A 222,417-nucleotide genomic window follows, 5' to 3' on the forward strand; every position below is an offset into this window, starting at 1 on the left:
CTCGCCGAGGAGGATTGAACCCCGGGTGCCCGCGAGGGCGCCGCTCGGAGTGACGGCGGTGGCCGGGTCCGGTGACAGACCGGATCCGGCCACCGCTGCGTTCGACCACAGTACGGAGGGCTACGGGGTGCCGGGGCTTCCCGTAGGCCTCAGTGCGCGGGGCCTTCGCCGGTGCTCAGGGCTGTGGCCTGGATCCGGCCCTTGGCGCACACGGTGCCCAGGTCCCAGCCGGTGCCGAGCGAGTGGCGCTCGTCGGGCGGGATGATCCGCAGCGCGCCCGGCGTGGGACAGGACCCGTCGGCCGCGTCTCCGGAGGAGGACACGACGGTCCAGTGCAGCCGGCTCCAGGCGCGGTCGTCGGGCTTCAGCGTGATGGGCTGCGCTTCATGGGCGCGGTCCCGGGCGGTTTCCGTCGGGATCCGGCCGCCGCCCTCCGAGGTGAGCTGAAGACCTGGCCAGCCTTGGGTGCGGCACGGCCTGTCCGAGGTGTTGGTGAGGACGAGCGCGGCATAACGGTTGCCCGCCGCCGCCTCCAGCTGCCGCAAGGACGCGGAGAGCGTGCCGGGAGAACAGTGTGGAAAGCCCGCGCCCTGACCGGGAGGGCGCGACGAGGGCGTGCGGCCCGCGCCGGAGGCGGACCCGCCCCCCGGCGTCTTCCCGGAGGTGGCCGCTGACGTCGACGGACTCCGTGGTGGGGCCGAGTGCGAGGGAGTTCGGGAGTCACCCGGCGCGGGGCCGCCGGACGAGGACGAGACCTTGGACGGCCCCGAGGACTGCGATGTGCACCCGGTCACCGCCAGCGCCGCTGCCACCGCCAGCGCGAGGAGCGCCGGGCGGGCTCGTGCCCGGCGGGCGCGAGGGCGCCGGGCGGGTCCTCGCCGGGCGGGTGCCGCGCACTCGCGGGGAGTTCGACGGGTCGAGGGTGCATGGTGTGGGGCCATGGGGTCTCCCGGTGCTCCCGTAAGCGGATTTCACGCCCTTGGACTGACGTACTTCTCCGGATGTTCCCTGCTACTCCCGGCTCACTCCCGGGCGCCGGTGTGGTGCGCTTCGAGCCGCCGGATGCGCGCCGCGTCGAACAGGTCGTAGACGCGGGTGGCGGGAGTCGTCATGACAGGGGAAGGCGGACCGGAACAGGTCGCCGGGCAGTGCGTCTCCCGGTGCGTGCACGCGGTAGACGTACTGCTTTCCGTCGGTGCCGGGCAGTGCCAGCAGCCGGCGGCCTGGCACGGAGCGAGTGCTGACGCCCATCGGTCTCCTTGGCCGGCCGGGTGCGGGAGGGGCGGTGGGGATGATGTGGGCGGTGAGGCTCGGCGGGTCATGGGCTGCCCCGGGGGGAGCGGGCAGTGCGTGTTGTGGGGGTGGCGCCGGTGCGCTTGTTGACAGAGCCGCGGGTACCGCGCCTGCCGGTCGGGTGCGTGGCCGCTTCTCCTCCCCAGGGAGGAGGGGTCGGTCAGATGTGCCCACCCCCTGGTGGACGGGCATATGCCACGAGGCGCCGATGTCTCGCACAGATGTATGTGATGTGGTGTTCGGGTGCAGAGCTCTACACCGTCCGGCGAGCCGGCTGACTCGGGAGTCGAAGACCAGGTCAGCGATGCGCTCGCCATCATGATCGACACGGCCCGCCGCCGTGCGGCCCGTGACGGCGACCGCCAGATCGACACGGCGCACCTGCTGCACAGCCTGCTGGAGTCGGACAGCGGGATCTGGGAGTTGCTGGACGGCGGCAGCCCCCAGGTGGGGAAGCTCCTCGGATACCTCGTCCAGCGCAGCATCGGATACGGACTCCGCTGGCAGAGTCGCGTGGAGGACTCGGGCTCCCTGCCCGCGGTCTCGGAGCAGCCCGGCGGCGCTCCCGGCTGGTCGCCCAGCGCGACGGCGGCGCTGGAACTGGCCGTCGGGCGCGCCCGGCGGCGAGGCAGGGCGTACGCGGAAGGGGTGGACCTGTTCGCGGGCGTGGTCGCGGATGAGGAGTGCCGGGGTGTGGAGGTGCTGCACCGCGCCGGTGTGGACACCGGGAGCCTGGCCGTACGTCTGGGAGTCGCGAGCCACCCTGCGCCCGGTGGCCAAGGGTGAAACCCGCACCCGGATGTCAGGGGTGAAAGAGGTGACACCCCTGTCGGGGCCTGAGATGATGCGCCGATGCGCGAAACCCCACCCGCCACGGACGGCGCTCCGGACAGCTCACAGGCCCGTACCTCGGGGCTCGTTCTCGCACTGCTGTCCGCCTTCGCCTTCGGCAGTTCGGGTGTCGCGGCCAAGCCGCTGATCGAAGCGGGGCTTGAGCCCCTTCACGTCACCTGGCTGCGGGTCGCCGGGGCCGCACTGGTGATGCTTCCGCCGGCCTGGAGACACCGCTCGCTCGTGCGGGAGCGGCCCTGGCTGCTGCTGGGGTTCGGACTGCTGGCCGTGGCCGGGGTGCAAGCCTTCTACTTCACCGCGCTCTCCCGCATCCCCGTCGGGGTGGCGCTGCTGATCGAATATCTGGCGCCGGCGCTGGTGCTGCTGTGGGTCCGGTTCGTGCAGCGCAGGCCCGTCACCCGGGCCGCCGCGATGGGTGTCGTGCTCGCCGTGGGCGGGCTCGGCTGCGTGGTCGAGATCTGGTCGGGGCTGCGGCTCGACGGGCTCGGACTTCTGCTCGCGCTGGGTGCCGCGTGCTGCCAGGTCGGCTACTTCGTGCTGTCGGACCACGGCAGCGCACCGGAGGGTCCGGGATTGGAGAGCTCGGGCGGCTCCGGAGACCGGCCGCCGGCCGACCCGCTGGGCGTCATCGCCTACGGGCTGCTGATCGGCACGCTCGTGCTGACCCTCGTCGCCCGGCCCTGGAACCTGGACTGGACGGTCCTCGGCGGGCAGGCCGAGATGGACGGCACTCCGGTGAACGCTCCGTTGCTGCTGGCCTGGATCGTACTGATCGCGACCGTGACGGCGTACCTGACCGGAGTGCTGTCCGTGCGCATGCTCTCGCCGCAGGTCGCGGGCGTGGTGGCGTGCCTTGAGGCGGTCATCGCCACAGTGCTCGCATGGGTGCTGCTGGGCGAACATCTGAGCGCCGTACAGCTCACGGGCGGTGCCGTGGTGCTGCTCGGTGCCTTCATCGCCCAGCGCTCCGCGCCCAAGGCGCCCTCGCAGGCGGCCTCGGCCCGGCCGCCGTCCCGGGGCGGAGCGGGGGACGGGCGGGCCGACGACCGCCGTAAGGGTGCGGACACGGACGTCAACGTGCGGTGAGGTAGTCCGGGACGGGGGTTCCTGGAGGCAGGTCGTCGGCCGGTATGGGGGTGCCGTACACCGGAGCGACGGGCAGGACGCCGGACCAGTGCGGCAGTACGAGATCCTCCGGCTCGTCGTTCGGCCCGCCGGCGCGCGCCTTCGCCGAGACCTCCTCCAGATCCACCCGGACGACGGCGGTCGCGGCCAACTCCTTCGCGCTCGCCCGGCGGGAGTCCTCGACGCGGCCCGGAACGATGGCTTCCACGATCGCGTCGAGGGCCCGGACACGCTCCTCGTGGTCGATGACCTGGTGCGCGATGCCGTGCGCCACCACCGTGCGGTAGTTGATGGAGTGGTGGAAGGCCGACTTGGCCAGCACCAGGCCGTCCACATGCGTCACCGTCACGCAGACCGGCAGGCCGGAATCCGTCTCGCCTGCTTCCCGCAAGGGGCGCGATCCGGTCGAACCGTGCACGTAGAGGCGCTCACCCACGCGCGCGTACAGCGTCGGCAGCACGACGGGTCCGCCGTCGCGGACGAACCCCAGATGGCAGACGTAGCCGTCGTCGAGGATCGCGTGCACCAGCTCCCGGTCGTAGGCCACGCGCTCCCGGGCGCGGGTGGGGGTGGTGCGCTGGGTGCGGGGGTAGGCGGGGGCGATGCCTCCGTCCGCTGTCGTTCCGGCCGGCTCTCCGGCAGTCCCGGTGGATGTTGTGCTGGTCAAGACGACTCCCTTGCCGTGGTGATTGCACTAGTGCATACTGTTCTTTGTGCTAGGAGACTACAGGATCGAAGGCAAGGGCGCAGCTGAGATCGCGGTCAGCGTGGAGCGCGGGATCGGCAGTGGAAAGCTGAGCCCGGGGGAAGTGCTGCCGCCGATGCGGGAGTTGGCGATCGAGCTGGGGGTGAATCCGAATACGGTCGCGGCGGCCTACCGCACCCTTCGGGAGCGCGGGGTCATCGAGACGGCAGGCCGCAGAGGCAGCCGGGTGCGTGAGCGGCCCGCCTCCGCGCCCCGCGAGTCCATCCGGGTCGAGGTGCCCGAGGGCGGCCTCGACATCTCCACGGGGAATCCCGACCCGGCCCTGTTGCCTCCGCTCAGCGCCGCGTTCGCCGTCTCCGCAGACTGCGCGGCTCGCGCGCCTGTGCTCTACGGGGCCCCGGACGCCGATCCGCAGTTCGCGGCACTCGCCCGCTCCGCCTTCGACGCGGACGGTGTGCCGGAGGGCCCGCTCGCTGTCGCCTCGGGCTCGTTGGACGCCATCGAGCGCGTGCTGAGCGCGCATCTGCGCCCCGGTGATCCGGTCGCCGTCGAGGACCCGGGCTGGGGCAGTCTGCTGGACCTGGTGCCTGCGTTGGGGCTGCGCCCGCTGTCCGTCGCCGTCGACGACGAGGGCCCGATGCCCGCCGAATTGGAGCGCGCGCTGGGGGAGGGGGCACGGGCAGCCGTCGTCACCGACCGCGCCCAGAACCCGACAGGTGCCGCCATCACCGCGAAGCGGGCCCGCGAGCTGCGCGAGGTGCTGTCCGGTCACCCCGATGTGCTGCTGATCGAGGACGACCACGGGCACGGCATCGTGGACCTCCCGCTCCACCCTCTGGCCGGCGCCACCCGGCACTGGGTGCTGGTGCGCTCCACCGCCAAGGCGTACGGGCCCGACCTGCGTCTGGCGATGCTCACGGGTGACCCGCTCACCGTCGACCGGGTGCGCGGCAGACAGCGGCTGGGCCCCGGCTGGGTCAGTCACCTGCTCCAGCGCGCGGTGGCGCACCTGTGGGAGTCAGGGGTGCTGGACCCGGCGGAGGTGGCCGGATCCTACGGAGAGCGCAGAGCTGCCCTGATGCGGGCGCTGTCCGAGCGGGGGGTAGCGAGCCACGGGCACAGCGGCATGAACGTATGGGTGCCGGTGATGGACGAGACGGGGCCGGTCGCCCGGCTGCTGGGCGCGGGATGGGCGGTCGCCCCCGGTACCCGCTTCCGACTGGCCTCGCCGCCCGGTCTGCGGCTGACCGTGTCACCGCTCGCTCTGGAAGACATCCCGCGGCTCGCCGACGACCTCGCGGCGGCCCTGAGACCGGGGGAGGCACGGCGGTACGACTGAGCGGGGGAGAGGGAGATGGGGGCGGGGAGTGGCGAGGAGTGGTCGAGCCGGGGGAGGGTGGCCGGTGGGGTGGTCAGAGTTTGCGGAAGTCCCAAGAGACGAGAGATTCGGGGGTCAGGCGAAGCCAGGCGTGCCGGCCGTCGTGCGGCATATGGTCGAGGCCGAAGTATTTGACGGTGAACAGCCGCTCGGGCTCGGCCAGCTCAGGACAGGGCTCACCCGCGCGGGGGGCCTCGCCGACGAACTCCACGGTGCCGGACAGCTCCACACCGCACAGTTCGCCGTAGTCCTCGCCGTCATCCACCACCACGGCCACTCGTGGGTCCCGGCGCAGTTGGGCCCAACGCCTGCTGCGGGTGACCGAATACAGCCACAGTGAGCGGCCGTCCCAGCAGAACCACAGCGCGCCGACGTGCGGCGCCCCGTCCCTGCCGACTGTGGCGACCCGGCAGGTGCGCTGAGCCAGAAGGAACGCGTCACGTTCCTCGGGCGTCATCATGATCCGGCGACCCCGCCGCTGCTCCGTGACGGCCATGTGTCCCTGCCTCCCCGCACTCCAGTGTTCGCGTGCGCCGCGACCGCAAGTGTTCGCGGGTACCGCGCCCCGTATCCAATTCCTGATGGGGCGTCAGGAAAGCATGAATGCTCTTCCAGCGCTACGCAATGCCCCCTATGGTGCGCCCCGCCCGGCCCCGCCACGGTGGGGCGGCTCAGCACAGCCGATTCGGAAGACGAAACAGCGGACGTGGATGACGAAAGGGAAGCCCATGCCTCCGGACGACCGGCTCGCCGCACAGCTCGATCCCGCCACCACCGCCCTGCTCACCATCGAGTGCCAGCGCGGCATCGTCGGAGAGGAGAGCGCGCTGCCCGAACTCGCCCAGGAGGCGAGGGAGTCGGGGGCACTGGAGCGGATCGCACTGCTTACCGGCGCCGCACACCAGGCAGGGGTCCAGGTGCTGCACGCCGTTGCCGAACGCCGCCCGGACGGCAAGGGGGCGAACCGTAACGCCCGGCTCTTCCGTGCCGCCGAGCGGCTGCCGGTGCGCCAGCTGACGGGCTCTTCCGCCGTACGGGTCGCGGAGCCCATACCCGTCACCGAGCAGGACCTGATCGTGCGGCGGTTGCACGGGCTGTCGCCGCTCGCGGGCACCGATGTGGACGCGCTGTTGCGGAACCTCGGCGTCCGTACGCTCGTGGTCACCGGCGTCTCGGCCAATGTGGCCGTGCCCAACGCGGTCTTCGACGCCGTCAACCTCGGATATAGGGCCGTGGTGCCCGCCGACGCCATCGCCGGGGTGCCCGCCGACTACACCCCCGCGATGGTGCGCAACACCTTGTCCCTGGTGTCGACGGTCACTACCTCCGAGGAGGTGCTCGTCTGCTGGAAGGGCTGAACTGAAGCGGGATCCCGACCCGAGCTCGGGTCGGGATCCGGGTCCGGACCCCAAGCCGCGGGCTCCGGGGGACGGCGCACGGATGCTCTGTGGGCAAGAAGGTGAGCGCCGCCCCGGCTGGAGCGGCAATGGCGGCTGCGAAACGCCAGTGGGCGCGACGGCGCACGTGGGACAACTGGCGTACCGGGTCGAGGTTGGCGTGCGCCGGTCACGGTGCCAGTGCGGTGGCCACCCGGGAGAGGCGGTCGGCTGACAGCGCGAAGCGGTTGGCGGGGTTGCGGAAGGAGTACTCGCTGTCGTTGACGGAGAAGCCGTGCCCGGCTGTCGTCCAGCGTGCGGGGCCGGGAGCTCCTTGAGCCTCCAGAAGAGCGGAGGCGAGGGGTTCGGGGGTCTCCACACCGGTGCGGGCGCGCAGCGCGACCGTCAGCCGGTCAACGGCATCGTCGGGCACCTCGACGTCACCGAACGCCGGCAGCAGGAGCAGCAGGAGGGCATGGGGATCGGTGGTGCTGCCGCCGGGAAGCGCATTGTCCGCGGCCGTCACCAGTTCGGGCCAGGACAGGCCCGGTCCCATGAAGTGCCCGTCGTCCCGGGCGAGGAGCTCGGCCCGGTCCCAGTCGGAGTGGTGAAGGAGGTAGTCGGTGCCAGGGCCGTCCCTGAGAGTGCGGTAGACGACGTGGAGACGGTGACCGGTGGCGAGTGGCACGGTGAAGGTCGGCCACTCTGCCCGTTCCCACAGCCGCCGCTGGAAGTCGCCGGCGGCGTCGTAGTCCGCGCCGAACAGCAGCTCTTCCGCCTCCTCGCGCTGGACGCACGAGCCGAGGTGCCCCAGCCAGAACAGGGGCTCGTCCAGAAGCCCGGCCTGGTGAGTGAGGGGGCCACCGTCGTACCCCGGTATCCGGGCAGGATGCAGGTCCGCACTGTTCGTCACGGAAGACATCATGCCTCCCGGACTCCGTTACGGGGGGCCCACCGCCACACGTTACGGGGGCCCACCGCCACGGGGATCACCTCAAGCCCTCGCCGCAGCACCTCCGGCCAATCCCGCTGCCCCTGCCTCGCGTACCGGCCGGCCTGATGAGGTGGGCGGGTCAGTGGTCGAAGACCTCGCCGAAGCTCAGGCCGGTGTTTCCGGTGAAGCCGAAGTCGGAGCCGTTGAACGAGGTGATGCTGTCGGTCGTCAGACCGGACGAGGCGCCGCGCAGGACCCAGACCGCGCCCGCGTCCGCCACCGTGCCGATGTCCTCGCCCCCGGCGCCGGCGAACAGGTCGGCCTTGCCGTTGTTGTTGATGTCGGCGAGATGCACGCTGGCGCCGAAGCGGTCGGCGTCCTCGCCGGTGCCGGGGACGCCGGTGGTTTCCTGGTGGAAGGTCTGGGCGCCGGTGGTGCCGACGCCGTCGGCGGAGCCCTTGAGGAGGACGACCGTGCCGGCGTTCCTGCCGCGTACGACCTCGGCGGGGACGCCGACGGCGATGTCCGCGTAGCCGTCACCGGTCACGTCACGTACGGAGACGTCGGCGCCGAAGCTGTCGCCGCTCTCGCCGGTGCCGGGTACGCCCGGGCTGGTCTGGTCGTAGACGACGTGCTCCCGGCCGGTGTTGAGGCCCCCGGGGGCGCCCCACCAGACGGTGACGGCACCCGCCTCCTGGCCTCCCGCCGGCTCGCCGGTGACCAGGTCGGTCCAGCCATCCTTGTCGATGTCGCCGGCCGCCGCCGAGCGCACTTCGGTGCCGCCGTCGGACAGGACGCTGTGGCTGTGGCCGATGTCGCCCGCGCCGCCTCGGAAGGTCGCCAGGTAGTCGCCGTCGCCGTCCCCGCGCTTCCCGTACAGCACGAAGTCGTTGCCGGAGCTGCCTGAGAAGTGCCCCGCGGCGACTCCGTCCAGTTGGACGTCCTCGGGAAGGAAGTCGTCCTCCAGGGGAAGGGCCACGTCGCTGCCGTCGCCCTTGGGCGTCGACTCCGAGTACCACCAGAAGTGGCGTCCGCTGACGACCTGGAGTTGCGCGGTGCCGTCCCCGTCGAGGTCGCTGAAGGAGGCGCCCTGGCCGAAGTTGCGGTCGTCGGATGTGGGGGAGACCAGCGCGATGCCGCCGCCTGTGAGGCCCTTCGCGCCGCCCCAGATGATCGAGAGGCTGCCGTCCGGCTTGCCGTCGACCTTCTCGTGCGGGGCGCCGGCTATCAGATCGGCGTAGCCGTCGTGGTTGACGTCGCCACTGGTGACGTTCTCGCCGAACTGGTCGCCCGCCTCGGCCGTTCCCGGTACGCCCGCGGTGTCCTGGGTGATGCGCGCCGAACGGGACGGTGAGACCCCGGACGCCGACCCGTACGTCACGACCACGGCGCCGGCCTTGCCGTTGGCCTTGGGTACCCCGATGGCCACGTCGGTGTAGCCGTCCCCGTTGAAGTCCTCACGCTGTTGCGAGGGCTCGGCGGTGGCCGGGCCGGCCACCGCGAGGGGGACCACGAGGCTGCCGGCGGCGAGGGCCGTCAGGGTCGCTGCTGTGACAAGCGCGCGGGTACGCATACGGTGTCCTCTTCGCTCTCTTCTGAGACGGAGTACGGAGTACGGAGTGCAGATCGGCAGTGAGTGCTGAGTACAGGAGCGGTGAGTGCGGGAGTGCTGGGTGCGGGAGTGCTGAGTGGGTGAGTGGTGATTCCGGGACTCAGACGGCCCAGTCGGGTGAATGGTTGTGCGTACAGGGGCAGTTGGGCCCGCTGTGGTGTCGTGCGCTCACGAATGTCGCGAGGCCGTAGGCCGTACGGCACAGGGCGGGCACGTCACGAGGGGCGGTAAGCTCGGCACCGCATTCTGCGGCTGAAGGACCGCCGACCGGCGGGTGGCACGAGATCTGCCCGCTGCCCCGCCGCGGAAACGGCGACCCCCGCTGCGCGCGGTATCCCCTCCCGCGAAAGGCGTGCCCCATGAGCAGTGCACCGCACGACATCACCGTTCCCGGAGCGCCACACGTCCAAGAGGTCAGCGAGGACATCTACGCCTACATCCAGCCCGACGGGACCTGGTGGATCAACAACACCGGCTTCCTCGTCGGCAAGCGGGGCGTCGTCAGTATCGACGCGTGTTCCACCGAACGCCGCACACGCGCCTACCTCGACACCATCCGCGGCATCACCCCCCGGCCGGTGCGCACCCTCGTCAACACTCATCACCACGGTGACCACACCTTCGGCAACTACCTCTTCGAGGGGGCCACCATTGTCGGCCACGAAGCCGTACGTGCCGGAATGCGGAATTGGGGTCTGCCCCGCTCCGCCCCGTACTGGACCGAGACCGAGTGGGGAGACATTCAGCTGGAGCCCCCTTTCCTCACCTACACCGACGCCGTCACCCTGTGGGTCGACGAACTGCGCTGCGAGGTCCGGCACGTCGGTACGGCCGCACACACCACCTGCGACTCCATCGTCTGGGTACCCGAGCGGCGTGTCCTGTTCGCGGGTGATCTGCTCTTCAACGGAGGCACGCCTTTCCTCCTCCAAGGCTCCGTGGCCGGCGCCATCCAGGTACTGACCGAACTGGTTGCCCCGCTGGGTGCCGAGACCATCGTGGCCGGTCATGGCCCCGTTTCGGGCCCCGGGCTGATTGAGGAGGTGCTCGGCTACTGCACCTTCGTCCAGTCCACCGCACGCACAGCCTTCGACGCGGGACTCTCCCCTTTGCAGGCGGCCCGTGACCTCGACCTCGGCTCCTACGCCGAGCTGGCGGACAGCGAACGGATCGTCGGAAACCTCCACCGCGCCTACGCGGAGATCGCCGGGGCGGCCCCGGGAGATCCCATCAACACCGCAGCCGCCCTGGAGGACATGGTCACCTACAACAACGGCCGACCCCTCACGTGCAGGGCGTGACGCCATCCGCCACAGCCATCCCTCATAGCCATCCGCCACACTCCGCCCGCGTTCGCGCACAGCGGCCTGGCGCAGAACCGAGGTTCTGCACCAGGCGCACGGTCGCCCTGGACGCAGGGTCTGTCAGCGCACTTTGCTGAAGAACTCGCGGACGTCGCTGACGACTTGCTCCGGGGCTTCCATCGCCAGGAAGTGGCCGCCGTGTTCGAGTTCGGTCCACCGCACGATGTTGTGGTCGCGCTCGGCCCAGCGGCGGATGGTCACGTCGTGGGCGGAGACCAGTACGGCGGTGGGCACCGTGCCACGCCGACCGGCTGCCCAGTCCTCCTGACCGTCGCCCCACCCGGTGCCGTGCTCGGCGCCGGAGCCGGTGCTCCAGTCGTCAGCTGCGGCCTCGCTCCAGGTGTTCGCGGAGATCTCCTCGTAGTAAACCTGGGCGGCAGAGGCGGCGGTGCCGGTCAGCCAGTACAGCGAGACCTCGGTCAGGACGCGGTCCCGGTCGATGCTGTCCTCGGGCAGCCCGTCTTCCGGGTCGGTGAGTTCCTTGAACTTCTCCACGATCCAGGCGAGCTGGCCGACGGGGGAGTCGGTGAGGGCGTAGGCGACCGTCTGCGGACGTTTGGAGTTGCACTGCAGATAGCCGTCGTTGAAGTTCTGCATCTGCTGCCAGCGTCGCTGTTCGGCCTCGGTGAGGCCGTCCATCTCGCCTTCCGCTCCGATGGGGAATGTGATCATGGCGTTGACGTGGACGCCGATCACGTGGTCCGGGGCCTGCTTGCCCATCTCCGGGGCGACCCACGAGCCGGTGTCGTAGCCCTGGACTCCGTAGCGCCCGTAGCCGAGGCGGGACATCAGCCCGGTGAGCACCCCGGCCATCGAGGCCGCGCCCATGCCCGGCCCGGCCAGCGGGGTGGAGAAGCCGAACCCCGGCAGGGAGGGGATGACCAGGTGAAAGGCCTCGGCCGGATCGCCGCCGTGCGCGCGGGGATCGGACAGGGGTCCGATGACGTCGAGGAAGTCCACCACAGAGCCCGGCCAGCCGTGCAGCAGCATCAGCGGCGCGGCATCGGGCTCGGGCGAGCGCACGTGCAGGAAGTGGATGTTCTGCCCCTCGATGGTGGTCATGTACTGGGGATGAGTGTTGAGTGCCGCCTCGTGCGCCCGCCAGTCGTAGGCGGTGCGCCAGTACCCGGCCAGCTCTTTGAGGTAAGCCGCCGGAACGCCGCGGCTCCAGCCGACGCCGGGCAGTTCCTCCGGCCAGCGAGTGGCGGCCAGACGGGCGTCCAGCTCGTCGAGCTGGGCCTGCGGGATGTCGATGCGGAAAGAGCGGATGCCGGGTGTCGTGTTCTCCATGGCCGGGACGCTACGGCCCTCTTAGGTCAGTTTCTGTCCTCACCTTCGTCCAGTCCGGAGACATGTCGGCGACCTCCGGGCGGCTGCTGAAGCTGCTGCTTTTCCTGCCGCGGACCCGCTGCGCCTGCTCCGGCCCCGAGCTCGCCGAACGCCCCGAACGCCCCCGACGTCAGCCGTCGCGGGCTCGTTCGTCCTGATCGTGCTCAGGCCGCTCTTCGCGGTGCTGTGGGTGCGGGCGGCCCCGCGGGCACCCTCGGTGCCGGTCAAGTTCGGTCTCGGGCTGGTGCCGGCCGGGCTCTCGTACGTGATGCTCGTGGTGCCCGCGGTGCAGCCCGGCAAGTGCAACCCGCTGTGGCTCTTCGGCGGTTTCGCGGTCATCACCGTCGGCGAGATCCTGCTCTCGCCCGTCGGTCTTTCGGTGACCACGCAGCTCGCGCCCGCCGCGTTCGTCACCCAGATGATAGGACTGTGGCCGGCCCCCAACGCTGCCGCGGGGCATCTCGGCGCAGGTCGTCCAGCTCTACGACCGGGCGCACGCGGCGGGTTACTTCGCGGCGGTGGGCGGAGCCGGTGTCCTCGTGGGCCTGCTGCTGCTCGCCGGAGCTCCCCTGATCCGGCGCCACACGGGCGACGCGGCATCGGGCGAGGCATCGGAGGATGCGGCGGCGGGCGTCGCGGCATCGGGCGACGGGGCGGCGCCGCGGCACAGGCCGCCCTAACCAGTGTCCGACGGGTCAGGTGACATCGGTGGACGCGAACCCGGCTTGCCGCCGTCGGTCCGTACCCTCCGTCCCCACCCGGTTCCTTGCGTATTCCGCGCCCTTCTCCTCTCCGGCCTGCACGTGACCACCGATGTGGCCCGGACCGGGCGGCGACGGGTCGCATCGCGCTCCGGGGGCTGAAATCACCCCGGGTCGGGTTCACAGGCAGAAGGCACCCTCATGACCGCGTCAAGAGCCGCCTTGACCCGCGACAGCCTGCGGAGCCGATCGTCGTGCGGCGGGCGCGGCTGAACGGCACCGAATACCGGGTGGTCAGGCCGGCGAGGCCGAACCGTGCCGTGCAGCAGGTCGCGGGCGAGGGTCAGGCCGGTGGGGCCGGAGCCGACGACGCGGACAGGTCCCCAGGCACCCCCAGCAGCGGCAGCCACACCTCGTCCACGATCTCGACGATCGACTCGTCGGACACCGCGCGCATCGTCAGAAGCATGTCGTGCCGCAACAGGTCGAACGGCAGGTCCACCACGCGGGACGAGCGCGGCATGTCGGGCAGTTCACCGCGCTGGACCGCGCGGGCGACGATGGTCTCGAAGGCGGTCGCCCGGCCCGGCGTGAGGAGGGCTTCGCGCAGCTCGCTGAAGCTGGTACCGGTGTCACGGAAGTAGTCCACCAGCTGCACGCTCATCAACGTGATCATGTGCGCGCGGCCGGCGTGGACGTTGCGCAGGAAGCTGATCGCGTCGTCGCGGAGGCTGCCGGTGTCGGGCACCGTGATCGGCTGCCAGAACTTGGTGAGGGTGGCCAGCAGCAGGTCCTCGTGCTGCGGCCAGCGCCGGTAGAGCACGGGCCGACTCGTGCCGGCGCGGGCGGCGACCGCCTCGTAGGTGAAGCCGAGGTATCCGTGCTCGACCAGCACGTTCCACGAGGCGTCGAGGATCGCGTTCTCAAGCTCGGCACCACGCCGACGGGACGCGCCGCCGCCACGGGTCGGGCCGCCGCCACCGGTCGCGCCGCCACCACGGGTCGCGCCGCCGTCGGCTCGACGGCCCGCCGCCCGCGCGCCGGTAGCCCTGGCCGCCCCGCGCTCACCCGCGATCCGCTCATTCTTACGATCCATTTGTGTATCTTATCGCGACGACTTACGGTGACCGCTGTTAGATACAGTTGCGTACCTAAAGGGTGGCATCCGATGTCCTCTCCCCGGTTCGGTCGAAGCGCCCTGCGCACCGCGTCGCGGTGCTGGTGGGCGGCATCGCGGCCCACCTCGACCCCACGATCGCCAGGGCCGCGCCGCGTCAGCTCGCCCTCGACCTCGATGCCGACGTCAGCACCATCCAGTGGCCCGGTACGGCGTACCTGCCGGCGCTCGGAGTTGTGACCCCGATCGTCGGCCGGCCGCGGAGCCGCCCGTCGAGTTTCTTCCGCTGCCGCCCGAAGCGTTCCGTCGGCTCGGCGCCGGCTTGAAGACGTCACCCGACCTGCACGCGAATAACGAAGAGCGCATAGGAGTAGTCAGTGATGTTCGATGTCGTCATCGTCGGTGGTGGACCCGCCGGCCTCTTTCTCGCCTGCGAGCTCCGTCTCGCGGGGGTCCGGACCCTGGTGCTGGAGCGACGGGCGGAACCAGACCTGGCAGACAAGGCGCACGGCCTCGCCGGGCAGGTCGTGCGGCTGCTGGACAACCGCGGCCTCTTCGAACGCTGCGGAGGCAAAGGAGCACCGGAGCCCGCGCCAGGGTTCTTCTTCGGCGGGATGCCGCTGCCGCTGCACGTGCTCGGCAAGGAGAACCCGATGTATCTTCTGTCGGTCAACCAGCGCGGTCTTGAACGTGTGCTCACCGAGCGAGCGACGGAACTCGGCGCGGAGCTCCGACGAGGCTGGGACGTGCTCTCCGTCAGCCAGACCGATGACCAGGTCGACGTCGTCGCCCGCGGTTCGGACGGAACCGGGACGACATTCACCGCCCGATACCTCGTCGGCTGCGACGGAGGCAACAGCCTGATCCGCAAGCAGTCAGGAATCGGCTTCCCCGGCGCCACCGACGACGTCGTCGACCGGTCGGCCCTGATCGGGCTGAGCGACCACGTCCGGTTCGTGCCGGGGGGACGTGTCGTGATCGATGGCCTCGGCGAGATCCCGGCGATGTTCCACCGCACCGGGAAGGGCGTTTTCAACCTCCTCCCGCACGACCCGGAGCGACCGCTCGTCAACACAGCCGAATGGGAAGAGAACCCGGCAGGCAATTTCCCGGGGCCGGGCGCCCCGATGACGCTGGCCGAGATGGAGGACAGCATCGAACGGGTCATCGGAGTGCGCCTGCCCCTGTATCCGCCGCCCGAGGGCGCGCCCACATTGCTGCGCCGCCTGTGCCGCCGCAACTCCCGACAAGCTGACCGCTACCGCGACGGTCGAGTCTTCATCGCCGGCGACGCCGCACACGTAAGCCACGGGCCGACCTTGAACGCGGCGCTGCAAGACGCGGCCAACCTGGCCTGGAAGCTCGCCGCAGCAGTGCAGGGGTGGGCATCGGAAGACCTGCTGGACAGCTACGAGACCGAGCGCCACGCGGCCGGCCGGCGCGTGCTCACGCAAACCCAAGCCGCGTCCGCTCTGCTGGCGCCCGGAGCCGATGTCACCGCCTTGCGCGAGCTCTTCGCGCAACTCCTGGACCACACGGAGAACGTGCGCATGGTCGCCGCCACGATGGCGGGTGCCGATGTCCGCTACGACATGGGCGAGGAACACCCCGCCGCGCCCACCGGCTGGTTCGTGCCACCCCTCGACCTGACCACCGACGACGGACACACACGGCGCCTTGCTGAACTCCTGCGCGACGCCCGCCCCCTGCTTGTCGACCTCACCGGCGGGAGCGACCTGGCCGCCACCGCGGAGCCCTGGAGCGACCGGGTGCACCGGGTGACCGCAACCGCCGACGAGGCCCCGGCGCCCGCACTGCTCATACGACCCGACGGCTACGTCGCCTGGGCAGGCGCGGACCCCGACAGCCTGAAGGCAGCCCTCACCCGCTGGTTCAGCCAGGGCTGAGGCCCCCACCGTCTCCCGGCCCACAGGCCACGTGTCAGGAGAGGTCCGAGGATCGGCCGACCAGACTTCCATGCTGCTGCCCGGGACGACCGCCCCGGGCAGCAGCTTCCTCACGGGTCCATGGCCCATGGCCCATGGTCACCGTGAACTCAGCCGCCACACGCGCGTGATGGCGAGATGGACGCGAGCTGGCATGCTGCATCTATGGATCACGCTGAAGCACTGCTCACCGCCTGCGATGTAGCGTCCGCCGCGCCTGCCCGCGTCGAGGGCCGCACGCATGGTGGGTGCCGTGGTGAGGGAAAAGGGATACATCGGCACTCACTTCCGGCCTGCGGCCTGTTGGACCGCGCGCACGATCTTCACGTAACACCCGCAGCGGCATATGTTGCCGCTCATCCACTCCCGTATCGTCCGCCGAACCGGTGTGCCTCTCCTGGACGCAGCCGACGCCGGAGACGATCTGGCCCGGAGTGCAGTAGCCGCACTGGAAGGCGTCCTGGTCGATGAACGCCTGCTGTAGAGGGTGGAGTGTGTCGCCCTCAGCCAGTCCCTCGACGGTGGTGACCTCGGCGCCGTCCAGGCGCACCGCCAGGGTGAGGCAGGCGTTGACGCGGCGGTCGTCGACCAGGACGGTGCACGCCCCGCAGGCACCGGCGTTGCAGCCCTTCTTCGACCCGGTCAGGCCAAGTTGCTCGCGCAGAAGGTCAAGCAGCGAGGTGCGGTTGTCGACCGTGACGGTGTGCCGCCGGCCGTTGACGGTCAGGCTCACGCGGCTGCTGGGCGGCGCCTCGGCAGCAGCGGCCTGGTCGGCGCCCAGCAGCGACGGGCCGGCGACCAGCCCGCCCGTCGCGATGACGCCTCCGACCGCGGATGTCGTCTCGATGAAGGTACGACGCGACGGTGCGGACGGGGGCTGGGCAGGGGAGGCCACAGCTGACTCGGGGGGTTCGGTAGACATGCCCACTCTCTCGAATTACGGGGAAGATGGGGTCTTGCTGATCGGCGTGAGCCCGCGACGGAACAGCCGCCCGGCCGCTCGTGGGTACTTCGGCTTCCGCCCAGCCTTGCCGGGTCGGCCGGAGGTGTAACAGGCCGTGTTGTGCCGGGGAACGGCCAGCAGGGATTGTGACACGGCCCCTTCTCACACCTGTCTCGCGGGGCCGGCACTGTTAGGTTGAGATGCTTGTGACCTGGTTCAGTCCCGGAGAACGCTGATGCGCCGCAACCAGGCCTGGACATCGGCCCCGGCGTCCCGGACTTCCTCGCCCCGCACCGCGAGCCCTTCCCCGAGGGCCGCGCGGGCAGGACACCGCGTGGTCAGACGTCCGCCGGTGCGGGTACACCTTGCGTCCCGTCGGCGGTGCGGCCGGTCTGCTGGGCAGGGATCCGGCGTACGCACTCGATGAGGTAGTCACCGGTGTCCGGGTCGAGGGTGACACCGTGGGTCTCGCTGTGAAAGCCGGGAAACCGCCGATCGAAGCTCTCCAGGGCCGTCAAGTAGCGCAGCAGCGGACCGTCGGGCGTGCCGGTGTTCTCGCCGGGCATCAGGACGGGGATACCGGGTGGGGTGACGGTGACCATGGCGGCGGCGGTCCGGTCGGCCGCTTCGGCGAGCCGCACCCGCTCGGTGCCGCCGCGGATGAGGCGCTCATAGCAGTGCTGAGGCGGGGCGACGGGCCCGGGGAGTTCCTGGAAGGCGGTGTCGAGCAGTTCGACCAGCCGCGCCTCCCGGAGGTGGTCGTGCATCTCCTGGCACAGCGCGCGCAAGGTCTGACCGGTGTAGCGCCGGGGGTGGGCGGCGACCAACTCGGGCAGCAGGCGCTCCAGCAGCGCGTCCTCGTCGTAGAGCGCCTTGAAGTCCATCAACGCGTCCATGAGCGTCCCCCACTTGCCCTTGGTGATCCCCATGGAGAACAGAATGAGCGTGGTGTAGGTGTCGGTCTTCTCCACCACGATGTCGCGGGTGGCCAGGTAGGCCGTGAGGACGCGCGCGGGCACGCCCCAGTCGGCCATTCGCCCGCCGGCGTCGATGCCGGGGCAGGTGAGGGTGACCTTGACGGGGTCGAGCAGGCAGTAACCGTCGGACAGCCCGGCGAAACCGTGCCAGTCGGCGCCGGGCTCCAGCTGCCAGCAGGACGGGTCGCCGCGCAGCAGTTCCACAGGGGCGTCGGCGAAGGGCAGCCGCTCGCCGGAGGCGGGGTCGACCACGGTCTCGGGCTGCCAGACGCCGAAGAACCAGCCGGGCCGGTCACCGGCGGTCGCGATGCGCCGGCCGACCCGTACGACTGTCTGGCGGAAGCGGATGGCCTCGGTCACCGACTCGTCGACCAGCCAGCGGCCCTGCGGCCCGTCCATCATCGCTGCGGCCACGTCCAGCGAGGCGATCATCGGGTACAGCGGCGAGGTGGTGCCGTGCATCATGAACGCCTCGTTGAACCGGTCGTGCTCCACCGGTGCCCGGGGCGCGGGCTTGACGTGCACCATGGCGCTCTGCGACAGCGCGGCCAGCAGCTTGTGCGTCGACTGGGTGGAGAAGACGGTCGGGCGTTCGGGCCCGGGGAAGGTGTCGGGACCTACCGCCATGCCGAAGCGTCCGGCGTAGAGGGGGTGGAAGCGGGCATAGGCGAACCAGGCCTCGTCGAAATGCAGCCGCGGGGTGCTGGGCGCGAGGGCCCTGGCGACCTGGAGCGCGTCGTAACACAGCCCGTCGTACGTGGAGTTGGTGAGCACCGCGTACTGGACCTGGGGGGCGACCGCACCCTGGGCGAGTGGATTGCGGGCGATCCTGGAAGCGATCGCATCCGCCCGGATCTCCGAGGGCGGCAGGGGGCCCGCCAAGCCGTAGCCGTTGCGGGTGGGGACCAGGTAGACCGGCCGGGCGCCAGACAGGACCAGACCGTGCAGCACCGACTTGTGGCAGTTGCGGTCCACCAGCGCGATCTCGTCGCGTGTGACGCTGAAGTGGCCGACCATGCGGTTGCAGGTCGAGTCGCCGTGCAGGACGAAGTAGGTGCGGTCAGCGCCGAAGACCCGGGCGGCGTTGCGCTCCGCCGCACCGACCGGTCCGGTGTGCTCGAACAGCGAGCCGAGTTCCTCGACGGAGATGGACAGGTCGCTGCGCAGCAGCCGCTCCCCGAAGTAGTCGTGGAAGGCCCGGCCGACCGGTGACTTGAGGAAGGCGACGCCGCCGGAGTGGGCAGGGGTGTGCCAGGAGTACTCGTGCGCGTCGTCGAAGAGGCGCAGCGCTTCGAAGAACGGCGGCAGGAGCTCTTCCTGGTAGCTCCGGGCGGCGCGGGCGACCCGCCCGGCGATGAAACGTGCGGTGTCCTCCAGGGGCCAGATGTAGCCGACCACCGTCTCCGCCACCCACAGAGGCAGGTGTTCGAGGTCCTCGCCGGCCATGACCACGAAGACCGGCAGGTTCTGAAAGCGCCGGCCGACCTGGCGCAGCACTTCGGCACCGCCCGGCTCGTCGGCGACCGTGCCGTCGCCCGGAAGCCCCCAGTCCACCACGACGGCGGCCAGCCCCGCCTCGGTGCGCAACACGGCCTGCGCGTCCCCGCTCGTCGACGCCCAGCGCACCTCGAAGCCGCGGGTCACCAGCTCCTCGCTGACCCTGTGCAGCTGTTCGACACCGGTGCCCCCGTCCTCAGGCAACTCGGGTACCGCGAACAGAACTGTCCCCTCCGCCATGCTGACCCTCCCTAGCTGTGGACCTGCACACACAGGCCTGGAGAGAGTGAACGGGACCCTCACCGGAGGCGCCCCCGGTGCACCTCGAAACCACCCCGACGTGGGAATCGCCTTTCGCCGTGCGGCGCCGTGGTCGTCGGCGTAGGGGCGCAGCGGGTCGTGCCGGGCATGGGCGAAGCGGAGCCGCCGACGTCCCGTACACAACCCTCCGCGCGCCGACCGCGCCCCGACCGCGCACTGGCAGGTGACCGGCCGGGTGCCGGCCACCCGAAGGGGCTACGCGCACCCCGCCGGGCCCCTCCACAGCGCGCCGGGCGGCTACGGCTCCGACGATGGCTACATGGCGCAGCCAGACGAGTCCTCCGACGAGTCCTCCGACGAGCCCTCCGGTGACGGTGCCGACCGTCGGCCGGAGGCCTCCGGCCGGGGATGGCCGCTGCTCGGTCCCCTGGTCGTGGCGCTGTTCCTGGCCTATTTCCTGTTGCCGGAGCACACTCTGGGGCCGGAACGGCCGGTGCTGAGCTGGACCGTGTTCGGTGTCGCGCTGACGGCCATCGCCCTGCTGCTGGTCAAGCACATGCGCGACGCCCTCTTCGACCGGCCCGGCACGGTTGTCGCCCTGGTGTCGCTGATGTGTCTCTCGGTTCTGCTGTTCTCCTCGGCGTACTTCGTGATGTCCCATCACCCTGGTGAGTTCACCGGCCTGCGCACCCGGCTGGACGCCCTGTATTTCGCGCTGCTGACGCTCGCCACCATCAGCTACGGCGACATCACCCCGCACGGCCAGTCCGTGCGGCTCGTCATCCTCCTCCAGATCCTCTACACCCTTGTCTTCCTCACGGCCGCCGCGACGTCCCTGACCGGCAAGCTGCGCCGCACGGCGGCGACCCGCCCACCACGCGGGACCACGAAGCGCGGCCCCGACTGAGCTCAGCCCGCGGTCTACCGGTCCTCGCTCCCGCCGGAGGGCACGCTGAGCCGATCCGGACCCGCACCGTCTCGGGTGTGACCGGGTATCCCGCACGGGTCACGGCGAGAGGGGTCCCGGCGAAGACCGGTGACGGCCTCCGCCGGCCGTCCGGCCGAGGAGGGCGATCGCGGCGAGGAGTACGGCGAGGAAGCCGGAGAACCACAGCGTCGCCGTCGTCGGGGTGGCCAGTTGCGCGGCGAGGCCGAGTCCGAGGGAGGTGACGACGAGGCCCGTGTAGGCGGCGAGGAAGAAGGTCGCGAGGGCCTCCGCGCGTACTTCTGCGGGTGCGGCCCTCGCCACCAGCGCGACCGCGGCCTTGAAGAGCATGCCGGCGCCGATCCCGGCGATGACGCCTCCAGCGATGAAGAGAGCGGGGTCCGCCAGCGCCATTCCTGCGACGACGGCGGCGCATCCGGCGGCTTCCGCAGCGACGCCGGCGCCCTGGCGCACCGCGGGACTCAGAGCGCCGGAGAGGCTCTGCCCCAGCACCGCGGCGGCGAAGACGGCGAAGACCGCGGCGCCCGCGACGGCCGGCGAGCTCTGGTGCAAGGTGTCCGCGACGAATCCGGGCGCCAGGGACGTGAAGAGCCCGAAGATCGCCAGGGCCGCGCTGGCGCACGCGACCGCCAGGCAAAAGAGCGCAGCCCCGCCGTACGAACGCACCCGCTGCACGCGGTACGGCACAGGACGGCCAGGGCGGTCCACCGTCTCGGGCAGGACCGCGACGGCGGCGATCCCGGCGGCGAGGAACACCGCGAAGACGATGTACGGCGTACGGATCGGGGCCGGAGCGTACGCCGCGAGCAACCCGGCGCCGAGCGGCCCCACGCCCAGGCCACCGACATTCGCCGCCGTCGATACCGCCTCGAATCGGCTCTGCCCGGCCCCGGGCCACGCCCGTATGTGCAGGTCCTGGAGGTAGGCGGTGGCGGTCGGGGTGGCCATGCCCACGCCGAGTCCGGTGATGAACCGGGCGAGGAGAAGGCCGGGAAGGGCCGGCCACACGAGGAAGAGGGCCGCCGCGGCCAGTTCGAACAGGAGCGCCGCGACGAGGACCGGGCGACGGCCGGTGCGATCGGAGAGGTGCCCGGCGGACACCAGGCCGGCCGCCACACCTACCGCGTACACCGCGAACACCACCGTCACGGTGAACGAACCGAAGCCGTCGCGCTCCTCGTACAGCGGATACAGGGGCGTCGGCACGGTCGAGAACGCGACGGTGACGGCGAAGATCACCGCCACGGCCCAGAACCCCGTACGGTGCCGCCCGGAGCGGGGCGGAATGCCGTACGGGGCTTGAGAAGACACCCTGCCCGGGAGCTCTTCAAGACCACCGGGGAACTGCTTCAACTGGTTCATGAGAACCTATTAAGGCGGTTCACATCGACCGGTGTCAAATGCTGGCCTTTTGCTGGGGGAGTGCCTATCGTGAACCACTGTGACCGGTTCACCTGCTGTTCGAAGCGCGTCTTCCGCAGCCCTCGTGCGGCGTAGTTCGGAGGGCTTCCGGCTCGGCGACGCGGTGGTCTCGTCATCGGGGACCTGAAAGAGACCGAGGCCCAGCTGCGGCATCTCGACACCGTTGTTCAGCGTCACATTCGGAATCGACGTCATGGCAGTGAACGCCCTTTCTGTGAGGTTCTTTCCCCCGCCGGGTGCGTAGGAAGGGGCGGGGGAGTGGGGAGGAGGAGGCGAGGGGTTTGGCGGTGAACCCGGATCTCTCGCCTCGCGGAGTGGCCGGGAGTGGTTCAGAGCGTCTGGAGAGCGGCTGTGGCGATGCCGTGATCCTGCTCGGGGGTGCCGCCGCCGAGCCCGAGCGCGCCGACCAGTCGTCCGTCCCGGTGGACCGGTACTCCGCCCGCGATGAACAGCAGGGGCTGGTTCAAAGAGGTGGGAAGGGAGTGGAAGGGGCCGTCGGGCTTGACCAGATCCACCAGGTCGGCTGTCGGGGCGTCGAGTTGGAGAGCGGTGTACGCCTTACGGGTGCTGGTCTCGCCCGAGATCAGCACGGCACGGTCGTCCCGGCGGAAGGCCAGCAGGTGGCCGCCCGCGTCCAGGACCGTGACGCTGACGGGCACGCCTGCCGCCTCCGCGGCGCGGCGGGCGGCGAGGACGAGCGCCTCCGCGTCCTCGGTGGTCAGTGGGGTGACTGAGGTGGTGCTCATGAGGCTCTTTCCTTGCATGGCGGGCGCTCCGCCACAGCGGCGCGCCGGGGATCAGTGGTGGACGACTTCAGCGTCCGGTGTGGCCGCCCGCCCGGTGACGGGCTGCTGAGGCCGGGCAGCGACGGGGCCGGAGCGGTGCTCCAGGCGCTGCGAGACGAACGCGAGGACGAGAGCGACGGCGGCGAGCACGGCGCCCACGGCGTTGGGCGCCGTGTAGCCGTAGCCGGCGGAGATCACGATGCCGCCGAGCCAGGCGGAGAGGGCGTTGCCCAGGTTGAAGGCGCCGATGTTGGCGGCCGACGCCAGGGTGGGGGCGCCGTGCGCGTGGTCCAGGACCCGCTTCTGGAGCGGGGGGACAGTGGCGAAACCCAGCGCGCCGATGAGGAAGACGGCCACGGCCGCCGCGGCCTTGTTCGGCGCGCCGATGGTGAACAGTGCCAGGACGACCGCCAGGCCGCCCAGGGCCGTGAAGAGCATCGGCATGAGCCGGCGGTCGGCGAACCGTCCTCCGGTGAGGTTCCCGGCCACCATGCCCAGTCCGAAGAGCACCATCAGCCAGGTGACGGAGGAGTCCGCGTAGCCGCTGACCTCGGTCATCATCGGCGCGATGTAGGTGATCGCGGCGAAGACACCTCCGAAGCCGAGCACGGTCATCGCCATGGCCAGCAGTACCTGGGGGTTCTTGAACGCCGCCACCTCGTGCCGCAGCTGTACGCCCTCGGGCTTGGGCAGGTCCGGGACCAGCTTGGCGACACCGGCCAGGCCGACGACACCGAGCGCCGCGACGATCAGGAAGGTGACGCGCCAGCCCGCGCTCTGGCCGACGAACGTGCCCAGCGGGACGCCGATCACGTTCGCCACGGTCAGCCCGGTGAACATCAAAGAGATCGCCCCGGCCTTCTTCTCCGGTGCCACCAACTCGGCGGCGACCACGGAGCCGATGCCGAAGAAGGCGCCATGGGCCAGCGAGGCCACGACCCGGCCGATGAGCATGACGGCGAAGACAGGGGCCACGGCGGAGATGACGTTCCCCACGATGAACAGGCCCATGAGCAGTATGAGCATGTTCTTGCGGGAGATCCTGGTACCGAGCGCCGTCATGATCGGCGCCCCGATCATGACACCGAGCGCATAACCGGTGACGAGCAGCCCGGCCGTCGGCACGGAGACGCCGAGGTCCCCGGCGACCTGGGGCAGCAGACCCATGATCACGAATTCGGTGGTACCGATCCCGAAGGCTCCGATGGCCAGGGCCAGCAGTGCGAGCGGCATGACGTGTGTCCTTACAATGCAGACGATGGAGTGATGCGTAAGCGCCTTACGAGCAAGGACAATAATTGCATGCGCCGTATATTTGCAAGCGCGCTATAGTGGCGTACGTGACTAAGGGGTTCCGCTCCGCGGCGCGCCCCAGTCGCCCGGCCGGACCGAGGGAGCCGACATGACCGCCACAGACCCCGCGATGACCGCTCTCGCCCACAGCTGGACCGCGCTCTCGCTGCTGCACGGGCGCATCGAGAGCAGCATCGAACGCGCGCTCCAGGCCGCACACGGCCTGAGCGCACGTGAGTACTCCTTGCTCGATGTCCTCAGCCGGCAGCACGAGGGCGAGGGCGGCCATCTCCAGATGCGCCAGGTCGCCGACTCCGTCGTTCTCAGCCAGAGTGCGGCCACCCGCCTGGTCACCCGGCTGGAGAACCGTGGCCTGCTCTCCCGCTATCTGTGCCCGACCGACCGGCGCGGCATCTACACCGACGTCACCGACAAGGGCAGGCGCCTGCTGGAGGAAGCCCGCCCCACCAACAACGCGGCCCTGCGCGAAGCCCTCGACGGGGCAGCCGCCGCACCCGAACTCGCGCCCCTCGTCCACGCGGTCGAGCAGTTGCGGAGCTGTCCGGTACCCATGTGACCTTCCCTCGTCCCTCCGCGCCGGTTCCGGCACGGAGGGACGGTCATCACTTGGCCAACAGTCGCGATTCACGCTCGGGTGCTGTGGCCGTCGGTGCTGAACGGACTTCTCCGTGATGGCGTTGAGGGCGACCGGGGTCAGCCGAACTTCACGGAGGTGATCTTGTTGTCGAAGCCGATCGTGGACAGGTCCGCCCCGTCGCCGTTGACGACCTTGGACTCGCCGGTGCAGCCGCGGCCGGACCAGATCTTGAGCGAGCCGCTCGCGGAGATCGAGGATGTCACCTTGGGGCGTGCCACGTTCTGGCAGCCTTCACCGGCGACGCCCTGAGCCGGGCCGTTGTCGGAGAAGTTCGGCTCGTCGAAGAGGATGGCGCTGGCGGCGGGGCGGTCTGCTGACCGCCGCCGGGTGTGGCCCCACCCTCCTGCGAGCCTTGGGTCACCGTGGGCGTGGAGAGAGGGTCGGGCATATCGGTCATGGTGACTCCTCACGGCCCTTCCATGACTCCTTCCCGGCATGTGCCACCAGCCGAAGGCGCGCACCTGCCGCGTCGCCTGCCGCGTCGCCTGGTGCGTGAAGCCGAAGGCCGCAACGCCGAGCCGAGCGCCTGTGTGCTGGCCGCACAGAGCGTCAGGACCTCCGCCTACGTGCCCGCGGTCGCCTCGGCGTCATCACGTCCCCCGCCTGCTCCCGCAGGACATGGGCGCGCTGCTCCAGGAGGTCAACGCATTCATGGAGACCAGGCTGTGGCAGACCGACGCGCTCGCGCATCACTGCGATGGCCTGCACATGGCGACCAGCGGTGATGAGACCGTCCACCTCTGCTCGTGCCTCGGCGGACAAGCTGCTCCACAACGAATCATCCACGCTCACCGAGGCTAGCGCGCGCCGGGCCCCCTCGGCGTCATGCCAGGCCGGAGTGACGGCGCGGGCGGCCACTTCCCGCCGCACCGGCAGCCGCGCAACGTGCCCCGGCACTGGTGGTAATGGCCGCCGGGGCCCGCGACCGCCCGCCCAGCGTGCGCACCGGCGCCGATGCGTCGGTGACGTGCCGGCCGTCGAGGTGCCGCACGGGGTCGGCCGACAGTCGGCCGGTGCCCCGACGGGCGGCGGCGAAGGCGGCCCACTCGGCCCGGCCCTCGGGCGGGAACGCGGCCCACGAGCCGGGCTCGGCCGGCGGCCCCTCGAACCAGGCGTCCCACACCGGACGGGGCCGTCGGCACAAGCCGGACGGCCGGGTCCTCGCCCTACCGTCCGCTCGATGCGGGGGAGCGCGGCACTGGGCGGGGAACGCTCACGACAGGCCCCCGGCCATCAGCGCATCGGGCCGGGGGCGGAGGGGCAGGGCCCGTCACCGGCGTCCCCCTCGAAGCCGTTGAGCGCGAAGAGGTCCGGGACTGTGCGGGTCAGTGCCCTGGCGGATTGAGGTAGAGCCAGGCTGTGAGTGCGGCTTGCAGCTGGACGACTGCTTTGTGATCGAGGTCCTGACCCTGATGCCCGACATGTAGCCGGACGGTGTCGGCCGTGATGCGGTAGCCCACGGCTGTCCGGGCGGGAGAGGTGATGGCTGCCTTCCGGGTCAGGGCACGCAAGCATGCCGCCGTCCGGGGAGACAGGGCTGTCTCCCGGGCGGCCCGGAAGTGGTTCACGTCGCCGAAGTTCCGCGGACGTGCCGGCAGCCCGACGGTGGTGTAGAAGTCGTGGATGGCGTCCTCAAGGCCGCTGCTGGACTGTGTGGCCGGTACGGCGCCGACGAACTCCTCGATCACCTCGGGTGCGGGTGCCTCTCGGACGAACTGCTTCGGGGCGGGCGGCTCGTTGAGGGGCAGCCGCACGCTGACCGGCGCGATGAGCAGCCGCTGATATCCCGTGCCTTGCTTCTTGGCCCACAGCTCGCGCAACTCTGCGACGCGCCCGTGCACAGGGTTCTCCCCGAACGGTCCGTGTGGAGCCCGCGTCGCTCCGGCGGCGCCGTACACCCCGTGGTTGGAGTGCAGCCTGCCCGACTGGGTCACCACCGCGGTGAACTGCCGCCCCAGGTCATCGTGGCCCAACCGGAACCCCAGCACCGTCGTCGCCATGACGGCCCTCCGACTCTCAGCGGTATTGAACCGGCGCAGTTTATGGCCATATCGCCCTGTGCACCTGCCAGTTCTCCGATCGCGCTGCTTCCGTCGGGGACTTGACGATTCGGCTTGGCAAGCCGATCGGTATCGGCGGCCACTTGGGAGCCCTTGCAGAATGATCTTCATGTGGCACGGCGGACCGGGTCGGTGATGTTGTTCCTCGGGTCCTCCGAAGGCTTCCTGCACGTTCTTCGGATATATCTCAGCTGATGTGACGTCAGGTGATTAGGGCTGCTGCCAGCGCCTCGGCTTGCCGGGGGGCGACATCGGCCAGCAATTCTCCCGCGTCGCGAGTCGTCCGTAGCCAGCGTGTGACGTCCACCGGGGGCAGAGCGTGCGGAGGCATGGGGCCGACGGTTTCCCGGTAGGGATCCGTGTCTTCCAAAACCAGGTCGAAGTGTGTCTGTCCGACGGGCGTTCGTACGCGGTTCACCGGTATCCAGCCCGTGGGACGGAGATCACTCGGGTCCGGCGAGCAAAACGGTGGAGACCGCTACCGGGTCGGCTTGTTCGGCCTGCTGGAGAATCGCCCGTGCCTCTGGAGCCATGGGTTTCTCGTCCGGCCGGTCGGGCGCGACAACCTCTGCGAGCCGAAGCAGTTCGCCCAGGGCCAGCGCGCGTGCACCACGTTGCTGAGCACGCAGCCGCACGATCAGGGCGCGGTCTTCATCGCCGGTGGCGAGCAGCCGCGTCTCGGCGGGGCTGGGGAAGGTATACCGGTTCGTGTGTTCAGTGGTGGTCGGGGTCGGGAGCGGGGTGGAGGTGGGAACGAAGGTCGGTTTTCTGGTTGCCGGGGAGCTGATCTCCGAAAAGCCTCCGGATGCGCCTCCTTCGCCGCCAGTGCTGCGGGTCGAACGCGGATGCACGTACCGAGCCAGAAGACGTGCTGCTGCGGGGTGAGCGCTGATGGAAGGCCCGGGGGACAAGGCTTCTTCGAGCGGGAGTTCCGCCAAGTCGGGGGTGGCGGGCGCCACTGTGGCCTCGTCGTCCCAGCGGTCTTCCATCGGGATGCCTCCGTTTGGTGTCTGGGCCTCGTCCGGCCCGTCCGGGCCCGCTCTCTCACCGGGCGGTGAAGATTCCCGCTCGGCGAGTTCGGCGCGCACCCTGGCAAGGTTGTGTGCGCAGCGGGTGATGTCGGGGTGGTGCTTGCCGAGCTGTCGTGTGCCGGCCTCCAGCGCGGCGGCGTAGTGTTCTGCCGCCAGCTCCGGCCGTCCCAGCAGGTGCCAGACGGTGGCGAGTTCATGGCGGGCGGCGATGGCGTAGGGGTGGTCCGGCCCGAACCGGTGTGCGTTGATCTGCCAGAGTTCAGTGAATTCGTCCCTCGCCCGGTTCAGGCACTCGGGATCCGACTCGTGGTCCCGGATGAGACGGGCTCGCTCGTGGCGAGCGAGGAGCATGTCGGGGTGGTCAGGCTCCATGACGGTGAGGTACTTGCCCACCGTGCTCTCGGCGGTGTTCTCCGCCTCGTGCGCGTGCCCTGCTTCCCGCAGGGCGCGTACGAGGCCGACCTCAGTGACGAGCGCCTCCAGACCGAGTTCCTTTCCCGGCAATGTCTTGTATCGCTGGGCGATGTCGCGCAGCTCGGTCACCGCGTCGTCGTATCGTCCGCGTCTGTACGCGAGCGTCGCCAGGTCGTATCGGATGCGCAGGATGCTGCTCGGGCTTGCCTCAGGATCTCTGCGCCGCATGTCGAGTGCTTCCCGCATTTCCGCCTCGGCGGCTTCGTAGCGTCCCAGTTCCCGCAGCACCCGGCCCCGGCCGGTGCGGGCCGACTGCGCGTACGGGGGCCCTTCCGGGAGGGCCCGTCCGCACGCCAGGGCCACGTCCTGGTACAGCTGATCCGCTTGGATGAGGTCGCCTTGATCGCCAACTGCCCAGGCCAGGTGCATCCGAGTGGCGATCGTCGCGGCCGACTCGTCACCGAGCAGACGCGTCCTGACCGCCACGAGCCGGTCGAGTTCCGCGACGGCCTCGCTGTACATCCCCATGTAGTTGTGGACCTGGGCGACCCGTACCGCGGGCTCTGTGGCGGCGGCAGCCAGGTGCGTGTCCAGCCGGTCGGTATTGCTGTGCTCGTCTCCGGGCAGTAGTCCCAGCGGGGCGGCGCAGTGCGGCGCGATGGCTCTCCAGAGCCGCCAGTCCCGTGGATTGTTCATCTCCAAGGTGCTGGTGAACCGGTGCAGCAGCGCCGTGACGAGGCTGAGCAGCAACGGCTGCTGCAGGGGGAAGTCGGCCTGCGCGCGGTCGGCGGCACGGACCATCGGATGAATGGTGATCCATCGCTGCGGCCCCTCCTCGGTTGTGTCGCGCGTCAATTCGATGGTGATCAGCTGAAGACCGGCCAGCCCTGTGACCGCGTCTCGGAGCCGTGAAGGTGCGGGATCGGGGAAGAGCTCGCTTCCGGCAAGCAGCTCTGGATCGATGAGTTCCCGGTAGGGGATGGGAGCAGGGCCGAGGACGGTCAGCAACCGCAGCAGTGGGCGGGCCAGGTCGGTGCCCTGGCGGTGCAGCAGGTCGAGGGAGAGTTCCCACGTGCTCAGGATCGCCCGGCGACTGCGCTGGACCGGCCCCAGGTCCCTGTCCGGGTCGGACGCCATGTCGGCCAAGTCGGCGTCGAGCCTGCGGCGATACTCGGCGAAGGCCATGGGCGTGGACGGTGAAGGCCAGGGGTCTTCCAGCGCCCGTGCCAGATAGGAGCCGGCGAGGTTCAGCGACAGGGGCAGACCTCCCAGGTGCTCGGCGAGCTCCCGGGCTTCCGGGACACTTCCCGCGTGGGGCGACAGGTCATGCAGCACCTTCGCGCCGTCCTCGGCTGACAGGAGGTCGACGCCGACCATGTGTACCCAGCGTCCCCACCGTTCGCCGCGGGACTCACGACTGGTGGCCAGCACCGTTCCCCAGTAGTGCGCAGGCTCCCGTAGCCAGCCGGCCCCATCGGCCGTGCCGCGCCGCACGGCGGCCATCGCCGCCGTGCGGAACGGCACGTCGGCCAGCGTCGAGGGGTCGTCCACGTTGTCCAGGATCAGCAGCCACGGAGTGGTGAGCGCGTTGAGACGCGTCCACAGCACCTCCGCCGGGCGGGAGCCGACGAAGTCAGCCGCTTGCGCCCCCGCAGCGAAGGCGACCGCCCGCAGCGCCGTGGACAGGACCTCGCCGTTCTCGCCCGACACCCACCACACCCGCGTGGCCGCGTCAACCAGCTGGTGGGCCGTCTCCAGCGCGACCGTCGTCTTGCCGCAGCCACCCATCCCGGACAGCAGCCAGACACCCGGTACGGCCGCGTCCCCGGCCGCGCGTCGGGTGAGTGCGTCGGTCAGGGCGGTCACCAGCCCGTTGCGTCCGCGCAGCCGATCCCGTGCGACCCGGCGCTGCGGTACGGCCAGAGGCACGGCTGGGCCGTATCCGTGCGGTACGTCGATCCGATCCAGGGAGGACATGGGGTCCACCGGTGGCGCCCCGTAGGAGGCGACCTGAGTGCTGTCAGGCAGCTCGGAAGGGGCTAGCCGCAGGCCCACCACGCGTTCCAGAGCCGTAAGTTCGGTCCCTGGCAGGGCGTCGGCCCAGCGGTCCACCCGGCTCGCTGCGATGCGACCGGGGCCGTCGGTACGGTGATGGCGGGTGACGACGCCGACGAGGTGGCCGTTGCAGAAGACACCCGCGCCGGACATGCCCTCTCAGGCGTCCCGTCCAGGATCTGGATCGTCGCCAGGAGGAGAGGCGATCTTCAAATCGAGGGTGCCCTCGCGACGGTTGGCGAGGACCGCGCAGGTCGCGTGCAGGTGCTCCGCGTCCCGGAAGTATGAACCCTGCGTGTCCGGACGGAGCTTGAAGCGCGGGAAGCCCAGCGCGGTGCAGCGCAGCACGGCATCCCGCTCACCGACCTGGCCGAACGAGACGGGCGGGACGCGTCCTTCGTATCACCCGGCGTGACCGGAACCGAGAGGATGGCGACGTCGATGCCGGGATGTTGCCATGCCACCTCTGCCGAGACCATCCGCTCGTCCGGCCGGTCGGCCTGGAAGCGCACCTGGACGCTCCCCGCACCCTCGACGACGTGCGCGGCAGTCAGCACCTTCCCCGGTGACAAGAGATAGCCTGAACCGCGTCGGCCCGAACCCTGACTGCCCGCGCTGCGGGCCTTCAGGACGACGATGATCTCGGCGGCCCGTTCCGGCCGGAGTCCCTGGTCATACCACATGAGATTGCGGTCAGCGCTCGCTGTCGGCTTCGTCGCCCGCGATCAGGACCGGCTGTGGCGGCCTCCCATCCGCTACGACCTTGGGGGCCAGGCTGACCTTGATCCTCTGAGTCTGCGCGTGCGCATATTTTCCGTTCGTCCCCGCGTCGACGACCCAGAGCCGGACCTTGGCGTCGGTGCCTCCCTCACGGCTGACGGCGACGGTCGCCTCGATCTCCACGGAGTCGACCTCGAATCTGACGGCCTCGTCGGCGCTGTCCGCCAGAGAGGTGGTGAGTTGGCTTCTCAACTCACTGATCATGTCGGACAGTTCGATCAGCTTCCCCTCGTGCCGCGTTACCCGGATATTACCCGGCACCATCCCATCTGATCGTGATATCGCAGTTACTAAAAGTAGCCGCGGTTCTTAGGTCCTCGTTCTTCCAAGTGAAGAACATCCGTGACGCTCGTCGGCGAGGAATTCCCCCCACTGATCGCCCATGAAGACGGACTCGTCTTCCGAAAGCCCGACGATCCCGTCAGTGCCTGCCAACTGGCGGTAGCTGCACAGCGGTTCGTCATTGACATGGCTTCCCCGCCGCTGTCCGTCCGGAGTATGCGGGGAGGTCCCGACCTGCGACAGCCCGCGCTTCCCATCGTCGGGTACGAGGGAGGTGGGTGCGGTAGCAATCTCGGTGCTCCACTCCGCGCTGGGCAGCGTCGGTGTCTTCGACTCGGCTCATCGCGGTAGTGATCGAGAGCTCGCTAACGGGTTGCGGCGCCGAGAGATGGGGGCTGGGTCTTGCGTCCCGGCTCCCGGGGCGTCGCCCTCCGACTCGGCTGGCTGGCCGGGCCGAGAGGCTTCGCCGTGGCCGGTGGACTTCGGTACGCGCCTCCTGGGGCGTCTTATGGATCTCCGTCAATCGATGTCCACGGCTGAGGGCACCCGGGCCATCTCCGATGCCGAGTGTTCGGGAGCAAAGCGGGACGCCGTCGGCGCGGTGGTTCAGAGCCGTCTCACGCCGTAGTGCCTCGATTCTCGGGGGTAACTTCGGTGACGAGTTTCTCGACCAGGGCCTTGATCCGGTCGCGGATCGGGCGGACGGCACCAACCCCTTGACCTGCGGGGTCGTCGAGTTTCCAGTCGAGGTAGCGCTTGCCGGGGAAGGCGGGGCAGGCGTCGCCGCAGCCCATCGTGACGCACACGTCCGACTCTTGGACGGCGTCGACTGTGAGGATCTTCGGGGTCTCGGCGGAGATGTCGATGCCGACTTCGTGCATGGCCTCGGTCACGGCGGGGTTGACCTGATCGGCGGGCGCGGAGCCGGCGGAGCGGACTTCGAAGCGGTCCCCGGCAAGGTGGGTGAGCCAGGCGGCGGCCATCTGGGAGCGGCCGGCGTTGTGGACGCAGACGAACAGGACGGACGGCTTGTGGCCGGAAGTTTCGGGCATCAGGCGTGCTCTCTCGTCTCGCGGGGGCTTGCAAAGAAGGGGCAGCGGTTCTGGGGCCGATCCGGCCGTTGGCATCAGTCGGCAATGATGTGAGAATATCAGCGCATGCTGACTTCAGTCGAAACTGATGTGATTCGGGTTCTTGGTGACCCGCTTCGCTGGAAGATCGTGATGTTGCTGGCGCGAGAGACGCTGTGCACCACGCACCTGGTGGAGGAGACGGGGGCCAGGCAGACCAACCTGTCCAATCACATGAAGGTGTTGCGTGAGGCCGGGCTGGTGGAGACCGAGCCGTGCGGCCGTTTCACCTACTACAAGCTCAAGCCCGAGGTGCTGGCCGGTTTGTCCGAGCAGTTCGCAGGGCTCGCCGAGTCCGCCCGTGGTGCCGCCGGGAACAAGAGGGCCTGCCCGTGACTTCCACCGAACCTGCCGGCATGGCCCCCACGGTGGTCGATGGAGACGACTCGGTCGTCAAGAAGCTCTCCACCCTCGACCGTTACCTCGCGGTGTGGATCTTGCTGGCCATGGCCATCGGCCTGGCCTTGGGCCGGCTGGTTCCCGGTATGAACGACGCCCTGGCCGCCGTCGAGATCGGCGGCATCTCCTTGCCGATCGCGGTCGGCCTGCTGGTGATGATGTATCCGGTACTGGCCAAGGTCCGCTACGACAAGCTCGACGCCGTGACCGGCGACCGGAAGCTGATGGCCTCCTCGCTGGTCATCAACTGGCTTGTCGGCCCGGCAGTGATGTTCGCGCTGGCGTGGATCTTCCTGCCGGATCTGCCGGAGTACCGCACAGGTCTCATCATCATCGGGCTCGCGCGCTGCATCGCCATGGTGATCATCTGGAACGACCTGGCCTGCGGTGACCGCGAGGCAGCCGCGGTGCTCGTGGCGCTCAACAGCGTCTTCCAGGTGATCGCGTTCGGCCTGCTGGGCTGGTTCTACCTGGATCTGCTTCCACGCTGGCTGAACCTGGGCGACGGCCAGGGCCTGGATGTCTCCGTGTGGCACATCGCTCTCAACGTCATCGTCTTTCTCGGTGTACCGCTGCTGGCCGGGTTCCTCACTCGCCGCCTGGGCGAGGGGAAGATGGGGCGCGCGGCCTATGAGGAGCGGTTCCTGCCGAGGATCGGGCCGTGGGCGTTGTACGGGCTGCTGTTCACGATCGTCATCCTCTTCGCGCTCCAGGGGAGGACGATCACCTCGCAGCCGCTGGATGTGGTGCGGATCGCACTGCCGCTGCTGGTGTATTTCGCGGTGATGTTCTTCGGCACCTTCGTCCTGGGCAAGGGCCTGGGGCTGGCCTACGACCGTACGGCCACGCTGGCGTTCACGGCGGCGGGCAACAACTTCGAACTGGCGATCGCCGTGGCCATCGCCACCTTCGGGGTGACCTCCGGGCAGGCCCTCTCCGGTGTCGTCGGTCCTCTGATCGAGGTCCCCGTCCTGATCGGCCTGGTCTACGTTTCCCTGGCCTGGCGCCGAAGGTTCACCGACGCGCAGCCGGCCGTGCGGGAGGTCTGAGGGGCCCGCCCCCGCGCAGGTGGGCGGCTGGCGGCTGGCGGGCGGCGGGCTGCCGCGTTGAGGGAGGGGCCGGTCTTCAGGGGGTGACCTGTGCTTGGTCCACCCGGCGGGCCGGCACGCTGAAGGCGGCCAGCTGTTCCAGCGCCTCGTGCTCGGGCGGTTCGGGGAGGCCGTCCTCGTGGCTGTCGGGGTTGGGGATGCCCGCGTAGCAGGCCTCGGCGAAGGCCATCGCGCCTCGGTGGACGCTGTCAAAGGTGTCGCTGCCGTCATCGGCCATCAGCCGGAGCCTGGGCTGCCCGGATTTGGGCGCGTCCTTGGAGAAGACGCTCTGGAACAGGGCGGTCTCGCTCGCGTCCCTGCGGCGGGCCTTGTTCTGCGTCTCGGCGTTGAATTCCGCGCGGCGGCCCCGTCCCGCTCAATGCGACTCCTTGTGCGGCTGCTCAGGCCGCGCGCGGCGTGGTCAGCAGCTGGCCCATCGCCGCGAACACGGAAGGCTCGACGCGGTAGTAGACCCAGGTGCCCCGCCGCTCGGAAGTGAGCAGGCCCGCTTCCTTGAGCTTCTTGAGGTGGTGGGAGACCGTCGGCTGGGAAACGCCGACATCCGCGATGTCACACACGCACGCCTCGCCGCCCTCGTGGGAGGCCACGGCCGAGAACAGCCGCAGGCGCACCGGGTCGCCGAGCGCCTTGAACATCGGGGCGGCAATCTCCGCCTCCTGGGCGGTGAAGGGCCGCTCGGACAGCGGGGGGCAGCACGGCGCCACGTTCTGGCTGTCGGGCTCGACCAGCGGCGACACCTTCGTATTCGACATACATCTATGTTGACACATGTCGAATCAGACGGTCCAGAGTCAGCGGTCCCCGAGGTGGGCCGCGAGGCGGCGGGCGACACGAGCCGCGTCCCGCCCGACTCCGCGCAGGGAGTTGGACGAGAGGCTGCGCTGTCAATCCAGCCCGACGAAGGCGAGGCCCGGATGGGTGAGGGAGAGCCCCTCGCGGTGCCGGGGGTGCCCAGTCTCATCCAGGGCGGTGTCCAGGCCGGCCAGGTAGGGCATGTCGGGACGGTAGCCGGTGGCGAGCACGATCGCGTCCACCTCCTCCCGCACTCCGCCGATCCAGACGGCCATCGCCCCCTCGATACCGGCGAAGACCTCTCGTCGATCGGGCGCCCCTTTGGCGAGCACGTCGACGTGCTCCATGAAAGACTCCTGGTTAGATAAACGTCTATGTTGACGGGTATCGAATCAGGTGCGAGGCTGGCAGTGCAAGGCATCGACAGAAATCGAAACAGCCGCATGGAGCGACACCGCCTGCCGGGCACGGGGTGTGAAGCAGCGCCCCCGGTGAGCCGCCCTCACCCGCACACTCACCCCCCACTGACCAGCCCCGTGCCCGGAACGCCCATCGAGGAGACCGTCATGAACACCCAGCAGCTCCCGGTCGTCGTCATCGGCGCCGGACCGGTCGGCCTGGCCGCAGCCGCGCACCTGATCCAGCAGGACATCGAGCCCCTCGTTCTGGAGGCCGGCCCGGCCGCCGGGGCAACTGTGCGCGAGTGGGCCCACGTGAAGCTGTTCTCCCCCTGGAGTGAGGTGACCGACCCCGCGGCCGAGAAGCTGCTGGCCCCCACCGGCTGGACCAAGCCCGAGGCGGCCACCTACCCCTCCGGCGGTGACTGGGCCGAGCACTACCTCCAGCCGCTCGCCGACGTCCTCGGCGAGAAGGTGCGCTTCGGGGTCACTGTCACCGGCGTCTCGCGTGCGGGGCGCGACCGCGTCGTGGACGCCGACCGCGAGACCCAGCCTTACGTCGTACACGTCGAGCAAGCCGACGGCCAGGAGGAGCGGGTCACGGCCCGCGCGGTGATCGACGCCTCCGGCACCTGGAGCACTCCCAGCCCCGCGGGCGGCAGCGGCCTGCCCGCGCTCGGCGAGAAGTCAGTAGCCGACCGCGTCACCTACCGCGTCCCCGACCTCAAGGACCCCGCCGTACGCGCCCGTTACACGGGCAAGCGCACTGCGGTCATCGGCTCGGGTGCCTCCGCCTTCACGGCCCTTGCCTGTCTGGCCGACCTCGCCAAGACGGAAGAAGCAGCCGGTACGAAGGTGGTGTGGATCCTGCGGCGTGGCCTGTCCGGCTCCACCTTCGGCGGCGGCGAGGCCGACCAGCTCCCCGCCCGCGGCGCCCTCGGCCTCGTAGCGAAGGCTGCCGTGGACGGTGGCTACGCCGAGGCTGTAACGGGATTCCGTACCGATGCGATCGAGCGGGACAGCAGCAACCGCCTGGTCCTCGTGGGTGAGGACGGAAGGCGCCTGGAGCCGGTGGATGAGGTGATCGCGCTGACCGGGTTCCGCCCCGACCTCTCCTTCCTCTCCGAAATCCGCCTCGGTTTGGACGAGCGCCTCCAGGCCCCGATCGAACTGGCCCCGCTCATCGACCCCAACCTCCACTCGTGCGGCACCGTCTACCCCCACGGCCACCGCGAGCTGTCCCACCCCGAGCAGGGCATCTACCTGGTCGGCATGAAGTCCTACGGCCGCGCCCCCACCTTCCTCGCGATGACCGGATACGAACAGGTTCGCTCCGTCGCAGCAGCCATCGCCGGAGACATCGAATCCGCCGACCACGTCGAGCTCACTCTCCCGGAGACCGGAGTCTGCGGCGGCGCCGGGCTCTTCGACGCTCCCGAGACCGACCAGCCCAGCGGCTGTTGCACTCCGGCGCCGCAAGCGGTCCCAACCGGGGCACCGGCCACGGCTACCGCCCAGGAGAGCACGGCGGGCGGCTGCTGCGGCTCGTGACCAACCAAGACACAGGCGGGCCGGCGCGAAGCCAGCCGGGGGTCTGGTCAGCCTGGTCGCCTGAGAGCTCGTACGGGGGTCAACCTGTGAGCTGGCACGGCAGCGTGTGGGGCTCCAGCACCCGGGCCCCTACTCACCTGTCGGCGGACACGGGGGCGCTGTGTCAGACCGGGTGGACCAACCTCAACAAGAACTTCCCTGCCAGTGACGGGACGGAAGGCGGCGAGACTCTCGTCAGTTTCGGGTGTGTGAGGTTGATGTGCCCAGCAACGCCCCCGTCGAGGACACATGCAGCCAATGGGCGTCTTCGCTAAGAACCCCGCGCGTGAGACGGCGCTCCGCCAAGGCCGGCACCCCGCCCGGCCTCCGCTTCGGCCGACGCCCGCCAGCGGCAGGACACCACGCTCGACGTCGAACGTGCCATCCGCCAGGCGACAGCGGGCGGTGGCAACGACCAAAGCCAGGCCCCCGGTCCTCCCGGGCCGCCCGGCTCCCGCCCGCCCGGAGGTCCGCGTCCCGGGTGAGCCGGAGAACCAGGGCGGCATCGCGTGTCCCTGGTGCCATCTCGCCAACCGCCCCGACCGTCACTTCTGCGCCCGGTGCGCCATGCCGATGGCGCAGGGCCCGGAGAACCCGGCCCTCCGCCCCTGGTGGCGACGGATGCTCGACCACCGCAACAGGGAGGCGCCCTGGGCCGGCGACCGCCCCCGCCTGCGCCGCCAACTGGGCCGCGTCCTGCGCTGGGTGGGCCTCGCGGTGGTACTGGCCCTGGTGGCCTGGGCCCTGTTCCAGACCCCGCGGGCCGTCAGCGCGGTACGCGACCACTTCTCCAAGCGCGCCCCGCTCGCCCCGGACTACTACAAGGCGTCCCGCTCGTACTCCGGACACGGCCCGGACAAGGCGTTCGACGTGGTCAGCAACTCCTGGTGGGGACCGGGGATCACCCAGTCCGCCGAGGGCGAATGGCTGGAGGCCCGCTTCCAGGATCCGGTGCGCCTGCTGGACATCGGCATCACGCCGGGCCGGTCCACCCACGCCGAGGACCAGGGGAAGTCCGCCCTCCCGCACCGCATCGACGCCCGCATCACCACGGACGACGGCAAGACGACCACCAGGGAGATCGTCCTCGACGACGGCACCGGCTTCCAGCGCCGTCCCTTCCGCGCCCAGAACGTCACCGCGGTCCGCTTCACGATCCGTTCGGCCTACCGGGCCGACGCCGAGAAGCAGGTGTCCATCGCCGAGATCGAGTTCTTCGGCCCTTCAACACCCGTAACTCATGACCGGAGGCGACGCCCAACGCCACGCTCGGTCATGGCGTCGGTGCCGGCGAGGACGCCTCGTGATTCGGCTTCGGCCCAGGTGAAGATGCCGGTCGACATGGTGCTGCGCTCCTGAGCGGCACGGAGCGCGTAGACCTCGGCCCGGGCGGTGTGGACGGCGGTGTCGTCGGGGGAGGCGTCGCCGGCGAGTTGGGCGAGGTGGCACACCAGACGGTGGGAACCAGCGCGGGCCAACTCCAGCGCGCGGTCGGCGAGGACCTGGGCGTCCCCGCTCAGGGCGGCCAGTTCGGCCGCCAACTGCTCGTCGGTGGCGGGCTTGAGGTGGGCGGGGTTGCCGTCGTACCAGCCCGCGAACTGGCGCCACACGTTACGGACGATGAACTCCGGCTCATCGTGGAGGGGTTGCGGGTAGTGCAGCGCCGCCAGGTCGTCCGGTACTCGTACGCGGTGCAGGTCTCGGTCAGCGTCGCTCACCCCCGGCATCCTCGATCCCTCGGCGGCGCCGGCTTGGAGCGCTGGGCCGACAAGGGCCGCCGGGGCGCGATAGTTACGATCCGCGTTCCCTGCCGTGGCCGGCCGGCCGACGGAAGGCGCCGTCCGCAGGTCAGTAGGCCTTCGTCGGCGGGGCGGTGCTCCGCGAGTCCGTCGAACCCGGCGTCCCACAGCGTTCGGCACAGTCCGGCCCGAACCCCACCGGAACCTCGCGTACCTGCCCCGCGACGATCAACGAATCCTGACGGCTGCGGAATCGGGGTTGAACCATCTGCGGCATGGCTCCGTAGTAGTGATTTCCACAACCGGCATCGAAACCGCGACTCGCAATGAGTTCCTCATGTGCACACGGACACATCCATGGACCCCGGACGGAAAGTGGGCGTACATCTCGATTCGTTGACCGATACCGGATACGCAACACCGCTGCACAGCACCGTGAAGTGCATCAGGGGCCTGGAAGTACGACTCACGGGACTGCGGGCGTTGACCGTGAAGCAGCTACATCCAGCTGGCCTGACGAGTCCGAAGACATCGGACTCTCGCCGGCTTGGAATACGGCATGAGCAATCCGATTACGAATGCAGGGAGTGAAGATGTCTTTTCGACTGAGTCGCAGAATAAGCCTGACGGCAGCATTGGCGGTGACCAGCGGTGTAGCGCTGACCGTGGGCGGGGTTCAGACCGTGAATGCGGGCACTTCGCAGCCCAAGGGTGAGTCCGAGTCGCAGGTCAACGCAGTCACCGAGTCATATGCCAAGGAGCGGAACATGAGCGGGGAAGAAGCCACGTCCCTGCTCAACCGTCAGGAAAAGCTCGTCAAGACGGCCAAGAAGCTCCAGCCCTCACTGAAGCCCAAATGGAGCGGAGGCAACTGGATCGACCAGAAGAGCGGCAAGCTCGTCGTGGCCGTCACCGACAAGCGACACGCCGCCGAGGTCGACGCGGAAGGAACGGAGACTCGCCTGGTCAAGTACTCGGAAGAAGAGCTCAGCGCGGCCAAGAGCTCGGTCGACAAGCTCGCGAAGCGCTTCAGCCCGAGCGGCGTGACCTGGTACACCGACGTCCGCGCGAACGTGGTCACCGTCAAGGTGGCGAAATCCACGATGCACAAGGGGAAGACCCAGGAATTCATCGACGCGGTGCGCGCCTTGGGGCCCGTGGTGAAGATTCGGTCCACCGACAAGCCCGTGGCGACCAACAGCGGCATGGACAACGGTCACAAGATCGAGGGCACGAACGACAGGAGCTGCTCCATCGGGTGGTGGGTGAAGGACAAGAGCGGCGCCGACCTGATCATGACCGCGGGCCACTGCACGGAGGGTGACCACGCCCTGTGGCGGTACAACGGCCTGCACTTCGGAGGCACGACCAACACCAACTCAGAACCGATGGACTGGGGCACCATCCACGTGGACGACATCGCGGCCCCGCGCCCGACCACGGGTGTCACCCTCTACCACGACGACAAGAAGGCGAAGATATCCGGCTTCGGCAAGGCGCCGGTCGGCACCGAAATATGCAAGTCCGGCTACAAGTCGAAGCAGACCTGTGGCCCGATCCTCGCCCATGACATTTCGGTGACCTACACCGACGGCGCTGTGCGTACGGGTATGTCGTCGGCCGCGCTGCACAGCGACAGTGGCGACAGCGGCGGCTCCGTCTACCAGATGGACCCTGAAAAGAAGGACACCCACGTCATCGCCCAAGGTGTGCTCAGCGGGTCCGGCGGCTCCGGCAAGGATGAGACGATGTACTACCAGCCCATCGAGTCCGCACTGCTCGACGGTGACCTTATCTTCGTCAAGTCCACCTCCTGAAGACTGTCACCCCATTCCCAGGAAAACGGTCAACCGACCATGTAGGACGCGGTCTTGAACCTGCCAGGGCTTCGAGAGCAGGCACGCATACGGCGGGACAACTGACCTGCTGTCCGGCTTAGTTCGGAGAAGGCCTGCTGTGCCGGGGATGCGACAACGCCGACGACAGCTGCCCCCACCTGTATGACTGCCGATGGGCCGACTACCTCATCTCAGCCCGAAGTCGGGAACGTGTGCACGGAGCGCCCGTACGGGGAAGGGCTGGCACGGACGACGGCGTACGCGCATACGCCACGGCACGAGCGAGGGGCACACCGCATGGGCTCGATCCCCTGGGCAGACTGGATGTACCACCTGCCGCACCGGCGCGAGGAGGTCAATCAACTGCATAAATCGGCCCTGGATGATCAGGAGGCGATCCTCCAGGACGGCATTACGGCCGCGCACCGCGTCGACCAGTACAAGCGCATGGTCACCACCAATCTGCTGCTGATGATGACCATCAACGAGACGTCTCTGGGCAGCAGCGACTATCTCCAGTACCGGGAGAAGGTCGAGGCGCTGGAACCGCCGGCCACCGGTTCGCTGCCCGCCGAGGTCATCTCCTTCGTCACCGAATTCAGCGCGGGAGCCTATGTTTTCAAGGCCCTGAACCGGGCGAAGAACGCGCTGGCGGAGTACATCCCCAAGGCGGTACGCGGGGGCATCGCGAAGGTGGTGCCGGAGATCGTCAAGCCGGAGGAGACCCTGGTCGACGCGGCCGGGCGGTCCGGCGTCTCGACCTCCGAGAGCGCGGGGCTCAAGGTCGAGCCGGACAGCGATGTCGGCGTGGTCTCGATGTCGGCGGAGGAGTCGGCCCCGCCGGTCGGTGAGGAGACCGCGGAGATCGAGGCGTCGACCGTGGGCCCCGAGGTGAGCACCGAGGACGCCACTGGGGCCATGAGCAGGGCCAGTCTCGGGGAGTTCGCCGGCATCGGCATCGGCCTCGGTGTCGCGATCGGTATCGACGTCATCTGCGGGGCCATCTCCGGAGCGACCGAGCGGGACCAGCTGAACGCGGAGATCGACAAGCTGCATCCCGCGGTCACCAAGATGAACAAGGCCGTCACCACACTGACCCAGAAGATCAAGAAGGCTGAGGACCTGCTCGTGAAGGAGCAGAGGCGGCTCGCCGACTTCGGGGACGGCATGCTGAAGATCTTCGGCGGCCAAGGGCCCGAGATCAGCAAGCCGGCGCACTTCGGCTACGACAACCACGCGGAATGGACCGCGTACGGCACGGCAATGACGCGCCACTACACGATCTTCAGCGATCTGAAGGCGAAGAAGCACGCGTACATGAATCGCCACCCCCACGCGAGCGAGCAGAAGTTCATCGACTGGTACATCGAGGGCGCGGACACCACCTTCACCTCCGAGCAGCTGAAGCAGTACGCCGATCTCCTGGATACGGTGTCGAAGCGGGTGTATTCGGCTCAGGCACCGGCCGGGGAAGGAGCGAGCCGGTGAGCGCCCCGACCACGGTCCCCGGCACCACCGCCCCCGGCCCGCCCCTGACCCCGGATGCGCTCACCGCCCGGCTCGCCTACTCCGAGCGCGTACTGGCCGCACGCGCCGCACCCCTGCTGAGCGCGCTGGAGACACTGCAGTACGTCGTCGGGGTGGAGATGCTGACCCGGCTCGCCGAGGCGGCGCTGACCCAGCCGCAGGGCCCGTACGACGCCTTCCACCTGAAGCTGCGCTCCGGGAGCTACGCGGAACAGTCTGTCGGACAGCCGCCGCCCGGTGCGCTGCCCGCGACGGTCTCCGGACTGTTCCGGCACGCCCGCCTGCCCAAGGTCTACTCCGCCGTGCCCTGGTGGTTCGGCTCCGTCGCCCAGGATCTCCTGGACGAGGGCGACGGCGAGGGCGGCTGTGCCGCACTGCTCCGGGTAGCCCGGCGGGAGGGGCTGACCCACGGCGGCGAGGGTCCTGCTCGCCCACTGACCCCCGCCGACCTGGGCCCCGAGACCGGCCTCGACGAGGTCGGCGACCGGCTGCGCAAGGCCACCGGCTGGACCCTGATGCGGACGGCGGCGCTGCTCCCCGGTGTCCTCGGTCTGCCGGAGCTGCGCCGCCGCTGGCACGAGAACCCGCAGGAGGGGCCCCGGTTACGGCAAATGATGGAGCATCAGGCAGCCAAGGCCGAACTGCTCATCGGCGCGCTGGAAAGGCCGCTGCCCTCCGTCCTCGACACCACCCTCCAGCGGCAGCGCGCCTGCCACGAGATCCTGTCCCGGCTGCTCCAGCCCTACCAGGAGGTGTTGCCGGAGCTGACGGACGCGCTCCGTCACACCCCGCCGGCCGAGGACGGCGCCGGGCTGCCCCGGGTGCTGGGGCTGTTCATGGTCGCAGCGCCCCGCCTCGCCCTGCCGGTCCGCATCCGGCACGCGATGACCGCCCGCCCACGCGACGAAGACCAGGCCCTCGCGGACTGGACCGCCCGGGCCGAGGCCGAGGGCCTCTCCCTCGGGTGGACCCGGGCCTGTCTCCAGCGCGTCGCGCACCTGTCTCCCGAGTTCCACCCCGAGCAGGAAAGCAGGTGAGCACGTGTCCGGCATGCCCAACTTCGGCTGGCCCGGAGACGCCGGCGTGAAGCGCCAGACGGTCGGGTCGGTGATCAGCGAGGGCGTCTACCACGTCTCCGAACTGCACGACCGCGCCGTCGCTCTCTACGGCACCGCCACACTGCTGCACCAGCAGGTCACCACCCAGATCGACGCCCTGCGGTCCCGGCGTACCGACGGGCGTTCGCTCGCCGCGGGCGTCGCGCTGCTCACTGTGATCACCGAGACCGTCAAGGACTCGGACGAGGAACTGGAGAAACTGCTGAGTGCCGCTGACGCCCAGGCCGTCCGGCCCGAGCTCGGCCGTCCCGGCACCCTCCCGCTCGACATCGCGCAGACGCTCAACGGCTACGGCGGCGGAATGGTCCTGGGCCAGTTGGCGGTGCGGCTCGGGCTGCTGGCCCGGCACTCGATGCTCAACGCCGCCGCGGAATTCCTGCCCTCCCAGACGGTGGAGGAACTGCCCGCGGCGCTCGACGAGCTCGGTGTCACCCTCGCCGAACCCACGGCGGAGGAGGCCACGGCGGAGGTCGCAGAGGCATTCGGCGCGGGTGCCATGGAGACGCTGTCCGGGGCGAGTGTCGCGGCAGCGGGTCTGGGCTTTCTCGTCACCGCGGGGCTGGAGATAGGCCTGAGCTGGATCTCGGCGAAGAAGAACGCCGGGGAGCTCCAAGCCGCCATTGACGACTACCAGAAGAAGATCGACAAGCTGACGGGCTATCTGCGGGTGGCGACCACAAAGAACGAGGAGGCCTGTGCGTCCATCCGCCGGGACCAGCAACTCGTCAACGGCGTACTGTCCGCGCTGGCCAAGGAGTTCGGGCCGATCGGCACGGCGCCGCCACCACCCGACGAACACCGGGTCGCCGAGACACTGGTGGCCCTGCGGCAGGCCCTCCGGCACTACGGGCTCTACGCCGAGGTACGCATCCACTGGCAGCGGTGGCGGAACAAGTACGGGGAGGACAGCGGCCCCACCTTCGTCGAGTGGTACGACGAGGGCGCGCCGGAAGGCGCCAGCCGTGAACAGATCAACTCCTGTCTGAACGCCCTGCGCAGCGCATCCCGGAGCTTCGCGAGGACGCAGCCCCCGCCGTGAGGGCCGACTCCGGTTGCGGTGACGGCTGACACGGCCGCCGCACTGCGTCCACGGCTCCCGGCGCGGGCACCGGCCGGGCCGGACGGGGTGCGGCGGCCACGGTGGCCGGGCCACCGGAAGTGGACGAATCGGAGGTCATGGCGAAGCTGTCATGCAGACCGTGTCCTACACGACTCACCACGTAGGACACGGTCCAAGAAGCCCGTCGTGCGGCGGCCATGACCACCACCCCGATGTGCCAGCAGGGCCTCGTCGACCTCGGCGGCGTGACCGAGGGCGACCGGGTTCTGGTCCACGGCGGTGGTGGCGGGGTCGGCCACGTCGCGATCCAGATCGCTAAAGCGCTCGGCGCGCATGTGATCGCGACCGCCGGCGGGAGCAAGCGGAAGTTCGTCTAGGGGTTCGGCGCCGACGAGGTGATCGACTGCACGGCGGTCGACCTCACCGACGCGGTCCGCGACATCGACGTCGTGCTCGACACGATCGGCGGCGACACCGTCGAGCGGTCGCTCGGAGTGCTCCGCCCAGGCGGTCACCTGGTGACGGCGGTCGCCGAGGAGGATCCGGAGCTCGCCGCCAAGTACGAGGCCGCCGGCATGCGCTTCAGCGGCATCGCGGTCGACCCCGATCCGGTCGCCCTGCGAGGTCTCGTCGAACTCGTCGAACAGGGCAGGCTCCGGGTCCACGTGCAGGAGACGTTCCCGTTCGAGCGCGTCGCCGACGCGCACCGGCTGCTCGACGGCGGTCACCTCCAGGGCAAGCTCGTCCTCACCGTCTGATCCCGTCGTGGGCCTCGCGTGAGCCGAGGCCCCACTGATGGACGACCTCGTGGGGTTCGTCTTCGGGGACTGGAGCACCACCTCGGTCCTCCATGTGATGCCGCCCGTCCCGGCTCCGTCCGATCAGCGGAGCATTGCCTGTCGCACCGTGATGCCATGGCGTGAGCGGAGCCGCCTGAGCTCCCACAGGCTCAACGCGGTGATGGACAACGGCGCACCGAAGATGAGGGCCATCCGCACGCCGAAGGGCGCGGCGTCGTAGGCGCCGGTGAACAAGTCAGAGACGGCGAGTTCCCACACCAGCACCATCGCCAGCAGCGGCGGCAGCGCTTCGTGGATGTCGGCGGTGCGGAACACATGAATCAGGACCATGGCAATGCCGTAGAGGATGAACGGCACCACCCACAACAGGAAGAAGAGCGTGAAGGCGAGGCGTGCGTAGGCCCCGGGCGACGGCGTCGCCTTACTGGAGATGAGAACGTCCCCGAACACACCGTTTCCGAGCAGCAGGACGAAGACGATCGAGCAGAACAGCGCGCACAGCGCTCCCAGCGGTTTCAGCGCACGCCGCAGGAACAGCTGCCGGCTGGGCGGGCGGGTCGCTGCGATGAAACCCGCCACGCAGACCGGGAACGTGATCGCGAGCAGGTTCACAGAGGTCTCGACCTGATCCATGCGCTGGTCCAACAGACCCTCGGCGTCCGTCACGAGCCGGTACGCCAGCAAAATGCACACCACCGCCGCGAAGCCGACCACCGTGCGCACGACCTGGACCTTCTTCACAGCCGGGTCCTGAACCCGGTCGGGCCGCGAAGGGGTGAACACCCGGCGACCCACCGCGATCGGATTGATCGTGCGCCACACCCGGCTTCCCCACGAGGGACGACGCCGCGGAACCGGAGGCCAGACCGGCGCCGGACCCCCCGGCGGTTGTCCGCCGTACGGCCCCCAAGGGTTCTGCCCCATGCCGCCACTCATCGCCTGCCCCCGTTGCTGATCCTGTACGTCGCCTGCAAACGGTCCAGAGAATACGCAACCCGGCGAGCCACGGCTCAGGCGTCACCCTCGCCCGACTCGACATATGACGATCGCCGCGCCTGGCGCGGTTCCGCCGTAGCCCGGGTAGGCGCCGGAGAACCTTGGCTTCGTCAGTGAACCCTGTGCTTTGGTGCGGATCTTGGGCAGTGGTCGCGAAGGGTTGCCGCTGTGTTCGTTTACGAGGTACTGGCCTCGCGTGAGACCGCGTACGCCTCACCACCGGGCAGTGGGCGGTGATGCCCCGTCAGGTAGCTGTGGACCTCCGCCGTTCACCGACTGTGGCCGGTGACGCCGGAGGTCATGCAGGCCGACTCACTGTTCTGGGACTCGCCGGCGTTCGACGAGATCGACGAGGTGGACGTCGAAGGGGTAACCGCTGCCTTCGGCAGCGTCGACATCGTGGCGAGACGCCGTGCGACCGGCGCGGTCTGCCCGATGGTGGTCGGCTCTCGGACCGAGTGCACGACTCCTATACGCGCGCTTCACCACTCGGTTGAACCACATGCTGGAGCGTGTCGGGCCCGCGCTGGCAGGACGGGCCGACTACCCGTCTGGCTACCCAACTGGGTGTGGGAGCCGGGCGGATGACTCCGCTGTGCAGGGTCATGGCACTGCCGGATCCGCAGTTCGCCACACCGCGCGTAGCGACCGACGGTGCCGTCGACGTCGAGCCGCACCCGCTTACTCTGCCGACCGCCGTCGCGCCGAGCGCATGTTGCTGGATCCGCGCTGGACCAGCGCGACCACCGCACCACGAACCCACATCAGCCACCTGGCCGGCGACTTCAGGATGACCAAGCTTCACTCAGCCACTGCCCCAGCGTCATCTGCTCGTCCAGCGCTTGCCCCGCGAGGTAACGAATCGACCAGGGGTGGGTGACCACCGACCGGCCACCGTCCCACAGGACCGGCAGCGATCGCGTCGCGAACGCTACGGGGTGGACGACGGCCCCGCGCAGCCGTTGGTATACCCGGTGGGCGGGGGAGGGGAGCAGGTCACCGCCGAGGTCATGCGCTGGTGTGTGCGGGGTCCTCGAGGCCGAGGTCCACGGCCCGGGCGTGGAGCTTGTAGAACTCGTCCAACACGGGGTGCGTCGTCGTGGGGTCGCTCGCGTACTCCCGCAGGGCGTCGCGATAGAGGCGAACGGTGCCGGTGAGGGGAGAGGTCGGGCCCAGGAGCCGCTCGCAGTCGGTGAGCACCTCCTCGAAAGCGGTGGACGTATCGGCCACATCGGCACCAGATCGCCCCCGCGCGTCGGCGAGGTAGGCGCGGGCGGCGAGAGTGCCGTAGTGCTCCGCTCCCCACAGCCGTTGGATATCGGCGAGCAGCTCCTCGTATGCCGCGACCGCTCCGGCGAGGTCTCCCGCGTTCGCGAGCAGGCCGGCGAAGGTGGTACGAGCAACGAGCACGGAGTAATGGTCCGGCCCCGCCACCCGCGAGAGGTCGGCGAGGAACTCGCGGTGGGCGTCGACTGCCCCGGCCGGGTCGCCCGCCTCTCCCCGCAGGCGGATCAGGGCGTCGCGGACCTCGAGGGCGGCGAGATGGTCGGGTCCCAGGGCCCGCAGGTGATCGTCCAGCAGGCGCTCGAACTCCACCGCCCACTTGCCGGGGTCGTCCTCCCCGTCTCTCAGCTCAGCCAGATCCATCTTCAGTTCGAGGAAGCGGCGGCGTGCCGTGAGGGTGTCCGGGTGGTCGGGGCCCAGCACCCGCATATTCTCGGCGACCGCTTCCTCGTGGGCCGCCTCGGCCCCGGCGTGGTTACCCGCCTTCGCCCTCAGCTTGCCGAGCAGTCCACGCAGGCTCAGGGTGTCGGGGTCGTCGGGGCCCAGCACCCGCAGGTGATCGGTCAGGAGCGCCTCAACGGTGACGACCGCTCCCGCGGGGTCGCCCGCCTCAGCCTGCTTTTCGGCGTGCTCCCCACGCAACTTCAGGGTCTGGGGGTGGTCGGGGCCCAGGGCACGGACGTGGTCGGCGAGCAAGTCCGTGAACTCGGCGGCCACTGCCTCCGGAGCTGCCATGGCCCCGAACGTGGCGACCATGGCTCGGACCTCAAGGGTGGCGGGATCGTCGGGTCCCAACAACCGTGCGCAATCCGCGCCGAGGTCGGCCAACAGACGAGCAGCCTCCGCGACCTCTCCGGCCTCCATGATCTGGAAGGCATGGCTGCTGCGGGTGGCCATGGTGTTGGCGTCGTCGGGCCCCAGCGCACGCGTGTAGTCCGCGACAAGGTCTGCCAACATCCGTGCGGCTTCTCCGTGTTGCCCCGCCTGGCCGCGGTTCAAGGCGTGCTCATGGCGTGAGGCCAGGGTGTCGGGGTGGTCGGGCCCCAGCACGCGCGCCCGGTCGGCACTGACCTCGGCCATCACATGTGCCGCCTCCGCATGCTCGCCGGCGTCTGCGAGGTTCATGGCGTGCTCATGGCGCGAGGCCAGGACGTCGGGGTGGTCGGGGTCCAGGACAGGTGCCCCGTCGGCACCAGCATCGGCACCGACCTCAGCCGTCGAACCAACGGACTCTCCGGGGTCCGCGTCCTGGCCGGCCGGCTCTTCTCGTCGCGGCGCCGTGGCGGTGGGAGCGGCATGGGGCGGGGTGGGCGCCGCTGGTTCGGTGTAGGGCGTGGTCGGGGGTGTCGTCCGGTGGTGGATGAGGGTGGTCACGGCGGCCGGCCAGGGGGAGGTGGCGGGGAAGTCGTCCGGCGGGTCCCAGTGCGACGTGATCCGTTCGAGCAGCTCCGGAAGGGTGGGCCGGTCGCCGGGATCCTTGGCCAGGCATGCGGCGGCCAGGTCGTGGAGCGGCCCGTGGAGGGCGTCCAGGTGCGGTTGGCCGGCGACGACGCGGTGGAGGACCGCCAGGGGCGGGCCCTGGCCGAACGGCTCCGTGCCGGTGGCGGCGAAGACGATGACCGCTCCGAGGGCGAAGACGTCGCTGGCAAGGCCCACGTCTCCACCCTCGATTTGTTCGGGGGACATGAAACCCGGCGTGCCGATGTACTGGCCCGTTCCTGTCAAAGCGGTGCTTTCCAGGGTCCGGGCGATCCCGAAGTCGATCACGCGGGGCCCGTCGGCGGCCAGCACCACGTTCGACGGCTTGAGATCACGATGGAGCAGCCCCTCGGCGTGGACGGCCTGGAGCGCTTCCACCAGCCTGGCCGTCAGCGGCCACATCGAGCTTTCCGGCAGCGGCCCGGTTTTGGCCACCGCTTCGGCCAGGTCAGGACCGGGAACGTAGACCGTCGCGATCCACGGCGGGTCGCCCTCCGGGTCGGCGGCCACCACGGGAGCGGTGAACGCCCCGCTGACCGCCCGTGCCGCCTCCACCTCCCGTCCGAAACGCCGCCGGAACTCCCACTGCCCCGCCAGGTGCGGGTACACGACCTTCACCGCCACAGCCAGCCCACCCGGTGAACGGCCCAGGAACACCTCTCCCATGCCCCCGGCACCCAGCCGGCCACGCAACACAAACGCCCCCACCCGCTCCGGGTCCCCCGCTCTCAACGCCTCCACGCCGGCTTCCTCCATCGCCCCAGAACGCACACGGGGGTCCACGCGTCCGAACACCTACCCAACTCCGAACCCGACAGGCGAAGATTCACCACCGGCCTGTGCCGATACCGCCGGGCGTAACCAACTGGCCCCCCGCGGAAGTTGAGCTGGATGTGAAGAAGAACAACCGCCCCGCCGGGACACCGAAGAAGCTGTCTACCAGTCCCGTTTGAACCTGTCCACGGCCACCCTCGGACTCGTGGGCGATCTTCTGCACGGCCAGCTTAAGAAGATCCGCTCGCGGTGGCGCAAGCTTCCGCCCGGGAAGATCGCCACCATCGTTCTCGCTGTCCTCTGCCACGACCAGCGTCTTTGCGACATGGCTGCCGCCAACGACGTCTCCCACACCATCGTGCGGCCGGTAGGTGCAGGCAGGTCAACTAGCCGATCGCGGCCGAGCGGGCAGTCTGCGAGCACGCCTTCGCCTGCCTGAAGAACTCGCTTCCTCACCAAACTCCGGCTCTGCGGCCGGCACGCGACCACACTGCTGCGGCACTGACTGCTGCGGGCACTGCTTGTACTGACCAACACCGGAATCGCCCGCCGACAGACGATCTTCAGCACAGACATCCGCGCTGGGACCAGCACGGACACCACACCACGTACCCACACCAGCCTGGGCGTTGAGTTCGTCTCCTGCGTGGAGTCGGAGCATGAGCAAGATCGTGAAGACGGGCATCTCCCGCGCTTCCTGATACGCCGCCATGAACTCACCCATCAGGACGGGGTTCCGTGGCCTCGCCGGCCAGGTACGACGAAGCGGCCACCGGACACGTCCGGTCCTTCGCCGCGTTGATGGCCATCCGCAACGCGAGCCGACTGCTCGGGTGGCTCGCCGCTGACCGCGCCGACGTGAACCACGGCCCTGCGCGGCTTCGCCGACGGCCTGCCGGCCGACCTCGACCTGCTCGGATACAGGCAGAGCGGCCGTCCTCCGGTGCGCGTGATGGTGTTCGGCTACTCGCGGATCATAGCCACGCCACCCGGCGAACCCATGCGGACACGGCACCAGCTTCGGCGGTGAGCCGTCCTTGGTCGCAGTGGGGCGGGCAGGACATGGGTCTACGGGGAATTCATGACCCTCCGGTCGGCTGACGTAGGTGTAGGTGGCGTCGTCGGCGACGCCACCGCCGGTTGTGATGACGAGGGGACGGTACCGGCCGTCATGGTAGGTGTGGTGATGGTGAGTCGGCTGAAGGAGAGGACGGTCACGGTGACGACGGTCGGCCCGACGGCCACCTGGCTGACTGTCGACAGGTAACGGGGGTTCCACTCATAGAAATCCCTTTCACATGTGGTGACAGGGACCGCCCGGAACGTAGGTCAGCGCCGCAGGAAGTGGTGCAACCCTCCCGACCAGGCCCTTTCAGTTGCCCGTATCCGGCGATCGTTGCGGCGGTTCGCCCGTAGCCGCCCCGGGCGGACCATGCCGGACGACCTGTTCACGTTCGGCAGTGTCGCGATGGCGCACTGCTCGGCCGCCACCCAACGGTCACCGTCCCGTCCCTGCCATGGCTGTTGGTCACGCCGTCCAGCGCCGGTGGGAGCTCCAGGTGGCGGTCGGCGACACCCGGACCTGGCCGCGAACAACCGTGCCGCACGCCGTGGCACGGTGATCGAGGCCGAGTACCCTGGCCCGGCCGGCACCCGCCAGGTCGGCTCAGTGACCGCCGGTGAACCGGCGACCCGCGCCCGGCTCGGTCTGCTGCGCCTGCCCGGGAGGCCGCAGGCGAACTGCACCGCGTGGAGCCCCCGTTCACCGTGGACACCTGGGCGGCCCCGGCTGATCGAGGGCAAGCGGCGGGCCCGCGTGCCCGCCGGCCGGGCGGGACTGTACGTCGTCCTGGAAACCTCTTCCCGCACAGGAACCCCAACCTGCGGGCCTGGGCCGCGGCCTGCCAAATTCGCCACGGACTCGCCCATCCGCGCCAGGACCGAGTACCCCGGCCAAGGCCGCCTGAAGAGCCGTTACTCCGCCGGCAGTTCCACGGTCACCAACGTGCCCCGGGCTTCCGGGACGGACCGGCCAAGACCGCGTGACGAGCCACTTGCGGCTGGTCGCTTTCCTGTTGTGGCGGTCGGCCCGGTCAAGTAAGGTCACCCAACGTGAACACCGGCCCGGCGCTACGCCACGCACAGATTGGCCACCCGGTGGACGGCTGATCGCACGGCGGGTGCAAAGAACGCACCCCCTCAGTTCGGCACGCGGACCTCCCGGCACTCGCGCACCGCGAGTCCGTCTTCCGTGTCGAACAACAACGAGGTAAGCCGAATGACAGCCACGTTCAACCACACCATCATCGCTGCCAAGGATCGCGACGAGTCGGCTCGGTTCTTCCGAGAGCTGTTGGAACTCGAGGAAGCACCGTCCTGGGGCCCGTTCACCAACATCCAGCTCACCGACGGCGTGCTACTGCAGTTCGCCGAGCCGCCGGTGGAGATCCAGATGCAGCACTACGCGTTCCTGCTCGACGACGAGCTGTTCGATCGCGCGTATGGCCAGCTGTGTGATCGCGGCATCGAGCACTGGGCCGATCCGCAGATGCGCCGCCCAGGCGAGATCAACAACGGACACGGCGGTCGAGGCGTGTACTTCAAAGACCCCGCCGGTCACGCGATCGAGCTGATCACCCGCCCGTATCTGTAACCGCGGGAGGATCTGGTCGGGCGCCGGAAACGCGGCGCCCGACCAGGCGGTCAGCCGGCCGAAACCCACTTTTGCCCCACGGCGCCCAGGGAACTGAGCGGCTGACGGGGCAGTTCCCTGGATCCCGTGCGGAGAGGGACATGTGGTGGGCCGGGTTCTGTCTCTTTGGCCCGTGTCGGGTCGCAGATCAGGATGCTGACGAGGTGGCGGCGGGGGCGCACGTGCTCGCGCGCAGCCGCCGGCGGTTCGCCGAGACACCTCCCGCCCGGTGGTTCCAGAGGTGGATGAAAACCGCCTGGCGGTGGCGGCCTCGGCCGCCACCCCGTCCTGCCGCGCCCGCTCCGGCCGTCGCCTTCAGGCGCGGGTACCGAAGCCGGGCAGCCCGGCGAGCCAGTCGAGCTGCACCGCCTCGTGATGTGGGCCACCGCCCTCGTGGTCGTTGAACTCGTAGACCTCGATGCGCTTGTCCTCGCCCGCGTACGCGTTGAAGGCCGCGAAAACGGTGGAGGGAGGGCAGGTCCGGTCCTCCAGGGCCGCCGCGAACAGGGCGGGGGCGCGACCGCGCGCGGCGAAGTGCACGCCGTCGAAGTAGGACAGGGTGCGCCGTGCGGCGGCGCCGCGGTCGCGGAAGGTCTTCAGGTAGTCGCCGATCTCGCGGTAGGGGCGCCGGTCGGTGAGGGTGATGGCGCGGGGGAAGTCGCAGAGGAACGGTACGTGCGGTGCGACGCCTGCCAGGTCCGGTACCAGCCCGCCGGCCGCCAGGGCGATGCCGCCGCCCTGACTGGTGCCGATCACCACCGTGCTCGCGGCGTCCGTGAGCGGGTGGGAGCGGGCCGCTTCCACCGCGCGGACCGCGTCCGTGTACACGCGCCGGTAGTAGTAAAGGTCCGGGTCGTCGATGCCCCGCGTCATGAAGCCGGGCAGGGACGGCCCGCTTCCCGCCGGGTCCGGGGTGTCGCCACCGCCCCAGCCCGCCCCCTGGCCCCGGGTGTCCATCACGAAGTGCGCGTATCCGGCGCACGCGTGCAACAGCTGGGTGTGCGGCAGCCCCCGGCCGCCTCCGTATCCGGCGAACTCGACCACCAGCGGCAGGGGTTCCTCGGCCGCCGCAGGCAACGTCAGCCAGCCGCGCACCGGATGCCCGCCGAAGCCGGCGAAGCTGACGTCGTGGACCTCGACGGCCCGCAAGGGGCCCGCCACGGGCGTGAAGCTGACATCGAGCGGATGGGATCGGGCCTCCTCGAGTGTCCGCTCCCAGAACGATGCGAAGTCCTCGGGCTCCGCCGAGGCGCTGCGATGGGTGTGCAACTGGTCGATGGACAGGTCGAACACGGCCATGGAAGGACTTCCCATCAGGTTGGCGGGGAACGCCGGCACCGCACCGTAAGCGATCAACTGAGCGCACCGGCAGGCTGGGACGGAACTTCGCGCACGCCTCTTGACGCCCGGAAGCGGGCGCTCAATAGTGTCGTTCATGCGCATTACTAATGCGCATTACCTGTCGTCCGGCAGCGCTCTGGAAGGGTTTCGTTCGTGTCCGAGGTACGTCGCAGCAAACCGGGCCGGATGCCCGCCGCACGGGGGCCGGGCGCCCGGCCGCGCCAGGCCGAGGTCGCCAAGGCGGCCGGGGTCTCGCAGGCGACCGTATCCCTGGTCCTCGGCGGCAAGGACCGAGGCTCCACGATCTCCGACGAGACCAGGCACCGGGTGCTCGACGTCGCGCGGGAACTCGGGTACACGCACGATCCGGCGGCCCGACGCCTCGCGGCAGCCCGGAACAACCTGCTGGGTGTCTTCAGCTTCACCGCGACCTTCCCCACCGACGTACAGCACTCGTACTACTCCTTCCTGGTGGGCGTCGAGCAGGAAGCCGCAGCACGCGGATACGACCTTGTGCTGTTCACCGGCTCCAGTTCCGGCGGCGCCGGCGCCGCCGCCCCGGATGCGCTGAGCCGGGTGCGCCTCGCCGACGGCTGCCTCATCCTGGGCCGTCACGCTCCCGCCGCTGAGCTGCGGCGTCTGGTGGACGACGGCTTCCCCGTCGTCCACCTGGGCCGCAGGCAGGAGCCCGAAGGGCTGGCATGGGTGGGCGCCGACTACGTCAGCGCGAGCCGAGAGGTGGTCGCCCGGCTGGCCGCACAGGGACACCGGCGCATCGTCCTCGTACGGGAGGACGACGAGGCCACGGCCTCAACCGACCGCGAGCGCGGCGTTCATGAGGGCCTCGCGGACGCCGGCCTCGACACCGGCCCCTGGACCGTCTTCCGCACCGCGGACCCGGCCCGTTGCCTCACCGTCGCGCGGCTGTGCGCCTGGCGCGAGGACGGCGTCACCGCCATCGTCGCGGAGGAGACCGACACCGGCGGCGCGTGGCGGGCCTTGCTCGGCGCGGTCCGCGCGGCCGGCTGGACCTGCCCCGACGACATCAGCCTCGCCCTGCTCGGTGACCCGCCCGCCGACCTGGCCGGCGAACCCTCGCCCACCGGGTTCGACATCCCGCGCAGCCGGCTGGGCGGGGCCGCCGTGCGCCGCCTGACCGCGCTCGTCGCCGGCGAAACCGCGGACGAACCGCTGGTGTTGTGTCCGCACCGCCCCGGCACCACCAGCGGCCCGCCCCGATAGGGGCACCGATCCCCCCTCCCGGCCGTCCCGCCCGGACGGACGCCCGGCCGCACCGCGCAGCACCAGCTCGTACGCAAGGAGAGCACGTGACAAGGCAACCGGACATTCTCGTCGTCGGCGGCGGACTCGGCGGCGTGGCCGCCGCCCTGGCCGCCTGCCGCGCAGGACGGACGGTCATCCTCACCGAGGAGACCGACTGGATCGGCGGGCAGCTCACGTCGCAGGCGGTTCCTCCGGACGAACACCCCTGGGTGGAGCAGTTCGGGGTCACCGCCTCGTACCGCGCCCTGCGCGAGGCGATCCGGGACCACTACCGCGCGTGGTACCCGCTGCGGGCCGAGGCGGCGGCGCCGCGCGACCTCAACCCGGGCGCCGGGCGAGTCAGCAAGCTGTGCGCGGAGCCGCGCGCCGCACTGGCCGCACTGGAGGGAATGCTCGCCCCCCACCGCTCGTCGGGCCGCCTGACCGTGCTGACCGAGCACCGCCCCGTGGCCGCCGACGCCGGGGGAGACCGGGTGCGTTCCGTCACCCTGGAGGATCTGCGCAGCGGCCAGCAGCGCACCCTCGCCGCCACGTACGTCCTGGACGCCACCGAGACGGGCGAGCTGCTGGAACTGGCCGGTGTGGAGCACGTCCTGGGCGCCGAGTCACGCGCCGAGCACAGCGAGCCGCACGCACCGCAGAAGGCCGACCCGCTGAACCAACAGGGCATCACCTTCTGCTTCGCGCTCTCCCACCACGAGGGCGAGGACCACACCATCGACAAGCCCGCCGACTACGACTTCTGGCGTTCCTACCGGCCGGACTTCTGGCCCGGACCGCTGCTCGGCTTCCTGGCCCCGGACCCGCGCAGCCTGGAGGCTGTGCCGCGCACGTTCGTGCCGAACCCGGACATCGATCCGCTGGATGTCACCGCGGACCAGTCGGCGGACGCCGGTGACAAGGAACTCTTCGGCTTCCGCCGGATCCTGGCACGGAAGCTGCACCGCGAGGGCGCCTTCGACTCCGACGTCACCCTGGTCAACTGGCCGCTGAACGACTACTGGCTCAAGCCGCTGATCGGCGGCGGCGAGCAGACCACCGCCGAGGCTCTGCACGAGGCGAGGCAGCTGTCCTTGTCGGTCCTGTACTGGCTTCAGACCGAGGCGCCCAGGCCCGACGGCGGCGCCGGCTTCCCGGGCCTGCGACTGCGCCCCGACATCACCGGCACAGCGGACGGACTCGCCAAGGCCCCGTACGTGCGCGAGTCGCGTCGCATCAAGGCCGTCACCACCGTCACCGAGCACGACGTGGCGACCGAGATCGTCGGCCCGTCCGGCGGCACTCGCTACCGCGACCCGGTCGGCATCGGCAGCTACCGCATCGACCTGCACCCCTCGACCGGCGGTGACAACTACATCGACATCGGTTCCGTGCCCTTCGAGATCCCGCTCGGTGCGCTGATCCCGCGTCGCACCCGCAACCTGCTGCCCGCCGGAAAGAACATAGGCACCACGCACATCACCAACGGCTGCTACCGGCTGCACCCCGTCGAGTGGAACATCGGCGAGGTCGCCGGTGCGCTGGCCGCCCACTGCCTCGACGAAGGCGTCGAACCGCACGAGGTGCAGGCCGACGACAAGCGCTTCGACGTCTTCGCAGCCCTGCTCGACCGGTCCGGTGTCGAGCGGCACTGGCCGCAGGTGCGCGGCTACTGACCCCAACGGGGCCGGAGTGCGGCGCGCCCGGCCCCGGGCGGCGCGGAACGCCGGGCGAAGCAGGTGGAGCTGCTTCGCCCGGCAACCGCCCGCGATCGCGCCGACCAGCACGAGGAGGTGCCCATCCCATGACCACCCACCGCATACGCGTCGGCATCGACGTGGGCGGAACCTTCACCGACGCCGTGGCCGTCGATGCCACGACCCTCGAACTTCTGGGACAGGTGAAAGTCCCCACCAGCCACCATCACGAGGACGGGGTCGCCCACGGCATCGTCGAAGCGCTCGACCGGCTGCTGAAGGAGACCGGTCACGCCCCGCAGGACGTGACCTTCCTGGCACACGGCACGACACAGGCTACCAACGCCCTTCTGGAGGGCGACGTGGCCAAGGTCGGGCTGATCGGCATCGGCTCCGGCGCCGGGGCCGCCTTCACCCGCCGGCTGGCTGCTCTCGCGAAACTCGAGCTGACCCCGGGCCGCCGTTTCCCCCTCGTGTACGCGCATGTCGCCGATCCGGCAGACACGGCCGTCGTCGACCGGGCCGTTGCGGAGGTGGCTGAGGCCGGGGCGCAAGTGCTGGTCGCCACCCAGCCGTTCAGCGTGGACCGCCCCGAGGGGGAGGAGGCGGTGCGAGCGGCAGCCGGGGCCCGCGGGCTGCCGATGACCGCGGCCCACGACATCACCTCGCTCTACGGGCTGCACAAGCGCAGCCGTACCGCCGCCGTCAACGCCGCGATCCTGCCGAAGATGTTCGCCACCGCCGACCTGGTGGACGCCTCCATCTCCAAGGCCGGAGTGACCGCGCCCTTGATGGTGATGCGCTGCGACGGGGGTGTCATGTCGCTGGACGAGATGCGCCGCAGGCCGCTGCTCACGGTCCTGTCCGGCCCCGCTGCCGGCGTCGCGGGTGCCCTGATGCAAGAACGCGTCAGCGAAGGAGTGTTCCTGGAGACCGGAGGCACCTCCACGGACATCAGCGTCATACGCCGCGGCAAGGTCGCGGTGCGGCACGCCACCTTGCTGGGTAAAACCTCCTACCTGTCAGCGCTGGACGTGCGCACGGTCGGCGTGGGCGGCGGCTCCATGGTGCGGATGACCGGCGGGAAAGTCACCGGTATCGGCCCTCGCAGCGCCCACATCGCCGGTCTGCCCTACGCCTGCTTCGCCACGGCCGAAGACCTGGCGGGAGCCGAGCTGACCACCGTCCGTCCGCTGCCGGAGGACGCCGAGGACCACGTCGTCCTGGACGCCGCCGGCGGACGCTACGCGATCACCCTCACGTGCGCGGCCAACGCCCTGGGCCGGGTGCCCGAGGGGGACTTCGCCGGTGCCGACCGCGAGGTGGCCCGTACAGCCCTGGCGCCGCTGGCCGCCGCGCTGGGAACGGATGTCGACACCGCCGCGGCGCGGGTACTCGACGCCGGCGTCGAGCAGGTCGGAAAGGTCGTCGACGCCATGATCGACGACTACCGTCTCGACAAGGACGCCGTGCTGCTCGTCGGCGGCGGGGGCGGCGCCGCCTCCGTCACCCCGCACCTCGCCGCCACGAGTGGGCGTGAGGGCCGCATCGCCGCCCACAACGAGGTCATCAGCCCCATCGGCGTAGCCCTGGCGCTGATCCGCGAACAGGTCGAGCGGATCATTCCCGGCGCCGGACAACAGGAGATCCTCGCGGTGCGCGCCGAGGCCGAACAGGCCGTCGTCGCGCAAGGCGCGACCGCGGACGCCGTCGAGGTCGAGGTCACCGTGGACCCGCAGACCAACACCGTGCGGGCCATCGCCACCGGCGCCACCGAATTGCGCGCCCAGGACCGCTCCCACCGCGCCGACGACGCGGAGCGCCACCAACTGGCCGCGGCCAGCTTGAAGGTCCCCGCGGGCCAGGTCGAGACCCTCGCCGGGACTCGCGCGTACACCGTTTACGGCACCGAGCAGCGCCGCAGGCTGCGCGCGACGCGCCACCCGGTGCGCGTCGTCGACGCCGACGGCGTCGTACGGCTGCACGCCTCCGACGCCCGGGTGGAGACCACCACGGTCGGCGGCGCCCAGCAGACCCTGACCCGACTCGTCGACGAGTCCACCGCGTACGGCGACGGGGGAGTGCGGGCCCCCGTCCTGCGCCTGCTCGTCGGCTCCCGCATCGCCGACCTGTCCGGCGTACTCGACCCGCAACTACTGCTGGCCCTGGCCCGCACCGAACTGGACGGGCGCCCCGCCGACGAGCCTGTCGTCGCCGTCGTCGAGGAGCGGTCGTGACCGGGCGCCTCCGGCCACGAAGCGGCGCCGCCGACCCGGCCGCCGACCCCGCCGCTGACGACGATCTCGACCACGGCGTCCGCTTCCTCGCCTCGCTGCCCCTGCACGCGGGCCGTGACACGGCCACGCTGCGCCGGTGGGCGGCAGCCGCCGCCGAGTTCGGCGCGTCCCTGCCGCTCGCACCCGAGGATCCCGCCGTCCGGGTCGTGGAGCGCGACGGCGGTCTGGAAAACGGCCTGCTCGCCCGCTACACCTCACGCCCGCCCGCCGTCGAGCTGTACACCGACGCCCTCGCGGAGGCCGAACGCCTCATCGACGCATACGGCTGGCGTGCGTGGTTCCCGCCCGGCTCCGTCCGCGCCGCCGCCTTGGCCCACGAGGCCGTACACGGCCGGCTCCACCACGGACCCGGCCGAGCCGCACTGAAGCGGTCCCTCGGCCACACCGCCCTGCGGCTGGGACGGCTGCGCGTGCCCGCGCACGTCGCCGGCGCCGAGGAACTCGCAGCGCACGCCTACGCGCAGGCCGTCTGCGGACTCGGCCGCAGCCCGCTCCTGCTGTCCGCCGCGCTGGCCGCCTCCACCGCACCGCCCAGAGAGAAGAAGTGAGTCATGGGCATCATCATCCTGCTCGTCATGGCGGCAGGCGTCGCCGCGATGCTCAGCAGAAAGCTCCCCACCGCCTTCGCCCTCGTCCTGCTGGGTGTGGTGATCGCCCTCGTCGCGGGGGCACCGCTCACCGGGAAGAACAGCGTCCTCGACACGGTCCTCCAAGAAGGTGCCCCGGCGCTGGCCGCGACGATGATCGCCATCCTGCTCGGCTCCTGGCTGGGCAAGCTCCTCGACGAGACCGGCATCGCCGCCACCCTCGTCCGCAAGATCGTCGAATTCGGCGGGGACCGCCCGGCCCTCGTCGCGCTGGGAGTGCTGGTCGTCTCCATCCTCGTCGGCACGGTGACCGGCTCGGCCCCGGCCGCCATGCTCGCCGGCATCGTCGGCATCCCCGCCATGATCGCCGTCGGTGTTCCCAAGGTGACCGCCGCCGGCACCATCTTGATGGGTATCGCCGCGGGCATGCCGTTCGAACTGCCGGTGTGGCAGTTCTTCTCCAGCGCCCTGGAACTGCCGATCCCCGAGGTCCGCGGCTTCATGGTCAAGCTGTTCCCGTTCGCGCTCGCCGCCGCCGCGGCCTTCGTCCTGGTCGAGACCCGCAGGCGAGGGGTCGAGCACACCTGGGCCTTCCGCACCGCGGCCCCGCGCAAGGAATCGGCCAAGCGGCGCGCGGCACTCGGCGACGCCCCCTGGTACGCCCTGCTCACCCCGCTCGTCCCCCTCGTTCTCGCCCTCGGCTTCGAGCTGGCGATCATCCCCTCGCTGCTCGCCGGTGTGCTCTACGCGCTGGTGACCACCACCCGGCCGCGCGAGATGAACCGCCGGCTGCTGCGCACCCTCTACCAGAGCTTCGACGTGGCGGCGGCGCCGATCACCTTGTTCGTGTCGATCGGCATCCTGCTGGCCGCGGTGCAACTGCCCGGCGCGGTCGAGGCGCTCGCACCGCTCGTGAAGGCGGTCAGCCCGCAAAACCCCGTGCTGTTCGTCGTGGTCTTCACCCTGCTGGTGCCGCTGTGCCTTTACCGGGGCCCGCTGAACGTCTACGGCCTCGGCGCCGGCATCGCGGGCGTCCTCATCGCCGCCGGCATCTACCCGGCGGTCACCGTCCTGGGCATCACCGCCTCCTACAACCAGGTCTTCGGCGTCGCCGACCCGACCAGCACCCAGACCGTATGGGCCGCCCAGTACTCGGGCGTGAGCCCCCAGCAGGTCATGGCACGCACCTTGCCCTACGTGTGGGCCGTCGCCCTCGGCGGCTTCTGCGTGACGGCCCTGCACCTGTGATCCGTGAAGCACCCGGCGGGGCCGAGGCCACGCCTGCTTCCGGCCCCGCTCTCCAACCACCCCTGGCACTGGAGGAAACCATGAACGAATCACAGCGTCCCGACCGCCGGATGATCCTGAAGGCCGCCACGGGCTCTCTCGCCGCCGTCGGCCTGACCGCCGCCCCCGCTCTCGCGGCCCCGACGGCGGCCGTGGCCCCGGGCGGCTTCCCCGACTACCGGTACCTCTCCACCTTGCTCGCCCCCGAGGATCTCGCCTACAACCCCACCGGCGAGATCATCTTCCCCTGCGTCCGCGGCACGTCCGGCCGCGTCCAGGACGCCCTCGGCCGCTACTACCTGTACTACGCCCCGCACGACGCCCCCGGCGGAATCTGCCTCGCCTACTCCGACCACATCGAGGGGCCGTACACCGAGTACCCCCGCAACCCGATCGTCTCCCGTGACTGGCGGCCCCACTACTCGGTCAGCCACGTCTCCTCGCCGCACGTCATGTGGCACGAGGAGAGACGGGAGATGTGGCTCTACTTCCACGGCGAGAACACCACGACGCGCCTCGCCCGGTCGGCCGACGGCATCCACTTCACCTATGACAAGACCGTCCTCACCACCGGCATGCTGCCGGCCGGCACCACCGAGGCCTCCTACGCACGGGTCTTCGCCCACGAACTCCCCTCGAAGAAGGCGCACTTCGTGATGCTCTTCATGGGCAACAACACCACCAACCACCGTGACATCCACTGGGGCTGGTCGGCGGACGGCCGCGACTGGACCTTCGACCAGAAGCCGCTGATCCGCCACGGCGACGTGGGAGCCGTGAACGTGGGCGGCCCCCACCTCCTGACGCGCGGGGGCAGCGCCTTCGTCGTCTACAACAAGGACAAGGAGAGCGGCGGCGACCTCCTGATCACCGAAGTCGGCAAGGACTTCACCCTCCGGCGCCACCTGGGCCGGTTCTACGACTCCAGCTCCGGAGCACCCGACAACGGCCGCAGCGCCGCCCCCAGCTTCGGCACCGAGAACGGCATCCCGTACATGGTCTACGAGTCCGGCGAACGCCTGGCCGGGAAGATCGCCATAGCCCGGGGCCGGACGATTTCGTCTCGAACAGCGGGCTGAGCGGAGGAAGACGCCTGTGACGCGGCGTCCGGCCTGGCACTGGTAGCGCGCACCGCGGCGCCGAGGGTCGCCGCGCTCCTGTGCCCGCCGACGTTCGGAATCTCGTACCGGTCGGACTCCGGCTCCACGGCCTCGTCCCCGGCGGATATGAGCAAGGAGACCGGCGCTTCGTGGAGTTCGCCCTTGGATGTGGTGAGTGGGGAGTCGTAGGCCAAGCCGGAAGACGGTGGGCTCCCGCTCGCCCATCCCCGTCCCGGGCACCGGCACCGGCGGTCGCCGCGACCTGCCCGGCGAACCGGGCGGGGCTGCCGCACGTATTGGATCTGGGTTAGGACTCGTCCGGCCGGTCTCCGCCTGGCTGCGGGCCGCGATCTTGTTGTCGGCGGGCCTGGGGCGTGAGGTAGAACGGCGACATGGATGCCGCAGTGCTTGAACAGATGCTGGAGGAGACCTTCGATCAGGCCGTCGTGCACCATGGATTCACCAATTACATGCGCGACTACGAGGTCTTCGTCTACGCAACCGCGGACCCGCGCACCGGTGTCGGGCCGGCATACCTGCGACATCTCTTCCGGTATTGCGTCGAAGCCCGCTGCGAGACGTCGGTGTCGGCGGAGACATGGCGGGGATCCTTGGACGAGCGTCTCATCGACCACGAGACCGGTGTCGACCTCGACGGTTACGTCTGGGGAGTGAAGTGGCACTGCTTGTACCCAGGCGCGAAAGTGCTCCCGGAGTCGGAAGCAACCCGCCGCTGGTCGCGAGAAGTCGGGATCGACTTCCACGAAGTGCTCATCGAGACCAACGCGCACCGGCTCACCCTGACCTTCTCCGACCTTCAGGTGAGCAAGGTCGCGATCGGATACGCCCCGTTCACCACGGATTGAGCCATCGGCGCTGCTCTTGTGGCCATTCCATGTCCAAGACGTTGATGTGGACATGGGGCGGGGTGATCTGAGTGATGCCGAGTGGGAACGGCTGCGGCTGTTCCTGCCGGTCGGCAACAACCGGTCCGGGATCAAGAGCGTGGCTGTAGCCAGTGACGCGCGGCGGTCAGTGTCACCTCGATGTCGTCGCTCCATGAACAGACTTCCAGCCACGACAGGTAGCCGCCCTGCGTGAAGACCAGGACCTCGCCGGGGCACTCACCGGCCTCGGTGACGAGCCGCGCTTCGGCCGCCACGACAGTGCGGGGGCCGCTGGGTGCGGGCTCGACCTCGCTGGTGTCGAGTTCGAAGTAGGCGGTACCGCACCCGCATGTGCAGCGACCTCGCACGCTGAGGTGCGGGACCTGCTGTCGGAGCGCGGCATGAACCGGACTGTCCGTGTTCAGGACTGCCGCGAGCACGTCGGCTACATCGGCAGGCAAGCTATCGGTCATTCCGTGACCGTATCCGGCGAGCGTCGCGCACCGTCGCCACGCGCGCCGTCCCTTGTCCACCGCCTCCAGGACCCGTGTGCGCTCCCATGCACGCTGAGGTCGTCGCTGAGGGCAGTCTGAACGGATCGCCCCTGGGCACTCATCACGTACGGGGAACTTGTGCGACGCGTCCGCGCCGGAAGGCGGCAGCTACCGGACGGGCCCCCGGCGCACTCCCGAAGGCCCGTCCGGACATCGCTACCTGCTCTGTCACATGTTCCAGAGGACGGCCGTCGGCGGCGAAGGCTCCGGCCAGGCCGTCGGTGGGCTCCAGACGCCGTTGTCGAGGAAGTTCTCGATGACCGGACGCCACGGGGTGTGATCGATTCCGCGTTGCCTCAGCCACTCGTCGTCGTAGTAGGTGTCGAGATAGCGCTCGCCCGGGTCGCACAGCACGGTGACGACCGTGCCCCGCTCACCCCGTTCGTGCATGTCGTGAAGGATCTTCAGCGCCCCGTACAGGGCGGTGCCGGTCGACGCCCCGGGCCGGGCCCCCAGCCGGTCGGCGGCCACCCTCATGGCGGCGATCGACGCGGGGTCCGGCACCTGGATCATCCGGTTGACGAGCGGAAAGAGGAAGGAGGGTTCGACCGCGGGGCGGCCGATGCCTTCGATACGGGACCCCCGAGCGGTCGCCGCCCGGTTGTTGTCCCGCCAGCCGGGGAAGAACGCGGAGTTCTCCGGGTCGGTGACGCAGACCTTGACCTTCCGGTTCGTGTATCGGGCGTGGCGGGCTACGGAGGCCACGGTTCCGCCCGTGCCGGCGCCCATGACGAACCAGTCCGGGTCCACGGCCTCGATCACTTCGGCCGCGAGGCCGTGGTTGCCACGCCAGTCGTAGGCCCGCTCCGCGTAGGTGAACTGGTCCATGAAGTGGCCGCCGGTCTCCTGGGCGGTCTTCCGGGCCACGGCCGAGATGGTGGCACCAGGTGCCTCTTTGATCTTCCCACCCAGCTCGGTGATCTTCTTCTTTTTTCTGTTCGCGGTACCGACCGGGACAACAGCGATGAAGGGCAGGCCGAGTTCACGGCAGAACCACGCCTCGGAGATGGCGGTGGACCCGCTGGACGCCTCCACGACGGGATGGCCGCTGGTCAGCCAGCCGTTGGCGAGGGCGTTGAGGAACAGCGCCTCGGCGAGCCGGTGTTTGTGACTCTGGGAGGGGTGAGCTGTCTCGTCCTTGATGTACAGCTTCAGCCCGGTCAGTTCATCCGGGAGCTTGATCTCCCGCAGTGGGGTCGGCGTGTGCGGCATCTTCAGAATCCGGGTGACGCGTTCGGCCACCCATGTCCGCTGGTCCTGGTAGTGCGGGTTGTCGAGGTCCTCCGCACCAGACGTCTCGTCGACCGCCCCAGGGGCCTGGCCCGGCGACGCGAACGCGCCCTGCGTAATCTCCGCCTCGTAAGGCAGCACCTCTGGCTCTGACACTGTCACGTCGACCTCCTGCTCGGTCGGTGGCTGGAAGGCTGGGCCGTCCCCTTCTCGGAACGTCAGCCGCGAGCCAACATAGGTCGCGATATACCGGCTTCACATGCTTACTTGACAAATTGCGATCAGGCGAGGAAGCTCCCGCCCCGAGCCGATGACGGTACGCGGCTGGCGCTTCCGGGGTCACTTCGGTCAGTGACAACCCCTCAGCTCGACCGGGACCTGCGCCACGCAGGTCCCGGGCCGCGCCCATCGCATGGCCTCTCGCCGCCGCGCGGGAGGCGCCCCCGTCCGGGGTGAGACCACCCCGTTCTGAGCGAGCACAGAAACGCCCCCGGCATCTCCTCGGACGGTGCCAGGGAGTGCAGTGCGAGGACAAGACTCACGCGCCCGCGCCCCTTTGAGCGGCGGGCATAATTGCTGACCATGGGCACATCAGGCTTCACCCTCCACCACACCAACTCCGATTCCGCCTCCAAATGGTTGCCGCCCACCTGGGCCGGAGACATCCCCGGGCTCGGCAGCGTGCAGCTCCACTATGGTCCGGCCACCGGGCGGACCGGGCATTTCGCGCAGTTCTCGGTTTCCGGCAACGGCATACCGTCCGCCGAATTCACCGGCATCAAGTTCGGCCACGCGCCGCTACCCTCCCGCGCGAAGTTCCAGGTCGGCACGTACGCCGGACGCCTCAGCCGCCGCCGCAGCGGACTGACACGTGACGGCCGTGCCCTGCGGGTCCGCCTCGCCGACCGCGAATACCGCTACCGACAGGGCCCCAGCAAACTCATCCACGAACTGCGGCGACCGGGCACCACCATCCGAGTCACCCGTGACACCTGGACTCGGCCGCTGACATTGCAGGTCACGACCGAGGGGCAGGCCGATGTCCTGGACATCTGCCTGGCGCTGCTCCTCCAGGGCGTGTACACACGGCATCTGTCACAGGGCGGGCGCTGGTTCTCGATGCTGGGAAGGTTCGTGAACCGCATGCCGGACATGGCATGAAGGGTCCGGGGGACTACTCCGCAGGGTGTGCGTCGGACCGTTCGAGCATCGTCGAATCATGCCCGTGGCACACGGGTTCGCGGCGCTGCGGCAGAGGACCGCGTGCCCCGTATGCGGGAATTCTCCAGCGCGAATCAAGGTGACGTAGGTGCCTGGTAGGTGGTGGCGAGCTTGTCCGTGCGCATGGCCGGTCATTCCTCCGCGTCGCGGACCACGAGTGCGATCTGCACCCGGTTCTCGACCGCCAGCTTGGCGAGCAGGTTGCCTGTGTGCGCCTTGACGGTCGCGACGCTGATGTGCAGCCGCTCGGCGATCTCCGGGTTGCCCAGCCCGTCCGCGATGGCCCGAGCGGTATCGAGTTCTCGTTCGGTCAGTATGGACAGCCGTTTCCGCGCGGCTTCGCGGGACGAGCCGCGGGCATGAGAGGACTGCGGGCCGGTGGCCGCGGCGATCACCCGCGCCGTGGCCACCGGAGACAGCACGGGGTTCCCGTCCGCGACTGTCCGCACCGCGTCGACGATGCGCGACGGCGGGGTGTCCTTGAGGACGAACCCGAGTGCTCCGGCGCGCAGTGCGCCGAGCACCAGATCGTCGGAGTCGAATGTGGTCAGCATGAGCACCCGCGGCGGCGCCGGCCGGGTGAGGAGCTCCCGGGTCGTGCTGAGCCCGTCACGGCCGGGCATCCGCACGTCCATCAGCACGACATCCGGTCGCTGCTCGTCCACCACGGTGATCGCGGCGTCCCCGTCGGCCGCCTCCGCGACAATGGTCAGGTCCGGTTCGCCGTCGATGACGAGTCGCAGCGCCATCCGCACCAGCTCCTCGTCGTCGACGATGACGACACGTACCGGCTCCCGCTCGCTGTCCACTCATACTCCCTTTTCGTGGCTGTGGTTCGGCCAGGGTAGTCGCGCGGTGAGGAGGTATCCGTTGTCTGGTGTGGGGTGGTGGTTGAGTCTTCCGCCGGCGAGGGTGATGCGTTCGGTGAGGCCGAGCAGGCCGAATCCTGATGCCGGCGGTTGAGTGGTTCTTGTGGTGGCCGGGGAATTGCGGACGCTGATGTGCAGTTCGTCGCCGGCTGTTCCTTCGACGGTGATGTGTACGTGTGCGCCTGGGGCGTGTTTGGCGGCGTTGGTCAGTCCTTCTTGGAGGATCCGGTAGCAGGTTCGTCCGGCGACGTCGGACGGTTTTCCCGTCATGGTGGTGGTGAGCGTGACGTCCAGTCCGGATGTGCGGGCGTCGGCTACCAGTTGGGGGATCCGGTCGAGGGAGGGTTGTGGCGGTTCCGGGCGGTCCGGATCGGCCCGGAGCACACCGAGGACGTCCCGTAGTTCTTCCAGCGCTTGGTGGGAGCCGTCGGCGATGCCGCGGAGCAGCACGCGGTTCTCCTCAGCTGTGAGGTCGCCGCGGTGGTCCAGCACACCGGCTTGCATGGCGACCAGGGAGATCCGGTGCGCGAGCACGTCGTGCATCTCGCGGGCGATCCGGTTCCGTTCCTGGGCCCGTACCTGCGCCGCTCGGGCGGTCTGTTCCCGTTCCGCGCTCTCCGCCCGGTCCCGCAAGGACAGCACTTCGACGCGCCGTGCGCCGGTGGCCATGCCAATCGCCACCGCGATGCCCGCGCTCAGTGCCGGGAGTGAGAGTTGGAGCCACAACGAGGCGGGCGGGCTCTGGATCGGATAGAGCCCGAGGGCGAGTTGCGACCCGGTCACGTAGGCCAGCACGACGACCCCGCACTCCACCGGACGGCGGCGAGTGGCGAGCGAGCACAGGGCCAGAAGCGCGGCGCCGGTGGCGAGTGTCGACGCGGTCGAGACGATAGCGACCGTCATGGCGACGGCGAGCGGGAACCGCCGCCGCCACAGAAGCGCCGTCAGGCAGCCGAGAGCCACCAGCGGATCACCGGTGACGAACCAGGAACACGTTTCGGGGGCGCACCCCCGCGGCAGCAGCGTGCCGGTGGAGAGCCAGAAGGGTATGCCCAGGGCCGCAGCCGCCACCAGCCGCCAGGGCGGTTGCCACCCCCCGCGCCGTGGCGTGACGTCCGTGTTCATCTGGTCATTATCGCGAAACCGTGCGGCCGGTGCGGCAGCCCCGGGGGTTGTTGTGCCCTGGACCAGGGTCGAATCACTGCCTCGACTTTGGGCGAAGGTGGTTCGAGCCGCCGGGCGGATGCGGCGGCGGCGCCGAATATTCAGACTCGTTCACGTACCGAAACAGCCGGATACGGGGAGCGGGGTAACGAGATGAGCAAGGGCGGCTGTACGGCCCTCGAGGCGATCGGATTGGTGATCGCATCCCTGTCGGCCCAAGCGGTGATCCGCGGTTTGTCGAACGAGGATTCAGAGCCGCTTTGGGGCGTCTTCAACGGGGTTCCCGGCGGGCTTACCGGCCAAATGTTCCTCCTCGGATTCATCGCGCTCGTCGGAATGGCGTTCGGTGGCTGGGCGCACACCCGCCAGAAACGGCACCGAGCGGGCCGGTGATCCCGGGCGAATCCGCAGCCGAGGAGCAGCCTGACGGCATCCGGGACGAAAGCTTCGCCCCCTACGGCAAAACCCAAAGAATATGGAGAAATCGTCATGGGCAAGGGCGGATGGTCCTTGATGCAAGGTCTCGGACTGATCGTCCTGGTGGGATTCGGCCAGGCGGTGTGGCGTGGCCTGTTCGACCACGGCACGCGGCTGCTGTGGGGCGCTTTCGACTGGGCGCCGGGCGGCCGGAACGGCCAGATGACCGTGATCGGCGCGATCACCCTCCTCGGCCTGCTGATCACCCTCGTGGCGACCTTCGGTGCGTCACGGGCCTCCCGCACCCGGAAACAGACCCTTCGGGCGGCACGCTGATCGCACGCCGCCAAGGCGGCAGCGCCGACGCGCGCCGGGGAGCGGACTTCGCCGTGCGCGCGCTCAGCCTGGCCACCCTCGACCTCTACAACCCCGCCCGGATCAACGCGCCGGCCCGCGTGAACGGCCAGCGGCGGCGCCGTTCCGAGCCCGCCCGTTCCGGCGCCCCCGTGCGCCCCTTCAGGAGGACATCAGATGCGCAGAAAAACCCTGTCCCTCACCCTCGCCGCCACCGCGGTGGCGGCGACCGCGGTGGCGGTGACCGTGATTCCGGGAGTGTCGGTGGCGACGCCGGATACGTCGAAGCCGGACGCCGTGCGGTGGGGCTCGTGCTCGGAGAAGGCCGCCGCACCCGGCAAGGCCGACTCATCCAGCAAGGACGCCTCATCTCGTCTGGAGTGCTCGACGCTCAAGGTCCCGCTGGACTACCGCGATCCCGACGGCCGGCAGATAGAGATCGCGATCTCCCGGCTGGCGAGCGAGAAGCCCTCGAAGCGCCGCGGCGTGCTGCTGACCAACCCGGGCGGCCCCGGCATCTCAGGACTCGGCTATCCGGTCGCTCTCGCCGCCTCAAAGCTGCCGCAGAAGGTGCAGGACGCCTACGACGTGATCGGCTTCGACCCGCGCGGCACCGGCCGTAGCACGCCGGTGACCTGCGACCTGACGGAGGCGCAGCAGAAGCGCGGCAACCTCCCGCCGTACGCGCACACCGCGGCCGATGTCACGCGGGAGGCGAAGAACGCGCGGACCATCGCCAAGCAGTGCGCCACCTCGAAGACGGCCTCGATGCTGCCGCACACCACCACCGCGAACACCGCCCGCGACATGGACCGCATCCGGGAGGCACTGGGCGAGCCGAAGGCCTCGTACCTCGGCGGGTCCTACGGCAGCTACCTCGGCGCGGTGTACACGACGCTGTTCCCCAAGCGCAGCGACCGGATTGTGCTCGACAGCAACCTGGGCCCCGGCGGTTACGACGTCACGGCCATGCGGTCGCTCGCCCGTGGTCTGGAGGACCGGTTCCCGGACTTCGCGGCGTTCGCCGCCGCGCACCCCAAGTACGGTCTGGGCACCACACCGGAGCAGGTGACAGCGAAGTTCTTCGAGCTCGCGAAGCGGCTGGAGGCGAAGCCGGTCCGGGGCATCGACGCGACGCTGTTCCGCGGGCTCACCTTCGACCGCCTCTACAGCGATGCGGAAATGCCCCTGGTGGCCGAGATGTGGCAGGCGCTCGACAAGGACCGGCCGCTGCCGCCCAACACCCCGCCGGTGCTGGAGGAGAACTCGCTGGCCGCCCGTCTCAATGTGATCTGTGGTGATTCTCGCTGGCCGGAGACGGTCAAGGAGTACCAGCGCAATGTCGCGGTCGACCGACAGAAGTACCCGATGCTGGGCGGATCAGCGGCCGGCATCGGACCGTGCGCGTTCTGGCCGGACAAGCGGGTCGAGCCGCCGGTGCGCATCGGTGACCGGGGCCCGTCGAACGTGCTCATGGTGCAGAACGAGCGCGACCCGGGGACGCCGCTGGCCCGCGCCAAGAAGCTGCGGCAGGCGTTCGGGAAGCGGGCCACGATGGTGACGGCCGACCAGGGCGGGCACGGCGTCTATCCGTTCGGCCGCAACACGTGCGCGAACGACGCGGTGACGGCGTTCCTGACCTCCGGGCAGCGCCCGGCTCAGGACCTCGCCTGCCCGGCGGAACCGAGCGAGTAGCGGGAGGAGTTGAGGCATGTTCAAGGAGTTGCGGCAGCGTCGGGCTGTGCGGCGGGTCAAGCCAGGGGACGGGCGATCGCTGGAGCCATTCCGCTGGTGGCAGTCGCTGTCCCGCGCACTGTTCTATCTTCGGCTGAAGAACGGCGACGGCCGGCAGACGGTCTACGCCATCGACGTAAAGCATCAGAAGCAGTCGGATGGCTACGTCAAAGCCCACCTGTACCTCGATGGCAGGCATCACGCCGAGTCCAGAGTCCCTGCCGTCTTTCCCGTCCGGGGCGGCACCGTCGAAGTAAGGGCGAGCCCCTTCGGGCTCAAGCGCTGCCACTACGTCACCGCCAAGGGGACCGAGCACCAACTCGTCCCGGATCCCGACTCCGCCGAGGGGCGCCGCGCGCGCCTCGATCGCGCGCACCCCGCGCTGAGCCGCTGGATCGGTTTCCTCACGTCGATCGTGCTCGTCGCCGGCCTGGTTCTCCTGATCCTTCAGCTCGCCGAACAGGTCACCCGGGCGCCGGGGGGCGTTGCCCAGTACGTCGGGACCTTCACCTCGCCCATTGATCTACCGGCATGGGGCAACATCATGATCGGGCTCGGTACTGCGGCGGCCAGCACGGAGCGGGCGTTGCGGATGCGCTACAGCCGGCTGCTCGACGGCGGGGCGGGCTGATCCCGCTTCTTCGGACCAGCGGTTGTGAGAGTCGTTCAGCAGCTCAGCGGGTGGACGGTACGGTTCGGAAGTGATTCGATCTTCTTGTCAGGAATGGGCACGGAAGGCAGATGCGTGATCACCATCCCGCTGAGCGTAAACGGGCTGGCGGCCACCCGGTTCGCGGTTTCCCCGCTGATGCAGGCCGCCACCGTGCTGCATCCACACCGGCCGCGAACGATGGCCGACGGCTCTCTGTCATACACCGAGGTCAACCGCGTGCTGCGAGACCATCGGCTCCAGTTGCTGGCCGCGGTACGCCAGTTGGTGCACGCTTTTGCTCCGGTCTTCTACGCCCCCGTCTTCCTGACACCTCCGGCAGCCGCAGGCCGGACGCCGGAGCCGGACGAGGATCTGCACCGTGTCGCCACCGCCCCCGGCCGCGTGGTGGCCGGGCAGCTCAGCGGCCTCCTGAACGTACAGCCGCAGCACAAGGACGCCGACTTAACGGCCCGGCGCATTCTGCTGAAAGCCGCGGACCGCGGCGAGAGTGACTTCGCAGACCGGCTGGCCCGCGAACTCGACATGTTCTGGCTTCGGGGCCTTTCCCGGACGTGGCCGACGGTCGCCACACGGGCCTCGGACGACATTGCTCTGCGGTCCCGGCTGCTGGCGGACCGCGGCTTGGGCTACGCGCTGGGTTCGCTGCACGACGCCGTCCACTACAGCAACGGCGCCCTCCGCCTGATCGGCAGGCACAGCACCGAGGTGTCCGCCGACGAGAACCTGGTCCTGTTTCCCTCGCCTTGGGCGCACAGCTGGCTTTTGAGCGTCGACCCCCAAGGGCGGCGCCCCGTGTATCTCATCTACCCCACAAGTTCCAGCATCGCCTCCGCCCCGTCCGGCAAAGCGGACCGGGCGCGGAAGACCTCCATCCGCCCCACCCGTGATGTGCTGCTGGCCGACCTCGACGTACCGCGTACCACCACTCAGCTTGCGGCCTCGCACGACCTCAGCCCCTCGACCGTGTCCTACCACCTCGCCCTGCTGCACCGGGCGGGGCTGATCACACGTGTCCGGGAACGCAATTCGGTGTACTACCAGCGCATCGAGTCTCCCGACGGGCTCGCACCGGCGGAGGGCACGCGGTGATCGGACCCTCGAAACGGTGGCGGGGCATGGAGGAGCCCAGAACGCGAAACGGCCTGCCGGTTTCACCGGCAGGCCGTCACTAACGATCGCGGTTAGCCAGGGTAATTTGCCGGCGGCGGAGGCATGAAGTCCGGGTGGTTTTCCGGCAGCGACGACACCAAGTCAGGGTGGTTTTCCGGCGGCGGAGGCATGAAGTCCGGCTGTGAGTCAGACGCTGCGAAGTCCGGGTGGTTTTCCGGCGGCGAAGACACCAGGTCCGGCTGTGAGTCGGCCAGGGCCGGACTGGCCATTCCACCGAGGACGCCCACAGTGAGCGCGACGGTGGCGAGGATCTTCCGAGAACGGGTCACTAGAACTCCTTCTTATGAAGCAACTGCGCTTCGAATTGCGAAAGTTACGGTATCGAAGCGTGAGTCAGGGGTAAGGAAATTGAAGGGAGATTCGAACGGATTCGAATCATCGACGCGGAAGGTAGACCCCCACAGCTGCTGGCCGGCCGCCCAGCGCGGAGCACTTCGGCCGACGTGATCAGCGCAGCGTCGTCGGTCTCACCGAGGCGCCTCCCTGCCTCACCCTCTGCCACAGGTCCGGCCGACACCTCGCGCCGGCGGCGCCGAGGCACCGGCCGGGGCCGCGCCGAGGGCCAACCGCCGCCGCACGCTGGGCAGCGCACGATGTGCCCGGTCTTCCGGCCCAGGGCTGCCGCCCATTTCATCGACGGGTGCGGGCCAGGAGCCGGACCCGCCGTTGCCTATCCACAGCTGGGTCAGGCTAGGTGTCGCGGGGCCGTCCATACTCGAAGCCATGGATGGAAAAACGCAGCTCGGGAGCTTTCTGCGGGCACGGCGCTCCCAGCTGCGCCCGGAGGATGTCGGGGTGCCCACCTACGGGGAGCACCGGCGTGTGCCGGGGCTTCGGCGCGAGGAGCTGGCGATGCTGGCGGGTGTGAGCCCCTCTTACTACACCCGGCTCGAGCAGGGGCAGTCACTGAGCGCATCGCCTGAGGTTCTGGATGCGATCGCCGGGGCTCTGCGGCTGGACGAGTCCGGGCGGCGACACCTGCACGACCTGGGCCGGGTGGACAGGCAGCGCACCCGGGGCCGGCGGCCGGCGCCGGAACGAGTGACGGAGGCGATGCGCCAGTTGCTGGACGCGCTGGGCGAGGTGCCCGCGATCGTGCTCGGCCGGCGCAGCGACGCACTGGCGTGGAACCGCCTGGGCCATGCGTTGTTCGCCGGGCATCTGGACCCCGGTGCCCCTGACCTGCCGGCACGGCGTCCCAACATGGCCAGGCTGCTGTTCCTCGACTCCCATGTCCGTGACCTGTACGCGGACTGGCCGAGCAGGGCCAGGGCGGTGGTCGCGAATCTGCGTCTGGTGGCGGCCCAGCATCCGGAGGACATGGCACTGCACGCGCTCTTGGGTGAACTGTCCGCGAAGAGCGCCGAGTTCGCTGCGATGTGGGCCGAACACCGTGTCAAACCCTGCACGGTCGCCGCCTATGAGATGCGCCATCCACTGGTCGGGCCCCTGACCGTCACCCTGCAGACCTTGAGCAGCGGGCCGGGGCCCGGCGTAGTGGTCGCCACCACAGAAGCGGGTTCGTCCTCGCGGGCCGCGCTTGCTCTGCTCGCCCAGGCCACCAGCGAGGCCACCACGCGCCTCGGCCCCTCCTCCGGCGCGGCACAGAGGCGGCCCCGCGCCGACAAGGACTGACCCCCACAACGGCACCGGGCACTGCCGCCGCACTCTGGCAGTCCAGGAAACAGCGGGCGAATTCTCCCTCCCACGGAGCGTCGCCCGCCGGAAGAACCCACGCGTCCCGAGCCATGCATCGGCATGTTCTGCCGCATGCCCGAAAAACAGCCCTGCAGGGAGCCGCTGATCGCGTCAGCGACCGGGTCGGGAAGCTCGTGTTTCTCGACGCCCCCGCTGGCCGATCGCAGATCGAGGCGTTCCCGGCTCTCCTCAAGGAGAGAGAAAATGGCCAGGTGATCGACGGTGTCGAGCTGGTGCTCTTTCCCAGCGAGGACCTGGTGAGGTTTTTGGGATTACGGATGCCAAGGACATCGAGTGGATGCTGCCACGCCTCACCCCTCACCCGTGGAAAACTCTTGAGCAGCCGCTCGTCCTGAACAATGAGCCAGCACTGGAGGCGATACCGCAGTACCGGGTTGTCTCCACCACAAGTCTGGGTCTTGGTGTCCATAACCAGGATCTGATAGCCAAGGCGCGCGCTGAAGGCCGATTTTGGGAGATCGACAGTGGACACGATCTCATGATCAGCTAGCCTGAGACTGTCTCCGGTCTGCTGACAGAGATTGCGTCCGCAGCGGTCCGGACCACAGGTGGAGTGTAGGCGGCGGCATCCGGGGCTCGGTGTGGCCCCGGAGAGACCGTCACCACCGCCGGTGCACGGTTGCCTTACTGCCGGTCACCAGGCTTGCCGGCGGAACGTCATCGGCCACGACCGCGCCGGCGGCGACCACGGCGTCACGGCCAATGCTGACGCCGGGAAGGATCGTGGTACCGGCGCCGATCCACACGTTCTCCGCTATATCGATGGGCGCGCCGCTCAGCCACTCCCGTCGCTTCTCAGGATCGACCGGATGACCGACGGTGATGAACGTGGCCTTTGGTCCGACCATCACGCGCTCGCCGAGCCGGATGCCGGCGTAGTCCAGGAACGTGCAGTTCTGGTTGATGAACACGCGCTCCGCGAGGTCCAGGTGAAGGCCGTTGTCCGTGTAGAAGGGCGGATAGATCGTGACTCTCGTCGACAGCGGCTTGCCGAGGATCTGTTCGAACAGTTCAGCCTTGCCCGCTTCGTCCTCGAAGGGCAGGACGTTCAGGCGGGAGTTGAGCTCGGTGACCCGCCGGACCCTCTCGGCCATGGCCTGGAACTCCGGACTATGGATGCGCATGAGACGGTCGTTGGACATGCCACGATCCTTTCCGATGTACCTGTTGACTGGATAAGACCCACTGGCGCTGGCGGAGGCTGCTGTCAGCAGCCGGTCGAGTCACCTTTGTCGGGCTGGGATCTGCGAGCCTTTGCGCTGTCGCTGTCGCTGTCGCTGTCGCTGTCGCTGTCGCCGCGCCGTGGCGTCGTTGCCCAGGACGGGAGCCAGACCCTCCCAGGGAGCCTTGGCAGGCTCTCGAGGTGGGTGATGATTCCACGGAGTCCTGGATGTGGATTCGCTCTGGGGAAGATGAGAGAGAGCGGGTATGCGAGGGTCGGATTCACGACAGGGATGCGGCGTAGGTCGTAGTTCGTCGGCCAGATGTACCGGTCGCGTGCCCCAACGAGGGTGGCCACGTCCGCGGAGTCCGCGAGGGTGTCCAGGAGTACTTCGTCTCCGAAGTGCGGGCCTGCCGCGTCGACGCGTAGGTCGAATTCGGTGGCGAGCTGATCGTAGAACTCCGCCCATTCGCTTCGGGGCGCGATACCAGGCACCCAAATCCGGTGCTTACGCAGCTGCGGTGGCGTCAGTCTTCGCGCGGAGGCGAGCGGATGTCTCGGGCCGACGAGAAGTTCCAGCGGAGAGTCGAAAGCGTGAATAATTCGCACGTCGGGCGGCAGTGTGCCCGGGGCAGTGACGGTACGGAACGAGGCGTCGATATCGCCTGCCTCGACGGCGGCGACCGCCACGCGTGGGTCGTTGACCCGGAGGGTCACCACGTCGAGGTTGGTTTCGGGATGCGACCGCCAATAGTCGTGCAGAACAACGGCCTGCGCGCTTCGCAGGCCGAGAACGTCGATCCGAAGGGCCCGGGAGCCCGGCCTGACCGCGGTGATGCCGCGCTCGACACCCACGACGATGCCCCGCGCGTGGGGGAGAAACGCCTGACCATCGAGCGTCAGCTCAACCCCTCGGGCGGTGCGTGTGAACAGACGGACTTCCAGCTCGCGTTCCAGGGCGGCGATCCGCTTGGAGACTGCCTGCTGCGTCACGCCCAGCTCATCGGCCGCATGTTGCAACTGTCCGAGCTCGGCCGCCCGGACGAACGATCGCAATGCCTCGGTGTCCACTGGTTCACCTTAAGCGTGCACAACTGATCGTTGTGGCTCGCCGAGGGACGGTTGTTTGATCATGCTCCAGCGTGGATTACGTGACTCAAGCATCCAAACCGTCGGTTGCCGGGAGGAGTCATGTGCGCGTGAGTTTGAGGCCCAGCTTCGGGTGGCTGTGGTCGGCCAACGCCGTCAGCACATACGGCACGTGAATCGCTTTCGGGTATTCCCGCTCATCGCGGCCCGGGTGCTGCGCTCGCCGGCATTCGCCCTCTCGCTCCTGGAACCTGCCGGCCTTGCCGTTGCCGCGATCGTCGCGGTCCCACTCGGGCGGCGGGCCGAGCACCGGGCCAAGCGCCCGCGACGACCGCGATGGACCTGATCCGCTTCCTCGCCATGGCGAGCGTTCCGATCACGGACCTCCCCGGCCTGCTGTCCTACGGCCAACTGCTGGTTGTCCCGGCCATCTCCAAAACGCCGAGCATCGCCTCCACCGCCGCATCAGGGGCGTGCCTGAAGTGCCTCGTCGACGCAGACCATCTCCTCGTCGCAAACGGGAGGTTCGAGGGCACGAGCTGGGCGGGCCCTCCGCGCCCGCGGAGGCGACATGGCAGCGCCGCGCGGTGTGGCCACCGGACCGCGCGCCACCGACCTTCTGGGCGGCTGCCGATCCATCCTCCACGATCGCGTCCTACGACCCCTGTTCCTCAACATGACAGTCAGCGGCCATCCGGGCGTCCGCAACGAGGTCGCCCAGCTCATCCCACGGCTGCGGCCGTGCCGCCGGTGCGGGGCAAGCGCGGCCGGCCACGGCGCCGAGCACGGCTCCGGCCTGGGTACCCAGCGCTGGGTCATGGAGCGCGCCTTCGCCCACCTGCACTGGTACCGACGGCTGCGCGTCCGCTGGGAGATACGCGACGACGTCCACGAAGCCTTCCTCACCCTCGGATGCGCACTCATCCGCCGGCGACGTCTGAAGTCGTTGCGGCAGCAGTCTTCACCGCACGTGAGAGCAGTCGGAATCAGGGTCCCGCGCGATGGCGATCACGTCGTCGAGCCGGTCGCGCACAGGTTCCTAGTAGCAGCGCAGCGCACGGACGCTCACTCCCGCCTTGTCGGCAACCTCACCGATGCGCACCGGTCCTCCTCTGTTCGGCCGACCGCCCGACTTGCAGCTGACGCCAACGTCAGCTTTTAGCGTCGTGGGTGTCGGCGTTCGCCGGACATTCGCTCCACCGCTCTCACGAACGGCCGGTTCAGGCCGCGTGGAAAGGCAGAACATCATGCGCGCAGTCCGCTATCACGAGTACGGCGGTGTGGAGACCCTCGTGGTCGAGCAGGTGCCGGACCCGCATCCCGGGCCCGGCGAGATCCGTGTCCGCGTCGCGGCGGCCGGCGTCAATCCCGTCGACTGGAAGGTGCGTTCCGGTGCGGTGCACGAGGTGCTCCCCGTGGACCTGCCTGCGATTCCTGGGCGGGATGCCGTCGGCGTGGTCGACGAGACCGGTGCGGGCGTGCGGGGGGTGAGCATCGGCGACCGTGTCTTCGGGCTGGGCGGCGTCACCGGCGCGACAGCGGAGCTGGCCGTGCTCTCGGCCTGGGCCCACGCGCCCGCCACGTGGACCGACGAGGAGGCCGCCGGCGCCGGTCTGGCATCCGTGACCGCGATGGGCGGGCTGAAGGCGCTCGGTCCTCTGCGGGGGCGCACCCTTCTCATCGAGGGCGCCGCCGGAGGCGTGGGCAGTGCCGCGGTCGAGATCGCGGTGGCTCAGGGCGCCACCGTGATCGGGACGGCCAGCGAGCGCAACCACGAGTTCCTCACCTCTCTCGGTGCCGTTCCCACCACCTACGGCACCGGCCTCGCGGAGCGCCTCGCCACCCTGGCTCCGGACGGTGCCGACATCGCGCTCGACACCGCGGCCTCCGGGTCCCTGGCCGATCTCATCGCGATCGTGGGCGACCCTGCTCGCGTGTCGACGATCGCCGACCACACCAACGCGCAGCGCCTGGGCGCGCGTCTGGCCAACGCGGAGAACGACTCCACACTCCTCGCCGAAGCGGGCGAACTCGGCCGGCAAGGCCGCTACACACCGCGCATTGAGCGGACCTACCCGCTCGAACGGATCGCGGAAGCGCACACGTACGCCGAGCGCGGACGCACGCGGGGGAAGATCGTGGTCCGCGTCTGAGCTTGTCCCGCCGTTCGGGGCTTCCCGCGGCTTCGGCCGCGGGAAGCCCGCACCTGGTTCGCCGCGCACGGCATCACTGCGATTGACCGTGTCGTGACGGACAACGGTGCCTGCTACCGTGCGCCGTCCTTCAGCGCCGTCCTTCAGCGCCGCCCTCGCCGGCAGCCTGCGACAGGTCGGATCGGACGAGGTCTTTCGGAGCCGGGGCTGCTCGGGATCAGTCCCGGTAGTCGGGGGCGACACGCTCGACGAGCCGGAGCAGTGCCGACCAGGCAAGCTCGTACCCCTTTTCGTCCTGGAGGTCGGAGCTGTCGTCCTCGCCGGAGAGTTGGCGCGCTGTGAGTTCGCAGATGTCGGGAGGGGGCGTGACGAGCTTCGCTCCGCCTGCCATGGCCACGGTCTGGATCTCGCATGCCTTGTCCAGGTAGTACATGCGCAGGAAGGCCTGGGCCGGTGTTTCGCCGACGGTCAGCAGGCCGTGGTTGCGCAGGATCATCGCCGGGTGGTCGCCGAGGTCGGCGACCAGGCGTTTCTGTTCGGCGAGGTTGAGGGCGACGCCTTCGTAGTCGTGGTATCCGACCTTGCCGTAGAACTCCATGGAGATCTGGTTCAGCGGGAGCAGGCCGTGCTCCTGGGCCGCGACAGCACACCCGGCCTTGGTGTGAGTGTGCAGGACGCAGTGGGCGTCGGGCCGGGCGGCGTGGACGGCGCTGTGAATGACGAAACCGGCGGGGTTGACGGGATGAGGGGTCTCCTCGACAGGGTGACCGGCCAGGTCGATCTTGACGAGGTTCGACGCGGTGATCTCCTCGAAGAGCAGGCCGTAGGGGTTGATCAGGAAGTGGTGCTGCGGTCCGGGGATCCGGGCGGAGATATGCGTGAAGATCAGGTCGGTCATCCGGAAGTGCGCTACCAGGCGGTAGACCGCGGCGAGTTCGCGGCGCAGCCGCAGCTCCTCGTCGGGGGTGGCTTCGGGGGTCTGGCCGGCGCGGAGCGTCGGATCAGTCACAGGGTGCCTCCTTCGGTGGCTGGGGTGACGACCGGGGTGAGGGGACGCCCGGTGCGATGCCAGGCGATGACGTTCTCGGCCGGGCGCTCGACATAGGCGCGCCGCGAGGCGTCGGACAAGAAAGCGATGTGCGGGGAGAGCAGCAGGCCGGGGTGGGTGCGCAGAGGGTCGTCCTGGTCCGGGGGTTCGGTGGGGAGGACGTCGAGGGCTGCTCCGGCGAGTTTGCCGGTGTCCAGGGAGTCCAGGAGCGCGGCGTGGTCGATCAGGCCACCGCGTGCGACGTTGACCAGGAAGCTGCCGGCCGGCATGCGGTCGAGCTCCGCGCGGCCGATGAGGTTGCGGGTGGCGTTGTTGAGCGGGGCATGCAGGGAGAGCACGTCGCTGCATGCCAGCAGGGTGTCCATATCGGTCCGCTGAACCGTGGCCGGCCCGTGTTCGGGGCTCAGCGGATCGTAGGCGGCGACGCGGCCGAAGATCGGTGCGGCCAGCTCGGCGAGGCGGGTGGCGATGCGGCCCATGCCCACCAGGCCGAGCGTCAGCTCGTCGGCCCGGCGGGGCAGCCGTGGCAGGTCGGTGGTCCAACCGCCCCGGCGCACCGCTGCGTCGGCTTGCGGAAATCCACGCACCAGCGCCAGGGCTGCGGCGAGCGCGTGGACGGCGACTTCCTCGGTGGCCGCGTCGGGCAGGTTGCACACCCACAGGCCGCGGGCACGTGCCGCCTCGGCGTCGACCATGTCGTAACCGGCCGAGCACGTGGCCAGGATACGGAGGTTGGGAAGCCGGTCGAGAAGGTCCGCGTCGATGCGGGCGTACCCGACGAGGAGGGCGACCGCGTCCGAGGCCGCTCGGGCGATGGCGTCCGGGCTCGCGCTGTCGGCGATCCGTACGTCGAAGCCCGCCTCGGTCAACTTCGTCACCCCGGGGGTCGGATCCAGGTCGTCGAGATCGGTGAAGACGGCCAGGGGGCCGGTCATGCCAACTCCTTAGAGGTATGGACAGCCAATGAAACCGGCTGGTGGTACAGCGTCAGACAGTGGTGGTTGCGGGGGCTGCCGAGGTGCCGGCCGACTCGCCCGCCACGCGGCGGCGCCACCCCTCGACGACCGCTTCCTCGGTCGGTTTGGTGACAAGGCTGACGGTCACGTAGGCGACGAGGCTGGCGAGCAGGCCGTAGTAGATCGGCTCGTTGGCGAGGAGCCCGTCCGTCACCATAAAGGTGATCACGGTGGTGCCGCCCACGACCATCGAGGTCAGAGCACCCTGGAGGTTTCCGCGCCTCCAGACCAGGCCGCCGAGGATGGGGATCAGCAGACCGCCGACGAGCAGGTCGTATGCCGCGGTGAGGGCTGCCATGACGTCGCCGAGTGCGCAGGCGATGGCCATGGAGGTCACGCCGAGGATGGCGATGGCGAGTCGGTTGGAGGCGACCTCGTCGCTCTCCTCCGGATCGGCGGCGGCCTCGGCCTTGTGGCGGCCGAGGCGGCGCAGCCGGGCCCAGATGTCGTTGTTGGCCACGGTGGCGGAGGCGATCAGGGCGCCACTGGCGGTGGACATCATCGCGGACAGGGCAGCGGCCAGGACCAGTCCCTTGATCCCGGGAGGCAGGGTGTGCTTGACGATAGCGGCGAACGCTTGGTCGGCGCTGGCCAGCCGGGGGTGGAGCACCTTGGTGGCCATGCCGATGAAGGCGCCGGCCAGGGCGTAGACGAGGCAGAAGGCCCCGGCAGCGGTGCCGCCCCACACGGCGACCTTTTCGCTGCGGGCGGTGAAGACCCGCTGCCAGATGTCCTGCCCGATGAGCATGCCGAAGGTGTAGATCAGCACATAGGTGAAGATTGTCTGCCCGCCGATGGAGGTCGGGGACAGGTAGCCGTGCGGCAGCTGGTCGCCCATGGCGGCGAAGCCGCCGGCCTTGACCACCGCGATGGGCAGCAGCAGGAGGAGCACGCCCACGCTCTTGACCACGAACTGCACCATGTCGGTGAGCGTGATGGACCACATGCCTCCGAGCACCGAGTAGCCGACGACGATTGTGCCGCCGATGACGATCGCGGCCCAGCGCGGTACGTCGAACAGCACGTCGAAGACGCTGGCATAGGCGATCGTCGAGGTCACGACCAGCATGAGCGTGTACATCCACATCACCACGCCTGAGATGACGCTGGCGGCGTCGCCATAGCGCAGCGAGAGCATCTCGGCGACCGTGTACACGCGCAGCCGGGCGATCCGGGCGGAGAAGAAGATGCTCAGCGCCAGCAGCCCCAGCCCGATGGCGAAGACCATGGCGGCACCGGAGATCCCGTAGCTGTAGCCCAGGCCCACACCGCCGACGGTGGAGGCCCCGCCGAGGACGATGGCGGCCATCGTGCCCGTGTACATCAGCGGGCCCAGCCGCCGTCCGGCGACCAGGAACTCGCTCTTGGAAGCGGCGCGCTTCTTGCCCCACCAGCCCGCGCCGACAAGGCCCAGCAAGTATCCGGTCATGACGAGGTAGTCGACGGCCATCAGGTCCTCCGATTCGCTGCGGCCCACGCCTGAGCGCGACGCCGAGTGGCTGCTGTGGGGGGACAGCAGCTGCGCGCCGGGCCACGGGAGCGGGCGGACGCGGCAGTGCTGACGAGGGGGGATGCCGGGGCGGGGGTGGTGCCCTCTTGATCGGAGAACCTATCCACGGTTCACACTGGCACTGAAGTGTAGGGTTTATCCAAAATGAACTCGTTCGCTGGATGAATCCCGCACTTCTGCGCGACGTTGCCGGGTTGGAAGGATCACTCTTCGTGGCCGAGACCGACCAGCTCTCCGTTCCCCTCAGCATGCTGCTCGCCAATCCCGCACTGGGTCTGAGCCAGATCGCCGGTCCGGCCGAGGACCGCCTCATCAGCACGGTCGGTACCACCGAGGTCGAGGACCCCACGCCCTACCTCGTCGGCGGCGAGCTCCTCCTCACCGCGGGGGTTCGTCTCCCGCACGAGCCGGACGGCATCGACAACTACGTGACCCGCGTCGTCGCCGCCGGGGTGGCAGCGCTGGGCTTCGGTGTGGTCCCTGTGCATCAGGAGGTTCCCGCCGAGCTCATCGCCGCCTGCGACCGCCACGGGCTGCCGCTGCTGCGTCTGCCGCCCCACACCCCCTTCGTGGCCGTCGGTCAGGCCACGTACGACGCCATCGCCGAGATCCGCAACAGCGAACTGAGAATGATCTCCAAGGCGCAGTCGGCTCTCGCTTCCGCCGCGGCCCGGCCGGATGCGCTCCAGGCCGTGTTGCAGCAGCTCAGCGCCCATACCGAGGCCGGGTCGGTACTCTTCGACGCCCAGGGCAACGAACTGTTCAGCGCGGGCCGCCGCCCTGCGGCCCCCGGCCCTCAGCTCCTGCGTGACCTTGCCGTACGTACCATCGCCCGCTCCACCGGGAACCATGCGAAGGGCAGACCGCCGCCCCCCGCGGCGGCGGCTCACCACCACGAAGGCATCCACCTGACCGTGCACACCCTGCCCGGCACGGACGGCGCCGCTACCCCACTCGCCCTCGGCCAGGCCGCCGCCACAGCCCCGACCCTGGTCCACCGCCAGGTGACCAGCATGGCGACCGTGCTGCTGTCTCTGCTCACGAGCCCCAGCCACGCCCTCGGCACCGACGCTCACAGCATCGGCGCACTCGTACGGCTCATGCTCGGGGCCACCCCTGCCGAGGTCGCGCCCGCACTCGTCCCTGACGAGGAGACCTTGGGCGAACATTGGGTCGTCGTCCATGGCCGCCACCTCCTGGCACGGTCCACTCTTGTAGGCCGGTCCTGCGAAGACCCGGCCCAACTCGTTGCTCTGGGCACCGCACTTGGCACTCCCTACCTGCACATCGACCGCGCGAGCCTGCGAGCACTGATCCCCAGCGCACCGGACGCCCAGCCGGTCGCCCCCGCGCAGGCCGCCGCCCTCGGGTGGACCCTCGGCTTCAGCGCGCCTGTACCGGTGACAAAGCTGCCCAGCGCAGACACTCAGGCCGAACGCGCGCTGGAGCGGGCCATCGCCAGTGAGGCACCGGCGGTCATCCATCACGCTGACGCACGCACTCCCCACACCCTGGTCGCCGCCACCGACGCGCGGGAACACGCCCGCGCCCGATTCGCCCCGCTCTCCCAAGCCGCGGCACCCGGCGCCGCTGTCCTCCTCGGCACCCTGCGCACCTGGCTGACCTTCCACGGAACCTGGGACCGCACAGCAGCCGCTCTGGACATCCACCGCAACACCGTGCGCCACCGTCTGGCACGGGTCGCCGAACTCCTCGACGTCGATCTCCAGGATCCGGATGTCCGCATGGAACTCTGGTTCGCTCTCCACTGGCTGCCCGACGACGAGTTCGCCGGGCGGCGGGGCACCACATGACACCCGCCCCGCCCTGCCCCCGCAGGGTGTGCGGTGCCGGCCCGGCGTCTGCACCACCTGCCATCAGCCCCTGCCCAGCAGGATCCCAGGATCCAGACAGACCTGACGGATTCCTATCAGGGAGGGGTTTGTCATGGACGTTGTGTGACGGCTGGGAGCTGTCCGGCGGATCTTGCCGTGGTCGGGCTGTTGAGGCCCAGTCTGACTTCATTAGGATCGCGGTGTGTTCGAGTACCACGGCTGGATCACGGTCAGGGAGACCTCGGTTGATGACGACGATGACGTCCGGCTGCGGCAGGTCGTGGATGACCTTCGGCTTCGCATCGCCAAGATGGCCAGTCCCTATCTCCTTGACCTCAGGTGGATGAACGGCGAGCCGTTCATCCACCTGGGAGGCCATTCCAATCACCGTTCGTCACCTGATGTCCTGGACCTGTTCGAGCATGTCGCGAAGGTTGCTCCTGGCTCCTACGGCCTCCTGCATATTCGCGATGACGAGGACCCGGCCCATGAGAACGAGGTACGCGTGCTCAGGCTCGCTCGGGGCACGGTCACGCAGCGCACAGAGGCGCTGCTGTCCCCGTGTATCCCGACGCTGGAAGACCCCTTCACAGATTAGGCCGCCTACTTCCCCTGGCGAAGCCACAGGCTGATCGAGGCACGGGTCCCGCGCGCCCACACCGAGGTCCTCACCGAAACCGACGGAGGAGAGCACCGCATCCGGCTGGGCGCCTTTCGCAGCAGCACCCGCACCCACCACAAGCAGCAGAAACTCACCGCTGAGCAGACCCGCGAAGCCCGCGGCGTAGGCCTGCTTGGGTAAGTGGGCCCTGGCGCGCGAGCCCGGTGTTTCAGTGGTCGGGGTTGTGCCGTAGCTCTGCGGCCGGTCCGCTCCGGTGGCGTCGCCGTCGGTGTATGTGCACGGCGACGGCTGGTGCGGCGGTGCCGGCCCCCCATGCCAGGAGCTGCCCGGCCCCGCTCAACCGGGCCTTCCGGGCGTGTTCGCACACGGGTGTGAGATAGGGGTGCCCAGAGGGGGTCTTGAGCGTGTGGGGGGAGAGGAGGGATCCGCATTCCTCCCGCACCGTCGCACTCGGGTCGGCGGGATCCTCGTTCGCGCGGAACGGCACCAGCACCACGATGATCGAGGCGAGGAGCAGCAGCACGGGGATGGACCACAGTACGAGGTTCACCGCCGGCCTCTTCCACCGCTGCGGTATTCGTTGTGCTCCGGCCATCGTCATTGCCCCTGTTCCTCCCCGCCGAGTGCTTCCTGCGCCCGGATGCGCACAGGCGCACCGGCCTCATACCGGAGCTGGTTTCCTGGCGGCTCACCTCGCCGGCTACGTGACAGGCGGTCAGCGCGGCAGGCTCCCGCAACGCGACTTGCACACTCACGCTCAGCGTAGCCACCGACGACAGCCCCCGGCCGCGGCCCGATCCTGCGCGGTCACTCGGCACTATGGCACGCCCCCGACCGGGACAGGCCTCCGGCTCCGCTCCCAGCCCGTCTTCTCCGGCCCTCTTCCTGTCAGGTTCCAGGAGCCACATGGGTGCCGTCTCCTCAGCAGGCTCACGCGTCGCTGCGCTCGACTGGCGCCACCGGTACGGGGATACCATGACCACGTCACGGGACGTCAAGGATGGTCAGCTGGGGGCTTACGTTGGACTCGTTCAAGGCAGAGTGGGGTGCTCTGGTCTCGCAGGCCCAGGAGGGGCAGAACGCGCGGATGCAGCTCAATTCCGCGGCTCCGGCGGGCGGCGGGGGCACCGGGCCCGGTGGGGCCGACCGGCTGGCCTCGGACCCCGCGACGAAGAAGGCCTCGGCGAAATATGTCGACGAGCAGCTGCTCCCGCACCTGCGCAGCGCGGGCCGGATGGGCGGAGTGCCCTCGGACGGCCCGGCACCGGGGATGTTGGGCAGCGAGCGGGCCCAGCCCGGCGGCACGATGCAGGACTGGGAGGCATGGCAGGGCGTCGAGCACGTGCTGCGGCAGTGGGGCAAGCAGGTCCGCAACCTCGAACAGCGGCTCCAGGGCGAGAGGGACGCGCTGCGCGGGGCCAGGGTGCTCTTCCAGTCGCGGGACGGCCTCGTGCACAACTCCCTCGTGTCCGGCTCGGATCCCTACATGCCGACTCTTCCCGGCAACGAGCCCACCGGCCTGCGGCCGGCCGGATAAGGGCAGGCGGATCCGGGCGATGACACTCACCTTCCGCGACATCATGACCGCCGACGCCAGTGAACTGGATGATGCCGCAGCGGCCTTCCGGCGCATGGGCAAGCGCTTCGGAGAGCTGCACACCGACTACGACACCCGCGTGCGCGGCCAGGTGTCCAACAGCTCCTGGTCGGGCCTGGCGAAAGTGAGCTACGACGGGGTCGCCCGCGTCTCCTCGGGCCAGTTCGGCGCTGCCAAGCGCCAGGCACAGAACATCGCCACCTTGCTGACCAAGGCGTACGACGACCTGGCGGACAGGAAGCGGACCCTCGGCAGGCGGGTGAAGGCCGCCGAGAAGGACAAGATGAGTGTGGACGGGGACGGGAGAGTCACCCTCGACACCACCAAGCTCAACGAGGGCGAACGCGTGGCCAGAGGCCACGACCACACCTACGCAGAGGCCCTCGACGAAGAGGTCGCGAAATGGCAGGCCCGTATCGACGCGGCTGTCGAAGCCGTCAACGACACGGACGCCGCGATAAAAAAGACCCTCATCGCCGCTGTCAAACCACCGGACGGTCGCGCGGCCGGAGCACACGGGTTCAACCCCGACAAAGTCGAGTACACGCCCCCGGGAACCAGACAGGATCTGGACCGGATCCTGCGCGACTACCAGGTCGACCCCGACCCGGGCGGCGTGGTCGAGTACCCCCGCAACTGGATCCTGCACGCAGGCGCCGGGCTCCTGGGGATGAACGAGAGTGTCACGGCGCGGGAGGCGGACATGCTCGACGGGCTGGGCCTCAACGGCCTGGAGGGCTTCAAGGACGTACAGGGCAAGGCGTTCGACACCGCCGATGACCGGTTCGCGCCCGAGATACGAAACGGCGCGCCGAACAAGAACGACAACCACAACGACGCTTTCCGCCACACCTACTGGAACGCGCTGATGACGAAGAAGTACGGCGCGGAGTGGACCGAGAAGTACGCCACCACCCATGAAACCAGGCCCGGCAACCAGCCCGAGCGCGAAGCCATGGACCTCTACAACAACGAGATCGGCAGACGCATCGCCCAAGACAACCCCGACGCGAGCGATGAGGAACTCGCCGACCTGGTGGAGAAGGCTGTGCGCAAGGGTGACACGGTCGTAGTCGATCATGGCGGAGGCCGTCTCGCCTTCAGCGACCAGATCAGCTCCCGCGAGACGGGCGAACCCAAGCTCCAGCCTCCCGAGAGGCAGCAACCCAACAAGTCCAGCGACGTGGGTGGCGGCTCGGCAGTCGGTGACGACAGCGGTAGCTGAACTTGCTGCTTACCTGAATCGACCCCGCCGACCTCCAGTCCGCGTTACTGCTCGTATGCCCAGGCGGGGCCGGTGGCGGTGGTGGTCTGCCGGTAGACCACCACCGGGATCGGTCCGACGCCGGGCCGCATCCGGGAGAGGTACAGCAGGCCGTCGGGTGCTCGACCTCGTGAAGGATCAGCCGGGCGAGGCCACGCTCGTAGACCGTGATGATGGTGGCGCCGTCGAGCGCGGTGGTCTCCACGGTGATCCTCAGCGGGCGGGGCACCAGGCCGCGGACGTCGAAGAAGGACGGGCAGCCTTCCTACTGCTCGTCCATTTCGTCGCAGGCTGCGGTGATGCGGGGATTGAGGAGCACGATCGGCCTGGCGCCCGGCTCGGCGGGCCGTACGGTCGCGGCTGCGCGGCCGATGCCGATCTGTGGGGCGCGAGTCCCATGCCCTTGCCGGAGAAGTCGTGTGCCTGGGCGATGCGGTCCGCCGCCTGGGACAGCTGGTCGAGGACGTCCGTCGCGGCGTCCTGCCCGGCGGGCAGGACGAAGGGCGTCGGCGGGCTCGACGAGGATGCCGGTGCCGTGCTGGACGACGCCGAGGTCCCGCATGCGCCGGCTGGGCTGCACCTCGCTCACTTCAACTCCTCCGTGTCCGCGTCTGGTTCGGGCCGGGCCCGGAACTTCCGCTCCAGACGGTACCGGGCGTGCAGCGCGGGGGCGGACGTCGACCAGGCGAAGACGCGGTGCCCCCGTCGTCGTGTCGGCTGGGCGCAGTCCGCAGCGGCAGGGCCTCGGCGGTCATGGACGTCTCGGTGCCCCACACCACCGGGTCTTGGCCGGCGGGGAAGCCCAGCGTCACCTCCAGGTGCTCGGTGGGCAGTCGTACCGCCCGCCGGAACCACCGGCCCCACCGACTCGCCAGGGCAGAGCGGGAGAGGATGCGGTCGCTGGTGGCCCGGATGGCTGGTTCGGCTGCGGCCTCAGCGCCAGCCGTGGTTGGGTCGCGGGGGGCTTTTGAAGGGGCGGTCCGGCGTGGATGAAGTTGAGACGGTCGACGAGTACGTCGCGGAGATCGATGCGGCGGTGTATGCGGATCCGAAGCGTGCGGCTCGTTTGCGGGAGCTGCATGAGGCTGCGGAGACCACGGTGTCGGTCGATGAGATGCGGTCGATCTCGGCGGAGATGGCTGAGCTGCAGCGCGAGGGCTTGGCGGAGTTGAACGAACGCCGGGTGGCCGCGGGGCTGCCGACGTGGAAGCCACAGCCTCCGCAGGTGTGAGTGCAGGTTGTTGACGGCCGGGTGCGTGTGCATCCGGCCGTTTCATGCGGCGGGGCCAGCGGTGGGGAGGTCGCCGATATCAGGTGGATGGTTCCGCCAGTAGCGGCGTTCGTTCTCCTGCCAGAGGGCGGTGAAGAACGGTGGAAGCTGGTCGGGTGGGTCGTCGCGGGGGCAGACGAGGGCATGGGGGATGCGGCAGATAGTGCCAGCGGGTAGGGACTGGGTGCCGGTGTCGATGGCTATGCCGTCGTCGGCGATGGTCCAGCGGTGTCCAGCGGGGACGATGTGCGAGGGCACGGGCATGTCGGGTTCGAGGAGGACCCACCGGTTGTAGCCGGTCTCATGCCGGTCTTGGAGTGTGTCGCAGTGGCGGCAGCGGGGTTCGACAGGTGGGGGCGGTCCGGTGGCGCCTTCTTCGAGGGCTTGCTCGTTGTCGCAGTGTGTTTGGAGGTGGGACCAGCAGGGTGTGCACTGCTGGCCGTGAGGGCTGCCGCGGTCGGTGACGGTGGGGTGGGGTTGTCGGCATGTGCGGCAGCGAGGTTCGGCTTGAGGGTCGGCCATGCAGGCAGGGTGCGGCGTGAGGGTTTGTGCTGGTAGGGCGCATGCTGGTCGCATCGGGTGCGTTGGGTGGGCGCTGTGAGCTGGGCTTCGTCCCGGTGGTTTTGTCGTGAATCATCAGTCTCGCCGGCGGTGGCTCATCTTCGACACCCACACAAGCCCCGGACACGGTTTGCGGTCGGGGGCTTCGTCGCGCTGTCAGTCGTTGTGTCGCATGCACTGCTGGAAGCCCAGACTGCGGCGAAGGACCTGATGTGAGTCCCATGGAAGCTGCGCTCGCCGGCCTCCATACGCGCCCACGCGAGCGAGGGGAAGTACATGTACCGAGAGTTCATCACTCCCGAGGACCTGGACGTCTTCCAGAGGCTGGATACCTGGCCGGAGACGATGGATGACGGTTCACGGCTTCTGACCTTCTCCTACGAGAGCGGCGAACACCTCACCTTCGCCTACAGCCCGCTGGGCAGATCCATCCACCTTCGGTGGACCAGCCGTACGGGAGCAACAGTCCTCGACGCTTTCCGCGAGAGCGCCACCGAACTGATCATCCGGGCGGACCCGGAGAAGAAGTACATCATCACCCGTTTCGACATGGGCGACTGCAGCGGAGAATTCCGCCTACAGACCAGCCCAGCGGTCACGATCGTCGATCGCCTGCTGTTCTGACACTGGATCGGGCCTGGGCCAACAGCGGGTCGGGGCCGCAGATGACACGGCGCCCCTGGCGACATCGGGGCCATCGCGGCCGACGCCTTCGACGCTCCGGCCGACTACCTGGGGCGCACCATTGAGATCGCCGGAGACGAGCTGACCGGCCCGCAGATGGCCGAGGTCTTCGGCCGCGCCGCCGGCCGCCCCGTGCGCTTCGTCTCCCAGCCGATCGAGGAGGTCCGCGCCCAGAGCGAGGAGATGGCTGTCATGTTCGACTGGTTCAACACGGTGGGCTTCAGAGCGGACCTGACCGACCTGCGCGGCCGTCACCCACACCTGACGACGCTGGAGGACTGGATGAGCGAGCACTGGTCGGCACCCGCAGAACCAACGCCGACTGTCTGACACGCGCGTTGAGGCTGGGAGGCTGGAAGGCCGAGAGTCTGGCAGCCCGTTGACGTCGGTAGCCCGTCGAGCGCGACATCGGCGCCCCCGCTTTCGACGGTGCGAATCGTTCCTGCGGTGAACGTCTTCGGCTGTGCGGGCGACCGTGGCCCGCAACGCTGGGCAAGGTGGGCGACTGCCAGGTCGGCGGCAGTGTTCACGCTGCTTCCGACACCGCCTCCTGCCTGTTGTCCTGGCGGTTGTTCCTGCCCGCCTCCTGGGGCATGCCCGTGGCGGATCGGCCGCATCCCCGAGGACGCACACCAGCGTCCCAAGTGGCAGCTCGCGCGGGAGACGCTCGATGAGTTCGCCGGTGGCGGGCTACGGCCGGCTGTCCTGGTCGCGGATACCGGGTACGGCCGCTTCGGGTGAGGCCTGTGCGCCCCTGTGCATCAGGTTCACCACATGGTGTAGACGGTCCCAGTTCGCGCCGTCTCGCTGGTTGCCTTCGCCGAGTATCGAGGACGGCCCGCGCGCCGTGCAGGGGGCGTTCTCCGTGCTCGTCGGCACGCCCGGCCGCACGCACCGTCCCGACAACAGAAAACGACTCATATGCATTTGACCCCGCATGAGCAGGAGCGCTTGCTGGTTCACGTCGCGGCCGATGTGGCGCAGAAGCGTCGCGACCGGGGCCTGCTCCTCAACTACCCCGAGACGATGGCTCTGTTGACCGCATACGTCTTCGAGTCGGCGCGCGACGGCAAGACCGTCAGCGACATCATGGATGCGGGCCGGCAGGTGCTCACCCGTGACGACGTGATGGCCGGTGTCCCGGAGATGATCAAGAACATCCAGGTGGAGGCCACTTTCCCGGACGGCACCAAGCTGGTCACCATCCACGACCCCCTCCCGGAGGCCACGGAGGAGCCCGAGGTCTACCCGGGCAAGGTCGAGCACCCCCGGCCGCCGCGCAATCCGGGGTGCCCGGTCGACTGCGCCGATGACAAGGGCCCGTCCGCCTGCTGCGATGAGTGCGCGGACACGGCCTCCTGGTACGGGGCGATCGAGTTCAACAAGACCTTGAACGCCGACAAGAAGACGATCAAGGTCAAGAACACTGCGGACCGTCCCGTTCAGGTTGGCTCCCACTATCACTTCGCCGAGGTCAACCCGGAGCTCAAGGTCGTGGAGAGCTCGGAGGGCAAGCCCGTGACCTACGGACTGCTGAAGGACTGCGAGGACGCCAAGGGCAGGCGCCTCAACATCGCTGCGGGGACGTCAGTGCGCTTCGAGCCGGGCGATGAGTGCTGCGTCGAGCTGGTGAAGATCCAGGGCGATGCCCAGGACGACCTGTCCCAGATCAAAGGACTGCGCGAGGAGACTTTCTGATGGCTGGCCCGCAGGAGCCGAGCAACAACCCGCCGGAAGCCAAGCGGAACAACAAGCTCAAGCGGAACAACAAGCTGAAGCGGGCGGATTACGCCGCCTTGTACGGGCCCACCACCAAGGACCGCGTCCGCCTCGCCGACACCGACCTCACTGTGGAGATCGAGGCCGACTGGAGCGGAGGGCCGGAGTACAGCGGCAACGAGATGATCTTCGGTGGCGGCAAGGTGATCCGCGAATCGATGGGGATGTCGCACATCCCCAGGGACGGGGGCGGGGACGAGTCGCGTAAGCCCGTGGACACGGTCATCACCGGTGCGCTGATTCTCGACTGGTGGGGCGTGGTCAAGGCTGACGTGGGCATCCGCGACGGCAGGATCGCGGCCATCGGCAAGGCGTACAACCCCGAGACGATGGACCCGATCCAGAACTTCGAGAAGCCGACCCGTAACCGTGCCGATCAGGCCGATACGGTGCCGCAGACGGTGGAGCCGACGAACTTCGTGGTCGGCCCGAACACCGAGGCGATCTCCGGCAACGGGCGGTTCCTCACCGCGGGCGGTGTGGACACCCATGTCCACTTCATCTGCCCCGAAGAGATCCACGAGGCCCTTGCCTCGGGCGTTACCACGCTCATCGGCGGCGGTACCGGCCCGGCCGAGGGCAGCACGGCCACCACGGTGACGCCGGGCCCGTGGCACATCACCCGGACGTTCGAGGGGCTTGACGAGTATCCGGTCAACGTCGGCCTGCTCGGCAAGGGCAGCACGATGAGCAAGGAGGCACTCAACGAGCAGGTGGACGCCGGGGTCTGCGGCCTCAAGATCCACGAGGACTGGGGCGCCACACCCGCCGTGATCAACAACGCGCTGGAGGTCTGCGAGGAGCGGAACATCCAACTTGCCTTGCACGCGGACTCGTTGAACGAGTCCGGCTTCCTGGAAAGCACCCGCGACGCCTTCACGAACACAACGGACGGCAAGAAGCGCTCGATCCACATCTTCCACGTCGAGGGCGCCGGTGGCGGTCACGCGCCGGACATGATCGAGCTGGTCAAGGAAGAGAACGTCCTTCCCGCCTCGACCAACCCGACCCGCCCGCTGACGGTGAACACCGTCAAGGAACACATCGACATGATGGTGATCTGCCACCATCTCAACCCGGACATCCCTGCGGACATGGCATTCGCCGACTCCCGCCTCCGGCCCTCCACCATGGCCGCGGAAGATCTCCTGCACGACATGGGTGCCATCTCGATGATGTCTTCCGATGCCCAGGCGATGGGCCGCATCGGCGAGATGATCATGCGGACCTGGCAGACCGCGCACGTCATGAAGTGCCGCTACGGTCCCCTCCCGGAGGACCTCGAGTACGCGAAGATCCGCACGGCTGAGGACGATGAGAAGGCCAAGCACTCGTACAACGACGACGAACTGATCCCGAGCGACAACTACCGGGCGCGCCGCTATATCGCCAAGTACACCATCAACCCGGCGATCACCCACGGCATCGACGACCACGTCGGTTCCGTGGAGACCACGAAGCTGGCCGATCTGGTGCTGTGGGAGCCGAAGTTCTTCGGGGTCAAGATCCACATGGTCCTCAAGGGCGGGCAGCTCGCCTACGCGCAGGTCGGCGACGCCAACGCGTCGATCACGACGCCACAGCCCTACCTGCCGCGGCAGGTCTGGGGCTCCACCGGCCGCGCCCCGGGAAGCAACTCGTACAACTTCGTGGCCGACAAGCAGGTAGCACTCCGGCTGAACGGCGGGACCGAACCGGCCAAGGAGACGAACGGCGAGACCGGACCGGCTAATCCGCACGAAGGTCTCGGCCTCGGCAAGACCTTCGTGGAGATCAAGAGCACCCGGAAGGTCACCAAGGCGCACATGAAACTGAACAACACGATTCCTGAGAGCCTCAGGGTCGACCACAACAGCTTCGAGGTCACCATCGGCGGCGCCACCACGGGGGATTCCCGCACCGTGCTCGACGGCGCGACCGTACCGCGCACTTACGTCAACGACCTGCCCATGGCACAGCGCTACTTCCTCTTCTGACCCCACCCCGTGCCCGGCCGCCGACGCCGTGTCCGCGGCCGGGCCGCGGTGCAACATCCGACCCCTGTGAAAGGCAGCCGCTCACCCATGAGCCGTGCCGCACTGCTCCTGCTGGCCGACGGCCGCTTCCCCGCCGGCGGGCACGCCCATTCCGGCGGCGTCGAGGCCGCGGTCGCCCACGGAGCCGTACACGACACCGACAGCCTGGAGGCGTTCTGCCGCGGGCGCCTGCACACCACCGGCCTGACGGCGGCCGGCCTGGCCGCCGCGGCCACCGGCGGACATGACCCGCTGCTGCTGGACGACGCCGCCGACGCCCGTACGCCCGTCCCCGCGCTGCGCGCCGTCTCCCGCAGGCTCGGCCGGCAGCTGATGCGCGCGGCACGGGCCACCTTCCCCTCTGCCGAGCTCGAACGTCTGGCCGCCGAACGCACCCAGGGCGCCCACCAGCCCGTCGTCCTGGGCCTGACCGTCCGCGCCGCCGGGCTCGCACCGGTGGATGCCGCCCGTGCCGCCGCCTACGAGAGTGCCGGTGGCCCGGCCACGGCCGCAGTGCGCCTGCTGAGCCTCGACCCCCTCGATGCCTCGCGCCTGCTGGCACGTCTCGGCGCCGAGACCGACGACGTCGCAACGGCAGCCGCCGAGGCCGCGGCCCGCGTGGAGACCGAGGGCATCGACGCCCTGCCCTCGGCGTCCTCGCCCCTGCTGGACATCACCGGAGAGCAGCACGCCGCCTGGACCGTCCGGCTCTTCGCCTCCTGATCACCCTGCCCGAACGCCCGAACCCGAACGCCCGAACCCTAACGCCGATCCCAACCGCTCGATTCCCCAACGGAGTTGCCATGCACCTCGACCACTCGCTGCCCCACCAGCACCTTCCCAGCGTCTCAGCGACCCGGCCCGACGGTCGCCGCCGCGCCCTTCGCATCGGCCTGGGCGGGCCCGTGGGCTCCGGCAAGACCGCCAGCGTCGCCGCGCTTTGCCGCACCTTGCGCGACCGCTACTCCCTGGCCGTCGTCACCAACGACATCTACACCCGCGAGGACGCCGAGTACCTGCGTCGCGAGGCCGTGCTGCCGCCCGAGCGGATCACAGCCGTCGAGACCGGCGCCTGCCCGCACACCGCTATCCGCGACGACATCTCCGCCAACCTGGAAGCCGTCGAGCACCTGGAGGAGACCCTGCACCCCCTCGACCTGGTACTCGTCGAGTCCGGTGGCGACAACCTCACCGCCACCTTCTCCAAGGGTCTCGTCGACGCCCAGATCTTCATCATCGACGTCTCCAGCGGCGACGACATCCCCCGCAAGGGCGGCCCCGGCATCACCACCGCCGACCTCCTCATCGTCAACAAGACCGACCTCGCCCCGCACGTCGGCGCCGACCTGGACACCATGGCCGCCGACGCCCAGAAGCAGCGCGGCGACCTCCCCGTCCTCTTCACCAGCCTCACCGGCGACGACGGCATCCGCGAGGTCGCCGACTGGGTCACCGCCCATCTCACCGAGTGGCGCGCCGAGGCGACCGTATGACCCTCACCGCCCCACTCGCCAAGCACCAGCACCCCAACGAGCCGGACCTGTGCGCTGCCGACCCCCGGAACGCGGCCGGACACCCGGACGGGGTGTGGGCCACCGCCCGCATCCGCGCCGCACACAACGGACGCGTCACCACACTCCCGCAACTGCGCAGCGACGGCCCCTTCCACCTCCGGCGCATGCGCACCGACGGGAATGCAGCCGCGGTAGGGATCATCGGCGCGATGAGCGCCCCACTGGGCGGCGACCGGCTCACCCTCGACGTCACCGCCGAGGATCGCGCAGAGCTGGAGGTGACCACGGCGGCTGCCACACTCGCTCTGCGCGGCCCCACCGCCGCGGCGGCCACCTACGACGTGCGACTCACCGTCGGGGAACACGCCCGCCTGCGCTGGCTGCCGCAGCCGCTGATCAGCGCCGCAGGCAGCAACCTGCGCCAGACCTACGCCGTCGAACTCGCCGCCACCGCACGGCTGGTGCTACGCGAAGAGCAACTCCTGGGCCGCGCCGACGAGGAGCCCGGCCACCTCGTCAGCCGAATCCTGGTCCGCCGCGCCGGACACACACTGCTCGACCAGCACACGGCATACGGGAGCCCGGAGCCCGGCTGGGACGGCCCGGCCGTCCTGAACGGACACCGCGCCGTCGGCCAACTTCTGCTCGTCGGCCCGGAGACGGACACCCAGCACGACCCTGTCCTGCTCCGGGAGGGCGCCAAGAACGGGTGCGCTGTCCTCACACCGCTGGCCGGCGGTGCGGCCCTCCTCGCCACAGCCGTGGCACCGACCTCCTCCGTGCTGCGCGAGCTGCTCGACGAGGCGCACGCACACGTCCTCGGGAAATAGCGCGGGCAGCATTCGCGCCTTGCCGTATTCACCGTTGCCCGGTAGACCCTCTGGCTGCGGTTTCTGCCTCCGCCGGATGGGTACCGAGCGGTGCAACGCGGGGTGCGGAGTGGGGGAGGGAGGGTGGATCAGGGGGTGGCTTGGGGGTGTTCCGGGCAGAGGCAGTGGACGACGGAGGCGTTCGGATCATTCGCCTGGCAGAGCGTTTTCCAGGAGGACCTCTGCTGCTGCCCGCGCGTGCCGTCCGTAGTCCGCGTCGCTCAGCACCATGGCGCGGCTGGCGGCCCCGTCCGCGAGAGTGACGAGTTGTTCGGCGAGTGCGGCGGGCTCTCGGCAGCCCAGTTCCGTTACCAGTGCAGTTACCAGCCGCACCATCAGCAGCTTCTGTTCGCGGGCGTAGGAGTGGACCGCGCTCTGCGGGTCGGGGAACTCTGCGGCGGCGTCGATGAACGGGCATCCGCGTACGGGAGCCGCGTCCGCCGCGGGCGGGACGAACAGCGCGAGGATCCGTTCTCTCGCCGGGATGTCCTCGCGAGTCAGCGCGCTCTCCAGGGTGTGACCCGTCGAGGCGAGGTCTTGAAGATGGGCGATGACCAGGTCGTTCTTGGTCCGAAAGTGCGCGTAGAGGGTGCGCTTGGACACCGGTGCCTGCTCTGCGACCTGTTCCATGCCGGTCGCGTTGATCCCTTGGGTCGCGAACAGCTGGGCGGCGGCGGCCAGGATGCGTTCGCGCCCCCCGCGTCCCTGCCGTCGAGAAGCCGTCGTCACCGTACTCATGAGGGAAGTATACGTTCTCGTTTACTTCGGAGGGGGTGGCTTGCTAAGGTCGCTCCGCAGGTAAACGCATTCGTTTACTTGAGCGTCCTTGAGGAGAGTTCCATGAGCGGGCTGGTTTCCACCGAGCTGAGCGACTACGCGGAGAAGCTGATACGCGGTCGCCACGCGACACGCGCGTTCCGCCCCGAGGCCGTGCCCGAGGACACGATGCGCGCGATCTTCTCTCTTGCCGGCACCGCGCCGTCCAACTCCAACGCGCAACCGTGGCGGGTCGAGGTGGTCAGCGGTGCAAGGCGCGAACGCCTGGCGGACGCCTTGCGGGCGGCCCACGCCGAACAGCGCACCTCGGCCGATTTCCCGTACTCCGAGGGCATGTACGCCCCCGTCCACCAGGAGCGGCGGGCGGCGTTCGGCGCCGGTCTGTACGGAGTGCTGGGCATCGGCCCTGACGACCACGCGGCACGCGCGGCCTACGATGCGGAGAGCCTGCGCTTCTACGGGGCACCACATGCCGCGTTCCTGTTCGTGACCGGCGACGGCGGGGCGCGACTGGCTGCCGACGCCGGCGTTTACATGCAGACGCTGCTCCTGGCCATGGCCGCATACGGCGTGGACAGTTGCCCGCAGGGACTGCTCAGCTTCTACTCCGAAACCATCCGGACCGAACTCGGTGCCACCGAAGGAAAGTTGCTCGTGGGTATCTCTTTCGGCTACGCCGACGAGAGCGCGCCGGTGAACCGAGTCACGACCGAGCGGGCCGCCCTCGAAACAACTACCGCCTTCCACGTCTAGTGCCGTGACCGGCAATGTTTGCCCGGAAGGAGCGTCGTCGTGGGGGAGCGTGCGATCGCGAGGCGGCCGGAAGTCCTCGATCGGGGTCTGCCCTGCTCTGGGGGCACCTCCCGGCCGAAGGCCGGGGGAGAAGCTGAGAGCTTGGGGAAGGAGCTACCAGGGCTTTGGGCCAACGCCGCTGGGGGCACCCCCTGCTCGGAGAGCTTGGGGGAAGGCGTGCCGGACGACGCGACAGGGCAAAGCTTGCCGGGAGGGGCACTAGCAACTTATCGCCAGGATTTCCGGCGCAAGACACTAGCTGTATCGATCACGCGCGTGCTTGTGTGCACTGTCGGCGCAAGTCCGGCCTCGGGACCGATGCGCGAGTAGCTCTCGGCGTGATCAACCGCCTTCGCATGCGCCCGCTGCTCACATGTCAGGACGCGGCCAGCACCTCGGTGTTGGGTGCCACATGCCCAACACTTCGCCCCTCGCCGTCCAGCAGCCGCCCCATCTGCTTGACGGTGTGCAGGCAAGCGGCCCGGTCCACGACGGTGAGATGAGGGGAGCGCTCGCTGATAACCGCCTCCAGCCGAGGCAGATCTCCGAGCGACCGTAGCCAGACCATCAGCAGCAGATTCCGCTGCCCCGCCAGAGCGCAGCACAGCCGCACATCCGGCAGCGCGGCAAGCGAACGCGCCGTGGGCTCCAGATGCTGCGGCGGCACGCTTGCCCAGAGCACCGCGGTGTCCGGCCACCCCGTGATGGACTGCGCCACCTCGCAGCGCAGCCGCAGCAGCCGGTTCGCGAGCAGGTGCTTGACTCGGCGGCGCGCGGTGGGCTCGCTGATCCCGGCGCGGTCGGCCAGCAGGGTGAAGGGCATGCGGCCGTCCTCGTGCAGCAGCCGGTACAGCTCCCGGTCGACCCCGTCCACCCGCACGGCGCCCGCGGTCACGGGCTGGGCGTCGGCCGACTCCAGCGCATGTTGCTGCGATCGCTCCAGGCTGCGCAGCCGCCATCGGCTTGCCTCGCTGTAGCCCGCGGTCCGCATCTCCGCGCGGTACGCCTGGACACCGGGTATCGGGCCGATGCTACGGCGCAGATACGCGGATACCTCCGCTGGTGTCCGCAGCGCAATCACGACCAGCAACCCGTACGGCCCGGTGATGTGGTGGACGTAGCGGACTTGAGGCTCTGGGCTCAGCGCCGCCGCGATGTGGTCCAGCCGCCCCGGAGCGCACTCGATCTCGACATAGGCCATGCAGAACTCGCTGTGCAGCGCTGGGCCGACTACGCACGTCACCCAAGCCAGTCCGGTCCCTGTCAGCCGCTCCCAGCGGCGCGCGACGGTCACCGGGTCGAGTTCGAGCGCCCGCCCCAACTGGGCCCACGAGGCCCGCGGGGTGACCTGGAGCGCATTGATCAGCGCCAGGTCCTTTTCGTCGACGTGATCCTGCAACATGCTTCTCTCTATCACGGCATTCCCTCCACCGACACCCCCGTCTGTCGGTGGATGTGACGGATTACTGCGTATCGGCGGCATCTTCGCGGAGCTCGCCCACTCTGGTTGCCGTAAGAGCTTCGAAGGAGGTCGCGGATCGCCATGCACGCGGACATCGACGAAAACAAGAACCGAGACGAGAGCAGAGAAGACGGAGGCCTCAGCAGCGGGCACCCGCACGGCCAGCACCGGGCCGGCGCTCCCGGCCGGCGTGATCGGGTCGTCCGCGCGGCGGTCCGGTCCAAGCTGGTCAGCTCCGCCCACCTGGTGACCGGCTTCGTCGACGCCGACGGCGTCCGGGCGTCCGTGCACGACCTGCACCAAGCCTTCGGTGACGCCCCAGTACTGCACACCTTCGCCGCCAAAGCCGCCTCCCTCGTCCCCGTCCTGCGGCTCCTGGCCGATTGCGGCATGGGCTGCGAGGTCGCCAGCCCCGGCGAACTGCGCCTCGCGCTCGCCGCCGGATTCACGCCGTCCACGATCGTCCTGGACTCGCCTGCCAAGACCCGTGAAGAGATCCGTCAGGCGCTCGCCCTCGGCGTAGCACTCAACGCGGACAACCTCGATGAACTGCGGCGCATCGATGCCCTGCGCCCCGCCGACTCGGCATCCGTCGTCGGCCTGCGCGTCAATCCGCAGGTGGGTACCGGCTCCATCGGCGCGATGAGCACCGCCACCACCACCTCCAAGTTCGGGGTCGCACTGCGCGACCCCGGCGCTCACGAGAGCGTGGTACGGGCCTTCGCCGAGCGTCCTTGGCTGACCCGGCTGCACGCCCATGTCGGCTCCCAGGGGTGCCCGCTGGACCTCATCGCAACGGGCATCAAGGAGACGTACGAACTCGCCGAGGAAATCAACGCTGCCGTCGGCCGGCGGCAGGTGACGAGCCTCGACATCGGCGGCGGACTGCCGGTCAACTTCGACGACGACACCGTCCGCCCCACCTACGCCGACTACGTCGGGGCGCTGCGCGCCGCCGTGCCCGACCTGTTCGACGGCCGGTATGCGCTGGTTACCGAGTTCGGCCGGTCCCTGCTCGCCAAGAACGGATTCATCGCCGCACGGGTGGAATACGTCAAGGACGCGGGAGGCCGCCGTATAGCCATCACTCACGCCGGTGCGCAGATCGCCACCCGCACCGTCTTCATGCCGGACGCCTGGCCGCTGCGGGTGAGCGCGTTCGACGCCGACGGTCGCCCCAAGGAAGGCCCGGCGCTCGTGCAGGACATCGCGGGGCCGTGCTGCTTCGCGGGCGACGTCGTTGCCCACGCCCGCGAACTACCCGAACTGCGCCCGGATGACCTCGTGGTGCTTCACGACACGGGCGCGTACTACTTCTCCACCCCTTGGGCGTACAACAGCCTGCCGCGGCCCGCCGTGCACGGCTTCACCATCGCCGATGACGACACGGTGCACTTCGTGCCAGTACGTCACGCGCAGTCCTTGGACGAGGTTGTCGCAGAGAGCGGCCTGGCCAACGCAGACGCGCTGCTCGGACAGCCTGCGCCTGCCCTTCCCGTACCGGCCTCGCACTGATCCTCACTCAGCACAGCCCCGGGTTCCGCCTTCACTCAAACGACGCTTGCCAGCCCAGCAATCCGAACAGGAGGACATCATCATGAGCGAGGTGAACACCACGAGCGGGAGAAGCCCGTCGGTGAGCGACGCGCCGAGCGGGCGGCCCGGACTCCGCACGGTCATCACCGTCGTGGCCATCGCAGGTTTGCTCCTGTCTGCGGTCGCCGCCCCATTTGCGCAGGCACCGACGCTATGGGGACTGGTGCCGATCGTCCTCTTCTGCGCACTCGCGCTGCTCGGCATGGACATCGTGGTGGCCACCGTCGTCGCGGTGATCTCGGCGCTGCTGCTCATGCTGCCCAGCCCGGCAGAGGCGGGCTCGCTGCTCGGTGACTCGCTCGGTGACGACATCACCGTGATCGGCTTGGTGATCATGCTCGGAGCCGGGGTTGGTGAGGTCTTGCGCACTACCGGGATCGCCGCCACCATCGTGCAGGGCGTGATGCGCGTTGTCCGAAACCGCGGCCGGGGTGCCGCGACGCTCGGGGTGATGGTCTCGTGCCTCATCCTGGTCGCAAGCCTGGGCACTCTGGCGGGGGCGCTGGCCATCGCTGCACCGCTGCTGCTGCCGATCGTTGCACGGCTCGGCTTCACGCGGTCCGCGACTGCGTCGATGATGTTCATCGGGGGCGGTGCGGGTCTGGCGCTCGCGCCGTTCGTCGGGTCCAACCTCGCCATCATGGATGCGGCGGAAGTCGGCTACCTGCAGTACCTGTTGTACGGCGGCGGACCAGTGGCCGCATTGTCGCTGGTGGCGGGTCTGGTGATCGTGCCGTGGATGCAGCGGCGCACGCAGCACACCGACGACTACTACGACACGGCGGAATTGGGCGCTACCGACGATGGCCGAGGGCCGCGTAGCGGCGTGGCCACCGCGGCCTTTGGTGTCGCGTTGATCGGCAGCCTGGTCTACGCGGTCATCTCCGAGGCCGGCATCACGTTCCCGCTGTTCGCGTTGCCGACGCTGGGGATCGTGGCCGGCCTGGCCGGCGGGCTCAGCCCAACCAAGATCGCTTCCACCATGTACACGGGCGCGGCGCGACTGATCCATGTGTTTCTGCTGTTCTGGCTGCTCGCGATGCTGTTCGCCGGCATCGACGCGCTGAAGCCGTTCCAGGTCATCCTTGCCACCTACGGCCACGACCTGCAGGGGCTGTCGCCCTTCGCTTTCGCCCTGGTCATCGCGGTACTCGGCTGGGTCGGTGTGCCCGGTGCCACCGCGGCGCAGGTCGTGCTGCTGGACAAGGTCTTCGGTGCGCTCGCCGCCAGCGTCGGAATCCCCGCCGGTGGGTGGGTCGTCGTGTTGCTGTTCGCGTCCAAAGCGGACACCTACGGGCCCTTCCCGAACCCCAACATGATCTCGGCGATGAGCCTGGCCAGGTCGGAAAGCCTGAAGAACATCTTCTACACCGGCCTCCTGGTGCTCGTGCCGGCGTGCACGATGTACGCGATCATCCTCTTCTTCGTAACCCGTTAGAGGGCAGCATGTCCGAATTCGACATCGTGATAAATGGCGGGGACGTCGTCGACGGTACCGGTGCCCCGATGCGGCGGCTCAACATCGGCATCGCCAGGGGCCGGATCAGGGAACTGAGCGGCAACACCCTGACCGGAACCCGAAGCATCGACGCCACCGGGCAGATGGTGGCACCCGGGTTCATCGACCTGCACTCGCACGCCGACTACACGCTGGAGAGCACTCCCCAGGCGGCCACCCAAGTCCACCAGGGCGTGACCACACTGGTGACCGGAAACTGCGGACATTCGCCATTCCCGTTCGAGGACCTCGACCTGATACGACGAGCGAGCAACTTCGACGATCGGGAGCTCAGTTGGGACTGGACCGACGCCACCGGGTTCCGGAAAGCCATCGACGGCGTCATGCCGGCGGTGAACGTCGGGTTGCAGATCGGGCACAACGCCGTACGGCTGGCGGTCCTCGGGGACGAGGACCGCCAGCCGACCGAGGCGGAACTCAACCAGATGTGCGGGCTCATCAAGGACGCGGCGATCGAAGGAGCGGTCGGCTTCTCCACCGGGTTGATCTACGCCCCGGGGGTGTTCGCAAGTGCCGATGAGGTGCGCGCGCTCGTCGCCACGTCGGCCTCCGCCGGGCTGCTCTACTCGACGCACATCCGCAACGAGACGTCGGCGCTGACCGATGCGGTGCGCGAGGCGATCGAGACGGCCGAGTATTCCGGGGCGCGACTGGAGATCTCGCATCTCAAGGCAATGGGGCCAGAGAACCACGGTTCGGTCGTCCGAGCGCTCACGCTCATCGACGAGGCGCGCGAGCGCGGCGTCGATGTCACCGCCGACGTGTACCCGTACACGGCGTCCAGCACCTCGCTCGTGTCCCGGCTGTCGGCGTGGGCGGTCGACGGCGGCAAAGACGCTCTGCTGGCGCGGCTCTCCGACGCCACCACCCGGGATCGCATCGCGACCGAATTGCGAGCCAGGTTCGGGCGAGACATCGCCCCGGAGGGGCTCGTCATCGCGGATCTGCCCGAGGGCCCGTACAGCGGCAGCATCGGAGCATCTGCCGCCGAGATCGGCCGAGCGGAAGGGACCGACCCGGCCGAGGCGGCGCTACGGGTCCTGGAAAAGCACGACGCGAACGTCCTGATCGTCAACCACGCAATGTGCGAGGAGGACGTCAGCACCGTGCTCCGTCATCCGCAGGTGTCCGTGGCCAGCGACGGGTGGACCATGACGGAACAGGGTGCGGGACAGCCGCATCCGCGCAGTTTCGGCACCTTCGCGCGAGTACTTGGTCGATATGTGCGCGAGCGTGGGATTCTCTCGCTCGAGGACGCCGTGCGCAAGATGACTTCTCTGCCGGCATCCCGCATCCAGATGACCAACCGAGGAGTCCTCCGAGCCGGCAAGGTGGCCGACATCGCGGTGTTCGACCCCGGCACAATCATCGACAACTCCACCTTCGAGAAACCGTGGGCGCTGGCGACCGGCTGCTCGACCGTGCTGGTGAACGGTGTCCCCACCCTCCTCGACGGGAGCCTCACCGGTTGGACCGGGGGACAGGTGCTCAGCGCCCCGCCGGACACACCCTAGGTGTGTTGTTCGGGGAGGTTGGTGATGCGGCTTGCTGGGGTGTGGCCGCTGATTCCGGCGTGGGGTCGGTGGTAGTTGTACCAGTCCAGCCAGTCGGGGAAGGCTGCCTGTCCCTGGTCAGCGTGGACTCCACCACCGCCCGTGCCCACCATGACGCGGCCGGAATGGTCGGAGACGAGGAGGTCCTTGCCGCCTTGGAGAAGGCCGCCGAGGCCGAAGAAGGGGCACGCGAAAGGCGTGAAAGCGGCGCAAGGAGCAGGCTGCAGCCGAAGCTGCCGAGGAGGTGACCCCAGCCGAGGAGGCCGAGCCCGATCCGGAGCACGAGGAGCGCGGCCGGCGCCGGGCGCGATTGAAGGCGGCAGCCCTGGGCCGCTCCCGCGGAGGCCTGACCACCAAGGTTCACCTGTCGGCCGACCGGCGCTGCCGTCCGCTGCCGTTCGTGATCACCCCCGGGCAGGCCGCCGACAGCCCGCAGTTTTCCGCCGTGCGGGCCAGGGTGCGGGTCCGCGGGCCGGTCGGACGTCCGCACACCCGGCCCGGCGCCGTGGCGTGGCCGGAGACAAGGCGTACTCCTCCCGAGCCAACCGCGCCCATCTACGGAAACGGAAGATCAAGGCGGTGATCCCAGAGAAGGCGGACCAGGAGAGGCCGAGCAGGCCCCAGAAGGTGCACTCGGTGTCCAGCTCTATGAGGTGCCAGGGACGGGTCCGTGGGTTCGTCGGGGTGCAGCCAGCAGCCGATCCACCCCTTTCCGCCCTCCGCCACGAGCTTGACGTACTTGGCCATCTCCGCGGTTCCGGCGTTGACGGCCTGTATCTCCGGGTTCGCCAGTCCCATCTCGCTCCGATAGCTGGTGTCCAGGAGCGGGTGGACCTCTCCCGCCTCGAGGAAGTCAAGGTCGAGCAGGTCGCTGAAGTCGTTCCGGCCTTCCCACTGCGCCACCAGCAGCACGCGCAGATCGTCGGGTATGGGGCGGCCGTCCAGCCGCTCGCGGGAGAACTCGGCGAGCCGTTCGTCGTACATACGCCCTCTCCGGGGGGCGAAGCAAGATCGCGTCAACGTAACAGCGGTGTCTGACAAGAGGTTGGGTATGCCGGCGACTGCCCACCACCCCCGTGATCCGGACTCAGAACAGGTCCTAGTGCTGGGAGCCCACCGTCCACGACCAGAGCTTCTCGGGGTTTCGCACTGCCCAGATGTGTCTGATCCGGTCGCCTGCGATATCGAACGCGTACACCGTCACGGTGACGCCGTTCTGCTGAGCCACCAGACCTGGCTGGCCGTTGACCGTACGTTCCAGGATCGTCAGGCCGGCTGCCCAACGGGCATTGGCAAAGCCGCGCGCGATTCGCTCGGCGCCTTCGACCGGGCGGAGCGCGGCGCTGACGAGACCGCCGCCGTCGCTGCTCGCCGTGACATCCGGGTCGAGGAGACCGATGAGCGCTTCGATGTCTCCCCAGATTCTCCCCAGGAGCGACCGGGGCGGATCGTCGAGATCGGGCCTCAGAAGTCTGCCGTGGATCTCAAGGTCAAGGCGACGTATAGCCTGGTGGAATGCTTCCAGAAGTCACAGCCACCCGCTATGTCACACCCTTGCGGGAGGGTGGCTCGCTCCCCGGGATCGTCGAGGCCGACGACCTGGGTACTTACGTCATGTAGGTTCCCGGGGGAGGGCGCTGAGCTGCGATTTTGGCTGAGATCGCAGCCCTGACCTTGGGCGATGTCTCTTACAGGGGCTTTCAGGCTCGCACGTGTCTATGCGGCCGGAACTCCCCATGGACTCCCCGGCAGAGGGCCATTCTCCCCAGAAACTCCCCAGGGTCGGGGCGAGCGGCCCTCTGCCCGGAGACGCTGTGAGACCCGCAGCCTGGCGGTCACTGTGATGTGTGCTGTCCTCGGGTTTCCGCGTTCCCCGCCTTCGTGGCGGGTCGGTCGCCAACTGCGGCAGCCTCTGCGGCGCTCTTCTCGGCCATGACGGTTGGCCGGTGCACCGGGTGGGATCGTCTGCGGCGCCGGAGAGCGCCGCTTCCCGGGCCCGGCCCACCATGTGGCGACCTGTGCGGGGTTTCTGGGCTGGGCGCAACTCGAGCGATCCCGCCGTACATCGCCCCTGATGAACTCCTCCGCTGAGAAGGCAGCGCTCGGACGGTCGGTCCTGGGCTCTGACGCATACTCGTCACGACGACAGCCGGTACGTCGCGAACCACTCGGCCACAGCGGCGTGAGGTTGGCGTACCGACCTCGCAGTTCAACGCTCTGTGTCATCACGCCAGTAGTCCTGGAGCATCTCGCCTGGCCAGGACGGCTGTGTTACGGGACCGAGCGGAAGCATTTCCTCGAAGACGGCAACGAGGTCGAGGATGGGCGTGCCGTCGTCGGCGTCGAGGTCTGTGACCCGGAGGTCGCGTCCTTCGACGCCGAGCAGCCTCGGGAACGAGATGCCGAGCCGGGCGGGGCGCCGGTGGTTGTGGTGGACGAAGGTGCCCGTGGCGGGCCATGCCGGATTGTCCCGGGGAGAGCGGGCGTGCAACGCGACGTCGTCAGGGGAGCCGGCGCTGAAGTGCCACACGACTTGGAGGTGACTGAACTCCTCGATGCCCTGGAGAGTCTCCGTGGGGTACTCGGGAGCGAGCCTGATGATGGACTCGACGCCGCCCTTGAAGTCGTCGAGGCGGTTCGTGTGGCCCCCGACTACGGTGGCGATGACCGGGACCTCGATGTTCTGGGACAAGTGCATCTCCTCGAGCGTTCGCAGCGCCGCGGAGCGCGTGAAACGCGAGGTCGCGCGGCCTCCCTGGTGTGATGCAGTCAGACTACGCGGGCGAGCACTCCTCGGGCCCGCTCGTCGATTTCGGCAGCCGCGCTGATCCCGCGGTTCCGGTACGGGGACAGCATGCGCCGCATGGTGACCGCGCTTTCGCGTGTCCTGCCGGACTGGACTCCCTCCATTGCGTCCAGCGCTTGGCTCCAGACGTGACACGCGGCTTCGACGCTGCCCTGTTGTGCTTCCAGGGCGCCTAGGAATCCGAGCGTTACCGCGTGTGTCCGGCCGAAGGCGCCGGCGTTCCGAGTGCGGACGCTGCGCCAGAACTCGGTTTCGGCTCCGCGAAGGTCGCCGAGGACCCAGAGGGTGCGAGCGGTCTCGTGGGCGAGCGATGCCTCTGAGAAGAACCAGACCCGGCTGGGCTCCTCGTGCCCGGGCTCGGCTGCGGCCAGGTCGTTCTCGGCGAGAAGAAGGGCTTCTCTGGCCTCGCGCTGCTGGCCGTTCGCGGCGAGGCTGCGAGCGCGAACGACTCCGAGCAAGGCGCGCTCTCGTGGGACCGCCAGGGTGTAGCGTCCTCGGTCGACCGAGGCGCTGGAGAGATCGACACCCCGCTTCGAGTAGCCGAGGTCGGTGGCCTGGTGCGCCATGGCGCGGAGAACGTGTCCTGCCAACGGCTCGTCGTCGGCTTCGGCTGCCAGTTTGACGGCGAGAGTGAAGTATCGGCGGGCGTCCTCGTGCTGGGAGGAATCGAAGGACATCCAGCCTGCGAGGTAGACCGCCTCCGCCGCTGCCGCGTACAAGCGACTGCGCGTCTGGTCGCTGGCGAATGTTCCGCCCAGGTAGGCCGCGATGTCGTCGTGAATGTACTGGTGCAGGGCGGTTCGGCCATCGAGGCCGCCCTGACGCTGGTCGCGCCGGGAGAAGAACTCCGTCATCTCGCGAACGGCGTTGATCTCCGACATCCCGACTCGGCGACCTGTCGTCGCGGTGCGTGTCTTGGCGCGATCCGGGGCTTCGTCCCACCACGTCCGGTGGGGGAGGGCGAGCCCGCTTACCGAGTAGGTAGCCCCGGCCAGCAGCCGACGACGTTCCACGTTGTTACTCCCGAGGTCGACGAGCGCGGTCAGCGTATCGACGTGCCACTCCGAGACAGCCGGTAGGCCCGGCGTGCCTAGTCCGATCTCGCCGGGAGTGATGGGGCGTTGGAGTCGGCGGGACAGGGCCTCGCACAAGATACGAGGCGCACTGCCCGAAGGTTGCGTCCCCGCGATCCACATGGCGATGTGGGAGCGCGTAACGCCGGTCAACTCCGCAGCGCCGGACTCGGTGGCGACTCGAACCACCGCAGCGGCGAGCTTCGGCTGTGACCAGCCGGTTTCCGCGATGACGGCGGCCAATTGCTCGTTCCGTTCACGCGCCATGGTGCGTCCCTGCTCAGAAAACGATCTTTGACGGGTTTGACGGCGTCGAGAGCCGCTCGGGGATACCGACCCACCGTGCTCAACGGTTTGCTCTGTGTCAACGACACCCCCAAGTGCCCCTGCCCCGAGAGGAATCCGGTGAACAGCACTCAGCCGTCTGCCACCGCCATCCAACAAGGCAGCGCGCGCCTCTTCCAACAGCGTGCCGACGCCAACATGCTCATGCCGGGTCCGGGGCGGCTGGAAGGGGAGCGGGGCTTCGGCCGGAGCCTGTTCTCCGATTCCGTTCGGGCGGATCCCGATCCGAGTCTCACCGCCATGAGGAGACGTCGCGCGAACCTCGGGCACAGGATTGCCGCGCTGAGGGGACAGGGCCGGGTGGCGCGGGTCTGCCTGTATGCGCGTGCCATGAGCGATGCGGAGGTCCCCGCGCGGTCGCTTGAGGCGGTAAGTGTCTTTGCCGCACAGGAAGGGTGGCATGCCCGAACCGGCCGGGTATTCACAGATCAGGCCGGGCCTTCTTCTCCGACTGCCCGACCGGGCTGGATCCGTGTGCAGCAGCATGTGCGCTCCGGCTACGCCGACGGTGTCGTCGCACTGACTCATTCCGCGATCTCCCTGCGCTGCGACGAGTACGAGACGCAGCTTCAGTGGTTCGCGGATCACTTCGGGTTCATCGCTCTCGTGCATCCCGAGATCCCGTTGGGCCAGCGGTGACGGCGGCAGTGGTGGAGCCTCTCGACGTGGGTCCGCCTGTCCCCGTCGAAGGGGTCCGCGATGACCTGGGTCTCCGGATCATGCGCACTCCCAGGGCGCCCAGCGCGGCTGTGCCTGACCACGAGGCCCGTTGGGTCGAGCGCTGCCGACGGATCGGCACCGAGAAACTGCGGCTGTGGGGCATGCCGAGCCTGATCGATGATGCTCAGCTTCTGATCAGCGAACTGGTCACCAACGGCCTGCAACACGGCGATGGAAGCAGCGACCTCGGCGTGCGGTTCGTCGTCACCGCCGGCCGCCTGCTGGTCGCCGTCGAGGACGGCTCGCCCGGTAAAGCGCAAGTGCGCCATGCCGCAGCGCACGACGAGGCCGGCAGAGGAATGTTCCTGGTGGCCGCGCTCGCCACGCAGTGGGGCGTCAGCCCGGACGGCTCCACCACCTGGTTCTCCCTTGCGGTTGAAGGGAGGAGCTGATGGCCAACGACTCCGTGTCCCTGACTGTGCTCACGGGAGACGAGCTGGCGGCCGACCGCTTCCCCGACTTGCCCGTGCGGCTCGTACTCAACGCGGCATTCGCGGAAGAAGACCGGGAGGGGCGTCCCGCGCGGGTGGAGGTTCGGATGCGGCCTGACCGTCTGGCGGATCTGGCCCACCGCGTGAAGGCAGCCCAGACCGCACTGGCGATCCAGGCGCGCCGCCGCGCGGAGGCGGAGTCAGTCCAAGAGGAACGAGAACGGGCAACGCATGTGGCGCTGCGCAGCGCGCCGCCGACCGACACCGATCTGCTGAAGCGGGTCCTGGTGTGCCTCGGCGGAGTCATTCCCCCCGCAGCCACCAGCGCGTAGCAGAACGCAGAAGCCGCGAACCCTCGGCCCGAAAGACACCGAGAAGTACGCGAAGCGATGAAACGCATCACACCCCACCACGCCGAACCCAACCCCGAACTCCAGAGCACCCCACCGGAGGAATAGAGATGGTGCAGTGGACGGATCCCAAGCACACGAGCACGGCCGCCCGTGACCCGTACTTCCTCGACGCACGGTGCTGTGAGCTGGAGGGGACGGAGCACGCGCTGCGCGGGATGTTCGACGACCGGGTGCTTCCGCGCCGCACCGGCACCCCCGATCGGCTGGGATACCAGTGCGCCGAGCCGGTACTGATCCGGGTGGCCCACCTCGCCCTGCTGGAGCTGCCGCCCTGGCCGGACCTCGGCGATCCGCGGCAGGGGACCGCGTGGGTGCGGAAGGTGTGGTCGCTTCCCGGGGTACGGGACGCGGTGGAGCACGCCAGTCCGGATCTGGCCCGCCAACTCGACCAGCTCGGCTCCGTCGTCGCTCCGGCGCGGCAGGTGCGCCGCAGCGTGCTCGCACTCGCGGGCTACATGCTGCGCATGAAGGGGCGCCCCACCCCATTCGGGCTGCTCGCCGGCGTCACCGAAGGTCGCTTCCTCGACGCGACGGAGACCGGGGCCGGGGCGGGGACCACGGCGTGCTGGGGGCCGGCACACCGGGCCAAGGCGTGGCCCGGCGCCGGATGGCTGGCCGAGGTCATCAACGACCTGGAGGCGTCCCCTGCCGTCCGGCGCCGCCTGAAGGTCAAGGCCAACAACGTCTGCGAGCGCCGTGGGGAGCGGCTTGTCGTGCCCTGGACGCCCCGGCCCACCCGGGCCCGGACCACGTCGGTCTGCGAGCGCTCCGTGTACGCGACACCGCTGGCCTCGGCGGCACTGCACTTGGCCCGCCAGCCGATCGGGTTCGCCGATCTGGCGGCGAAGGTCCAGGCCGAACATCCCGCCGCCGCCAATGAGAAGGTGGAGACGGTGCTGCACGAGATGATCGAGCAGCGACTGCTGCTGACAAGCGCGTACCCGGCGGCCACAGAACCCGACCCGTTGGGACACGTGCTCAGCGAGATGCGCCGAGCCGGCCTTGAGGACCTCCCGCTGGTACGCCGCCTCGGACAGATCCACGCCCTGATCTCCCAGCATGACGAGGCACCGGCTGCCCGGGCAGCCGATCTGCGCCGCGCGCTGACGCGGCGGATGAACGAAGCGCACGACACCCCGTCGCCGCTCGCCCTGGATCTGCGCGTGGACGGGAAGGTCGAACTGCCCGGGGCCGTCGCCCGCGAGATCGAATCCGCGGTCACCGCGCTGACCCGCGTCAGCCCTCATCCACACGGCACCCCCGCGTGGCGCCGCTACCACCAGCGCTTCCTGGAACGCTACGGGCACAGGGCATGGGTGCCGGTGACCGAACTTGTGGACCCCGACATCGGCCTCGGGCTGCCGGAGGGCTACCTGGGGGCCGAACCGTCCCCGAGCCCGGAGTGGACGCCCCGCGACAAGAAACTCGTCGCGCTCGCCCAGTCCGCCGCCCGGGACGGCATCCGCGAGATCGAACTGGACGAGCACCTCCTCTGGACCCTCACAAGCGGCGATCCCGAGCGCATGCGGGCACCCGCCCACATCGAAGCAGCCTTCGAGGTCCACGCCCGCACTCCACACGACATCGACCGGGGGGTCTACTCGGTCACGCTGACCAACGTCTCGCGGGCCTGGGGAACCATGACGGGAGGCCGCTTCACCAGCCTGCTGGAGAGCGACGGCCGGGCATCCGCGATGGTCGAAGCGCTGCGCGGCCTGCCCACCACCGACCCGGACGCCCTCATCGCTCAGGCGTCCAGCACCTCCCTGCGACCCGACGCCGCGCACATCACACGGGTACCTCAACTGCTCTCGGCGACCGTGTCGGTCTCCGAACACCGCGAGGACGAGCCAGGAACCCTCACGCTCTGCGACCTCGCCGTCATGGCGGACGCGCAACGCATCCACCTGGTCTCCCGCTCCACCGGACGGCCAGTCGAAGTCGCCACGCTCCATCCCCTGCAACTGGAGGTCCACACACTCCCGGTCATCCGCTTCCTCACCGAGATCAGCAGGGCCCGCGCCGTCGGTCTGCGCGGTTACACCACCTTCGACTGGGGCGCAGCCGTCTGCCTGCCCTACCTGCCCGGCGTCCGCTACGGCCGCGTGCTGCTCTCCCGGCCTCGCTGGCGGCTGGAAGAGGAGGATCTGCCCAGCCGCGACGCGACGACGGTGGAGTGGGAGCAGGCACTGGCCGAGCTACGCGAACGGCTCGGACTGCCCTCCGTGGTCCGCGTCTCCTACGTCGACGAGCGCCTGGTGCTCGACCTCGACGAGCCCCTCCACCGCGCGCTGCTGCGCAGGCAGGTCGAACGCGCACGTATCGCTCCGCTCACCTTCGACGAGGCCCCCGCCGACCGGGCCCGGGAGTGGATCGGGGGACGACCGCACGAGATCGTCGCCCTCCTCAAGGCGAGCCCGCAGGCCCGGCAATGGCCTTCCACCGACCCGGCCACCGCCGTCCGCCGACGGCCCCGTGTCCCGCAGCCTCCCGGCACAACGGACCGCTTGTGCCTGCTGTGGCCGGGACGCCCACGCCGTCAGCAGGAGATCGTCGCCCGTCACCTCCCACACCTGCTGAGTGACCTCAGCGACGCGCTGCCCGGTCCTCCTCGGTGGTGGTACCGCTGCGGGCGGGACCACCTGCTGCTCACCCTCGTCCTCCCTGACCGTGCGGCGTTCGGGGAAGCCGCCCATCGCGTCGGCGAATGGGCCGGTGGCCTGAGCGACACCGGGATGCTGGCGGGAGACGGACTCAGGTATGTGGCCTACCGCCCCGAATACCGCCGGTGGGGCGAGGCGGACGCGCTCACGGCAGCCGAGCACGTTCTGGCTGCCGACTCCGCGGTCTTCGCCCACCAACTCCGGGACAACCACCATCCCGACACACGCGTCCTGGCCGCGTCCAACATGGTCACCACCGCGCAGGCATTCCTAGGCGGGCCCGACCACGCGGCGCACTGGCTGGTCGAACACCTCCCGAAACAGACCCGGCCCCACCTTCCCCGCGCCTTCGTGGCGGAGACCATCCGAAGCACGAAGGACTGGGCACCAGACGGCTCGGCCGAGGCGCACCGGCAGTCCGTGACCTTGCTGTACCGCGCCGTATGCGACCGCGCCCCCGACGTCGAGCCGGACCTCGTGCTCACCGAGCTGCTGTACGAACACCACCTGCGAGCCCACGGCCCGAACCAAGAGCGTGAACAAGACTGCTGGCACCTCGCCCGTGCCGCCGCCCTGTCCTACCAGGCCCGCAGCCGACAACCGGCGCGATGAGGGTCCCGTCCCCCCCCATCGCCTCATGACTTCTCCCTCTCGGTGAGCGCCCCTCTGCCCGAGTGGTTCGCCGGAGGAGGAGAGGGGCCTCTCGCCACTCGCGCCATCGGTAGGCGAGGAGCCGCGGCTCCCCCCGAAATGGCCCACCCAGTCCCTGGGGGAGAGCCGCACGACTACCCGCTGGACGAAACCGAAAGGACACGCATCTTGACTGTGACGTCTTCCTTCCGCAGCGTCGAAGGCGCCTACCTGGCGCTGCTCACGCAGGCGACCGACCAGTACGAGCAGCACATTGCGGCCCGGGGCAACGAGGCCCACGAGGTCATCGGCGTCGGCTTCCGGCTGTCCGACCCCCGGCAGCGCCTCGCGTATTTGGTGACACGCAAGGTCAACCCGGTCTTCCAGTTCGCCGAGGCGCTCTGGCACTTGGCCGGCCGCCGCGACCTGGAGATGATCGGCCACTACGCGCCGTCCATGCGCTCCAGCTCCGTTGACGGCGCCTCCCTCCACGGCTCCTCCTACGGCCACACGCTCTTCAACCCCGCTGATGGCGACACAGTCTCACCCTTCGACCGGGTCCTGGAGCTGCTGCGTACCGAGACCGACAGCAAGCGCGGGTACCTCCCGGTCTTCTCCGCAGCCGAGCTGGCCGTCAGTGACAACCCTGACGTGGCCTGTCTGGCCGGGCTGCACCTGCTCGCGCGCGGTGGACGTCTGCACATGGTGTGCAACATGCGGGCCAACGATCTGGACCGCGGACTGCTCAGTGACGTGTTCAGCTTCACGATGATTCAGGAGTACGCAGCGGTCCAACTCGGTCTGGAACTGGGGGCATACACCCACTTCATCGGTTCGGCCCACGTCAACGACCGGGATTCCGAGCGCGTCAAAAAGGTCCTGGACGAGGCGGACTTGCGCCGCCACCCCCAGCACTTCCCCTTCCCCGCGATGCCGGCGGAGACCACGCCCGGCGTCATCGCGCGCGTCCTCGAACACGAGGAGCTGCTGCGCACCGACACGGTCCGCTACAGCGCGGACGACATCGCACAGCTGGACATGCACGCGTACTGGCAGCAGGCAGTGCTGCTGTTCGAAGTGCACCGGCAGGTCCAGCATGAACGGACCGCCACCGTGAGCCGGGACGTACTGGACGCGCTGCATCCGGGCCTGCGCTGGCTGCTCGGGCACCGCTGGTCGTCCTTCGCGGCCGAGGGAGCCGAGCGGTGAACCGACCATCGGAGAGCGGCTCCGTGGTGGAGGGCATCGACTTCTCCCACTGGGCGGTTGTCCTGTGCAAGCCGGACGCGGTGGACCGCACGCTCGTGGACACGGTCCTCGAACGCATCACGGCTGCCGGTGTCACCCTCGTCAGCCGCCGGGACCTCGTTGCGCGCGCGTGGCAGGCCCACGTCCATTACTGGGATCTGCTCGTTGACGCCGACTGGTTCCCCGGCCGCGACATTCCCGCCTGTCTGGACGCGATATACGCCGACCAGCCCGTCACGGTCGCCCTGGCGCGCGGCGAGCCCGGCATCCACTCCCGTCTGCGGCAGACGCTCGGCCACTTCGACCCGACCCAGGCCGAGCCCGGCACGATCCGGGGCGACCTCGGAAACGACAGTCTCCAAGCCGCCCTTGCAGAGAAGCGCCTCGTACACAACCTCGTGCACACCTCGGACGACCCCGCTGCCGCGCGCCGGGACTTCGGTACCTGGTTCGGCGCCGGCCGCCGCGAACTCCTGGCACCTGCCGCTCCGAGGTAAATCACACCCAGCCAGGCGTACGTGACTCCCTCTCCCACCTCTGGAGGACTCCATGAACGCTCCCGTAGCCTCACCCCGCCGTGCTCTCCCGATCCTGTCCCCCGAACAGATCGGCGGCCTGAAACCGGCTCTCGCCGACGTGATCGAGTACCGCAAGTCCGGACTGTCGCTGAACTGGATCGTCGGCTGCCCGCTGGAGTGCGGGTACTGCGTACGGCACCTCTTCGACAACTTCGAGATGAAGATCCCCCGGCGCCTCATGAGCGACGAAGAAGCCGCCGCCCGCCTGACCGGACACCCCTACTTCCGGGCGCACAAGACGCCCCTCCAGCTCCTGAACCGCGCCACCGACCCGATGCTCCCCGTCGTGAAGCCGCACCTGTTCCGCTTACTGCGCACGCTGGACGATCAGGGCCTGACCAATCACGTCCTGATCATTACGCGATGGCGGGTGGCCCCCGAGGACTGCGCGACCCTCAACAGCTTCGCCCACCTGCGCCTGACCGTGCTGGTCACCCACTCCAACATCGCAGACCCGGCCATCGAGCCGGTGGACTCCACCATCGCCGCACAGAGCCTGCGCACCCTGCACGAGCACGCCGAGCGCTACCGCACCGTCCTGTACTGGCGGCCGATCGTGCCGGGCCTCAACGACTCCGAGGCCGACATCGAGCGAGCTCGTGACCTTTCCCAGCACGCGCACGCAACCGTCTTCACGGGCCTGTTCTTCCGGAACGAGATCGCCGCGTACTACGAGGCACACGGTCTGGACATGCCGTACGAGGACACCGCCCGGCGCAAGATCATGCCCGAGGCCGCCGAGCAGCGGATCCTCGACGCCTTCGAGCAGGACGCATCCTGGGGAGCCCTGTTCCGCAAGACCTCGTGCGGTGTCGCCTACGCACACGGGGAGGCCGACTACAACGGGCACTACGGCATCCGCGAGCTGTGCGACATCTGCCCTGTCGAGCAGATCGCGAGGTGCCAGGCCGCCTGGGTCCAGCCGGACCTGAAGGCCGTCACGCAGGAGGCGCGCGAACTCGGCGCGGCCGGCCAGGTAGAGGTCAATGACCGTGCCATCGTCGTCGAAGGACTGGACGAACCGCCGCGCTACTACCTCCAGCACGGCTTCGGCTACCAGTGCCACGACCGAGCCAAGCCCCACCACTACCGCCAGCACGGCCGAGCCGACATCGGCTGGGAGGCGGAGAACGGACACCCGACCACATGAACTTCTCCTCCTGGCCCGCGCTGCTCGTCGTCGACGTCGAGGGCAACGGCACCAACCCGCCCGACCTGGTCGAGGTCGCCGCGCTCCCCGTCCGCGACGGACAGCCCGACGAGAGCACCGCGGGCGCCTGGCTGACCAAGCCGAACCGTCCCGTGACACCGTTCGCCACCCGGGTGCACGGCCTGACCAACCAGGTACTGGAAGACAAGCCGGGCTGGGAGGAGATCAAGGGCGCGGTCCACGCGTTCCTGGGCACGGCGTGGATCGCCGCGCACAACGCACACGTGGACCACCGAGTCCTCTCCGCGCACCTCCCGCAGTGGCAGCCGGCCGGGGTCATCGACACGCTCCGGCTGGCCAAGGCCACCTATCCCGACCTGGCCAAATATGACCTCGACACCCTGATCGAGCACGTCGAACCGGACCTGAGCCAGGCCCCTGCCCAGCGCCATCGGGCGACGTTCGACACGTACGCGACCGCGCAACTCCTCATCGCCATGGCCGGCCGGTACGAGAGCTGGGACCAGCTCGTGGCCGTCGCCGTCCCGCCCGGCCTGCCCGGCGCCCCCGAACCAGAACAGGAGCCCACCCTGTGGTGACCGCACCGAGCCCCACGCATATCGGCGTGATGGGCGCCCACTCCACCGGCAAGACCACGCTGCTCAAGCGCATTGAGAGGGAACTTCGTGGCCACGGCATCACCGTGGCCCGTACCGGCAAGCTCGGTCGCCGCGCCGCAAGCCTCGGTCTGCCCAAGATGCAGCACCACACCGCAGCCTCCACCGAGTGGGTCATCGCGCAGGGCATCGCTGACGAAATAGCCGCAGCCACCCCGCGCTCCGAGCACGCTGAACCCCTCCAGGTCGTCCTCGCCGACCGCGCCGCCTGGGATGCCCTTGCCTACTACCGCGCAGCCCAGGTATGGCGCCGGGACCGCCCGAACCAACCGGAGCACGACCGGCTGACACTCCTCGCCTCGACTCAGGCACCGAAGTACAGCCTCCTCCTGGCGACGGTCCTCGACCCCGCTCTCTCCGTCGCGGGCAAGCACGACCACGACGGCCGCTACCGCACATTGGTGGACCGGCACACCCACAGGCTGCTCGCCGAGCAGGACATCCCGCACGAACGCGTGACGAGCGACCCCGACAGCCAGACACACGCCGTCGAGCTGGCGCTTCAGCTCTGCCTTACCGAGGCCACGCCGTGAGCAGCCCACCGCCTGCGGGCACCCTCACCATCGCCGGGAAAACCGTCTCCCGGCTGGGCTTCGGCACCATGCGCCTCACCGGCCCTGGCACCTGGGGCGACCCGGCCGACCGAGGCAAGGCCCTCGACCTGCTCCGTCAGGCCGTCCATACCTACGGCATCACCCACATCGACACCGCCGATGCCTACGGGCCCCACACCGTCGAGCACCTACTCAAGGACGCCCTGCACCCCTACCCCAGGGACCTGCTGATCGCGACCAAGGTCGGCATGCTCCGTACAGCGCCCAACGAATGGACACCGCACGGGCACCCCGTCTACCTCCGGGCCAGCGTAGAAGCGAGCCTGCGCCGCCTCGCCGTGGACCGACTCGAACTCTGCTACCTCCACCGCATCGATCCGCAGATCCCTCTCGACGACCAGATCGCCGTGATGGAAGCCCTCCAGGACGAAGGCAAGATCGGCCACATCGGACTGTCCAAGGTCACACCCGACGACATCCTCGCGGTGGCACAGGACCTGCCCATCGCTGCCGTGCAGAACGTCCTCAACCTCACCGACCACTCGGACCCAGCAGTGGAACTCTGCCGGAACTTGGACATCCCCTACGTGCCGTACCGGCCCCTCGGCGCCGGCCACCTCGCCCACACACAGGGAATCCGCACAGCCCTTCGTTGGCTGCTCGAACTCGGCGACCACGTCGCACCCATTCCCAGCACCAGCCGACCGAAGCACCTCGAACAGATCGTGGCGTCCGTGGCCGAATAACTCACCAGTTCGGCAAGGTGATCACCGTAAACTGAGTAGCTGGTGGCGCAGTGCTCCTGGGTTCGTCGACGTCAGCGCGGAGCAAGTGCGGGAAACAGACCCGTGAGACGCCCCATTCCACCCGACGACCGCCGCCGCGATGATGTCTGCTCATGAAGGAACTTGTTCTCGCCTTGGTGGCTGCGGTGTTCGGACTAGCTGGCACAGTCGTTGGTGCCCGTGCCGCGAAGAAGGGAGCGTTGATCAGTGCGGAAGTTACCTTGCAGCAAGTTCGCGACCAAGCCGACGTAGATCAAGCCCATTGGCTTCGGCAACAGCGGCTTCAGGCGTACGAAGGTTTCCTTGCGGCCTGGGACGAGTGCCTCCGCATCATTGACTCCGTGGGTCTTCCTGGGAGCTCCGACTCGCCGGGAATCAACCCGCTGAAGGAGGCTACTGGCCGTATGGCAGAACGCGCTAGGCGGATCGACATCCTAGGCCCAGCCGAGGTGGCTAGGGCAGCGAAAGAGCTCGCCGTCAGTATTCGGCGCGACGTGGACCTAGCCACCAAACTCATGGAGCTCGCAGAGTCGCAGCGGCCGGCAGCCGAAAGCATTACCACCGGGACATTACCAGCGATGGCCTCCGCTGTTGAGGCCATGGAGGAGGCTACGAGGCAGATGCAAGAGCTTACGGCGGAGGCAATCGAGGACGCTCGAGTGCCTCCTGGAGCGGACGCAATGTTCGATGCATTCGAACGGGCCGAGGGTCTCGCTAACGTTGCAATCACTCAGGCGCACGCGGGCAATGATGAATTTGCCGTCTTCCTTGAGCAAGCGACTGCGCTCGTCGCCGAGCTCAAGAGCAATCAAGAAGCCCGCGAGGGTATTCGCGAGCGGTTCACGACCGCAGCGCGGTACACGCTTGATTCCGCAACTTCATGAGCATGGCGCCGGATGCCGACTCATGACGCGCTGAGAGACCAGGAGCTTGGAAGATGCGAGCACGCCTCGGCAGGTCAACCCGATCCGCCGGTGCAGCAGCGTCGAGGTGCGGCCGCGGGTTGCCTATGTGCAGGTAGCCCCGAGGCTATTGAGCGCCCGAGATCGCATCCGGGCGGCTCGGCGAGGTGCTGTTCTGGTCGAAACTCAGCCGTGCGTCGAGTTTTCCGCCAGCATGACGATCAGGCGTGATCCGGGGGCCGCTAGGGGAAGGAACGCCAGGGCGCGTATCGTCATGATCTTTTCGGGTTGTTCCGGATGCCGCATACGTCGGTTGCGTTGGTCTGGATGTGCGCAGGAGACCTGGGTCCGCCACAACTCGCGGGCGCCCTCGCTGCGGTCGAGGAGGTCATCACACAGGCGGGCGAGCGTGTCGTTGTGGGGTTGGAGCGCGAGCGCGTAGCGGAGTCGGGCGAGGGCGGGAAGTGCCCAGTCTTCCCGCCAGTTGACCAGGTACTCGCGTGCTTCTGGGCTGAAGAGGCTCACCATCACGTTGGCCCGTTCAGCTTCCGAGCCGGCCGCGATCCAGGGAAACCACTTCGCGTACGCCGCGTTGAAGCCGGTGACGTCCCAGCTCTGGTTCAGGACGAAGGCCGGGTGGGGGAGCATCCTGTCGAGCACGAGGCGCAGGTCCTGGCCAGCGGTGTCGTTGGTAGCGGGACGTGTGGGGGGCGGGGGGTGACCGAGGGCCAGGTGGAAGAGGACCGCGCGTTCGGTCTTGTCCAGGCGCAGCAGGTTCGCCAGGCGCTGGAGGAAGTCCTCTGAGAAGCGCCGGGGCTCGCCGCGCTCCAGCTCCTGGTACCACGTGAGGCTCACGTTGGTGAGGGTGGCTACGTCCCGTTGGGTCAGTCCGGACTTAGTTCGCCGACGGGTGCTGTCGATTCCCGGGACGCGGGTGTGATCAAGGCGCTCGCGCCAGGCGCGAAGGAATGCTCCCAGCTCCACGCCCTGCCGCTCTGTGTCGTGGTCTCGCTCACGCATTAGTCGCCTCTCCGGTGTTGGTGAGGGTCATGAGCCGCCTCCTTTCGGTCGTCGAAAGAGCACGTCCACAGATTTTCCCTGTACACGGCAACGAAGTGGACTTTTGCGCTCCGAACGGGTGAAGGCGCAGCGTTCTCCGATCAGGAGAGGTGCCACTCAAAGTGAGTCTTCCTTCTGGGCACCATGGCGTCCGCGTACGGAGCCCTTGCGGTGTCCGTACGCCTTTGTCAGGTCAGGAGGACGAGGACATGTGGCGTTTTCCCCGACAGCTTCGGGCCCCGCACACGGTGGGCGCCGGGGAACGGGAGGTGAGAAGGCGTATCCGGCACCTGATGCGGAGGCTGGACGTCCAGCCTCCGCTGAGTGTGCGGGAACTGTGCCAGGCGGTGGCGGCCGACCGTGGCCGGGCCATCGAGTTGCGGGCTCACCCGCTGCCTGCCTGCGGGCCGCATGGCCTCTGGCTGAAGCTGCCGACCGTCGACGTGGTGCTCTATCAGGAGTGCACCAGCCGCATACACCAGGACCACATCCTGCTCCACGAGCTGGGTCACATCCTCGCAGGCCACCAGGGGCGCCGGGACGTGGAGGGCCTTCGGTACCTCTTCCCCGCACTCGCACCCGAACTGGTCGAACAGGTCCTGCAGCGCCACACCTGTGTCGAGCCGGAGGAGCGCGAGGCAGAACTGATCGCCACGATCATCGGGGAATGGGCCTCGGTGCTCGACGTCCTCGTGCCGCCCGCCCGCACCGTTGACCCCTCGGCGGCCCGCGTGCGGAGCATCCTGGGAGACCACGGAGGCTGGCAGTGACGCTGGTTCTCTTCGCGGTCATGAACCTGGGCGCGCTCTGGAGGGTGGTCCAGGCCCTCCGTACGCCGCACGACCGCGCCCTGCGCGCACTCGCCCTGTGTCTGGTCTGCGCCTGCGCCGGTTACGCCCTCGCCGTTCCCGACGGCACGGGAGACCTCGCCGCGCTCGCCGGGGACTCGGTGCCCGAGCACCGCTGGGCGAAGACCGCCCAGTACCTGCTGGTGATGGCCTGCTGCTACACCCTGATGTGCTTCTACCTGCACTCCTCCAACGCCCCGAAGGCGCAGCGCAGAGCCCGGTACGAGGGAGCGGTGCTCGCAGCGGTGATGGCCGCGCTCGTCGGACTTGCTGCCTCGGCCCCGCACGGCGCGCTCACCAGAAGCTACGCCGAGGCCGATATGCGCCTCTGGCCGGTCCTCGGGTTCTACGGCCTCACCGGCCTCTACCTCGGATACTCCATGGGCGCGGCCTGCTGGTGGACCATCACCCACGCGCGGATCTCTCATCGGCCCCATTCCACGGGTCTGTGGCTGGCGGGCAGCGGGATGGGGGCCATGGCGTTGGCCTGCGCCGGCCACATCGTCGTCATGACCACCCGGGCCCTGGGCGGCACCGCGCCGTGGACGCCGGTGGCGGTTCTGGTCCTGGCGCTCGGGGTGCTCACTTTCGTCACCGGCCTCGCTTATCCGGCAGTCCACCTCCGCATGGCGGGCGCACTGCTGTGGTGTCGGCGCATCCGTGCGTACCGCCGCCTGGAGCCGCTGTGGTGCCTGCTGACGCACACCGGGCCCGCTTCTTCCCCCGCCGCATCCTCGGGTCGCTCCGGCCGGGGTGTGCACCGGCGCCTTCACCACAGAATCATCGAGTGCCGCGACGGACTCGTTCGCATGAGTCCACAGCTCGCCGAACCCGATGCGGAGTCGCCATCCGAGCGATCACCGGATTCCCTGGCCGCACGATTGATCCAGGCGTGCGAGTCGGAATCCCTCCAGCGTGACGACAGGCTTCCGGCTGTCAGCCTGGCCCTTCCCGCGGAGCGGGACCACGGGAGTGAACTGCACGCTCTCCTTCGACTGGCCGACAGCGTGCGCGCACAGTCAGCCGGTGCGCTGGCCAGGCCGAAGGGATGGCTGGCAGGCCGTCAGTGAAACTCAGCCCGCGGAGGGCCCAGGAGGCCGTCCCGGCTCTGGCGGCTTACGCGGCTCAGCGGCGGGATTCGTGTTCTGGAACTCCTCCGCGATCCGGGTGATCTCGGCGATCAGGTCTGCCGGCAGTCCTTCGTTGCCGAGTCCGCGTGCGGCCAGGGCGCTGATGGAGCCCTGCTTGAACGCGGCGAGGGCCTTGAGCCCTTCAACCACCTGGCGCACGGCTTCTTCGTCAGAGGCGAAGAACAATCTGCTGACGCCGAAGTAGTCCGCCAGCCCGGCGAGGACCACATCAGGGGCTCCGGTTCGGTTCCCTGTGCGCAACGCGCTGATGCCTTCGGCGTCGACGACCGCCGCTTCCGCAGAGGCGTTGACGCCGTCGGCGATCTGCTGATCGGTGGGCGGCTCTGCATCGCGCCGGGTGTTTTCCAGCAGGTAGTCGATCTTCTCCCCGAGCGACACCGGCATCGCGGAGCCGCCGCTCCCGCCGGTATCGGGCTCGCGGGCTTCGTTGCCGAAGCTGCGCTCCTGGGCAGCCAGGAGAACTTCGACGCCGACGCCGTACGCCGTAGCCAGAGCGGGGACGTAACGCTCCTTAAGGCGACGTACGCCCCGCTCCGCCCCCGTGACGGGGCCTGCGCTCTTCGTGCCCGTGATCTGCACCGTCTCGTAGCGGTAGAGCCCTGCGTCGCACCGAAGGTCGGCGAGGTCGGGAAGCCCGGCCCGGGGGAACAGGGCATCGAGGTTCTTACCGAGGGCTCGGGCCAGGGCGGGCAGTTTCTCCGGGTCCGGAGATGTCGGGCCGTCCGCCTCCCACCCGGCGATCGAGGACACCGCCACACCGACTTCAGCTGCCACGTCGCCCTGGGAAAGCTCCGCAGCGCGGCGCACCGCGCGTACGCGGGCTCTGTCGAAGTGGCGGGCGGGCATCACACCTCGCGTTTCGTCGCACTGAAAGAAATTCGATCCGTTGACATTGCGTGTGGGTCGCAATAGTTTCAGCCTAGCGAAATTCGCGACACTGTGCAGGCCCTTCCCCATCGGTGATCGCGGCCTTGGGTCTCGCCGAGAGCGCGTCCTCCTCTCGCTCGGTCAACGCCCCGCGTTCCGCACGCGGTGCCCCGACCGCAGAGAGGGAGGCCCACGAGCCGCGCAGCTCGGGGCAAGGGGCATGGCCCGATCGCGGACGCCGCGAACCCCGATGTGCGCGGGCTCGCTGTGAGAGGTCAGCCACTGTGCCGACGACCCCTGCTATCGGCTGGAGTGTTGGCGGACCTGCACATATGTTGCTGGTCCCTCGGCGAGAGCCGCCGGGGCCGAGGTGCGAGGAGGCGAACCCAGGAGCCGCTTCACGATCAACACACGGGACGCGCCAGGGGGATGAGACCGGCGCCCGGAAGTTAGCCGCTTCCGGGCGCCGGACCGCCACCCCGAAGGGCGCGGATTCATCACCGGGGCGGGCCGGCTGACCTTTTCGACGAGAGCGGCCGTCCCTCCCCGCCTACAAGCGAGGGATTATCGCATGCCCGAATTTCCCGGCGGAAGGACGACCGCTGCTCCGGCCCCCGAGGGCGCGGCAGCTACCGGTGCGTCTCGCCAGCAGCGGCTGGCCGAGCTGCTTGCCGACATGGTGCCCGGCGCCCGAACCATCCGCGTCTCGCAGCGCGAGCCGGACCGAAACTGGCCCACCCCCAACGCCCGCGCCTACGACGGGCAGGGGCGGCTGCTGACCCTGAACCGCGCCCAGCGGCTTACCGCTGCCCGCTGGGTCATCCGGGCCAGTCCGGAGCTGGACTGGGACGAGCCGCACGACCTCGACCTCGCCTCTGGCACTCTGCGGCCCACGGCCGAGGGATACGGCGCTGTCGTCGGGGGGTGCTGAGCATGGCCCGGATCCGCACGCTCAAGCCCGAGGCGTTCGCCTCCGAGTCGCTCGCCGAGGTGAGCATCGCCGCTGAGCGGACCTTCTTCGGCCTGCTGACGCAGTGCGATGACCACGGCCGCTTCCGGGACCAGCCCGCCGTCATCGCTGGGCTCCTGTGGTCCCTGCGCCCCGAGCACGGGCCGGTCGGCGTCGAGGACGACCTGTCCCAGCTCGCGGTGGCGGGGCTGATCTGCCGCTACGAGGTCGACGGCAAGCGGCACCTGCACATCCTCACCTTCCAGCGCCACCAGAGGATCAACCGGCCCAGCGGCGTCCGTCATCCCGACTGCCCGCTCCACGATGCCGAGCGGCCTTCCACCGACGATGCGGCGCAGACTGCGGGAGCCCTCACGGAGTCCTCGTTGAAGGATCACGGAGGGCTCACGGAGGACTCAGTGAGCCCTCACGGAGCAGTGCGTGAGGACTCCGTGAACGGCGAAACAGCAGGTCAGCTCGCATTCAGTGAGGGCTCAGTGAGTCCTCACGGAGGAGGTGGTGAGTCCTCAGTGAGCCCTCATGGTCCGGATCTAGGACCTAGGAACGTGGATCTAGGATCTTCCCCTTCGGGGGGCGCTTCCGCGCCCGCACCGGAGTCCGCCTCCACCCAGCAGCTCATCGGCGAGTACGCCGCCTCCTGCGCACACCGCCCGCCGAACGGGGTGCTCGGACACCTCGGCCGCGAGGTCGCCAAGCTGCTCAAGGAGGGCATCGACCCGGAGCACATCCGCGCCGGGCTGGCCCTCCACCGGGTGAAGGGGCTGCATCCGAGCACGCTGCCGAGCCTGGTGAACGAGGCGATGAACGCCACCGGGCCGAGCGGTGGCTTGGTGCGGCCGGAATCTGCGAATACCGTGCGCGGTCACCGGGCCTGGGCCAACCCCGCCGACCCTGCCGCCGCCTACGCCGAGGAGCTGTGATGCGCGATACCGACGCCCAGCCCGTCGGCGGCATCGCACGCCGCCTGACCGGCATCCTCAAGTCCCGGGGCATCGACCCGAACGCTCCGGTGTCCGACGAGGCCGAGCCCAGCCCCGGGCTGGAGGCGGCCCAGGCCCGCATCCCGGCCCGCTACCAGGACGCCGTCGCCGACCACCCCGCCGTCGACGCCTGGGTGAGCGAGGTGGCCGCCGCCGGGCGCCGGGGCCCGGACGGATCCCCGGGGATCGCCCAGGGCCGGTCGCTGCTGATCGTCGGCACCACCGGCACCGGCAAAACCCACCAGGCGTACGGCGCGGTCCGCAGCCTGCTGGCGGCCGGGGTCCGCCTGCGATGGAAGGCGACCACCGCCGCCGACCTCTACGCCGAACTGCGGCCCCGGCAGGGGAGCGACGGCGAGCGGGAGCTGCAGGACCTGGCCCGCTGCCCGCTGCTGATCATCGACGACCTCGGCGCCGCGAAGGCCAGCGAGTGGACCGAGGAGATCACGATGCGGCTGATCGACCGCCGCTACACGCAGATGCTCCCGACCCTGGTGACCACCAACCTCGGCATGAGCGACCTGCGCGCCCACATCGGGGATCGCGTCGCCTCCCGGCTGACCGAGATGACCGACAAGGTCATCCTCGACGGCCCGGACCGCAGAAGGGCCCTTGCGGCCGAGCGCCGCCGCCTCACCGCCGTCTGACCTTCTCCGCGCGACCAACGGTCCGCCTCCCTTCACGCACCAACCCCCGGGCCGCGCCTGCCCGAACGCGCCCGGGGCCGATCGGAGACACCCCCATGCACCAGACCGACACCGCCGAGCCGCGCACCCTCGGCGACCACACCTGGCACAACCAGGCCACCTGCCTGTCCACTACGACCAACCCGGTCGACCCGGAGATCTTCTTCCCCGAGCCGGACGAGATGGACCGCATCCACGCCGCCAAGGCCCTGTGCGCCCAGTGCCCGGTCCGCCGGACCTGCCTGGATGCCGCCTTGGAGGCGGGGGATCGCGAGGGCATCCGGGGAGGGATGACCGAGGAGGAACGCGAGCCGCTGCACAGCAAGCTCCACCTGCGCCTCGACTACGCCCGCGTCAACGCCACCCTGGCCGGTCGCGACATCCACCTCACCGATGCCGAACGTCGCGCGACCGTCCGCACCGCTTACCAGAAGGGCATCCCGGCCGAGTATCTTGCCCGCCTGCTGAAGATCACCGAGGAGCACGCTGAGAAGCGCTACCGCCAGGTGCGCCGCGAGATCCGCAACAGCTCGGTCGACGCCACGGGCGACCAGACCCTGGCCACCGCCCCGACCGCGCCGACCGCCCGCGACAACCTCGGGACGGCCGCGTGACCCACATCGACGCGATACCGGTGCGCATCACCGGCTGGGACCGCGCCGCCATCGTCACCCTCGGCGCCGCCGGGTGCGCGCTGTCCTACGACGCGCTGCAGCAGATGGCCGTCGCCATCCACATCCGGGGACTGCTCACCTACCTCTTCCCCTTCGTCATCGACGGTTTCATCGGCTACGGCGTCCGCGCGGTGCTGGTGATGCGCAGCGCCTCCCTCGGCGCTCGCTGCTACGTGTGGGCCCTGTTCGGCGTCGCCACCGCCGCGAGCATCTGGGCCAACGCCCTGCACGCCGTCCGCCTCAACGACCGGGCCCCGGGCGGCGGCGGTCTCCAGCTCGGGGACGTTGCGGTCGGCGTACTGTCCACACTCGCCCCGCTGGCCCTGGCCGGAGCCGTCCACCTCTACATCCTCATCGCCCGCCGCGCCGCACAGCCCGGACACCCGGACACGGCCGGTGCGGATACCTCCGTCGTCCGTACCGAGCGGGTCACCGATGTCCCGGCGGACAGCGGGTCCGTCCGGGGCGCGACGGAGAACCCGGAGGGTCGGCGCGGACAGCCGGACACCGGCTCCGAAGACGCACCAGAGCACAAGGGACGCGACGCTGTCCTCGGCGGAGAGCCGGACGCGAGATCCGGTCACCCTGCCCCGAACGGGACGCCCGCCCCGGGCCCGTCGGCGGGCAACGGCGATGCGGAGACGGGCTCCCCGTCCGCTCCCGGTGAGACCGAGGACCTGCTGCCGATCGCCCGCCGCGCGGTGTCCGAGGCCGGGAAGCTGACCCGTCAGGTGGTCGCCGACGCCATCCGGGGACAGGGGATCCCGCTGTCCAACGACCGGCTGACCGAGCTGATGCAGCAACTCCGCACCGAAGCGGGCAACCGGACACTCCGCTCCACCGGCTGACCGCCGCGAACCCGCCCGGCGGACACCCCGCCCGGTCACCCCGGACACCGGTCACCCAGTCACTCCGGAACCGGCAGCGGGGTGCCCGCCCCACCCGGTCACACCACCGCCCCCAGCCCAACCGCCTCCACCCGGGAGACCCCAGTGCGTGCCACCCCGCCGTCCACCGAGGAGATCGAGGTGTGGCTCGCCGTCCTGCGCGCACACGGCCACCTGCACTGCGCCGAAGCCGGCCCCGACGGGACCTGGACGGTGCGGCGGACACCGTCGAGCGCCCCACACACGCTGCACCACCCCGTCCTCGCCCTCGACTACATCGCCGCCGTGCTGCGCGACGTCCGGGTCGAAGCCGGAGACGGCGCCCGATGACGACGCCGAACAACCCCACCACCCCGCCCGGGGGTCTGCCGTACGACCAGCCGGCACGAGGCCGAGCAAGCTATACCTTGCGAAACTCCCTCGACGGCGGGGCCGTCGAGGGAGTTTCGCAAGGGCATGCCCCCACCCCCACAATGGCGGGGGAGGCCCGGCACCAGGGGGCGCCGCAGCCGAGGGGGGAGATGCCGCCGAGCGCCGCCGTCGAGACACGCATGCGCCCGCGCCTTCGCCAGTCCCAGCAGCGCGACCGCGTGCGCAGCGTCCGCCTGACCGCCGACGAACTCACCGACGTTCAGCGCGCCGCCGAAGCGATGGGCCTGCGGGTCGCCGGATTCCTCGCCGACGCCGCAGTCGCCGTGGCCCGCGCCCAGGACGGTCCGCACACCTGGCTGATGGACCAGCGCGCTCTCGTCGAGGAGCTGATGCGCGCCTCCGCCCAGCTCGCCCGCGTCGGCAACAACCTCAACCAAGTCGCCCGCGCGCTCAACAGCGGCGGCGAGACCCCATACGCCGAAGACGCCCTCGCTCGCGTGCTGCGGGCCGCAGCCCGCGTCGAGGCCGCCGCCACCGAGATCGCGAAGCGCTGACCACCGTGGTGCCCGACATCTCCCTCGGCGGCCGGACCTACGGCCTGCTGGCCTACCTCTACGGTCCCGGCCGCCGCGACGAACATTTCGATCCGCATCTGGTCGCCTCCTGGCAGCCGGAGCTGGCCCCCGATCCGGGACGCGATCCGACCGCGACGCTCAAGCAGTTGCAGGAGCGCCTCGACCTGCCGGTCCAGGCAATGCCAGAACACCGCCGCCCCAAGCGGCACGTGTGGCACTGTCCCGTCCGCGCCGACCCCGGCGACCGGCACCTCTCGGATGCCGAGTGGGCCGAAGTCGCCCGCCGAGTCGTCCACGCCACCGGCATTGCCGAAGACGGCGACGAACACGCCTGCCGCTGGATCGCCGTACGCCACGCGGAGGACCACATCCATATCGTCGCCACCCTCAAACGCGAGGACGGCCGCTCCCCACGGCGGCACCACGACTACAACCGCACCCAGGCTGAATGCCGCCAGATCGAGAAGGACTTCGGCCTGCGCCAGCTCAACCCGGGGGACCGCACCGCCGCGAAGCAGCCCACCAGCGCCGAGCGAGCCAAGGCCGAACGCGCGGGCCGTACCGACACCGCCCGCGAACTCCTACGCGACCACGTCCGCCAGGCCATGGCCGGTGCCGCCGACGAAACCGAGTTCTTCGACCGGCTGGCGGAGGCCGGAGTACGCCTCGACCGGCGGCTCGCTCCCTCCGGCGACGTCCTCGGGTACAAGGTCGCCCTCCCCGGCGACCGCAACCGCGCGGGCGAGCCGATCTGGTTCTCCGGCTCCCGCCTGGCCCCCGACCTTTCCCTCCCCAAGATCCGCAGGCGCCTGGACGGCCCGGAAGATGCCGACGACCCGCTCGCCGACAGCCATCCCCGCCAGCGTGACGGACCGGCGCGAGCCCGCCGCGCCGCCACCGGCATCATCGAGCGCACCACCACGGCCTACACCGACAGCGACGAAGCCGAGGCCGCCGCGCAGCTCTCCGGCCTCGGCGAAGTCCTCGACGCCGTCGCCCAGACCTCTCCGGCCTCCACCCGGCAGCAGGCGACCGAAGCTGCCCGCGCCTTCGAACGCGCCACCCGCTTCCACACCCGCGCCGAACGCGCCGACGACCGCGCGGTCCGCTCGGCCGCGCGCGGCATCATCCAGGCCGGCAACGCCCTGGGCCGAGGCGAGGACGGCGGCACGACCGCAATGCTGCTGTCCACCCTGGTCCTGGCCACCATCGCCGCCGCCCGCTGGCACGCCGCCCGCCGACACCACCAGCAAGCAGCCGCCGCCCGGCAGGCCACCGTCCAGCTCCGGGCCGCCTACCGCACCGCCGCGACCCCGCCGATGCGCGCGATGCGGGCGCAAGGTCGCCGCTTGCCCGAGCGCGTACGGGCCCGTCATACCGGCACGGTCGAAGTCGCTCTTCCCGGCCGCACCGGCAGTCTTCGCCGCGAGGGCGGATGGGACGCGCTGGTTGCCACCCTCGACCAGGCCGAGCGCGCCGGACACGACCCCGAAACCCTGCTGCAGAAGGCCGTCGAATGGCGCGAGCTGAACACCGCCGAGAGCGTCACCGACGTCCTGGTCTGGCGCCTGCGGCGCCTCGGACGGCTCCCCGCGGACCCGTCACAGCCCGGCGCCGACACCCGGACCACGAAACAACAGCCCCAGCCAGCACGGACACACGCCGCCACCCCGACGACCCAGAACCCCACCCCTCCCGAGCACCGACGAAGGCGCTGAAGGCACGGCGCAAAGGGCTGGACGAGACCGATCTCGCCTGTTAGGGCTGGTCAGAGGAACACAAGGAGCCGATGCGCATGACCACCGAAGAACTCCACCACTCCAGAACCATCCTCCCGGAGACGACGCCTGGCGACGACCCGCTGCTGCGACTGCAAGAAGCGAGCGAACCAGACGACTCCACCTGGACATACACCACCACCCACCCGTGCCCGATCACCATCACCGGCATCACCGTGATGTGCGCGAAGTGCGGCGCCCGCCGCGACTGGATGGTCATCTGCGACCGCCGCAACCAGATCTTCCTCCGCTGCCGCTGCGCCCACGAGTGGCACGAGCCCGAGCTGACCCGCGTCGACTACCAGGCCATGGCAGGCGAAGGCGGCCAGAAATATCCGAGCCTCGACGCAGTCGTACGGGATGCCGGATACGACGGCACGCTGGCCGGCACTTACCTTCCCGCCGATCGGACTCCGTGAGGGTCGGCCCGAGGGCGCTTGGAGCACGACCGACCTCGTGAGCGTGATCTCGTGGCTCGACGCCGGGCGGACCCCGGGCGTGTGAGAGGTCGTTTCATCCTGTTGTTTCATCGCGAGATGCGGCTTTGAGGTGCTGGTGATGAGTCGCGCCAGGAGATGGTGTTCTCCCCGGTGAGGCGGCGGGCCATGAGGTCGGTCATGGCGAGGTGGGTCATGGCCTCGGAGCGATGCGGGCGGGTCTCGTAGTCGAGGGCCAGGCAGCGGTGGAGCATCAGCCAGCCGTAGGTTCGCTTGACCGCCCAGCGCTTCTGGATCTGCGTGAAGCCCCTGCTTCCGGAGTGGCGTTGAGCGATTTCGAGGTCGATGCCGAGAGTGACGGCGTGCTCGATGAAGTGCTGGCGGTAGCCGCCGTCGACCCATTTGGTCGGAGCAGCCTGACCTGATCGAACCCATCGTCGTCACGCCGACCACGGCCTCCCTCACCGAGGCCTCGCTCGTCTGTTCACAGGCAGGGTGACGCCGGCCTCGCGGAGCAGGGCGGTGAGGTCGTCCGGGATTGGCATAGGTGTGGTGAGCCCTGCCCGGGTGCGGCCCGTGTTGCCGTCCGGGTACTTTCCGGCGGCAGATCCGGGGGCGGCTACTGCCAGGCGGACGAACTGGCCGAGGAGTTCGCGTAGGTCACGTTCGCGGACGGCAAGACGGATCATCACCGCGTGGGTCCGGGTATGGGGGCCGGGCCAGGGCTGGGACAAGATGTGGGCCCGCTCGGCGGCCCGCCACCGGCCCTCCGTGGGCCCCGGGCTGCGGGCGGCGGACATCTCGGTGTTGAAGACCTCACGCAGGGCGGGCGGCATCGGGGCGCGGCGGAGCACAGCAGACCTCCAATAGTTCAAGGAGTGCTGAATTCAAGCATTCATGTATCGTCCTGTCCATGCTGACCCTCGCGACTGACCTGGACGCCCTGACCCGCTTCGGCCGGGCCCTGGCCGACCCGATCCGCTGCCGCCTGCTGCTCGCACTGCGCGAGGCTCCGGCTTACCCGTCCGATCTCGCCGACTCGCTTGCCATCTCCCGCACCCGGCTCTCCAACCACCTGGCCTGCCTGCGCGACTGCGGCTTGGTCACCGCCGTCCCCGACGGGCGCCGCACCCGCTACGAACTCGCCGATGCCCGCCTGGGCCACGCACTGGACGACCTGCGCAATGCCGTGATCGCCGTCGAGGCGGACCGCACTTGCCCGGACGCGGAAGCCAAGGGGTGTTGCCCGTGACCGCGATATCCCTCGGCCCTTCCCCGGCACGGCGCGATGCCCTCACCCGCCGGATACGGCTGCTGGTGGCCGCCACGATCACCTACAACGTCATCGAGGCGCTCGTCGCGCTCACGGCAGGGACGCTTGCCTCCTCCACCGCGCTGGTCGGCTTCGGCCTCGACTCCGTCATCGAGGTCTCCTCAGCCGCCGCGGTCGCCTGGCAATTCTCCGCCTCCGACCACGCGATACGAGAGGCCCGCGAGCACCGCACCCTGCGGATCATCGCCGTCTCCTTCTTCGGACTCGCGCTCTACGTGAGCATCGATGCCGTCCGTGCACTGGCCGGCACCGGCGAGGCCGACCGCTCAACCCCCGGCATCGTCATCGCCGCCCTGTCGCTGGCGGTCATGCCGTTTCTGTCCACCGCCCAGCGCCGCGCGGGGCGCGAACTGGGCTCCGCCTCTGCCGTCGCCGACTCCAAACAGACCCTGTTGTGCACCTACCTGTCCGCCGTGCTCCTGGTCGGTCTGATCCTCAACGCCACCCTCGGCTGGTCCTGGGCCGACCCCCTCGCCGCCCTGGTCATTGCCGCCATCGCCGTGAAGGAGGGCCGCGACGCCTGGCAAGGCAAGGGATGCTGCGCGGCCCCGGCCGCCGCCGCGAGCCCCGTAAGGCAGCAGGAAACGAACGCCTGCGGCTGCCACCCCGGCTGCGACTGCTGCAACTGAACACCCACCGAGCTCCGCGGGCACCCAACGGAAATGTGAAACAGGCACTGCGCGGCTGACCTGTCGACGGTCCCCTGGGCTACATCGTCACGGTGACTCCCGCTGCGGGTAGCCGATCACTTGCGAGGGCTGGCTTCTGAGCGCCAGGAGCGCCCCGGCGAAGGACAGGCCCGCTATGGCGAGGAAGAGATGGACGTGTCCCCCAAGAGGGCTGGCGAGGGCGGACGCGATGAAGGGGGCGAGGCCGGTGGCGAGGGTGATGGGGGCGCTGAGGAGTCCTGTGAGGCGGCCGTAGTGGCGAGTGCCCCAGCGGTCTGTGACGGCCGTGGCTTGGAGGAGGGTGAGGTTGCCGCGCACCATCCCTGCGGCCATGGACAGGGCTATGAGTATCGGTAGGGGACCAGGTACGAGTGCGAGAGCTGCGGTGGTGGCGCCTCCGGCCGCGATCAGGATGACCGTGCGCGCGGCGACGCCGGTGCGGCGGGTGAGCGGAGCGTATCCGAGGCGGCCGAGGGTTTGTCCGAGGCCGCCGAGTCCGAGGACCCAGGCCGCTTGGGTCGGTGTGGCGCCGCGCTCGGTCACGAGGGGGACCAGCCCGATGACGACGGCGTAGACGGTGAGCGCGGACAACGTCATCGCCGCGGTGAGCATCAGGAAGGGACCCGTGCGGGCAACGGAGCTGCGGCCGGGCTCGATCGAACCTCCGGTGGAGGGTGTTGGTGCCGAGGGCCAGAACCCGTGCAGGGCCAGAGCGTGGGCGGGGATGGTGACGGCGGCGAGGACGGCGGCTAGTACGAGATACGCGGTCCGCCAGCCCAGGTGTTGGGCGAGGGCCGCGGACAGCGGGGCGAACAGCGTGCTGGCGAGCCCGCCGACGAGGGTGACGATCGTCAGGGCGCGCACGCTGTCGGGCCCCCACCAGCGAGTGAGGGCCGCGAACGCGGGCGGGTAGAAGGTGGCGGCCATCGCGACGCCCGCGCACAACCAGGCCGCGACGAAGACCACGAGGTTCTGGGCGGTGGCGATGGCCAGCACGCAGGCCGCGCCGAGGACGGACCCGGTGGTCATGACCGCGCGGGGGTCGTGCCGGTCGAGGACGCGGCCTATCGGTATACCCGCCAGAGCGGAGATGAGCGGTGCGGCGGAGAAGGCGCCGGTGGCGGCATTCGTGGACCAGCCGGTGTCCTTGCTCAGGTGCGGCAGGAGCACGGGAAGGCGTAGTAGAGGATGCCCCAGCTCGTGATCTGGGTGACGCACAAGGCGGGAAGTGCGGCGCGGGGCCGCGACTCGATGCGGTTCTCGGCTCTGGTCGCGGCCTGCGTGCCTGGCTCCTGTCGCGGCATGCCGGACCGGTCAGCAGCCGCCACCCGTCGCGGCGACGGGGGCACCGATCTGGAGGGTTGTCGGGGCGGCACAGCAGCCTCCACCCTCGGTCTGGGAGGTGTCGGGCTCGTCGAAGAGTCCGGAGCCGCCACACACCCCCGTCTCTGCCAGGATCAACTCGACGCGGGCAGCGGCCTCGTGGTCCCCTGCGAGCGCCGCAGCCACCGAGCGGGCCTGCTCATAGCCGGTCATGGCGAGGAACGTGGGGGCGCGGCCGTAGCTCTTCATGCCCAGCAGGTACACGTCCGGCTCAGGGTGGGACAGCTCCTTCGCACCGTGGGGGTAGACGGTGCCGCAGGAGTGGACGTTGGGGTCGATGAGCGGTGCCACCTCGACAGGCGCCTGGAGTCGTTCGTCCAGTCCGAGGTGGAGTTCGTTCAGGAAGGACAGATCGGGGCGGAGGCCGGTGAGCACGATTACCTCGTCGACGGGGTCGAGGCGTCGGCCGTCCTCGGCGACCAGGACGAGCTGGTCCCCGTCGCGCTCGACGGCCTGGGCGCGGAAGCTGGTGGTGGCGGTGGCGTGTCCGGCCTCGACGGCGGCCTTCGCGCGCAGGCCCAGTGCGCCACGTGCGGGGAGCTGGTCGGCCTCCCCGCCGCCGAAGGTGTCGCCGCCGAGGCCCCGCCGCAGCACCCAGACCGCGTGCGTGCCGGGCTCATCCTCCGCGAGCGTGGCGAGGGCGGCGAGCACGGTGAAGGCGGAGGCGCCGGAACCGACGACGGCCGTGCGCTTGCCCGCGTATCGGGCGCGTACGGCAGGGTCGTTGAGGTCCGGAACGCGGTAGGTGAGCCGGTCGGCGGCGGCACGTTCGCCGAGCGCCGGGAGGCCGTTGCCGCCGAGCGGGCTGGGCGTGCTCCAGGTGCCGGAGGCGTCGATCACGGCGCGTGCCAGAACGCGCCCCTCGGTGCCGTCGCGGCCGGTCAGGTGCAGAACGAAGGGCTGTTCCTCGCGTCCGCTGTCCACGACACGGTCGCGTCCGGTCCGGGAGACGCCGGTGACGCGGGCGTCGTAGTGCACACGCTCGCCGAGCGTGTCGGCGAGCGGCTGGAGGTAGCGCGCGGCCCAGTCAGAGCCGGAGGGGTAGGAGCTTCCTTCGGGGCGCTCCCAGCCGGTGGGGGCGAGGAGCTTCTCGGCGGCCGGCGCGATGACCTCGTCCCAGGTGGAGAAGAGCCGCACGTGCCCCCACTCCCGTACTGCCGTACCCGCCACGGGACCGGCTTCCAGGACCAGCGGCTCGATGCCGCGTTCCAGCAGGTACGCGGCCGTGGCCAGGCCGATCGGTCCTGCGCCGATCACGGCGACGGGAAGGGCGGGGTGCTGCTCGGACATGGGGAGTCCCCCTCATTGCTGATTCGAGATTCATCGATGTAGCGAGATGGAGTCTGGCACTTTGCATCGACGAGTGTCAATATTGAGGCATGTCGAAGCTGAAGGACCGAGCGGCGGCCGAGCCGGACCGCGTAGAAGGCGTAGTGCCCTGTTGCCCGCCGCTGAACTCCCCGGACATCTCCCGGGAGGACGCGGAGACGATGGCGGCGATGTTCAAGGCCCTCGGGGAACCGATCCGGGTGCTGCTCTTCTCCCGGGTCGCCTCGCACCCGGACGGCGAGGTGTGCGTGTGCGACCTCGGTGACCTGGGGGTTGGCCAGCCCACCGTCTCCCACCACCTGAAGAAGCTCCGTGACGCGGGCCTCGTCGTCTCCGAGCGGCGCGGGACGTGGGTCTACTACCGCGTGGCTCCCGGGGTTCTGTTGCGGATGGGTGCGATCACGCGCTGAGCGTGGCTCCGCGGTCGGGGTGTCACTCCGCCAGGATGATCGGCCGCTGCGTCTCTTCGAGTTCGCGCAGCAGGCCGACGGCGAGCATCACGGCGGCCAGCGCGTTGGCCTTGGTGTACTGCGTGGGGCCGACTGCGTGGGACGTCGCGTGCCGGGAATAGTGCTCGGGGACCGGATCCGGAGGCCCGTCGAAGTTGACGCAGGCGGCATGGACGCTGGTGTGGATGCAGTAGGACCGGAACTGGCCGATTGCGGTGCCCAGGGCGGCCTTCGGCATCCCCTTCTTGACGCTCCCGTACGTGATCCTCTTCCCGTTCCGCAGCGCGGGGTCCGCTCGGGCGACGGCGCGCAAGGTGGTGTCCCACACGGAGGTAGACAGGGCCTGCGCGGCAGCGCAGCGGCCTTCGGCGATCAAGGCCAGGCAGTCGTTCACATGTGCGGCGTGAGCGGTCAGGTCTGTCCGGGTGATCGCCTTGATGGCGCTGCGGCAGTCCTCAATGACGGTGGCGGCGCGCTCTTCGAGGACGGTGCGCCGGGCGGCGGCATCCTCCTCGGCGGCCAGCTCGCGGATGACCTCGGCAGACGGTACCCAGGCCAGTGGTATGCCGTCCTCCAGGATCCGCAGGACCGCATCGAAGTCGAGATCTTCGCCCCGCCAGTTGCGCGGGAGCAGCAGCTCCATCCGCTCGGTGAGGGCGGACCATCGGCTGTTCAGCTTCCGGGCGAAATCGAAGGCGCCGCTCCTCCCCATCGGCGCACCGGGCATCAGGTGACGGAGGTCCAGGCCGTGCAGAGGGCCGCGGAAGGTCTCCTGAGCACCGGAGTGGCGCATGAACTCCTCGGCGGCGGACGTGAAGCGTGTCCCCAGCAGTGCCCCGCTGGTGAGGTTGAAGGCGGGAGTGAGCGACTTCCGGAGCTTGGCGTGAGCGGTCCCGAACGTGGAGATGGCCGCAGCCTGACGCATGGCCATCCCGACGGCGCTGCCTCCGGCGACTCGGAAGCCGGTGGTGGCGAAGGAGTCCGTGAGCCCTGTGGCGCCGTGCCCGGGGTGGCGCCTCCTGGAGCCGGAGGCGGGAGCCGGTTCGGCAGGGGCTTCCGGCTCCTCGGGGAGTTCGTCGTCCTGCGGCTGTTCACCTGTCATGGCAGAGCGCTCCCACTTCTTCAGTGACGTGATGATATGTCCGCAGTCCCGCATGTGTTCCAGGATTTGCGTAAGTTCCGGACGGGTGAGAGGTATTCCGGGATGAGCGCGCGGGCAGCCGCTGTGTGGACGTCCGTATAAGGGTGGGGCGCTTCTATCGCCAAGCCCGTTCATCGTCTATCGTCGATGAACGATGAAAGCTGTCGAGCCTCTGGACCGTCCCACCGCCGAGGAGTACGCCTCCTGGTTCAAGGCGTTGGCCGATGCCACCCGAATCCAGATCGTCTCGCTGCTTGCCCGGCTCGGGCGGGAGATGACCGTCGGAGAGATCGTCGAGGCCGTGGGGGTGGGGCAGTCGACCATCTCCCAGCACCTCAAACAGCTCGCCGCGGTCGGTTTCGTCCGTGTGGAGCGGGTGCGGACGGCCAGCTACTTCCGGATCAACGAGGAGTGCGTGAGCTGTTTCCCCTCCGCCGCCGACGTCGTGATGGGCCGCCCCGCACCCGTACGGCCGGGCGCCGAATCCGATAAGGAGTGATCCCCATGCCTCAGCACGAGTCCAGCGGTACCCCGCATGCGGAAGAAGTCACGGCTCGCTACGGCGCGCTGGCCGAGGCGGCGCGGGCCGGCGAGGCGGTCGTGGACTGCGGCGAGGAAGCTTTTGCCGCAGGCCGGTTTGGGGTCGCGGGATACGAGGGGGACGAGGGCGTTGGCGTGTTGCCGGAGGGGGCGGTGCGGGCCAGTTTGGGGTGTGGAAATCCGGTGGCGGTGGCCGAACTGGTGCCGGGGGAGCGGGTGCTGGATCTGGGTTCGGGTGGCGGGATCGATGTGCTGCTCTCGGCTCGCCGGGTCGCGCCGGGCGGACTCGCCTACGGGGTGGACGCCACCCCGGGGATGGTCGCTCTGGCTCAGGAGCACGCACGGGAGGCCGGGGTGGACAACGTCCGCTTCCTGCACGGCCGGATCGAACAGATCCCGCTGCCGGACGGGCATGTGGACGTCGTGCTCTCCAACTGCGTGATCAGCCTGTCCGCCGACAAGCCCCGCGTGCTGGCAGAGGCGTACCGGGTGTTGCGCTCCGGAGGCCGCTTCGGCATCAGTGACGTCCTCGCCCACCCCGGACTCGACCCCGAGGAGCGGGAAGAGGCCGAACGGAGAGTCGGGTGCACCGGGGGCACACTGACGGCGGATGAGTATCGCGCTCAGCTTCTGGCGGCGGGCTTCACCGACATCCGCATCACGCCGACCGCCGAGGCCGGCGCAGGGCTGCACTCCGCGCTCGTTCGGGCGGACAAGCCCCCGGCCCCCGACGGCTTCACCCTGCGGCCGATGCGGGAGAGAGATGCCGGGCGGGTGCTGGAGCTGTACCGGGCGGGGATCGAGGAGGGCCAGGCGACCTTCGAGACCGAGCCGCCGAGCTGGGAGGCGTTCGATACGGGCAAGCTGGCGCTGCACCGGTACGTCGCCGTCGAAGAGGCCAGCGGGGAGGTGGTCGGCTGGGTCGCCGCGGGGCCCACGTCCTCGCGTGCGGTGTACGCCGGGGTGGCCGAGCACTCCGTCTACGTCGCGCCCGAAGAGCGCAGCAAGGGGGTGGCTCGGGCGCTGGTCGAGGCGCTGGTGGCCTCGACCGAGGCGGCCGGGATCTGGACGGTGCAGTCCAGCGTCTTCCCGGAGAACACCGCGAGCCTCGCGCTGCACGAGCGGGCCGGATTCCGGCAGGTCGGCCGCCGGGAGCGGATCGCGCAGCACCACGGGGTGTGGCGGGACACGGTGCTCATCGAACGCCGCAGCCCGTTGGTCGACTGAGCCGCGGCCCGCCCCTCACGACAGCAGAGCGGCAATCTCGCGTACGGCGTCGCGCGCCGGGCGGCCGACGCCGATGAGGGTGGCGGAGGCCGGTCCGGTCCAGTCGCCGTAACCGAGCAGGTGCAGGCGGGGCTCGTCCAGTGCGCGGGTGCCCTCGGTTGGGATGCGGCCTCCGCTGCTTCGGAGTCCGAGCGGGGTGAGGTGGGCGAGGGCGGGGCGGAAGCCGGTGGCCCAGATGACCGCGTCCACTTCCTGGCGGGAGCCGTCCGTCCAGACGGGCCCGCTCGTGTCGCGGCGGGCGAACATCGGTCGCGCGGCGAGCAGTCCGCGATCCCGCTCTTCTCGTACGGGTGGGACGACGACGATGTCGCCGAGCGCGGCGACTCCGCCGGTGTCGGTGCGGCCGGCCTCCAGAGCGCGGCGCCGGGCGGTCGCGGCGTCGAAGAGGGCTCGGCCGTCGATGTCGTCGGGCAGCCAGCGTGGCGGGCGACGGGTCACCCACGTCAGGTCGATATCTTCGGGCGCGGCGAGGTCGGCGGCGATCTGCGCGCCGGAGTTGCCGCCGCCGACCACGACCACGCGCTGTCCGGAGAAGTCCTTGGGACTGCGGTAGTCGGCGGTGTGCAACTGCCGCCCCGCGAAGACACGTTGGCCGGGCACGGTGGGCCAGAACGGGCGCCACCAGGTGCCTGTCGCGCTGATGACCGTACGGGCGTACCAGTTATCCGAGTCGTTCTCGACGCGGAGCAGTTCACCCTCGTCATGGACGCCGCGCACCGTGACCGGACGGTGGACGGGCAGCTCGTAGCGCTGTTCGTAGGCGGCCAGGTAGCGCACCGCGTGGGCGGCCTGCGGGTAGGGCTGATCCGGTTGGACGGGCATGGGGCGGCCGGGCAGCGAGGAGTAGGCGGCGGGGGAGAAGAGGTGCAGCGAGTCCCACATGTGTTGCCACGCGCCGCCGGTCCGCTCCTGCGCGTCCAGGACCGCGAAGTCGAGTCCGGCGCGGCGGAGGTGGTAACCGGCGGCGAGCCCTGCCTGGCCGCCGCCGATCACCACCACGTCGCGAACGGTCCCGCTCATGAGGAGACGGCGCCCGGTACCGGCGCGTGGGCAGCCGCGCATGCCGCGCACTGCACCTTGCGCACCTCGGCCTCGTTCGGCGTGCCGAAGATCGGCCCGCGCCGGATGCGGCGGGTGCCGATCACGGCGTGTTCCTCGCACACGGCGGCGCCGCAGGTCTGGCACACCGCGACCGCTGCTTGTTCGCGCTGGTGCTGATGGCACTCAAGGCACTGCACGGGGATCAGCGCTCCTCTCGTGAGGCGGGCGAGGCGGTGGTGGTCGCTGCCTGGGGGGGCGAACTTGCGGCGCCAGGCGAGGGAGACGTACACGAGGGCGATGAGGACGGGGACCTCGATCAGCGGGCCGACGACTCCGGAGAGGGCTTGGCCGCTGGTGACGCCGAAGGTGGCGATGGCTACGGCGATGGCGAGTTCGAAGTTGTTGCCTGCGGCGGTGAAGGCGAGGGTGGCGGTGCGGTCGTAGGCCAGCCCGATCGCCTTGCCCAGGGCGAAGGTGCCGAACCACATGACGGCGAAGTACACCAGCAGCGGCAGCGCGATCCGCACGACATCGAGCGGCTGCGAGGTGATCGTCTTTCCCTGGAGAGCGAAGAGGATGACGATGGTGAACAGCAATCCGTAGAGCGCGAACGGGCCGATCTTCGGGAGGAAGCGGTTCTCGTAGCGCTCGGTACCCATCTTCTTCTCGCCGAGGCGGCGGGTGAGGTATCCGGCGAGGAGGGGGATGCCGAGGAAGATGACGACGTTCAGCGCGATCTTCCACATGGAGATGTCCAGGTGCTGCCCCTCGCCCAGGCCCAGCCAGTTCGGCAGCAGGTCGAGGTAGAACCAGCCCAGCAGCCCGAATGCGATCACCTGGAAGACGGAGTTGAGGGCCACGAGGACGGCGGCGGCCTCGCGGTCGCCGCAGGCCAGGTCGTTCCAGATGATGACCATGGCAATGCAGCGGGCGAGCCCGACGATGATCAGTCCGGTGCGGTACTCCGGGAGGTCGGGCAGGAAGATCCAGGCCAACGCGAACATCACCGCCGGGCCCAGGACCCAGTTGATGACCAGCGAGGAGACCATCAGTTTCCGGTCGCCGGTGACGGTGTCGAGCTTGTTGTAGCGGACCTTGGCCAGCACCGGATACATCATGATCAGCAGGCCGAGCGCGATCGGCAGCGAGACCCCGCCGATCTCGACCTTGGACAGGACGTCGTTCAGCCCGGGAATCATCCGGCCGAGACCGAGGCCGACGGCCATCGCCGCCAGAATCCATACGGCGAGGTAGCGGTCGAGGGTGGAGAGCTGCTTCGAGACGCTGGACCCTTCGCCGGATCCAGCAGCCGGGCTGCGGGTCGTGCCGGCACTGGTATCCGTGGTGGGTTCCGTCTGACTCACGGGCAGGGCCTCTTCCTGTCGGTGGCGACAGTGATGCGCGCGGTCTCTGCCAGCTCCGTGAAGGCTCCGGCGAGCGAGGTCAGCACCTCGGGGCGGAGCTTGTAGTACGTGAACCGGCCGCACGGCTCGGTATCCACGACGCCCGCCTCGCGCAGCACCCGCAGGTGGTTGGAGAGGTTGGTCTGCCGGGCGCCGGTCTCCTCCACCAGGTGGGTGGTGCAGAGGGTCTCGCGGGCGAGCAGGGTCACGATCTCGTACCGCAGCGGGTCCGCGACCACCCGGATCAGGTCCGCGCCCTCGGGTGCCGGACTTACATCAGTCTTGGCTGACATCATCATGCACTGATATTCTCACATCACCAAGGAATGATGCCAGCGGGTGCTGATGTCAGCGTCAGTGCGTGGTCCGCAGGTATCCATAGCGAAAGAGACGCCATGCCCGACAAGCCCTCCGTCCTGTTCGTCTGTGTCCACAACGCCGGCCGCTCCCAGATGGCCGCCGCCTGGCTTACCCACCTCGCGGGGGACCGCGTCGAGGTCCGCTCGGCGGGCTCGGCTCCGGCGGACACGGTCAACCGCGCCGTGGTCGAGGCGATGCGCGAGGTCGGCATCGACATCGCCACCGAGACCCCCAAGGTGCTGACCGCCGACACGGTCCGGGCGTCCGACGTCGTGATCACCATGGGTTGCGGAGACGCCTGCCCCGTCTTCCCCGGCAAGCGCTACCTGGACTGGAAGCTCGACGACCCGGCCGGGGAGGGAGTCGAAGCAGTACGGCCCATCCGCGACGAGATCAAGACCCTCATCGAGACGCTGATCAGCGAGATCGCCCCCGAAGCCTCGGGGGCCACGAAGTGACCGCCCCAGGCCGGTGCTCTGGTGTCCGCGATGCCTTCTCCCGTAGTGCTCAACGGCCTTGCCGGTGCAGTTTCCTCACGACGTACGCTGCGTCGCGCCCCACTCCCCGCACCGACGCGGAGGCGTTGGTGCGCTGATATTCGAGTCCCACATAGCCGAGCCCCCGTACGGCCGTGGAGATCCCGGCCCGCTGCAACGGGAAGCCCTCGGTGTCCAGTGCGCCCGCCCCGGCCAGGTAGCGCATGTCGGGTCGGTAGCCGGTGGCCAGGACGACCGTGTCGAGGTTCTCGCGCATCCCGTCCTGCCACTCGACGCTGTCCTCGTGGAGCCGGGTGAAGATCTTGCGGTGGTCGGGGTTTCCGGACTCCAGCGCCGCGCGATACCGCCCGTCGTCAATGATCGGCATCGACTTGCCGCCCAGCCACCGCCCGATCGGCGCGGAGTCGATCCCCGTCCGTGTCAGCCACCAGTGCAGATCCTGCCCCGCGATCCGTTGTGCCTGCCACCGCAGCGGCGCCCGGCTGGCCAGAGTCACCCGCGCCACCCCGGCGAGATCGGCGGCGATCTGCATCGCGGAGTTCCCGCCCCCGACCACCACCACGCGCTGCCCCTGGAACGCTCCCGGCGCCCGGTACTCGCATGCGTGCAGCACGGTGCCCGCGAACTCCCCGAGTCCGGGCAGCTCGGGCCGGTAGGGGTTCCCGAAGTACCCATTCGCCGCGATCACCGCCGACGCTTCGTACTCTGTGCCGTCCTCTGTCCGCGCTGCGAACCCGCCGTCGGGTGCCATCGCCACCGCCTCCACCCGCTGTCCGTAGCGCACAACGGCATCGAAGCGTTGCGCGTACGACCGCAGGTAGTCCACCACCTCGTCCCGCCGCGGATACTGCTCCCCGTTCCCCGGGAACCGTGCTCCGGGCAGCGTGGAGAACCGTGCTGGTGAGAAGAGGGCCAGGCTGTCGTAGTAGTGCGGCCAGGAGCCCACAGCCTCCTCGGAGGCTTCCAGGACGAGGAATGGCAGGTGCGCCGTGCGCAGCGCGTGGGCGGTGGCCAGGCCGGATTGGCCACCACCGATGACGATCACTGGGCGTTGCGTATTCAGCATGACCTCAGTGTATGCACGTATATCGAAATAGCAATATGAAGGCGTGAGGCTAGGCTCGGACCAGAGGAGAGCGGAGAGACGGGAGCGGAAGATGGCGGCAGAAGGCACTCGGCCCGACAGCGCTGATCAGGTACCGGAGCTGCGCACGGCCACCCACGACTTCCTCAAGGCTCTCGCCAACCCGACCCGTCAGCGGGTGATGCTCCTGTTCGCCCGGGGGGCCGAACTCTCCGTCAACGAGGTCGCCGAGCGGGCCGGCATCGGTCAGCCCACCGCCTCTCAGCAACTCGCTGTCCTCCGCCGGGGCGGCATCCTCACCTCCCGGCGTATCGGCAAAGTCGTCCTCTACCGCAGCGACAAGGAAGGTGTCTCCGCCGCCCTCACCGACCTCCAGGACTATCTCCGGGTCTGTTGCTGACCGAGGCTGTCGCGAGGGCTGGGGCGGTGATCAGTGTGCGTCGAGCAGGTGGTTGGCGAGTCGGAGTGCGTCCTTCGCCAGTGACATCGCCGCGTGAAGGCCAAGGACTTCGTGCAGGGTGGGATGGACGACGCGTATCCAGTCGCCGCGCAGGTTCGGCCAGAGGGCCAGCGTGACCTCACCGTTGGCGAGGCCGAGTTGGGCCGAGGTGTCCGTAGCGCCGTTGGATGTCGAGTGCCAGCTCAGCAGTACGACGCCATCAGGAACCTTGGCTCCGTGCCGGGACCAGGAAACCGGGACAGACGCCCCCACATCGGCGGGGACGTGCGTCACAAGAGCGCCCCGCGCCCATGCGGGCATGGGGCGCGGGACAGTGTCGGCAAGGGTGGTGCAGTCCTCTGTGGGCGGGTTTGGGCGCGGCGTATGCGACGGCCGGGCAGGGCACGTCATGCGTGCTCCGGAACGACGAATTCGGCTCGCCAGGAGCGTTGTTCGCGGCGGCGGGCGATGCGTCGCCTGCGCTTCTGTTCGGCGGAGCGCGTACGGGTGCCGTTCTCGTCCGGGTAGTAGTAGCAGGTGCAGCCTTGGCCTGCGCGGACGCAGGGGCCCGCATGGCCGGGGACGGTCTTGCCGAGCATGGCGCTCACGGGACCTCCTTGTCCGTTGACGAGTTGACGGTGCCCCCCCCAAGTGCCCGCGACGCGGCGGGAAGGTCAGCCGCGTCACGGACGCCGGAGAAGATTCAGGACCAGTCCAGTTCGGTGTGGACCGCCGGGGGGAGATAGCCCTCCTGGCCGTTCTCCGCGATGTAGACGACGGTGGCGGGCCCGTCGGGCACGGTGATGACCTGGCTGATGCGGTGGGCGAAGGGCCAGTCGGGGTTGATGGCGAGGAAGACCGGCTGGTCGTGGTCGAGGGTCTGCAACTGGTGGATCAGTTGTCCGACCGTGAGCGTGCGGGACACGAGACCTCCGTGGTGTGGGAGTAAGCGCGGGCTGGCCGTGCCGTGAGTGTCAGATGCAGTCGCAGTACCGGCCGGGGTAGGCGATGAGCGCGGCGAGGAATCCGGCGATGGCGTGGGCGGGGACATCGTGGTCGAAGGTGGTGCTCCAGGCGCGGCGGCCGTCGGGGCCGTGGACGCTGATGTGCCACAGCTCGCCGAAGGCGGCCTCGGGGCTCTCGGGCAGGAACCCGACGAAGACGCGGCGGTCCGGGCTGGCACAGTAGACGTTGGCCTCGGGGTCGTCGACCGTGGTCCAGCCGCAGTTGTCCAGCAGCCGCAGGACGGGGTCCGCGCAGTGGCATTCGAGCAGCCACTCGCGATCGGCGGAGTCGGGTCGAGCCGGTGTAAGTGCGTTGGACGTCACGAGGAATCCCTTCGTTGACCTGCCGGTTTTCGAGCCGTCCGTACGTTGACTTGGAATCGGGCCGTCATTCCAGTCCGTGGGCCGGGCTGGTGTCTGCCGCAGGCGAACTCGGCCCAGGAAGGTGCGGATGGACTCCTCGTTCAGGAATGAATCGGTCGCCCCCGCAGGCTGACTGGGGGCGACCTGAAGAAGAAAGAGGGGGAAGGCGCGTGGACGCGGAAGAACAGCGTCGGTTCGACGAGAGCCTCGATGATGCCGAGGCGGCCTCGGTGGGGCGGGCTCGGGCGGCGCGCGGCGGACGGATCGAGGTGACGGTCGAGGAACTGGCCGAGGCCCTCGGTCGTCCCCGGCCGCCAGACCCGTCGGCGGGCAACCCTCCCGGAGAGGGGTGACCTGTCCGGGAGGCGCGGGGGCGTCACCTTCGGCGTTGCGGCCGGGCGTTGGCGGCCTGAGCCTGGGGAGTTGGCATCGCGCTCGGCTGGGGCCGCGAGTCCCCTGCGGTGGCGCGAGTTCGGCTGCGGGCGGCCGAGGCACGAGGGGTATCGGTGGGCGCGGACGAGGGTGAGGCGCCGTGGGTGACGGTGGCCTCGGGGTGCAGGGTTTCGGTGTTGGTGCGCGGGGCCGGGTCGGGGCTGCTCAGCCGTGTGGCGACGGCGGTGACGAGGCGGGTCGGAGTGTGGGTGGTGAAGGCGCCGTACCAGTCGTGGCCGTGGCCGAGGTTGCGTGCCCCGGAGATGAGCCAGGGCTCGTAGCCGGGATCGAGGGGGTGGCCGGGTGTGGTGTCGTAGCTGACCGTTGCCAGGTGGTCAGGGGAGGTGAAGTCGATCTCCCACTCGGTCTCTCGGCGGCGCCAGCCGGCATCGGCCAGGGGCCGGAGCACGTCATCTGCCCGGGGCCGTCGCCCGCCCGGCCACGGGCTCTCGTTCTGGGTGAGGGCCGTGGTGAAGGCCGCGACGACCTCGGGCGGCGTGTTGTCGGTGAACGTGGCCTGCCAGGTGGGTGGGGTGTAGCGGTCGGGCCCTTCGCTGATTCGCCACTTCACCTGTGTGAGCCCGCGCGGCATGTAGTCGACCCGGTGGCGTTCCGTGGGAGAGGTGAGACGGGCGTTGCCTTGCGCGTCGTACTCGTGGCGGAAGCCCGCCTCCAGGAGAGGGCGGAGCGCGGGCTCGGCGGAGCCCTCCCCGGCGAGGTAGACAGGCGAGACGAGCACGGTGGTGTCCGGGCCGGATTCGGGCATGGCATAACTCCTGTTCAGGGCGGGGGGTCTCTCTCAGCGCGTTCGGGCTGATCGCGAGGGTGTGGGCGCGGCCGAGGGCGGCGGAGGACTTTCACGGGTGGGTTGCGTGGCTGCGGAGAAGCGGCTACGTACCTGGGCAGCCGCTGCGCGTGCGGCGTGCGCTGCGGGCCGCAGGCCGACGAGATCGCGATGGCCCTCGGGGATGCGGTGCGCCGGGCGGGCAACGGGCTCGGGGTCGGCCACGGCCAGGGCGACGGCGGTCATCAGAGGTTGTGGGGTGTGGCCGGTGAAGTGCGCTGCCCAGGTCGGCCGGGAGACCGGGTCGGGGCCGGCGGTGATCTTCCAGGTGGCGGCGCCCCGGTGACGCAACTCGTCGGAGTCGTCGGCGTGGCTGGTGCGGATGTGGAAGGCCGCGTGCTCGTCGGGGGCGAGGGTGCGCGAGGGCCGGGTGCCGCGCAGAGGTTCCCAGCCGTGCTCGGCGAAGATGCTGGCGGGGGTCTGTCCGGTGTGGAGCGGCCCGCCGGACAGGTGGTCGGCGAAGTAGGTGTCCATGCCGTCGATGAGCCGCTCGGTGAAGGGGGCGAGGACTTCGTCGGGGGTGGTGCGGTCGAAGTGCGCGGACCAGTCCGGCATGCCGAGCGGATCGGCGGCGTAGGTGAAGGTCCACTCGCTGTCCCGCCGGGCTGCGCGGAGGCGCTGGCAGGAGCTGGCGTAGTACGGATCGGGACCGACGAGTGCGCGGCTCCACCCTGGGGCGGCGTTCAGGAGGGGCGCGACGGGGTCAGTGCCGGTGGTCCCGGCGAGGTAGCGGGGTGCGACGAGCACGTCCTCGCTGGCGGTGGTGCGGTGCGGCATCGGTGCATCCGGTGGGGCACGGGCGCCCGCGCCCGGCCGCGACGGGCCGGGGCGGGCGCCGTTGCGAGCAGGTCTTCTGTGGCTGGTCATGGGAGTCACCGCGTGCGGGAGGGATGGGAGAGCGCGGTGACGTAGGCCGGCACGTGCGGCGGTGGCTGGTCCGGATGCGAGAACAGTCCGGTCGCCCTGGGTGCGGCGGGAGAGTGCTGGCGGGCCGCGCGTGCCCGACTCGCCACGGCGGAGCGCTCGTTGGCCCGCCCGGCTGCAGCGGTGGCCTGGCTGCGGCGACCGAAGTCGTGCAGCTCCACGAACACCGGCGCGAGCTGCCGTGCGGCGGGAGCCAGGGAGTAGGCGAAGTGTTGGTCGGAGCCGAGGCGTGTGACGAGGCCGTCGCCCAGGAGCTGCTGGGTGAGGTAGTGAAAGGACCCGGTCGCCAGCCCGGTGGCTTCGCGCAGCGCGCCCGGCCGCAGCGGTCCGTGCTCTTCCAGCGCGGTGAGCACGTCGACGATTCCCTTTCCGCGCAGCCGGGCCAGCGCGTCCTCGATCCGGTCGGGCTGCCTCCAGGCGGTGGCACTCACCTCGAAGTGCCGCGCGTGCCAGGAGGCCAGGGCGCGGTGGAGGGGACCTGCGTCCTTGCCCAGAGCCGAGGCCGCGTAGTAGCCGCGTTCGGGCTTGGCGAGCAGGTTGCTGGAGCGCATGCGCAGCAGGACCTGGTGAAGCGTGGCCGTGTTCAGCCAGGGCATGGCGGACCTGAGCTGAGGGACGCGCAGCGGCCCGCGTTCGCGGAGGGTCGCCAGCGTCCAGGAGGTCCACAACGGCGCGAACACGCCGACGGCGTGATGGATCCGGTTCGCGTGGGCGGTGTCGCGAGTGGGGGTGTGCATGGTGGTTCTCCAGGAGGGTTCAGCGCCGCGGGCGGGTAGCCGTCCGCGCGGCGGAGGCGTCGACGCGGGCCGAGGAAGCGGGTGCCGCGCTCGGCCGGGGCCGGGGGTGCGTCGTGCGGATACGGGCGGCCTGGGCACGCCTGGCGCCGGGCTCGCTGTGCGCGGCGCGGTGGAGGGCGGCGGTGACGGCCGCGTGCTTGGCATCCAGCGGGGTGGGAGCGCCCGTTCGCGGCTGGGCTCGGGCGGTGACCGGTTCGAGGCGGACGAGGTGCTCGACGTCCCGGTGGATCATGTGGCGCTCGCGCACGATGGGAGTGGGGTCGTTCAGCGCGGTGGCGGTGGCGGCGATGAGGTGGCTGGGGGTGTCGGAGCTGAAGGTCGCCTCGGCCCGGGTGAGGTACCCCTCCGGCCCGGCCCACAGCACCACGGTTTCGTCCTCGCGGCCGTAGCTGCGGGTGTCGATCCAGGCCCCGGCCTGCCCATCGGGCGCCTGCAGTTCCACCGTGCCGGGCTCGGAGGTTTCCAGCCTCTCCCACCCCGCGTCGAGCAGGGGGGCGACGTTGTCGTCCCAGTAGATCGACGGCCGTGCCAGGAAGTGTTCCGCGTCCGGTTCCCAGTCCCGCGCCAGCGCACTGGTGAAACCGGCGGTGATCTCCGGTGGAAAGTTCTGGTTGAAGAGGGCCGTCCAGCGGACGGGGCCGACGGCGTCCTCGGCTGCGGTGACTTTGACGGGGTCGTAGTCGTCGCCGAACCAGCCGATCCTGATCCGGCCGTCAGGGCTGGTGTGCAGAAGTTGGCAGAGATTGTCGTCGTCGGGGTCGTGGCGGGGCCAATGGCTGACCGGGGTGAAAGCAGGATCACCGGAGAAGCCCATTCCGGCGAGGTAGCGCGGGGTGACTCGGTACTCGCGCCAGCGCTCGTCCTCTGGCTGATCAGACATGAAAGGCGTTCCGTTTCGAAGAAGCCGGTCACCGCACGCGCCGCGGACGCTGTTGCGGCGCGGAGGCGTCCGGGGCCGGTGCGGCAGGTTCGGTACGGCGGTCGAAGGCGTGGGCGGAGCGGGAACGGGCGGCGTGGGCCCGGCGCACGTGCGGGTCGCCATCCGTGTGCTGGTGTTCGCGTTGCAGGCGCCGGGCTGCGGCGTTGTAGGCGGCGTGGTCCTGCCGTTCGCCGACGGACAGCAGGTAGATCTCCCGCTTGTGCTGGGAGGAGGCGGGGGCGTCGCGGTACTGGATGACCATCCGCCACCTGGTCTGCGGGTCGACGTAGACCTTGTGGCAGCCCGCCAGCTCCCGCTGGAGCGCGGCTCCGCGTTCGTTGCCGTGCACCAGGTGCTGCAGCTCCAGCAGCGCCAGGTCCCGGATCTTCTCCGGCACATCGCGCAGATCGGCGAGAGCTTCGGGGTGCGCGGCGAAGGCGTAGCGGGCGCTCACGAGAGCCCCCTGGAACGGGCAAGACCCGTATCGGGCGCCGCAGTGACCCCCGGCAAGGGCAGCTGGGTGCTGGCCGTGGCGCTGGTAGTGGTCCGGATGAGGGCTGCGGCGGCCCGACGGTCGACGGTGTTGCTCGCGGGCGCGGGCGCGGGCGCGGGCGTGGGGGCCAGGGGCAGCGGCGTGTCCCGGTCCCGCAGCCATGCGTCGGCCGCCTCCGCGCCGGCGAACGCCCCCTCGCGCACCGTGTACGTGGCGAGGGACGGGGAGGTCTCTTCCAGGAAGAGCCGGTAGGGCCGCTCGGCCGAGTCGGGATGGCCGTCGTGGACGAGGGCACTGACCTCGACGCCCTCGTTGAAGCTGCAGGGGTTGTGCGTGTAGTGGTCCAGCAGCGTGTACCGGCCGCCCAGATTGGCGCGCAGCATGTCCTCCAGCCGGGAGGTGAGCCCATCGGTCGGGCGCGGGCCGGGCGCGGCGCCCAGCTCGATCGCATCGGGCGGACAGCCACGGGAGATGAGCCAGTTCTGCGTGATCGGCACGGTGGGCTGCCGGATGTGTTCGAAGGCGAAGGTGCCCTCGAACAGATCACGCTGCACGCGCATCCCGACGTACTCGGCCGTACCGGGAACGCCCCAGACGGCAGTGCTGTCGTAGAGCAGCAGAAAGGTATTGCCCTTGGTGTGGTGCGAGGCCAGCTCGGTGTACATGTCGTCGGAGAGCGTCGCGGTGTGGAAGTCCTCCTCGACGAGGTCGGAGGCCGGTTCCAAGCCGTCGATCCGGTAGTCCGGGCCCGTCACGCCGCCACCTCGTACTCCGCCGGATCCGGGGCAGCCAGCAGCCGGTGGTTCGGGCGAGACGGGCTGGTGGTGCACGCGCTGAACGGTCCGTCCGGTGCACGCAGTTGCATCAGCCCGGGGTCGAGGTGGTCGCGGTGCCACAGGGAGGGCCCGGCGAGCCCGGCCTCGGCATCGGTGAACTGCTGCCAGGCCAGCCACAGCGCATGCAGCCGGGCAACCGCCTCGGGGTGCTCGGTCCACTGCTGACACCAGGGGCGGGTGGAGGTGATCTCGCGGCCGTAGACCGGCAGCAGCAGGTCCTCCACCCACACCTTCAGCGCCGCCAGCTCCTCGCCATACGCCTGGCCGGCCATCGCCAGAATGAACACGGAAGACGCCTCGCCCGGGCCAGCCTCGCTGCTTGGAGTTGTAACGGCTCCCCGGCCGGGCCCTCCCGCCTCGTCGGCGGGCGGCGACGGCTGCTCGTCGGTGAGACGGGCGAGGGTCTCGCCCTGCTTGCGGGTCTCGGCGACCAGGCCACTGACCGTGGAGACGAGGTCGTCCAGGTTGTGGTCCGGTATCCGCACCGGCTCGTTCTCGTGGGCGGACTCCAACATCGAAATCCCCTTCGTCGCTCGGGTGTTGGAGCGTCGAGGATCCGCAGAACGACCGGTTTGGCCCGGCCGGGAAACCAGGTGTAGAAGGGGCGGCTCACCCACCCGCGCGATGACGGCAGACGGTCGCGGGCGGTGTGAGGAGCCGCACCCCCTTGAGGGCCTGCTGCGGCACGACACCGTTGCCCAGCGCCGTGAGTTGGGCGGGACGCCCCAGCCCGGGAGTGGCGGTCACCCAGCCGTCCTCCAGGCCCTGCATCCACTCCACGAACCGTGGCGAGAGGCGCCCCGCGTCGTCGGTCGGCGCCGGTGCCGGTCGGGTGAGGCTCTCCCACCGGGCGATGGCGTCGCTGTACCGCCCCCACTCCTGCGGGCCTTCTTCGTTAGTGCCGAGGTATCGAAGAGGGCGGGGGCCGGGTTCGCCGGAAGACGGGCTGCGGTCGCTCGGCTGCTCAGTTGCGCTGCCGCCGAGGGGAGCGTCAGGTCGCCGTTGCCGTGGCGTTGGCGGGGCGAGCCCTTGATGCCGTCGGATGCCTTCGGGGTCGGCAGCAGCCACTCGACCTCGTCCGCGAGGTTCGGACCGTGCCCCCCTTCCTTCCGTTTCGCCGGGTGCTGGCTGCCGCCGTTGGAAGCGATGTTGCTGGTCGGCGTCTTCAGCAACGGCCCCTCGTCGCCAGGCGACCAGGAAAAGCCGCTCCCTTCGGTGCGGGGCGCCGACGTCGGAGGCGCGTAGCACGCACCAGCGCGCATCACGCCCGAGGTCGGCCAGGGTTCCGAGTACGGCACCGAGTGCCCGCACAGCAGGCCGGCCTGTGCCGTCTCCCAGACACCACGGGCACAGTTCCAGGTCGCCAGCGGCAGCGGCGGGTGAGGTGAGGAGTCCTCGTACGTTTTCGATCACCACCAGGCAGGGGTCGAGGGAGTCGATGGCGCGCACGACGTGGTGCCACAGCCCTGAGCGGTTTCCTTCCAGCAGGCCGGCACGGCGCCCGGCGACCGAGACGTCTTTGACAGGGGAAACCCGCCGTCAGGACGCACACCTCCGGCGCGTCCGCCCAGTCGACGGTGGTGATGTCGCCGAGGTTGGGCACGCGGGGCCAGTGCCGGGCCAGGACGCGGCAGGCGCCGGGGTCGGTCTCGGTGTGCCAGGCGAGGGTGCCGCCCAGGGCGGCCTGGACTCCCAGGTCCAGGCCGCCGTAGCCGGAACACAAACTCCCGATCAGCAGACCGGAGTTGCCGGACGCCGGGTCATCGCCCACGTATGGGCCCGGGTACATGCGAGGGCTGCTGGGCGGAAGCCTCGGCAGGTGCTTCCGCTTCGGCCGACGCCTGGTCGCGAGCGTGGTCGGCTTGCGCGGACCGGGCGCGGGCTGCCCGGGAGACGGACGATGCTTCCGCGCCTTCCAGGAGGGCGGCGCCGTTCGTCATGGACGCGTGCGCGGAGGAGAGGCCGTCGCGGGTGTCGGCGATGTGCTGCCGGGCGAGAGCGAACGCCGCCTGCCGCCCGTCGCGCAGGGCCGCGTGCTCGGGGGTGGTGCGGGAGTGGGCGTGCAGGAAGCCGAGCTGGCGGTAGGCGGCTCCGTAATGGCCCACGGCTTCGCTGAGGTGTCCGGCTGCCCTGGCCCAGGTGCCGACGACGGCGTCGAGGCCGGGGTCGGGCTGGCCGTCTGAGGAGCGGACGCGCACTTCCGCCGAGAGGTCCTGCACGAGGGAGGCGAGGTCGGCCAGAAGAATGGAGGCGTTGGTCAGTTCGGGGAGGTCCTCCGGAGCGCGGGGAAGGGGGAACTCGTCGCGCTTGCGGCTCAGTTCCTCGGCCTGACGCAGCATGTGCTGCCGCTCGGTCTCCGCCTGATGATCGTGGTCGTTCATGGAGCAACTCCTGCGGGTGTGTTGAAGGTGTGGACGGGGCGGCGGCGGATCTGGGCTTGAGCGCGTTCGGGCGGAGATGCGCCGGGGTCATGGCGTCCGCGCGATGGGACTGCTCGGGTTCAGTGCGCGCGGCTGCGTCGGTCATAGGGGGCTCCTGCGGGGATGGTGGGCAGCGGGGGAAGTAGAGGGCGTGGCCGCGCTCGGAGGCGCCTTGTTCTCGGCGCGGGGCCCGGTGCTGCGAGCCCGCGCGGCGGCGGCACGAGCCGCGGGCGGCAGGCGCGACGGGGCAGTTGCGGCCTGCTCGGGCTCGGGGCCGGCACCGGCTACCGCCCGGCGTCGGAGGACCTCGTCGAGCGGGACGAGGGCATGGAGGGCGTGGCTGATGAGCTGGCCTGGCGCGAGGGAGGTGTCGTCGGTCAGGGCAGCGACCTGCCGTGCGGAGGTGGTGGCGGTACGCAGGAGCGAGGAGTCGAGGACCTGCTCTCCGAAGTGTTCGGCCGAGCCTGCGACGGGAACGTGGCAGATGCGGCGTACGCGCTCGGCATCGAGTGAGCCATCCGTGAGGGCCCCTCGGCGCTGGCACTCCCACAGCACCGTCAGCTCGTCCACCGGCTCGTCCCGGTGCCGCAGCGCCCCCAGCGCCCGGTAGACCTGCCCGTGGCCAGGGCCGGCGAAGTCACCGGGGCGGAGCCAGTCGGTCATCCGGGAGAGCTGCTCGGGGTGGGCGGTGAGCGCGCCGAGCAGGAACTCCTCCTCGGCCAGGACCCGCTCGGCAACCTGCCCCGCCGGAGCCGTGGCTGTCGGTCCGGCGACGGCGGTGTTCGGCTCCACGGGCCGGGGTTCGAAGCCCCAGCGTCGGCCGAGGTCGTCGAGTACGTCGTGCAGGACCTGGGCGTGGTGCAGGGTCTCGGCGGCGCCGTTGCCGCGGGCGGTGTCGGCGCGGGCGGCCTGGTGCAGGCGGATCGCGTGCTGGGCGACGCTGCGGTGGATAGCCCCTTCCAGCACCATCCGCCCGTAGACCGGCGCGTGCGCGGGGCGCGGACAGGCGGAGGCCAGCGAGTGGACGTAGGCGGTGGTGACGCCACGCGTACGGGTACTTGCCTCCTCGCGGATGTCGTTGGGCCAGGCAAGGGGGACCTGTGCGTCGGGCGGGAGCTTCGTCGCCGGGTGGCCGCCTTCGCGGAGGGTGAGCATCGCGGCGTAGAGCGCGGAGTGCGCGGGCCGGTAGAAGTGCTCGGGGCGCAGCCAGCCGGAGATGCGGCCGAGCTGGCGCGGCTCCAGCAGCACCGCGCCCAGGACGGCCTGCTCGGCCTGCATCAGCGGCGTCACCCCAGCCCCCGGTCGGACTCATCGCGCCCGAGCTGGGCGACGGCGCGGTTCGCGGCATCCATGTCGGCCGCCAGCAGGTCCAGCTCCCGGGCGAGTGAGGGCTCGTCGGCGGGGACGGCGCCGCTGGGGGTGACCAGCCACCAGCGCTCGTTACGGCGTACGGCGGGGGTGTCGGCCAGCCGCTCGGCGGGACGGAGGGTGGCCCAGGTGGGTTCGGGGCGGTTCATCGGGCACCTCGACGGGCGGAGAGGGCGTACGGAAGGGCGTGGTGAGGCCCACCCGTCTCGTCGGGGTGCTGCTGCGCGGTACGGCGCTCATGCGGCCGGCCCGTACTGGTCGCGGCCGGGCCGGCCTTTGGCCAGGGCGCGCGTGGTGATGGCGGCGGTGGCCTGCTTCGAGGCGGCGCCGAGTCGGTCGGCGTCCGGCTCGCGGTACCAGGGCTTGAGGTCCAGCAACGCCGGGCGGATCCCGGTCGCCAGCAACAGCGCACTGCCCTTGGGCAGGGCGCGGATCGCGTCGGGCGGGAGCACGCGTTCTTGCCGCATGGAGACGGAGGAGGAGTGGCCGGAGTCGCTGCTGGAGACGGAGAGGGTCTGCACGTCGTGGTCGCCCGCGAGGCGGGAGAGCTTGTCGGCGAAGTCCGCGTCATCGATGCCGGAGCCGATGAGCTTGATCGTCGCCGCCGACCACAGGGCGTCCATCCCCACCTCGCCCCACACCCGCTGGCCCTGCCGGTAGGACTGCAGGATCGTGATCGGGATGACCCCACGGCTGCCCAGGTGGGAGTACAGGTCGGGCAGATCCTGGATCTTGCACACGTTCGCCGCCTCATCCAGGATCGCCAGCAGGGGCGGGTCGAGGCGTCCGCCGTCGCGTTCGGCCTGGATGACGGCCGCCCGCATCACCGCATCAGCAGCGGCGGCGATGATCGCCGACGCGGAGGCGCCGCCGTCCTTGGAGAGCAGGTAGAGCGTGTCGCGGCTGGAGGAGAACTCCTCCGGCTTGAACTCCCGCAGCTTCGAGGCGTGCCGGGGCGGGGTGACCCAGGCGGCAATGCGCGGGTCGAGCAGGCAGCTCGCGTACTGCCGCGCGTTCTCGAAGATGCCATCGCGCGTCTCCACGGCTCCGGCGACGGTGCCCTGGAGCTGGGCGGCAACGGCGTCCATGCCGGCATCGGTGAGCAGGTCGATCGGGGTCCGGTCGGCGGGCGAGGCGAGCCAGGCGGTCACCTCGGTCACCGGCCGCCTGCCCCGCGCCGCCGCGAGGAAGAGCGCGGTGAGGGTGTTTGCGGCGGCCGTCGACCAGAAGTCCCCAGCGCTGGACTCATCGATCGAGGCGGTGACGAAGTGCTGCGCCAGACGGCGAGCCCCGGTCAGGTCGTGGGCGTCGGAGAGGATGTCCCACCACATCGTCTGCTCGGCGTGCGCGATCTGCTGCGGATCCAGCGTCCACACTGTTCCCACCTGGGCGCGCTCGTCGAGCGTCGTGGTGAACGCATCGCTCGCCGCCTTGTTGGACGTCAACAGCACCGCGCCCGGTGCGCGCAGGATCGCGGGTATCGCGAGGCCGGAGGTCTTGCCCGAGCGGGGCGCCATGATGGCCAGGAGGACGTCCTCCCAGGAGGAGCGGACCTCCGCCGAGCCGGGCTTCAGCGAGCCGAGCAGCACCCCGCGATCATCGGGAGCGATGTCCGCCGGCTTGGTGCCGGTGAGGCTGGGGCGCAGGCCACTCGCCTTGGTGGCGGCCTTCTTCGCCAGGAGGTCACCCAGATCGCGATGGTCAGCGAGACCCTGCTTGTTGGGGCGGAAGCGCAGCCACAGCTTCGCGCCGACGACAGAGACCGTGAGCAGGAGTACGGCGGGGATGGCGTAACAGCCAGTGAGCAGGGCGGGCCGGTCGAGATGCGGCCACAGGGTCTCGGGGTGGAAGAGGGCCTGGATGGGTTCGAGCGGGGCCCACGGGCCGGAGCCGAAGGCGGAGTTGGTGAGGTTGCCGAACAGCCAGGTCAGGCTGCCGCCGCCGATACCGAGGGCGGCGACGCCGAGCAGGAGATAGAGCAGGACGTCCGTACCGGTGGTGGTCGAGGGCGTCCTGGTACGCGCATCAGACAAGACGAGATCCAGGAGCGTGCGGGAACGGTGAGGGAGGCGCGGAGGGGGAGGAAGGCTCTGGAGGTGGTCACGGGGGTGGGCTCCTAGCAGTGGTGGCGGGGCTGCGGGGCGTGCTCGGGACGGACCTGCGCGGCGGGCGGCCCCGGTACGGCGGAGGTGGGGCTCGCGGGGCCGGGACGTTGCGGGGCCGTGGCGTAGTAGCGGGCGACCTGGGCCTGCCAGCGCGGCTCCGGGGGCGGGCCGAGCGCCCGCATCTGGTCACTGGCGCCGTGCAGCTCGTCGCTGAGATCGGTGAGCGTGGCGGCGGCGTCCTCGAACCGGCAGGCGAGCTCGAACCCCTCGTCGACCCCGGAGGACCGAGCTTCTTCGGCGGCGGCTTCGAAGAACTGGCCGAGCCTGGCGAGCACGCCGTCGGATTCGTCCAGCACGTGCTCGGTCTCCTCGGCGGCCTGGTCGTAGGTCTCGGCGCCGGTGAGCCGGTCGGTGAGATGGAGGATCTGGTGGCCGTAGGTGTGCTTGCCTTCCGGGTCGGTGGGCGTACGCGTCGGGGGGTTGAGTGGCACGGGGGTTCCCTGGGGTCAGAAGTGGGGGTTCTCGCTGGGGCGGTCGGCCTCGTCGGCGGCCTCCAGCAGTTCGGGTAGGTCCGACGGGTCGGCGTCGCGGTTGTCGATCCACCACCCGGCCCGGGTCAGCGGCCGTACGGCTTCCTTGATGGCCTGCCACTCGGCCTCGTCCATCTCGCCTTCGGCGACCAGCGCGGTGTAGGCGGCGGTCACGAGCTGGTGGCGGCAGCGGGAGGCCCAGCCGACCGCGCGCTCGCTGCCATCCAGCGGCGGCATCCGGTACTTCGGCCCAGGTCCCGGCCTCGGCTGCCTCCTCGGCGCGCTTGTTCGCCAGCCACTCGGCCTTGGACTCCGAGTCCTGGCCCTTGGAGGCACGCCAGCACTCGGAGCAGTCACGGGAGGCGAGCCAGCGGGCGTACCCGGCACGCCGGTCGGCGGGATGCTCGGACAGGTCGACATCGCAGGTGTGGCCGCAGGCGTGGTCGATGGGCCAGACGGTCTTCACGGGCATGGAGCAGGCTCCTTACAGATCGATGGGTGTGTTCAGCGGGTGTGGCGGCTGCCGGGCCCCGGCTAGGCCGGAGGAGGCGACGGGGAGAGCGCCGATTCCGGTGTGGGGCCGGGGCGTTGAGGTGAGGAGGCGGTGGCGGCGCGGGAACGGACAGCATGGGGCTCCGGCGGCTTCTGCCGCGGTTCCGGAAGCGCTGTGTCGGCTGGGTCGGACGCGTTCTTGAACACGCCCCGGCTCATGTCCTCCAGCTCCATCACGGCGATCATGACGTGGGCGTTGAGGGAGGTGACCAGGCGCTTCATGCTGCGCAGACGCAGGGTCATTTCTCGGCCCTGGTCGGAGTCGAGGCGGTCGCACCATTGCGTGGCGGTGTCGACGAGGTCGTCCAGCTCTTCGACAGCGCCGATGCCCTCGTCCATCGCGCCCCGGATGACTTCCGAGATCCCAGCGGCCTCGCGCAGCCCGCGGGACTCGTCCCCCAGCACGACCGGCGACTGGACCGGACGGGAAGCGGGCTTCCCGTCCGCTGGCACCACGGCGCGGGGATCGGCGGCGACCGACAGTCCCGCCTCTTGGACCTCACGCGTGGCGGCGGCCACGTTCTGCACCGCCGTGTGGTGCGGGGTGCCATCCGGCAGCAGATACACATCCAGCCGCGCGTTGTACTCGAAGTGGTGCTTGCACAGGACCTCGTCGAGGAAGGGGCGGTCATCGGCGACGGCAGCGGCGATACCGAATTCGGGGGTGGCGCCGAATGCGACGTCGGGCTCAAGCTCCAGGGGCACAGGAACGTTTCTCCTAGCGGCGGTGCGTGGACTGCCGGGACACGGCCGGGCCGGGTCGGTACGTGCTCTCGCTCAGCGGGCCGACCTGCGCGGTGGCGGTGCCCGTGCGGGCGGGCGAGACAGCGGTTGCCGCCTGGGCCCGCCGCTGCTGGGCGAAAGCCACCGCCAGGGGCGGCTCTTTCGGCGGCCCGCCGGACTGCGGCGGAGGCTCACCTGGGTGAAGGTCGTAGGCGGCATCGGCATGAACGTTCTGGCGCGCGGCCCGCAGCGACTGCACCGCGAGCTGGGTGCGGCGTACCGGATCGCGACCGGGCTCGGTCAGCGCGTAGAGGCGGCTGTCGGGGAGGGGCTCGAAGCCGACCCTGCGCAGCAGGTGGTCGGTGACGTGGCGATCGTGGGAGGGGACGGCCACGACGCCGGCATCGGGGTGGTGGCCGATGATGATGTGCGGAGCTGCTTCCGCCACGGGAGCTGCACCTCGCAGGGTCGGGGACGTGCGGGTGGCGAGGATCTCTTGGGAGGCGGGATTTGGCGGTGCCGGAGATTTCCGCTAGTGCGTCCACTCGGGTCCGCACGCCGTCGCACCATGGCGGTCCAAGAGCGGATGATGCAGTGTCGGCAAGGTCCTCGGTGTTGGACTGCGTGTGTAGTCCGGTGGCCGGCGCCTCCCCGTTGTCGGCGACGGCTGCCACAATTCCGTACGTGAGTGATGAGTTGCTGCCACCTGACATGTCCGTAGCCTTGGACGCCCCGCAGAACAGCGCGATCGTCGGCGAGTGGCTGCTGGGTTCCAGCGCCCTGCTCATGCAGCATCAAGGAGATTCCCGCACTGCAGAGCTGATCGCAGATGTGACCTCGCTGGAGATACAGCTCTGGAACACGGACTTCGACGAGGAGGGCTACCGAGTTGATCTCGTGGTGGAGCCCAGCCTGTATCTCCGCTATGACGAGGCGGTTCTGAGAAGAATTTCCAGCGCCATGAGCTTGGTTCTCGGGCAAGCAGGCAAGGATGTGGATGAGATACATGTGCGTCCGGAGATTCCACGGCTCGCCGTTGGTTGGCGGGAGCAGGTGAAGGCGGTCAACGGTCCGAAGCCCAGCAACCAAGGCCGTAAGCCCCGTCTTGAGCCCCGTCACCCGATTGAGGATCAGCTCCACTTCACAAATCAATGGGAGCGCGACGTTTACCGGGTGCTCAAGAAGCGCCAAGCGGCCCTGCCGGATAGCGAAACTATCGGGATCATGCCCCTTGGCGGCATACGAGTTCGCCTCCGTACCCTCGAACCCGACCTCCTGATCACGTATCGCGGTTACGCCGGTGTCATTGAGATCGACGGCCCGCAGCACAGAGGCCACGCAGGTATTGACCACAGCCGCACCCGGCAGCTCCTACATGCTGGGGTGAAGGTGGTCGACCGGCTGAACGTGGAGGAAGTGAACAGCTTGGCAGAGGTCGAAAAATTCGTGGAGGACTTCCTGACTCAACTCGGACGTCGGTAGATCGACCGAAGTCCCGTTGCTGTGGCTGTCCGGCCCGGCTCCTTTTGCCTGGCGTTTTGGCTGGTCAGCCGTGCATTCGGGCGTCCGTATCGAACAGTTCGCGCTCTCGTGGATGGAGAAGGTGTTGGGTGATGAAGGAACGGCCAGCGACCTTCCACAGACCGCGTCCCTTGGTGAGCGCGGCTACCGCCTGGGCCTCGACCCCGGTCAGGCCGAGAAGCGATGAGGCGGCGGCCAGCTGGTCGGCTTCCTGGCGGTAGATGATGCGGGTGGAGCAGTCGGTGAGCAGGCCCTCGGCCAGAGCGCGGCCCCGGGAGCCGGCGTCGCCTGCGGTGAGCAGGTCGCTCAACCGGTGGATAACCATCAAGTTCGCGATGCCGAGCCCCCGGGAGAGCTTCCACTGGGACTGCATGCGCTCCAGGAGGGCGACGTGCCGCATGACGCGCCAGGCTTCGTCATAGATCACCCACCGCCGCCCGGCATCGGGATCGGCGAGTGCGGATTCCATCCACGCGGACGCGCAGGTCATCGCCAACACGAGTGCGGTGTCGTCGCCCGCGCCGCCCAGACGGGAGAGGTCGATGGACAGCATCGGGGCGCTCGGGTCGAAGGCGACGGTCGACTCGGCGTCGAACATCCCGGCCAGGTCTCCGTGCACCATGCGTCGCAGGGCGTGGGCGAGGTCCTCGGCGGCGACCCCGAGGCGGCCGGAGGGCTCGCCCAGTGCGGTGTCGAGCTGTTCCGGCGAGCCGAGGACGTGCGCGATCTGCCCCAGCAGCGGCGTGCTCCCGCCGGCCTCGGCGTGCGCGACGACCTCGTCGAGGGCGACATCGAGCGCGGTGTGTTCCATCGGGTGCAGTTCGCGCCGTAGCACCGTCTTGGCGAGGGATCCGAGGAGGAGAAGGCGGCGCTTGCGGACCTCGCCGCGCCAGTCCTCCTCGCTGACCCCGCTCGGTCGCGCGGGGGCGTCCAGCGGGTTGAGACGACCAGGCAGCCCAGGGCCCAGCGCGATGGTCTGGCCGCCCAGTTCCCGGGCGACGACGGTCCACACGCCCTTCGGATCGCAGGGGACGTAGATGCGGTAGCCGAAGGCGACGGCGCGGACCGCGAGGGACTTGGCCACGGCGGACTTGCCCATCCCGATGACCCCGGCGAGCAGGATGTTGGGGTTGGTGAACCCGTCGAGGCGCCCGTAGAGCGAGAACGGGTCGTAGCAGAACGCCGCCTCCGCGTGGACGTCGCGACCAATGTAGATGCCTTGGGCGCCGAGGCCGCCTTCGGCCAGGAACGGGTAGGCACCCGAGGCCGTCGCGGTCGTCATCCGGTGGGCGGGAAGTTTCAGCCTGCCGCCGCGGGCGGAGGCGGCACCGGGGCGTCCGGCCGCCGGGTAGGTGGCCCGCAGCTCGGGGCCAAGACCGGAGGCGGCGGCGCGGGCCTCGGGACGGTTGGCGTCCCGGGCCTGGTCGCGGGCGGTGGCCAGATGAGCCCGCGCGGCACGCGAGGTAGCGCGGTCGCTCTTGGCCGGGACGAACAGCGGGCTCGCGGTGACGCGCTTGCGTATCGAGGGGGACATGCTCGGTGGTGCTCCTGGTGGTCAGTGGCGGGTGAGGCCGGTGAAGGGATCGCGCAGATCGGCCGGTGTGTGATCCCGCCGCACCCGCGCTGAGGCGGCCAGATGGCGTTGGCACACGGTGAGTGCGGGAGCGCCCTCGGGAAGCCGGGCCCGGCACGCCTCCCGGGCAGGCAGGCGCCCGGTGTCCGCATGGGGTGCCGCGTGGAAGGCGGCGTGGAGGTGGTCGGCGGCCTGCCACAGCCGGATGCGGCACGCGCGCAGGTGGTCGCCTTCGGCGCCGGCCACGGGGGAGGTACTGCTGGTGTGCGCATCGAGAAGCCCGTAGAGAGCGACCAGGTGCGCGTGCAGCGAGTCCAGTTCCGCACGGGAGGCGGCGATGGGGGCATCGGGGAGGTTGATCGCCCGGTGGAAGTCGAGCGCGGCGGTGGCGAAAGGCACGAAGTCCGAGGCCAGGTCGGGCAGAGGTGCAGTCGGCATGGGAAGGGGCCTTCGGTCGAGCGCGGAGAGAGGAGTCGGCGGGGCCGGTTATGCCGCGAGGGCAAGAGGGAGGGCCGAACGGGTGAAGGCTTCGGCCTGCTGCCAGGTCAGCCGCCGCAGGTCGGTCATGGCCGACACGGCGGCGGTCTCGATCGCCGCGCTCGCGGAGTTGAGCGCGTCCTCGCTCTCGGCGCTGACGGTGAGCAGCCCGGTGACAGCGACATCGGCGTGCCCGGCGATGAGCTGGCGTTCACGCTCCTTGACGTCGGCGTACTCCACCGCGTCCTCCTCCGAGTCGACCTGGCCCTTGCGCTGGCGTTCGGCGGCGTCCGCTATCACGCTGGCCTTCTTGCGCTGCACGTCCTTAAGGGCGGAGTCCAGCCCCTTGGGGGTGTAGGTGATCGAGAGGGTGCGGCGGGCCCCGGAGGTGAACAGGAGCTGGTGCAGGAAGCCGGGACTGGTTTCGGTCCGGGGCCAGTTCTCGATCCAGAAGGTGGCGTGGTGGGCGGTGTCGGTCTGGACGCGGTCGCCCTTCTCCACCAGGACGACGGGTCCGGCGGCGGCGGGGTCGGCCTGCGGGCGTCCGGTCTGGGACGACTGGTCGAGGGCGGCGGAGGAGGTCGGGTCGTAGGCGGTCCGGATCACCGCTGCGACCTCGTGGGCGGACAGCCAGCCGCCCGGGGCGAGCCCCGCGTTGCGGGCGGCTTGGTCGAAGGTGGAGGTGAGCTGGGCCAGCACGGAGAAGGCCCCGGTGAGCCCGCCCCCGCCCTGGTTGATCAACCGTCGGGCGGCCTTCATGTCGAGGGCGAGTGCGACGTACGCCTCGTGCGGCGCGGCTGCCGGTCCGGCGGCCTCCAGCAGGTCGCGGTAGACGGCCCCGGCCAGCGGGGTGTCCGCGTCGCCGTGCTCGGTCCAGTACCGGTTGAGCGCGTCCCCGCTGTCGGGGACGGTGCGCTCCAGGACCTGGACGCGGGCGACGTGGCCGGTGCGGGCGAGCGCGGCCAGCGTGCGGCCCCAGCCGGTCACGTTGGCGGACTGGGCGGCCGGGTCGAGCAGCGCGAAGGCGCGGGCTGAGACGCGGACCACGGCGGTCAGGGTGCCCGCGTGCGGGTCGTGGACTGCACCGAAGTGCCCGTTCGGCGCCGTGGCGACGCGGAGCGAGGCGGCCGTACCGGGCAAGTGCAGGAGTCCCTCCCGGTGGGGCCGGGTGGCGGGCCGGGCCAGCCACACCAACTGGCCCTTCGCACGGCGCAGCGTGTAGCGGGCGGCGATGGGTGCCCAGTCGGCCAGCGGCCGGCCCCGGTGCCGGACGAAGACGCCCGCCAGCAGCAGGGCCCACAGCGGGATGAGCTTCAGCGCGCCGAGGACTCCGGAGGTGAGCAGGACCGCGAGCAGCAGCAGACCGGTGGTCGCGACACCCAGCAACTGCGGGATGGACAGGCCCATCAGCACGCCCCGGCGGGTGCGGTGGGGGAACTTCACGGTGGCCGGGCCGTCGGAAGAAGAGGTCTCGGAGAACATGGCAGAGCCGTCCTTGAAAGCAGAGGAAGAGAGAGGGGGGACGGGGGCGGGCGGCCGGGCGGGGCCTGGGCCCGCCCCCGTCAGGTGAGGGCTCTAGGAGCCGGAATCACCGGGTGGGCCGGGGTAGACCCACCGCTGCGGTGTGGCACCGCCCTGCGGAGGCGGACCGCTCGATGGCGGCGGTCCGCCGGCCGAAGACGGCTGGCGCATCGCCCCCGCCGACCGGTCCGAGGAGCCCTGGCCACCACTGCTGGAGCGTGCACCGGATTCCTGACCGGGGCGGCGGACGAGAGGCTGGCCCTGATCGCCGTCGGTCGGAGGGCGGCGGATGAGCGCGCGGCCCTTGTCGCCTCCAGCGTCCGGGTCCTCGCCGAAGCGGAAGTGGGTCTGCTTCGGCCTGCCCTGGCCCCCGCTCCCGGAGCCGCCGCTCGGGTCGATGCCCGAGGCGACACCGCCGGCGCCCTGGCCCGGGATCTTCGAGGGCCCTTGCGGAGCCATGCCCCCGGTCTTGGCCTGCATCGCCAACTGGCCCGCGGTCTTCGCCGCCCCGGCCGCCGTACCGACCCCGGCGACGCCAGAGCGGTGCAGGTCGTCGTGCCCGCCGCCGTCGGCGGCCCAGTGCACGAACTTGTAGGTCGCGTACGGGCAGAGCAGGACGAGGACCATCACGACCATGCCCGACATGGCGTCCGAGAGCGCCGCCATGCCGCCGTCGGAATCGGACTTGCCCATCGCGGAGACGCCGAGGAGGAAGACGATCGTCATCAGCAGCTTGGAGACGATGAGCGTGGAGGTGGCCTCGATCCACCCCCGCCGCCAGCGCTTGGCGATCTCCCAGCCCCCGCCCGCGCCCGCGAAGACCGCGAGCGTGACGAGCACCAGGATGCCGACCTTGCGGGCGACCATCACGGCCCAGTACAAGAACGCCCCGATCGCGCAGCCCAGCGCGATGATCGCGGGCACGCCCCAGCCCAGGCCGTACATCGCCCCCAGCTCGTTCACCTTGATCACGCGGCGGATCGCATCGTCGACCGAGGAGTTCGCCGCCTTGAACAGCCCGGCGGACAGCGCGTCGACCACGGTGAGAGCGACGGTGGTGCAGGCGATGGCGGCGAAGGCGAAGAAGACGCCGATCATCGTCCCGAACGCGGCCTGGGCCAGGGCGCGCTCGTCGCGGCGCCAGGCGGCGCGGGTCAGCTGGAGACAGAACGTCCCCACGGTGAGCACGAGCCCGATGGGGAGGATCAGCTCGTAGTTGTGCCGGAACCACTCGGCGTTCAGGTCGACCGCGGTGGTCTTGTCCACCGCGCGGGTGGCCAGGTCGGCGGCGGACTGGGCGACCTCGCCCATGGACTTGGCGATCCAGGCCCCGATGCCGTCCGTGATCGCCTCGCCGGTCTTCCCGGCCACACCGCCCACGGCGCCGCACACCGAGTTCATCAGCGGCAGATCACACGCCTTCACCAAGGCACCTCCTTCGTCGTCGCGGCGCGGGTCATGGGGCGACCTCCGGCAGCACGCCGGACAGCGCGCACTCGTGATCGGGCCGGCACTGGAGGGCGAGCGTCATGGAGCGGGGCTCGGCCCCGGCGCCCGAGCCCTTCCAGGCCAGAGACTGCTTGCCGGTCACGGTCACCGCGTAGACGTAGGACTGCGTGATGGCGCCGGGGTCCTGGGAGAGGACGGTCTTGAACGCGGCGGGGTAGTGGCCCTCGTTCACCTCGGCGGTGGCGTGCTGGTGGTTGTCGTGCATCCGCGACCACAGCGCCTTGCCCGGCACTTGGCCGGTCACGGACTTCCAGTCGGCGTACTTCGCCTCGCCGGTCATCCACCGCTTGAGCCCGGCCAGATGCCCGGCCCGGGAGAAGCGCCGGGCGTCATACGTCCACAGCGCCTCGGTCGCCGCCTTCGCGAACGTCACCGGATCACCCGTGCGCGGCGGCGCGGCGACGGCCTGGTCCGAACCCGCACGCGGCGCGGGGGAGGGGGGCGAAGCGGTGGGCTTGGGGTGGGCGTCCGCTCGCGGTTGAGGAGCCTCGGACCGGGTCAGGTAGGAGATGAGGCCGGCGAGGGCCAGCAGTACGGCCAGGATGATGCCGATCATCGCCGAGCGCCGGAGCACCGACGAAGGCGCGACGGAGGAGTCCTGGGAGGCGGCGGATCGTTTCTTCAAGGTCGGCATCAGTGGACCTGCGTCCCCATCGCGGAGAAGAACGCGACGATCCCGTTCGCCGCCCCAAGGAGCAGGGCGACGCCCGCGGCGATCGTGGTGCCCTTCTTGCCGTTCTGCTCGGCCTGGTGACCGCCGCTGTGGTGGCCCCAGGCCCAGATCACCGCCGAGAGGGCCAAGGCCCCGACCGTGGCAATGATCCCGAAGAGGTTGATCGACCCGATCACCTTCTTCAGCACGTCGAGACCGGGCAGGCCGCCACCCTTGGGCGAGACGCCTGGGTCGTAGGCCAGGTACTGGAGATGCTGCGCGAGCTTCAAGGGGACTCCTGTTCACCTCCGGGCGTGCGAAAGCCCCGGAGATCGTGCGAGAGGGAGAAGGGCGAGAGGAGGGGAGGGGCGCCGCGTCAGGCGACGCGACGCGCGGCGAGGATGCTGGAGCGCCACTCTGCAAGCCGGGTGATCTTGGTGACGTCACCGGTGCGCGGGGCCTGGAGGATCAGGCCCTGCCCGATGTACATGCCGACGTGCTCCGGGCGGGCGGCGGTGCCGCGGGTGAAGAGCAGATCTCCGGCCTTCAGCCGCTTCGGGCTGACCGCCTTGCCCTCGGTGACCTGCGTGTACGTGGTCCGGGAGAGCTTGATGCCGCCGGCCTTGTACGACGCCTGCATCAGACTGGAGCAGTCGCACCGGTCCATCGGGTCCTTGCCGTGCGCGTCCGCGCAGGAGCCGCCCCACTGGTACGGCGTCCCGAGCTGCCCCAGACCCCACCGGATCGCCTTACGAACTGGCTTGGGCGCCGCCGCCGGGATCTTGTAGCCCTTCGGGACGGACCCCTTCGGGATCGGACCGAACGACGAGCCGTCCTCGTCGCCGCACTCACCCCCGGCGCGGGCGTCCACCTGGTCGCCGTCGCCTTTGTCGGTGTCCTTGCCGGATCCGCCGCCGTCCTTGATGGCCTTGGCGAGGGCCTTCTGCAGCGCAGTGGCCAGCGGCTCCCACTTCGCGTACGCGTCGGGGAACCCGCTCGCCTGGACCGCCTGAGCGGCTTGGGCGACGGTCATGGACTGCCAGCCCGCAATCTTCTTCAGGTGCGTGTAGAACGAGGTCGAAGCGTGCACCGGATCGCGGACCTGCGCTGCGGTGCCCCAGCCCTGGCTCGGCCGTTGCTGGAACAGACCCAGCGAGTCCCGGTCTCCGTTGTTGAGGTTCCGGAGGCCCGACTCCTGTAGAGCTGTGGCCAGTGCGACCACCTGCCCGCGGGGCGGGATCTTCAGCGCGACGCCGGTGGCCTGGATCTTCTTGGCGTTCTGGACCTGCTCGGTGGGAGCGTCGAGCCCGGACACGTGGACGGAGCCGGCTTTGCCGCCGTCGAGGATCGAGTGGACCTGCTTGCTGACCGCCGCAGCGTCAACGTCGCCACCAGCGTCGTCTTTTGCAGGCCGCTTCGGCGCCGTGGGCGCCGGCCATCGCCATCGCCAGCGGAGCGATGAGCAGCATCGGCGCGGTCACCACCGCACCGACGGCCATCACGGTCTTGTTCACGAGCGCGGCCCGGTCACGAGAGGGAGAGCGAGCCGACTGTCCTGCCATGGCGGCGCGCATTTCAGGGGATGCCGCATGAGTAACTCCTCGGGCGTAGGTGGCGCGGTGCGGGTGCTCTCGTCGAAAAGGCCACCAACACCACGCCGGTCAAGAATCCGAAATCCCCGTGCCGGGGTGGCGGCCCGGTGGCCGGGATCTGCTAACCCCGGCCACCGGGCCGCTTTAGCGAAGAGCGGCAGCAAGCCGCGCTGGTAATCTCACGCGCCACATTCCCAAGACGCCCTTTCTCCGATCAGGAGACGTTCGACAGCACGCTGAAGCGAAGCGCCCGTTGGACGGCGCAATACGCATCAGCACAGCTCAACAAGGACGGAACCGTGTCCTTCCCGGTGAGCTTGCCGAGACTGTAGAGACGAATTCCGGCCGCACCAAACGAGCGTTCTCGGGCGCCGATCCAGGCCCGCTTCTGGCTTGGTGCGGCCGGAAACCCGCACTACTCTTCAGCGCGTACCGGCCCCAGCCCCCGAAACCCGAGGGGTAATTCGCCGGGCATTCCCTGGCACGCACCCGCCCCCTGCGGGGTCGGGCATGCGTGCACCAGTCCCTGAGAGAGAACCCCGTCATGCCCCACACCCTGCACCGAGGCGATGCGCTGAGCGTGCTGTCCGAACTCCCGGACGCCAGCGTGGACGCCCTGATCACCGACCCGCCCTACAACTCCGGCGGACGCACCAGCTCCGAGCGCACAGGGCGGACCGCGAAGTCGAAGTACACCGCCGTGGACGCCGAGCACCAGCTCGCCAACTTCCCCGGCGAGAACCGCGACCAGCGCTCCTACGGGTACTGGCTCTCACTGCTGCTGACCGAGGCATACCGGGCCACCGTCGAATCCGGCACCGCGCTGGTCTTCACCGACTGGCGCCAACTGCCCACCACTACCGACGCGTTGCAGGCCGCGGGGTGGACGTGGCGGGGGATCGCCTCCTGGCACAAGCCGGTCTCCCGCCCGCAGAAGGGACGGCTCAAGCAGTCCTGTGAGTACATCGTCTGGGGCACCAAGGGCCCCGTTGACCCGGCCCGCAACCCCGTCTACCTCCCCGGCCTCTATCAGGCCAGCCAGCCCCGCAAGGGCCGGGTCCACATCACGCAGAAGCCGGTCGAGGTGATGCAGGAACTGGTGAAGATCTGCCCCGAAGCCGGCACCGTCCTTGATCCCTTCACCGGCTCCGGCTCCACCGGCGTCGCCGCCCTGCGCGAAGGGCGGCAGTTCGTCGGTGTAGAGCTGTCCGACCACTACGCCGACATCGCCGAACAGCGCATGGCGGCCGAGCTGACCCAGGACGACTTCGGCCTCGCCGGACCCGAAGAGTGACCCCCGGGCGAGAGACCGGGGAGGAAGGCAGAACGCACGAAGGGGCGGTCGCACACCCGATGCGGGTACGCGACCGTCCCTTCGTGCGGCGTGGTCAGGAGGCCGCGATGCTCCGCAGGATCAAGTCCTCGGCGCGCTCCAGATCGGCCTGGGAACGCAGGCTCACCTCGACGCCCGAGATCCCGAGGCAGCCGATCTCGGTCACGTCCCGGGTGAAGCCCTCCTCCAGCTCCACCGTCGCGGGATCGAGCTTCAAGTTCACCGCGACGACCTCCTTGCGCGGCAGCACCCGCAGAGAGGCGAACTTCTTCAACCGCCGATAGGTCAGGTAGTGCTGCTGCGGCTCCATCCACGCCCCCTCCGGCAGCAGCAGCCGCTCATCGACCGCGCCGAACAACTCCTTCACCTTCGCCGGAGCCCCCTCCAGCCGATGCTGCTGCACGCTCACCGCCGGCACCTGCTCCGTCGCGATCGAAGCGGTCGGTGCCTTGGCGCGAGAGGAAGGCCATCCGGCTCCGGCGACCGAGGCGACCAGCCGCAGCGTGAGCACGTCGTCGAAGACCCGGTAAGAGACCAGGTCGATCCGACGGTCGATCTCCTCGACCGCCACCGTGTCGTGGTACGTGAACTCCCCCGCCACGCACACCACCCGCGGGTTGCTCCAGTCCACCGCCCCGGCCGCCTCCGCACCGAGCCGGTCGGCCACCAGCCGCTCGAACTCATGGTGGTGATCCCGCAGCCACACCAGATACGACAGCGCCTGGTTGATGACCTGTTGACTGAACTACTGGCGGAGTTTCTGCAGGTCAGTGACCTTGTGGTGGGGGCGTCGTTGAGTCGGCCGTGGAGGCATCGAGAGATCTGGCAGCCCTGTCCGTACCGCTGGTCGGGGAGCTGGTGGCCATGGATGATCCGTGGGATCCGTACCGGCTCATCGACCCGACCGGGGAATCGGTCGAGGGGGCTGGCGCCTTCCTGCGGGATCTGCAGGGAGCCGGTCGTTCGGCGGCGACGGCCCGTTCCTACGGGATGGATCTGCTGCGCTGGTTCCGCTTCTTGTGGGCTGTCGAGGTGTCGTGGGACCGGGCAAGTCGGATCGAGGCGAGGGACTTCTCCCGCTGGCTTCAGATCGCCGGCCAGCCGAGGCGTCCGCACTGGCGGTGCCCGAATGAGGCGGGCCGGTGGGCCGCGGGCGGGAAGCCGTACGCAGCGTCTGTGCGAGCGCACAGCGAGACGGTGCTGCGGAGCTTCTACGACTTCCACCGCGATATCGGCACCGGGCCGCTCCTCAACCCGTTCCCACTGGACCGATCACGTCATGGCAGACGAGCGCATGCCCATCGCAACCCGATGGACCCGCCGCGCAACGAACGCAGTGGGCTCTACCGGCCAAGAGTGCCCAAGCGGGTGCCCCGCAGTGTCCCTGATGAGGAGTTCAACGAGATCTTCGCCCGGCTCCCGTCGCACCGAGACCGGGCCCTCGTCGCCTTCTACATCTCCACCGGTGCCCGGGCCAGCGAGCTGCTCAGTACATGGCAGGCTGGCGTGGATCCGGGGCGCCAGCTGATCTCGGTGGTCCGCAAGGGCACCCGGGAAGTCCAGGAACTCCCGGCCTCGACCGACGCGTTCGTCTGGCTGCGGCTCTACCAGGTGGAGATGGACGATGCGGTCCCGCGCGGGCGGCACCTTCCGCTGTGGTGGACCCTGCGCTCGCCGTCGAGACCGCTGACCTATCACGCGGTTCACCGCATGTTCGAGCGGGCGAACACCAAGGCGGGGACCTCTGCGACGCTGCATGCGCTGCGGCACACCGCCGCCTACCGCATGGCCGAGGATCCCAGCCTGCCCCTCACCGATGTCCAATTCGTCCTCGGTCACGCCCAGTTGACCACGACACAGCTTTACCTCACGCCCCGCAAGGAGGTGGTGATCCGGCGGCTGCTGGCCCACCATGCCGAACAGACACGGCAGGCAGCAGCCCGCATCGCGCCCCCTCCCGCAGCCGACTACCGGCCGGAGAGTCTCGATGTGCTGTTCGGGACCGGTACCCGGTGACCGCCACCTTGTCGGCACGTGCCGACCGCGCACCGGCCCCCGGAGTTTCGCCTGGGCGCACTCGCGCACTGGCCGCCCAGCAGCGCTTCCCCGCCCGCACCGTTCCTGCCAGCTGGCCCGGCACCGAGCGCTCGCGCGCCGAGACGGCCCGGTTGCTGTCCCGTCCGCCCTACACGCTGGAGAACGCTGGTAGCGAACTGCACCACAAGCACGGCATCGTCATGGTGCTGGACTGGCTGGAAGACCAGCCCGGACAGACCTGGCAGGAACGGTGGCAGGCCAGCGGCATCGAGCAGGCCGGCGCCGCCTGGCGGCCGGTGATCAAGCAGTGGCTGCACGAGCGCGGCCTGAAGGCAGCCTGGCGCATGCCGGTGGTGGGCAGGGCCCTGACCACGGTGATCAGCGCTGAGCTGCTGCGGCCGTCGGTGGATTGGCTGGCCGCCGGAGCCAGCCGCCAAGGTGTGCTGGTCCGCTCCATGGCGCACAGCCGTGATCCGCGCGGATTTGAGCGCCTTCGTGAGCTGGGCTCTCAAGCCCAGGGCGTGCGGCCGGGCGCTGTCAGCACGACGCTCTGCCGCAGCGCCCTCATCCTCGCGGCGAAGGGCGGCACGTTGGCCGACATCACCATCGGGGACGTCCTGGAGCTCCTCGATATCCAAGCCGTGGTGCTCAAGCGGGCGATGGCGGGGACCGAGGTGTTCTACCGTCTGCTGCACCAGTTCGGAGCCTTCGGAGAGGGCGCCCCGCCGAATCTGCGCGCGGTCCGCAACCTGGGACAGCGCACCCCGGAGGAGCTGATCGACCGCTACGGACTGATCTGTCGTCCCGTCCGGGATCTGCTGGTGGACTATTTGCGGGAACGCCAGCCCGCGCTGGACCACAACAGCCTGAAGTCCCTCTCCTACCACCTCGGCAAATGCTTCTGGCAGGACATCGAGCACCATCATCCCGGCGCCGACAGCCTCCGTCTCGCCCCGGACGTCATCGGGCAGTGGAAGCAGAGGATTCGCACCAAGGACAAGACCGTCACCGACCCGGACGGCCGGCGCACGAGCACCAAGGTCGAGAGGCTCAATCACCGTGACACGCTCACCCAGGTGCGGGCCTTCTACCTCGATATCGCCCAGTGGGCACTGGAAGACCCCGGTCGTTGGGGCCCGTGGGTGGCACCGAGCCCCGTGAGGGCTGACGAGTTGGAGAACCGCAAACACCAACGACGACGCAAGGCGCGGATGGACGCCCGCACTCGCGAGCGCCTCCCGGTCCTGCCAGTCCTCGTCCGCTCGGTCGACCAGCGTCGCAGGGACGCGGCCGCGGTACTGGAAGCCGCCCGACACACCCGCCCTGGCGAGGTGTTCACCGCAGCCGGTCAGCAACTCGTACGCGCGGTGGTTCCGCACGGAACGGCCGGCCGGATCTGGGCCGAGGACCCGGACACCGGCAAACGCCGCGATCTGGGGCTTGAGGACGAGCGGGCCTTCTGGACCTGGGCCGCGGTCGAGGTCCTGCGGAGCACCGGCATCCGCATCGAAGAACTACTCGAACTCAGCCACCACAGCCTGATCCAATACCGGCTGCCCACCACCGGTGAGCTCGTCCCCCTCCTGCAGATCGTGCCGTCCAAGACCGATACCGAGCGGCTGCTGCTGGTCAGCCCCGAGCTCGCCGACGTCCTGAGCGCGATCATCTGCCGAGCCCGGGACAGCACCGGCGCGGTTCCCCTGGTCCGTTCCTGGGACCGGCGCGAATGCGAGTGGCAGGCACCAGCCCCGTTGCTGTTCCAACGACGCATCTCCGGCGAGGCCCGCGCGTTCACCGACGAAACCGTCCGCACGATGCTGGACCAGGCCCTCATCGCCACGGGCCTAACCGACGCTACTGGCGGCCCGCTGCGCTACACACCGCACGACTTCCGCCGCCTGTTCATTACCGATGCCATCCTGAACGGACTGCCGCCGCACATCGCCCAGGTGGTCGCTGGCCATCAGGACATCAACGCGACTCTCGGTTACAAGGCTGTCTATCCCGAAGAGGCAATCCAGGCACACGTGGCTTTCCTCGCCCGCCGCAGGTCCCTCCGCCCGAGCGAGGAATACCGCGTCCCCACCGACGAGGAATGGCAGGAGTTCCTCGGCCACTTCGAACGACGCAAAGTCTCCATCGGCGCATGCGGCCGCGCGTTCGGTGCTCCGTGCATCCACGAACACGCCTGCGTCCGCTGCCCGATGCTCTGGCCCGACCCCGCCCAGCGCGACCGGCTTGTCGAGATCCGGGACAACCTCCTTGCCCGCATTGCCGAGGCCGAACGCGAAGGATGGCTCGGCGAGGTGGAAGGGCTTCAGGTGAGCCTTGCCGGAGCGGAGGAGAAGCTCGCCCAACTTGACGCACGACAAAGGCGCCAAAGGTCCACGGTCTTCCTGGGCATCCCCACACTGGATCAGATCGTCGCCCGCACCAGCGATGTGAGCGAGCCTTGAGCCGGTCCATGAAGCGTCCCTCAAGCCCGCCTGCTGTCTCATTACATACCGCCCATCGTGATCACGGACTACCGTGCCGGTCATGACCACGGACGACTGGCTGGCCGACACCCGAACCTCTTACGACACGGTCGCGGTCAGCTATGCCGTCCAAGTGCGCGATGCCATCGCCGGACACCAGTACCTTCGCGCGGCTCTGGCGTTGTTCGCCGACAACGTGCGGGCCGCGAGCGGTGGGCCGGTAGCCGATGTCGGCTGCGGGCCCGGACACGTCACCGCCCACCTGCACGAGCTCGGTGTTGACGCCTTCGGGATCGATCTCTCCCCAGGGATGATCGACGCGGCCCGGCGTGACCACCCCGGCCTGCGGTTCGAGGTGGACTCAATGACGGACCTGCACCTCCCGACCGCCGCAGTGGCTGGCCTGATCGCCTGGCAGTCATTGATCCACATACCTGACCACGAGGTGCCGACCGTGTTCAGGCACTTCCACCGAGCATTGCGCCCAGGCGGACCACTGCAGCTCCTGTTTCACGTCGGCGACGAGTCCCAGTTGAAGACTCAGGGCTACGGCGGTCACCCGATGAAGGTCCATGTCCACCGCCGTCAACCGGACCAAGTGGCAACCTGGCTGCGTGACGCCGGATTCGCGGTCGAGGCGCAGATGCTGCTCAACCGGGACGAGAAAGTTTCACACGCGTTTCTCTTCGCACGCCGATAGCCCTACCGGTAGTTCAGAGAACACGTTCTGATCCCGTGAGCGCTTGTACTCGATGACCACCGGAGTGCCGCTCTCGTCCAACCCGAGCGAATCCACCCGGCCCCGGTGCCGTCGCCCGGTCCGGTACTCCGAGGCCAGGAAACGAATGCCGAGCATCGCCTCCATATTGGCCTCGATCAGCGACTGCAGCTCCCGCTCCACCGCCACCGACGCACCCGAAATCTCCGTCGCCCGGCCACCTCTGACCCGGAAGACCTTCAGGTCACCCATGCGCTCCTCCCCGCTCCCGCACAATCACTACCGGGCGAGAATCGTCACGGCCGCCCGTGTATTCCCCGAGGCGCGGCGGAAATGAGCTGGTTGCACGGCGGGCGGGTCAGCGTAGGGGTTCATCGGTCGCAGAGAGGGCACCGGCCCGTCGATCTGCCTCGGGTCTCCACCGACAGGCCACGCTCCCGAAGACGTTGCAGGTGGTAGGCCACTGTCGACGCGCTCGACAGACCCACGGCATCCGCCAGCTCCCGCATCGTCGGCGGCTCGCCACGTTCGACAATGATCTTGCGCGCCGCGCGGAGGATGCGTTCCTGCTGCTCGTGCGTCACGTCCTCCCCTCCTGGAGCTGATCAGCGGCCTTCCGTGCTTGCCTGCCCAGCTCTACTCGGGCGGCGGGAGATCCCCCCGCTGCGGGGTCGAAGAGCGGGTGCCAGAACAACCGGGCCGACAGCCACAACAGCCGACGGCGTACAGCCGTCGCATCGACCGGGCCGCTGGCCAGTTCGTGGTAGGCGCGGTTCCGGGCGTGCTGCAGCGCGACGAGGTCCTGGGGGAAGAGGTCGGACACCATGGCGCAAATTCAATCACGTGTTCGATTATGTGGTCATGCTCCGGCTACCCGACCACAACGCCGTATGGCTGAGCGCGTGCCACTTGGCCGCTGTGCGTGAAAGTCGCTGGTGGTATCCCGCGAGCGTATTGGATGGCGAACTCTAGGTGCGGCCTCCGGGGGCGTAGCCCTGCAGAAAGGCGGGCGAGACCATGCGCTGCCTCATCAGCAGCTCAGCCAGCTCGTGCGCGAGCACCGGGTGAGTACGGGGCCACTCCGGTGCGTGTGCCACGAACTCCCGGCTGTTGAAGACCGTGAAGCGGTTGAAATCTGCGACGCGGAGCCGGGATGCGTCCTGGGGGTCACGGGAGATGATCACTCCTAGACGGCTACCGAGAGGCACGGTCAGGCGTCGGAAGTTGTGGAAACCCGTTCCGATGCCGTGATCGAAGAAGGCGACGGGTATCTCTGGGGGCGGTGTCCCCACGACGCCCGAGAAGCAGACCGGGTTGTCGCTGACCAGCAGGCCGCCGCCGCGAGGTCGGTAGCAGGACCAGTGCATGTCGCTGGCCAGCAGTGTGGAGACGAGGTGGTTCCACTGGTCCTTGTAGTACGCGTCGTCATCGTTGCGCAGGCGCCAAGGCTCGATCACCGTCCGGTCGATCATTGCCATCATCATGGTCTGGATCTCTTCGTCGAGCAGGCCGCTGTCCTCGGCGCCGATCTCCTTGGTCACCACATGCCGCAGAAAGCGGCTTCGCTGCCACTGCAGGGCAAGCAGCCAGGCCAGAGCGTGACGGGCATACGTGGGGACGGCGCGCTCACGACTCTGGACCAGTTCCCTGACGGCAGTGGCAGCCTCCCCCTCTATGTCACCCATGGCGGCCTCCATCGAGGCGTGATCGGGCTCCTGCCCGTGCCGGTAGATCGAGTGGCCGAGATTGCGATGGCCCACGTCGCGAACCGACGCGTTGAACCGCCGCTCACTCGTTACCTGGTGGATGACCAATTTGCCGCGCTGGCCGGCGAAATGCTGGAGCAGGAACTGCGGAATGAAGTGATGCTTCTTGGCATGCGGCGGCATGGGGCGACCTTAGCGAGGTCGGCTCCACCTCCGGCCCGCCGCGACAGCACGCCCACGGCCGACGGCAGCTTTAGCCCGGCAAGCCGGACCCGCCAGTGCCACCCGGCCCGGAGGGGCCGCTCAGTGGCTGCCGGTGAGTTCGCCGGTGAGCTGTTCGTGGATCTGGGCGCTTGGCCGGTTGAGGCCGATGATCTCTACGGTCTTGCCGCGCTGCGTGTACTTGTCCTCGATGGCGTCCAACGCGGCCACGGAGGAGGCGTCCCAGATGTGAGCTGCGGTCAGGTCGATGACGACCTTGTCGGGATCGCCCGCGTAGTCGAACCGGCCCACGAGGTCGTTGGAGGAGGCGAAGAACAGTTCGCCGGTGACGGAGTAGACGACGCTTCCGCCCTCGGGGTCGGTGACTGCGGTGACCTCGGCGAGGTGCGCGACGCGGCGGGCGAAGATGACCATGGCGGTGAGGGTGCCGACGACGACGCCGATGGCGAGGTTGTGGGTAGCCACGACGCAGGCGACGGTGACGAGCATGACCGTGATCTCACCGGCCGGCATGCGCTTGAGCGTCTTGGGCGCGATGGAGTGCCAGTCGAAGGTCGCGAAGGCCACCATCACCATGACGGCGACGAGGGCGGCCATGGGGATGTCGGAGACCATCGGCCCGAACAGGACGCACAGCACCATCAGGAAGGAGCCCGCCAGGAAGGTGGACAGGCGGGTGCGGGCACCGGACACCCGTACGTTGATCATGGTTTGGCCGATCATGGCGCAGCCACCCATGCCGCCGAAGAAGCCGGTGACGATGTTGGCGATGCCCTGGCCGACCGACTCCCGCGTTTTGGAGGAGCGGGTGTCGGTGATCTCGTCGACGAGCTTGGCCGTCATCAGCGACTCCATCAGCCCGACCAGCGCCATCGCGAGCGCGTAGGGAGCGATGGTGGTCAGCGTGTCCACCGTGAACGGCACGTCCGGCAGGCCGGGGACGGGAAGAGAGGAGGGCAGCTCGCCCTTGTCGCCGACGGTCGGTACCGCAATCCCGGCGGCGACCGTGATCACGGTGAGGATGGCGATGGAGACGAGCGGTGCCGGGATCACCCTGGTGACCTTCGGGAAGAACACCATGAGCGCGAGCCCACCGATGATCAACGGGTAGACAGCCCAGGGAACGTCGTGCATCTCGGGGACCTGGGCCATGAAGATCAGGACGGCCAGCGAGTTGACGAAGCCGACCATCACGCTGCGCGGCACGAAGCGCATCAGCTTGGCCACCCCGAGAGCGCCCAGGACGACCTGGAAGATTCCGGCCAGGATGACGGCGGCGACGAGGTAGCCGAGGCCGTGTTCGCGGTTGAGCGGGGCGATGACCAAGGCGACGGCGCCGGTCGCGGCGGAGATCATCGCGCGGCGTCCGCCCACGACCGAGATCACCACGGCCATGGTGAAGGACGCGAACAGGCCGATGGCCGGATCGACCCCGGCGATGATCGAGAACGAGATCGCCTCGGGGATCAGCGCGAGCGCGACGACGAGGCCGGCCAGGATCTCTGTGCGCCAGACCTTCGGGCTGTTCAGCCAGTCGGGCTTGAGGCCGCGCAGCCGTGCGGCCGGGGACAGGACGGAGGTGGACAAGAGCGGATACCTGTCGTGCTCGGGCACACCCGCCCGTGGCGGAGCGTGCGGGAAGACGCGGAGAGCCGGGACGGCGCTTCGCGGAGCCCGCGTACAGCGGGGCTGAAGTGCGGGGGCAGCAGGCGCGGGCGGAGGGCTCCGGGCCTGTTCAGGGGCGAAGGGTCACGGCGGGCAGGGGGCGGCGCTGGGCATCATGGGTATGCGCACGCTCTCTCCTGCATTTCGGTCTTCGCCGGGGGCGTCGTCGGCCCCGACACGGCTGACGGGCGCGGGCGTGATCCCGCACCATGGGAGTGGGACGGCGCGGAGCCGACCCCGTTGATCGGAAACTCTACCCTAACGTTACGGTAGAGATCGACGTCGGCCGACTGTGGCCTTGGTGACACAAGAAGGAAGGGCCGCCCGCGTGACCAGCGAGCACATGCAGATCGGCGAGGTCGCCGCACGGACCGAGCTGTCGCTGCGCACGATCCGGCACTACGAGGAGACCGGCCTGGTCATCCCCTCGGCACGTTCTCAGGGCGGCTTCCGTCTCTACACCGAGGCGGATGTCGCCCGTCTGATGGTGATCCGCCGGATGAAGCCGCTCGGTTTCACGCTGGATCAGATGCGCGACCTGCTGGAGGCGACCGACCGTCTCGACTCCGGTGAGGAACTGATGGCGGACGAGCGTGGTGCCCTGCTGGAGCGCATCCGCGACTACGAGCAGGACGCGGCCGAGCAGGTGGAGAAGCTGCGTACCCAACTGGCGCGAGCTGAGGAGTTCGGCGCCACTCTCCGTGAACGCCTCACTCGCGTCCCCACCCCCTGACCGCCTCCATGCGGTGCTGGTCTGCCGGTCATCCGTCCTGACCGGCTGCGGGTTCCGGGCGGTCCGGCGCCGGGTGCGCGAACAGCCGATCCAGGTGGGCGCGCAGGATCTCCACGGCCGCGTTGGCGGAGCGCTGGCCGACCAGGACGCTGGTGCCCAGGCCGTGGCTGAGTGAGAGCAGAAGAGCGGCCTCGGTCGCCGTATCCCGGCGCCGGTCCAACGCGCCCTCCTGCTGGGCCGACTTCAGCGCGTCGGCCAACTGCTGCTCCAGGCGGTCGGGGCCGGCGATGAAGGGCTGTGCGGCCAGTTCGGGATCGGTCATCGCGAGGACCGCGTAGGAGGTCCACACCAGGTGGAAGGCGCGGCTGTCCGCGTCGGTGGGCAATGCCTCGGCCAGGAACGCGTCGATGAAGGCGCGTGCGCTCACCGGCTGCGGCAGGCCGTCCAGGCGGGCTGTCCACCGCGTGTGGCTCTGCTGCTCCAGGCGCTTCAGGGCGGCGTGCAGCAGTTGACCCTTGGTCTCGAAGTAGTACTGCACCAGGTTCAGCGACATCCCCGCCTCCCCGGCCACCGTGCGCAGCGTGACCGTGTGCAGGCCCTCGGCCGCAGCCACGCGCACCAGAGCGTCGATGATGTGCGCCCGGCGCTGGGCGTGGTCCACCCGTTTCGGCACCCCGGCCCCTTCCCTCCTGTGGTCAATCCGTTTTCATGGTACCGCTGTACGATGAAAAATCTGCGGGCGACAGCGGGGAGGACCATGGGATTCCGTGGAACGCACGACGGCAGCGGCCACGCGGACGCGCGAGCGGCGAACCAAGGCAGAGGGCAGGCGGCGGTGCTGTGGCTGGCGTGCGTGGCCCAGTTCATGGTGGTGCTCGACGTCTCGGTGGTGAACGTCGCGCTGCCGTCGATCCAGTCCGCGCTGGGCTTCGGCGCCGCCGGCTTGCAGTGGGTCGTGGGCGGCTATGCGCTGGTCTTCGCCGGATTCCTGCTGCTCGGAGGCCGCCTGGCCGACCTCTACGGACGGCGACGGGTCTTCCTGTGGGGACTGGTGCTCTTCGCCGCCTCAAGCCTGATAGGCGGCCTGGCCACCACGCCCGGCGTGTTGATTGGGATGCGGGCCGTGCAGGGTCTGGGCGCCGCGGTGCTGGCGCCGGCCACGCTGACGATCCTGACCACCACCTTCACCGAAGGGACGGCCCGTACGTGGGCGTTGGCGATCTGGACGGCCGTCAGCTCGGCGGGCGGGGCCGCGGGCAACCTGATCGGCGGGGTACTCACCCAGTCGCTGTCCTGGCGGTGGATCCTGTTGATCAACGTCCCCCTCGGCGTCGTCGCCGTCCTCGCAGCCCTGCGCCTGCTGCCCGCCGACCGCTCCCGTGCGTCGGCCGGGAAGCTCGACCTGCCCGGGGCGGTGCTCGCCACCCTCGGCGTCACCGCCCTCGTTCACGGCGTCACACACGCCCAGGACCACGGCTGGAGCGGCCCAACTGCCCTGACGGGCCTGGCTGTCGGCGTCCTCGCGCTGGCCGCGTTCGCAGTGACCGAGGCCCGGTATGCGGCGGCGCCGCTGGTGCCACCGCGCCTGGTGCGGATGCGGCCGATCTGGGCGGGCAACGCGGTGATGCTGCTGGCCGGAGCCTGCTTCATCCCCATGTGGTACTTCCTCTCCCTCTACATGCAAGACGTCCTGCACTACGGGGCCTTGGCCACCGGCATCGCCTTCCTCCCGCACACCCTGGTCGGCGTCGTCGGCGCTCGCCTTGCCCCGGCCGTCATGCGCCGCACCGGCCCCCGGGCCCTGATCGTGCTGGCCGCGCTGCTCGCCGCAGCCGGGTTCGTGTGGCAGAGCCGGATCGGCGCCGACAGCACCTACTGGGAGGGCCTGTTGGGGCCCGCGATCGTGATGTCGGCCGGGATGGGCCTGCTGATCACCCCGATCACCACCACCGTCACCTCCGGCATCGCGGAGCAGGACGCGGGCGCGGCCTCGGGGCTGATGAACGCAACCCGCCAGATCGGCGGCGCCGTCGGTCTGGCTGCCCTGGTCACCCTCGCCGCCACGGCCGACTCCTACCGCGCGGTGTTCCTGGCCATCGCGGCCGTGTGCACGGCTGTGGCTGCCCTAGCCTTCGCACTGCCCGCCCCCCACCGCCGGGACCAGGCCGCCGGTGTGCCCAAGCAGTGAGCCCGGATCGGCACCGCCCGCTCGGGGTACCGCATTGCTCAGCCACGGGGCCCCGGCTGTCCACCGACCGGGGCCCCGCCGGAGTCGCCTTCGGCCGTCGCCGTGTCGTCGCTCAGCGGGGCGGGTTCATGCAAACGGAACAGCGCGGCCAGGATGCCCACGGTGCAGGTCGCGGCGACCAGAGCACCGGTGGCGATCGAGGTGGCGTCGATCAGCGGCCCGAACACCAAGGGAGAGCCGAACTGCCCGCCGAAAAGCGCTGTGGCCTGCAACGAGGTCGCAGTGCCGCGCTGCTTGGCGGGGGCGGCCCGGTCCACCAGCACGGTCAGCGTGGGCATCATGATCCCGCTGCCGACCCCGGTGAGCACCGGCACCAGAAGCAAAGGCCCCCAGTGCCCGGCGACGGAGAACAACAGGAGCCCCGCCGTCCACGCACCGACCGCCAGGCGCATCAACACCGGATATCCGAAGCGGGCGGTGAGCTTGGCGTAGGTCAAGCCGATCAGGCTCGCGGCTCCGGACGACAGCACGATGGCGTACAGCGCGACCACCAGCGTGTCGTGGATCCCGAGCTGGTCCAGGCGGCGCGGCAGGGAGATCGCCAGCACCATCATCAGCCCGGTGCTGGCCACCCACAGTCCGCACAGCCCCACGACCAGCGGGTGCTCGCGCAGCAACCGCGCCGCTCCGCCCCCGCTGCCCTCCGCCTGCGCGCCCTTCGTGCTGGTGCCGCTGATCGACGCGGACTTGGGCAGCGAGAAGAGAGTGGCGATACCGAGCGGCAGCCCGACGAGATAGATGGCGAACGGCGCGTGCCAGGAGTGATTGCCCAGCGCACCAGCCGCCAGGGGATAGGCGAAGCCACCAGTGGTGGTGGCGGCAGTACGCCAGCCCATCACCTTGTCGCGCATCTCGCCCCGGTACAGGCCCAGGAGCGCGGCGGTGCTGCAGGTGAACACCGCCGCAGTGCCCACGCCGAGGATGAGGCGGGAGGCGAACAGCACCGGGTAGGACTCGATGAACAGGCCCGCGCTTCCACCCAGCCCGTAGACCACCAGCCCGGCAGCGAGCGGGAATCGGACGCCGAAGCGGTCAGTGGCCCGGCCTACCAGCGGACTGACCAGGGCGATCGCCAGGCTGTGGGACGTCAGCACAAGACCTGCCTCCGTACCGCCCACATCCAGGGCCTGACGGATCACCTCGATAATCGGGGCGATGGTGGCACCACCCATCACTCCCAGCGTGGAAGCCAGCAGCAGTACGGTCAGCGCACCCCGCCCCACGTCCGGAGCACTCGCTGGCGCCGGGGTGTCAGCAGCCATCGCCGCGCCCAGCTGGGGTAAGGCCAGCGTGCAGGTGCCAGCGACGGTAGCCGCACGGCCGCACACCCGGGATCTCGCCGGTGACGCGGCGCCGCACTCCCTGCGGATCGTCGGCGGTGAGCATGTCGAGGTGGGCCTGCTCCTCGGTCCATTCCGCGTAGTTGAACACGCGGGTGCCATCGGTGCTGGTGTGGAAGTGCGCGGCGATCGACCCCGGCATCGGCGGCACGTCCCTGGTCATCGCGAACACCTCGTCGATGAAGTGCCGCTGACGCTCCGGTCCGTCCACATCGAACACCGGCGTGACCACACACCCCACTCCGACCATTACCGACTCGCTCACATGGGAGCGGTGCAGCCGGTAGCGGACCGGGACGGACGGCTCCGTGCCCGGAATCCCGGGCACATACGGCGCCGTTGCGGCCAAGGCCGCATCGAGGACCTCGTCACCGGTCCACTGCTCGTACGCCATCAGCGCCTGCCCGTCGGTGCACGCGAACAGCGACCAGCTCAACAGCCCATCCGGCCACGGCCCTTGCTCGCGGTCGGCTACCGCCGCCGCTGCCAAGGACTGCTGAGCGACGACATCGCCGACATGCCGGACGCTGATCACAATCGTGCGGGCGTCGACCCGCATGACCTCCGGCGGAGTTTCGGTACGGCGGATCACGGCGGCTCCCCACATATCAGGGCAGGGGCAAGCCCGGCCCACCCAGTCAAGAAAATGAGACTGAGTCCAAGACTGCCATGAGTGCCGAAATAGCTCTAGTGCCATATTGGCTCGGATTCCGTTTCGATACACTGGCCCCGTGGCCACCGACACCCAAGACCCCGACGACGACAGCGCCCTGCCGCTGCGCGAACGCAAGAAACAGCGCACCCGCCGCGCACTTGCCGACACCGCACTGACGCTGTTCAGTGAACGCGGCTTCGACCGCGTCACCCTTGACGAACTCACCGCCCACGTCGAGATCGGCCGCAGTACCTTCTTCCGCTACTACGGCACCAAAGAAGATGTCGCCATGGCCGCCGAGGGCGAACTCTGGGACGCCTACACCACCCGCTTCGACCAACACGCCACCCCGGGCCCGGCGCTCGACGCGCTGCGTACCTCGCTCACCGCAGCCGTCCTGTCCATGCCCGACGGCTGGGACCAGCGCTTCCTGCGCACGCGCCGCCTCGCCGCCGGCACCCCCGTCCTGCACAACCACAGCCTCGTGTCCTCCATGAAGGTGCAACAGCGCCTGGTGGAAACCCTCGAAACCCGCCTCGACGCCGACAGCCGCGAAGACGTACGGCTGCGCCTGCTCGGCGAATTCGCCCTGAGCGCCTGGCGATGCGGCGCCCGCAACTGGGTCGCCGGGCGTGCCCCTGACGGCCCCACAGGGCCCATCGGCCACGGCGGCCCCCCAGCCCTGGCCCGCCGCGTCGAAGAAGCCTTCGACGCCATCCCCGCAAGCCTCACACTCGACCTGCCCGCCAGCGAGAAGCCGAAGTGAACACTCCACTGGGGCATCCGCCCCACGGTCGACGCTTTTCTTCTACGCAACGAGGGGGTCCCCTCCTGGTCGCGTTGACCGCCGGAGGAGGGGCATTCGTTGCCGCGATGATGCTGGCTGTCGGTGTGCTGTCGCTGTTGCTCCAGTAGCCCTACCCGAGCCACTGACGTCGGGCGAGGCCGGCCACCGGGTAGGTTTTGTGCAGCCCTTACAAGGTAGCTCTCCGGGCGACCAGCGGGTTACAGTCCGGCCCTCAACGACGACCCTCCGCTCATAGGGGAGCGCAAGGGGAGCGCGGACGCCTTTGGACGGGGCAACACGGTGCACGAACAGCGGGACCGTGATACGTGCTCTGATCTTGGGAAACAGCATCCGGGGTCACCCCGCAGCACACGGCAGTATGAGCCCTAACGTGCTCGTAATGCGTAGGTCAGGGGCTTTCCGTTTAGCGGGTGCTTGGTCGCCAGTCTCCGGGCAGCTTGAAATGTGCCGACCACGTCCCGACGGTGGAGCAGAGGGGACTCACCAAGCGCCGCTTGCCCCGCTAGCGTCCAGGTCACCGACCGTCCGCCAGGGGCATCCCAGGGACTTTTCAGGGGCTTTCAGCTCTGTCACAGGGACTTCTGAGGGACTTTCCGCCGTACAGAAGGGCAAGCCCGTGACAGAGCTGAAAGACGCACATCACCTGGTCAGAGGCAGTGCGCTCAGCACTCGACAACGTTCACCGCGAGCCCGCCCCGCGCGGTCTCCTTGTACTTGAACTTCATGTCGGCCGTCAGCGAACCCGTGACGGTCCTGCGCGTTCATGGAGGGTCGGCGCGGACTCCGTTGAGTGGCAGTATGTGATGCGAGCCCACCTATCACATGATCGCGGCAGAGCCTAATTCCCTCTTTCGTGCTCTCTTGTCTGCGTAACCAACTTGCAGTCAGGAGGGCTGAAATGTTTGACGCCACTGTGCCTGTCGTCGCTTTCCTCAATGTGAAGAGGGCAGCTTCTTACCTCGGTATCTCGGAGAACACCTTGTACGTATGGCGACACAGGCGAGTAGGGCCGCCGAGCTTCCGCATGGGAGGTCGCGTCATGTACCGGGTCACGGCGCTGGACGAGTGGATAGCGCGTCAGGAAGATGCCGACTCACGGTCGAACCCACTGCTGGACCCGCTACGTCGCGGGCCCGGACCTCGGGCGGGAGACGTTGCTCGACGGTAGAGGCGGGCATGGCACGCCAGCGTCGTCCAGCCGTCTGCAGTTGTTTTCTAGAGGGGGAACTTCCGCAGACGAGCGTGGGTTGGTGTGGCTTGCAGGGAAGACCCACGAACTGCAGCAGGAAGAGGAACAGCGCGAGTGCAGGGATACATTGAGGACAGGTGGCTCAAGAAGCGCAAGGACCCGATAACGGGGAAGCGAGAGCGGACCTCGCGCTACGGCAAGGGGCAGCGCTATCGAGTCGCTGGCATTCCCGGTGTTCGGGATCGGTCTTTCGAGATATTGGAGGATGCCAAGGCTTGGCTGCACCAGTCCTCCACTGATGAGAAGCGAGGCGAGTTCGTTGACCCTCGCGACGGCTCGATCACGCTCGCCGACTACATCAAGCAGTACTGGGTGCCGGGAAGGACTGGGGCTCCGAAGACCCGGGATGGCACGGAGCGGAGGGTTCGGCTTCACATCCTTCCCTATTTGGGGCACTTGCCGCTTCGGCAGGTGACAGCGGCCGAACTCCGCGGGTATCTCGTCCAGCTGGAGAACACGGTTACGTCCGTCGACTATCGGCGGAGCATCCTCGGGGAGCTGTCCGGGATTCTGGAGACGGCCGTGGATGACCGGCGCATCTCCAGCAATCCGGTGCGCTCGAAGTCGGTTCGCTGGCCGAAGGCGTCCAAGGGGCATCGTGAGGCGTGGCCGCTGGAGACGGCGCTTCACGTCCGGGACGTGATCAGCGAGCGGCACCGCATAGCGGTGGTACTCGGCCTGGGGTGCGGTTTGCGGCAAGGTGAGGTGTTCGGCCTCAGCGTGGACGACATCGACTGGGGGCGTGGTGTCGTGTACGTCCGGCAGCAGGTGCAGGCGCTGAAAGGGAAGCTGTACTACGCCCTGCCGAAGGGCGGGAAGGCGCGTACGGCTGACTTGCCCGCTTCAGTCGCCGTGGAGCTGAAACAGCACATCGAGCGCTTTCCGCCGGTCGAGGTCGAGCTTCCTTGGGGAGACACGGGAGCCGATCGACCGCGTAAGAGGTTCGCTCTCCTGCTCACGACCCGCTACGGCAACGCCATCGCCGTGAACACATGGAACACGTATACGTGGAAGCCTGCTCTGGCCAAGGCCGGGATCATTCCGGCCAAGACACCGGGTACGAAGCCCTGGCAGTGGGCGGCCGCGCCCCAGGACGGCTTCCACGTGCTGCGGCACACCTATGCCTCGACGATGTTGGAAGCCGGAGAATCAGTGGTCACGCTCGCCCGGTGGCTGGGGCACTCGTCGCCGACCATCACGCTCGACCATTACGCGCACTTCATGCCGGAGGCCGGTGACAGGGGTCGCAGTGCCATCGACGCGCTGCTCGACGGCGCGGAGACGGGGGCGGCGGAGGGAGACGCGGCCGACGGCCGAAACTCCCCAGAAACTCCCCAGCGCCGATCAGGGTTGATCGTCGAGATCGGGCCGCAAAAGCCTGCCGTGGATCTTAAGGCCATGCCGCCGTATAGCCTGGCGGAATGCTTCCAGAAGTCACAGCCACCCGCTATGTCACACCCTTGCGGGAGGGTGGCTCACTCCCCGGGCTCGTCGAAGCGGACGACCTGGGTACTTACGTCATGAAGTTCACCGGGGCCGGCCAGGGCCGCAAGTCGCTGATCGCCGAGGTTCTGTGCGGGCAGCTCGCCCGGCGGCTCGGCCTGCGGGCGCCCGAACTGGTGGGCATGTGGCTCGATCCCGTCATCGGGCTGTCCGAGCCGGACGAGGAGGTGCAGGAGTTGCTCAAGGCCAGTGGCGGCCTCAACCTGGGCATGGACTTCCTGCCCGGTTCACTCGGCTTCGACCCGCTCGCCTACGAGGTGAGCCCCCAGGAGGCGGGGCGCGTGGTGTGGTTCGACGCGCTCGTCAACAACGTCGACCGCTCCTGGCGCAACCCCAACATGGTGGTGTGGCACGGAGACCTGTGGCTGATCGACCACGGTGCGACGCTGATCTTCCAGCACAACTGGGCCACCGCGCAGAAGGCCGCCGACCGGCCCTACGACGCCTCCGAGCACGCCCTGGCGCCGTTCGCGCCGGACATCGCGAGCGCCGCCGCCGACCTTGCGGCCGAGGTCACCGAGGAACTGCTCGCCCGGTGCGCGGCGGACATCCCCGACGAATGGCTGACGGACGAGCCGGGCTTCGCCGGCCCGGACGAGGTACGCGCCGCGTACACCCGGGCGCTGGCACCCCGCGCCCGTACGATCCATGAGCGGATCACGCTCGGCGAGCCGGCCAAGGACCGGCCCTCGCAGGCACCGGGCTGGCTCACCGGGAAGGGCGGCGATGCCAAGTGACGCGAAGCCGAGTGGCGCCGGGGGCGCGCAGCGACCTCGACGTGTTCGAGTACGCGCTGTTGCGTGTCGTTCCCCACATCGAGCGCGGGGAGCTGATCAACGCGGGAGTCCTCGTCTACTGCCGCGCGCGCACCTTCCTCGCCGCGCGCACCCACCTCGACGAGGACCGGCTCTTCGCCCTGGACCCGTGTGCCGACGTGCGGGGCGTGCGGGCGGCGCTCCAGGCCGTCGAGGGCCTGTGCACCGGGGGAGCGCAGGCCGGGCAGGCCGCGGGGGAAGGGCCCGGCAGCCGTTTCAGGTGGCTGGTCGCGCCGCGCAGCACAATCGTTCAGCCGGGGCCCGTGCACACGGGCCTCACCGCAGACCCGGAGGCGGAGAGCGAACGCCTGCTCGACCTGCTGGTGCGCTGATCCAGGGCCGGGGCCGGCCCCGGCGCACAGCAACCGGCCCCGGCCACCGTTGACAGGGCGTTGCCCGCCTCATAGCGTCACGACTGCCGTAGGTACTAAGCGGTTGCTCACCCATCTTCAGGCCGAGGAGAGACCAGCATGTCCAGCACCGAGCAGCGAGTCGCGATCGTCACGGGGGCAGCCCGAGGGATCGGCGCGGCCACGGCCGTACGCCTGGCGGCGGAGGGCCACGCCGTCGCCGTCCTGGACCTCGACGAGGCCGCCTGCGCGCAGACCGTCGACACGATCACGGAGCAGGGCGGCAAGGCGCTCGCCGTCGGCTGCGACGTATCCGACTCGGCGCAGGTCGAGGCCGCTGTCGCCCGGATCGCCGCGGAGCTCGGGGCTCCCCTCATCCTGGTGAACAACGCCGGTGTCCTGCGCGACAACCTGCTGTTCAAGATGAGCGACTCCGACTGGGACACCGTCATGAACGTGCACCTGCGCGGCGCCTTCCTGATGTCGCGCGCCTGCCAGAAGCACATGGTCGACGCCGGTTTCGGCCGGGTCGTCAACCTCTCCTCCTCCTCGGCGCTCGGCAACCGCGGTCAGGTCAACTACGCGGCGGCCAAGGCCGGAATGCAGGGCTTCACCAAGACGCTCGCCAAGGAGCTGGGCAAGTTCGGCATCACCGCGAACGCCGTGGCGCCGGGCTTCATCGCCACCGACATGACGGCGGCGACCGCCGAACGCGTCGGCATGGGCTTCGACGACTTCAAGACCGCAGCCGCCACCCAGATCCCCGTCCAGCGCGTGGGCGAGCCCGAGGACATCGCCAACGCCGTGGCCTTCTTCGCCGGCGAGCAGGCCGGATTCGTCTCGGGTCAGGTGCTGTACGTCGCCGGCGGACCCCTCAACTGACGGCCGACGGGGAGCGAACGAAGATGACTGAGCAGACGGCGCACGACAGGCCGGACACCGGCCAGGTCGCGCTCATCACCGGCGCCAGCCGCGGCATCGGCTACAGCATCGCCGAGGCGCTGGTGGCACGCGGTGACCGGGTGTGCATCACGGGCCGCAACGAGGACACGCTCAAGGACGCCGTCGAGCGACTCGGCCCCGACCGGGCCATGGGCGTCGCGGGCAAGGCGCACGACCTGGAACACCAGGCCGCCGTCGTCGAGCGCGTGATGGAGGCGTACGGGCGCGTCGATCACCTGGTCAACAACGCCGGTACCAACCCGGTGTTCGGGCCGATGGCCGAGCTCGACCTCGCCGTCGCGCGCAAGGTGTTCGAGACCAATGTGATCTCGGCCCTCGGCTTTGCCCAGCGCACCTGGGCGGCCTGGCAGAAGGACAACGGCGGCTCAATCGTCAACGTCGCCTCCATCGCGGGAGTCTCGGCCTCACCGTTCATCGGTGCCTACGGCATGAGCAAGGCGGCGATGGTCAACCTCACCCTCCAGCTCGCGCACGAGTTCGCCCCCAAGGTGCGGGTCAACGCGCTCGCGCCCGCGGTGGTGAAGACCAAGTTCGCCACCGCGCTGTACGAGGGACGCGAGGAGGAGGCCGCGGCCCGCTATCCGATGGGCCGGCTCGGTGCCCCCGAGGACATCGGTGGCGCCGCGCGGTTCCTCGCCTCCGACGAGGCGCGCTGGATCACCGGCCAGACGCTCGTCGTCGACGGCGGGCTGTTCCTCAACGTGGGCGTCGAATAGCGAAAGCGGGCGTCGGCCGGCGGACGCGTACGCGGGCCTCGGGCCGTGCCTGCTCCGGCCGCCGGCAGTCCCGTGCGAGTGGAGGTGGGGGTGGGGTGCCGAATTCGGCACCCCACCCCCATGCCCGCGCTCCCGCTTCCTTCATGCCCGCGCTCCCGTTCCTTCCGCGGTGGCAGGCGTCGCCGGGCCTTGAACTGTGCATGACCCCTTGGTGTGTGCTGCGGTAATGTCTGGTCCTATCCCCCGCTTGAACACCGCACCAGACTTGAGCACCGCACCAGACTTGAGCACCGCACCAGCAGTACGGGCATCGCCTACTGAGGAGCGCGCACGTGTTCGATTGGAACGGGCCGTCGAGAGTCGTAGCGATCATCTTGCCCCTCGCACTTCTCGCGGGGTGCAGCTCACTGTCGGGGGATGACGCCGGCGAGGAGACACGCCTCGTCGTCGGCACCACCAGCGCCCCCACTTCCCTCGACCCGGCCGCTGCCTGGGACGGCTCCTGGGAGCTGTACCGGAACATCTACCAGACCCTCATGACTGTCCCGAACGCCGGGAGTCCGCCCGAACCGGACGCCGCCACCACCTGCGGCTTCGCCGATTCCGGCAGAAAGGTCTACCGCTGTGTCCTGCGCAAGGGGCTGAAGTTCTCCAGTGGCAACCCCCTGAACGCCCGGGCGGTCAAGCATTCCTTCGACCGCACCCGCTCGCTGAAGGCGAAGCCGGGCCCGGCGCCGCTGCTCTCCAGCCTCAAGAGCGTCGAGGCCCAGGGCTCGCGCACCGTGATCTTCCGGCTGCGGAAGCCGGACGCCACCTTCCCGTTCGTCCTGTCGACCCCCGCCGCCTCCCTCGTCGACCCGGCCGACTACCCGTCCTCCAGCCTGCGCCGGGGGAAGCGGGCCACCGGCTCCGGTCCGTACATCCTGGAGGACTACGTACCGGACGAGAAGGCCGTCCTCGCCAAGAACCCTCAGTACAAGGGCGCCGCGAAGATCAAGAACGATGCTGTCACCATCCGGTACTACGGGCACTCCTCCCGGATGGTGCGCGATCTCAAGTCCGGCCGGATAGACCTCACCTACCGGGGACTCACCCCGCGCCAGATCACCGCGCTCCAGGACGCCGGCACAGCGGGCGAGGACGCCGTCGAGCTGACGGAGATGACGGGCACCGAGATCCACTACCTGGTCTTCAACTCCAAGGATCCCCAGGCCCGCCGGCCCGCCGTGCGCGCGGCGGTGGCCCAGCTCATCGACCGCAAGACGCTCGTGCGCAACGTCTACAAGCGGACCGCCGACCCTCTCTACTCCATGGTCCCGACAGGCGTCGCGGGCCACACCAACGCCTACCTGGACAGGTACGGCGACCCCAGCGGGAGCAAGGCACGCCGGACCCTCACCGCCGCGGGTATCCACGAGAAGGTGCGGTTCACCCTCTGGTACTCCGACGACCGCTACGGAGAGGCCTCGGCCCGGGAGTTCGACGAGATCAAACGGCAGCTGAACGACTCCGGGCTCTTCGAGGTCACCGTCAAGGGGCGCCCCTGGAGCGCGTTCCAGAAGGGCTATCTCAAGGGCGAGTATCCGGTGTTCGGGCGGGGGTGGTCGGCCGACTTCCCCGACGCGGACAACTACATCACGCCCTTCGTCGGCAAGGAGAACGCGATGGGCGCCCCCTACCCGAACCGCAGGCTCACCGAGGAACTGCTGCCCCGCTCCCGCAGACAGAGCGACCGGGGCGCGGCGGGGCGGTCGTTCGCCGCCGCGCAGCGCCAGATGGCCAAGGACGCCCAACTGCTGCCGCTGTGGCAGGGCAAGGTCTACATCGCCTCCCAGAAGGACGTCGCGGGCGTGGAGTGGGCGGTCGACGCCTCGGTCATCATGCGTATGTGGGAGCTGTACAAGAAGTCGAGCTGGTAGCGGGCGGGACTCCCTGAAGGCGCTGTCGGTGCCTGGCGGTACCTTCGAACACAGCAGTTGAGCACAGCTGTAGGAGCATCACCGCACCGGAGGTAGAGCGCGTGAAGGAAATGCTGCCCCAGTCCTGGCAGGGCGTCCTCGGCGAGGAGACCGAGAAGCCCTACTTCAAGGAACTGGCGGAGTTCGTCGAGGAGGAGCGGGAGAAGGCGCCCGTCTACCCGCCCCGTGACGAGGTGTTCGCCGCCCTCGACGCCACGCCCTACGACCAGGTCAAGGTGCTGATCCTCGGCCAGGACCCGTACCACGGCGAGGGCCAGGGGCACGGCCTGTGCTTCTCGGTGCGCCCCGGCGTGAAGACCCCGCCGTCGCTGCGCAACATCTACAAGGAGATGCGCGAGGAGCTGGGGCACCCGGTTCCGGACAACGGTTATTTGATGCCGTGGGCGAAGCAGGGCGTGCTGCTGCTCAACGCCGTGCTGACGGTGCGCGGCGGCGAGGCCAACTCGCACAAGGGGCGCGGCTGGGAGAAATTCACCGACGCCGTGATCCGCGCCGTCGCCGACCGTCCCGACCCGGCCGTCTTCGTGCTGTGGGGGAACTACGCGAAGAAGAAGCTGCCGCTCATCGACACCACCAGACACGCCGTGGTGCAGGGCGCGCACCCCTCGCCGCTGTCCGCGAAGAAGTTCTTCGGCTCGCACCCCTTCACCCAGATCGACCAGGCGGTGGCCGCCCAGGGCCACACCCCCGTCGACTGGCGCGTCCCCGACCTGGGCTGAGGCGCGCGAGGCGGCGCGCGGGGTGAGCCCGATTGTCACAGGTGGCCGTTAGCGTCATATCCACGACGCGGCACACGGCGAAACGGCGAACGGGAGGAGCCCCCGGTGGCGGAGCCCCAGCGAGAAGCGCCCGAGGGCGCTGAGGACGCGACGATGGTCAGGATCGGCCAGGCGATCATGCTGCACCGCGGAGGCGACCGGGAGGAGGCCCGGAACCGCTTCGCCGCGCTGTGGGAGGAGTCCGAGGAGAGCGGTCACCTCTTCCACCGCTGCACGATCGCGCACTACATGGCCGACACCCAGGACGATCCGGCCGATGAGCTGCGGTGGGACCTGCGCGCCCTCTCCGCGGCCGACGCGCTGAGCCAGGAGCGGGTCCGCTGGGGGGAGCACCTCCTGGCGGTGCGCTCGCTGTATCCCTCGCTGTATCTCAACCTCGCGGCCGACCACGCCAAGCTCGGCAACGGGCTGGCCGCCCGGCGCGAGCTGGGGCGCGCCAGAGACAGACTCGGCGCGCTGGGGGACGACACGTACGGCGAGGGCGTCCGGAGCGCGATCAACCGCCTGGAGATGCAGCTGGCGGACGACACCCTCTGACGGCCCGGAGGCGTACGAGGGCAGGCGGCGACGGAAGCCGCACCGGGCGGCGTGGGCCGGCGCGCCCAGGACAGTGCCGGCCCGGGAGTCACTTCCCGTAGGCGGCCCGGCAGATGCGGGCCTGCCGGCTGCCCGGGTCCCACCGGCCGTACGCCTCGCCCAGCTCGCAGACGTGCGTGCCGCCCCGGCCTCCGGAGCCGCCGCTTCCGTGGGAGTTGCCGCTGCCACCGCTGCCACCGCCGGCCGGCTGGTGGCCCGCGCTCTCCCGCGCGGGGCCGGGAGCCTCGGGGCGCCGGGCGGGCATGGGGGAGGGGTGCTCCCCGGTGCGCGCCCCCGGAGCCGACCGGTTCTCCCGCGCTCCGGGGGAGGGAGCGCGCACCGGGAGGGCCGCGCTGCCCGACTCCCCGTTGCCCGCCCCGGCGCTCGTGTCGGGATGCTGGGAGAGCTGGGAGAGCGCTTCCCGCACGGGGGCCTCCACCTCGCGGGGCGGCGCGTCCTTGTCCCAGGGGCCAGGCGCCTCGGCCGGGGGCACCAACGGCGAGGGGGCACGCCGGGGCGCCGGTTCGGAGCCGGAAGGCCCGGGACCCGTGCCCGGCACGGTCACACACCCCGCCGCGGCCGAGAGCGCCATCCCCGCGAGCACCATGGCTTTTGTCATACGTGACATTCGGGCAACTCTTCACAGCCGCACGCGCGCCCGGAAGCCCCCGCAGGGGTGAGACGGGGGCGTGCGACTGCCGGTACCGCGTGCGCGGATCCCGGCGGCGCACCGCGCCGACGGTGCGCCCCGCGGACGTCAGACGCCGGTCGCGCCGTCGATGCGCTCGCGCAGCAGGTCAGCGTGGCCGTTGTGCCGCGCGTACTCCTCGATCATGTGGAGGTAGATCCAGCGCAGCGAGGTGACCGTGCCGCGCCCGGGACGGGTGCCCAGCTCCTCCAGGGAGCGGTCCCCTGCGGACTTCCGCGCTTTGGCGACCTCCTGGCGCCACACGGCGAGCGTCCCGGGGCCCGTGTCACCCTCGCCGACCACGAAGTCGTCGTCCGGCGCCTCCGCCGTGAAGTAGAGCGGCTCGGCGTCCTCCTCGTCGAACACCCGCCGGAACCAGTAGCGTTCGACATCGGTCAGGTGCCGCACCAGCCCCAGCAGCGTCAGCTCCGACGGCGGGGCCGAGGCCCTGCGCAGCCCGTCGTCGTCCAGTCCCTCGCACTTGGCCTCAAGTGTCGCCCGGTGGAAGTCCAGCCACCGCTCCAGCAGTTCCCGCTCGGTGCCGGTGCCGCCTGGTATGTCCCGGGAAGCGGTGGCGCGCTGCCCTTCGTGTCCCTCGTCAGCAGTCATGCCCATCATCCTGGGCGCTGTGCTCACCGGGCGCGACGGTATTTCCCGCAGGGCCCGGCATCCCGCTGAGGATCTCGCGCACGCTGGTGCGCAGCTCCTCCCGGGTGGGTACGGCGGGGTGGAAGGTTCCCGCCGTGCACGGGAAGAGGATGCCGTCGCACCAGGCCAGCAACGCGAGCGTGTGCCGTTCCGGTGCCGTCGACCCGGCGGCCGTCAGCATCTCCCTGAGCGGTGCGGCGAAGTCGCTGAGCCCTGTCCGGCCAGGCGGGCGGGATTCCAGCCGCGCTCGCCGCCTACACCCGTGAGCGGCTGACCCGCACGGCGGACGTGGTACGCCGCTCGGCGCACGCCGGCCGGATGGCCGCGCTGGACGGCGCAGCCGCCCGTGCTCTGCGCGCCGTCGGCATGGCCGCCGTGAGCCGGATGGCACCCGGGGCCGCGCTGCGGGCTCTCGACGGGATCGCGGACCGGGGCCCGCCGCCGCGCACGTATGCTTCGCAGTCGCAGCCGTCCGCACACACGTCCGGACAGCCGCAGCCACCCCAGCAGTAGACGGCGCCCCTCCCAGTGGTGCGGGCCAGGGGCCGCCGCCGAGCAGCAGTCAGGGAGAATCCGTGAAGATCGGCGTGATCGGACTCGGCGACATCGCCAAGAAGGCATATCTGCCGGTGCTCACCGCCCAGCCAGGTCTGGAGCCGCACCTGGTCACCCGGAATGCCGCCACGCTCACCTCCGTGGGTGACGCCTACCGCGTCCCCGGCGAGCAGCGGCACACCAGTCTCGACGGGCTGCTCGCGGCGCGCCCCGACGCCGCGTTCGTCCACGCCGCGACCGCGGCGCACCCCGAATTGGTGCGCGGGCTGCTGGAGGCCGGTGTCCCCACCTACGTCGACAAGCCGCTCGCCTACGAACTCGCCGAGTCCCGTCGTCTCGTGGACCTCGCCGAGCGCGGCGACACCTCCCTCGCCGTGGGCTTCAACCGCCGCCACGCGCCCGGATACGCGCAGTGCCTGGAACACTCCCGGGACCTGATCCTCCTTCAGAAGCACCGGGTGGGGCTGCCCGAGGACCCGCGCCGGATGATCCTCGACGACTTCATCCACGTCGTGGACACCCTCCGCTTCCTCGCCCCCGGCGTGCCCGACCACGTCGGTGTCCAGGCCAGGACCAGTGGCGGGCTGCTGCACCACGTGGTGCTCCAGCTGGCGGGGGAGGGCTTCACGGCCCTCGGCGTGATGAACCGGCTCTCCGGCTCGGCCGAGGAGGTCTTGGAGGTGTCGGGACAGGACACCAAGCGCGAGGTGCGCAACCTCTCCGAGATCATCGACCACAAGGGCCAGCCCAGCGTCCGCCGCCGCGGCGACTGGGTGCCGGTGGCGCGCCAGCGCGGCATCGAGCAGGCGGTCCTGACCTTCCTGGACGCCGTACGGGCGGGCGCCACCCTCTCGGCCCAGGACGCGCTGCGCACCCACGAGTTGTGCGAGCGCGTGGTCGACGCGGTACGGGAGCAGGCGGCCTGAGCGGGCAGAAGCGGGCGCGCGCGGGCAGGTGAACGGAGCCGGGGGAGCGGGGGCGCGCGGGAGCGGGCGGGCCGTGCGTCAGCGCCGTGCCGGAGCGGGGAGGGTGACCTCGTCGCGGGAGCGGCGCGAGCGCAGCGCCCGGGCGGCCTCCACCGCGGCGAACGCCACCAGCGCGGTCAGTGCCACGCGCACCACCCAGTCGCCGAAGCGCACATACAGCGTCTCGCCCGTCGCCAGCGGCACCTCGCTGACCGTCGCCGTGCTCCGCTCGGTGCCCAGCCGTTCCCCGACCCGCTCGCCGTCGGGACCGGCCAGCACGCTCACGCCCGTGAGCGTCGCGTGCACCACGGGGCGGCCCGTCTCGGCCGCCCGCAGCGCCGCCAGCGACGCGTGCTGTCCGGGCGCCCAACTGTGCTGGAACGACGAGGTCGAGGACTGCGCCACCAGCACCTGCGCCCCCTCGGCCACCAGGTGTCTGCTCATGTCGGGGAAGGCCGTCTCGAAGCAGATCAGCGGGCCGAAGCGCAGCCCGTTCGCCCGCATCATCACCGGCTTCGTGCCGCGCTGCCGGTCCTCGCTCGCGGCCCGGCCGACCGAGGTGGCCCAGCTGAGCGCCGAGCGCGCGGGGATGTACTCGCCGAACGGCACCAGCCGCATCTTGTCGTAGCGCTGACCGGTGAGTCCGTCCTCGTCCACGAGCACCGAACTCTTGTAGATCCCGGGACGGTCGCTGCGCTGCGCGTCCACGTTCACCAGCAGCGGGGCGCCCGTCAGCCGGGACAGCCCGGCCAGCCTGCGCACCAGATCCGGGCGGCTGTTCAGGTCGAAGCCGACGCTGCTCTCGCCCCACACCACCAGGTCGGCACCGCGCCCGGCCAGCTCGCGCGTCAGCTGCTCGCCCCCCGCGAACCGCTCCTGCCGTGAGGCGGTCTCCCCGATCTGGACGACGGCGATCCGTCTCCCGCCGTGGTGCTCGGGCCCGGGCGCCCACGCCCATACGGCCCCGGTGAGCACGCCCGTCACCAGCAGCGTCACCACGGCGCCCCGGCGGGCGCGGGGCGAGACGAGGAGCGCGGCCAGCGCGGTGTTCACCGCCACCACCACGAAGCTCACCAGCCACACCCCGCCCACCGAAGCGAGCCGCAGCGCGGGGCGCACCTCCCACTGGCTGGCCCCCAGCAGCCCCCATGGGCCGCCCAAGTACTCCCAGGAGCGCACCAGTTCGGCCATCAGCCAGCCCGACGGGATCAGCACCACCGCCGCCGCGAGCCTGCCCCCTCCCGCGCCGTTGCCCAGCATCCGGTGCACGAGCCAGCCCCACGGCGCCCACAGCAGGCCCAGCAGCGCGGCGAGGACGACGATGAAGACGGTCAGGCTCGGCATCAGCCAGTGGTGCATGGCCAGCATGAAACCGGTGCCGCCCAGCCAGCCGGACACCGCCGCCGCCCTCCCCGTAGGCGCGGCGCGCAGCATCAGCAGCCACGGCACGAGCGCGGCGTACGCCAGCCACCACAGCGAGGGCGCCGGGAACGCCAGCGCGGGCAGGGCGCCGGCGAGCAGGGGGAGCGTCGGGCGCACCCAGCGCGACGCCGGCAACGCACGCATGCCCCGCCTCCTTCATCCGATGCTCCGATCACCAGTGTGCGGGAGGGGCTCGGCAGTGGCGAGGGCGCGTCCGACGACGGGCGTGGCGCATGGGGGTGCGGAAGGGAATCCAGGGAGGCCGGGGGCGAGTTCCGGAGGGGGCCGGGGGCGAGCCGAGGCGAGCGAACCACGCGGCCGGCTACGAGCGGGCCGCGTGCCGGATTCGAGCGACTACGCGACGACGGTGTCGATCGCGGCGCCTGCGGTATCGATCACGGGCGGTCTAAGGCGTGGGGACCGGACGGCGGGCCGCGGAGGTTCCGCTTCCCTGGCGGGGGATCACCACGGATCTCAACTGCGCGTCGGTCGACTCCTCGTCGCTCCCGGTCTTCCTGGCCCGGCCGGCGGGTCCCGAGCCCGGGCCTTCGGTACGCGCCTGGCGCGTGCTGTCGACGGTGAGCACCACCAGCCCCCAGGAAGCAGCGGCGCCGGCCGTCACCGCGAGGAGCGTCCCGAGCAGGCCGTAGCGGAAGCCCTCCTCCAGAAGGATGATGCCGGCGGATGCCGCGACGACCGGGTTGGCGACCGTCGTGGTCGCCAGCGGGGTCGCCAGACCGCCGCCCCGGTAGGACGCCTGCGAGGTCGCGAGCCCGGTACACGCCAGCACGACGACCAGCGCCAGCAGCGGCACCGGGTTGCCGGACGGCGCCGAGCGCCAGCTCTCGGCGAGCGTCTTGATGAAGACCGAGGCGGCGCCGTACGCCACCCCGGCGGCGAGCGCCAGCGAGACGCTGCGCAGCGCGAGACGCTGGCTGCTGGGTGTCGGGGTGCCGCCGTGCCGCGCCGCCGTCGCGAGTCCGACGAGCAGGACGAGGGCGCCCAGCACGGCTGCCGCCAGGGCGAGTTGGCCCCGGCCGTTGAGCGAGTCGTCGCTGTGCGAGCCGGTGAGCAGCAAGATTCCGGCCAGCCCCACCGAGACCAGCACGATCCCCTGCCAGGCTGTCGTGGTCACCGGGCGCCTGACCAGGAGAGCGGCCATCGGCGCCGCCAGCACGAGGGTGAGCACGCCCAGCGGCTGCACCACCGTCAGCGGCCCGAGTCCGAGCGCGACCACGTGCAGCAGCGCGCCCGAGCCCTGGAGCAGGGCCGCCGTCCACCACTTGCCCGTGCGCAGCAGACCCAGCCCGCTCGGCGCGGTCGTCGAGGCGAGGCGTTCCTGCACGATCGCGGCCAGCGCGTAGCTGACCGCCGAGACCAGTGACAGCAGCACCGCCAGGGCCAGCGGGCTCATATCCCGCTCCCTCCGTGCTGTTCGGGCATCCCGTTCATACCTCCACGATGCTCCGAACGGGGCGTGATGTCGTCCCCTGCCAGGCTCGTCTTCGCGTACAGCTACTGGAGTACGGGATGGGGTGCGGCATCCACCTGCCAGTGGATGAGAGGGTCTGCCGATAGTGACAACGGGCGTACATCGGAGGTACCTCGGGCGTACGAGCACCAGACTCTCGTAGTCACTCCACAGAGGGACGAGAGCGGTGCCGGTGCGCGGGCGGGCGTGGCCTACGCGGGGATCGGGCCCTCGCCCGCGACCTCGACGGGGCCGAAGCCGCTGCCCAGTACGGTGACTCGGCCCATGCGCCCGTCCGCGAGCCGCAGCCGGGCCGAGTCCCCCTCAAGTTCGACCCACAGCCGCCGCTCGCCCATCGGCCTGACCGTGCCCGACCAGGCGGTCCCGGGTCCCGTGGTCTCCGTGAACAGCGCCGCGTCGACGGGGACCTCGGCCGCTCCGGTCAGCAGCGTCGCCGGGCCACGGTAGAAGTTCTCCATGGGGCCAGTGTGGCAGCGCGGGCCTGCCACGGCGCGGCGGCGGACCCGGAGGGAGGACGGGGAAGAGGCGCCGCCGGGGCCGGAGAAGACCCGGAGAAGACGGAGCCCTGGGGACGACAGAGCCCCGGTGCCCGTAGGAAAGGGCACCGGGGTCCGCCGCTGAGGGCCTTACCGCGTCACTTGTTGGTGCAGTGGTTGTGTGAAGTGGAGTTCAGCAGCCCGATGATGGTGTTGCCGCAGACATTCACCGGTATGTGCACCGGAACCTGGACGTTGTTCCCGGAAAGCACGCCCGGCGAGTGACCGGTGTGGGCCTTGGGGCCGTCGTCGGCGACAGCGGTGCCCGCGGTCGCGCCGAGCAGTGCGGCGCTCAGGGCGCCGGCAGCGATGGCGGTACGAATACGCATGTTTGCTCCCGTGAGGTAGCTGTTGTTCCACCCCCACCGTGTGCGGACGTACGTACGTGCCGCACGCCGGACTGGGCCGCTCGGGTGCACCTCGTTGGTACGGTGCGCGAGAGGCACACGGGGTGCGGGTGCAGAACGCGGAACGCGCGAGGGGGTCTGCGGGATGGAGCGGACGGACGGGGACGAGGGCGAGGCGCCGCACGAGCCCGCGCTGCCGGGCAGCGAACTGGTGGAGGGACGCCGGGTGCTGTGCCGTATGTGCGGCCAGCCGCTGCGCGACCGCGCCTCCCGTATCTGGGGGCTGGGCCCCGACTGCCGGCACAAGCTGGCCGTTCGCACCGCTCCCGCCCCTCCCGCACACGAGGTCGAACAGGACGCCTTGCCCGGCCTGTGACCGGTGCCGGGCGCGTCCTCGTACCGACTGCGCCCGGGGTGGTGATCATGGAGAAGGGCCGCGCGGCCCCGGTTCGTCGACACTCCTGTCCACACCGGCGAACCTGTCCACACCGGCGAAAGGCAGCCCGTGACCCAGCCACCTCAGCCAGGGCCGCCCCGGGACGAGGGTCCCTGGCGCGATCGACGCTCGGGCACCGAACCGCTCACCGCACGCAGCGATCTGTGGCTGCGCACCCTGCTGGCGGGCGTGGGCCTGCCCGTCTTCGCCGCGGCGACCGCGCTCTTCGCCTGGTGGGCGGCCTCCTCCGACGACCACAGCTCGCCCAGCGCGACGCTGCTCAGCGTGCTGGCCGCGCTGTGCGGAGCGCTGGCACTGGGAGCGGGGGTGGACCTGCTGGTCCTGCGCCGAAGGCGCGCCCAGGAGCGCGCGCGGGAGCGCGACGTCCAGGGCCTATCGGCTGGATCGTCGCGGACCCGCGAAGATCCGGACGAGAGACCCTAGCCCGCCGCCTCGCCCGCGTGCGGGCTGAGGACGTCGGCCCCGACCAGCGCGAACAGGGCGAGGCCCAGCAGGATGCGGTAGATCACGAACGGCATGAAGCTGCGGGTGGAGATCCACTTCATGAACCATGCGATGACGGCGTAGGCCACCACGAAGGCCAGCACCGTGGCGAACACCGTGGGCCCCCAGGAGACATGGCCCTCGCCGATGTCCTTCAGCTCGAACAGGCCCGAGGCCAGCACGGCCGGGATGGCCAGCAGGAAGGAGTAGCGGGCCGCCGCCTCGCGCCGGTAGCCCATGAACAGGCCGCCGCTGATCGTCGCCCCCGAGCGGGAGACTCCGGGAATGAGGGCCAGCGCCTGCGCGCAGCCGAAGAGCAGACCATCCTTCACGTTCAGCTGTTCGAGCGACTTGCGCTCGCGGCGGGCACGATGACGGCCGCCGGCGGCGTCCCGCGCGGCCATGCGGTCGGCGATGCCGAGGATCACCCCGAGCACCACGAGCGTCGTCGCGATCAGCCGCAGATCCCGGAACGGGCCCTCGATCTGGTCCTTGAAGATCAGCCCGAGCACACCGATCGGGACCGAGCCGACGATGACCAGCCAGCCCATCTGGGCATCGTGCTCGCGCCGCGCCTCCGAGCTGTAGAGAGAGCGGAACCACGCGGAGACGATCCGGCCGATGTCCTTGCGGAAGTAGATCAGCACGGCCGCCTCGGTGCCGATCTGGGTGACGGCGGTGAACGCCGCGCCCGGGTCCTCCCAGCCGGCGAAGGCGGCGGCGAGCCGCAGGTGGGCACTGGAGGAGATCGGGAGGAACTCGGTCAGTCCCTGAACGAGTCCCAAAACGAAGGATTCAAACCAAGACATCTGCGACTGCGCTCGTCCCTGTGGTGGTCGGGGCGGGAGGGGGCGGGGAAGCCCGGTGGGGCCCTGTCGCCGGGAGCACGGGCCTCCGCACGACGGCGGGCGGCCGTCAGGGAGAGGCGGCGCCGCGCAGGTGCGCCCGCTTGCGCCAGGCCACCACGCCGCCCACCAGCGCGGACAGCGCGATGAAGCCGAACGAGGCGAGGAAGACCGGCGAGGTCGGCTTCGCGGCGCTGCTGCCCGCGATCACATACGCCGCCGTATTGGGCACCGAACCCAGCGCCGTCGCGCCCAGAAAGGCCACCCAGCGCATCCGGGAGACCGCGGCGCCGTAGTTGGAGGCCGCGAACGGCACCCCGGGGAGCAGCCTGATCACCAGCATCGAACGGAAGCCGTGCTTGCTCAGCAGGCGGTCGGCCGACGTCATCCAGCGGGCCCGCATCAGCGTGCGCAGCGCGTCCTGGCCCAGCATCCTGCCCAGTCCGAAGGCGATGCCCGCGCCGATCACCGTTCCCGCCGTCGCCGAGAACGTGCCGGCGCCGGCACCGAAGAGGGCGCCCGCCGCGATGTTGAGCACCGGCCGGGGCACGAAGGCCGCCGTGCACAGTCCGTAGGCCGCGCCGAACAGTGCGAGGGCCGTGCTGCCGCCCATGTGGGGAGGCCAGCCGTCGGCGAGGACACGTTGTGGCTCGTAGAGCACCATCGCCGTGGCCGCCGAGCACAGCAGCACAAGGAGCAGGGCGAGGCGGGACCATGGGGACAGCAGTGTCTGGGCGAGACGGCCGGGGAGTCCGTCTGACTGCGTGGCGGGGACGGGCACGTGGGGGAGCGTAACCGACGAAGCGGCCCTTCCGCCGTCCGGTGACGTACCGAACGTCCGGAAGGTGTGCATCCGCCGAGGTGTTCGTCTCCCGGTCACCCGCGCTTCCACCTGTGCGAAGACCGGCCGGGGCCGGGTGGCGGCGCGGCTGGGAAAACCGTTCGACGTGCGGCAGTCAAGCGGGACATGATCTGGGCGATGATCCGGCACCTGACTCCCACCGCATGGGCCGCCGCCGCGCCCGCGAGGGAGGCTGCCGTCTTCCGGACCCGGGGTGTGTGCGCCTGTCACGGCCTCTGCGGCACGTGTGCCGTCTGCGACTGCCGAAGCTGACCCTTCCCGGACTGACCGAGGACCCCACGGGGGGAGGGTCGGTCCTCCTCCGGGGTCCCACCTCTCCGCGCGGCGCGCATCCAGGTTCCAGGAAGGACCCGTCATGTCCGGATATACCCACCCGCACATCAAGCCGCATCTGACCATCGGCACGCTGGGTCACGCGGGTCACGGCAAGACCGCCCTCGCCGCGGCCTTCACCCGGGCCCTGGGCGGCCCCGGCACACCGCCCACACCGGGCGGCCACGCGCCCGTACAACCGGGACCCCGGCGGGTCGAGTACGAGACCGACACCCGCCGCTACACCCACCTGGAGATGCCCAGCGGCCCCGGGCTCGTCGCCACGGCGGGCGCGGGGGCCCTCGACGGCGCCGTCCTGGCCGTCTCCGTCCTCGAAGGGGTGCGCCCGCAGACCACCGAACACGTCCTGCTGGCACGACGGATGGGCGTCGAACACCTCGTCGTCGCCCTCACCAAGGCCGAACAGGGCGAGGACGAGCTGACCGAGCTGGTCGAACTCGACGTACGCGCGCTCCTGAACACCTACGGCTTCGCCGGTGACACCCTCCCCGTCCTGCGCGTCTCCGCCGAACGCGCGCTGGCGGACGACCCGCGCTGGACCGGCGCCATCGAAGCGCTGCTGGACGCCGTCGACACCTACGTCCCGCAGCCCGAGCGCGACACCACAGCCCCGCTGGTGCTGCCCGTCGCCTCGGCGGCACCGGCTCCCGGGGGCGGAACACGGGCCACCGGCACCGTGGAGCGCGGCACCGTCCGGACCGGCGACCGGCTGCGGGCCTACGCGCAGGAAGGTCCGGTGGACGTGCGGGTGGCCGAGGTCGCGACCGGCGGCGCCCCGGCCCCGTACGCGGCGGCGGGGGAGACCATCACCCTGCTGCTCACCGGGCCCGCCGCCGACCTGTGCGGCGCGGTGCTCGCCCCGGCGGGCGCACTCACCACCGGGCGATGTCTGGAGGCCGGGCTCCGGCTGCTGACGGCCGAGGAGGGCGGACGGGACGCCCCGCTGCGCTCGGGAGCGCGCGCCGGGTTCCACATCCGTACCGCCGGGATTCCAGGCGTGATCATCCTCAGCGGGCGGAAGGGGGCGCTGCCCGGCACCGAGGTCGAGGCCAGGGTCAGGCTCGATACCGCCGTCCCGTTGGAGAACGGATTGCGCTTCGCCGTACGGGAGGGCGGCACAACGGTCGCCGCCGGCCGGGTCACCCGCGTCGCTCCGGAGGCCGAGGTGCTCTGAGCGGATGGGCCGCCCGCACAATGGGACGGTGGATGCTGACCCGGTCGAGGAGCCGATACCCGTTACCCGTGCCGTCGCGAGCGGCACCGCCAAGCTGATGCCGGACATCGACCGGGCGCACGCCTGGCTGCTGACCGTCGACGGGGCGCCCCAGTCCTACGTCGATCTGGATGATCCCGCGCACCTGGAGTTCGAGTACGCGCGCCGCATCGGGCATCTGCTCGATGCGGCCCCGCCCCCCGGCGCGCCTCTGGACGTGCTGCACCTCGGCGGCGGGGCGCTCACCCTGCCCCGCTATGTCGCGGCGACCCGCCCCGGCTCCCGGCAGCGGGTCGCCGACTCCGACGCCGGGCTGATGGAGCTGGTGGCCGACCATCTCCCGCTGCCCGCCGACAGTGGGATCGCGGTGGAGGCGGGCGACGGGCGGGCGGTGCTGGAGGGCGCCGCCGAGGACAGCGCCGATGTGCTGATCGCCGATGTCTACGGCGGCTCGCGGGTGCCCCCGCATCTGACGACGCTGCCCTATGCGCGCGAGGCGGCACGTGTGCTGCGGCCCGGCGGCCGGTACGTGGCCAATCTCGCCGACGCCGTGCCCTTCCGCTTCCTCGCCTCCCAGCTGGCCACGTTCGCCGAGGTCTTCGCGCACCTCGCGCTCATGGCCGAGCCCGCCGTGCTGCGCGGGCGCCGCTTCGGGAACATCGTCCTGCTGGCCTCGCACGAGGAGCAGCCGCTGTCCGAGCTGGCCCGGCGCTGCTCGGGCGACCCGTTCCCCGCGCGCGTCGAGCACGGCCCGGCGCTGGCCCGCTTCACCCGGGGGGTGCGCCCGGTCCATGACGGGGACGCCGTACCGTCGCCCGAACCGCCGGACGGCGCCTTCAGCATCGGCTGAGGGCGCCGTCCTGGGCCGGAACACGCGGGCCCGCCGGGGCGGGTCACGCGGTCGCAGGGATGCGGCCGTCGAGGGGCCGCCCGGGTCAGCCGCGGGGTTCGTCCCCGCCGCCGGGTGTCTCGTAGTCGCGCAGGCTGGCCATCATCTTCTTGATGGTGGCGTCCGGGAGCTCGTCCTTGACACCGGCATCCGCGTAGAGGACCCAGATCGCCAGGTCACCGTTGGTGTTGATCCAGGAGACCGTGCTGACCTTGGCGGCGCTCGAGGCGCACTTGTCCCCCTTCGGCGCCCCGGTGAGGGTCACCGAGGAGGAGTGGCCCTTGATGCCGTGCTTGTTTTTGAAGGGCTTCGTCTTCGCCGGGCTGAGGTGACCCTTCTGCTTTTGGTCGTAGCCCGCGATGGCGAAGTTCTCGGCCGCGATCTCGGCGGCCTCCTTGGTGTCCTTGGAGCCCTCCGCGCCCTTGGTGCCGACGCCGGCGCGGCTGCTCTCCTTGCACCAGTTGTCCTTGTAGTAGGCCGGCGCCGACATGGCGACCAGGACCTTCTTGGTCTTGTCGTCGCTGAAGCCGGTGATGACACCGGGCTTCGAGACCGTCCAGTCCTTGTTCTTGGGCACGTCGAAGGCGGAGTACCACTTGGGGTTGATGACGGTCTGCCAGCCGGCGACCACCGGCTTGGAGGGGTCGTCGGCCGCTCCGCCGCCACCGCCACTGCCGGTGCCGCCGCCCGTGGACTTCCCGCCCCCGGGCTTCTTCTCCTTCTGCTTCACGCTCGGAGAGGACGACTTGTCGGACGCCTCGTCCTTCTTGTCGTCGTCACCCCCGAAGACCATGAAACCGGTCACCGCCGCCGCCACGACCGCGACCGCGGCGACGATCGAGATGATCACGGTCTTCTTGTTGCCGTCACCACCTCCGCCCTTGGGCGACTGCGGCCCGCCCGGCACGCTCGCCGGACCCCACTGGCCCGACTGGCCGGGCCCGCCCGGCTGCTGGGTGTAGGGGTTGGGCTGCCCGCCCGCGGGCTGGCCGTAGCCGGGCTGCTGCCCTGCTCCCGGCTGCTGCTGCCCGTAGCCGGGCTGTTGGTACGGATTCGGCTGCTGATATCCCGGCTGCTGGTACGGGTTGGGCTGCTGAGGGTTCTGCTCGCCCCCCGGCTGCTGCTGTCCTGGCCACATGGCCAACAACTTTATGGTGCGTGCCGAGCGCCGACTACGTCCGCCCTCCGATCGGTACTGACCCGCTACATGAGCGAGCGGGGAGCGGGTGTGCGAAGGCGCTGCCGCCGCGTATTACTCGGTGGTAACGTGCGGGCATGTCAGCACAGTCGCACGAGCCTTCCATAGGCGAGTTGATGGCGGCCTCGGTCCCGATGGCCCGCACCTTGAACCTTCAGTACCTGGAGACCACTCCCGAGCGGGCCGTCGTCGCACTGCCCGACCAGAGCGAGTACCACAACCACGTCGGCGGCCCCCACGCCGGCGCGATGTTCACCCTCGCCGAGTCGGCCAGCGGCGCCATCGTGCTGGCGGCCTTCGCCGACCAGCTCTCGCGCGCCGTGCCGCTCCCGGTCCATGCCGAGGTCCGCTACAAGAAGCTGGCCAAGGGTGATCTGACCGCCACCGCCGAGCTGGGCCGGCCCGTCGCCGACGTCCTGGCCGAGCTGGACGGGGGCGAGCGCCCCGAGTTCCCGGTGGCCGTCGCCGTCACCCGCGCCGACGGCGCCGTGACGAGCGAGATGACAGTCGTGTGGACGCTTCGGCCGAACGACTGACCGTCCGGTTTGCCCGCGCGCGCTCCTCCGTGAGCGCGCCGTGTGTCCGGCGTCGTCCTGCCGCGCCACCGCCCCGTCCGTCCCCCCTCCTCCAGGGCACTCCCGCTCCTGCCCGCGTCCGCGCCTGGCGCGGGCTCGCCCGTGTGATCGAGTAGGCTTCCCGGAGCCGTGCGCCGAAACCTGTGAGAGGAAGCCGTAGTTGCACATCCAGGAGTGGCTGGAGAGCATCCCGGCCGTGAGTGTCTACCTCCTGGTGGGGGTGGTCATCGGGCTGGAGAGCCTGGGAATCCCGCTTCCCGGGGAGATCGTGCTGGTCAGCTCCGCGCTGCTGGCCTCCCAGCAGGGACATATCGACCCGGTGGTCCTGGGTGTGTGCGCCACCGCGGGTGCGATCGTCGGGGACTCGATCGGGTACGGCATCGGACGCAAGGGCGGCAAGCCCCTGCTGACCTGGCTGGGGGGCAAGTTCCCCAAGCACTTCGGGCCCGGCCACGTGGCCACGGCCGAGCGCTCCTTCCAGCGCTGGGGGATGTGGGCGGTCTTCTTCGGCCGCTTCATCGCCCTGCTGCGGATCTTCGCAGGGCCGCTGGCCGGTGTACTGAAGATGCCGTACTGGAAGTTCCTGACGGCCAATGTGCTCGGCGGTGTCGTGTGGGCGGGCGGCACTACAGCCGTCATCTACTACGTGGGCATCGTCGCCGAGGCGTGGCTCAAGCGCTTCTCCTGGCTCGGCCTCGTGCTCGCCGTGCTGATCGGCGTGGGCTCCATGCTGGTGGTCAAGCGCCGTGCGGCCAAGGCGCTCGCGGAGGACGAGAGCGCACAGGGCGAGAACGCACAGGGCGACAGCCCCCAGGACGAGAGCGCACAGGTCGGGAGCGTCCAGGGCGAGGGCGCCAAGGGTGAGACGAGGTCCGCCGGGGAGAGCCAGGCGGCCGTGCCCGCGGCGGACTGAGAGCGGAGAACACCGTGGCAGAGCGTGGACTGATCATGGCCGTGGGAGGCCGTCAACCCCGGCTGGATCCCGAGGCATTCACGGCGCCGGCCTCCGTCGCGGTCGGCGAGGTCGTCATGGCCGCCGGATCGAGCCTGTGGTACGGCGCCGTGCTGCGCGCCGAGGCCGAGCCGATCGTGCTCGGTGAGGGCAGCAACATCCAGGACAACAGCACCGTGCACGTCGACGCCGGATTCCCCGTCACCCTCGGCAAGGGCGTCACCGTCGGCCACAATGCCGTGCTGCACGGCTGCACGATCGAGGACGACGTCCTGGTGGGCATGGGCGCCACCGTCCTCAACGGCGCGCATATCGGCGCCGGTTCGCTCATCGCCGCCCAGACGCTGGTCCCGCAGGGCATGACCGTACCGCCCGGCTCGCTGGTCGCAGGGGTCCCGGGCAAGGTCAGGCGCGAGCTGACCGATGAGGAGCGCGAGGGCATCAAGCTCAACGCGCTCGTGTATGTCGACCTGGCCAAGCAGCACCGAGCGGCCGTCGTCGTCCAAGGACCCGCCGACGCCTGATCGCTGGGTGGCCGGTCCCGCCGCGGCCCGTGAGGTAGCTCACCGGGGGCGCCGCGGCGGCGGGGCAGTACGGTGACGGCGTGCCCTCGATCCAGAACACGTTCTCGTCCCTCACCTCCCGCGCCGTGCACAGCATCTGGCGCCGGGTCCAGCGGGCAGGCGCCGTCACCGCTCAGCGCCCGGGGCCGTACGCGTTCCGCCGGATCGGCACCGGCACCCGGCTGGCCTTCCCGCAGGGCACCATCTTCGGGGCGCCCTGGATCGAGATCGGGAGCCACTGCGTCGTCGGCCAGGACGTGACGCTCACCGCCGGGATGATGCCCGACCTCGATCTCGGCCCGGACACCATGCTGCGGCTGGGCGACGGTGTGGTGCTGGGCAGGGGCAGCCACCTCATCGCCGACACCCGCGTCAGCATCGGCGATGACGTTTTCTGCGGCCCGTACGTCTACGTCACCTCCACCAACCACTCCTACGACGACCCCGCGCGCCCCGTCGGCAAGCAGTGGCCGCGCTCCGCCCCCGTCGAGATCGGCGCCGGAAGCTGGCTCGGCGCCGGAGCGGTGGTGCTGCCCGGCGCGCGGCTGGGCCGCAATGTGGTGGTCGCGGCGGGCGCCGTCGTGCGGGGCGAGGTACCCGACCACGCGGTGGTGGCCGGTGCGCCCGCCAAGGTGGTGCGCCGCCTGGACCCGGAGGCCGGCTGGCTTCCCCCGCTGCGCACCCCGCCACCGGTCCCGGTGCCCGAGGGCGTCACTCCCGAGGAACTGCTGGCGCTGGCCGAACTGCCGCAGCCGTGTGCCGAGTACGGGACGCGCGGGAGTGACGGGACGGGTCGGAGCGACGGGACGGGTGGAGCCGATGGGGGCCGCGGGTCCCAGGGGGCCGGTGGGGCGGAGGGTGCTTCCGCCCCCGGCGGGGCCTCCGCGGCGGGCACACTGGACGCGGCACCCGATCGCTGACCCCGCCCTCCGGAGGCGCGCCGTGAGCAACCGCACCTTGCGTGTCCTGCTGGCGCTCGCCGTGGCCGTCCAGGGCTTCGCGCTGCTGATGTACGCGCTGCGACGGATGTAGCGTCGGAGAGCCCTGTGCCCTGTGCCCTGTGCCCTGTGCTTTGTGCCGAGCACCCCTTGCCCCGCGCGAGCGCCCCCGGTGCCTCGTACCCCGGGCCGCGTCAGCCGGAGGCCAGCAGCACCGTGCCGAGCAGCGCCAGTCCGGCGCCGGCGGTCTGGAGCGCGCGGAGCCGCTCCTGGAGGACGCCGCGCGCGGCCAGCGCGGTGACGACGGGATAGAGCGAGGCGAGCACGGCGGCGACGGTCACCGGCCCGTGCTGCGCGGCGATGGCGTACGTGCCGTTGGCCGCGACGTCCGCGAGACCCACGAAGCTCAGCGCGGGCAGTGAGCGCCAGATCGCGCGCACGCCGCCCTCGGGCCCTTCGGGAAGCGCGGGAGTGCCCCGGCGCACGGTGGCGTACAGCGCCCCGCCGCCCACCAGGACGTTGACCACCCGCTGGATGAAAAGCGTCAGGAAGAGCCCGGTGACGGTGGCCGAGGCCTCGGCCACCAGGCTCATGGTCGCGCCGAACCCGAGGGCGGCGACCAGGGTCAACGCGATGGTGCGCCGCTGTACCGGCGCCCCGCCGCCGCCCACTCCGCCGGCCAGCACCACGCCCGCGACGGCGATGAGGGTGCCCACCGCCTGGAGCGGTCCTGGCCGCTCGCCGTGCAGCACCATGCCGACGCCGACCGGCACCGCCACGCTGCCCAGCGTGGCCACGGGGGAGACCACCCCCATCGGGCCGACGGCCAGCGCGCGGTAGAAACACAGCATCGAGACGGGCCCGATGGCACCGGCCGCGACGGCGCACCACAGCAGCCGCGCGTCCAGCTCGCTCCAGGCGCCGGTCGCCAGCACGACAGCGGCGAGCACGAGAGCGGCGGCCCCCTGGGAGACGACGACCACCGTCAGCTCGCGCAGACGTTTGCTGAGCAGCCCGCCGCCGAAGTCGGCCAGCCCCCACAGGAGGCTGGTGGCCAGGGCGAACGCAGCGGTCATGGGTGGGGGCTCCTAGCAGTACGGTGGGGTGAACGCTCAAGTGCAGCAGACCGTAGTGCAGTCTAATGCACTTTGTCTTCGAATATTTTGGACGGTGCGGACCACTGTGACGGACCTCGACCACCTCACGCAGGCCCTCGCCCGCAACCTCAAACGCTTCCGCACCGAGCGCGGCTTCACCCTGGACGCGCTGGCCGCGCGCGCCTGCGTCAGCCGGGGCATGCTCATCCAGATCGAACAGGCCCGCACCAACCCCAGCGTCGGCACCGTCGTCAAGGTCGCCGACGCGCTCGGCATCAGCATCACCTCGCTGCTCGACTTCGACCGTGCCCCGCACGTCCGCCTGGTGCCGCCGGAGCAGGCCATCCGGCTGTGGTCGACCGAGGCGGGCAGTCACGGCACCCTGCTCACGGGAACCGAGGCGCCGGGGCCGCTGGAGCTGTGGTCCTGGAAGCTCATGCCCGGTGAGGGCCACTCCTCCGACCCCCACCCGCAGGGCACCACCGAACTCCTCCACGTCGCGGCGGGCACCCTCACCCTCACCGTCGACGGCGCCGACCACCACATCGAGGCGGGCACCTCCGCCTGCTTCGCGTCGCACCTCCCGCACGGATACCGCAACGACGGGACCGAGACCGTCGAGCTGTCCATGGCCGTCTCGGTCCCTGAGCCGCGCTGAGAGCACCCCCGCGCCGCGGCTAGAGTGCCGCCATGCGCGCGCCCATTGGAGATTTCGACCACGTCACGCCGGCGCCCGAGGTGCTGGACCAGCTCACCGCACCCGTCGCCGCCGCCGTACGCCAGTGGCAGGGCCCCGTCCCCGCCGAACAACTGCTCTACGTCGACACCGACCCCGACAAGGCGGATACGGCCGTCTTCGTGGAGACCTACGGCCTCGACCTGCTGGAGAGCTCGGCGAATTGCGTCGTCGTGGCCGCCAAGCAGGGCGGCGAGCGCGTCCTCGCCGCCTGCCTGGTCCCCTCCACCACCCGCGCCGACATCAACGGCGTGGCCCGGCGCCAACTGGGCGCCCGCAAGGTTTCCTTCGCACCCCACGACACGGCCGTCGGTGAGACCGGCATGGAGTTCGGCGGCATCACCCCGCTCGGCCTGCCCGGCGGCTGGCCGCTGCTGATCGACGCCGAAGCCGCCGCGCTGCCCTGGGTGCTGGTCGGCAGTGGCAGGCGCCGGGGCAAGCTGATCGTGCCCGGCAAGGCGCTGGCCTCCCTCCCGGACGCCGTGGTGGTGGAGGGGCTGGGCCGCCGCGCCTGACGCGGACCGCAGCGGGCTACTCCTTCAGGCGGCAGGCGGCAGGCGGCAGGCGGCAGGCGGCAGGTAGCAGGCTGCGGGCGGTCGGGTGAACAGGCAGGCGCGAGGCGCTCGGCCTAGACCTGTGGCCCGCTCAGCGTCAGCGAGAGCGCGGTCGCGCGCTCGGCGAAGCCCAGGGCACGGTAGATCCCCTCGGCCTCCGGCGTGGTGTGCAGGTCGACCCGCATGACGCCGCGCTCGGCGAACCGCGCGAGGAGGGCCTCGGTCACCGCCCGGGCGTAGCCCCTGCCCCGGTAGCGCTCGTCCGTGCAGACGTTGAAGACCAGGCCGAACCGCCCGGCCGGATTCTGCGGCCCGGGCAGCCGTTCCTCGATGCGCCCCACGGCGCACGCCGCCAGATGCGGTTCGCCGGATCCGTCGCCGTCCCCGTCCACCGCGAACGCCATCAGCGACGGGTGCGGCTCGGCCAGCCCCCGGCGCACCACGAGCGCGGCATCCCGCTCCCACGGTCCTGGCTGATCGCTGCCGTTCATCGCGGCGAACATGATCCTGCGCAGCCGCACGATCTCCTCGGCGTCCCGCGGCCCCGCACTTCTGACCGGGGCGTTTCTTGTCGTGCTCATGCGCCGGACGTTAGCGCACACCCGTACGCTCCGTTCATCCGAGCACCCCGTTCACCCGAGCCGGGGGATCTCGATCGCCGGACAGCGGTCCATCACCATCTCCACCCCCGCCGCACGGGTGCGCGCGTACGCCTCCTCGTCGACCACGTCGAGCTGGAACCAGACCGCTTTGGCGCCCGCCGCCACCGCCTCGTCGGCGACCTGGCCCGCGAGCCGCGAGTTGACGAAGACGTCGACCACGTCGACGGGAAAGGGAATCTCCGCCAGACTCCGGTAGCCCCGCTCGCCGTGCACCGTCTCCGCCTTGGGGTGGACGGGCACGATCCGTTTGCCGTAGCGCTGGAGCACCTCGGCCACGCCGTGCGCCGCCCGTGACGGGTTGTCCGACAGGCCCACCACCGCCCAGGTGTCGCCCAGCTCCGTGAGAATGCCGCGTACCGTCGACTGGTCGCCGTACATCGTCTCTTCCGCCTTCCGGTCCGAGGGCCCGCCTCCTGGAGGCACCGTGCTCCTTCGGCAACGGACACCACCGGCCGCAGATTCCCGCCCGCCGGGCCATAGGCTGGCCGGATGCAGCAAGGCCAGCGTGACCAGCCGGAGCGGGCCGACGGGCCGTCGCAGTACGTCACCGTCGCGGCCGAGGGAGTGCACGAGACCGAGATCAGCCGCTCCCGCTTCCTGTGCGCCCTCGCACCCGCCGCCACCGAGGCCGAGGCACAGGAATTCATCGCGCGGATCCGCAAGCGGCACCCCACCGCCAACCACAACTGCTCGGCGTACGTCATCGGCGCGGACGCGGGCATCCAGAAGGCCAACGACGACGGCGAGCCCGGCGGCACCGCCGGTGTGCCCATGCTCCAGATGCTGCTGCGCCGCGACGTGCGCTACGCCGTCGCCGTCGTCACCCGCTACTTCGGCGGCGTCAAGCTCGGCGCGGGCGGGCTGATCCGCGCGTACGGCGGCGCCGTCGGCGAGGCACTGGACACCCTCGGCACCGTCACCCGCCGCCGCTTCCGGCTGGTCACCGTCACCGTCGGACACGAGCGCGCCGGACGGCTGGAGAACGACCTGCGCGCCACGGGCCGCGAGGTGCGCGAGGTGCGCTACGGCGCCGAGGTCACCATCGAACTCGGCCTGCCCGAGGCCGACATCGACACCTTCAGCGCCTGGCTGGCCGACGCGACCTCGGGCACGGCGCGCCTGACGACCGGGGGAGAGGCGTTCGGCACCGTCTGAGACGGACGCTGTGCACGCGCTGTCAGTGGCGGGCCGTAAGGTCGTCGACCATGCGTCTGCTGCACACCTCCGACTGGCATCTGGGCCGGAGCTTCCACCGCGTGAGCCTCCTGGATGCCCAGCGCGCCTTTCTCGACCACCTGGTCACCACGGTCGAGGAGCGCGCCGTGGACGCGGTGCTCGTCGCGGGCGACATCCACGACCGCGCCGTACCCCCGCTCCCGGCCGTCGAGATGTTCGACCGCGCCCTGCACCGCCTCGCGGAGCTGTCCGTGCCCACGGTCATGATCTCCGGGAACCACGACTCGGCCCGCCGGCTCGGCGTCGGCTCCGGCCTCATGGACCGCGCGGGCATCCACCTGCGCACCGACCCGGCCGCCTGCGGCACCCCCGTCCTGCTCAAGGACGACGACGGAGAGGTCGCCTTCTACGGGCTGCCCTATCTGGAGCCCTCCCTCGTCCGGCAGACTCTCGGGGCCGAGGGCGGCGGCCACCCGGCTGTGCTGCGCGCCGCCATGGACCGGGTACGCGCCGATCTCGCCACCCGGCCCGAGGGCACCCGCTCCGTCGTGCTGGCCCACGCCTTCGTCACCGGCGCCGAAGTCTCCGACAGCGAGCGGGACATCACCGTCGGCGGCGTCGCATCCGTACCCGCCTCGGCCTTCGACGGCATCGACTACGCGGCGCTGGGCCACCTGCACACCTGTCAGACCGTCACCGAGCGCGTGCGCTACTCGGGCTCCCCGCTGGCCTACTCCTTCTCCGAGGCCGGGCACCCCAAGTCCATGTGGCTGGTGGACCTCGGGCCGGGCGGGGAGTTCGGCGCCGAGCGGCTCACCTGCCCCGTGCCCCGCCCGCTGGCGCGGCTGCGCGGCACCCTCGAACAGCTGCTGGAGGACCCGGCGTACGAGCGGCACACCGGCTCCTGGGTGGAGGCCACCCTCACCGACGCCGCCCGCCCCGTCGAGCCCATGGCCCGCCTGGAGAAGCGCTTCCCCCACACCGTCAGCCTCGTCTTCGACCCCGTGCGGGACGAGGAGGACGGCGGAGTCTCCTACGCGCTGCGGCTCCGGGGCCGCAGCGACCGGCAGATCGCCGAGGACTTCGTGGGGCACGTACGCCCCGGCCGCCGCGCGGCACCCGAGGAGCGCGAGATGCTCGGCGCGGCCCTGGACGCGGCGCGCATCGCCGAGACGGAGGAAGCCCCGGCGCGGGGAGAGCCGGACGGGCCGGGAGAGACAAGAGGGCCTGACAGGGCTGAACGGGCTCGCGGGACCGACGGGGCCGGCGGGCCGGCCGCCGCCACCCGCGCGGCCGGCTCCGGTGCGCGAGAGGTGACCCGATGAGGCTCCACCGGCTCACCCTCACCGCCTTCGGCCCCTTCGGCGGCACCCACACCGTCGACTTCGACACCCTCTCCTCGGCCGGCCTCTTCCTGCTCCACGGGCCCACCGGCGCGGGCAAGACCTCCGTGCTCGACGCGGTGTGCTTCGCCCTCTACGGCGGCGTCCCCGGCGCCCGCCAGCAGCCCGGCGGCAGCCTGCGCAGCGACCACGCCGAGCCCCACATCCTCACCAAGGTCGCCTTGGACCTCACCGTCGCCGGGCGCAGGCTGGAGATCACCCGCGCCCCCGAGCAGCTCCGCCCCAAGGCGCGCGGCAGCGGCCTCACCCGCGAGCGCGCCCACTGCGAGCTGCGCGCATGGGACCAGCACACCGGAGCCTGGCAGGCCCTGAGCCGCTCCCACCAGGAGATCGGTGAGGAGATCGGCCAGGCCCTCGGCATGAGCAGGGACCAGTTCTGCCAGGTCGTACTGCTGCCCCAGGGCGAGTTCGCCCGCTTCCTGCGTGCCGGGGCCGAGGACCGCGCCAAGCTGCTGGGACGGCTCTTCGACACCGGGCGGTTCGCCGCCGTCGAGGAAGAGCTGGCCCGCATGCGCAAGGGCGCCCAGCGCGATGTGGTGGCGGGCGACGAGGAATTGCTGGCCCTCGCCCACCGTATGCGTCAGGCCGTCGGAGACCCGCCCGAGCTGGGCGAGGGCCCCACGGCCGAGGGGGCGGAAGCCCCCGGCGACAGCGCGCTGCCCGCTCAACGGACCGGCACGGGGCGCGCCGCCGGCAACGAGGCGCGGGGCGTCGGCCCAGGACGCGGCGGCGCCCGCCGCAAGGAGCCGGGGCCCGCGCCGCTCGCGCCCGGAGACCCCGGCCTCGCGGACGCGGCCCTGTGCTGGGCGGCCCAGGCGCGCGTCTACGCACGCGAGCGGCTCACCTCCCTCGCCGTCGCCGCCGAGACGGCGGCACAGCGGCACGCCGAGACGGCACGGGAGCTGGAACAGACCCGCGAACTGGCCCGCGAGCAGGAGCGCTTCACCCGCGCCCAGCAGCGCGCCGCCGAGCTGGAGGCCCGCTCCGAGGAGCGCGCCGCGCTCCGCCGCCGCCTGGAGCGCGCCCGCTCGGCGGAAGCCGTCGCCCCCGCCCTCGGCCTGCGCACGTCGGCCCACCACGAACACGCGCGGGCCGACGCTGCCGAACGGCGCGCGCGCGGCGCGCTCCCCACCACCCTCTCCCAGGACTCGCCGGAGCGGCTCGCGGCCCGGGAGCGCGAGATGCGCCAGGAGTTGGGCGCGCTCGGAGCCGCACGCGAGGAGGAGCCCCGCGCCGCCGCCCTCGACGGCGAGCTGCGCCGTCTGGATGAGGAATCCCGCGCCGACGAGGAACTGCTGCGCGAGGCGGGGGAGTGGCTCGCGGGCTGGGACGAGCAGCGGCACACGCTCCAGCAGAGCGCCGAGGCGGCACAGGAGGCCGCTACCCGCGCCGAACGCCTCGCGGGAGAGCTGCGCCCGGCCCGCACCAGGCTGGAGGCCGCCCGCCGCCGTGACCGCCTCGCCGGTGAGGTGAGCGGGGAAGGCGAGCGGCTGCTGCGGGCCCGCGAGGAGGCAGCCGCCCTGCACGAGCACTGGCTGGAGTTGCGCGAGCGCCGCCTGCGCGGCATCGCAGCCGAGCTGGCCGCCGGGCTGAAGAAGGGGGAGCCCTGCGCCGTCTGCGGCGCCGTCGAACATCCCGCACCCGCCCGCGAGGAGGCCGGTCATGTCGACCGCGTGGCCGAGGGGCGGGCGCTGGAGGAGTCGCGGCAGGCGGGCGAGCGCCGCGACGAGGCCGCACTGCACCTCGCCGGGCTCCGCGAGAGCCACGCGGCGGCCGAGGCCGAATCCGGCGGCGAGAGCGCGGCGGCGCTCGCCTCCTCCGTCGCCGCGCTGGAGGCCGAGCACTCCGCCGCGCACACCGAGGCCGCCGGCACCCACGACGCGCGCGAGGCCCTGGCCGCCGCCGAGCGCGAGCACGACGAACGCCTCGCCCAGCGCCAGGACGCCGAGCGCCGCGCCGCCTCCCGCACCTCCAGCCGTGACGCACTGCTGCGCGAGCGGGCCGCGCTCACCGAACGGCTGGAGCGCGCCCGTGGCGAGGCCCCCAGCGTCGCCGCCCGCGCCGCCGAGCTGGAGCGCAGGGCGGTGCTCCTGTCCGAGGCGGCGGAGGCGGCGCACACCGCACGCGGCACCGCCGAGCGGCTCGAAGAGGCGCGGGTCCGGCTCGCCGACGCCGCCCGCCAGGCAGGTTTCGAGACCCCGGACGAGGCCGAGCATGCCGTGCTGCCCGAGGCCGGCCGACGCGAACTGCGCGAGCGGCTGGAGCGCTGGCAGGCCGAGGAGGCGGCCGTACGCGAGGAGTTGGCCGACCCCGCTCTCGTGGCCGCCGCCGAGCGCCCCGCCGCCGACGCGGCGCTCGCCCAGGCCACGGCACAGGAGGCCGACCGGCGGCTGCGGGAGGCCCATACCGCACGCCATGCCGCGCAGGAGCGCGTCGCGGCGCTGGACGGTCTGGGCCGTAAGGCAGCCGAACGCGCCCACGGCCTGACGCCACTGCGCACGGCCTACGAGCGCGTCGCCAGGCTGGCCGGGCTGGCGGCCGGCACCTCCGCCGAGAACGAACGCCGGATGCGCCTGGAGTCCTACGTGCTGGCCGCCCGGCTCGAACAGGTCGCCGCCGCGGCCTCGGCCCGGCTCGCCAGGATGTCCGGTGGCCGCTACACGCTGGTGCACTCCGACGAACGGGCCTCCGGGCGCGGCAGATCCGGGCTCGGGCTGCATGTCGTCGACGCCTGGACGGGCGCCGAGCGGGACACCTCCACGCTCTCCGGCGGCGAGACCTTCTTCTCCTCACTCGCCCTCGCTCTCGGCCTGGCCGATGTCGTCACCGAGGAGGCCGGCGGCACCCGGCTGGAGACCCTCTTCATCGACGAGGGCTTCGGCAGCCTGGACGAGCAGACCCTGGATGAGGTGCTGGACGTGCTCGACTCGCTGCGCGAGCGCGACCGCTGCGTCGGCATCGTCAGCCATGTCGCCGACCTGCGCCAGCGCATCCCCGCCCAGCTGGAGGTCACCAAGTCCCGTGCGGGATCGGCGGTGCGCCACCACTCCGCACCCGCACGCGGGTGAGGCCGCGCTCTCTTGCCGGTGGGCCCGGCTGCCCCTGACGTCCTGGCCGACACTCGATGTTCGAATGTGAACGAGAGCCTGGAGGTCCCCCCATGGTCCCGCGTTCCCGTGCGCGATACACCACGCTTGCGGCGACGGTCGCGGGCGGCTTCGCGCTGGCCACCGCCCTGGCCGCCCCCGCCTCGGCAGCCCCCGCACCGCTCGCGGCACCCGGGGCCGCGGCGCCCGCCACGCAGTCCGTCTACTGCGGCTACAACGACGCCAACTACCAGCCCTACTGGCTCAGTTGCAGCGACCAGGACCGCGAGATCAAAATCCGCGACAACAAGCTCGGCGAGTACACCGTCTGCGCCCCCGCCCGCGAGTTCCTCCGGATCGGCCCCGATGTGTACCAGACCACCCTCGCCTGGGAGACGGGCAGAAGCTGCCGCGCCTGACCGGGGGCGCCCCGACCCCGACCGCCCCGGCCGGGGGCGCCCCCACGGGGAAGCGCCTCCCGGCCGGCGTGGCCTCAGAGCGCCGACAACTCGGCCACCAGGTCATCCAGGCCCAGCGAACCCAGCGACAGCGCCGCCATGTGCCACGCCTTCGCGTCGAAGGCGTCACCGTGTGCCAGGCGCGCCGCCGCCCGGCCCTCCAGCCAGGCGCGCTCACCGAGCTTGTAGCCGATCGCCTGGCCCGGCATGCCCAGGTAGCGGACCAGCTCGCTCTCCACGAAGTCGGCGGGCCGCCCGCTGTGCATCCCGAAGAACTCCTGCGCCAGCTCCGGAGTCCACCGCTCGCCCGGGTGGAAGGGCGAGTCCGCCGGGATCTCCAGCTCCAGATGCATGCCGATGTCGACGATCACCCGCGTCGAGCGCATCATCTGCGCGTCCAGATAGCCCAGCCGGCGCTCGGCCGTCGTCAGGAAGCCCAGCTCGTCCATCAGCCGCTCCGCGTACAGCGCCCAGCCCTCCGCGTTGGCGCTGACCATGCCCACGGTCGTCTGGTAGCGCGAGAGCCGGTCGGCGACGTACGTCCACTGCGCGAGCTGGAGGTGGTGGCCGGGGACGCCCTCGTGGTACCAGGTCGTGACCAGGTCGTAGACGGGGAAGCGGGTCTCGCCCATCGTCGGGAGCCAGGTGCGGCCCGGACGTGAGAAGTCCAGCGACGGCTGCGTGTAGTACGGCGCCGCCGCGCCGCCCGGAGGAGCGATGCGGGCCTCCACCCGCCGCACCTTCTCGGCCAGTTCGAAGTGCGTGCCGTCCAGCTCGTCGATGGCCTGGTCCATCAGCTCCTGGAGCCACGCGCGCACCTCGTCCACGCCCTCGACGGCCTCCCCGTGGGTGTCGAGGTGGCGCAGCGCTGCCCAGGGGGTCTCGGCGCCCGGCAGGATCTTCTCCGCCTCGGTGCGCATCTCGGCCAGCAGCCGGTGGAACTCCGACCAGCCGTAGGCGTACGCCTCCGCCAGATCCAGGTCGGCCCCGTTCCAGTAGCGGGCCCAGCGCGCGTAGCGCTCCCGGCCGACCGTCTCGGGCGCGCCCGCGATGCCCGGCGCGTACACATCGCGCATCCAGTCGCGCAGCTCCGAGACAGCCCGGGTCGCCTCGGCCGCGGCGCCGTCCAGCTCGCCTCGCAGCGCCTCGGGCCCGCCGGACGCGAACTCCGCGAACCAGCTGCGCGCCGGGGCGTCGTCCGCGCCGCCCTCCTCGCCCAGCCACTCGGCGAGCTGTCCCAGCATCGTGGACACCTGGCGCGGTCCCGCGAACAGCTTCCTGGCCAGCCCCTCGGCGAGCGATTCGCGGTAGCCCTCCAGCGCCACCGGCATCGCGCGCAGCCGCTGGGCGACCGCGGCCCAGTCCTCCTCGGTCTCGGACGGCATCACGGTGAGGATGCCGCGCACCGAGTGCACCGGCGAGGCCAGGTTGCTGACGGCGCGCAGCCCCTCCTCGGCCTCATGGATGGCCAGCTCCGCCGTCAGCCGCTCCCTCAGCAGCCGTGCGCAGCGCCGCTCGGCGTCGCTGTCCCCGCCGGGCCGCGCCTCGGCCGCTGCCAGCTCCGCCAGCGTGGTACGTCCTAGCACCGCCAGTGCTTCCTGGCCGGCCGGGGAGAAGTCGGGCAGCTTGCCATGGCTTTCCGGCACCCCCAGGTAGGTGCCGGAGATCGGGTCGAGTTCGACGAGCGCGTCGACAAAGGCGTCGGCGACCTGGCGGGGCAGTGGGGCCTCGCCCGCAGGGGACGCCGGACCTGCGGGATTCGCTGAGTTCATCGCATCGGACATGGGCCCATCCTCATACGGACGAGCCCCCGCCGTCAGCCCCGCGCCGCGTCAGCTCGGCGCCGCGTCAGCCCCGCCCCGTCCCGCCGTCGCCCCCGCACCCACCTCGGCGGACACCAGCGAGGCCGTCACCACCAGCGTGCCCTCCTCGACCTGGTAGTCCAGCGGCATCCCGAGGCCGCGCATCGCGGCGACCATGCCGGTGTTGGACGCCTGGGTGATCGCGTACACGCTCTCGCAGCGCGCCTCGCGGGCCAGCCCGGTCAGCCGCCGCAGCAGCTCGCCGCCGATGCCGCGCCGCTGCCACGCGTCCTCGACCAGCAACGCCGCCTCCGTCTCGTCGCCGTCCCACAGCAGATGGCCGAGCGCGACGAGCTTGCCGGAGGCCGTCTCGACGGCGAGGGTGCGGCCGAAGCGCGGGGAGAGCAGGTGGCGCAGATACCTGTCCGCGTCCTTGACCGGGCCGTGGTAGCGCTGGGTGAGGGTCTGCTTCGAGCAGCGCCCGTGCATGGCCAGCGCCGCCTCCAGGTCCCGTGCGTCCGCCCGCCTGATGGTGATCGACTGCCCCTCGGGCAGCGTCAGCGCGTCCCTGCCGGGCGGGGTGCGGTGGCCCAGCCGCGTGTCCAGCTCCACCAGCGCGCGGGCGCGGGCGAACTCGGTCGGAGTGAAGGGAAGGTGGTGCCGCTCCACGACGATTTCTCCTCCGGAGGGATCGGGCAGCCGTACGACGGTCCCCTCCAGGATGCCTTCCGGGGGCGCCTGTCCGGGCACGGAACGGATGGTGCAGCGTCCCAGCAACTGGCGCAGCGCCAAGGGTAGTTCCGCGGGATCGAGCGCCGTACGGGTGGCCAGGCCCAGCACCCGGGCCGGGGCGTCGACCAGGTCGTGCGCGTCGGCCCGCTCCGTCCAGGTGTCGCTCCCGCCCGCCCCGGCCGCCAGCCGTGCGAGGGCCCGCGGGTCCAGCGCCGCAGGGGCGCGCAGCAGGAACTCATCCACGGTCGACTCGCCCAGCGGATGTGTCTGGAGAGCGAGAATGTCGATCCGCCCGGCCGCGAGTGCCGCGCACAGCTGCGCGAGAGAGCCCGGTTCCTCCCGCACCGTCGTCCGCATGCGCCACAGCGCGGTCCCGCCCGGGACGACGGGCTCGCCGACGGGCCCCTGAACGTCGGGGGCGGGTTCCGTGCTGTCCGCTACGCCGGGGTCCGGTGCGGCCGGGGCCGCCGACGCGGGAGTGTGCCGGCGTGCCCACCAGGTGTGCCATCCGGCCGTGGCCGCCAGTGCCACCGCACAGACCACGAGCGTGACGGGGCCGTCCGGTGCGTTCACCACGGTCTTCGCCACGGTGTCCGCGACGGTGACGGCGGTGAAGAGCGCCGCGAGTTCGACCAGCTCGCGGCGCCAGTGGTGCTGTCGCGGCGCCTTCTGGACGGTCTTCTTGGCGAAGGGGTCATCAGCCATGACTCCACGGTGCGGGACCCGCGTTGCGTGATCACGAACGAGGTGTGACCGGTGCGTAAAAAGAGCATCTGGCGGCCAAACGTCCCCATCTGGCGGCCAAACGTCCGTTTTCCCGAGAGGGCCCGTCAGGCTTCCGGCCCTCGGGGCACACCGCCTCGGCACAGCCGCCGCAGCACCTGGCCGCAGCGGTGCGCGTACGCCCGCTGGAAGACCCGGACGAGGGGAAGGAGGGCGCGGGTCCACCGGGTGTGCGGCCTGCTGTAGGCGGAGACCGTCAGCCACACCGAGCCGTCCTCGCGGCGCTCCACCACGAACGCCTCCTCGCCGCGTACCGGGTGTCCCGGCAGAGTGCCGTACGCCCACCCCGCCCGGCGCTCCTCCTCGGCGGCCCACACCACCCGGCACAGCCCATGGACCCGCAGCGCTCCTACGCCCAGACCGACCGTCACCGTCACCCCCGGCGCCGCGCGGGGTGCGTCCGCAGTGACGCGTACCCCCATGGTGCGGTGCATCCGCCACTCCATCAGCGCGTCGCACGCCGCACGGAAGACGACCTCGCCGCCGCCCAGCCGGGTACGCACCCGCAGCCCCGGCCAGCCCGGCGGGAGCCCCCCGTGCGCGGTCCCGCCCACGGGGGCGTAGGTGAAGGCGGGCGATCGGGGGCCGGGCGACGGGGGACCGGGCGAGGGAGGGCACTCGTGGCTCACACCCGCCGAGTATTCCGCAGGTGCTTCGGAGACGATGGTGCTGATACGGGGTCAGATGTCGGCGCCTGCGTCCCCCGAGGTATCCGCCGAGATGAGGCCGACCCACTGGCGGGGTGGGCGGGCGCGTTTGGGATCCTCCTCCTCATGAGCACACCACCAGACGGATTGCCCGTCTACCGAGTCTTGACCGGACCGGACGACGCCACGTTCTGCCGACGTGTGAGCGAAGCGATTGGCCTTGGCTACGAACTGCACGAAGGCCCCGCGGTCACGTTCAACGGTGAGCGTGTCATCGTCGCCCAGGCGCTGGTCTGGCAGGGACGGTCCTAGCGCTGTGACCGCATAGGTTCGCCTGGTTGGCCAGACTGCGGGTGCGACGGGGCGTCCGGCCCCGTGGATGCCCTCTTCGTTGCGGATGCAAGCGCATTCCTCGCGTTGAGTGGTGAGGACATCGGAGTGGCGGCGCTGCTGCTGCGCCGGCGCAGCAGCAGCGGGTGAACTGCCTCAGCAGCCTTTCTGGTCGGGCTGCGTCCGTCTTCGGGAAGAGCCCCGGCACGCCCGGCTGTTGATGTCGGCGTGGTCAAGTGGTGAGTTCATGGAGGGGCAGGTTCTTGTGTCGTCTTCTGAGCGGGTCGCGTCGGTCACGGGGTTGCAGCTTCCGATCTGCGGTACCTGCGGCGTGCAGTACGGGGCACCGCGGGCTGATTGCCCGATCTGCCTGGACGAGCGGCAGTACGTCGGCTGGGACGGCCAACAGTGGACGACGCTGGCCGAGTTGCGCGCCGGTGGCCGTCGCGGTCGGCTCGATGAGGAGGGACCCGGTGTGATCGGGGTCGGTGCGGTGCCGTCGGTGGCCGTCGGTCAGCGCGCGCTGCTGATCCGCTCACCTTCCGGCAACGTGCTGTGGGACTGTGTGGGCTACCTCGATGACGACCTTGCCGCCGAAGTCGAGGAGCTGGGTGGGATCAGCGCGATCGCCGTCAGCCATCCACACTTCTACGGCGTGATGACCGAGTGGGGTCGGGCCTTCGAGGCTCCGGTGTATGTCCATGCTGCGGACCGTGACTGGGTCGGGCGGCCCGATCCGGTGATCGAGTACTGGACGGGCGACACCCATCAGATCGCGCCTGGCATGACGCTGATCAATGCGGGCACGCACTTCGCCGGAGGCACCGTACCGCCCCATCGGGATCCGGCCCACCACAGGGTCATGCTGGGCCGAACAGGGCAAGCCCGACGGCTTCCGGCAACGTCGAGCTGTGCTTCACCCCGACCTGGGCCTCCTGGGCCAACCCGATCTGTTCAGCGGCACCGTGCGGCCGGGCCGGATGCAGGACCAGACCGCCGCCCGCTCCGAGTGCATCCGGGCAGTTCCGCCGGTATCCGCCCGTGAAGGCCGAGGCCGACGAGGGCTGCCGAGGCCTGCCGAGGGCTGACATCGAGCTTCCGACCAGGTCAGCGCCCCGCCGAAGGGCCGAAAGTCGACGCTCCACCGGGTGAGCGGCACGCCTGGCGCGAGCAGGGACGCCAGAGTCCTCAGCACGGATTCACCGTCGAGCACGTCATCCGGACCGCAGTGGTAGACATGGCCTATGAGTTGGGATGTACGTGTGGTGCGGGTCGCGGGGGACGGCGACGGAGGGAAGGGAGCGCCGGACCTTCCGCTCGGCTCCGCCGAGGAGGTCCGGGAGCGGGTGCGCGCGGCGTTCCCCGGGATCGACGATGAGGATCCGCTGTGGTGGGTCCTGAACGGCCCAACGTGGACGATCGCGCTGCTCATGGGCCGGGACGACCCCGTCGAAGCGCTCCTGCTGGAGGTCCGAGGCAGCGGCGACGACGTCATGGAACCGGTCTTCCGGTTGGCCGAGGCCTTCAGCGGCGCTGTCTACGACACCACCATGGGCGAGTTCCTGACCGGCCGGGAGGACACGGCAGGCTGGCACACGTTCCAGGGCTTCCGGGACGGAGTGACCGCAAGCTGGAACGAGCGGTGGGACGTTCACCTGGTGCGCCTTCCGGAGGGTGCGGACCCGGCGGAGCCCTTGGCGGACAACCAGCCGATCGCTTCGTTCGGAGCACTCGCCGACGTATGGCGGACGCTCCGCACGACGATTCCCGAGGCCGACACCTCGGACCCCGGGTGCTGGGTCCTGGAGGGGCCGACATGGACGGTCGAGATGTACGTGGGTGACGATGACCCGGTCGCGTGGCTTCCGCTGGAGGTCCGCGGCAGCGGCGACGAGGTCTTGGAACCGGTCTTCCGGCTGGCGAGGGCGTTCGGCTGCCTCGTCTATGACCCCGCCGGGGACCGCTTCCTGACCGGCTGTGAGGATCTGGCCGACCGGCATCACGTGCAGTAGACCCGGGGACCGGCGGGCTTGCCGCCGGCTGCTGCTCACGGCGAGCTCGGCCGGGCGCGGCTCGATGCCGCCCGGCTGCGTCGGGCTCTGGCCAACCGTGCCCATCATCGAGGGCACCGTCATCCGCCTGGTCGTGGCCGGCCACCGGCCTTCGGCGCCGCTGGGAGAAGTGGGCAGAGCCGCACAAACCGACACCGACCGGCGGGGCGTTCAGCCGTCCCGCCCACCACAGGCGGCCCGAAACCGCTTCCAACTGGATAAATGACAAGCCGAGTACCTGTTTCTGAACCTATGGTTTCTGACGAGCGTGCCGATTTGGGGTCGGTCCGTCGGGGGCCTGCTCGTCCGATCCGCTTTCTCAGGCCTTCGCAGCCGTCGTAAGAGCGCCCTTCAGCGGCGGGATCACCGACCTCGACAACCTGTCCCTGAGCGGCAGCGATCTCACCGGCACAGCCGACTGGATCGACAGACAGGGAGATATCCATATGACCGCGTCGAGGGCGCCCCTGACCCGGGACAGCCTGCGGGTGAAGATTGTCGTGCAGCGGGTGCGACTGGCAGGCACGGAATACCGCGTGATCCGGCCGGCCAGACCGTTGAAGAACGGGGCGCTTTACAAGAGTGG

General features: G+C 70.1%; 220 protein-coding genes and 21 pseudogenes (2 of these 241 only partly in view). 127 read left to right on the forward strand and 114 right to left on the reverse strand.

The window, feature by feature from the left end:
* A protein-coding gene (locus OHB04_RS38205) for a PadR family transcriptional regulator (protein ID WP_326692214.1) crosses the window boundary here: on the forward strand, positions 1–18 show its end. 618 nt of this gene lie to the left of the window's left edge; only the last 18 of its 636 coding nucleotides appear in the window; its start codon lies off the left edge, out of view; the stop codon is at positions 16–18.
* A 131-nt stretch (positions 19–149) separates the two neighbouring features.
* On the opposite strand, the gene OHB04_RS38210 is transcribed toward OHB04_RS38205, so the two are convergent.
* A complete protein-coding gene (locus tag OHB04_RS38210; RefSeq protein ID WP_326809595.1) occupies positions 150–812 on the reverse strand; it encodes a DUF4232 domain-containing protein in 663 nt (220 codons plus the stop codon).
* Positions 791–928 carry a hypothetical protein gene (locus OHB04_RS38215; RefSeq protein WP_326693150.1) on the reverse strand — a complete coding sequence of 46 codons (138 nt, stop codon included), beginning with the start codon at positions 926–928 and terminating at the stop codon, positions 791–793. The genes OHB04_RS38210 and OHB04_RS38215 overlap by 22 nt, the downstream gene beginning before the upstream one ends.
* A gap of 683 nt (positions 929–1,611) precedes the next feature.
* Here OHB04_RS38215 and OHB04_RS38225 point away from each other — a divergent pair.
* Both OHB04_RS38225 and OHB04_RS38230 read left to right on the forward strand, forming a co-directional pair.
* Entirely contained in the window at positions 1,612–2,079 is a 468-nt protein-coding gene (locus OHB04_RS38225) for a Clp protease N-terminal domain-containing protein (RefSeq protein ID WP_326692215.1), read from the forward strand.
* Positions 2,080–2,145: 66 nt separating this feature from the next.
* Positions 2,146–3,231, forward strand: a complete 1,086-nt coding sequence (locus OHB04_RS38230) for an EamA family transporter (RefSeq protein ID WP_326692216.1) — start codon at positions 2,146–2,148, stop codon at positions 3,229–3,231.
* Here the strand turns inward: OHB04_RS38230 and OHB04_RS38235 are convergent.
* Entirely contained in the window at positions 3,218–3,874 is a 657-nt protein-coding gene (locus OHB04_RS38235) for a pyridoxamine 5'-phosphate oxidase family protein (protein WP_326693102.1), read from the reverse strand. The two genes, OHB04_RS38230 and OHB04_RS38235, sit on opposite strands and share 14 nt — an antisense overlap.
* A 109-nt stretch (positions 3,875–3,983) precedes the next feature.
* On the opposite strand from OHB04_RS38235, the gene OHB04_RS38240 reads away from it, so the two are divergent.
* Positions 3,984–5,315, forward strand: a complete 1,332-nt coding sequence (locus OHB04_RS38240) for an aminotransferase class I/II-fold pyridoxal phosphate-dependent enzyme (RefSeq protein ID WP_326692217.1) — start codon at positions 3,984–3,986, stop codon at positions 5,313–5,315.
* Positions 5,316–5,388: 73 nt separating this feature from the next.
* Here OHB04_RS38240 and OHB04_RS38245 read toward each other — a convergent pair whose 3' ends face one another.
* Positions 5,389–5,850: a pyridoxamine 5'-phosphate oxidase family protein gene (locus tag OHB04_RS38245; RefSeq protein ID WP_326692218.1), complete on the reverse strand. Its 462-nt coding sequence runs from the start codon at positions 5,848–5,850 to the stop codon at positions 5,389–5,391.
* A gap of 232 nt (positions 5,851–6,082) precedes the next feature.
* Here OHB04_RS38245 and OHB04_RS38250 point away from each other — a divergent pair, with 232 nt between their 5' ends.
* The gene (locus tag OHB04_RS38250) at positions 6,083–6,712 is read left to right on the forward strand and encodes a cysteine hydrolase (RefSeq protein WP_326692219.1); all 630 of its coding nucleotides are present in this window, start codon (positions 6,083–6,085) and stop codon (positions 6,710–6,712) included.
* A gap of 208 nt (positions 6,713–6,920) precedes the next feature.
* Here OHB04_RS38250 and OHB04_RS38255 read toward each other — a convergent pair whose 3' ends face one another.
* Positions 6,921–7,643 carry a hypothetical protein gene (locus OHB04_RS38255; protein WP_326692220.1) on the reverse strand — a complete coding sequence of 241 codons (723 nt, stop codon included), beginning with the start codon at positions 7,641–7,643 and terminating at the stop codon, positions 6,921–6,923.
* A gap of 160 nt (positions 7,644–7,803) precedes the next feature.
* Positions 7,804–9,237, reverse strand: a complete 1,434-nt coding sequence (locus OHB04_RS38260) for a hypothetical protein (protein ID WP_326692221.1) — start codon at positions 9,235–9,237, stop codon at positions 7,804–7,806.
* A 398-nt stretch (positions 9,238–9,635) separates the two neighbouring features.
* Here OHB04_RS38260 and OHB04_RS38265 point away from each other — a divergent pair, with 398 nt between their 5' ends.
* On the forward strand, positions 9,636–10,577 hold the full coding sequence (locus OHB04_RS38265) for an MBL fold metallo-hydrolase (RefSeq protein WP_326809260.1): 942 nt from the start codon (positions 9,636–9,638) through the stop codon (positions 10,575–10,577).
* Between the two features lie 123 nt (positions 10,578–10,700).
* Here the strand turns inward: OHB04_RS38265 and OHB04_RS38270 are convergent, their stop codons facing one another.
* Complete coding sequence (locus tag OHB04_RS38270; protein ID WP_326809261.1) at positions 10,701–11,930, reverse strand: epoxide hydrolase family protein; 1,230 nt, start codon at positions 11,928–11,930, stop codon at positions 10,701–10,703.
* A 196-nt stretch (positions 11,931–12,126) separates the two neighbouring features.
* Here OHB04_RS38270 and OHB04_RS42035 point away from each other — a divergent pair, with 196 nt between their 5' ends.
* Positions 12,127–12,672, forward strand: coding sequence for a POT-type proton-dependent oligopeptide transporter (locus tag OHB04_RS42035; protein WP_442815124.1), 546 nt, complete (start codon positions 12,127–12,129; stop codon positions 12,670–12,672).
* A gap of 341 nt (positions 12,673–13,013) precedes the next feature.
* On the opposite strand, the gene OHB04_RS38275 is transcribed toward OHB04_RS42035, so the two are convergent.
* The gene (locus tag OHB04_RS38275; protein WP_326692224.1) at positions 13,014–13,766 is read right to left on the reverse strand and encodes a TetR/AcrR family transcriptional regulator; all 753 of its coding nucleotides are present in this window, start codon (positions 13,764–13,766) and stop codon (positions 13,014–13,016) included.
* 62 nt (positions 13,767–13,828) lie between these two features.
* On the opposite strand from OHB04_RS38275, the gene OHB04_RS38280 reads away from it, so the two are divergent.
* Together OHB04_RS38280 and OHB04_RS38285 are read left to right on the forward strand one after the other, a co-directional pair.
* Positions 13,829–14,113, forward strand: a complete 285-nt coding sequence (locus OHB04_RS38280) for a hypothetical protein (protein WP_326809262.1) — start codon at positions 13,829–13,831, stop codon at positions 14,111–14,113.
* 54 nt (positions 14,114–14,167) lie between these two features.
* The gene (locus OHB04_RS38285; protein ID WP_326809263.1) at positions 14,168–15,694 is read left to right on the forward strand and encodes an FAD-dependent monooxygenase; all 1,527 of its coding nucleotides are present in this window, start codon (positions 14,168–14,170) and stop codon (positions 15,692–15,694) included.
* A 226-nt stretch (positions 15,695–15,920) separates the two neighbouring features.
* Here the strand turns inward: OHB04_RS38285 and OHB04_RS38290 are convergent, their stop codons facing one another.
* Both OHB04_RS38290 and OHB04_RS38295 read right to left on the reverse strand, forming a co-directional pair.
* A complete protein-coding gene (locus OHB04_RS38290; RefSeq protein ID WP_442815052.1) occupies positions 15,921–16,655 on the reverse strand; it encodes a (2Fe-2S)-binding protein in 735 nt (244 codons plus the stop codon).
* Positions 16,656–17,014: 359 nt separating this feature from the next.
* Positions 17,015–19,390 carry an Orn/Lys/Arg decarboxylase N-terminal domain-containing protein gene (locus tag OHB04_RS38295; protein ID WP_326809264.1) on the reverse strand — a complete coding sequence of 792 codons (2,376 nt, stop codon included), beginning with the start codon at positions 19,388–19,390 and terminating at the stop codon, positions 17,015–17,017.
* A gap of 340 nt (positions 19,391–19,730) precedes the next feature.
* Between OHB04_RS38295 and OHB04_RS38300 the strand changes: the two genes are divergently transcribed.
* Positions 19,731–20,318, forward strand: coding sequence for a potassium channel family protein (locus tag OHB04_RS38300; protein WP_326692228.1), 588 nt, complete (start codon positions 19,731–19,733; stop codon positions 20,316–20,318).
* A 99-nt stretch (positions 20,319–20,417) separates the two neighbouring features.
* On the opposite strand, the gene OHB04_RS38305 is transcribed toward OHB04_RS38300, so the two are convergent.
* From OHB04_RS38305 to OHB04_RS38320, 4 genes and pseudogenes are all read right to left on the reverse strand, one after another.
* Entirely contained in the window at positions 20,418–21,719 is a 1,302-nt protein-coding gene (locus tag OHB04_RS38305) for an MFS transporter (protein ID WP_326809265.1), read from the reverse strand.
* Positions 21,720–21,869: 150 nt separating this feature from the next.
* Positions 21,870–21,974 (reverse strand): annotated as a pseudogene (locus OHB04_RS38310) (aldo/keto reductase); the annotation flags it as partial.
* A 134-nt stretch (positions 21,975–22,108) separates the two neighbouring features.
* Positions 22,109–22,525: a GlcG/HbpS family heme-binding protein gene (locus OHB04_RS38315; protein WP_326809266.1), complete on the reverse strand. Its 417-nt coding sequence runs from the start codon at positions 22,523–22,525 to the stop codon at positions 22,109–22,111.
* A gap of 51 nt (positions 22,526–22,576) precedes the next feature.
* Positions 22,577–23,797: an MFS transporter gene (locus tag OHB04_RS38320; RefSeq protein ID WP_326809267.1), complete on the reverse strand. Its 1,221-nt coding sequence runs from the start codon at positions 23,795–23,797 to the stop codon at positions 22,577–22,579.
* A 169-nt stretch (positions 23,798–23,966) separates the two neighbouring features.
* Here OHB04_RS38320 and OHB04_RS38325 point away from each other — a divergent pair, with 169 nt between their 5' ends.
* The gene (locus OHB04_RS38325; RefSeq protein WP_326809268.1) at positions 23,967–24,434 is read left to right on the forward strand and encodes a MarR family winged helix-turn-helix transcriptional regulator; all 468 of its coding nucleotides are present in this window, start codon (positions 23,967–23,969) and stop codon (positions 24,432–24,434) included.
* Between the two features lie 137 nt (positions 24,435–24,571).
* On the opposite strand, the gene OHB04_RS38330 is transcribed toward OHB04_RS38325, so the two are convergent.
* A complete protein-coding gene (locus OHB04_RS38330; RefSeq protein ID WP_326809269.1) occupies positions 24,572–24,733 on the reverse strand; it encodes a hypothetical protein in 162 nt (53 codons plus the stop codon).
* A 255-nt stretch (positions 24,734–24,988) separates the two neighbouring features.
* On the opposite strand from OHB04_RS38330, the pseudogene OHB04_RS38335 reads away from it, so the two are divergent.
* Positions 24,989–25,090: pseudogene (locus OHB04_RS38335) on the forward strand (IS5 family transposase); the annotation flags it as partial.
* 750 nt (positions 25,091–25,840) lie between these two features.
* Here OHB04_RS38335 and OHB04_RS38340 read toward each other — a convergent pair.
* The 6 genes and pseudogenes from OHB04_RS38340 to OHB04_RS38360 form a co-directional block, all read right to left on the reverse strand.
* Positions 25,841–26,515 carry a hypothetical protein gene (locus tag OHB04_RS38340; RefSeq protein WP_326809270.1) on the reverse strand — a complete coding sequence of 225 codons (675 nt, stop codon included), beginning with the start codon at positions 26,513–26,515 and terminating at the stop codon, positions 25,841–25,843.
* A gap of 503 nt (positions 26,516–27,018) precedes the next feature.
* Positions 27,019–30,228, reverse strand: a complete 3,210-nt coding sequence (locus OHB04_RS38345; protein ID WP_326809271.1) for a tetratricopeptide repeat protein — start codon at positions 30,226–30,228, stop codon at positions 27,019–27,021.
* Positions 30,229–30,234: 6 nt separating this feature from the next.
* Positions 30,235–30,423 (reverse strand): hypothetical protein, encoded by a 189-nt coding sequence (locus tag OHB04_RS38350; protein ID WP_326809272.1) that lies wholly within the window; start codon positions 30,421–30,423, stop codon positions 30,235–30,237.
* A 44-nt stretch (positions 30,424–30,467) separates the two neighbouring features.
* Positions 30,468–30,758 (reverse strand): annotated as a pseudogene (locus OHB04_RS42040) (trypsin-like peptidase domain-containing protein); the annotation flags it as partial.
* Positions 30,759–30,768: 10 nt separating this feature from the next.
* Positions 30,769–31,119 (reverse strand): trypco2 family protein, encoded by a 351-nt coding sequence (locus tag OHB04_RS38355; RefSeq protein WP_326809273.1) that lies wholly within the window; start codon positions 31,117–31,119, stop codon positions 30,769–30,771.
* A 635-nt stretch (positions 31,120–31,754) separates the two neighbouring features.
* Positions 31,755–32,189 (reverse strand): arsenate reductase ArsC, encoded by a 435-nt coding sequence (locus tag OHB04_RS38360; RefSeq protein WP_326809274.1) that lies wholly within the window; start codon positions 32,187–32,189, stop codon positions 31,755–31,757.
* Between the two features lie 105 nt (positions 32,190–32,294).
* Here OHB04_RS38360 and OHB04_RS38365 point away from each other — a divergent pair, with 105 nt between their 5' ends.
* Both OHB04_RS38365 and arsB (OHB04_RS38370) read left to right on the forward strand, forming a co-directional pair.
* Positions 32,295–32,603, forward strand: a complete 309-nt coding sequence (locus tag OHB04_RS38365) for an ArsR/SmtB family transcription factor (protein WP_326692239.1) — start codon at positions 32,295–32,297, stop codon at positions 32,601–32,603.
* Positions 32,600–33,715 (forward strand): ACR3 family arsenite efflux transporter, encoded by a 1,116-nt coding sequence (gene arsB, locus OHB04_RS38370; RefSeq protein ID WP_442815053.1) that lies wholly within the window; start codon positions 32,600–32,602, stop codon positions 33,713–33,715. Before OHB04_RS38365 ends, arsB (OHB04_RS38370) begins: the two co-directional genes overlap by 4 nt.
* A gap of 76 nt (positions 33,716–33,791) precedes the next feature.
* On the opposite strand, the pseudogene OHB04_RS38375 reads toward arsB (OHB04_RS38370), so the two are convergent.
* The 3 genes and pseudogenes from OHB04_RS38375 to OHB04_RS38385 all read right to left on the reverse strand — a co-directional run.
* Positions 33,792–34,091, reverse strand: a pseudogene (locus tag OHB04_RS38375) (TIGR02391 family protein); the annotation flags it as partial.
* 64 nt (positions 34,092–34,155) lie between these two features.
* Positions 34,156–34,527: an ArsR/SmtB family transcription factor gene (locus OHB04_RS38380; protein WP_326809275.1), complete on the reverse strand. Its 372-nt coding sequence runs from the start codon at positions 34,525–34,527 to the stop codon at positions 34,156–34,158.
* Positions 34,528–34,659: 132 nt separating this feature from the next.
* Positions 34,660–34,914, reverse strand: coding sequence for a hypothetical protein (locus tag OHB04_RS38385; RefSeq protein ID WP_326809276.1), 255 nt, complete (start codon positions 34,912–34,914; stop codon positions 34,660–34,662).
* Positions 34,915–35,133: 219 nt separating this feature from the next.
* Between OHB04_RS38385 and OHB04_RS38390 the strand changes: the two genes are divergently transcribed.
* Entirely contained in the window at positions 35,134–36,516 is a 1,383-nt protein-coding gene (locus tag OHB04_RS38390) for an NAD(P)-binding domain-containing protein (protein ID WP_326692242.1), read from the forward strand.
* Positions 36,517–36,960: 444 nt separating this feature from the next.
* On the forward strand, positions 36,961–37,914 hold the full coding sequence (locus tag OHB04_RS38395) for an NADase-type glycan-binding domain-containing protein (RefSeq protein WP_326692243.1): 954 nt from the start codon (positions 36,961–36,963) through the stop codon (positions 37,912–37,914).
* Between the two features lie 2 nt (positions 37,915–37,916).
* Here the strand turns inward: OHB04_RS38395 and OHB04_RS38400 are convergent.
* Positions 37,917–38,282, reverse strand: a pseudogene (locus OHB04_RS38400) (alkyl sulfatase dimerization domain-containing protein); the annotation flags it as partial.
* Between the two features lie 779 nt (positions 38,283–39,061).
* On the opposite strand from OHB04_RS38400, the gene OHB04_RS38405 reads away from it, so the two are divergent.
* From OHB04_RS38405 to OHB04_RS38425, 5 genes and pseudogenes are all read left to right on the forward strand, one after another.
* Positions 39,062–40,111 (forward strand): S1 family peptidase, encoded by a 1,050-nt coding sequence (locus tag OHB04_RS38405; RefSeq protein WP_326692244.1) that lies wholly within the window; start codon positions 39,062–39,064, stop codon positions 40,109–40,111.
* A 318-nt stretch (positions 40,112–40,429) separates the two neighbouring features.
* Positions 40,430–41,620 carry a hypothetical protein gene (locus tag OHB04_RS38410; protein WP_326692245.1) on the forward strand — a complete coding sequence of 397 codons (1,191 nt, stop codon included), beginning with the start codon at positions 40,430–40,432 and terminating at the stop codon, positions 41,618–41,620.
* Positions 41,617–42,696 (forward strand): hypothetical protein, encoded by a 1,080-nt coding sequence (locus OHB04_RS38415; RefSeq protein ID WP_326692246.1) that lies wholly within the window; start codon positions 41,617–41,619, stop codon positions 42,694–42,696. Before OHB04_RS38410 ends, OHB04_RS38415 begins: the two co-directional genes overlap by 4 nt.
* 4 nt (positions 42,697–42,700) lie before the next feature.
* The gene (locus OHB04_RS38420) at positions 42,701–43,816 is read left to right on the forward strand and encodes a hypothetical protein (RefSeq protein ID WP_326809277.1); all 1,116 of its coding nucleotides are present in this window, start codon (positions 42,701–42,703) and stop codon (positions 43,814–43,816) included.
* A 242-nt stretch (positions 43,817–44,058) separates the two neighbouring features.
* Positions 44,059–44,595 (forward strand): annotated as a pseudogene (locus OHB04_RS38425) (zinc-binding dehydrogenase); the annotation flags it as partial.
* Between the two features lie 123 nt (positions 44,596–44,718).
* Here the strand turns inward: OHB04_RS38425 and OHB04_RS38430 are convergent.
* Positions 44,719–45,459, reverse strand: coding sequence for a hypothetical protein (locus OHB04_RS38430; RefSeq protein WP_326692248.1), 741 nt, complete (start codon positions 45,457–45,459; stop codon positions 44,719–44,721).
* Between the two features lie 1,182 nt (positions 45,460–46,641).
* Positions 46,642–49,137, reverse strand: a complete 2,496-nt coding sequence (locus OHB04_RS38435; RefSeq protein WP_442815055.1) for a serine/threonine-protein kinase — start codon at positions 49,135–49,137, stop codon at positions 46,642–46,644.
* A 2,311-nt stretch (positions 49,138–51,448) separates the two neighbouring features.
* Between OHB04_RS38435 and OHB04_RS38440 the strand changes: the two genes are divergently transcribed.
* Positions 51,449–51,823, forward strand: coding sequence for a VOC family protein (locus OHB04_RS38440; RefSeq protein WP_326692250.1), 375 nt, complete (start codon positions 51,449–51,451; stop codon positions 51,821–51,823).
* Positions 51,824–52,177: 354 nt separating this feature from the next.
* On the opposite strand, the gene OHB04_RS38445 is transcribed toward OHB04_RS38440, so the two are convergent.
* Entirely contained in the window at positions 52,178–53,161 is a 984-nt protein-coding gene (locus OHB04_RS38445) for an acetylxylan esterase (protein ID WP_326692251.1), read from the reverse strand.
* A gap of 228 nt (positions 53,162–53,389) precedes the next feature.
* Here OHB04_RS38445 and OHB04_RS38450 point away from each other — a divergent pair, with 228 nt between their 5' ends.
* From OHB04_RS38450 to OHB04_RS38480, 7 genes are all read left to right on the forward strand, one after another.
* Positions 53,390–54,445 carry a LacI family DNA-binding transcriptional regulator gene (locus OHB04_RS38450; protein WP_326693106.1) on the forward strand — a complete coding sequence of 352 codons (1,056 nt, stop codon included), beginning with the start codon at positions 53,390–53,392 and terminating at the stop codon, positions 54,443–54,445.
* An 86-nt stretch (positions 54,446–54,531) separates the two neighbouring features.
* Positions 54,532–56,142 (forward strand): FAD-dependent oxidoreductase, encoded by a 1,611-nt coding sequence (locus OHB04_RS38455; protein ID WP_326809278.1) that lies wholly within the window; start codon positions 54,532–54,534, stop codon positions 56,140–56,142.
* Positions 56,143–56,270: 128 nt separating this feature from the next.
* Positions 56,271–58,400, forward strand: a complete 2,130-nt coding sequence (locus OHB04_RS38460) for a hydantoinase/oxoprolinase family protein (protein ID WP_326809279.1) — start codon at positions 56,271–56,273, stop codon at positions 58,398–58,400.
* On the forward strand, positions 58,397–59,008 hold the full coding sequence (locus tag OHB04_RS38465; RefSeq protein WP_326692254.1) for a hypothetical protein: 612 nt from the start codon (positions 58,397–58,399) through the stop codon (positions 59,006–59,008). The genes OHB04_RS38460 and OHB04_RS38465 overlap by 4 nt, the downstream gene beginning before the upstream one ends.
* A gap of 3 nt (positions 59,009–59,011) precedes the next feature.
* Positions 59,012–60,295: a TRAP transporter large permease subunit gene (locus OHB04_RS38470; protein ID WP_326692255.1), complete on the forward strand. Its 1,284-nt coding sequence runs from the start codon at positions 59,012–59,014 to the stop codon at positions 60,293–60,295.
* Between the two features lie 80 nt (positions 60,296–60,375).
* A complete protein-coding gene (locus tag OHB04_RS38475; RefSeq protein ID WP_326809280.1) occupies positions 60,376–61,413 on the forward strand; it encodes a hypothetical protein in 1,038 nt (345 codons plus the stop codon).
* A 413-nt stretch (positions 61,414–61,826) separates the two neighbouring features.
* Positions 61,827–62,300: a YxiG-like protein gene (locus OHB04_RS38480; RefSeq protein ID WP_326692257.1), complete on the forward strand. Its 474-nt coding sequence runs from the start codon at positions 61,827–61,829 to the stop codon at positions 62,298–62,300.
* Between the two features lie 131 nt (positions 62,301–62,431).
* On the opposite strand, the gene OHB04_RS38485 is transcribed toward OHB04_RS38480, so the two are convergent.
* Complete coding sequence (locus OHB04_RS38485; protein ID WP_326692258.1) at positions 62,432–62,794, reverse strand: hypothetical protein; 363 nt, start codon at positions 62,792–62,794, stop codon at positions 62,432–62,434.
* A gap of 249 nt (positions 62,795–63,043) precedes the next feature.
* The gene (locus OHB04_RS38490) at positions 63,044–64,267 is read right to left on the reverse strand and encodes a PLP-dependent cysteine synthase family protein (RefSeq protein WP_326692259.1); all 1,224 of its coding nucleotides are present in this window, start codon (positions 64,265–64,267) and stop codon (positions 63,044–63,046) included.
* A gap of 411 nt (positions 64,268–64,678) precedes the next feature.
* Between OHB04_RS38490 and OHB04_RS38495 the strand changes: the two genes are divergently transcribed.
* The gene (locus OHB04_RS38495) at positions 64,679–65,266 is read left to right on the forward strand and encodes a hypothetical protein (protein ID WP_326809281.1); all 588 of its coding nucleotides are present in this window, start codon (positions 64,679–64,681) and stop codon (positions 65,264–65,266) included.
* 191 nt (positions 65,267–65,457) lie between these two features.
* Here the strand turns inward: OHB04_RS38495 and OHB04_RS38500 are convergent, their stop codons facing one another.
* Together OHB04_RS38500 and OHB04_RS38505 are read right to left on the reverse strand one after the other, a co-directional pair.
* Positions 65,458–66,135: a response regulator transcription factor gene (locus OHB04_RS38500; protein ID WP_326692261.1), complete on the reverse strand. Its 678-nt coding sequence runs from the start codon at positions 66,133–66,135 to the stop codon at positions 65,458–65,460.
* Positions 66,136–67,320 (reverse strand): sensor histidine kinase, encoded by a 1,185-nt coding sequence (locus OHB04_RS38505; protein ID WP_326692262.1) that lies wholly within the window; start codon positions 67,318–67,320, stop codon positions 66,136–66,138.
* 192 nt (positions 67,321–67,512) lie between these two features.
* On the opposite strand from OHB04_RS38505, the gene OHB04_RS38510 reads away from it, so the two are divergent.
* The 6 genes from OHB04_RS38510 to OHB04_RS38535 all read left to right on the forward strand — a co-directional run bounded on the left by OHB04_RS38510 (position 67,513) and on the right by OHB04_RS38535 (position 73,342).
* On the forward strand, positions 67,513–67,752 hold the full coding sequence (locus OHB04_RS38510) for a hypothetical protein (protein ID WP_326692263.1): 240 nt from the start codon (positions 67,513–67,515) through the stop codon (positions 67,750–67,752).
* Positions 67,753–67,848: 96 nt separating this feature from the next.
* Complete coding sequence (locus tag OHB04_RS38515) at positions 67,849–68,112, forward strand: hypothetical protein (protein ID WP_326692264.1); 264 nt, start codon at positions 67,849–67,851, stop codon at positions 68,110–68,112.
* A gap of 195 nt (positions 68,113–68,307) precedes the next feature.
* Positions 68,308–69,825 carry an alpha/beta hydrolase gene (locus OHB04_RS38520; protein WP_326692265.1) on the forward strand — a complete coding sequence of 506 codons (1,518 nt, stop codon included), beginning with the start codon at positions 68,308–68,310 and terminating at the stop codon, positions 69,823–69,825.
* Between the two features lie 16 nt (positions 69,826–69,841).
* Complete coding sequence (locus OHB04_RS38525; protein ID WP_326692266.1) at positions 69,842–70,495, forward strand: hypothetical protein; 654 nt, start codon at positions 69,842–69,844, stop codon at positions 70,493–70,495.
* A gap of 114 nt (positions 70,496–70,609) precedes the next feature.
* On the forward strand, positions 70,610–71,626 hold the full coding sequence (locus OHB04_RS38530; RefSeq protein WP_326692267.1) for an ArsR/SmtB family transcription factor: 1,017 nt from the start codon (positions 70,610–70,612) through the stop codon (positions 71,624–71,626).
* 804 nt (positions 71,627–72,430) lie between these two features.
* A complete protein-coding gene (locus OHB04_RS38535) occupies positions 72,431–73,342 on the forward strand; it encodes a helix-turn-helix domain-containing protein (protein WP_326809282.1) in 912 nt (303 codons plus the stop codon).
* Between the two features lie 683 nt (positions 73,343–74,025).
* On the opposite strand, the gene OHB04_RS38540 is transcribed toward OHB04_RS38535, so the two are convergent.
* The 3 genes from OHB04_RS38540 to OHB04_RS38550 form a co-directional block, all read right to left on the reverse strand.
* Positions 74,026–74,568, reverse strand: coding sequence for a DapH/DapD/GlmU-related protein (locus tag OHB04_RS38540; RefSeq protein ID WP_326692270.1), 543 nt, complete (start codon positions 74,566–74,568; stop codon positions 74,026–74,028).
* 65 nt (positions 74,569–74,633) lie between these two features.
* A complete protein-coding gene (locus OHB04_RS38545) occupies positions 74,634–75,659 on the reverse strand; it encodes a LysR family transcriptional regulator (RefSeq protein ID WP_326809283.1) in 1,026 nt (341 codons plus the stop codon).
* Between the two features lie 118 nt (positions 75,660–75,777).
* A complete protein-coding gene (locus OHB04_RS38550; RefSeq protein WP_326692272.1) occupies positions 75,778–75,987 on the reverse strand; it encodes a hypothetical protein in 210 nt (69 codons plus the stop codon).
* A 387-nt stretch (positions 75,988–76,374) separates the two neighbouring features.
* On the opposite strand from OHB04_RS38550, the pseudogene OHB04_RS42045 reads away from it, so the two are divergent.
* The 3 genes and pseudogenes from OHB04_RS42045 to OHB04_RS42050 form a co-directional block, all read left to right on the forward strand.
* Positions 76,375–76,629 (forward strand): annotated as a pseudogene (locus OHB04_RS42045) (transposase); the annotation flags it as partial.
* Positions 76,630–76,924: 295 nt separating this feature from the next.
* Entirely contained in the window at positions 76,925–77,830 is a 906-nt protein-coding gene (locus OHB04_RS38560; protein ID WP_326692273.1) for an NADP-dependent oxidoreductase, read from the forward strand.
* Positions 77,831–77,875: 45 nt separating this feature from the next.
* A pseudogene (locus tag OHB04_RS42050) lies at positions 77,876–78,010 on the forward strand (IS481 family transposase); the annotation flags it as partial.
* Between the two features lie 37 nt (positions 78,011–78,047).
* Here OHB04_RS42050 and OHB04_RS38565 read toward each other — a convergent pair.
* Genes OHB04_RS38565 through OHB04_RS38575 form a run of 3 tightly spaced genes read right to left on the reverse strand, consistent with a single transcriptional unit; the run spans position 78,048 to position 81,344 of the window.
* Positions 78,048–78,839: a class II aldolase/adducin family protein gene (locus tag OHB04_RS38565; protein ID WP_326692274.1), complete on the reverse strand. Its 792-nt coding sequence runs from the start codon at positions 78,837–78,839 to the stop codon at positions 78,048–78,050.
* Positions 78,836–79,813 (reverse strand): C-terminal binding protein, encoded by a 978-nt coding sequence (locus OHB04_RS38570; protein WP_326692275.1) that lies wholly within the window; start codon positions 79,811–79,813, stop codon positions 78,836–78,838. Before OHB04_RS38570 ends, OHB04_RS38565 begins: the two co-directional genes overlap by 4 nt.
* A 52-nt stretch (positions 79,814–79,865) precedes the next feature.
* Positions 79,866–81,344, reverse strand: a complete 1,479-nt coding sequence (locus tag OHB04_RS38575; RefSeq protein ID WP_326693107.1) for a sodium:solute symporter — start codon at positions 81,342–81,344, stop codon at positions 79,866–79,868.
* 272 nt (positions 81,345–81,616) lie between these two features.
* Here OHB04_RS38575 and OHB04_RS38580 point away from each other — a divergent pair, with 272 nt between their 5' ends.
* On the forward strand, positions 81,617–83,218 hold the full coding sequence (locus tag OHB04_RS38580; RefSeq protein WP_326809284.1) for a PucR family transcriptional regulator: 1,602 nt from the start codon (positions 81,617–81,619) through the stop codon (positions 83,216–83,218).
* A gap of 223 nt (positions 83,219–83,441) precedes the next feature.
* Positions 83,442–83,837 carry an Imm7 family immunity protein gene (locus OHB04_RS38585; protein WP_326809285.1) on the forward strand — a complete coding sequence of 132 codons (396 nt, stop codon included), beginning with the start codon at positions 83,442–83,444 and terminating at the stop codon, positions 83,835–83,837.
* 232 nt (positions 83,838–84,069) lie between these two features.
* On the opposite strand, the gene OHB04_RS38590 is transcribed toward OHB04_RS38585, so the two are convergent.
* Positions 84,070–84,411 carry a hypothetical protein gene (locus OHB04_RS38590; protein ID WP_326692278.1) on the reverse strand — a complete coding sequence of 114 codons (342 nt, stop codon included), beginning with the start codon at positions 84,409–84,411 and terminating at the stop codon, positions 84,070–84,072.
* A 537-nt stretch (positions 84,412–84,948) separates the two neighbouring features.
* Here OHB04_RS38590 and OHB04_RS38595 point away from each other — a divergent pair.
* Both OHB04_RS38595 and OHB04_RS38600 read left to right on the forward strand, forming a co-directional pair.
* Entirely contained in the window at positions 84,949–85,398 is a 450-nt protein-coding gene (locus tag OHB04_RS38595; protein WP_326692279.1) for a hypothetical protein, read from the forward strand.
* Between the two features lie 19 nt (positions 85,399–85,417).
* Entirely contained in the window at positions 85,418–86,683 is a 1,266-nt protein-coding gene (locus OHB04_RS38600) for a DUF6973 domain-containing protein (protein ID WP_326692280.1), read from the forward strand.
* Here OHB04_RS38600 and OHB04_RS38605 read toward each other — a convergent pair.
* The gene (locus tag OHB04_RS38605; protein ID WP_326692281.1) at positions 86,571–86,951 is read right to left on the reverse strand and encodes a hypothetical protein; all 381 of its coding nucleotides are present in this window, start codon (positions 86,949–86,951) and stop codon (positions 86,571–86,573) included. The genes OHB04_RS38600 and OHB04_RS38605 overlap by 113 nt on opposite strands.
* Before the next feature lie 36 nt (positions 86,952–86,987).
* A complete protein-coding gene (locus OHB04_RS38610) occupies positions 86,988–87,311 on the reverse strand; it encodes a hypothetical protein (protein WP_326809286.1) in 324 nt (107 codons plus the stop codon).
* A 396-nt stretch (positions 87,312–87,707) separates the two neighbouring features.
* Between OHB04_RS38610 and OHB04_RS38615 the strand changes: the two genes are divergently transcribed.
* Entirely contained in the window at positions 87,708–87,953 is a 246-nt protein-coding gene (locus OHB04_RS38615) for a hypothetical protein (protein ID WP_326692282.1), read from the forward strand.
* Between the two features lie 42 nt (positions 87,954–87,995).
* On the opposite strand, the gene OHB04_RS38620 is transcribed toward OHB04_RS38615, so the two are convergent.
* The gene (locus tag OHB04_RS38620; protein WP_326809287.1) at positions 87,996–88,514 is read right to left on the reverse strand and encodes a DUF6083 domain-containing protein; all 519 of its coding nucleotides are present in this window, start codon (positions 88,512–88,514) and stop codon (positions 87,996–87,998) included.
* Between the two features lie 315 nt (positions 88,515–88,829).
* On the opposite strand from OHB04_RS38620, the gene OHB04_RS38625 reads away from it, so the two are divergent.
* From OHB04_RS38625 to OHB04_RS38665, 9 genes and pseudogenes are all read left to right on the forward strand, one after another.
* A complete protein-coding gene (locus OHB04_RS38625) occupies positions 88,830–89,177 on the forward strand; it encodes a hypothetical protein (RefSeq protein WP_326809288.1) in 348 nt (115 codons plus the stop codon).
* A gap of 72 nt (positions 89,178–89,249) precedes the next feature.
* The gene (locus OHB04_RS38630) at positions 89,250–89,567 is read left to right on the forward strand and encodes an NmrA family NAD(P)-binding protein (RefSeq protein ID WP_442815125.1); all 318 of its coding nucleotides are present in this window, start codon (positions 89,250–89,252) and stop codon (positions 89,565–89,567) included.
* A 140-nt stretch (positions 89,568–89,707) separates the two neighbouring features.
* Positions 89,708–89,966, forward strand: a pseudogene (locus OHB04_RS38635) (transposase); the annotation flags it as partial.
* 192 nt (positions 89,967–90,158) lie between these two features.
* Positions 90,159–90,455, forward strand: a pseudogene (locus OHB04_RS38640) (urease subunit gamma); the annotation flags it as partial.
* A gap of 171 nt (positions 90,456–90,626) precedes the next feature.
* Entirely contained in the window at positions 90,627–90,935 is a 309-nt protein-coding gene (locus OHB04_RS38645) for an urease subunit beta (protein ID WP_326693109.1), read from the forward strand.
* The gene (locus OHB04_RS38650) at positions 90,935–92,992 is read left to right on the forward strand and encodes an urease subunit alpha (RefSeq protein WP_326692284.1); all 2,058 of its coding nucleotides are present in this window, start codon (positions 90,935–90,937) and stop codon (positions 92,990–92,992) included. The genes OHB04_RS38645 and OHB04_RS38650 overlap by 1 nt, the downstream gene beginning before the upstream one ends.
* Before the next feature lie 87 nt (positions 92,993–93,079).
* A complete protein-coding gene (locus OHB04_RS38655) occupies positions 93,080–93,754 on the forward strand; it encodes an urease accessory protein UreF (RefSeq protein ID WP_326692285.1) in 675 nt (224 codons plus the stop codon).
* Positions 93,755–93,834: 80 nt separating this feature from the next.
* Positions 93,835–94,524 (forward strand): urease accessory protein UreG, encoded by a 690-nt coding sequence (gene ureG, locus OHB04_RS38660; protein ID WP_326692286.1) that lies wholly within the window; start codon positions 93,835–93,837, stop codon positions 94,522–94,524.
* Positions 94,521–95,375, forward strand: a complete 855-nt coding sequence (locus tag OHB04_RS38665; protein WP_326809289.1) for an urease accessory protein UreD — start codon at positions 94,521–94,523, stop codon at positions 95,373–95,375. Before ureG ends, OHB04_RS38665 begins: the two co-directional genes overlap by 4 nt.
* A gap of 186 nt (positions 95,376–95,561) precedes the next feature.
* Here the strand turns inward: OHB04_RS38665 and OHB04_RS38670 are convergent, their stop codons facing one another.
* Positions 95,562–96,152: a TetR/AcrR family transcriptional regulator gene (locus tag OHB04_RS38670; RefSeq protein WP_326692288.1), complete on the reverse strand. Its 591-nt coding sequence runs from the start codon at positions 96,150–96,152 to the stop codon at positions 95,562–95,564.
* Between the two features lie 102 nt (positions 96,153–96,254).
* On the opposite strand from OHB04_RS38670, the gene OHB04_RS38675 reads away from it, so the two are divergent.
* Positions 96,255–96,944, forward strand: coding sequence for a nitroreductase (locus OHB04_RS38675; protein WP_326809290.1), 690 nt, complete (start codon positions 96,255–96,257; stop codon positions 96,942–96,944).
* A gap of 415 nt (positions 96,945–97,359) precedes the next feature.
* Here OHB04_RS38675 and OHB04_RS38680 read toward each other — a convergent pair whose 3' ends face one another.
* On the reverse strand, positions 97,360–98,385 hold the full coding sequence (locus OHB04_RS38680) for an Lrp/AsnC family transcriptional regulator (RefSeq protein WP_326809291.1): 1,026 nt from the start codon (positions 98,383–98,385) through the stop codon (positions 97,360–97,362).
* A gap of 141 nt (positions 98,386–98,526) precedes the next feature.
* Here OHB04_RS38680 and OHB04_RS38685 point away from each other — a divergent pair, with 141 nt between their 5' ends.
* The 4 genes and pseudogenes from OHB04_RS38685 to OHB04_RS42055 form a co-directional block, all read left to right on the forward strand.
* Complete coding sequence (locus OHB04_RS38685) at positions 98,527–99,960, forward strand: diaminopimelate decarboxylase (RefSeq protein ID WP_326692291.1); 1,434 nt, start codon at positions 98,527–98,529, stop codon at positions 99,958–99,960.
* An 82-nt stretch (positions 99,961–100,042) separates the two neighbouring features.
* Positions 100,043–101,479, forward strand: a complete 1,437-nt coding sequence (locus OHB04_RS38690) for a Na+/H+ antiporter NhaC family protein (protein ID WP_326809292.1) — start codon at positions 100,043–100,045, stop codon at positions 101,477–101,479.
* An 8-nt stretch (positions 101,480–101,487) separates the two neighbouring features.
* Positions 101,488–103,074: an N-acyl-D-amino-acid deacylase family protein gene (locus tag OHB04_RS38695; RefSeq protein ID WP_326809293.1), complete on the forward strand. Its 1,587-nt coding sequence runs from the start codon at positions 101,488–101,490 to the stop codon at positions 103,072–103,074.
* Positions 103,075–103,402: 328 nt separating this feature from the next.
* A pseudogene (locus tag OHB04_RS42055) lies at positions 103,403–103,716 on the forward strand (transposase); the annotation flags it as partial.
* Here the strand turns inward: OHB04_RS42055 and OHB04_RS38710 are convergent.
* Complete coding sequence (locus OHB04_RS38710) at positions 103,669–104,097, reverse strand: hypothetical protein (protein WP_326692294.1); 429 nt, start codon at positions 104,095–104,097, stop codon at positions 103,669–103,671. The pseudogene OHB04_RS42055 and the gene OHB04_RS38710 sit on opposite strands and share 48 nt — an antisense overlap.
* A 115-nt stretch (positions 104,098–104,212) precedes the next feature.
* A pseudogene (locus tag OHB04_RS38715) lies at positions 104,213–104,527 on the reverse strand (RNA polymerase subunit sigma-24); the annotation flags it as partial.
* 101 nt (positions 104,528–104,628) lie between these two features.
* On the opposite strand from OHB04_RS38715, the pseudogene OHB04_RS42060 reads away from it, so the two are divergent.
* Positions 104,629–104,730, forward strand: a pseudogene (locus OHB04_RS42060) (HipA family kinase); the annotation flags it as partial.
* A gap of 592 nt (positions 104,731–105,322) precedes the next feature.
* Here OHB04_RS42060 and OHB04_RS38720 read toward each other — a convergent pair.
* Together OHB04_RS38720 and OHB04_RS38725 are read right to left on the reverse strand one after the other, a co-directional pair.
* Positions 105,323–105,811 (reverse strand): TrmO family methyltransferase domain-containing protein, encoded by a 489-nt coding sequence (locus tag OHB04_RS38720; RefSeq protein ID WP_326692295.1) that lies wholly within the window; start codon positions 105,809–105,811, stop codon positions 105,323–105,325.
* A 71-nt stretch (positions 105,812–105,882) separates the two neighbouring features.
* Positions 105,883–107,259: a Tat pathway signal protein gene (locus tag OHB04_RS38725; RefSeq protein WP_326692296.1), complete on the reverse strand. Its 1,377-nt coding sequence runs from the start codon at positions 107,257–107,259 to the stop codon at positions 105,883–105,885.
* 138 nt (positions 107,260–107,397) lie between these two features.
* Here OHB04_RS38725 and OHB04_RS38730 point away from each other — a divergent pair, with 138 nt between their 5' ends.
* The 11 genes from OHB04_RS38730 to OHB04_RS38780 all read left to right on the forward strand — a co-directional run bounded on the left by OHB04_RS38730 (position 107,398) and on the right by OHB04_RS38780 (position 118,070).
* Positions 107,398–107,976 carry a hypothetical protein gene (locus tag OHB04_RS38730; protein WP_326692297.1) on the forward strand — a complete coding sequence of 193 codons (579 nt, stop codon included), beginning with the start codon at positions 107,398–107,400 and terminating at the stop codon, positions 107,974–107,976.
* Between the two features lie 110 nt (positions 107,977–108,086).
* Positions 108,087–108,449 (forward strand): ATP-binding protein, encoded by a 363-nt coding sequence (locus OHB04_RS38735; protein ID WP_326692298.1) that lies wholly within the window; start codon positions 108,087–108,089, stop codon positions 108,447–108,449.
* Positions 108,449–108,820 (forward strand): hypothetical protein, encoded by a 372-nt coding sequence (locus OHB04_RS38740; protein WP_326692299.1) that lies wholly within the window; start codon positions 108,449–108,451, stop codon positions 108,818–108,820. Before OHB04_RS38735 ends, OHB04_RS38740 begins: the two co-directional genes overlap by 1 nt.
* A 128-nt stretch (positions 108,821–108,948) precedes the next feature.
* Positions 108,949–112,176, forward strand: a complete 3,228-nt coding sequence (locus tag OHB04_RS38745; protein ID WP_326692300.1) for a lantibiotic dehydratase — start codon at positions 108,949–108,951, stop codon at positions 112,174–112,176.
* A 213-nt stretch (positions 112,177–112,389) separates the two neighbouring features.
* Positions 112,390–113,403 carry a thymidylate synthase gene (locus OHB04_RS38750; protein WP_326693110.1) on the forward strand — a complete coding sequence of 338 codons (1,014 nt, stop codon included), beginning with the start codon at positions 112,390–112,392 and terminating at the stop codon, positions 113,401–113,403.
* Entirely contained in the window at positions 113,400–113,939 is a 540-nt protein-coding gene (locus tag OHB04_RS38755) for a nucleoside-diphosphate kinase (protein WP_326692301.1), read from the forward strand. The genes OHB04_RS38750 and OHB04_RS38755 overlap by 4 nt, the downstream gene beginning before the upstream one ends.
* Before the next feature lie 52 nt (positions 113,940–113,991).
* Complete coding sequence (locus tag OHB04_RS38760) at positions 113,992–115,170, forward strand: radical SAM protein (protein WP_326692302.1); 1,179 nt, start codon at positions 113,992–113,994, stop codon at positions 115,168–115,170.
* Positions 115,167–115,769, forward strand: a complete 603-nt coding sequence (locus OHB04_RS38765; protein WP_326692303.1) for a 3'-5' exonuclease — start codon at positions 115,167–115,169, stop codon at positions 115,767–115,769. The genes OHB04_RS38760 and OHB04_RS38765 overlap by 4 nt, the downstream gene beginning before the upstream one ends.
* Positions 115,766–116,380: an AAA family ATPase gene (locus tag OHB04_RS38770; RefSeq protein WP_326692304.1), complete on the forward strand. Its 615-nt coding sequence runs from the start codon at positions 115,766–115,768 to the stop codon at positions 116,378–116,380. The genes OHB04_RS38765 and OHB04_RS38770 overlap by 4 nt, the downstream gene beginning before the upstream one ends.
* Positions 116,377–117,147 (forward strand): aldo/keto reductase, encoded by a 771-nt coding sequence (locus OHB04_RS38775; RefSeq protein ID WP_326692305.1) that lies wholly within the window; start codon positions 116,377–116,379, stop codon positions 117,145–117,147. The genes OHB04_RS38770 and OHB04_RS38775 overlap by 4 nt, the downstream gene beginning before the upstream one ends.
* Positions 117,148–117,299: 152 nt before the next feature.
* Positions 117,300–118,070 (forward strand): hypothetical protein, encoded by a 771-nt coding sequence (locus tag OHB04_RS38780; protein WP_326692306.1) that lies wholly within the window; start codon positions 117,300–117,302, stop codon positions 118,068–118,070.
* Positions 118,071–118,274: 204 nt separating this feature from the next.
* On the opposite strand, the gene OHB04_RS38785 is transcribed toward OHB04_RS38780, so the two are convergent.
* Positions 118,275–119,108 (reverse strand): helix-turn-helix transcriptional regulator, encoded by an 834-nt coding sequence (locus OHB04_RS38785; protein ID WP_326692307.1) that lies wholly within the window; start codon positions 119,106–119,108, stop codon positions 118,275–118,277.
* Positions 119,109–119,416: 308 nt separating this feature from the next.
* Here OHB04_RS38785 and OHB04_RS38790 point away from each other — a divergent pair, with 308 nt between their 5' ends.
* Both OHB04_RS38790 and OHB04_RS38795 read left to right on the forward strand, forming a co-directional pair.
* The gene (locus OHB04_RS38790) at positions 119,417–119,917 is read left to right on the forward strand and encodes a hypothetical protein (protein ID WP_326692308.1); all 501 of its coding nucleotides are present in this window, start codon (positions 119,417–119,419) and stop codon (positions 119,915–119,917) included.
* Positions 119,914–121,065: an MAB_1171c family putative transporter gene (locus OHB04_RS38795; protein WP_326692309.1), complete on the forward strand. Its 1,152-nt coding sequence runs from the start codon at positions 119,914–119,916 to the stop codon at positions 121,063–121,065. The genes OHB04_RS38790 and OHB04_RS38795 overlap by 4 nt, the downstream gene beginning before the upstream one ends.
* A 3-nt stretch (positions 121,066–121,068) precedes the next feature.
* On the opposite strand, the gene OHB04_RS38800 is transcribed toward OHB04_RS38795, so the two are convergent.
* A complete protein-coding gene (locus OHB04_RS38800) occupies positions 121,069–122,103 on the reverse strand; it encodes a helix-turn-helix domain-containing protein (RefSeq protein WP_326692310.1) in 1,035 nt (344 codons plus the stop codon).
* Between the two features lie 481 nt (positions 122,104–122,584).
* On the opposite strand from OHB04_RS38800, the gene OHB04_RS38805 reads away from it, so the two are divergent.
* The 9 genes from OHB04_RS38805 to OHB04_RS38845 all read left to right on the forward strand — a co-directional run bounded on the left by OHB04_RS38805 (position 122,585) and on the right by OHB04_RS38845 (position 129,354).
* Positions 122,585–122,944 (forward strand): hypothetical protein, encoded by a 360-nt coding sequence (locus tag OHB04_RS38805; RefSeq protein ID WP_326692311.1) that lies wholly within the window; start codon positions 122,585–122,587, stop codon positions 122,942–122,944.
* Positions 122,945–122,946: 2 nt separating this feature from the next.
* Positions 122,947–123,903: a hypothetical protein gene (locus OHB04_RS38810; protein ID WP_326692312.1), complete on the forward strand. Its 957-nt coding sequence runs from the start codon at positions 122,947–122,949 to the stop codon at positions 123,901–123,903.
* Positions 123,903–124,610 (forward strand): ATP-binding protein, encoded by a 708-nt coding sequence (locus OHB04_RS38815; RefSeq protein WP_326692313.1) that lies wholly within the window; start codon positions 123,903–123,905, stop codon positions 124,608–124,610. The genes OHB04_RS38810 and OHB04_RS38815 overlap by 1 nt, the downstream gene beginning before the upstream one ends.
* Positions 124,611–124,705: 95 nt before the next feature.
* A complete protein-coding gene (locus OHB04_RS38820; protein ID WP_326692314.1) occupies positions 124,706–125,263 on the forward strand; it encodes a WhiB family transcriptional regulator in 558 nt (185 codons plus the stop codon).
* Entirely contained in the window at positions 125,260–126,171 is a 912-nt protein-coding gene (locus tag OHB04_RS38825; RefSeq protein ID WP_326692315.1) for a DUF2637 domain-containing protein, read from the forward strand. The genes OHB04_RS38820 and OHB04_RS38825 overlap by 4 nt, the downstream gene beginning before the upstream one ends.
* Positions 126,172–126,315: 144 nt before the next feature.
* Entirely contained in the window at positions 126,316–126,540 is a 225-nt protein-coding gene (locus OHB04_RS38830; protein WP_326692316.1) for a hypothetical protein, read from the forward strand.
* Positions 126,541–126,761: 221 nt separating this feature from the next.
* Entirely contained in the window at positions 126,762–127,136 is a 375-nt protein-coding gene (locus OHB04_RS38835) for a plasmid mobilization protein (protein ID WP_326692317.1), read from the forward strand.
* Between the two features lie 5 nt (positions 127,137–127,141).
* Positions 127,142–128,875, forward strand: coding sequence for a relaxase/mobilization nuclease domain-containing protein (locus OHB04_RS38840; protein WP_326692318.1), 1,734 nt, complete (start codon positions 127,142–127,144; stop codon positions 128,873–128,875).
* A 77-nt stretch (positions 128,876–128,952) separates the two neighbouring features.
* Positions 128,953–129,354, forward strand: coding sequence for a hypothetical protein (locus OHB04_RS38845; RefSeq protein ID WP_326692319.1), 402 nt, complete (start codon positions 128,953–128,955; stop codon positions 129,352–129,354).
* A 107-nt stretch (positions 129,355–129,461) separates the two neighbouring features.
* Here OHB04_RS38845 and OHB04_RS38850 read toward each other — a convergent pair.
* Both OHB04_RS38850 and OHB04_RS38855 read right to left on the reverse strand, forming a co-directional pair.
* A pseudogene (locus tag OHB04_RS38850) lies at positions 129,462–129,773 on the reverse strand (IS5 family transposase); the annotation flags it as partial.
* Between the two features lie 60 nt (positions 129,774–129,833).
* Positions 129,834–130,226: a DUF3703 domain-containing protein gene (locus OHB04_RS38855; RefSeq protein ID WP_326692320.1), complete on the reverse strand. Its 393-nt coding sequence runs from the start codon at positions 130,224–130,226 to the stop codon at positions 129,834–129,836.
* A 59-nt stretch (positions 130,227–130,285) separates the two neighbouring features.
* Here OHB04_RS38855 and OHB04_RS38860 point away from each other — a divergent pair, with 59 nt between their 5' ends.
* Both OHB04_RS38860 and OHB04_RS38865 read left to right on the forward strand, forming a co-directional pair.
* Positions 130,286–130,624 carry an ArsR/SmtB family transcription factor gene (locus tag OHB04_RS38860; protein WP_326692321.1) on the forward strand — a complete coding sequence of 113 codons (339 nt, stop codon included), beginning with the start codon at positions 130,286–130,288 and terminating at the stop codon, positions 130,622–130,624.
* Positions 130,621–131,334, forward strand: coding sequence for a cation transporter (locus OHB04_RS38865; protein WP_326692322.1), 714 nt, complete (start codon positions 130,621–130,623; stop codon positions 131,332–131,334). Before OHB04_RS38860 ends, OHB04_RS38865 begins: the two co-directional genes overlap by 4 nt.
* A gap of 87 nt (positions 131,335–131,421) precedes the next feature.
* Here OHB04_RS38865 and OHB04_RS38870 read toward each other — a convergent pair.
* Together OHB04_RS38870 and OHB04_RS38875 are read right to left on the reverse strand one after the other, a co-directional pair.
* Positions 131,422–132,677: pseudogene (locus tag OHB04_RS38870) on the reverse strand (MFS transporter).
* 10 nt (positions 132,678–132,687) lie between these two features.
* Positions 132,688–134,046, reverse strand: coding sequence for an FAD-dependent oxidoreductase (locus OHB04_RS38875; RefSeq protein ID WP_326692323.1), 1,359 nt, complete (start codon positions 134,044–134,046; stop codon positions 132,688–132,690).
* 89 nt (positions 134,047–134,135) lie between these two features.
* On the opposite strand from OHB04_RS38875, the gene OHB04_RS38880 reads away from it, so the two are divergent.
* A complete protein-coding gene (locus OHB04_RS38880) occupies positions 134,136–134,495 on the forward strand; it encodes an ArsR/SmtB family transcription factor (RefSeq protein ID WP_326692324.1) in 360 nt (119 codons plus the stop codon).
* Between the two features lie 22 nt (positions 134,496–134,517).
* Here OHB04_RS38880 and OHB04_RS38885 read toward each other — a convergent pair whose 3' ends face one another.
* Positions 134,518–135,636, reverse strand: a complete 1,119-nt coding sequence (locus tag OHB04_RS38885) for a hypothetical protein (RefSeq protein WP_326692325.1) — start codon at positions 135,634–135,636, stop codon at positions 134,518–134,520.
* Positions 135,637–135,829: 193 nt separating this feature from the next.
* Between OHB04_RS38885 and OHB04_RS38890 the strand changes: the two genes are divergently transcribed.
* The 3 genes and pseudogenes from OHB04_RS38890 to OHB04_RS38900 all read left to right on the forward strand — a co-directional run bounded on the left by OHB04_RS38890 (position 135,830) and on the right by OHB04_RS38900 (position 137,442).
* Positions 135,830–136,174: an ArsR/SmtB family transcription factor gene (locus tag OHB04_RS38890; protein ID WP_326692326.1), complete on the forward strand. Its 345-nt coding sequence runs from the start codon at positions 135,830–135,832 to the stop codon at positions 136,172–136,174.
* Positions 136,175–136,179: 5 nt separating this feature from the next.
* Positions 136,180–136,854: pseudogene (locus OHB04_RS38895) on the forward strand (methyltransferase domain-containing protein); the annotation flags it as partial.
* 111 nt (positions 136,855–136,965) lie between these two features.
* On the forward strand, positions 136,966–137,442 hold the full coding sequence (locus OHB04_RS38900) for a GNAT family N-acetyltransferase (RefSeq protein WP_326693111.1): 477 nt from the start codon (positions 136,966–136,968) through the stop codon (positions 137,440–137,442).
* Positions 137,443–137,457: 15 nt separating this feature from the next.
* Here the strand turns inward: OHB04_RS38900 and OHB04_RS38905 are convergent, their stop codons facing one another.
* From OHB04_RS38905 to OHB04_RS38920, 4 genes and pseudogenes are all read right to left on the reverse strand, one after another.
* A complete protein-coding gene (locus OHB04_RS38905) occupies positions 137,458–138,522 on the reverse strand; it encodes an ArsO family NAD(P)H-dependent flavin-containing monooxygenase (protein ID WP_326692327.1) in 1,065 nt (354 codons plus the stop codon).
* Positions 138,519–138,740, reverse strand: a complete 222-nt coding sequence (locus OHB04_RS38910; RefSeq protein WP_326693112.1) for a DUF2180 family protein — start codon at positions 138,738–138,740, stop codon at positions 138,519–138,521. The genes OHB04_RS38905 and OHB04_RS38910 overlap by 4 nt, the downstream gene beginning before the upstream one ends.
* Positions 138,741–138,794: 54 nt before the next feature.
* Positions 138,795–139,907 (reverse strand): annotated as a pseudogene (gene arsB, locus OHB04_RS38915) (ACR3 family arsenite efflux transporter); the annotation flags it as partial.
* Entirely contained in the window at positions 139,904–140,245 is a 342-nt protein-coding gene (locus OHB04_RS38920; protein WP_405802671.1) for an ArsR/SmtB family transcription factor, read from the reverse strand. The gene OHB04_RS38920 and the pseudogene arsB (OHB04_RS38915), both read right to left, overlap by 4 nt.
* A gap of 96 nt (positions 140,246–140,341) precedes the next feature.
* Here OHB04_RS38920 and OHB04_RS38925 point away from each other — a divergent pair, with 96 nt between their 5' ends.
* On the forward strand, positions 140,342–140,764 hold the full coding sequence (locus OHB04_RS38925; RefSeq protein ID WP_326692328.1) for an arsenate reductase ArsC: 423 nt from the start codon (positions 140,342–140,344) through the stop codon (positions 140,762–140,764).
* A 49-nt stretch (positions 140,765–140,813) separates the two neighbouring features.
* Here OHB04_RS38925 and OHB04_RS38930 read toward each other — a convergent pair whose 3' ends face one another.
* Positions 140,814–141,869 (reverse strand): flavin-containing monooxygenase, encoded by a 1,056-nt coding sequence (locus OHB04_RS38930; protein ID WP_326692329.1) that lies wholly within the window; start codon positions 141,867–141,869, stop codon positions 140,814–140,816.
* Positions 141,870–141,960: 91 nt separating this feature from the next.
* Between OHB04_RS38930 and OHB04_RS38935 the strand changes: the two genes are divergently transcribed.
* Positions 141,961–142,287 (forward strand): ArsR/SmtB family transcription factor, encoded by a 327-nt coding sequence (locus OHB04_RS38935; RefSeq protein WP_326692330.1) that lies wholly within the window; start codon positions 141,961–141,963, stop codon positions 142,285–142,287.
* Positions 142,288–142,317: 30 nt separating this feature from the next.
* Here the strand turns inward: OHB04_RS38935 and OHB04_RS38940 are convergent, their stop codons facing one another.
* From OHB04_RS38940 to OHB04_RS38955, 4 genes are all read right to left on the reverse strand, one after another.
* Entirely contained in the window at positions 142,318–142,647 is a 330-nt protein-coding gene (locus OHB04_RS38940) for an esterase (protein WP_326692331.1), read from the reverse strand.
* Between the two features lie 86 nt (positions 142,648–142,733).
* Complete coding sequence (locus tag OHB04_RS38945; RefSeq protein WP_326692332.1) at positions 142,734–142,934, reverse strand: hypothetical protein; 201 nt, start codon at positions 142,932–142,934, stop codon at positions 142,734–142,736.
* 95 nt (positions 142,935–143,029) lie between these two features.
* A complete protein-coding gene (locus OHB04_RS38950; protein WP_326692333.1) occupies positions 143,030–143,251 on the reverse strand; it encodes a hypothetical protein in 222 nt (73 codons plus the stop codon).
* Between the two features lie 49 nt (positions 143,252–143,300).
* Positions 143,301–143,654: a DUF317 domain-containing protein gene (locus tag OHB04_RS38955; RefSeq protein WP_326692334.1), complete on the reverse strand. Its 354-nt coding sequence runs from the start codon at positions 143,652–143,654 to the stop codon at positions 143,301–143,303.
* Positions 143,655–143,863: 209 nt separating this feature from the next.
* Between OHB04_RS38955 and OHB04_RS38960 the strand changes: the two genes are divergently transcribed.
* Positions 143,864–144,046, forward strand: coding sequence for a hypothetical protein (locus OHB04_RS38960; protein ID WP_326809294.1), 183 nt, complete (start codon positions 143,864–143,866; stop codon positions 144,044–144,046).
* Between the two features lie 23 nt (positions 144,047–144,069).
* Here the strand turns inward: OHB04_RS38960 and OHB04_RS38965 are convergent, their stop codons facing one another.
* The 18 genes and pseudogenes from OHB04_RS38965 to OHB04_RS39050 form a co-directional block, all read right to left on the reverse strand.
* The gene (locus tag OHB04_RS38965) at positions 144,070–144,891 is read right to left on the reverse strand and encodes a DUF317 domain-containing protein (RefSeq protein ID WP_326692336.1); all 822 of its coding nucleotides are present in this window, start codon (positions 144,889–144,891) and stop codon (positions 144,070–144,072) included.
* Positions 144,892–144,924: 33 nt separating this feature from the next.
* Positions 144,925–145,746, reverse strand: a complete 822-nt coding sequence (locus tag OHB04_RS38970) for a DUF317 domain-containing protein (RefSeq protein ID WP_326692337.1) — start codon at positions 145,744–145,746, stop codon at positions 144,925–144,927.
* 95 nt (positions 145,747–145,841) lie between these two features.
* On the reverse strand, positions 145,842–146,630 hold the full coding sequence (locus OHB04_RS38975; protein WP_326692338.1) for a winged helix-turn-helix transcriptional regulator: 789 nt from the start codon (positions 146,628–146,630) through the stop codon (positions 145,842–145,844).
* A gap of 19 nt (positions 146,631–146,649) precedes the next feature.
* Complete coding sequence (locus OHB04_RS38980; protein ID WP_326692339.1) at positions 146,650–147,570, reverse strand: DUF317 domain-containing protein; 921 nt, start codon at positions 147,568–147,570, stop codon at positions 146,650–146,652.
* A 28-nt stretch (positions 147,571–147,598) separates the two neighbouring features.
* The gene (locus OHB04_RS38985; protein WP_326692340.1) at positions 147,599–148,063 is read right to left on the reverse strand and encodes a hypothetical protein; all 465 of its coding nucleotides are present in this window, start codon (positions 148,061–148,063) and stop codon (positions 147,599–147,601) included.
* Positions 148,060–148,857: a hypothetical protein gene (locus OHB04_RS38990; protein ID WP_326809295.1), complete on the reverse strand. Its 798-nt coding sequence runs from the start codon at positions 148,855–148,857 to the stop codon at positions 148,060–148,062. The genes OHB04_RS38985 and OHB04_RS38990 overlap by 4 nt, the downstream gene beginning before the upstream one ends.
* Positions 148,854–149,453: a DUF4913 domain-containing protein gene (locus tag OHB04_RS38995; RefSeq protein ID WP_326692342.1), complete on the reverse strand. Its 600-nt coding sequence runs from the start codon at positions 149,451–149,453 to the stop codon at positions 148,854–148,856. The genes OHB04_RS38990 and OHB04_RS38995 overlap by 4 nt, the downstream gene beginning before the upstream one ends.
* 94 nt (positions 149,454–149,547) lie before the next feature.
* Positions 149,548–149,718, reverse strand: coding sequence for a hypothetical protein (locus OHB04_RS39000; protein ID WP_326693151.1), 171 nt, complete (start codon positions 149,716–149,718; stop codon positions 149,548–149,550).
* Between the two features lie 417 nt (positions 149,719–150,135).
* Positions 150,136–150,426, reverse strand: a pseudogene (locus OHB04_RS39005) (DNA cytosine methyltransferase); the annotation flags it as partial.
* Between the two features lie 91 nt (positions 150,427–150,517).
* Positions 150,518–150,727, reverse strand: a pseudogene (locus tag OHB04_RS39010) (hypothetical protein); the annotation flags it as partial.
* Positions 150,699–151,319 carry a hypothetical protein gene (locus OHB04_RS39015; protein ID WP_326692343.1) on the reverse strand — a complete coding sequence of 207 codons (621 nt, stop codon included), beginning with the start codon at positions 151,317–151,319 and terminating at the stop codon, positions 150,699–150,701. The gene OHB04_RS39015 and the pseudogene OHB04_RS39010, both read right to left, overlap by 29 nt.
* A gap of 141 nt (positions 151,320–151,460) precedes the next feature.
* Positions 151,461–152,648: a DnaB-like helicase N-terminal domain-containing protein gene (locus OHB04_RS39020; protein WP_327391639.1), complete on the reverse strand. Its 1,188-nt coding sequence runs from the start codon at positions 152,646–152,648 to the stop codon at positions 151,461–151,463.
* The gene (locus OHB04_RS39025; protein WP_326692345.1) at positions 152,645–152,875 is read right to left on the reverse strand and encodes a hypothetical protein; all 231 of its coding nucleotides are present in this window, start codon (positions 152,873–152,875) and stop codon (positions 152,645–152,647) included. Before OHB04_RS39025 ends, OHB04_RS39020 begins: the two co-directional genes overlap by 4 nt.
* 87 nt (positions 152,876–152,962) lie before the next feature.
* Positions 152,963–154,759 carry a type IV secretory system conjugative DNA transfer family protein gene (locus tag OHB04_RS39030; protein WP_326692346.1) on the reverse strand — a complete coding sequence of 599 codons (1,797 nt, stop codon included), beginning with the start codon at positions 154,757–154,759 and terminating at the stop codon, positions 152,963–152,965.
* Between the two features lie 83 nt (positions 154,760–154,842).
* A complete protein-coding gene (locus OHB04_RS39035; RefSeq protein WP_326809296.1) occupies positions 154,843–155,322 on the reverse strand; it encodes a hypothetical protein in 480 nt (159 codons plus the stop codon).
* A 15-nt stretch (positions 155,323–155,337) separates the two neighbouring features.
* Positions 155,338–155,833: pseudogene (locus OHB04_RS39040) on the reverse strand (hypothetical protein).
* A gap of 62 nt (positions 155,834–155,895) precedes the next feature.
* Positions 155,896–156,618, reverse strand: coding sequence for a hypothetical protein (locus OHB04_RS39045; protein ID WP_326692348.1), 723 nt, complete (start codon positions 156,616–156,618; stop codon positions 155,896–155,898).
* 13 nt (positions 156,619–156,631) lie between these two features.
* On the reverse strand, positions 156,632–157,084 hold the full coding sequence (locus OHB04_RS39050; RefSeq protein WP_326692349.1) for a hypothetical protein: 453 nt from the start codon (positions 157,082–157,084) through the stop codon (positions 156,632–156,634).
* A gap of 236 nt (positions 157,085–157,320) precedes the next feature.
* Here OHB04_RS39050 and OHB04_RS39055 point away from each other — a divergent pair, with 236 nt between their 5' ends.
* Positions 157,321–158,118, forward strand: a complete 798-nt coding sequence (locus OHB04_RS39055) for a hypothetical protein (RefSeq protein WP_326692350.1) — start codon at positions 157,321–157,323, stop codon at positions 158,116–158,118.
* 64 nt (positions 158,119–158,182) lie between these two features.
* Here the strand turns inward: OHB04_RS39055 and OHB04_RS39060 are convergent, their stop codons facing one another.
* The 7 genes and pseudogenes from OHB04_RS39060 to OHB04_RS39090 all read right to left on the reverse strand — a co-directional run bounded on the left by OHB04_RS39060 (position 158,183) and on the right by OHB04_RS39090 (position 165,403).
* Positions 158,183–159,691, reverse strand: coding sequence for an ATP-binding protein (locus OHB04_RS39060; protein ID WP_326809297.1), 1,509 nt, complete (start codon positions 159,689–159,691; stop codon positions 158,183–158,185).
* 21 nt (positions 159,692–159,712) lie between these two features.
* Entirely contained in the window at positions 159,713–160,168 is a 456-nt protein-coding gene (locus OHB04_RS39065; RefSeq protein WP_326692352.1) for a DUF6238 family protein, read from the reverse strand.
* A gap of 48 nt (positions 160,169–160,216) precedes the next feature.
* Positions 160,217–161,689, reverse strand: coding sequence for an SCO6880 family protein (locus OHB04_RS39070; protein ID WP_326692353.1), 1,473 nt, complete (start codon positions 161,687–161,689; stop codon positions 160,217–160,219).
* A gap of 93 nt (positions 161,690–161,782) precedes the next feature.
* Positions 161,783–163,153 carry an SCO6881 family protein gene (locus tag OHB04_RS39075; RefSeq protein ID WP_442815126.1) on the reverse strand — a complete coding sequence of 457 codons (1,371 nt, stop codon included), beginning with the start codon at positions 163,151–163,153 and terminating at the stop codon, positions 161,783–161,785.
* Positions 163,154–163,184: 31 nt separating this feature from the next.
* The gene (locus tag OHB04_RS39080) at positions 163,185–163,871 is read right to left on the reverse strand and encodes a hypothetical protein (RefSeq protein WP_326692354.1); all 687 of its coding nucleotides are present in this window, start codon (positions 163,869–163,871) and stop codon (positions 163,185–163,187) included.
* Complete coding sequence (locus tag OHB04_RS39085; protein ID WP_326692355.1) at positions 163,871–164,179, reverse strand: DUF6112 family protein; 309 nt, start codon at positions 164,177–164,179, stop codon at positions 163,871–163,873. Before OHB04_RS39085 ends, OHB04_RS39080 begins: the two co-directional genes overlap by 1 nt.
* Positions 164,180–164,265: 86 nt before the next feature.
* Positions 164,266–165,403: pseudogene (locus OHB04_RS39090) on the reverse strand (C40 family peptidase).
* A gap of 622 nt (positions 165,404–166,025) precedes the next feature.
* Here OHB04_RS39090 and OHB04_RS39095 point away from each other — a divergent pair.
* Positions 166,026–166,775, forward strand: coding sequence for a DNA-methyltransferase (locus OHB04_RS39095; protein WP_326809298.1), 750 nt, complete (start codon positions 166,026–166,028; stop codon positions 166,773–166,775).
* Positions 166,776–166,869: 94 nt separating this feature from the next.
* On the opposite strand, the gene OHB04_RS39100 is transcribed toward OHB04_RS39095, so the two are convergent.
* Positions 166,870–167,520: a DUF5655 domain-containing protein gene (locus OHB04_RS39100; RefSeq protein WP_326809299.1), complete on the reverse strand. Its 651-nt coding sequence runs from the start codon at positions 167,518–167,520 to the stop codon at positions 166,870–166,872.
* A 98-nt stretch (positions 167,521–167,618) separates the two neighbouring features.
* On the opposite strand from OHB04_RS39100, the gene OHB04_RS39105 reads away from it, so the two are divergent.
* The 3 genes from OHB04_RS39105 (at position 167,619) to OHB04_RS39115 (ending at position 172,028) form a co-directional block, all read left to right on the forward strand.
* On the forward strand, positions 167,619–168,830 hold the full coding sequence (locus tag OHB04_RS39105; protein ID WP_326692359.1) for a tyrosine-type recombinase/integrase: 1,212 nt from the start codon (positions 167,619–167,621) through the stop codon (positions 168,828–168,830).
* A 152-nt stretch (positions 168,831–168,982) separates the two neighbouring features.
* Positions 168,983–171,307, forward strand: a complete 2,325-nt coding sequence (locus OHB04_RS39110; RefSeq protein WP_326692358.1) for a site-specific integrase — start codon at positions 168,983–168,985, stop codon at positions 171,305–171,307.
* An 82-nt stretch (positions 171,308–171,389) separates the two neighbouring features.
* Positions 171,390–172,028 carry a class I SAM-dependent DNA methyltransferase gene (locus OHB04_RS39115; RefSeq protein ID WP_326687236.1) on the forward strand — a complete coding sequence of 213 codons (639 nt, stop codon included), beginning with the start codon at positions 171,390–171,392 and terminating at the stop codon, positions 172,026–172,028.
* On the opposite strand, the gene OHB04_RS39120 is transcribed toward OHB04_RS39115, so the two are convergent.
* The 5 genes from OHB04_RS39120 to OHB04_RS39140 all read right to left on the reverse strand — a co-directional run bounded on the left by OHB04_RS39120 (position 171,999) and on the right by OHB04_RS39140 (position 175,561).
* Entirely contained in the window at positions 171,999–172,298 is a 300-nt protein-coding gene (locus OHB04_RS39120; protein WP_405802661.1) for a hypothetical protein, read from the reverse strand. The genes OHB04_RS39115 and OHB04_RS39120 overlap by 30 nt on opposite strands.
* Before the next feature lie 119 nt (positions 172,299–172,417).
* A complete protein-coding gene (locus OHB04_RS39125) occupies positions 172,418–172,630 on the reverse strand; it encodes a LexA family protein (protein WP_326692360.1) in 213 nt (70 codons plus the stop codon).
* Complete coding sequence (locus tag OHB04_RS39130) at positions 172,627–172,872, reverse strand: hypothetical protein (RefSeq protein ID WP_326692361.1); 246 nt, start codon at positions 172,870–172,872, stop codon at positions 172,627–172,629. The genes OHB04_RS39125 and OHB04_RS39130 overlap by 4 nt, the downstream gene beginning before the upstream one ends.
* Before the next feature lie 142 nt (positions 172,873–173,014).
* A complete protein-coding gene (locus OHB04_RS39135; protein ID WP_326692362.1) occupies positions 173,015–173,935 on the reverse strand; it encodes a DUF4238 domain-containing protein in 921 nt (306 codons plus the stop codon).
* Between the two features lie 120 nt (positions 173,936–174,055).
* Positions 174,056–175,561 carry a SulP family inorganic anion transporter gene (locus tag OHB04_RS39140; protein ID WP_326692363.1) on the reverse strand — a complete coding sequence of 502 codons (1,506 nt, stop codon included), beginning with the start codon at positions 175,559–175,561 and terminating at the stop codon, positions 174,056–174,058.
* 406 nt (positions 175,562–175,967) lie between these two features.
* On the opposite strand from OHB04_RS39140, the gene OHB04_RS39145 reads away from it, so the two are divergent.
* Positions 175,968–176,372 (forward strand): MerR family transcriptional regulator, encoded by a 405-nt coding sequence (locus OHB04_RS39145; protein ID WP_326692364.1) that lies wholly within the window; start codon positions 175,968–175,970, stop codon positions 176,370–176,372.
* A 28-nt stretch (positions 176,373–176,400) separates the two neighbouring features.
* Here the strand turns inward: OHB04_RS39145 and OHB04_RS39150 are convergent, their stop codons facing one another.
* The gene (locus OHB04_RS39150) at positions 176,401–177,045 is read right to left on the reverse strand and encodes a TetR/AcrR family transcriptional regulator (RefSeq protein WP_326692365.1); all 645 of its coding nucleotides are present in this window, start codon (positions 177,043–177,045) and stop codon (positions 176,401–176,403) included.
* An 84-nt stretch (positions 177,046–177,129) separates the two neighbouring features.
* On the opposite strand from OHB04_RS39150, the gene OHB04_RS39155 reads away from it, so the two are divergent.
* Positions 177,130–178,560, forward strand: coding sequence for an MFS transporter (locus OHB04_RS39155; protein WP_326692366.1), 1,431 nt, complete (start codon positions 177,130–177,132; stop codon positions 178,558–178,560).
* 38 nt (positions 178,561–178,598) lie between these two features.
* On the opposite strand, the gene OHB04_RS39160 is transcribed toward OHB04_RS39155, so the two are convergent.
* Complete coding sequence (locus OHB04_RS39160; RefSeq protein WP_326692367.1) at positions 178,599–179,882, reverse strand: MFS transporter; 1,284 nt, start codon at positions 179,880–179,882, stop codon at positions 178,599–178,601.
* The gene (locus OHB04_RS39165) at positions 179,872–180,552 is read right to left on the reverse strand and encodes an antibiotic biosynthesis monooxygenase (RefSeq protein ID WP_326692368.1); all 681 of its coding nucleotides are present in this window, start codon (positions 180,550–180,552) and stop codon (positions 179,872–179,874) included. Before OHB04_RS39165 ends, OHB04_RS39160 begins: the two co-directional genes overlap by 11 nt.
* Positions 180,553–180,691: 139 nt before the next feature.
* On the opposite strand from OHB04_RS39165, the gene OHB04_RS39170 reads away from it, so the two are divergent.
* From OHB04_RS39170 to OHB04_RS39215, 10 genes are all read left to right on the forward strand, one after another.
* On the forward strand, positions 180,692–181,381 hold the full coding sequence (locus OHB04_RS39170) for a TetR/AcrR family transcriptional regulator (protein ID WP_326692369.1): 690 nt from the start codon (positions 180,692–180,694) through the stop codon (positions 181,379–181,381).
* Between the two features lie 940 nt (positions 181,382–182,321).
* Positions 182,322–182,591 carry a helix-turn-helix domain-containing protein gene (locus OHB04_RS39175; RefSeq protein WP_326692370.1) on the forward strand — a complete coding sequence of 90 codons (270 nt, stop codon included), beginning with the start codon at positions 182,322–182,324 and terminating at the stop codon, positions 182,589–182,591.
* A 135-nt stretch (positions 182,592–182,726) separates the two neighbouring features.
* Positions 182,727–184,196 carry a tyrosine-type recombinase/integrase gene (locus OHB04_RS39180; RefSeq protein ID WP_326809300.1) on the forward strand — a complete coding sequence of 490 codons (1,470 nt, stop codon included), beginning with the start codon at positions 182,727–182,729 and terminating at the stop codon, positions 184,194–184,196.
* Entirely contained in the window at positions 184,094–184,912 is an 819-nt protein-coding gene (locus tag OHB04_RS39185; protein WP_326692372.1) for a HipA family kinase, read from the forward strand. The genes OHB04_RS39180 and OHB04_RS39185 overlap by 103 nt, the downstream gene beginning before the upstream one ends.
* A complete protein-coding gene (locus OHB04_RS39190; protein ID WP_326692373.1) occupies positions 184,909–185,322 on the forward strand; it encodes a DUF3037 domain-containing protein in 414 nt (137 codons plus the stop codon). Before OHB04_RS39185 ends, OHB04_RS39190 begins: the two co-directional genes overlap by 4 nt.
* A 138-nt stretch (positions 185,323–185,460) precedes the next feature.
* The gene (fabG, locus tag OHB04_RS39195; protein WP_326692374.1) at positions 185,461–186,222 is read left to right on the forward strand and encodes a 3-oxoacyl-ACP reductase FabG; all 762 of its coding nucleotides are present in this window, start codon (positions 185,461–185,463) and stop codon (positions 186,220–186,222) included.
* Positions 186,223–186,245: 23 nt separating this feature from the next.
* Positions 186,246–187,019, forward strand: coding sequence for an SDR family oxidoreductase (locus OHB04_RS39200; RefSeq protein ID WP_326692375.1), 774 nt, complete (start codon positions 186,246–186,248; stop codon positions 187,017–187,019).
* A gap of 332 nt (positions 187,020–187,351) precedes the next feature.
* Complete coding sequence (locus OHB04_RS39205; protein ID WP_326809301.1) at positions 187,352–188,938, forward strand: ABC transporter substrate-binding protein; 1,587 nt, start codon at positions 187,352–187,354, stop codon at positions 188,936–188,938.
* Between the two features lie 110 nt (positions 188,939–189,048).
* Positions 189,049–189,717, forward strand: coding sequence for a uracil-DNA glycosylase (gene ung, locus OHB04_RS39210; RefSeq protein ID WP_326809599.1), 669 nt, complete (start codon positions 189,049–189,051; stop codon positions 189,715–189,717).
* Positions 189,718–189,822: 105 nt separating this feature from the next.
* Positions 189,823–190,314: a hypothetical protein gene (locus OHB04_RS39215; protein WP_405802658.1), complete on the forward strand. Its 492-nt coding sequence runs from the start codon at positions 189,823–189,825 to the stop codon at positions 190,312–190,314.
* A gap of 88 nt (positions 190,315–190,402) precedes the next feature.
* Here OHB04_RS39215 and OHB04_RS39220 read toward each other — a convergent pair whose 3' ends face one another.
* The 3 genes from OHB04_RS39220 to OHB04_RS39230 form a co-directional block, all read right to left on the reverse strand.
* Positions 190,403–190,981 carry a hypothetical protein gene (locus OHB04_RS39220; RefSeq protein ID WP_326809302.1) on the reverse strand — a complete coding sequence of 193 codons (579 nt, stop codon included), beginning with the start codon at positions 190,979–190,981 and terminating at the stop codon, positions 190,403–190,405.
* 129 nt (positions 190,982–191,110) lie between these two features.
* A complete protein-coding gene (locus OHB04_RS39225) occupies positions 191,111–191,659 on the reverse strand; it encodes a DinB family protein (RefSeq protein ID WP_326809600.1) in 549 nt (182 codons plus the stop codon).
* Positions 191,640–191,870 carry a hypothetical protein gene (locus OHB04_RS39230; protein WP_326809303.1) on the reverse strand — a complete coding sequence of 77 codons (231 nt, stop codon included), beginning with the start codon at positions 191,868–191,870 and terminating at the stop codon, positions 191,640–191,642. Before OHB04_RS39230 ends, OHB04_RS39225 begins: the two co-directional genes overlap by 20 nt.
* 137 nt (positions 191,871–192,007) lie before the next feature.
* Here OHB04_RS39230 and OHB04_RS39235 point away from each other — a divergent pair, with 137 nt between their 5' ends.
* Positions 192,008–192,202 (forward strand): hypothetical protein, encoded by a 195-nt coding sequence (locus tag OHB04_RS39235; RefSeq protein WP_326809304.1) that lies wholly within the window; start codon positions 192,008–192,010, stop codon positions 192,200–192,202.
* 62 nt (positions 192,203–192,264) lie between these two features.
* Positions 192,265–193,170 carry a Gfo/Idh/MocA family protein gene (locus OHB04_RS39240; protein ID WP_326809305.1) on the forward strand — a complete coding sequence of 302 codons (906 nt, stop codon included), beginning with the start codon at positions 192,265–192,267 and terminating at the stop codon, positions 193,168–193,170.
* Positions 193,171–193,248: 78 nt separating this feature from the next.
* Here OHB04_RS39240 and lnt read toward each other — a convergent pair whose 3' ends face one another.
* From lnt to OHB04_RS39260, 4 genes are all read right to left on the reverse strand, one after another.
* Positions 193,249–194,775, reverse strand: a complete 1,527-nt coding sequence (gene lnt, locus OHB04_RS39245) for an apolipoprotein N-acyltransferase (protein ID WP_326692380.1) — start codon at positions 194,773–194,775, stop codon at positions 193,249–193,251.
* 262 nt (positions 194,776–195,037) lie between these two features.
* Complete coding sequence (locus OHB04_RS39250) at positions 195,038–196,045, reverse strand: DMT family transporter (RefSeq protein ID WP_326692381.1); 1,008 nt, start codon at positions 196,043–196,045, stop codon at positions 195,038–195,040.
* Between the two features lie 269 nt (positions 196,046–196,314).
* The gene (locus OHB04_RS39255) at positions 196,315–196,581 is read right to left on the reverse strand and encodes a hypothetical protein (protein ID WP_326692382.1); all 267 of its coding nucleotides are present in this window, start codon (positions 196,579–196,581) and stop codon (positions 196,315–196,317) included.
* A gap of 176 nt (positions 196,582–196,757) precedes the next feature.
* Positions 196,758–196,988 (reverse strand): chaplin, encoded by a 231-nt coding sequence (locus OHB04_RS39260; protein ID WP_326692383.1) that lies wholly within the window; start codon positions 196,986–196,988, stop codon positions 196,758–196,760.
* Between the two features lie 163 nt (positions 196,989–197,151).
* Between OHB04_RS39260 and OHB04_RS39265 the strand changes: the two genes are divergently transcribed.
* Positions 197,152–197,382, forward strand: a complete 231-nt coding sequence (locus OHB04_RS39265) for a DUF6011 domain-containing protein (protein ID WP_326692384.1) — start codon at positions 197,152–197,154, stop codon at positions 197,380–197,382.
* Positions 197,383–197,511: 129 nt separating this feature from the next.
* Positions 197,512–197,886: a hypothetical protein gene (locus OHB04_RS39270; protein ID WP_326809306.1), complete on the forward strand. Its 375-nt coding sequence runs from the start codon at positions 197,512–197,514 to the stop codon at positions 197,884–197,886.
* Here the strand turns inward: OHB04_RS39270 and OHB04_RS39275 are convergent.
* Together OHB04_RS39275 and OHB04_RS39280 are read right to left on the reverse strand one after the other, a co-directional pair.
* The gene (locus tag OHB04_RS39275) at positions 197,883–198,755 is read right to left on the reverse strand and encodes an undecaprenyl-diphosphate phosphatase (RefSeq protein WP_326809307.1); all 873 of its coding nucleotides are present in this window, start codon (positions 198,753–198,755) and stop codon (positions 197,883–197,885) included. The two genes, OHB04_RS39270 and OHB04_RS39275, sit on opposite strands and share 4 nt — an antisense overlap.
* 106 nt (positions 198,756–198,861) lie before the next feature.
* Positions 198,862–199,572: a TVP38/TMEM64 family protein gene (locus OHB04_RS39280; protein WP_326692387.1), complete on the reverse strand. Its 711-nt coding sequence runs from the start codon at positions 199,570–199,572 to the stop codon at positions 198,862–198,864.
* A 436-nt stretch (positions 199,573–200,008) separates the two neighbouring features.
* Here OHB04_RS39280 and OHB04_RS39285 point away from each other — a divergent pair, with 436 nt between their 5' ends.
* Both OHB04_RS39285 and OHB04_RS39290 read left to right on the forward strand, forming a co-directional pair.
* Positions 200,009–201,160 (forward strand): GTP-binding protein, encoded by a 1,152-nt coding sequence (locus OHB04_RS39285; protein ID WP_326809308.1) that lies wholly within the window; start codon positions 200,009–200,011, stop codon positions 201,158–201,160.
* Between the two features lie 4 nt (positions 201,161–201,164).
* Positions 201,165–202,049, forward strand: a complete 885-nt coding sequence (locus OHB04_RS39290; protein WP_326809309.1) for a spermidine synthase — start codon at positions 201,165–201,167, stop codon at positions 202,047–202,049.
* A gap of 85 nt (positions 202,050–202,134) precedes the next feature.
* Here OHB04_RS39290 and OHB04_RS39295 read toward each other — a convergent pair whose 3' ends face one another.
* Positions 202,135–203,226, reverse strand: coding sequence for a hypothetical protein (locus OHB04_RS39295; RefSeq protein WP_326692390.1), 1,092 nt, complete (start codon positions 203,224–203,226; stop codon positions 202,135–202,137).
* 137 nt (positions 203,227–203,363) lie between these two features.
* Between OHB04_RS39295 and OHB04_RS39300 the strand changes: the two genes are divergently transcribed.
* The 4 genes from OHB04_RS39300 to OHB04_RS39315 all read left to right on the forward strand — a co-directional run bounded on the left by OHB04_RS39300 (position 203,364) and on the right by OHB04_RS39315 (position 206,296).
* The gene (locus OHB04_RS39300; protein WP_326692391.1) at positions 203,364–203,822 is read left to right on the forward strand and encodes a DUF4442 domain-containing protein; all 459 of its coding nucleotides are present in this window, start codon (positions 203,364–203,366) and stop codon (positions 203,820–203,822) included.
* Positions 203,823–204,021: 199 nt separating this feature from the next.
* Positions 204,022–204,774, forward strand: coding sequence for a DedA family protein (locus OHB04_RS39305; RefSeq protein ID WP_326692392.1), 753 nt, complete (start codon positions 204,022–204,024; stop codon positions 204,772–204,774).
* A 35-nt stretch (positions 204,775–204,809) separates the two neighbouring features.
* Positions 204,810–205,337 (forward strand): gamma carbonic anhydrase family protein, encoded by a 528-nt coding sequence (locus tag OHB04_RS39310; protein ID WP_442815127.1) that lies wholly within the window; start codon positions 204,810–204,812, stop codon positions 205,335–205,337.
* A gap of 80 nt (positions 205,338–205,417) precedes the next feature.
* Complete coding sequence (locus tag OHB04_RS39315; RefSeq protein ID WP_326692394.1) at positions 205,418–206,296, forward strand: acyltransferase; 879 nt, start codon at positions 205,418–205,420, stop codon at positions 206,294–206,296.
* 212 nt (positions 206,297–206,508) lie between these two features.
* Here OHB04_RS39315 and OHB04_RS39320 read toward each other — a convergent pair whose 3' ends face one another.
* On the reverse strand, positions 206,509–207,390 hold the full coding sequence (locus OHB04_RS39320; protein ID WP_326809311.1) for a DMT family transporter: 882 nt from the start codon (positions 207,388–207,390) through the stop codon (positions 206,509–206,511).
* 106 nt (positions 207,391–207,496) lie between these two features.
* Between OHB04_RS39320 and OHB04_RS39325 the strand changes: the two genes are divergently transcribed.
* Positions 207,497–208,069 carry a helix-turn-helix domain-containing protein gene (locus OHB04_RS39325; protein ID WP_326693118.1) on the forward strand — a complete coding sequence of 191 codons (573 nt, stop codon included), beginning with the start codon at positions 207,497–207,499 and terminating at the stop codon, positions 208,067–208,069.
* Positions 208,070–208,101: 32 nt separating this feature from the next.
* Positions 208,102–208,662 (forward strand): YbaK/EbsC family protein, encoded by a 561-nt coding sequence (locus OHB04_RS39330; RefSeq protein WP_326692396.1) that lies wholly within the window; start codon positions 208,102–208,104, stop codon positions 208,660–208,662.
* Between the two features lie 113 nt (positions 208,663–208,775).
* Here OHB04_RS39330 and OHB04_RS39335 read toward each other — a convergent pair whose 3' ends face one another.
* Complete coding sequence (locus OHB04_RS39335) at positions 208,776–209,282, reverse strand: GNAT family N-acetyltransferase (RefSeq protein ID WP_326809312.1); 507 nt, start codon at positions 209,280–209,282, stop codon at positions 208,776–208,778.
* 51 nt (positions 209,283–209,333) lie between these two features.
* Positions 209,334–209,741: a CoA-binding protein gene (locus tag OHB04_RS39340; protein WP_326809601.1), complete on the reverse strand. Its 408-nt coding sequence runs from the start codon at positions 209,739–209,741 to the stop codon at positions 209,334–209,336.
* A gap of 111 nt (positions 209,742–209,852) precedes the next feature.
* On the opposite strand from OHB04_RS39340, the gene OHB04_RS39345 reads away from it, so the two are divergent.
* The 4 genes from OHB04_RS39345 (at position 209,853) to OHB04_RS39360 (ending at position 215,447) form a co-directional block, all read left to right on the forward strand.
* On the forward strand, positions 209,853–210,518 hold the full coding sequence (locus OHB04_RS39345; protein WP_326692398.1) for a YigZ family protein: 666 nt from the start codon (positions 209,853–209,855) through the stop codon (positions 210,516–210,518).
* Positions 210,519–210,568: 50 nt separating this feature from the next.
* On the forward strand, positions 210,569–211,864 hold the full coding sequence (locus tag OHB04_RS39350) for an exonuclease SbcCD subunit D (protein ID WP_326809313.1): 1,296 nt from the start codon (positions 210,569–210,571) through the stop codon (positions 211,862–211,864).
* The gene (locus OHB04_RS39355) at positions 211,861–215,010 is read left to right on the forward strand and encodes an SMC family ATPase (protein ID WP_326809314.1); all 3,150 of its coding nucleotides are present in this window, start codon (positions 211,861–211,863) and stop codon (positions 215,008–215,010) included. The genes OHB04_RS39350 and OHB04_RS39355 overlap by 4 nt, the downstream gene beginning before the upstream one ends.
* Before the next feature lie 92 nt (positions 215,011–215,102).
* A complete protein-coding gene (locus OHB04_RS39360; RefSeq protein ID WP_326809315.1) occupies positions 215,103–215,447 on the forward strand; it encodes a hypothetical protein in 345 nt (114 codons plus the stop codon).
* A gap of 74 nt (positions 215,448–215,521) precedes the next feature.
* Here OHB04_RS39360 and OHB04_RS39365 read toward each other — a convergent pair whose 3' ends face one another.
* From OHB04_RS39365 to OHB04_RS39375, 3 genes are all read right to left on the reverse strand, one after another.
* Entirely contained in the window at positions 215,522–217,270 is a 1,749-nt protein-coding gene (locus tag OHB04_RS39365; protein WP_326809316.1) for a DUF885 domain-containing protein, read from the reverse strand.
* 48 nt (positions 217,271–217,318) lie between these two features.
* A complete protein-coding gene (locus OHB04_RS39370) occupies positions 217,319–218,725 on the reverse strand; it encodes a GNAT family N-acetyltransferase (RefSeq protein WP_326809317.1) in 1,407 nt (468 codons plus the stop codon).
* Positions 218,726–218,850: 125 nt separating this feature from the next.
* Positions 218,851–219,357 carry a DUF1990 family protein gene (locus tag OHB04_RS39375; protein WP_326809318.1) on the reverse strand — a complete coding sequence of 169 codons (507 nt, stop codon included), beginning with the start codon at positions 219,355–219,357 and terminating at the stop codon, positions 218,851–218,853.
* Between the two features lie 219 nt (positions 219,358–219,576).
* Between OHB04_RS39375 and OHB04_RS39380 the strand changes: the two genes are divergently transcribed.
* The 4 genes from OHB04_RS39380 to OHB04_RS39395 form a co-directional block, all read left to right on the forward strand.
* Complete coding sequence (locus OHB04_RS39380) at positions 219,577–219,762, forward strand: DUF1737 domain-containing protein (protein ID WP_326692405.1); 186 nt, start codon at positions 219,577–219,579, stop codon at positions 219,760–219,762.
* 265 nt (positions 219,763–220,027) lie between these two features.
* Positions 220,028–220,825 (forward strand): MBL fold metallo-hydrolase, encoded by a 798-nt coding sequence (locus tag OHB04_RS39385; RefSeq protein WP_326692406.1) that lies wholly within the window; start codon positions 220,028–220,030, stop codon positions 220,823–220,825.
* A 199-nt stretch (positions 220,826–221,024) separates the two neighbouring features.
* On the forward strand, positions 221,025–221,792 hold the full coding sequence (locus OHB04_RS39390; protein WP_326809319.1) for a hypothetical protein: 768 nt from the start codon (positions 221,025–221,027) through the stop codon (positions 221,790–221,792).
* Positions 221,793–222,277: 485 nt separating this feature from the next.
* On the forward strand, positions 222,278–222,417 hold the beginning of the coding sequence (locus OHB04_RS39395; RefSeq protein WP_326809320.1) for a hypothetical protein. Its footprint extends 577 nt past the window's final position; the window shows 140 of its 717 coding nt (coding positions 1–140); the start codon lies at positions 222,278–222,280; its stop codon lies beyond the right edge, outside the window.

The organism is Streptomyces sp. NBC_01775 (assembly GCF_035917675.1).
In the GTDB taxonomy this organism is placed as follows: domain Bacteria; phylum Actinomycetota; class Actinomycetes; order Streptomycetales; family Streptomycetaceae; genus Streptomyces.

What these genes read in the sequence shown, in the direction of transcription:
- OHB04_RS38215 (WP_326693150.1), bottom strand. Translation starts at nt 928, where the DNA reads ATGCACCCTCGACCCGTCGAACTCCCCGCGAGTGCGCGGCACCCGCCC.
- OHB04_RS38225 (WP_326692215.1), top strand. Translation starts at nt 1,612, where the DNA reads ATGATCGACACGGCCCGCCGCCGTGCGGCCCGTGACGGCGACCGCCAG.
- OHB04_RS38230 (WP_326692216.1), top strand. Translation starts at nt 2,146, where the DNA reads ATGCGCGAAACCCCACCCGCCACGGACGGCGCTCCGGACAGCTCACAG.
- OHB04_RS38245 (WP_326692218.1), bottom strand. Translation starts at nt 5,850, where the DNA reads ATGGCCGTCACGGAGCAGCGGCGGGGTCGCCGGATCATGATGACGCCC.
- OHB04_RS38250 (WP_326692219.1), top strand. Translation starts at nt 6,083, where the DNA reads ATGCCTCCGGACGACCGGCTCGCCGCACAGCTCGATCCCGCCACCACC.
- OHB04_RS38260 (WP_326692221.1), bottom strand. Translation starts at nt 9,237, where the DNA reads ATGCGTACCCGCGCGCTTGTCACAGCAGCGACCCTGACGGCCCTCGCC.
- OHB04_RS38265 (WP_326809260.1), top strand. Translation starts at nt 9,636, where the DNA reads ATGAGCAGTGCACCGCACGACATCACCGTTCCCGGAGCGCCACACGTC.
- OHB04_RS38270 (WP_326809261.1), bottom strand. Translation starts at nt 11,930, where the DNA reads ATGGAGAACACGACACCCGGCATCCGCTCTTTCCGCATCGACATCCCG.
- OHB04_RS38275 (WP_326692224.1), bottom strand. Translation starts at nt 13,766, where the DNA reads ATGGATCGTAAGAATGAGCGGATCGCGGGTGAGCGCGGGGCGGCCAGG.
- OHB04_RS38285 (WP_326809263.1), top strand. Translation starts at nt 14,168, where the DNA reads ATGTTCGATGTCGTCATCGTCGGTGGTGGACCCGCCGGCCTCTTTCTC.
- OHB04_RS38290 (WP_442815052.1), bottom strand. Translation starts at nt 16,655, where the DNA reads ATGTCTACCGAACCCCCCGAGTCAGCTGTGGCCTCCCCTGCCCAGCCC.
- OHB04_RS38295 (WP_326809264.1), bottom strand. Translation starts at nt 19,390, where the DNA reads ATGGCGGAGGGGACAGTTCTGTTCGCGGTACCCGAGTTGCCTGAGGAC.
- OHB04_RS38300 (WP_326692228.1), top strand. Translation starts at nt 19,731, where the DNA reads ATGGCGCAGCCAGACGAGTCCTCCGACGAGTCCTCCGACGAGCCCTCC.
- OHB04_RS38305 (WP_326809265.1), bottom strand. Translation starts at nt 21,719, where the DNA reads ATGAACCAGTTGAAGCAGTTCCCCGGTGGTCTTGAAGAGCTCCCGGGC.
- OHB04_RS38315 (WP_326809266.1), bottom strand. Translation starts at nt 22,525, where the DNA reads ATGAGCACCACCTCAGTCACCCCACTGACCACCGAGGACGCGGAGGCG.
- OHB04_RS38320 (WP_326809267.1), bottom strand. Translation starts at nt 23,797, where the DNA reads ATGCCGCTCGCACTGCTGGCCCTGGCCATCGGAGCCTTCGGGATCGGT.
- OHB04_RS38325 (WP_326809268.1), top strand. Translation starts at nt 23,967, where the DNA reads ATGACCGCCACAGACCCCGCGATGACCGCTCTCGCCCACAGCTGGACC.
- OHB04_RS38340 (WP_326809270.1), bottom strand. Translation starts at nt 26,515, where the DNA reads ATGGCGACGACGGTGCTGGGGTTCCGGTTGGGCCACGATGACCTGGGG.
- OHB04_RS38345 (WP_326809271.1), bottom strand. Translation starts at nt 30,228, where the DNA reads ATGTCCGGCGCGGGTGTCTTCTGCAACGGCCACCTCGTCGGCGTCGTC.
- OHB04_RS38355 (WP_326809273.1), bottom strand. Translation starts at nt 31,119, where the DNA reads ATGGTGCCGGGTAATATCCGGGTAACGCGGCACGAGGGGAAGCTGATC.
- OHB04_RS38360 (WP_326809274.1), bottom strand. Translation starts at nt 32,189, where the DNA reads ATGCCCGAAACTTCCGGCCACAAGCCGTCCGTCCTGTTCGTCTGCGTC.
- OHB04_RS38365 (WP_326692239.1), top strand. Translation starts at nt 32,295, where the DNA reads ATGCTGACTTCAGTCGAAACTGATGTGATTCGGGTTCTTGGTGACCCG.
- OHB04_RS38380 (WP_326809275.1), bottom strand. Translation starts at nt 34,527, where the DNA reads ATGTCGAATACGAAGGTGTCGCCGCTGGTCGAGCCCGACAGCCAGAAC.
- OHB04_RS38385 (WP_326809276.1), bottom strand. Translation starts at nt 34,914, where the DNA reads ATGGAGCACGTCGACGTGCTCGCCAAAGGGGCGCCCGATCGACGAGAG.
- OHB04_RS38390 (WP_326692242.1), top strand. Translation starts at nt 35,134, where the DNA reads ATGAACACCCAGCAGCTCCCGGTCGTCGTCATCGGCGCCGGACCGGTC.
- OHB04_RS38405 (WP_326692244.1), top strand. Translation starts at nt 39,062, where the DNA reads ATGAGCGGGGAAGAAGCCACGTCCCTGCTCAACCGTCAGGAAAAGCTC.
- OHB04_RS38410 (WP_326692245.1), top strand. Translation starts at nt 40,430, where the DNA reads ATGGGCTCGATCCCCTGGGCAGACTGGATGTACCACCTGCCGCACCGG.
- OHB04_RS38440 (WP_326692250.1), top strand. Translation starts at nt 51,449, where the DNA reads ATGACAGCCACGTTCAACCACACCATCATCGCTGCCAAGGATCGCGAC.
- OHB04_RS38445 (WP_326692251.1), bottom strand. Translation starts at nt 53,161, where the DNA reads ATGGCCGTGTTCGACCTGTCCATCGACCAGTTGCACACCCATCGCAGC.
- OHB04_RS38450 (WP_326693106.1), top strand. Translation starts at nt 53,390, where the DNA reads ATGCCCGCCGCACGGGGGCCGGGCGCCCGGCCGCGCCAGGCCGAGGTC.
- OHB04_RS38460 (WP_326809279.1), top strand. Translation starts at nt 56,271, where the DNA reads ATGACCACCCACCGCATACGCGTCGGCATCGACGTGGGCGGAACCTTC.
- OHB04_RS38470 (WP_326692255.1), top strand. Translation starts at nt 59,012, where the DNA reads ATGGGCATCATCATCCTGCTCGTCATGGCGGCAGGCGTCGCCGCGATG.
- OHB04_RS38475 (WP_326809280.1), top strand. Translation starts at nt 60,376, where the DNA reads ATGAACGAATCACAGCGTCCCGACCGCCGGATGATCCTGAAGGCCGCC.
- OHB04_RS38480 (WP_326692257.1), top strand. Translation starts at nt 61,827, where the DNA reads ATGGATGCCGCAGTGCTTGAACAGATGCTGGAGGAGACCTTCGATCAG.
- OHB04_RS38485 (WP_326692258.1), bottom strand. Translation starts at nt 62,794, where the DNA reads ATGACCGATAGCTTGCCTGCCGATGTAGCCGACGTGCTCGCGGCAGTC.
- OHB04_RS38505 (WP_326692262.1), bottom strand. Translation starts at nt 67,320, where the DNA reads ATGAACACGGACGTCACGCCACGGCGCGGGGGGTGGCAACCGCCCTGG.
- OHB04_RS38510 (WP_326692263.1), top strand. Translation starts at nt 67,513, where the DNA reads ATGAGCAAGGGCGGCTGTACGGCCCTCGAGGCGATCGGATTGGTGATC.
- OHB04_RS38515 (WP_326692264.1), top strand. Translation starts at nt 67,849, where the DNA reads ATGGGCAAGGGCGGATGGTCCTTGATGCAAGGTCTCGGACTGATCGTC.
- OHB04_RS38520 (WP_326692265.1), top strand. Translation starts at nt 68,308, where the DNA reads ATGCGCAGAAAAACCCTGTCCCTCACCCTCGCCGCCACCGCGGTGGCG.
- OHB04_RS38525 (WP_326692266.1), top strand. Translation starts at nt 69,842, where the DNA reads ATGTTCAAGGAGTTGCGGCAGCGTCGGGCTGTGCGGCGGGTCAAGCCA.
- OHB04_RS38535 (WP_326809282.1), top strand. Translation starts at nt 72,431, where the DNA reads ATGGATGGAAAAACGCAGCTCGGGAGCTTTCTGCGGGCACGGCGCTCC.
- OHB04_RS38540 (WP_326692270.1), bottom strand. Translation starts at nt 74,568, where the DNA reads ATGTCCAACGACCGTCTCATGCGCATCCATAGTCCGGAGTTCCAGGCC.
- OHB04_RS38560 (WP_326692273.1), top strand. Translation starts at nt 76,925, where the DNA reads ATGCGCGCAGTCCGCTATCACGAGTACGGCGGTGTGGAGACCCTCGTG.
- OHB04_RS38570 (WP_326692275.1), bottom strand. Translation starts at nt 79,813, where the DNA reads ATGACCGGCCCCCTGGCCGTCTTCACCGATCTCGACGACCTGGATCCG.
- OHB04_RS38575 (WP_326693107.1), bottom strand. Translation starts at nt 81,344, where the DNA reads ATGGCCGTCGACTACCTCGTCATGACCGGATACTTGCTGGGCCTTGTC.
- OHB04_RS38595 (WP_326692279.1), top strand. Translation starts at nt 84,949, where the DNA reads ATGCAGCTCAATTCCGCGGCTCCGGCGGGCGGCGGGGGCACCGGGCCC.
- OHB04_RS38600 (WP_326692280.1), top strand. Translation starts at nt 85,418, where the DNA reads ATGACACTCACCTTCCGCGACATCATGACCGCCGACGCCAGTGAACTG.
- OHB04_RS38620 (WP_326809287.1), bottom strand. Translation starts at nt 88,514, where the DNA reads ATGGCCGACCCTCAAGCCGAACCTCGCTGCCGCACATGCCGACAACCC.
- OHB04_RS38625 (WP_326809288.1), top strand. Translation starts at nt 88,830, where the DNA reads ATGTACCGAGAGTTCATCACTCCCGAGGACCTGGACGTCTTCCAGAGG.
- OHB04_RS38650 (WP_326692284.1), top strand. Translation starts at nt 90,935, where the DNA reads ATGGCTGGCCCGCAGGAGCCGAGCAACAACCCGCCGGAAGCCAAGCGG.
- OHB04_RS38655 (WP_326692285.1), top strand. Translation starts at nt 93,080, where the DNA reads ATGAGCCGTGCCGCACTGCTCCTGCTGGCCGACGGCCGCTTCCCCGCC.
- ureG (WP_326692286.1), top strand. Translation starts at nt 93,835, where the DNA reads ATGCACCTCGACCACTCGCTGCCCCACCAGCACCTTCCCAGCGTCTCA.
- OHB04_RS38665 (WP_326809289.1), top strand. Translation starts at nt 94,521, where the DNA reads ATGACCCTCACCGCCCCACTCGCCAAGCACCAGCACCCCAACGAGCCG.
- OHB04_RS38670 (WP_326692288.1), bottom strand. Translation starts at nt 96,152, where the DNA reads ATGAGTACGGTGACGACGGCTTCTCGACGGCAGGGACGCGGGGGGCGC.
- OHB04_RS38675 (WP_326809290.1), top strand. Translation starts at nt 96,255, where the DNA reads ATGAGCGGGCTGGTTTCCACCGAGCTGAGCGACTACGCGGAGAAGCTG.
- OHB04_RS38680 (WP_326809291.1), bottom strand. Translation starts at nt 98,385, where the DNA reads ATGTTGCAGGATCACGTCGACGAAAAGGACCTGGCGCTGATCAATGCG.
- OHB04_RS38685 (WP_326692291.1), top strand. Translation starts at nt 98,527, where the DNA reads ATGCACGCGGACATCGACGAAAACAAGAACCGAGACGAGAGCAGAGAA.
- OHB04_RS38690 (WP_326809292.1), top strand. Translation starts at nt 100,043, where the DNA reads ATGAGCGAGGTGAACACCACGAGCGGGAGAAGCCCGTCGGTGAGCGAC.
- OHB04_RS38695 (WP_326809293.1), top strand. Translation starts at nt 101,488, where the DNA reads ATGTCCGAATTCGACATCGTGATAAATGGCGGGGACGTCGTCGACGGT.
- OHB04_RS38710 (WP_326692294.1), bottom strand. Translation starts at nt 104,097, where the DNA reads ATGTACGACGAACGGCTCGCCGAGTTCTCCCGCGAGCGGCTGGACGGC.
- OHB04_RS38720 (WP_326692295.1), bottom strand. Translation starts at nt 105,811, where the DNA reads ATGCACTTGTCCCAGAACATCGAGGTCCCGGTCATCGCCACCGTAGTC.
- OHB04_RS38725 (WP_326692296.1), bottom strand. Translation starts at nt 107,259, where the DNA reads ATGGCGCGTGAACGGAACGAGCAATTGGCCGCCGTCATCGCGGAAACC.
- OHB04_RS38740 (WP_326692299.1), top strand. Translation starts at nt 108,449, where the DNA reads ATGGCCAACGACTCCGTGTCCCTGACTGTGCTCACGGGAGACGAGCTG.
- OHB04_RS38745 (WP_326692300.1), top strand. Translation starts at nt 108,949, where the DNA reads ATGGTGCAGTGGACGGATCCCAAGCACACGAGCACGGCCGCCCGTGAC.
- OHB04_RS38760 (WP_326692302.1), top strand. Translation starts at nt 113,992, where the DNA reads ATGAACGCTCCCGTAGCCTCACCCCGCCGTGCTCTCCCGATCCTGTCC.
- OHB04_RS38765 (WP_326692303.1), top strand. Translation starts at nt 115,167, where the DNA reads ATGAACTTCTCCTCCTGGCCCGCGCTGCTCGTCGTCGACGTCGAGGGC.
- OHB04_RS38780 (WP_326692306.1), top strand. Translation starts at nt 117,300, where the DNA reads ATGAAGGAACTTGTTCTCGCCTTGGTGGCTGCGGTGTTCGGACTAGCT.
- OHB04_RS38785 (WP_326692307.1), bottom strand. Translation starts at nt 119,108, where the DNA reads ATGCGTGAGCGAGACCACGACACAGAGCGGCAGGGCGTGGAGCTGGGA.
- OHB04_RS38800 (WP_326692310.1), bottom strand. Translation starts at nt 122,103, where the DNA reads ATGGGGAAGGGCCTGCACAGTGTCGCGAATTTCGCTAGGCTGAAACTA.
- OHB04_RS38805 (WP_326692311.1), top strand. Translation starts at nt 122,585, where the DNA reads ATGCCCGAATTTCCCGGCGGAAGGACGACCGCTGCTCCGGCCCCCGAG.
- OHB04_RS38810 (WP_326692312.1), top strand. Translation starts at nt 122,947, where the DNA reads ATGGCCCGGATCCGCACGCTCAAGCCCGAGGCGTTCGCCTCCGAGTCG.
- OHB04_RS38815 (WP_326692313.1), top strand. Translation starts at nt 123,903, where the DNA reads ATGCGCGATACCGACGCCCAGCCCGTCGGCGGCATCGCACGCCGCCTG.
- OHB04_RS38820 (WP_326692314.1), top strand. Translation starts at nt 124,706, where the DNA reads ATGCACCAGACCGACACCGCCGAGCCGCGCACCCTCGGCGACCACACC.
- OHB04_RS38835 (WP_326692317.1), top strand. Translation starts at nt 126,762, where the DNA reads ATGCGCCCGCGCCTTCGCCAGTCCCAGCAGCGCGACCGCGTGCGCAGC.
- OHB04_RS38845 (WP_326692319.1), top strand. Translation starts at nt 128,953, where the DNA reads ATGACCACCGAAGAACTCCACCACTCCAGAACCATCCTCCCGGAGACG.
- OHB04_RS38860 (WP_326692321.1), top strand. Translation starts at nt 130,286, where the DNA reads ATGCTGACCCTCGCGACTGACCTGGACGCCCTGACCCGCTTCGGCCGG.
- OHB04_RS38875 (WP_326692323.1), bottom strand. Translation starts at nt 134,046, where the DNA reads ATGTCCGAGCAGCACCCCGCCCTTCCCGTCGCCGTGATCGGCGCAGGA.
- OHB04_RS38880 (WP_326692324.1), top strand. Translation starts at nt 134,136, where the DNA reads ATGTCGAAGCTGAAGGACCGAGCGGCGGCCGAGCCGGACCGCGTAGAA.
- OHB04_RS38885 (WP_326692325.1), bottom strand. Translation starts at nt 135,636, where the DNA reads ATGACAGGTGAACAGCCGCAGGACGACGAACTCCCCGAGGAGCCGGAA.
- OHB04_RS38890 (WP_326692326.1), top strand. Translation starts at nt 135,830, where the DNA reads ATGAAAGCTGTCGAGCCTCTGGACCGTCCCACCGCCGAGGAGTACGCC.
- OHB04_RS38900 (WP_326693111.1), top strand. Translation starts at nt 136,966, where the DNA reads ATGCGGGAGAGAGATGCCGGGCGGGTGCTGGAGCTGTACCGGGCGGGG.
- OHB04_RS38905 (WP_326692327.1), bottom strand. Translation starts at nt 138,522, where the DNA reads ATGAGCGGGACCGTTCGCGACGTGGTGGTGATCGGCGGCGGCCAGGCA.
- OHB04_RS38920 (WP_405802671.1), bottom strand. Translation starts at nt 140,245, where the DNA reads ATGATGATGTCAGCCAAGACTGATGTAAGTCCGGCACCCGAGGGCGCG.
- OHB04_RS38925 (WP_326692328.1), top strand. Translation starts at nt 140,342, where the DNA reads ATGCCCGACAAGCCCTCCGTCCTGTTCGTCTGTGTCCACAACGCCGGC.
- OHB04_RS38930 (WP_326692329.1), bottom strand. Translation starts at nt 141,869, where the DNA reads ATGCTGAATACGCAACGCCCAGTGATCGTCATCGGTGGTGGCCAATCC.
- OHB04_RS38935 (WP_326692330.1), top strand. Translation starts at nt 141,961, where the DNA reads ATGGCGGCAGAAGGCACTCGGCCCGACAGCGCTGATCAGGTACCGGAG.
- OHB04_RS38940 (WP_326692331.1), bottom strand. Translation starts at nt 142,647, where the DNA reads ATGCCCGCATGGGCGCGGGGCGCTCTTGTGACGCACGTCCCCGCCGAT.
- OHB04_RS38965 (WP_326692336.1), bottom strand. Translation starts at nt 144,891, where the DNA reads ATGCCCGAATCCGGCCCGGACACCACCGTGCTCGTCTCGCCTGTCTAC.
- OHB04_RS38970 (WP_326692337.1), bottom strand. Translation starts at nt 145,746, where the DNA reads ATGCCGCACCGCACCACCGCCAGCGAGGACGTGCTCGTCGCACCCCGC.
- OHB04_RS38975 (WP_326692338.1), bottom strand. Translation starts at nt 146,630, where the DNA reads ATGCACACCCCCACTCGCGACACCGCCCACGCGAACCGGATCCATCAC.
- OHB04_RS38980 (WP_326692339.1), bottom strand. Translation starts at nt 147,570, where the DNA reads ATGTCTGATCAGCCAGAGGACGAGCGCTGGCGCGAGTACCGAGTCACC.
- OHB04_RS38995 (WP_326692342.1), bottom strand. Translation starts at nt 149,453, where the DNA reads ATGTTGGAGTCCGCCCACGAGAACGAGCCGGTGCGGATACCGGACCAC.
- OHB04_RS39015 (WP_326692343.1), bottom strand. Translation starts at nt 151,319, where the DNA reads ATGAACGACCACGATCATCAGGCGGAGACCGAGCGGCAGCACATGCTG.
- OHB04_RS39025 (WP_326692345.1), bottom strand. Translation starts at nt 152,875, where the DNA reads ATGAACCGCCCCGAACCCACCTGGGCCACCCTCCGTCCCGCCGAGCGG.
- OHB04_RS39060 (WP_326809297.1), bottom strand. Translation starts at nt 159,691, where the DNA reads ATGTCCCCCTCGATACGCAAGCGCGTCACCGCGAGCCCGCTGTTCGTC.
- OHB04_RS39065 (WP_326692352.1), bottom strand. Translation starts at nt 160,168, where the DNA reads ATGCCGACTGCACCTCTGCCCGACCTGGCCTCGGACTTCGTGCCTTTC.
- OHB04_RS39070 (WP_326692353.1), bottom strand. Translation starts at nt 161,689, where the DNA reads ATGTTCTCCGAGACCTCTTCTTCCGACGGCCCGGCCACCGTGAAGTTC.
- OHB04_RS39080 (WP_326692354.1), bottom strand. Translation starts at nt 163,871, where the DNA reads ATGCCGACCTTGAAGAAACGATCCGCCGCCTCCCAGGACTCCTCCGTC.
- OHB04_RS39095 (WP_326809298.1), top strand. Translation starts at nt 166,026, where the DNA reads ATGCCCCACACCCTGCACCGAGGCGATGCGCTGAGCGTGCTGTCCGAA.
- OHB04_RS39115 (WP_326687236.1), top strand. Translation starts at nt 171,390, where the DNA reads ATGACCACGGACGACTGGCTGGCCGACACCCGAACCTCTTACGACACG.
- OHB04_RS39120 (WP_405802661.1), bottom strand. Translation starts at nt 172,298, where the DNA reads ATGGGTGACCTGAAGGTCTTCCGGGTCAGAGGTGGCCGGGCGACGGAG.
- OHB04_RS39130 (WP_326692361.1), bottom strand. Translation starts at nt 172,872, where the DNA reads ATGGTGTCCGACCTCTTCCCCCAGGACCTCGTCGCGCTGCAGCACGCC.
- OHB04_RS39135 (WP_326692362.1), bottom strand. Translation starts at nt 173,935, where the DNA reads ATGCCGCCGCATGCCAAGAAGCATCACTTCATTCCGCAGTTCCTGCTC.
- OHB04_RS39155 (WP_326692366.1), top strand. Translation starts at nt 177,130, where the DNA reads ATGGGATTCCGTGGAACGCACGACGGCAGCGGCCACGCGGACGCGCGA.
- OHB04_RS39160 (WP_326692367.1), bottom strand. Translation starts at nt 179,882, where the DNA reads ATGGCTGCTGACACCCCGGCGCCAGCGAGTGCTCCGGACGTGGGGCGG.
- OHB04_RS39175 (WP_326692370.1), top strand. Translation starts at nt 182,322, where the DNA reads ATGTTTGACGCCACTGTGCCTGTCGTCGCTTTCCTCAATGTGAAGAGG.
- OHB04_RS39185 (WP_326692372.1), top strand. Translation starts at nt 184,094, where the DNA reads ATGCTTCCAGAAGTCACAGCCACCCGCTATGTCACACCCTTGCGGGAG.
- fabG (WP_326692374.1), top strand. Translation starts at nt 185,461, where the DNA reads ATGTCCAGCACCGAGCAGCGAGTCGCGATCGTCACGGGGGCAGCCCGA.
- OHB04_RS39200 (WP_326692375.1), top strand. Translation starts at nt 186,246, where the DNA reads ATGACTGAGCAGACGGCGCACGACAGGCCGGACACCGGCCAGGTCGCG.
- ung (WP_326809599.1), top strand. Translation starts at nt 189,049, where the DNA reads ATGCTGCCCCAGTCCTGGCAGGGCGTCCTCGGCGAGGAGACCGAGAAG.
- OHB04_RS39220 (WP_326809302.1), bottom strand. Translation starts at nt 190,981, where the DNA reads ATGTCACGTATGACAAAAGCCATGGTGCTCGCGGGGATGGCGCTCTCG.
- OHB04_RS39225 (WP_326809600.1), bottom strand. Translation starts at nt 191,659, where the DNA reads ATGATGGGCATGACTGCTGACGAGGGACACGAAGGGCAGCGCGCCACC.
- OHB04_RS39230 (WP_326809303.1), bottom strand. Translation starts at nt 191,870, where the DNA reads ATGCTGACGGCCGCCGGGTCGACGGCACCGGAACGGCACACGCTCGCG.
- OHB04_RS39235 (WP_326809304.1), top strand. Translation starts at nt 192,008, where the DNA reads ATGGCCGCGCTGGACGGCGCAGCCGCCCGTGCTCTGCGCGCCGTCGGC.
- lnt (WP_326692380.1), bottom strand. Translation starts at nt 194,775, where the DNA reads ATGCGTGCGTTGCCGGCGTCGCGCTGGGTGCGCCCGACGCTCCCCCTG.
- OHB04_RS39250 (WP_326692381.1), bottom strand. Translation starts at nt 196,045, where the DNA reads ATGAGCCCGCTGGCCCTGGCGGTGCTGCTGTCACTGGTCTCGGCGGTC.
- OHB04_RS39255 (WP_326692382.1), bottom strand. Translation starts at nt 196,581, where the DNA reads ATGGAGAACTTCTACCGTGGCCCGGCGACGCTGCTGACCGGAGCGGCC.
- OHB04_RS39260 (WP_326692383.1), bottom strand. Translation starts at nt 196,988, where the DNA reads ATGCGTATTCGTACCGCCATCGCTGCCGGCGCCCTGAGCGCCGCACTG.
- OHB04_RS39265 (WP_326692384.1), top strand. Translation starts at nt 197,152, where the DNA reads ATGGAGCGGACGGACGGGGACGAGGGCGAGGCGCCGCACGAGCCCGCG.
- OHB04_RS39275 (WP_326809307.1), bottom strand. Translation starts at nt 198,755, where the DNA reads ATGTCTTGGTTTGAATCCTTCGTTTTGGGACTCGTTCAGGGACTGACC.
- OHB04_RS39285 (WP_326809308.1), top strand. Translation starts at nt 200,009, where the DNA reads ATGTCCGGATATACCCACCCGCACATCAAGCCGCATCTGACCATCGGC.
- OHB04_RS39290 (WP_326809309.1), top strand. Translation starts at nt 201,165, where the DNA reads ATGGGCCGCCCGCACAATGGGACGGTGGATGCTGACCCGGTCGAGGAG.
- OHB04_RS39295 (WP_326692390.1), bottom strand. Translation starts at nt 203,226, where the DNA reads ATGTGGCCAGGACAGCAGCAGCCGGGGGGCGAGCAGAACCCTCAGCAG.
- OHB04_RS39300 (WP_326692391.1), top strand. Translation starts at nt 203,364, where the DNA reads ATGTCAGCACAGTCGCACGAGCCTTCCATAGGCGAGTTGATGGCGGCC.
- OHB04_RS39310 (WP_442815127.1), top strand. Translation starts at nt 204,810, where the DNA reads ATGGCCGTGGGAGGCCGTCAACCCCGGCTGGATCCCGAGGCATTCACG.
- OHB04_RS39320 (WP_326809311.1), bottom strand. Translation starts at nt 207,390, where the DNA reads ATGACCGCTGCGTTCGCCCTGGCCACCAGCCTCCTGTGGGGGCTGGCC.
- OHB04_RS39330 (WP_326692396.1), top strand. Translation starts at nt 208,102, where the DNA reads ATGCGCGCGCCCATTGGAGATTTCGACCACGTCACGCCGGCGCCCGAG.
- OHB04_RS39335 (WP_326809312.1), bottom strand. Translation starts at nt 209,282, where the DNA reads ATGAGCACGACAAGAAACGCCCCGGTCAGAAGTGCGGGGCCGCGGGAC.
- OHB04_RS39340 (WP_326809601.1), bottom strand. Translation starts at nt 209,741, where the DNA reads ATGTACGGCGACCAGTCGACGGTACGCGGCATTCTCACGGAGCTGGGC.
- OHB04_RS39345 (WP_326692398.1), top strand. Translation starts at nt 209,853, where the DNA reads ATGCAGCAAGGCCAGCGTGACCAGCCGGAGCGGGCCGACGGGCCGTCG.
- OHB04_RS39350 (WP_326809313.1), top strand. Translation starts at nt 210,569, where the DNA reads ATGCGTCTGCTGCACACCTCCGACTGGCATCTGGGCCGGAGCTTCCAC.
- OHB04_RS39355 (WP_326809314.1), top strand. Translation starts at nt 211,861, where the DNA reads ATGAGGCTCCACCGGCTCACCCTCACCGCCTTCGGCCCCTTCGGCGGC.
- OHB04_RS39360 (WP_326809315.1), top strand. Translation starts at nt 215,103, where the DNA reads ATGGTCCCGCGTTCCCGTGCGCGATACACCACGCTTGCGGCGACGGTC.
- OHB04_RS39365 (WP_326809316.1), bottom strand. Translation starts at nt 217,270, where the DNA reads ATGTCCGATGCGATGAACTCAGCGAATCCCGCAGGTCCGGCGTCCCCT.
- OHB04_RS39370 (WP_326809317.1), bottom strand. Translation starts at nt 218,725, where the DNA reads ATGGCTGATGACCCCTTCGCCAAGAAGACCGTCCAGAAGGCGCCGCGA.
- OHB04_RS39380 (WP_326692405.1), top strand. Translation starts at nt 219,577, where the DNA reads ATGAGCACACCACCAGACGGATTGCCCGTCTACCGAGTCTTGACCGGA.
- OHB04_RS39385 (WP_326692406.1), top strand. Translation starts at nt 220,028, where the DNA reads ATGGAGGGGCAGGTTCTTGTGTCGTCTTCTGAGCGGGTCGCGTCGGTC.
- OHB04_RS39390 (WP_326809319.1), top strand. Translation starts at nt 221,025, where the DNA reads ATGAGTTGGGATGTACGTGTGGTGCGGGTCGCGGGGGACGGCGACGGA.